The organism is Phyllobacterium sp. 22229 (assembly GCF_052056495.1).
Taxonomy (GTDB): Bacteria; Pseudomonadota; Alphaproteobacteria; order Rhizobiales; family Rhizobiaceae; genus Phyllobacterium; species Phyllobacterium myrsinacearum.
The window spans coordinates 1-181,800 of the sequence record NZ_JBQEPA010000012.1; the positions used below are offsets into that span (position 1 = coordinate 1).

222 protein-coding genes and 4 tRNA genes are annotated in these 181,800 nt (G+C 55.7%); 71 read left to right on the plus strand and 155 right to left on the minus strand.

Annotated elements, in window-relative coordinates; translation table 11 throughout:
- The first annotated feature begins 286 nt into the window (after positions 1 to 286).
- On the plus strand, positions 287 to 454 hold the full coding sequence (rpmG, locus tag ACTJJ7_RS15425) for a 50S ribosomal protein L33 (protein WP_105735448.1): 168 nt from the start codon (positions 287 to 289) through the stop codon (positions 452 to 454).
- Positions 455 to 539: 85 nt separating this feature from the next.
- Here the strand turns inward: rpmG and ACTJJ7_RS15430 are convergent, their stop codons facing one another.
- Together ACTJJ7_RS15430 and ACTJJ7_RS15435 are read right to left on the minus strand one after the other, a co-directional pair.
- Positions 540 to 1,919 carry a PleD family two-component system response regulator gene (locus ACTJJ7_RS15430; RefSeq protein ID WP_130269191.1) on the minus strand — a complete coding sequence of 460 codons (1,380 nt, stop codon included), beginning with the start codon at positions 1,917 to 1,919 and terminating at the stop codon, positions 540 to 542.
- A gap of 28 nt (positions 1,920 to 1,947) precedes the next feature.
- Positions 1,948 to 2,319, minus strand: a complete 372-nt coding sequence (locus tag ACTJJ7_RS15435) for a response regulator (protein WP_008122893.1) — start codon at positions 2,317 to 2,319, stop codon at positions 1,948 to 1,950.
- A 301-nt stretch (positions 2,320 to 2,620) separates the two neighbouring features.
- Here ACTJJ7_RS15435 and ACTJJ7_RS15440 point away from each other — a divergent pair, with 301 nt between their 5' ends.
- Both ACTJJ7_RS15440 and ACTJJ7_RS15445 read left to right on the plus strand, forming a co-directional pair.
- A complete protein-coding gene (locus ACTJJ7_RS15440; protein ID WP_105735452.1) occupies positions 2,621 to 2,911 on the plus strand; it encodes a DUF3572 domain-containing protein in 291 nt (96 codons plus the stop codon).
- Between the two features lie 71 nt (positions 2,912 to 2,982).
- Positions 2,983 to 4,299: a DNA polymerase IV gene (locus tag ACTJJ7_RS15445; protein WP_105735454.1), complete on the plus strand. Its 1,317-nt coding sequence runs from the start codon at positions 2,983 to 2,985 to the stop codon at positions 4,297 to 4,299.
- 128 nt (positions 4,300 to 4,427) lie between these two features.
- Here the strand turns inward: ACTJJ7_RS15445 and ACTJJ7_RS15450 are convergent, their stop codons facing one another.
- Complete coding sequence (locus tag ACTJJ7_RS15450) at positions 4,428 to 5,309, minus strand: AraC family transcriptional regulator (protein ID WP_440967882.1); 882 nt, start codon at positions 5,307 to 5,309, stop codon at positions 4,428 to 4,430.
- A gap of 133 nt (positions 5,310 to 5,442) precedes the next feature.
- Positions 5,443 to 8,952 carry a DNA polymerase III subunit alpha gene (gene dnaE / locus ACTJJ7_RS15455; RefSeq protein WP_440967884.1) on the minus strand — a complete coding sequence of 1,170 codons (3,510 nt, stop codon included), beginning with the start codon at positions 8,950 to 8,952 and terminating at the stop codon, positions 5,443 to 5,445.
- Between the two features lie 141 nt (positions 8,953 to 9,093).
- On the opposite strand from dnaE, the gene ACTJJ7_RS15460 reads away from it, so the two are divergent.
- Positions 9,094 to 9,675, plus strand: a complete 582-nt coding sequence (locus ACTJJ7_RS15460; protein WP_440967886.1) for a histidine phosphatase family protein — start codon at positions 9,094 to 9,096, stop codon at positions 9,673 to 9,675.
- Between the two features lie 353 nt (positions 9,676 to 10,028).
- Here the strand turns inward: ACTJJ7_RS15460 and ACTJJ7_RS15465 are convergent, their stop codons facing one another.
- The 3 genes from ACTJJ7_RS15465 to proS are packed head-to-tail and all read right to left on the minus strand — an operon-like array spanning position 10,029 to position 13,350.
- Entirely contained in the window at positions 10,029 to 10,715 is a 687-nt protein-coding gene (locus ACTJJ7_RS15465; protein ID WP_105735461.1) for an ABC transporter ATP-binding protein, read from the minus strand.
- A complete protein-coding gene (locus ACTJJ7_RS15470) occupies positions 10,715 to 12,004 on the minus strand; it encodes a lipoprotein-releasing ABC transporter permease subunit (protein ID WP_130269186.1) in 1,290 nt (429 codons plus the stop codon). Before ACTJJ7_RS15470 ends, ACTJJ7_RS15465 begins: the two co-directional genes overlap by 1 nt.
- Positions 12,001 to 13,350 carry a proline--tRNA ligase gene (gene proS / locus ACTJJ7_RS15475; protein WP_105735465.1) on the minus strand — a complete coding sequence of 450 codons (1,350 nt, stop codon included), beginning with the start codon at positions 13,348 to 13,350 and terminating at the stop codon, positions 12,001 to 12,003. Before proS ends, ACTJJ7_RS15470 begins: the two co-directional genes overlap by 4 nt.
- Before the next feature lie 845 nt (positions 13,351 to 14,195).
- On the opposite strand from proS, the gene ACTJJ7_RS15480 reads away from it, so the two are divergent.
- On the plus strand, positions 14,196 to 15,197 hold the full coding sequence (locus ACTJJ7_RS15480; protein WP_440967889.1) for a glycosyltransferase: 1,002 nt from the start codon (positions 14,196 to 14,198) through the stop codon (positions 15,195 to 15,197).
- A 57-nt stretch (positions 15,198 to 15,254) separates the two neighbouring features.
- On the opposite strand, the gene ACTJJ7_RS15485 is transcribed toward ACTJJ7_RS15480, so the two are convergent.
- From ACTJJ7_RS15485 to ACTJJ7_RS15585, 21 genes are all read right to left on the minus strand, one after another.
- A complete protein-coding gene (locus ACTJJ7_RS15485) occupies positions 15,255 to 15,524 on the minus strand; it encodes a DUF1467 family protein (protein WP_105735469.1) in 270 nt (89 codons plus the stop codon).
- A gap of 1 nt (position 15,525) precedes the next feature.
- The gene (gene mce, locus ACTJJ7_RS15490; RefSeq protein ID WP_105735471.1) at positions 15,526 to 15,930 is read right to left on the minus strand and encodes a methylmalonyl-CoA epimerase; all 405 of its coding nucleotides are present in this window, start codon (positions 15,928 to 15,930) and stop codon (positions 15,526 to 15,528) included.
- A gap of 8 nt (positions 15,931 to 15,938) precedes the next feature.
- On the minus strand, positions 15,939 to 17,612 hold the full coding sequence (locus ACTJJ7_RS15495) for a ribonuclease J (protein ID WP_440967891.1): 1,674 nt from the start codon (positions 17,610 to 17,612) through the stop codon (positions 15,939 to 15,941).
- Between the two features lie 19 nt (positions 17,613 to 17,631).
- Positions 17,632 to 18,462 (minus strand): biotin--[acetyl-CoA-carboxylase] ligase, encoded by an 831-nt coding sequence (locus ACTJJ7_RS15500; RefSeq protein ID WP_440967893.1) that lies wholly within the window; start codon positions 18,460 to 18,462, stop codon positions 17,632 to 17,634.
- A gap of 18 nt (positions 18,463 to 18,480) precedes the next feature.
- Positions 18,481 to 19,917 (minus strand): NADH-quinone oxidoreductase subunit NuoN, encoded by a 1,437-nt coding sequence (nuoN, locus tag ACTJJ7_RS15505; protein ID WP_105735476.1) that lies wholly within the window; start codon positions 19,915 to 19,917, stop codon positions 18,481 to 18,483.
- Between the two features lie 19 nt (positions 19,918 to 19,936).
- On the minus strand, positions 19,937 to 21,442 hold the full coding sequence (locus ACTJJ7_RS15510) for an NADH-quinone oxidoreductase subunit M (protein WP_440967895.1): 1,506 nt from the start codon (positions 21,440 to 21,442) through the stop codon (positions 19,937 to 19,939).
- The gene (gene nuoL / locus ACTJJ7_RS15515; protein WP_105735480.1) at positions 21,442 to 23,430 is read right to left on the minus strand and encodes an NADH-quinone oxidoreductase subunit L; all 1,989 of its coding nucleotides are present in this window, start codon (positions 23,428 to 23,430) and stop codon (positions 21,442 to 21,444) included. Before nuoL ends, ACTJJ7_RS15510 begins: the two co-directional genes overlap by 1 nt.
- 7 nt (positions 23,431 to 23,437) lie before the next feature.
- On the minus strand, positions 23,438 to 23,746 hold the full coding sequence (nuoK, locus tag ACTJJ7_RS15520) for an NADH-quinone oxidoreductase subunit NuoK (protein ID WP_091883761.1): 309 nt from the start codon (positions 23,744 to 23,746) through the stop codon (positions 23,438 to 23,440).
- Between the two features lie 12 nt (positions 23,747 to 23,758).
- Positions 23,759 to 24,379 (minus strand): NADH-quinone oxidoreductase subunit J, encoded by a 621-nt coding sequence (locus ACTJJ7_RS15525; protein WP_440967898.1) that lies wholly within the window; start codon positions 24,377 to 24,379, stop codon positions 23,759 to 23,761.
- Positions 24,380 to 24,547: 168 nt separating this feature from the next.
- Complete coding sequence (gene nuoI / locus ACTJJ7_RS15530) at positions 24,548 to 25,039, minus strand: NADH-quinone oxidoreductase subunit NuoI (protein ID WP_105735484.1); 492 nt, start codon at positions 25,037 to 25,039, stop codon at positions 24,548 to 24,550.
- Between the two features lie 11 nt (positions 25,040 to 25,050).
- Positions 25,051 to 26,097 carry an NADH-quinone oxidoreductase subunit NuoH gene (nuoH, locus tag ACTJJ7_RS15535; protein WP_130269183.1) on the minus strand — a complete coding sequence of 349 codons (1,047 nt, stop codon included), beginning with the start codon at positions 26,095 to 26,097 and terminating at the stop codon, positions 25,051 to 25,053.
- A 17-nt stretch (positions 26,098 to 26,114) separates the two neighbouring features.
- Complete coding sequence (gene nuoG, locus ACTJJ7_RS15540; RefSeq protein ID WP_440967900.1) at positions 26,115 to 28,196, minus strand: NADH-quinone oxidoreductase subunit NuoG; 2,082 nt, start codon at positions 28,194 to 28,196, stop codon at positions 26,115 to 26,117.
- 103 nt (positions 28,197 to 28,299) lie between these two features.
- Complete coding sequence (locus ACTJJ7_RS15545) at positions 28,300 to 28,881, minus strand: helix-hairpin-helix domain-containing protein (RefSeq protein ID WP_440967902.1); 582 nt, start codon at positions 28,879 to 28,881, stop codon at positions 28,300 to 28,302.
- Between the two features lie 12 nt (positions 28,882 to 28,893).
- The gene (nuoF, locus tag ACTJJ7_RS15550; RefSeq protein ID WP_105735490.1) at positions 28,894 to 30,198 is read right to left on the minus strand and encodes an NADH-quinone oxidoreductase subunit NuoF; all 1,305 of its coding nucleotides are present in this window, start codon (positions 30,196 to 30,198) and stop codon (positions 28,894 to 28,896) included.
- A gap of 66 nt (positions 30,199 to 30,264) precedes the next feature.
- The gene (gene nuoE / locus ACTJJ7_RS15555) at positions 30,265 to 31,263 is read right to left on the minus strand and encodes an NADH-quinone oxidoreductase subunit NuoE (protein WP_440967904.1); all 999 of its coding nucleotides are present in this window, start codon (positions 31,261 to 31,263) and stop codon (positions 30,265 to 30,267) included.
- Positions 31,263 to 32,453, minus strand: a complete 1,191-nt coding sequence (locus tag ACTJJ7_RS15560) for an NADH-quinone oxidoreductase subunit D (RefSeq protein ID WP_105735494.1) — start codon at positions 32,451 to 32,453, stop codon at positions 31,263 to 31,265. The genes nuoE and ACTJJ7_RS15560 overlap by 1 nt, the downstream gene beginning before the upstream one ends.
- A gap of 62 nt (positions 32,454 to 32,515) precedes the next feature.
- Positions 32,516 to 32,893 carry a four helix bundle protein gene (locus ACTJJ7_RS15565; protein ID WP_130269179.1) on the minus strand — a complete coding sequence of 126 codons (378 nt, stop codon included), beginning with the start codon at positions 32,891 to 32,893 and terminating at the stop codon, positions 32,516 to 32,518.
- 38 nt (positions 32,894 to 32,931) lie between these two features.
- On the minus strand, positions 32,932 to 33,537 hold the full coding sequence (locus ACTJJ7_RS15570) for an NADH-quinone oxidoreductase subunit C (protein WP_130269178.1): 606 nt from the start codon (positions 33,535 to 33,537) through the stop codon (positions 32,932 to 32,934).
- A gap of 9 nt (positions 33,538 to 33,546) precedes the next feature.
- Entirely contained in the window at positions 33,547 to 34,128 is a 582-nt protein-coding gene (locus ACTJJ7_RS15575; protein WP_105735498.1) for a NuoB/complex I 20 kDa subunit family protein, read from the minus strand.
- Positions 34,119 to 34,484, minus strand: a complete 366-nt coding sequence (locus tag ACTJJ7_RS15580) for an NADH-quinone oxidoreductase subunit A (RefSeq protein WP_091883778.1) — start codon at positions 34,482 to 34,484, stop codon at positions 34,119 to 34,121. The genes ACTJJ7_RS15575 and ACTJJ7_RS15580 overlap by 10 nt, the downstream gene beginning before the upstream one ends.
- Before the next feature lie 442 nt (positions 34,485 to 34,926).
- Entirely contained in the window at positions 34,927 to 36,138 is a 1,212-nt protein-coding gene (locus ACTJJ7_RS15585) for an MFS transporter (RefSeq protein WP_440967907.1), read from the minus strand.
- Between the two features lie 888 nt (positions 36,139 to 37,026).
- Between ACTJJ7_RS15585 and ACTJJ7_RS15590 the strand changes: the two genes are divergently transcribed.
- A complete protein-coding gene (locus tag ACTJJ7_RS15590) occupies positions 37,027 to 37,218 on the plus strand; it encodes a hypothetical protein (protein ID WP_130272868.1) in 192 nt (63 codons plus the stop codon).
- 39 nt (positions 37,219 to 37,257) lie between these two features.
- On the plus strand, positions 37,258 to 38,541 hold the full coding sequence (locus ACTJJ7_RS15595; protein ID WP_440967909.1) for a tyrosine-type recombinase/integrase: 1,284 nt from the start codon (positions 37,258 to 37,260) through the stop codon (positions 38,539 to 38,541).
- 25 nt (positions 38,542 to 38,566) lie between these two features.
- On the opposite strand, the gene ACTJJ7_RS15600 is transcribed toward ACTJJ7_RS15595, so the two are convergent.
- Together ACTJJ7_RS15600 and ACTJJ7_RS15605 are read right to left on the minus strand one after the other, a co-directional pair.
- On the minus strand, positions 38,567 to 40,630 hold the full coding sequence (locus ACTJJ7_RS15600; RefSeq protein WP_440967911.1) for an ATP-dependent helicase: 2,064 nt from the start codon (positions 40,628 to 40,630) through the stop codon (positions 38,567 to 38,569).
- A gap of 256 nt (positions 40,631 to 40,886) precedes the next feature.
- A complete protein-coding gene (locus tag ACTJJ7_RS15605; RefSeq protein WP_440967912.1) occupies positions 40,887 to 41,651 on the minus strand; it encodes a hypothetical protein in 765 nt (254 codons plus the stop codon).
- A 49-nt stretch (positions 41,652 to 41,700) separates the two neighbouring features.
- Between ACTJJ7_RS15605 and ACTJJ7_RS15610 the strand changes: the two genes are divergently transcribed.
- Positions 41,701 to 42,996: a glycosyltransferase gene (locus ACTJJ7_RS15610; RefSeq protein ID WP_440967914.1), complete on the plus strand. Its 1,296-nt coding sequence runs from the start codon at positions 41,701 to 41,703 to the stop codon at positions 42,994 to 42,996.
- 158 nt (positions 42,997 to 43,154) lie between these two features.
- Here ACTJJ7_RS15610 and ACTJJ7_RS15615 read toward each other — a convergent pair whose 3' ends face one another.
- Complete coding sequence (locus ACTJJ7_RS15615) at positions 43,155 to 43,367, minus strand: hypothetical protein (RefSeq protein WP_440967916.1); 213 nt, start codon at positions 43,365 to 43,367, stop codon at positions 43,155 to 43,157.
- Between the two features lie 312 nt (positions 43,368 to 43,679).
- Between ACTJJ7_RS15615 and ACTJJ7_RS15620 the strand changes: the two genes are divergently transcribed.
- The 3 genes from ACTJJ7_RS15620 to ACTJJ7_RS15630 all read left to right on the plus strand — a co-directional run bounded on the left by ACTJJ7_RS15620 (position 43,680) and on the right by ACTJJ7_RS15630 (position 49,701).
- Entirely contained in the window at positions 43,680 to 44,432 is a 753-nt protein-coding gene (locus ACTJJ7_RS15620; RefSeq protein WP_440967917.1) for a hypothetical protein, read from the plus strand.
- 72 nt (positions 44,433 to 44,504) lie between these two features.
- Complete coding sequence (locus ACTJJ7_RS15625; protein ID WP_440967919.1) at positions 44,505 to 48,395, plus strand: hypothetical protein; 3,891 nt, start codon at positions 44,505 to 44,507, stop codon at positions 48,393 to 48,395.
- Positions 48,396 to 48,513: 118 nt separating this feature from the next.
- Positions 48,514 to 49,701, plus strand: coding sequence for a TIGR02281 family clan AA aspartic protease (locus tag ACTJJ7_RS15630; protein ID WP_440967921.1), 1,188 nt, complete (start codon positions 48,514 to 48,516; stop codon positions 49,699 to 49,701).
- A gap of 65 nt (positions 49,702 to 49,766) precedes the next feature.
- Here ACTJJ7_RS15630 and ACTJJ7_RS15635 read toward each other — a convergent pair whose 3' ends face one another.
- Complete coding sequence (locus tag ACTJJ7_RS15635) at positions 49,767 to 50,201, minus strand: hypothetical protein (protein ID WP_440967923.1); 435 nt, start codon at positions 50,199 to 50,201, stop codon at positions 49,767 to 49,769.
- A gap of 252 nt (positions 50,202 to 50,453) precedes the next feature.
- On the opposite strand from ACTJJ7_RS15635, the gene ACTJJ7_RS15640 reads away from it, so the two are divergent.
- The 3 genes from ACTJJ7_RS15640 (at position 50,454) to ACTJJ7_RS15650 (ending at position 51,627) form a co-directional block, all read left to right on the plus strand.
- On the plus strand, positions 50,454 to 50,978 hold the full coding sequence (locus tag ACTJJ7_RS15640) for a hypothetical protein (protein ID WP_440967925.1): 525 nt from the start codon (positions 50,454 to 50,456) through the stop codon (positions 50,976 to 50,978).
- A gap of 19 nt (positions 50,979 to 50,997) precedes the next feature.
- Positions 50,998 to 51,237 carry a hypothetical protein gene (locus tag ACTJJ7_RS15645; RefSeq protein WP_440967927.1) on the plus strand — a complete coding sequence of 80 codons (240 nt, stop codon included), beginning with the start codon at positions 50,998 to 51,000 and terminating at the stop codon, positions 51,235 to 51,237.
- A 147-nt stretch (positions 51,238 to 51,384) separates the two neighbouring features.
- Positions 51,385 to 51,627, plus strand: a complete 243-nt coding sequence (locus tag ACTJJ7_RS15650; RefSeq protein ID WP_440967929.1) for a hypothetical protein — start codon at positions 51,385 to 51,387, stop codon at positions 51,625 to 51,627.
- Between the two features lie 893 nt (positions 51,628 to 52,520).
- Here the strand turns inward: ACTJJ7_RS15650 and ACTJJ7_RS15655 are convergent.
- The 3 genes from ACTJJ7_RS15655 to ACTJJ7_RS15665 are packed head-to-tail and all read right to left on the minus strand — an operon-like array spanning position 52,521 to position 53,530.
- Positions 52,521 to 52,826, minus strand: coding sequence for a hypothetical protein (locus ACTJJ7_RS15655; protein WP_440967930.1), 306 nt, complete (start codon positions 52,824 to 52,826; stop codon positions 52,521 to 52,523).
- Between the two features lie 60 nt (positions 52,827 to 52,886).
- Positions 52,887 to 53,192 carry a hypothetical protein gene (locus tag ACTJJ7_RS15660; protein ID WP_440967931.1) on the minus strand — a complete coding sequence of 102 codons (306 nt, stop codon included), beginning with the start codon at positions 53,190 to 53,192 and terminating at the stop codon, positions 52,887 to 52,889.
- Positions 53,189 to 53,530, minus strand: coding sequence for a hypothetical protein (locus ACTJJ7_RS15665; protein ID WP_440967933.1), 342 nt, complete (start codon positions 53,528 to 53,530; stop codon positions 53,189 to 53,191). The genes ACTJJ7_RS15660 and ACTJJ7_RS15665 overlap by 4 nt, the downstream gene beginning before the upstream one ends.
- Before the next feature lie 170 nt (positions 53,531 to 53,700).
- Between ACTJJ7_RS15665 and ACTJJ7_RS15670 the strand changes: the two genes are divergently transcribed.
- Entirely contained in the window at positions 53,701 to 54,042 is a 342-nt protein-coding gene (locus ACTJJ7_RS15670; protein ID WP_440967935.1) for a hypothetical protein, read from the plus strand.
- A 119-nt stretch (positions 54,043 to 54,161) separates the two neighbouring features.
- Here ACTJJ7_RS15670 and ACTJJ7_RS15675 read toward each other — a convergent pair whose 3' ends face one another.
- Complete coding sequence (locus ACTJJ7_RS15675; protein WP_440967936.1) at positions 54,162 to 54,815, minus strand: lysozyme; 654 nt, start codon at positions 54,813 to 54,815, stop codon at positions 54,162 to 54,164.
- 114 nt (positions 54,816 to 54,929) lie between these two features.
- On the opposite strand from ACTJJ7_RS15675, the gene ACTJJ7_RS15680 reads away from it, so the two are divergent.
- Together ACTJJ7_RS15680 and ACTJJ7_RS15685 are read left to right on the plus strand one after the other, a co-directional pair.
- Positions 54,930 to 55,226 (plus strand): hypothetical protein, encoded by a 297-nt coding sequence (locus tag ACTJJ7_RS15680; RefSeq protein WP_440967938.1) that lies wholly within the window; start codon positions 54,930 to 54,932, stop codon positions 55,224 to 55,226.
- A gap of 290 nt (positions 55,227 to 55,516) precedes the next feature.
- Positions 55,517 to 55,693, plus strand: a complete 177-nt coding sequence (locus ACTJJ7_RS15685) for a hypothetical protein (RefSeq protein ID WP_440967940.1) — start codon at positions 55,517 to 55,519, stop codon at positions 55,691 to 55,693.
- Positions 55,694 to 55,705: 12 nt separating this feature from the next.
- Here ACTJJ7_RS15685 and ACTJJ7_RS15690 read toward each other — a convergent pair whose 3' ends face one another.
- The 7 genes from ACTJJ7_RS15690 to ACTJJ7_RS15720 all read right to left on the minus strand — a co-directional run bounded on the left by ACTJJ7_RS15690 (position 55,706) and on the right by ACTJJ7_RS15720 (position 62,990).
- Positions 55,706 to 55,957: a hypothetical protein gene (locus ACTJJ7_RS15690; protein ID WP_440967942.1), complete on the minus strand. Its 252-nt coding sequence runs from the start codon at positions 55,955 to 55,957 to the stop codon at positions 55,706 to 55,708.
- Between the two features lie 413 nt (positions 55,958 to 56,370).
- Positions 56,371 to 58,011, minus strand: coding sequence for a hypothetical protein (locus tag ACTJJ7_RS15695; RefSeq protein ID WP_440967944.1), 1,641 nt, complete (start codon positions 58,009 to 58,011; stop codon positions 56,371 to 56,373).
- A complete protein-coding gene (locus ACTJJ7_RS15700; protein ID WP_440967946.1) occupies positions 58,011 to 58,334 on the minus strand; it encodes a hypothetical protein in 324 nt (107 codons plus the stop codon). Before ACTJJ7_RS15700 ends, ACTJJ7_RS15695 begins: the two co-directional genes overlap by 1 nt.
- Before the next feature lie 58 nt (positions 58,335 to 58,392).
- Positions 58,393 to 61,341: a phage tail protein gene (locus ACTJJ7_RS15705; protein ID WP_440967947.1), complete on the minus strand. Its 2,949-nt coding sequence runs from the start codon at positions 61,339 to 61,341 to the stop codon at positions 58,393 to 58,395.
- A gap of 6 nt (positions 61,342 to 61,347) precedes the next feature.
- Complete coding sequence (locus tag ACTJJ7_RS15710; RefSeq protein ID WP_440967949.1) at positions 61,348 to 61,743, minus strand: DUF6950 family protein; 396 nt, start codon at positions 61,741 to 61,743, stop codon at positions 61,348 to 61,350.
- Between the two features lie 6 nt (positions 61,744 to 61,749).
- Positions 61,750 to 62,340 (minus strand): DUF2163 domain-containing protein, encoded by a 591-nt coding sequence (locus tag ACTJJ7_RS15715; RefSeq protein ID WP_440967950.1) that lies wholly within the window; start codon positions 62,338 to 62,340, stop codon positions 61,750 to 61,752.
- Positions 62,337 to 62,990, minus strand: a complete 654-nt coding sequence (locus tag ACTJJ7_RS15720; protein WP_440967952.1) for a hypothetical protein — start codon at positions 62,988 to 62,990, stop codon at positions 62,337 to 62,339. The genes ACTJJ7_RS15715 and ACTJJ7_RS15720 overlap by 4 nt, the downstream gene beginning before the upstream one ends.
- Before the next feature lie 59 nt (positions 62,991 to 63,049).
- Between ACTJJ7_RS15720 and ACTJJ7_RS15725 the strand changes: the two genes are divergently transcribed.
- The gene (locus tag ACTJJ7_RS15725; protein ID WP_440967954.1) at positions 63,050 to 63,352 is read left to right on the plus strand and encodes a hypothetical protein; all 303 of its coding nucleotides are present in this window, start codon (positions 63,050 to 63,052) and stop codon (positions 63,350 to 63,352) included.
- On the opposite strand, the gene ACTJJ7_RS15730 is transcribed toward ACTJJ7_RS15725, so the two are convergent.
- Entirely contained in the window at positions 63,349 to 66,051 is a 2,703-nt protein-coding gene (locus ACTJJ7_RS15730) for a phage tail length tape measure family protein (protein WP_440967956.1), read from the minus strand. The genes ACTJJ7_RS15725 and ACTJJ7_RS15730 overlap by 4 nt on opposite strands.
- 57 nt (positions 66,052 to 66,108) lie before the next feature.
- Here ACTJJ7_RS15730 and ACTJJ7_RS15735 point away from each other — a divergent pair, with 57 nt between their 5' ends.
- Positions 66,109 to 66,435, plus strand: coding sequence for a hypothetical protein (locus tag ACTJJ7_RS15735; RefSeq protein WP_440967958.1), 327 nt, complete (start codon positions 66,109 to 66,111; stop codon positions 66,433 to 66,435).
- A gap of 13 nt (positions 66,436 to 66,448) precedes the next feature.
- Here ACTJJ7_RS15735 and ACTJJ7_RS15740 read toward each other — a convergent pair whose 3' ends face one another.
- Genes ACTJJ7_RS15740 through ACTJJ7_RS15765 form a run of 6 tightly spaced genes read right to left on the minus strand, consistent with a single transcriptional unit; the run spans position 66,449 to position 69,680 of the window.
- The gene (locus ACTJJ7_RS15740) at positions 66,449 to 66,751 is read right to left on the minus strand and encodes a phage tail assembly chaperone (protein ID WP_440968206.1); all 303 of its coding nucleotides are present in this window, start codon (positions 66,749 to 66,751) and stop codon (positions 66,449 to 66,451) included.
- Between the two features lie 17 nt (positions 66,752 to 66,768).
- Complete coding sequence (locus ACTJJ7_RS15745) at positions 66,769 to 67,179, minus strand: hypothetical protein (protein WP_440967960.1); 411 nt, start codon at positions 67,177 to 67,179, stop codon at positions 66,769 to 66,771.
- A 10-nt stretch (positions 67,180 to 67,189) separates the two neighbouring features.
- The gene (locus ACTJJ7_RS15750; protein ID WP_223616100.1) at positions 67,190 to 67,681 is read right to left on the minus strand and encodes a hypothetical protein; all 492 of its coding nucleotides are present in this window, start codon (positions 67,679 to 67,681) and stop codon (positions 67,190 to 67,192) included.
- 54 nt (positions 67,682 to 67,735) lie between these two features.
- Positions 67,736 to 68,155: a phage tail terminator-like protein gene (locus ACTJJ7_RS15755; protein WP_440967962.1), complete on the minus strand. Its 420-nt coding sequence runs from the start codon at positions 68,153 to 68,155 to the stop codon at positions 67,736 to 67,738.
- Positions 68,155 to 68,640: an HK97 gp10 family phage protein gene (locus tag ACTJJ7_RS15760; protein ID WP_440967963.1), complete on the minus strand. Its 486-nt coding sequence runs from the start codon at positions 68,638 to 68,640 to the stop codon at positions 68,155 to 68,157. Before ACTJJ7_RS15760 ends, ACTJJ7_RS15755 begins: the two co-directional genes overlap by 1 nt.
- Positions 68,640 to 69,680: a phage minor head protein gene (locus tag ACTJJ7_RS15765; RefSeq protein ID WP_440967965.1), complete on the minus strand. Its 1,041-nt coding sequence runs from the start codon at positions 69,678 to 69,680 to the stop codon at positions 68,640 to 68,642. Before ACTJJ7_RS15765 ends, ACTJJ7_RS15760 begins: the two co-directional genes overlap by 1 nt.
- A 65-nt stretch (positions 69,681 to 69,745) precedes the next feature.
- Between ACTJJ7_RS15765 and ACTJJ7_RS15770 the strand changes: the two genes are divergently transcribed.
- Positions 69,746 to 70,114 carry a hypothetical protein gene (locus tag ACTJJ7_RS15770; protein WP_440967966.1) on the plus strand — a complete coding sequence of 123 codons (369 nt, stop codon included), beginning with the start codon at positions 69,746 to 69,748 and terminating at the stop codon, positions 70,112 to 70,114.
- Here the strand turns inward: ACTJJ7_RS15770 and ACTJJ7_RS15775 are convergent, their stop codons facing one another.
- Positions 70,115 to 70,477: a hypothetical protein gene (locus ACTJJ7_RS15775; protein ID WP_440967968.1), complete on the minus strand. Its 363-nt coding sequence runs from the start codon at positions 70,475 to 70,477 to the stop codon at positions 70,115 to 70,117.
- A gap of 82 nt (positions 70,478 to 70,559) precedes the next feature.
- On the opposite strand from ACTJJ7_RS15775, the gene ACTJJ7_RS15780 reads away from it, so the two are divergent.
- The gene (locus ACTJJ7_RS15780) at positions 70,560 to 70,865 is read left to right on the plus strand and encodes a hypothetical protein (RefSeq protein WP_440967970.1); all 306 of its coding nucleotides are present in this window, start codon (positions 70,560 to 70,562) and stop codon (positions 70,863 to 70,865) included.
- Here the strand turns inward: ACTJJ7_RS15780 and ACTJJ7_RS15785 are convergent.
- The 8 genes from ACTJJ7_RS15785 to ACTJJ7_RS15820 all read right to left on the minus strand — a co-directional run bounded on the left by ACTJJ7_RS15785 (position 70,862) and on the right by ACTJJ7_RS15820 (position 77,717).
- Entirely contained in the window at positions 70,862 to 71,389 is a 528-nt protein-coding gene (locus tag ACTJJ7_RS15785) for a DnaT-like ssDNA-binding protein (protein ID WP_440967972.1), read from the minus strand. The genes ACTJJ7_RS15780 and ACTJJ7_RS15785 overlap by 4 nt on opposite strands.
- Positions 71,390 to 71,391: 2 nt before the next feature.
- Positions 71,392 to 71,829 (minus strand): peptidase S14, encoded by a 438-nt coding sequence (locus tag ACTJJ7_RS15790; RefSeq protein WP_440967974.1) that lies wholly within the window; start codon positions 71,827 to 71,829, stop codon positions 71,392 to 71,394.
- Between the two features lie 4 nt (positions 71,830 to 71,833).
- Complete coding sequence (locus tag ACTJJ7_RS15795; protein ID WP_440967976.1) at positions 71,834 to 72,139, minus strand: hypothetical protein; 306 nt, start codon at positions 72,137 to 72,139, stop codon at positions 71,834 to 71,836.
- A gap of 60 nt (positions 72,140 to 72,199) precedes the next feature.
- Entirely contained in the window at positions 72,200 to 73,351 is a 1,152-nt protein-coding gene (locus ACTJJ7_RS15800; protein ID WP_440967977.1) for a hypothetical protein, read from the minus strand.
- A gap of 104 nt (positions 73,352 to 73,455) precedes the next feature.
- Positions 73,456 to 74,253: a DUF6651 domain-containing protein gene (locus ACTJJ7_RS15805; RefSeq protein ID WP_440967979.1), complete on the minus strand. Its 798-nt coding sequence runs from the start codon at positions 74,251 to 74,253 to the stop codon at positions 73,456 to 73,458.
- A gap of 101 nt (positions 74,254 to 74,354) precedes the next feature.
- Positions 74,355 to 75,860: a DUF4055 domain-containing protein gene (locus ACTJJ7_RS15810; protein ID WP_440967980.1), complete on the minus strand. Its 1,506-nt coding sequence runs from the start codon at positions 75,858 to 75,860 to the stop codon at positions 74,355 to 74,357.
- Positions 75,860 to 77,266, minus strand: a complete 1,407-nt coding sequence (terL, locus tag ACTJJ7_RS15815; protein ID WP_440967981.1) for a phage terminase large subunit — start codon at positions 77,264 to 77,266, stop codon at positions 75,860 to 75,862. The genes ACTJJ7_RS15810 and terL (ACTJJ7_RS15815) overlap by 1 nt, the downstream gene beginning before the upstream one ends.
- Entirely contained in the window at positions 77,253 to 77,717 is a 465-nt protein-coding gene (locus ACTJJ7_RS15820; protein WP_440967983.1) for a DUF2280 domain-containing protein, read from the minus strand. The genes terL (ACTJJ7_RS15815) and ACTJJ7_RS15820 overlap by 14 nt, the downstream gene beginning before the upstream one ends.
- A gap of 35 nt (positions 77,718 to 77,752) precedes the next feature.
- Between ACTJJ7_RS15820 and ACTJJ7_RS15825 the strand changes: the two genes are divergently transcribed.
- On the plus strand, positions 77,753 to 77,986 hold the full coding sequence (locus tag ACTJJ7_RS15825) for a hypothetical protein (RefSeq protein ID WP_440967985.1): 234 nt from the start codon (positions 77,753 to 77,755) through the stop codon (positions 77,984 to 77,986).
- Between the two features lie 5 nt (positions 77,987 to 77,991).
- On the opposite strand, the gene ACTJJ7_RS15830 is transcribed toward ACTJJ7_RS15825, so the two are convergent.
- Positions 77,992 to 78,621 carry a putative metallopeptidase gene (locus tag ACTJJ7_RS15830; protein ID WP_440967987.1) on the minus strand — a complete coding sequence of 210 codons (630 nt, stop codon included), beginning with the start codon at positions 78,619 to 78,621 and terminating at the stop codon, positions 77,992 to 77,994.
- 55 nt (positions 78,622 to 78,676) lie between these two features.
- A complete protein-coding gene (locus tag ACTJJ7_RS15835; protein ID WP_440967988.1) occupies positions 78,677 to 79,504 on the minus strand; it encodes a hypothetical protein in 828 nt (275 codons plus the stop codon).
- 345 nt (positions 79,505 to 79,849) lie between these two features.
- Here ACTJJ7_RS15835 and ACTJJ7_RS15840 point away from each other — a divergent pair, with 345 nt between their 5' ends.
- Positions 79,850 to 80,476, plus strand: a complete 627-nt coding sequence (locus ACTJJ7_RS15840) for a Cap15 family CBASS effector (RefSeq protein WP_440967990.1) — start codon at positions 79,850 to 79,852, stop codon at positions 80,474 to 80,476.
- Entirely contained in the window at positions 80,466 to 81,572 is a 1,107-nt protein-coding gene (locus ACTJJ7_RS15845) for a hypothetical protein (RefSeq protein ID WP_440967991.1), read from the plus strand. Before ACTJJ7_RS15840 ends, ACTJJ7_RS15845 begins: the two co-directional genes overlap by 11 nt.
- Before the next feature lie 15 nt (positions 81,573 to 81,587).
- On the opposite strand, the gene nusG is transcribed toward ACTJJ7_RS15845, so the two are convergent.
- From nusG to ACTJJ7_RS15875, 6 genes are read right to left on the minus strand one after another with little or no spacing between them, the layout of a single operon-like run.
- The gene (nusG, locus tag ACTJJ7_RS15850; protein ID WP_440967993.1) at positions 81,588 to 82,175 is read right to left on the minus strand and encodes a transcription termination/antitermination protein NusG; all 588 of its coding nucleotides are present in this window, start codon (positions 82,173 to 82,175) and stop codon (positions 81,588 to 81,590) included.
- A 19-nt stretch (positions 82,176 to 82,194) separates the two neighbouring features.
- Positions 82,195 to 82,500 carry a LexA family protein gene (locus tag ACTJJ7_RS15855; protein WP_440967995.1) on the minus strand — a complete coding sequence of 102 codons (306 nt, stop codon included), beginning with the start codon at positions 82,498 to 82,500 and terminating at the stop codon, positions 82,195 to 82,197.
- A 1-nt stretch (position 82,501) separates the two neighbouring features.
- Positions 82,502 to 82,732, minus strand: a complete 231-nt coding sequence (locus tag ACTJJ7_RS15860; protein WP_440967997.1) for a hypothetical protein — start codon at positions 82,730 to 82,732, stop codon at positions 82,502 to 82,504.
- Positions 82,719 to 83,333, minus strand: coding sequence for a DUF1376 domain-containing protein (locus ACTJJ7_RS15865; RefSeq protein WP_440967999.1), 615 nt, complete (start codon positions 83,331 to 83,333; stop codon positions 82,719 to 82,721). The genes ACTJJ7_RS15860 and ACTJJ7_RS15865 overlap by 14 nt, the downstream gene beginning before the upstream one ends.
- Positions 83,330 to 83,536: a hypothetical protein gene (locus tag ACTJJ7_RS15870; RefSeq protein WP_440968000.1), complete on the minus strand. Its 207-nt coding sequence runs from the start codon at positions 83,534 to 83,536 to the stop codon at positions 83,330 to 83,332. The genes ACTJJ7_RS15865 and ACTJJ7_RS15870 overlap by 4 nt, the downstream gene beginning before the upstream one ends.
- Before the next feature lies 1 nt (position 83,537).
- Positions 83,538 to 83,783, minus strand: a complete 246-nt coding sequence (locus ACTJJ7_RS15875) for a hypothetical protein (protein ID WP_440968002.1) — start codon at positions 83,781 to 83,783, stop codon at positions 83,538 to 83,540.
- A gap of 795 nt (positions 83,784 to 84,578) precedes the next feature.
- Between ACTJJ7_RS15875 and ACTJJ7_RS15880 the strand changes: the two genes are divergently transcribed.
- Positions 84,579 to 84,809 (plus strand): HNH endonuclease, encoded by a 231-nt coding sequence (locus tag ACTJJ7_RS15880; protein ID WP_440968207.1) that lies wholly within the window; start codon positions 84,579 to 84,581, stop codon positions 84,807 to 84,809.
- Between the two features lie 20 nt (positions 84,810 to 84,829).
- Here the strand turns inward: ACTJJ7_RS15880 and ACTJJ7_RS15885 are convergent, their stop codons facing one another.
- The 8 genes from ACTJJ7_RS15885 to ACTJJ7_RS15920 all read right to left on the minus strand — a co-directional run bounded on the left by ACTJJ7_RS15885 (position 84,830) and on the right by ACTJJ7_RS15920 (position 89,009).
- The gene (locus tag ACTJJ7_RS15885) at positions 84,830 to 85,054 is read right to left on the minus strand and encodes a LexA family protein (protein ID WP_440968003.1); all 225 of its coding nucleotides are present in this window, start codon (positions 85,052 to 85,054) and stop codon (positions 84,830 to 84,832) included.
- The gene (locus ACTJJ7_RS15890; protein WP_440968005.1) at positions 85,051 to 85,848 is read right to left on the minus strand and encodes a hypothetical protein; all 798 of its coding nucleotides are present in this window, start codon (positions 85,846 to 85,848) and stop codon (positions 85,051 to 85,053) included. Before ACTJJ7_RS15890 ends, ACTJJ7_RS15885 begins: the two co-directional genes overlap by 4 nt.
- Positions 85,849 to 85,863: 15 nt before the next feature.
- Positions 85,864 to 86,283 (minus strand): hypothetical protein, encoded by a 420-nt coding sequence (locus ACTJJ7_RS15895; RefSeq protein ID WP_440968007.1) that lies wholly within the window; start codon positions 86,281 to 86,283, stop codon positions 85,864 to 85,866.
- 297 nt (positions 86,284 to 86,580) lie between these two features.
- Positions 86,581 to 87,123 (minus strand): NUMOD4 domain-containing protein, encoded by a 543-nt coding sequence (locus ACTJJ7_RS15900; protein WP_440968008.1) that lies wholly within the window; start codon positions 87,121 to 87,123, stop codon positions 86,581 to 86,583.
- A complete protein-coding gene (locus ACTJJ7_RS15905) occupies positions 87,120 to 87,350 on the minus strand; it encodes a hypothetical protein (protein ID WP_440968010.1) in 231 nt (76 codons plus the stop codon). Before ACTJJ7_RS15905 ends, ACTJJ7_RS15900 begins: the two co-directional genes overlap by 4 nt.
- Positions 87,347 to 87,718 (minus strand): AP2 domain-containing protein, encoded by a 372-nt coding sequence (locus ACTJJ7_RS15910; RefSeq protein ID WP_440968012.1) that lies wholly within the window; start codon positions 87,716 to 87,718, stop codon positions 87,347 to 87,349. The genes ACTJJ7_RS15905 and ACTJJ7_RS15910 overlap by 4 nt, the downstream gene beginning before the upstream one ends.
- A gap of 164 nt (positions 87,719 to 87,882) precedes the next feature.
- Positions 87,883 to 88,770, minus strand: coding sequence for a DUF2312 domain-containing protein (locus ACTJJ7_RS15915; RefSeq protein ID WP_440968013.1), 888 nt, complete (start codon positions 88,768 to 88,770; stop codon positions 87,883 to 87,885).
- Positions 88,767 to 89,009 carry a hypothetical protein gene (locus ACTJJ7_RS15920; RefSeq protein ID WP_440968015.1) on the minus strand — a complete coding sequence of 81 codons (243 nt, stop codon included), beginning with the start codon at positions 89,007 to 89,009 and terminating at the stop codon, positions 88,767 to 88,769. Before ACTJJ7_RS15920 ends, ACTJJ7_RS15915 begins: the two co-directional genes overlap by 4 nt.
- 86 nt (positions 89,010 to 89,095) lie before the next feature.
- On the opposite strand from ACTJJ7_RS15920, the gene ACTJJ7_RS15925 reads away from it, so the two are divergent.
- A complete protein-coding gene (locus tag ACTJJ7_RS15925) occupies positions 89,096 to 89,797 on the plus strand; it encodes a S24 family peptidase (RefSeq protein ID WP_440968016.1) in 702 nt (233 codons plus the stop codon).
- A 728-nt stretch (positions 89,798 to 90,525) separates the two neighbouring features.
- Positions 90,526 to 91,359: a hypothetical protein gene (locus tag ACTJJ7_RS15930; protein ID WP_440968018.1), complete on the plus strand. Its 834-nt coding sequence runs from the start codon at positions 90,526 to 90,528 to the stop codon at positions 91,357 to 91,359.
- A 1-nt stretch (position 91,360) separates the two neighbouring features.
- On the opposite strand, the gene ACTJJ7_RS15935 is transcribed toward ACTJJ7_RS15930, so the two are convergent.
- The gene (locus ACTJJ7_RS15935; RefSeq protein ID WP_440968020.1) at positions 91,361 to 91,864 is read right to left on the minus strand and encodes a DUF488 domain-containing protein; all 504 of its coding nucleotides are present in this window, start codon (positions 91,862 to 91,864) and stop codon (positions 91,361 to 91,363) included.
- A 239-nt stretch (positions 91,865 to 92,103) separates the two neighbouring features.
- Between ACTJJ7_RS15935 and ACTJJ7_RS15940 the strand changes: the two genes are divergently transcribed.
- From ACTJJ7_RS15940 to ACTJJ7_RS16000, 13 genes are read left to right on the plus strand one after another with little or no spacing between them, the layout of a single operon-like run.
- Positions 92,104 to 92,304 (plus strand): hypothetical protein, encoded by a 201-nt coding sequence (locus ACTJJ7_RS15940; protein WP_440968022.1) that lies wholly within the window; start codon positions 92,104 to 92,106, stop codon positions 92,302 to 92,304.
- Positions 92,301 to 92,558 carry a hypothetical protein gene (locus ACTJJ7_RS15945; RefSeq protein WP_440968024.1) on the plus strand — a complete coding sequence of 86 codons (258 nt, stop codon included), beginning with the start codon at positions 92,301 to 92,303 and terminating at the stop codon, positions 92,556 to 92,558. Before ACTJJ7_RS15940 ends, ACTJJ7_RS15945 begins: the two co-directional genes overlap by 4 nt.
- On the plus strand, positions 92,555 to 92,767 hold the full coding sequence (locus tag ACTJJ7_RS15950) for a hypothetical protein (protein ID WP_440968026.1): 213 nt from the start codon (positions 92,555 to 92,557) through the stop codon (positions 92,765 to 92,767). Before ACTJJ7_RS15945 ends, ACTJJ7_RS15950 begins: the two co-directional genes overlap by 4 nt.
- Entirely contained in the window at positions 92,764 to 93,036 is a 273-nt protein-coding gene (locus tag ACTJJ7_RS15955) for a hypothetical protein (protein WP_440968027.1), read from the plus strand. The genes ACTJJ7_RS15950 and ACTJJ7_RS15955 overlap by 4 nt, the downstream gene beginning before the upstream one ends.
- Positions 93,033 to 94,064 (plus strand): hypothetical protein, encoded by a 1,032-nt coding sequence (locus ACTJJ7_RS15960; RefSeq protein WP_440968029.1) that lies wholly within the window; start codon positions 93,033 to 93,035, stop codon positions 94,062 to 94,064. Before ACTJJ7_RS15955 ends, ACTJJ7_RS15960 begins: the two co-directional genes overlap by 4 nt.
- 2 nt (positions 94,065 to 94,066) lie before the next feature.
- Entirely contained in the window at positions 94,067 to 94,306 is a 240-nt protein-coding gene (locus ACTJJ7_RS15965; RefSeq protein WP_440968031.1) for a hypothetical protein, read from the plus strand.
- Positions 94,303 to 95,319 carry a hypothetical protein gene (locus tag ACTJJ7_RS15970; protein WP_440968032.1) on the plus strand — a complete coding sequence of 339 codons (1,017 nt, stop codon included), beginning with the start codon at positions 94,303 to 94,305 and terminating at the stop codon, positions 95,317 to 95,319. Before ACTJJ7_RS15965 ends, ACTJJ7_RS15970 begins: the two co-directional genes overlap by 4 nt.
- Positions 95,316 to 95,660 carry a hypothetical protein gene (locus ACTJJ7_RS15975; protein WP_440968034.1) on the plus strand — a complete coding sequence of 115 codons (345 nt, stop codon included), beginning with the start codon at positions 95,316 to 95,318 and terminating at the stop codon, positions 95,658 to 95,660. The genes ACTJJ7_RS15970 and ACTJJ7_RS15975 overlap by 4 nt, the downstream gene beginning before the upstream one ends.
- Positions 95,657 to 95,845: a hypothetical protein gene (locus ACTJJ7_RS15980; RefSeq protein WP_440968036.1), complete on the plus strand. Its 189-nt coding sequence runs from the start codon at positions 95,657 to 95,659 to the stop codon at positions 95,843 to 95,845. Before ACTJJ7_RS15975 ends, ACTJJ7_RS15980 begins: the two co-directional genes overlap by 4 nt.
- Positions 95,845 to 96,285: a hypothetical protein gene (locus tag ACTJJ7_RS15985; protein WP_440968038.1), complete on the plus strand. Its 441-nt coding sequence runs from the start codon at positions 95,845 to 95,847 to the stop codon at positions 96,283 to 96,285. The genes ACTJJ7_RS15980 and ACTJJ7_RS15985 overlap by 1 nt, the downstream gene beginning before the upstream one ends.
- A complete protein-coding gene (locus ACTJJ7_RS15990; RefSeq protein WP_440968040.1) occupies positions 96,285 to 96,683 on the plus strand; it encodes a hypothetical protein in 399 nt (132 codons plus the stop codon). Before ACTJJ7_RS15985 ends, ACTJJ7_RS15990 begins: the two co-directional genes overlap by 1 nt.
- Positions 96,680 to 96,952: a hypothetical protein gene (locus ACTJJ7_RS15995; RefSeq protein WP_440968042.1), complete on the plus strand. Its 273-nt coding sequence runs from the start codon at positions 96,680 to 96,682 to the stop codon at positions 96,950 to 96,952. The genes ACTJJ7_RS15990 and ACTJJ7_RS15995 overlap by 4 nt, the downstream gene beginning before the upstream one ends.
- Positions 96,945 to 98,135: a hypothetical protein gene (locus tag ACTJJ7_RS16000; protein ID WP_440968043.1), complete on the plus strand. Its 1,191-nt coding sequence runs from the start codon at positions 96,945 to 96,947 to the stop codon at positions 98,133 to 98,135. The genes ACTJJ7_RS15995 and ACTJJ7_RS16000 overlap by 8 nt, the downstream gene beginning before the upstream one ends.
- 66 nt (positions 98,136 to 98,201) lie before the next feature.
- Here ACTJJ7_RS16000 and ACTJJ7_RS16005 read toward each other — a convergent pair.
- Positions 98,202 to 98,278, minus strand: a tRNA-Asp gene (locus ACTJJ7_RS16005).
- Positions 98,279 to 98,468: 190 nt separating this feature from the next.
- Here ACTJJ7_RS16005 and ACTJJ7_RS16010 point away from each other — a divergent pair.
- Positions 98,469 to 98,544: transfer RNA gene (locus ACTJJ7_RS16010), tRNA-Val, on the plus strand.
- Positions 98,545 to 98,593: 49 nt separating this feature from the next.
- On the opposite strand, the gene ACTJJ7_RS16015 is transcribed toward ACTJJ7_RS16010, so the two are convergent.
- Positions 98,594 to 98,716: a hypothetical protein gene (locus tag ACTJJ7_RS16015; RefSeq protein WP_440968045.1), complete on the minus strand. Its 123-nt coding sequence runs from the start codon at positions 98,714 to 98,716 to the stop codon at positions 98,594 to 98,596.
- 47 nt (positions 98,717 to 98,763) lie between these two features.
- Between ACTJJ7_RS16015 and ACTJJ7_RS16020 the strand changes: the two genes are divergently transcribed.
- Positions 98,764 to 99,366 (plus strand): HupE/UreJ family protein, encoded by a 603-nt coding sequence (locus tag ACTJJ7_RS16020; protein ID WP_440968047.1) that lies wholly within the window; start codon positions 98,764 to 98,766, stop codon positions 99,364 to 99,366.
- A 72-nt stretch (positions 99,367 to 99,438) separates the two neighbouring features.
- Here the strand turns inward: ACTJJ7_RS16020 and lon are convergent, their stop codons facing one another.
- The 4 genes from lon to ACTJJ7_RS16040 all read right to left on the minus strand — a co-directional run bounded on the left by lon (position 99,439) and on the right by ACTJJ7_RS16040 (position 105,732).
- Positions 99,439 to 101,865: an endopeptidase La gene (gene lon, locus ACTJJ7_RS16025; protein ID WP_105735503.1), complete on the minus strand. Its 2,427-nt coding sequence runs from the start codon at positions 101,863 to 101,865 to the stop codon at positions 99,439 to 99,441.
- Between the two features lie 481 nt (positions 101,866 to 102,346).
- Complete coding sequence (gene clpX / locus ACTJJ7_RS16030) at positions 102,347 to 103,621, minus strand: ATP-dependent Clp protease ATP-binding subunit ClpX (protein WP_105735507.1); 1,275 nt, start codon at positions 103,619 to 103,621, stop codon at positions 102,347 to 102,349.
- Positions 103,622 to 103,852: 231 nt separating this feature from the next.
- Positions 103,853 to 104,482: an ATP-dependent Clp protease proteolytic subunit gene (locus ACTJJ7_RS16035; protein WP_105735509.1), complete on the minus strand. Its 630-nt coding sequence runs from the start codon at positions 104,480 to 104,482 to the stop codon at positions 103,853 to 103,855.
- Positions 104,483 to 104,628: 146 nt separating this feature from the next.
- Positions 104,629 to 105,732, minus strand: coding sequence for an NAD(P)/FAD-dependent oxidoreductase (locus ACTJJ7_RS16040; RefSeq protein ID WP_440968049.1), 1,104 nt, complete (start codon positions 105,730 to 105,732; stop codon positions 104,629 to 104,631).
- A gap of 40 nt (positions 105,733 to 105,772) precedes the next feature.
- Here ACTJJ7_RS16040 and ACTJJ7_RS16045 point away from each other — a divergent pair, with 40 nt between their 5' ends.
- Both ACTJJ7_RS16045 and ACTJJ7_RS16050 read left to right on the plus strand, forming a co-directional pair.
- Positions 105,773 to 106,108 (plus strand): barstar family protein, encoded by a 336-nt coding sequence (locus ACTJJ7_RS16045; protein WP_440968051.1) that lies wholly within the window; start codon positions 105,773 to 105,775, stop codon positions 106,106 to 106,108.
- 18 nt (positions 106,109 to 106,126) lie between these two features.
- Entirely contained in the window at positions 106,127 to 107,377 is a 1,251-nt protein-coding gene (locus ACTJJ7_RS16050; protein WP_440968053.1) for a cytochrome P450, read from the plus strand.
- 13 nt (positions 107,378 to 107,390) lie between these two features.
- Here the strand turns inward: ACTJJ7_RS16050 and ACTJJ7_RS16055 are convergent, their stop codons facing one another.
- The 5 genes from ACTJJ7_RS16055 to ACTJJ7_RS16075 form a co-directional block, all read right to left on the minus strand.
- Positions 107,391 to 107,741, minus strand: coding sequence for a cupin domain-containing protein (locus tag ACTJJ7_RS16055; protein ID WP_440968055.1), 351 nt, complete (start codon positions 107,739 to 107,741; stop codon positions 107,391 to 107,393).
- 4 nt (positions 107,742 to 107,745) lie between these two features.
- Positions 107,746 to 109,032, minus strand: a complete 1,287-nt coding sequence (locus ACTJJ7_RS16060) for an O-acetylhomoserine aminocarboxypropyltransferase (RefSeq protein ID WP_440968057.1) — start codon at positions 109,030 to 109,032, stop codon at positions 107,746 to 107,748.
- A gap of 63 nt (positions 109,033 to 109,095) precedes the next feature.
- Positions 109,096 to 109,620, minus strand: a complete 525-nt coding sequence (locus ACTJJ7_RS16065; protein WP_105735521.1) for a CoA-binding protein — start codon at positions 109,618 to 109,620, stop codon at positions 109,096 to 109,098.
- Between the two features lie 4 nt (positions 109,621 to 109,624).
- Positions 109,625 to 110,440, minus strand: a complete 816-nt coding sequence (locus ACTJJ7_RS16070) for an enoyl-CoA hydratase (RefSeq protein WP_440968059.1) — start codon at positions 110,438 to 110,440, stop codon at positions 109,625 to 109,627.
- A gap of 34 nt (positions 110,441 to 110,474) precedes the next feature.
- Positions 110,475 to 111,014 (minus strand): hypothetical protein, encoded by a 540-nt coding sequence (locus ACTJJ7_RS16075; protein WP_440968061.1) that lies wholly within the window; start codon positions 111,012 to 111,014, stop codon positions 110,475 to 110,477.
- 89 nt (positions 111,015 to 111,103) lie between these two features.
- Between ACTJJ7_RS16075 and ACTJJ7_RS16080 the strand changes: the two genes are divergently transcribed.
- From ACTJJ7_RS16080 to ACTJJ7_RS16105, 6 genes are all read left to right on the plus strand, one after another.
- Entirely contained in the window at positions 111,104 to 111,520 is a 417-nt protein-coding gene (locus ACTJJ7_RS16080; RefSeq protein ID WP_105735526.1) for a PaaI family thioesterase, read from the plus strand.
- 282 nt (positions 111,521 to 111,802) lie between these two features.
- Positions 111,803 to 112,267 (plus strand): 50S ribosomal protein L13, encoded by a 465-nt coding sequence (gene rplM / locus ACTJJ7_RS16085; protein ID WP_105735528.1) that lies wholly within the window; start codon positions 111,803 to 111,805, stop codon positions 112,265 to 112,267.
- Between the two features lie 2 nt (positions 112,268 to 112,269).
- Positions 112,270 to 112,746, plus strand: coding sequence for a 30S ribosomal protein S9 (gene rpsI / locus ACTJJ7_RS16090; RefSeq protein WP_105735530.1), 477 nt, complete (start codon positions 112,270 to 112,272; stop codon positions 112,744 to 112,746).
- 127 nt (positions 112,747 to 112,873) lie between these two features.
- Positions 112,874 to 113,824: an agmatinase gene (gene speB, locus ACTJJ7_RS16095; RefSeq protein WP_105735532.1), complete on the plus strand. Its 951-nt coding sequence runs from the start codon at positions 112,874 to 112,876 to the stop codon at positions 113,822 to 113,824.
- An 86-nt stretch (positions 113,825 to 113,910) separates the two neighbouring features.
- Complete coding sequence (gene argC / locus ACTJJ7_RS16100; protein WP_440968063.1) at positions 113,911 to 114,846, plus strand: N-acetyl-gamma-glutamyl-phosphate reductase; 936 nt, start codon at positions 113,911 to 113,913, stop codon at positions 114,844 to 114,846.
- Positions 114,839 to 115,693: an aminoglycoside phosphotransferase family protein gene (locus ACTJJ7_RS16105; RefSeq protein ID WP_440968065.1), complete on the plus strand. Its 855-nt coding sequence runs from the start codon at positions 114,839 to 114,841 to the stop codon at positions 115,691 to 115,693. Before argC ends, ACTJJ7_RS16105 begins: the two co-directional genes overlap by 8 nt.
- Here ACTJJ7_RS16105 and arsK read toward each other — a convergent pair.
- Positions 115,682 to 116,896 carry an arsenite efflux MFS transporter ArsK gene (gene arsK, locus ACTJJ7_RS16110; protein WP_440968067.1) on the minus strand — a complete coding sequence of 405 codons (1,215 nt, stop codon included), beginning with the start codon at positions 116,894 to 116,896 and terminating at the stop codon, positions 115,682 to 115,684. The genes ACTJJ7_RS16105 and arsK overlap by 12 nt on opposite strands.
- A gap of 93 nt (positions 116,897 to 116,989) precedes the next feature.
- Complete coding sequence (locus tag ACTJJ7_RS16115; protein ID WP_440968069.1) at positions 116,990 to 118,090, minus strand: COX15/CtaA family protein; 1,101 nt, start codon at positions 118,088 to 118,090, stop codon at positions 116,990 to 116,992.
- Positions 118,091 to 118,280: 190 nt separating this feature from the next.
- Between ACTJJ7_RS16115 and ACTJJ7_RS16120 the strand changes: the two genes are divergently transcribed.
- Complete coding sequence (locus ACTJJ7_RS16120; RefSeq protein WP_105735541.1) at positions 118,281 to 118,496, plus strand: DUF2842 domain-containing protein; 216 nt, start codon at positions 118,281 to 118,283, stop codon at positions 118,494 to 118,496.
- A gap of 1 nt (position 118,497) precedes the next feature.
- Here the strand turns inward: ACTJJ7_RS16120 and ACTJJ7_RS16125 are convergent, their stop codons facing one another.
- Positions 118,498 to 119,514, minus strand: coding sequence for a polysaccharide deacetylase family protein (locus ACTJJ7_RS16125; RefSeq protein WP_440968071.1), 1,017 nt, complete (start codon positions 119,512 to 119,514; stop codon positions 118,498 to 118,500).
- Positions 119,515 to 119,682: 168 nt separating this feature from the next.
- On the opposite strand from ACTJJ7_RS16125, the gene ACTJJ7_RS16130 reads away from it, so the two are divergent.
- On the plus strand, positions 119,683 to 120,813 hold the full coding sequence (locus ACTJJ7_RS16130; protein ID WP_440968073.1) for a GNAT family N-acetyltransferase: 1,131 nt from the start codon (positions 119,683 to 119,685) through the stop codon (positions 120,811 to 120,813).
- Positions 120,814 to 120,819: 6 nt separating this feature from the next.
- On the opposite strand, the gene ACTJJ7_RS16135 is transcribed toward ACTJJ7_RS16130, so the two are convergent.
- On the minus strand, positions 120,820 to 123,042 hold the full coding sequence (locus tag ACTJJ7_RS16135; RefSeq protein ID WP_440968075.1) for a GumC family protein: 2,223 nt from the start codon (positions 123,040 to 123,042) through the stop codon (positions 120,820 to 120,822).
- Between the two features lie 233 nt (positions 123,043 to 123,275).
- Here ACTJJ7_RS16135 and ACTJJ7_RS16140 point away from each other — a divergent pair, with 233 nt between their 5' ends.
- From ACTJJ7_RS16140 to ACTJJ7_RS16160, 5 genes are all read left to right on the plus strand, one after another.
- Positions 123,276 to 123,797 carry a polysaccharide biosynthesis/export family protein gene (locus tag ACTJJ7_RS16140; RefSeq protein ID WP_130269493.1) on the plus strand — a complete coding sequence of 174 codons (522 nt, stop codon included), beginning with the start codon at positions 123,276 to 123,278 and terminating at the stop codon, positions 123,795 to 123,797.
- A 9-nt stretch (positions 123,798 to 123,806) separates the two neighbouring features.
- Positions 123,807 to 124,943 (plus strand): glycosyltransferase family 4 protein, encoded by a 1,137-nt coding sequence (locus ACTJJ7_RS16145; RefSeq protein WP_440968077.1) that lies wholly within the window; start codon positions 123,807 to 123,809, stop codon positions 124,941 to 124,943.
- 91 nt (positions 124,944 to 125,034) lie between these two features.
- Complete coding sequence (locus ACTJJ7_RS16150) at positions 125,035 to 126,576, plus strand: undecaprenyl-phosphate glucose phosphotransferase (protein WP_440968079.1); 1,542 nt, start codon at positions 125,035 to 125,037, stop codon at positions 126,574 to 126,576.
- The gene (locus ACTJJ7_RS16155; RefSeq protein WP_105735552.1) at positions 126,573 to 127,832 is read left to right on the plus strand and encodes an O-antigen ligase family protein; all 1,260 of its coding nucleotides are present in this window, start codon (positions 126,573 to 126,575) and stop codon (positions 127,830 to 127,832) included. Before ACTJJ7_RS16150 ends, ACTJJ7_RS16155 begins: the two co-directional genes overlap by 4 nt.
- A gap of 256 nt (positions 127,833 to 128,088) precedes the next feature.
- Positions 128,089 to 128,355, plus strand: coding sequence for a hypothetical protein (locus ACTJJ7_RS16160; protein WP_105735554.1), 267 nt, complete (start codon positions 128,089 to 128,091; stop codon positions 128,353 to 128,355).
- On the opposite strand, the gene ACTJJ7_RS16165 is transcribed toward ACTJJ7_RS16160, so the two are convergent.
- The 4 genes from ACTJJ7_RS16165 to ACTJJ7_RS16180 form a co-directional block, all read right to left on the minus strand.
- Positions 128,333 to 129,127 (minus strand): ABC transporter ATP-binding protein, encoded by a 795-nt coding sequence (locus ACTJJ7_RS16165; protein ID WP_105735556.1) that lies wholly within the window; start codon positions 129,125 to 129,127, stop codon positions 128,333 to 128,335. The two genes, ACTJJ7_RS16160 and ACTJJ7_RS16165, sit on opposite strands and share 23 nt — an antisense overlap.
- A gap of 12 nt (positions 129,128 to 129,139) precedes the next feature.
- Positions 129,140 to 129,838 (minus strand): ABC transporter permease, encoded by a 699-nt coding sequence (locus tag ACTJJ7_RS16170; RefSeq protein WP_105735558.1) that lies wholly within the window; start codon positions 129,836 to 129,838, stop codon positions 129,140 to 129,142.
- A 9-nt stretch (positions 129,839 to 129,847) separates the two neighbouring features.
- Positions 129,848 to 130,570 (minus strand): ABC transporter permease, encoded by a 723-nt coding sequence (locus ACTJJ7_RS16175; RefSeq protein WP_440968082.1) that lies wholly within the window; start codon positions 130,568 to 130,570, stop codon positions 129,848 to 129,850.
- A gap of 133 nt (positions 130,571 to 130,703) precedes the next feature.
- The gene (locus ACTJJ7_RS16180; RefSeq protein ID WP_105735562.1) at positions 130,704 to 131,546 is read right to left on the minus strand and encodes a transporter substrate-binding domain-containing protein; all 843 of its coding nucleotides are present in this window, start codon (positions 131,544 to 131,546) and stop codon (positions 130,704 to 130,706) included.
- 193 nt (positions 131,547 to 131,739) lie between these two features.
- Here ACTJJ7_RS16180 and hutC point away from each other — a divergent pair, with 193 nt between their 5' ends.
- Positions 131,740 to 132,495, plus strand: a complete 756-nt coding sequence (gene hutC, locus ACTJJ7_RS16185) for a histidine utilization repressor (RefSeq protein ID WP_440968084.1) — start codon at positions 131,740 to 131,742, stop codon at positions 132,493 to 132,495.
- A gap of 88 nt (positions 132,496 to 132,583) precedes the next feature.
- Here hutC and ACTJJ7_RS16190 read toward each other — a convergent pair.
- The 11 genes from ACTJJ7_RS16190 to ACTJJ7_RS16240 all read right to left on the minus strand — a co-directional run bounded on the left by ACTJJ7_RS16190 (position 132,584) and on the right by ACTJJ7_RS16240 (position 137,355).
- Positions 132,584 to 132,660 (minus strand) — tRNA-Pro (locus tag ACTJJ7_RS16190).
- 165 nt (positions 132,661 to 132,825) lie between these two features.
- The gene (locus tag ACTJJ7_RS16195; RefSeq protein ID WP_440968086.1) at positions 132,826 to 133,071 is read right to left on the minus strand and encodes a hypothetical protein; all 246 of its coding nucleotides are present in this window, start codon (positions 133,069 to 133,071) and stop codon (positions 132,826 to 132,828) included.
- A gap of 122 nt (positions 133,072 to 133,193) precedes the next feature.
- Entirely contained in the window at positions 133,194 to 133,382 is a 189-nt protein-coding gene (locus ACTJJ7_RS16200; protein WP_440968088.1) for a hypothetical protein, read from the minus strand.
- Positions 133,375 to 133,593 (minus strand): hypothetical protein, encoded by a 219-nt coding sequence (locus ACTJJ7_RS16205; RefSeq protein ID WP_440968090.1) that lies wholly within the window; start codon positions 133,591 to 133,593, stop codon positions 133,375 to 133,377. The genes ACTJJ7_RS16200 and ACTJJ7_RS16205 overlap by 8 nt, the downstream gene beginning before the upstream one ends.
- Before the next feature lie 7 nt (positions 133,594 to 133,600).
- Complete coding sequence (locus ACTJJ7_RS16210) at positions 133,601 to 133,819, minus strand: hypothetical protein (protein WP_440968092.1); 219 nt, start codon at positions 133,817 to 133,819, stop codon at positions 133,601 to 133,603.
- Positions 133,816 to 135,057 (minus strand): oxidoreductase, encoded by a 1,242-nt coding sequence (locus ACTJJ7_RS16215; protein ID WP_440968094.1) that lies wholly within the window; start codon positions 135,055 to 135,057, stop codon positions 133,816 to 133,818. Before ACTJJ7_RS16215 ends, ACTJJ7_RS16210 begins: the two co-directional genes overlap by 4 nt.
- 27 nt (positions 135,058 to 135,084) lie before the next feature.
- Entirely contained in the window at positions 135,085 to 135,606 is a 522-nt protein-coding gene (locus ACTJJ7_RS16220; RefSeq protein WP_440968096.1) for a trypsin-like peptidase domain-containing protein, read from the minus strand.
- A 191-nt stretch (positions 135,607 to 135,797) separates the two neighbouring features.
- Complete coding sequence (locus tag ACTJJ7_RS16225; RefSeq protein ID WP_440968097.1) at positions 135,798 to 136,046, minus strand: hypothetical protein; 249 nt, start codon at positions 136,044 to 136,046, stop codon at positions 135,798 to 135,800.
- A gap of 231 nt (positions 136,047 to 136,277) precedes the next feature.
- Positions 136,278 to 136,652, minus strand: coding sequence for a hypothetical protein (locus ACTJJ7_RS16230; RefSeq protein WP_440968099.1), 375 nt, complete (start codon positions 136,650 to 136,652; stop codon positions 136,278 to 136,280).
- Entirely contained in the window at positions 136,649 to 137,113 is a 465-nt protein-coding gene (locus ACTJJ7_RS16235; protein WP_440968100.1) for a lysozyme, read from the minus strand. The genes ACTJJ7_RS16230 and ACTJJ7_RS16235 overlap by 4 nt, the downstream gene beginning before the upstream one ends.
- Entirely contained in the window at positions 137,101 to 137,355 is a 255-nt protein-coding gene (locus ACTJJ7_RS16240; protein WP_440968102.1) for a hypothetical protein, read from the minus strand. The genes ACTJJ7_RS16235 and ACTJJ7_RS16240 overlap by 13 nt, the downstream gene beginning before the upstream one ends.
- Positions 137,356 to 137,523: 168 nt before the next feature.
- Here ACTJJ7_RS16240 and ACTJJ7_RS16245 point away from each other — a divergent pair, with 168 nt between their 5' ends.
- Positions 137,524 to 138,954, plus strand: a complete 1,431-nt coding sequence (locus ACTJJ7_RS16245) for an acyltransferase family protein (protein ID WP_440968104.1) — start codon at positions 137,524 to 137,526, stop codon at positions 138,952 to 138,954.
- Here the strand turns inward: ACTJJ7_RS16245 and ACTJJ7_RS16250 are convergent.
- The 48 genes from ACTJJ7_RS16250 to ACTJJ7_RS16485 form a co-directional block, all read right to left on the minus strand.
- On the minus strand, positions 138,951 to 140,666 hold the full coding sequence (locus ACTJJ7_RS16250) for a hypothetical protein (RefSeq protein WP_440968106.1): 1,716 nt from the start codon (positions 140,664 to 140,666) through the stop codon (positions 138,951 to 138,953). The two genes, ACTJJ7_RS16245 and ACTJJ7_RS16250, sit on opposite strands and share 4 nt — an antisense overlap.
- 458 nt (positions 140,667 to 141,124) lie before the next feature.
- Positions 141,125 to 143,977 carry a hypothetical protein gene (locus ACTJJ7_RS16255; protein WP_440968107.1) on the minus strand — a complete coding sequence of 951 codons (2,853 nt, stop codon included), beginning with the start codon at positions 143,975 to 143,977 and terminating at the stop codon, positions 141,125 to 141,127.
- 4 nt (positions 143,978 to 143,981) lie between these two features.
- Positions 143,982 to 145,397 (minus strand): hypothetical protein, encoded by a 1,416-nt coding sequence (locus ACTJJ7_RS16260; RefSeq protein WP_440968109.1) that lies wholly within the window; start codon positions 145,395 to 145,397, stop codon positions 143,982 to 143,984.
- Positions 145,398 to 145,431: 34 nt separating this feature from the next.
- Positions 145,432 to 146,199, minus strand: coding sequence for a hypothetical protein (locus ACTJJ7_RS16265; RefSeq protein WP_440968111.1), 768 nt, complete (start codon positions 146,197 to 146,199; stop codon positions 145,432 to 145,434).
- On the minus strand, positions 146,196 to 146,669 hold the full coding sequence (locus tag ACTJJ7_RS16270; RefSeq protein WP_440968113.1) for a GNAT family N-acetyltransferase: 474 nt from the start codon (positions 146,667 to 146,669) through the stop codon (positions 146,196 to 146,198). Before ACTJJ7_RS16270 ends, ACTJJ7_RS16265 begins: the two co-directional genes overlap by 4 nt.
- On the minus strand, positions 146,669 to 147,226 hold the full coding sequence (locus ACTJJ7_RS16275) for an aspartyl/asparaginyl beta-hydroxylase domain-containing protein (protein WP_440968115.1): 558 nt from the start codon (positions 147,224 to 147,226) through the stop codon (positions 146,669 to 146,671). Before ACTJJ7_RS16275 ends, ACTJJ7_RS16270 begins: the two co-directional genes overlap by 1 nt.
- Entirely contained in the window at positions 147,223 to 147,570 is a 348-nt protein-coding gene (locus ACTJJ7_RS16280) for a hypothetical protein (RefSeq protein ID WP_440968116.1), read from the minus strand. Before ACTJJ7_RS16280 ends, ACTJJ7_RS16275 begins: the two co-directional genes overlap by 4 nt.
- Positions 147,571 to 147,577: 7 nt before the next feature.
- Positions 147,578 to 148,168, minus strand: coding sequence for a hypothetical protein (locus ACTJJ7_RS16285; protein ID WP_440968117.1), 591 nt, complete (start codon positions 148,166 to 148,168; stop codon positions 147,578 to 147,580).
- A gap of 29 nt (positions 148,169 to 148,197) precedes the next feature.
- Positions 148,198 to 149,625, minus strand: a complete 1,428-nt coding sequence (locus tag ACTJJ7_RS16290) for a hypothetical protein (RefSeq protein WP_440968119.1) — start codon at positions 149,623 to 149,625, stop codon at positions 148,198 to 148,200.
- 2 nt (positions 149,626 to 149,627) lie between these two features.
- Complete coding sequence (locus ACTJJ7_RS16295; RefSeq protein WP_440968121.1) at positions 149,628 to 150,344, minus strand: hypothetical protein; 717 nt, start codon at positions 150,342 to 150,344, stop codon at positions 149,628 to 149,630.
- A 30-nt stretch (positions 150,345 to 150,374) separates the two neighbouring features.
- Complete coding sequence (locus tag ACTJJ7_RS16300; protein ID WP_440968123.1) at positions 150,375 to 150,584, minus strand: hypothetical protein; 210 nt, start codon at positions 150,582 to 150,584, stop codon at positions 150,375 to 150,377.
- A gap of 43 nt (positions 150,585 to 150,627) precedes the next feature.
- The gene (locus ACTJJ7_RS16305) at positions 150,628 to 151,446 is read right to left on the minus strand and encodes a hypothetical protein (RefSeq protein ID WP_440968125.1); all 819 of its coding nucleotides are present in this window, start codon (positions 151,444 to 151,446) and stop codon (positions 150,628 to 150,630) included.
- A gap of 85 nt (positions 151,447 to 151,531) precedes the next feature.
- A complete protein-coding gene (locus ACTJJ7_RS16310) occupies positions 151,532 to 152,665 on the minus strand; it encodes a P22 phage major capsid protein family protein (protein ID WP_440968208.1) in 1,134 nt (377 codons plus the stop codon).
- A gap of 65 nt (positions 152,666 to 152,730) precedes the next feature.
- Positions 152,731 to 153,198: an HNH endonuclease signature motif containing protein gene (locus ACTJJ7_RS16315; RefSeq protein ID WP_440968126.1), complete on the minus strand. Its 468-nt coding sequence runs from the start codon at positions 153,196 to 153,198 to the stop codon at positions 152,731 to 152,733.
- A gap of 584 nt (positions 153,199 to 153,782) precedes the next feature.
- Positions 153,783 to 154,610, minus strand: a complete 828-nt coding sequence (locus ACTJJ7_RS16320) for a hypothetical protein (RefSeq protein WP_440968127.1) — start codon at positions 154,608 to 154,610, stop codon at positions 153,783 to 153,785.
- Between the two features lie 221 nt (positions 154,611 to 154,831).
- Complete coding sequence (locus ACTJJ7_RS16325) at positions 154,832 to 155,023, minus strand: hypothetical protein (protein ID WP_440968129.1); 192 nt, start codon at positions 155,021 to 155,023, stop codon at positions 154,832 to 154,834.
- A gap of 3 nt (positions 155,024 to 155,026) precedes the next feature.
- Entirely contained in the window at positions 155,027 to 155,239 is a 213-nt protein-coding gene (locus ACTJJ7_RS16330; protein WP_440968130.1) for a hypothetical protein, read from the minus strand.
- The gene (locus tag ACTJJ7_RS16335; protein ID WP_440968131.1) at positions 155,240 to 155,410 is read right to left on the minus strand and encodes a hypothetical protein; all 171 of its coding nucleotides are present in this window, start codon (positions 155,408 to 155,410) and stop codon (positions 155,240 to 155,242) included.
- Positions 155,407 to 155,631 carry a hypothetical protein gene (locus ACTJJ7_RS16340; protein ID WP_440968133.1) on the minus strand — a complete coding sequence of 75 codons (225 nt, stop codon included), beginning with the start codon at positions 155,629 to 155,631 and terminating at the stop codon, positions 155,407 to 155,409. Before ACTJJ7_RS16340 ends, ACTJJ7_RS16335 begins: the two co-directional genes overlap by 4 nt.
- The gene (locus ACTJJ7_RS16345) at positions 155,631 to 155,936 is read right to left on the minus strand and encodes a hypothetical protein (protein WP_440968135.1); all 306 of its coding nucleotides are present in this window, start codon (positions 155,934 to 155,936) and stop codon (positions 155,631 to 155,633) included. Before ACTJJ7_RS16345 ends, ACTJJ7_RS16340 begins: the two co-directional genes overlap by 1 nt.
- On the minus strand, positions 155,936 to 156,199 hold the full coding sequence (locus tag ACTJJ7_RS16350; RefSeq protein ID WP_440968136.1) for a hypothetical protein: 264 nt from the start codon (positions 156,197 to 156,199) through the stop codon (positions 155,936 to 155,938). Before ACTJJ7_RS16350 ends, ACTJJ7_RS16345 begins: the two co-directional genes overlap by 1 nt.
- Positions 156,199 to 159,429 carry a portal protein gene (locus tag ACTJJ7_RS16355; RefSeq protein ID WP_440968138.1) on the minus strand — a complete coding sequence of 1,077 codons (3,231 nt, stop codon included), beginning with the start codon at positions 159,427 to 159,429 and terminating at the stop codon, positions 156,199 to 156,201. The genes ACTJJ7_RS16350 and ACTJJ7_RS16355 overlap by 1 nt, the downstream gene beginning before the upstream one ends.
- Before the next feature lie 13 nt (positions 159,430 to 159,442).
- On the minus strand, positions 159,443 to 160,966 hold the full coding sequence (gene terL / locus ACTJJ7_RS16360; protein WP_440968140.1) for a phage terminase large subunit: 1,524 nt from the start codon (positions 160,964 to 160,966) through the stop codon (positions 159,443 to 159,445).
- Positions 160,923 to 161,402: a hypothetical protein gene (locus ACTJJ7_RS16365; protein WP_440968142.1), complete on the minus strand. Its 480-nt coding sequence runs from the start codon at positions 161,400 to 161,402 to the stop codon at positions 160,923 to 160,925. Before ACTJJ7_RS16365 ends, terL (ACTJJ7_RS16360) begins: the two co-directional genes overlap by 44 nt.
- 360 nt (positions 161,403 to 161,762) lie before the next feature.
- On the minus strand, positions 161,763 to 162,200 hold the full coding sequence (locus ACTJJ7_RS16370; protein WP_440968144.1) for a hypothetical protein: 438 nt from the start codon (positions 162,198 to 162,200) through the stop codon (positions 161,763 to 161,765).
- A gap of 1,067 nt (positions 162,201 to 163,267) precedes the next feature.
- Positions 163,268 to 163,353: transfer RNA gene (locus tag ACTJJ7_RS16375), tRNA-Tyr, on the minus strand.
- Between the two features lie 433 nt (positions 163,354 to 163,786).
- Positions 163,787 to 164,524, minus strand: a complete 738-nt coding sequence (locus tag ACTJJ7_RS16380; RefSeq protein ID WP_440968146.1) for a hypothetical protein — start codon at positions 164,522 to 164,524, stop codon at positions 163,787 to 163,789.
- 1 nt (position 164,525) lies between these two features.
- Positions 164,526 to 164,978: a hypothetical protein gene (locus ACTJJ7_RS16385; protein WP_440968148.1), complete on the minus strand. Its 453-nt coding sequence runs from the start codon at positions 164,976 to 164,978 to the stop codon at positions 164,526 to 164,528.
- Positions 164,975 to 165,283, minus strand: a complete 309-nt coding sequence (locus ACTJJ7_RS16390; protein ID WP_440968149.1) for a hypothetical protein — start codon at positions 165,281 to 165,283, stop codon at positions 164,975 to 164,977. Before ACTJJ7_RS16390 ends, ACTJJ7_RS16385 begins: the two co-directional genes overlap by 4 nt.
- On the minus strand, positions 165,280 to 165,450 hold the full coding sequence (locus ACTJJ7_RS16395; RefSeq protein WP_440968151.1) for a hypothetical protein: 171 nt from the start codon (positions 165,448 to 165,450) through the stop codon (positions 165,280 to 165,282). Before ACTJJ7_RS16395 ends, ACTJJ7_RS16390 begins: the two co-directional genes overlap by 4 nt.
- Entirely contained in the window at positions 165,447 to 165,623 is a 177-nt protein-coding gene (locus ACTJJ7_RS16400) for a hypothetical protein (RefSeq protein WP_440968152.1), read from the minus strand. Before ACTJJ7_RS16400 ends, ACTJJ7_RS16395 begins: the two co-directional genes overlap by 4 nt.
- 283 nt (positions 165,624 to 165,906) lie before the next feature.
- Complete coding sequence (locus ACTJJ7_RS16405) at positions 165,907 to 166,158, minus strand: hypothetical protein (protein WP_440968154.1); 252 nt, start codon at positions 166,156 to 166,158, stop codon at positions 165,907 to 165,909.
- A 4-nt stretch (positions 166,159 to 166,162) separates the two neighbouring features.
- The gene (locus ACTJJ7_RS16410) at positions 166,163 to 166,516 is read right to left on the minus strand and encodes a hypothetical protein (protein ID WP_440968156.1); all 354 of its coding nucleotides are present in this window, start codon (positions 166,514 to 166,516) and stop codon (positions 166,163 to 166,165) included.
- The gene (locus tag ACTJJ7_RS16415; protein ID WP_440968157.1) at positions 166,516 to 167,961 is read right to left on the minus strand and encodes a replicative DNA helicase; all 1,446 of its coding nucleotides are present in this window, start codon (positions 167,959 to 167,961) and stop codon (positions 166,516 to 166,518) included. Before ACTJJ7_RS16415 ends, ACTJJ7_RS16410 begins: the two co-directional genes overlap by 1 nt.
- Entirely contained in the window at positions 167,958 to 168,515 is a 558-nt protein-coding gene (locus ACTJJ7_RS16420) for a hypothetical protein (RefSeq protein WP_440968159.1), read from the minus strand. Before ACTJJ7_RS16420 ends, ACTJJ7_RS16415 begins: the two co-directional genes overlap by 4 nt.
- Entirely contained in the window at positions 168,512 to 168,856 is a 345-nt protein-coding gene (locus ACTJJ7_RS16425) for a LexA family protein (protein ID WP_440968161.1), read from the minus strand. Before ACTJJ7_RS16425 ends, ACTJJ7_RS16420 begins: the two co-directional genes overlap by 4 nt.
- Positions 168,853 to 169,518: an HNH endonuclease gene (locus ACTJJ7_RS16430; protein ID WP_440968163.1), complete on the minus strand. Its 666-nt coding sequence runs from the start codon at positions 169,516 to 169,518 to the stop codon at positions 168,853 to 168,855. The genes ACTJJ7_RS16425 and ACTJJ7_RS16430 overlap by 4 nt, the downstream gene beginning before the upstream one ends.
- Complete coding sequence (locus ACTJJ7_RS16435) at positions 169,515 to 170,288, minus strand: DNA-methyltransferase (protein WP_440968165.1); 774 nt, start codon at positions 170,286 to 170,288, stop codon at positions 169,515 to 169,517. Before ACTJJ7_RS16435 ends, ACTJJ7_RS16430 begins: the two co-directional genes overlap by 4 nt.
- Positions 170,289 to 170,447: a hypothetical protein gene (locus ACTJJ7_RS16440; RefSeq protein ID WP_440968166.1), complete on the minus strand. Its 159-nt coding sequence runs from the start codon at positions 170,445 to 170,447 to the stop codon at positions 170,289 to 170,291.
- Positions 170,444 to 170,962, minus strand: a complete 519-nt coding sequence (locus ACTJJ7_RS16445) for a GcrA family cell cycle regulator (RefSeq protein WP_440968168.1) — start codon at positions 170,960 to 170,962, stop codon at positions 170,444 to 170,446. Before ACTJJ7_RS16445 ends, ACTJJ7_RS16440 begins: the two co-directional genes overlap by 4 nt.
- Before the next feature lie 4 nt (positions 170,963 to 170,966).
- The gene (locus ACTJJ7_RS16450; RefSeq protein ID WP_440968170.1) at positions 170,967 to 171,572 is read right to left on the minus strand and encodes a helix-turn-helix domain-containing protein; all 606 of its coding nucleotides are present in this window, start codon (positions 171,570 to 171,572) and stop codon (positions 170,967 to 170,969) included.
- Positions 171,573 to 172,106: a ribosome modulation factor gene (locus tag ACTJJ7_RS16455; RefSeq protein ID WP_440968172.1), complete on the minus strand. Its 534-nt coding sequence runs from the start codon at positions 172,104 to 172,106 to the stop codon at positions 171,573 to 171,575.
- 42 nt (positions 172,107 to 172,148) lie between these two features.
- Positions 172,149 to 172,496: a hypothetical protein gene (locus ACTJJ7_RS16460; RefSeq protein ID WP_440968174.1), complete on the minus strand. Its 348-nt coding sequence runs from the start codon at positions 172,494 to 172,496 to the stop codon at positions 172,149 to 172,151.
- A 19-nt stretch (positions 172,497 to 172,515) separates the two neighbouring features.
- On the minus strand, positions 172,516 to 173,802 hold the full coding sequence (locus ACTJJ7_RS16465) for a DUF6745 domain-containing protein (RefSeq protein WP_440968175.1): 1,287 nt from the start codon (positions 173,800 to 173,802) through the stop codon (positions 172,516 to 172,518).
- Positions 173,803 to 173,831: 29 nt separating this feature from the next.
- Positions 173,832 to 174,191 carry a hypothetical protein gene (locus tag ACTJJ7_RS16470; protein ID WP_440968177.1) on the minus strand — a complete coding sequence of 120 codons (360 nt, stop codon included), beginning with the start codon at positions 174,189 to 174,191 and terminating at the stop codon, positions 173,832 to 173,834.
- Positions 174,192 to 174,529: 338 nt separating this feature from the next.
- Positions 174,530 to 174,841, minus strand: coding sequence for a hypothetical protein (locus ACTJJ7_RS16475; protein ID WP_440968179.1), 312 nt, complete (start codon positions 174,839 to 174,841; stop codon positions 174,530 to 174,532).
- A complete protein-coding gene (locus ACTJJ7_RS16480) occupies positions 174,838 to 175,155 on the minus strand; it encodes a hypothetical protein (RefSeq protein WP_440968181.1) in 318 nt (105 codons plus the stop codon). The genes ACTJJ7_RS16475 and ACTJJ7_RS16480 overlap by 4 nt, the downstream gene beginning before the upstream one ends.
- Positions 175,152 to 175,364 carry a helix-turn-helix domain-containing protein gene (locus tag ACTJJ7_RS16485; RefSeq protein WP_440968182.1) on the minus strand — a complete coding sequence of 71 codons (213 nt, stop codon included), beginning with the start codon at positions 175,362 to 175,364 and terminating at the stop codon, positions 175,152 to 175,154. Before ACTJJ7_RS16485 ends, ACTJJ7_RS16480 begins: the two co-directional genes overlap by 4 nt.
- A 94-nt stretch (positions 175,365 to 175,458) precedes the next feature.
- Here ACTJJ7_RS16485 and ACTJJ7_RS16490 point away from each other — a divergent pair, with 94 nt between their 5' ends.
- A complete protein-coding gene (locus ACTJJ7_RS16490; RefSeq protein ID WP_440968184.1) occupies positions 175,459 to 175,800 on the plus strand; it encodes a helix-turn-helix domain-containing protein in 342 nt (113 codons plus the stop codon).
- 663 nt (positions 175,801 to 176,463) lie between these two features.
- On the opposite strand, the gene ACTJJ7_RS16495 is transcribed toward ACTJJ7_RS16490, so the two are convergent.
- Entirely contained in the window at positions 176,464 to 176,742 is a 279-nt protein-coding gene (locus tag ACTJJ7_RS16495) for a hypothetical protein (RefSeq protein WP_440968186.1), read from the minus strand.
- Positions 176,743 to 176,851: 109 nt separating this feature from the next.
- On the opposite strand from ACTJJ7_RS16495, the gene ACTJJ7_RS16500 reads away from it, so the two are divergent.
- The 11 genes from ACTJJ7_RS16500 to ACTJJ7_RS16550 all read left to right on the plus strand — a co-directional run bounded on the left by ACTJJ7_RS16500 (position 176,852) and on the right by ACTJJ7_RS16550 (position 181,778).
- Positions 176,852 to 177,151 (plus strand): hypothetical protein, encoded by a 300-nt coding sequence (locus ACTJJ7_RS16500; RefSeq protein WP_440968188.1) that lies wholly within the window; start codon positions 176,852 to 176,854, stop codon positions 177,149 to 177,151.
- A 91-nt stretch (positions 177,152 to 177,242) separates the two neighbouring features.
- The gene (locus ACTJJ7_RS16505; protein ID WP_440968190.1) at positions 177,243 to 177,467 is read left to right on the plus strand and encodes a hypothetical protein; all 225 of its coding nucleotides are present in this window, start codon (positions 177,243 to 177,245) and stop codon (positions 177,465 to 177,467) included.
- A 183-nt stretch (positions 177,468 to 177,650) separates the two neighbouring features.
- Positions 177,651 to 177,797, plus strand: a complete 147-nt coding sequence (locus tag ACTJJ7_RS16510; protein WP_440968192.1) for a hypothetical protein — start codon at positions 177,651 to 177,653, stop codon at positions 177,795 to 177,797.
- A gap of 220 nt (positions 177,798 to 178,017) precedes the next feature.
- Positions 178,018 to 178,212 (plus strand): hypothetical protein, encoded by a 195-nt coding sequence (locus ACTJJ7_RS16515; protein ID WP_440968194.1) that lies wholly within the window; start codon positions 178,018 to 178,020, stop codon positions 178,210 to 178,212.
- The gene (locus ACTJJ7_RS16520; RefSeq protein ID WP_440968196.1) at positions 178,209 to 179,120 is read left to right on the plus strand and encodes an ERF family protein; all 912 of its coding nucleotides are present in this window, start codon (positions 178,209 to 178,211) and stop codon (positions 179,118 to 179,120) included. The genes ACTJJ7_RS16515 and ACTJJ7_RS16520 overlap by 4 nt, the downstream gene beginning before the upstream one ends.
- Positions 179,117 to 179,728, plus strand: a complete 612-nt coding sequence (locus ACTJJ7_RS16525; protein ID WP_440968198.1) for a lambda exonuclease family protein — start codon at positions 179,117 to 179,119, stop codon at positions 179,726 to 179,728. The genes ACTJJ7_RS16520 and ACTJJ7_RS16525 overlap by 4 nt, the downstream gene beginning before the upstream one ends.
- On the plus strand, positions 179,725 to 180,561 hold the full coding sequence (locus ACTJJ7_RS16530) for a recombination protein NinB (RefSeq protein ID WP_440968200.1): 837 nt from the start codon (positions 179,725 to 179,727) through the stop codon (positions 180,559 to 180,561). The genes ACTJJ7_RS16525 and ACTJJ7_RS16530 overlap by 4 nt, the downstream gene beginning before the upstream one ends.
- A gap of 204 nt (positions 180,562 to 180,765) precedes the next feature.
- Positions 180,766 to 180,891, plus strand: coding sequence for a hypothetical protein (locus ACTJJ7_RS16535; RefSeq protein ID WP_440968201.1), 126 nt, complete (start codon positions 180,766 to 180,768; stop codon positions 180,889 to 180,891).
- Positions 180,892 to 180,907: 16 nt separating this feature from the next.
- The gene (locus tag ACTJJ7_RS16540) at positions 180,908 to 181,141 is read left to right on the plus strand and encodes a hypothetical protein (RefSeq protein ID WP_440968203.1); all 234 of its coding nucleotides are present in this window, start codon (positions 180,908 to 180,910) and stop codon (positions 181,139 to 181,141) included.
- Between the two features lie 17 nt (positions 181,142 to 181,158).
- Complete coding sequence (locus ACTJJ7_RS16545; protein WP_440968204.1) at positions 181,159 to 181,359, plus strand: hypothetical protein; 201 nt, start codon at positions 181,159 to 181,161, stop codon at positions 181,357 to 181,359.
- Positions 181,359 to 181,778, plus strand: a complete 420-nt coding sequence (locus tag ACTJJ7_RS16550; protein WP_440968205.1) for an HNH endonuclease — start codon at positions 181,359 to 181,361, stop codon at positions 181,776 to 181,778. The genes ACTJJ7_RS16545 and ACTJJ7_RS16550 overlap by 1 nt, the downstream gene beginning before the upstream one ends.
- The last annotated feature ends 22 nt before the right edge of the window (positions 181,779 to 181,800 follow it).

A 181,800-nucleotide genomic window follows, 5' to 3' on the forward strand; every position in this document is an offset into this window, starting at 1 on the left:
TCGGCAAAGCCACCACCATCGGCCTCACCTATACCGGCGCGTTTTCCAGTCAGGCTAAAGACAATGCGGTCAAGGCCGATTTGACCGTCCGGTTTTAAGGCGTAAGATGTTTCCGTGGACGGAATGGTGCGAGCAACGCTGGAAGCACCATTCCAATCTTAGATTATAATGCCTCAACCCTTGACTTTTCGGCGGGTGTTGGTACATGTCCGCCTGAATTTCCGCTTATAGCCACGTTGTTGGACTGAACGGCGGTCCTCTTCTAATAAAGACAGGTAAACTGAAAATGGCTAAGGCTGCAAATATCAAGATCAAGCTTCTGTCGACCGCTGACACCGGTTTCTTCTACGTCACGAGCAAGAACAGCCGTACGAAGACAGAGAAGTTCTCTTTCCGCAAGTACGACCCGGTCGTACGCAAGCACGTTGAATTCAAGGAAACCAAGATCAAGTAATCCTGGGTTTTCCCGCATGTTCAAAATGCCGCCTTCGGGCGGCATTTTTGTTTCTGGGGATTGGCAATCCGATTCGGGGGCGGCCTCACGCCGCCTCGGAGACAACCTTGTTGCGCCCCGATGCCTTGGCGCCATACAGCGCTTCGTCGGCGCGCTTGAGCATGTTCTGCACGCTGTCATCCTTCGACTGCACGCTGGCAATGCCGATGCTGATGGTCACCGGCACGCTGGTGACGCCGTCATCGACGAAAAACGGCGTCGAGGCCACTTCACGCCGGATGCGCTCGGCGACGATGGCCGCCATCGTCAGGTCCGTATCGGGCATGACGATGAAGAACTCCTCCCCGCCATAGCGGCTGGCAAGGTCGCTGCCGCGCACGTTGCGGCGCAGGCGCCGGGCGAATTCGCGCAGCACCTCATCCCCGCCATCATGGCCATAGGTGTCGTTGATCAGCTTGAACCGGTCGATGTCCGTCATCAGGATCGACAGCGGACGGCGGCGGTCGACGGCACGCTTGAACAGGGTGGCCAGATGCGTTTCCAGATACAGCCGGTTGTGCAGGCCCGTCAGACTGTCGGTGACGGCCATCTCATAGGTCTTGACGACGCTGGCGCGCAGCCCGTCATGATAGGCCTTGCGGCGCAGCTGCGTGCGCAGGCGCGCCAGCAACTCGTTGGAATTGAGCGGCCGCACCACGTAATCATTGACGCCCAGTTCCAGCGCGCGGCGGATTTTCGGCTCCTCGCCCTGGTCCGCCACGATGATGATCGGCATCGACCGCGTGTTGTCGAGCGAGCGCAACTGCGCGCAAATGCGCAGCGGATCGTAATCGGCAAAGCTCGATGCGATGATCAGGCAGTCGTGATTGCCCTGAATGGCGTCGAAAAAGCCCGTCTGCGGATCGGTCTGCACATCGACGCTGCATTCTTCGGCCAGGATGGTTCTGATTCGCTCAACGCTGCCGGGCCGCTCATCGATGAGCAGCACCTTGGCATCCCGGGCTATGGCCTCGGTGCCGCTGGGAAAGCGCAGGATGGATTCCAGGCCGACATCGCGGGTCGTTGCCACCCGCAGCCGCAATTCGTCGGTGAGGTTCTTCAGGCGGACAAGGCTTTTCACCCGGGCAAGCAGTTGCAGGTCATTGACCGGCTTGGTGAGAAAATCATCGGCGCCGAAGTTCAATCCGGTGATCCGGTCCATGTCCTGGTCGAGCGCAGTCACCAGAATGACCGGGATATGCGCCGTGGCGGGCTGCGATTTCAGCCGGCGGCAGACCTCGAATCCGTCCATACCCGGCATCATGACGTCGAGAAGGATGACATCGACGCTGTTGTTTTCGCAGAATTCCAGCGCTTCATAGCCGTTCGATGCCGTCACGACTTCATAATATTCCGCGCTCAAGCGCGCTTCCAGAAGCTTCACGTTGGCAGGAACATCATCCACGACAAGTATGCGGGCCGTCATAGTTCACTTCTCCGGGAAAACAGGCGGCTCACGCGTCACCAAGGTAGGATTTGATGGTTTCGATGAATTTCGGCACGGAAATCGGCTTGGATATATAGGCCTCGCAGCCGCCCTGGCGGATGCGTTCCTCATCGCCCTTCATCGCGAAGGCAGTGACGGCGATGATGGGGATCACATGCAGATCATCATCCGCCTTCAGCCATTTGGTCACTTCGAGCCCGGAAACCTCCGGCAGCTGGATATCCATGAGGATCAGGTCGGGGCGATGCTCGCGCGCCAGATCGAGTGCCTCGAGACCGTTGCGCGTGCGGATGGTTTCATAGCCGCTGGCTTCGATAAGGTCGCGGAAGAGCTTCATGTTGAGCTCGTTGTCCTCGACGATCATGACTTTCTTCACCATTGGCAATGTCCCGTTGATCATGCGTGGTGCGGGTTTGCCGCCTTGACAAGGCTCCCACCGCAGCATCATTGAATGGATGCATGTGATAGCGTGTTTTGATTGATGAAAAGGTAACTCTTCAGGTCAGTCAAAAAATGCTGCAGATCATGTTTAACCAAGGCTTTATTGAACATCTTCTTTTGTAGAGATTCAATTGGTCATTGGCACTCTGGGTTGCAATGGGCTTCCTGCGCGCCGCCAAACGGAAATATTGTTTTCAAGGGTGTTCGGATGAACACACATTTCGGGACCGACAGGCAGAATGAAACAGCAGATGAACCTTGAGGGTGCGCAGGATCTGGCGATCAATGCGCTGGTCTTCCTGGCGCAGGACAGCGAATTGCTGCCGCGCTTTCTTGCGCTTACCGGCATCACGGCGGATCAAATCCGCCAGGCGGCACAGGAGCCGGGTTTTCTGGCGGGCGTCCTGCAGTTCTACCTGGCGCATGAGCCGACCCTGATGCGCTATTGCGCGGCGACCGAGACGGACCCTGCCCTGTTCCAGCAGGCGCTGCATCTGCTGCCGGGCGGCCGGCAGGAGGATGTGTATTAAGACCGCAAACGGCTTGCAAGCGGCCAGTCTCTTCAGTAAGTTCGCCATGTTCTATTTATGTTCCGAGCATCATGGCACCCCTCAACGATCCTGAATTTGGATTCTGCCGCGACTGTCTGACAGCGCAGGCCTCCGCCGGGCGCCGCTGCCAGCAATGCGGCAGCCCGCGCCTGCTGCGCCACCCGGAACTCTACAGGCTCTCCATCGCGCATGTGGACTGCGACGCATTCTACGCCTCGGTGGAAAAGCGCGACAATCCGGAGCTGCGCAACAAACCCGTCATCATCGGCGGCGGCAAGCGCGGTGTCGTCTCCACCGCCTGTTATGTCGCGCGCATTCACGGCGTGAAATCCGCCATGCCGATGTTCAAGGCGCTGGAAGCCTGCCCGCATGCGGTGGTCATCAGCCCGAACATGGAAAAATATGTGCGCGTGGGGCGCGAAATCCGCCAGATGATGCGCGATCTGACGCCGCAGGTCGAACCGCTGTCGATCGACGAGGCCTTTCTCGACCTGTCGGGCACGCAGCGCCTGCACCACGACCCGCCGGTGCGGGTCATGGCGCAGTTTTCCAACCGCGTGGAAAAGGAAATGGGCCTGTCCGTCTCGGTCGGCCTGTCCTATTGCAAGTTCCTGGCAAAAATCGCCTCGGATTTCGACAAGCCGCGCGGCTTTTCCGTCATCGGCGAAGCGGAAACGCCGCGTTTCCTCAGCGACAAGCCGGTGACGATGATCTGGGGCGTCGGCAAGGTGTTCGCCGCCACGCTGGAACGGGACGGTATCCGCACCATCGGCCAGTTGCAGACCATGGAACTCGGCGCGCTGATGGCCGCCTATGGCACGATGGGCCAGCGCCTCTACCAGCTGTCGCGCGGCATCGACACGCGCCGGGTGGAGCCGGACGGCGAATCCAAGAGCGTATCGGCCGAAACGACGTTCAATGAGGACATCGGCACGCTGGAAGAGCTGGTTCCGATCCTGCGCTCGCTCTCGGAAAAAGTCTCGCGCCGCCTGAAGGCCGCCGACATTGCCGGCCGGACTGTGGTCCTCAAGCTCAAATCCCGTGATTTCAAACTCAAAACCCGCAACCGGCAATTGGCCGACCCGACCCAGCTTGCCGACCGGATTTTCCGCACGGGGCTGGCACTTTTGGAAAAGGAGATTGATGGCACGCGGTTCCGGCTCATCGGCATCGGCGTGAGCGACCTCAGTGATGACGGCCGCGCCGATCCGCTCGATCTCGTCGACGTGCAGGCGACCAAGCGGGCCGTGGCGGAGACTGCCATCGACAAGCTGCGCGGAAAATTCGGCAACAATGCCGTCGAGACCGGCTACACCTTCGGCAAGATCAGGCAAAGGACACGGCCTGTCCCGGACGAGATTGATTGATTTGATTCAGGGATTTACGGGAAATTTCGGAGAAAATGAATCCGGATTGTTTTGGATTGCAATGACGATGGTGCAGGATGCCTTTTGCAGCAAAGCGAAGGAGATGGCCAGGCCACCGTCCGAAGGCGCTATTTCAGCGGCAGAAACAGGTCCGCGGCCGCCTCATGCTCCGGCACCTGCGGGAACAAGCTCAGACGCTGGCAGTACATCGGGAAGTCACGCGCTTCCTCGCCGCTGGCCGGAAGCCAGTCGCGATACAGATAGAGCGCGGCAGGCTCCAGATTGTCGGTGTTGCCGACGATGCGCAGCACCGCACAGCGCCCGCCAGGAATCTCCCCGGCTTTGACCTGTTCGCCTTTCACCTCGACCGGCTGGTCGATCCCCACACAAAGGTCCATGCTGTAATCGGCGGGCGACGCGGGGTGGCGCTCGGAATGCCAGACCGTGAAGGTTGGATGTGTCCTGGGGTGCAGGCCGGCAGCCTTGCGCCAAGCAATGAACCGCTTGATGGTGGCACCGATCATCGCGGGGTCACCCCGATGTTCCATGAACGCTATCCGCGTCGGGGCTACATCGCGAATCGTCACGTCATTCGTGGTAAAATTCTTCTGCATGCGCTTGCTCCTTGCGTTGTCAAAAGGCCCGAAGGCCGCAAGCCACAGCTCCCAGTCGGGAGATTTCCGGAACGACGAAGGCGATTGCCCGAACCGTTGCCGGAAGGCACGGGCGAAGGCATCGGGCGCATCGTAACCAGCATCCATCGCTATATCCGTGACGCTTTGGGCATCCGTGTAGGCCAGCCGGTACGAAGCGCGCTTCATACGGGCAAGCTGGACATAGCGATGCACCGACAACCCGAAGGTGGACATGAACTGCCGGTGGAAATGGTATTTCGAGAATGCCGCGACACCGCTCAGCACGTCCAGGCCCAGATCATCGTCAAGATGCTGTTCGATGTGATCCAGCACCCGCTGCATCCGGGCATGGTAGTTTTCAAGGGCCGCCTTCATCGCCTGTTCCTCCGTGGCGCCACCAGCTAGCCCCTTGCGGATATACAGCGCTCGACCGATCTTGCGGTTTGGGAGGGGGATCGAACAATAGAGTGCAACCCGCCTCAGCGCGGTTGTGGCTGCGCGCCTGCGGCTAGACCATCTCCACGTCGACCACGCCGGGAATCGCCTTCATCGCGCTGGCGACCTGCGGGCCGACGCGATAGCGGTGTGGCAGCTCGATCTCCACTTCACTGGCGCCGTTCTCCTTGATCAGGATGAGGGAGACAATCTGGCCATCATTCTGCGGGGCGAGATAGGGCGTGATGGCGCTCAGCGGCTCGCTGGAGCGCATATAGAGCCGCAACGCCTTCTGCATGCGCGTCGCTTCATCCTCAAGCGATTGCGCCGTCTGGATGCGCAGGCTGATGCCCTCCGGCCGGTCTTCGGCGCCGACCGTCACCACAACGGAGCGTCCCGGCTCCAAGAGATCGCGGTATTGCGCCAGCGCCTCGGAGAAAAGCACCGCCTCGAACTGGCCCGATGCATCGGAAAACTGGATGATGCCCATCTTGTTGCCGGTCTTGGTCTTGCGTTCCTGCTTGGCGGTGATGGTTCCGGCAAGCCGTCCGGCATTGGCGCCGCGTTTGACCGCGGCGGAAAATTCGGCCCAGCTCTGCACCCGCATCTTTTCCAGGATCGGCCGGTATTCGTCGAGCGGATGGGCGGAGAGGTAGAAACCGGCGGCTTCAAACTCGCGCCGCAGTTTTTCCGCCGATAGCCATGGCGCCGCATTGGGCAGCTGCAGCCCCTGCGATCCGCCCGCGGCCATGCCGCCAAAAATATCCGCCTGCCCGCTGACGCTGTCTTCCTGGGTGCGCTGCGCATGGCCGATGATGCGGTCGAGACCGGCAATGAGCGCCGGGCGTTCGCGCCCGAAGCAATCGAATGCTCCAGCGTTGATCAGGCTTTCAAACACGCGCCGGTTGACGACGCGCGGGTCGATGCGCTCGCAGAAATCCTCAAGGCTGGCATAGGGCGTGTCGCCGCGCTTCTCGACGATATGGTCGACCGCCGCCTCGCCCACGCCCTTGATGGCGGCGAGCGAATAGAAAATACGGTTATCGCCGACTTCAAACAGGCGGAACGAGGTGTTGACCGAAGGGGTGACCACCTCGATGCCCAGCCGCAGCGCCTCACGGCGGAAATCGTTGAGCTTGTCGGTATTGGCCATATCGTAGGTCATCGACGAGGCCAGGAACTCGACGGGATGATGCGCCTTCATATAGGCGGTCTGGAATGACACGATGGCATAGGCGGCGGCGTGCGATTTGTTGAAGCCGTAATCGGCGAATTTTGCCAAGAGGTCGAAAATGAAATTCGCCTGCGGCTTGGTCACACCGCGTTCCACCGCGCCATCGACAAAGCGCTCGCGCTGCTTGTCCATTTCGGCGCGGATCTTCTTGCCCATGGCGCGGCGCAGAAGATCGGCTTCACCCAGCGTATAGCCGGACATTTCCTGCGCGATCTGCATCACCTGTTCCTGGTAGATGATGACGCCCTGGGTTTCCTTGACGAGATGGTCGATCTTGGGATGGATCGACGCCATCTCCTCGTCGCCATTCTTGCGCGCATTGTAGGTCGGGATGTTTTCCATCGGCCCCGGACGGTACAGCGCCACAAGCGCGATGATGTCCTCGATCCGATCAGGCTTCATGCCGATCAACGCCTTGCGCATGCCGGTGCTTTCCACCTGGAACACGCCGACCGTCTCGCCGCGCGACAGCATTTCATAGCTGAGCTTGTCATCCAGCGGCAGATTGGACAAATCCACGGAAATGCCGCGCCGCTTGACCAGATTGACGGCGGTCTGCAGCACCGTCAGGGTTTTCAGGCCGAGAAAGTCGAATTTGACCAGCCCCGCCTCTTCCACCATCTTCATGTTGAACTGCGTGACCGGCATGTCGGAACGCGGATCGCGGTACATCGGCACGAGCTCGGACAACGGACGGTCACCAATGACGATACCGGCGGCGTGGGTCGAGGCGTGGCGGTAAAGCCCTTCCAGCTTCAGCGCAATGTCCAGCAGGCGCTCAACGACCGGCTCCTTGTCGCGCTCTTCGCGCAGGCGCGGCTCATCCTCGATGGCCTTTGCCAGCGTCACCGGATTGGCCGGGTTGGCCGGAACCATCTTGGTCAGGCGGTCTACCTGACCATAGGGCATTTCGAGCACGCGGCCGACGTCGCGCAGCACGGCGCGCGCCTGCAGCGTTCCGAAGGTGATGATCTGCGCCACCTGATCGCGGCCATATTTGGCCTGAACATAGCGGATGACCTCGTCGCGCCGTTCCTGGCAGAAATCGATGTCAAAGTCGGGCATCGAAACGCGGTCGGGATTGAGGAAGCGTTCGAACAGCAGGGAGAAGCGCAGCGGATCGACGTCGGTGATCGTCAGCGCATAGGCAACGAGCGAACCCGCACCGGAGCCACGACCGGGACCGACAGGAATATCATGGGCTTTCGCCCATTTGATGAAGTCGGACACGATGAGGAAGTAACCCGGATATTTCATCCGGGTGATGATGGAAATCTCGTATTCCAGCCGCTCGGCATATTCCTGCTGCGTGTGGCCATCGGCCAGACCCAGCGTTTCGATGCGGCTTGCCAGCCCTTCGCGTGCCTGCCGCGCCAGTTCGTCGGCTTCCGCCTGCAGCGCCGCTTCGGGATCGTCGCTCTCCCCGGTGAAGCGCGGCAGGATCGGTGCGCGATTCTTCGGATAGTAGGAGCAGCGCAGCGCGATCTCGACGGTGTTTTCCAGAGCCTCGGGCAGATCGGCGAACAGCGCCACCATCTCGTCCTCGGTCTTGAGATAATGGTCGGGTGTCAGGCGGCGGCGGTCATCAATGGACAGCAGTGAACCCGCCGCAATGGCCAGCAGCGCATCGTGCGCCTCATAATCCGCGCTCTTGGAAAAGAACACGTCATTGGTGGCGACCAGAGGCAGTTCCAGCTCATAGGCAAGCGCGATATGGGTCGCTTCGAGGGCACGGTCATAGCCGCGATGGCGCTGCAGCTCGACATAGAGCCGGTCGCCATAGAGCGAGCGCAGATGAATGAGACGCTGACGGGCGCGGTCGATGCGGTCGTCCTTGATCGCCTTGGCGATCGGCCCTTCCGGGCCGCCGGAAAGAACGATGATCCCCTCGCTCAGCCCCGGCAGCCAGGAAGCGGCGATGTGGACGGGATCGCCGGCGGGCGTTTCCAGATAGGCGCGGCTGACAAGCCGGACAAGATTGGCATAGCCCGTTTCCGTCGCCGCCAGCAGCACGAGCGGCGCAAGACCGAGCGCTTCGCGCCGGTTGGCGCTGCGGCTTTCCTCGGCCTGATCGTGAAAGGCAATATCGAGCTGACAGCCGATGATCGGCTGCAAGCCGGATTTCGATCCCTTCTGGGCAAATTCAAGCGCCCCGAACAGATTGTTGGTGTCGGTAATGGCAATGGCCGGGCTTTTGTTGGCAACGGCGAGATCGATGACCTTGGCAACCTGCAGCGCGCCTTCGAGCAGGGAATAGGCGGAATGCACCCGCAGATGGACGAAACGAAGCGCCTGCTTTTCCGCATTGCCCGCGCCTGGGTTACCCTGTCCGTCTGCCACTGTATCCATCTCCAGAAATTTTGAACGGAGAACGCGCTGATTCACCACTCGCGCATTCTCGGGCAACCACCCTGGAGTGTCCACCTATACTTTGGCCGCCGGATCGTGCGACTGTGAACAACCTGTGATGCGCTATCGAAAGGCCCGCGAATGAGCAATGCATATCCCGAAATCTATCTGGTGCGGCACGGTCAGACGGAGTGGAGCCTGTCCGGCCAGCACACCGGCCGGACCGACATACCGCTGACGGCCGCGGGCGAAGCGGCGGCCCGCACCCTCGCCGGCCGCCTGCATGGCCTTGTCTTTTCCGCCGTCTGGTCGAGCCCGTCCCAGCGCGCGTCGAAAACCTGCGCCCTCGCCGGATTTGGCGACACCCGCGTGATCAAGGACGATCTGGCGGAATGGGACTATGGCACCTATGAAGGCATCACCACCAAGGCGATCTTGGCGGAGCGCCCCGGCTGGCAGCTTTTTCGCGACGGCTGCCCCGGCGGCGAATCCGCTGGTGATGTCGGTGCGCGTGCCGACCGGATCATCCATGCCATCCGCGACGCGAATGACCGGGTGCTCATTTTTTCAAGTTCGCATTTCCTGCGGGTGCTGACGGCCCGCTGGCTTGGCTTGCCGCCCGAAGGCGGCGCGCTTTTCGTTCTGGATACCGCCAGCATCAGTGTGCTCGGCTATGAGCACGACCTGACGGAACCGGTTGTTCGCAGGTGGAACCAGACATGACGATGGGCGACGCCCGCGGGCCAGGAACCAGGCGAAACCTAGTCATCCCGGCCCCGCCGGTTCTTTCAGATAACGCTGACCCACATGGCGAATGTTGCAATAAACAGACTGACTGTAACGAATGACATGACGTCCTGGAAAAGTTCGCTCATCGGTAAAACCCTTCTTCGTTTGCTCTATGTATATGTTTTGTTCTATTTTTGTTCCAAAGTCAAGCGCACCAAAACCGCCATTGGCGCTATGGTTGTCGATTTCTTAACAGAGGGTAAAACGCACGCCGCCCCGCGGGCGCCGACAAACGCAAACGGGCACGGATTTCTCCGCGCCCGTTTGCTTTGTATGGCGTGAACGGATCAGGAGACCGTGGTGATCTTGCCGTCCTTGAGCGTGACGCGGCGATCCATGCGACGGGCAAGTTCGTGATTGTGCGTGGCGATCATCGCCGACAGGCCGGACTGACGCACCAGGGCCTCCAGTGCCTCGAACACATAGGATGACGTCACCGGATCGAGATTGCCGGTGGGCTCATCGGCAAGCAGCACGAGCGGCGCATTGGCCACGGCACGGGCGATGGCGACGCGCTGCTGTTCGCCGCCGGACAGTTCCGACGGACGGTGCGAGGCGCGCGCGCCCACCTTCATATAGTCGAGCAGCTGCTGGGCGCGTTCCGACGCGACGCGCGGTTTCATGCCGCGGATCATCTGCGGCATCATCACGTTCTCCAGTGCGGAGAATTCCGGCAGGAGATGATGGAACTGATAGACGAAACCGATGTCGTTGCGGCGGATCGCCGTGCGCTCTTCATCCGAGAGCGAGCCGCAGGCGCGCCCGTCCAGAATCACATCGCCATTGTCGGGCCGCTCCAAAAGGCCAGCCGTATGCAGAAGCGTTGACTTGCCGGCACCCGACGGCGCGACAAGCGCAACCATCTCGCCCCGGCCGAGGGAGAAATTGGCATCGTCCAGGATAACCAGCTCCCGGTCGATCTCATTGTACCGGCGGCCGACACTGGTCAGCTGAAGAATGGGCCCGGCTGACATTATTCGTACCTCAAGGCTTCAACGGGATCGAGCTTGGCCGCGCGCCATGCGGGGAAAAGCGTCGCCAGAAACGACAGGAAGAGCGCCATCAGGATGACCGAAAAGGTTTCATTGAAATCCATCTTGGCGGGCAAGGTGCTCAGGAAATAAAGCTCCGGATTGAACAGAGTTGTTCCAGACAACCAGGAGAAGAATTGCCGGATGCGTTCGACGTTCAGGCAGACGAGGACGCCGAGAGCCACACCGGCGATGGTGCCGCTGACCCCGATGGCGGCACCCGTCATCAGGAAGATGCGCAGCACCGAGTTGCGCGTCGCCCCCATGGTGCGCAGGATGGCGATATCGCGGCCCTTGTCCTTGACCAGCATGATCAGGCCGGAAATGATGTTCAGCGCCGCCACGAGCACGATCAGCGTCAGGATCATGAACATGACGTTGCGCTCCACCTGCAGGGCGGAGAAGAAGGTCACGTTGCGCTGGCGCCAGTCGGTGAGCATCAGCGGCCGCTGCGCCGCGTCCTCGATCGGCTTTTTCAGCGCGTCGACATTGTCGGGATTGTTGGCGAAAATCTCGATGGACTGGACCTTGCCTTCCTGGTTGAAATAGAGCTGGGCTTCATCCAGCGGCATCAGCGCGATCGAGGCGTCATATTCGGACATGCCGATCTGGAAGATGGCGACGACCGGATAGGATTTCACCCGCGGTGAAACCCCGAGCGGCGTCACATCGCCGTCCAGCGACATCAATGTCAGCTTGTCGCCGATGCCAAGGCCCAGATTTTCCGCCATGCGGGTGCCGATGGCCACGCCGCCCGCCTTGTCGAAATTGGCGAAGGTGCCCTGCTTGACGTTCTTGGCGACGAGCTGGAGCTTGTTGATATCCTCTTCGCGCAGGCCGCGCACGAGCGTGCCGGTGCCCTGCCCGACATTGCCCTGGCCCAGCACCTGCCCCTCCACCACGGGAATGGCGAAGGAAACACCGGGAACCGCATCGATCCGCTTGATCACATTGTCATAATCATCCAGCGGCCGGTCCATCGGCTGCATGATGACATGACCGTTGATGCCGAGAATGCGCGTCAGCAATTCGCTGCGGAAACCGTTCATGACGGCCATGACGATAATGAGCGTCGCCACGCCGAGCATGATGCCGGTGAAGGAGAAACCGGCAATCACCGAAATAAACGTTTCCTTGCGCCGGGCGCGCAGATAGCGCCATGCGATCATCCGCTCATAGGAAGAGAACGGCTTGGGACCCTGTTGTACAGCAGTGACGGCCGATTCGGTCATAGAGTTCCAGCCTGAAAGTCAGCGGGGCCTGCAAGCTTGTTGATTGCAGCTTCGATGCTCAGGGTTTCCCGTTCACCCGTCGCGCGATCCTTGATCTCGACTTCACCGGCGGCAACGCCGCGCGGCCCGATGATGACCTGCGTCGGCAGTCCGATCAGGTCCATCTTGGCGAATTTCGCACCGGGACGATCGTCCGTATCATCCAGCAGCGGTTCAAGCCCGGCATTGGTCAGGGCCTCGTAGACCTTGGCGGATGCCGCATCGCAGGCCTCGTCGCCCGGCTTCATATTGACGATACCGGCACCGAACGGCGCAACGGCCCTCGGCCAGATGATGCCGTTCTCGTCATGCGACGCCTCGATGATCGCAGCGATAACGCGGGACGGCCCGATGCCGTAGGAACCCATCGAAACCATATGTTCCTTGCCGTCGGGACCGGTGACCTTGGCGCCCATGGGTTCGGAATATTTGGTGCCGAAATGGAAGATGTGGCCAACTTCGATGCCGCGTGCGGCAAGCTGTTCGGACGCGCCGACCTTGTCCCATGCCGCCTCGTCGTGCATTTCGTCCGTCGCCGCATAGGGCGTCGTCCACTGGCTCACGATATCGGCGACCTGCGCATTGTCATCGAAATTGGTGTCTGCCCCCGGAACCGGCAGGTCGAGATAGGCGCGGTCGCAATAGACCTGACTCTCGCCGGTTTCGGCCAGAATGATGAATTCGTGGCTGAGGTCGCCGCCGATGGGGCCCGTATCGGCACGCATGGGAATGACCTTGATTCCGAGGCGCGAGAATGTGCGCAGATAAGCCACGAACATGCGGTTGTAGGCAGCCTTGGCGCCTTCGAAGTCGATGTCGAAGCTGTAGGCATCCTTCATCAGGAATTCACGCGAGCGCATGACGCCGAAACGCGGGCGGCGCTCGTCGCGGAACTTCCACTGAATATGATAAAGATTGAGCGGCAAGTCCTTGTAAGACTTCACATAAGCCCGGAAAATCTCGGTGATCATTTCCTCATTGGTCGGGCCGAACAGCATCTCGCGGTCGCCGCGGTCCTTGATGCGCAGCATCTCGTCGCCATAGGCGTCATAACGGCCGCTTTCGCGCCACAGATCGGCGGACTGGATCGTCGGCATCAGCAGCTCGATGGCACCGGACCGGTTCTGTTCCTCGCGGATGATGTTGGACACCTTGTTGAGGATGCGCAGCCCTGCCGGCAGCCAGGCATAGATGCCGGCCGATTCCTGACGGATCAGGCCGGCACGCAGCATCAACCGGTGCGAGACGATTTCCGCCTCTTTGGGATTTTCTTTCAGGATAGGCAGGAAATAACGGGAAAGCCGCATTGAGATCACCAAATTGAAACACAGCCTGAATGCTTGAAGAATCAGGCAAAACCAAGTGCAAAGTTAGCGTATTGCCCAAAAATCGTTGCCGATTTCCGGAAAGAATCATACGCCGCCAAATGTGTTGCCGCATCCCGCCCAAAATCCGGATAATCCGCGACGCAGCACTGTTTCTTAGCGGCTTAACAGCGGGTTGGAAACCCGCCAACGGCAAATGAGACGCTACAGATTTGTGACAGTTTTGTTACGCTGCCGGATTTGTAAGCAAAAAATGACTGTATCGAATATTTTTCGTGACATTTCGAAGGCAGTCCGCTATTTTTTTAATCATAATGAGAAAGTAAGAATAATTCTGCTTTCCAGCGCGGTCAAAGTCTTGGGAGGATGTGACCTTTGGCGCGGTAATACGCAGCCACCATGCAAATGGAATAGGGTCAGACGCGATCTAACAATGCAAGGCGAAAGCCTTGCATTTTTTTTGCCTTGATACGGAAATACAAAGACTTATCAAGAGAATTTAAAGTAGATTTCACCGGCGGCAATGTTCCGGCCGCATTACTTTAGTTCTATTTTGCTACTACTTGAGCAACACGAAGATGCATTCCCAAACAGGCAATCGCCCCGGATGTGACCAGTCCCCTCGCGTCCCCTTGGCCCAGCAGATCAGGATTGCATGCCGGAGCCGGCGGCGATTCGCATGAATTCATTTCATCGTCCCGAGCGCGGTCTTAGACTAAGGTCGCAATGTTCAGCTCATCTTTACCTGCTAGATTGGCGGTGCAGGATCAATGTGCCAAGCGTGGGGATTGGCACATCTGCGACGTTGCAATGTTCGGGGACGAACCATGAGAATTCACACGCGCGGCACGGCTGAACCCGGCAAGCGCAGCATTTGCATCAGCACGATTACGCGCAATCGTCCATTCATGCTGCAGAACCTGTTGCACTCCTATGCCGCCATGGATGTTCCCCATGGGGCGGATTTGCATTTTCTTATTGTCGAAAACAATGAGATGGCCACGCTGCACGATGTCATCGCGCAATTCCGGGCGCTCGTACCGCAATGGACGGTCCAGTACGAGGTGGAACCGCGCCTCGGCATTGCCCGCGCCCGCAACCATGCGCTGGCATGCGCCCTGGCCGGCAATCACGATCTCATGACATTTGCCGATGATGATGAACGGGTGGAACCCGACTGGCTGATTGAACTTCTGGCCGAACTGGATGCCTCGACCCTCGATATCATCGGCTCTCCCGTGCGCGCCGCACCGATTTCCGCCGATGCGCCGTTTTCCGCGCAGCTCGTCTGGGCCGGCCTCAACCGGCGGAACATGGAAAGCGAACGCAAGGCCCGGCTGCGCTATGAGCGCAACGAAGCGCACAAGATTCTGCTGGCAACCGGCAGCTGGATGGGCAGGCTGAGCTTCTTCGACCGGACGGGCCTGCGTTTTGACGATACACTTGATCTGGCCGGCGGCGAAGACTGGCGTCTGTACCGGGAAGCCAGGAAACTCGGCGCCAGGACCGGCTGGACGCCGCGCGCCATTGCCTATGAAACCGTGCCGATGGACCGGCTGACCCTCGGCTATCACTTTCGCCGCGACCGCGACAGCAGTTCCATTGAAACCTGTACGAGGCTTGCCCAGCAGCGCGCGCGGACCTTGCTGCGCATTCCCGGTTCGCTGGTCATCCGGGTGTTCAAACTGTGCAGCTATACCCTCGCCGCACCGTTCACGCGCGGGGAAGCGCTGGTGCGGCTGGCGGCGTGCATGGGCAGTATTTGGGGAATCTGTCAGGGCTGCCTTGGCAAGAGATCATCGCACTACCGGCGCACAAGCGGTTTTTAACGGCTGCACGCTTGTGATGCGTGGTTCGCCGTGCGGATGCGGGATCTGACCCCGGTCCTAATGCAGCTGCGGGAAGAAAACCGGAATGCTCTCGACGCCGAAACCAAGCTTTTGGTTGACGATGTAGAAGAGGATGAAAACCACGGCTGAAATCGCGGTGGTGATCAGGAACACCCGCCCCATGCGGTGCTTGTGCGGTGCGCTGGCTGTGGTGCCCAGCGTGACATCATTCTCGTCGGCCTGGGTGCGCAGGCCAAACGGCAGCACGGTGAACAGCGTCAACCACCAGAAGATGAAATAAACTGCCATTCCAGTTGCGATGGGCATATCAGACTTGCTCCAGTTCGATCAGCGTCCCGTTGAAATCCTTCGGGTGAAGGAACAGCACCGGTTTGCCGTGGGCGCCGATTTTGGGTTCGCCATCACCCAGAATACGCGCACCCTGCAGTTGTAGCTGATTTCGCGCCGCCAGAATATCGGTCACTTCGTAGCAGAGGTGGTGCATGCCGCCGGACGGGTTCTTTGCCAGAAAGGCAGCGATGGGCGACTGCGCATTCAGGGGTTCGAGAAGTTCGATCTTGGTGTTGCCGACATCGATGAAAACCACGGTCACGCCATGCTCCGGCAGGACCTGCGGCTCGGTGAGTGTCGCACCGAGCGTATCGCGATAGACTGCCGATGCCGCAGCAAGATCGGGAACGGCAATGGCGACATGGTTCAAACGGCCGAGCATTCTTGACCTTACGTGCGGGTTACGAACACGGTGACGATCGGCTTCTTGCCCCACGCCTCGTTGGCAGCGGCACGGACGGCGCGGCGCACCGCCTCGCGGACCATCGCCAAATCCTTGCGCTTTTCACGCGGGATACTCTGCACGGCGCCAACAGCCGCATCGTAGAGCAGATCTTCCAGCAGTTCGCCTTCCCGATCGTTCTCGGGCAGGCCGACCGGCACGACTTCCGGATCCTCGATGATGTTGTACTTCGCATCGAGCAGCATCGATACCGCGACATGGCCGACATAGGATAGCTTGCGCCGGTCGACGATGCCGACCTCTTCCTCGTCGCCGATGAGCTTGCCGTCCTTCATCACGCGGCCAAACGGCGCCTGATCGATGATCTCCGCCCTGCCCGGTGCCAGACGCAGAATGTCGCCATTGCGTACCTGCGGCACCTCGGGAATGCCGGCCATGGCCGCCAGCGAGCCCTGTGCTACGAGATGCGCGGCTTCGCCATGCACAGGCACGAGAATGCACGGGCGCACCCATTCATACATGCGCTTCAGCTCGTTGCGGCGTGGATGGCCCGAGACGTGCACCAGCTGATCATCGTCGGAGATGATATGGATGCCCTGCTCGATCAAAAGGTTTTTTGTCTCGATGATCGGCTTTTCATTGCCGGGAATGGTGCGCGAGGAATAGATGACCGTATCACCGGCCGACAGCGCCACATTGCGCATCTCGTCACGGGCGAGCTTGGCGAGCGCCGCGCGGGATTCGCCCTGGCTGCCGGTCAAAATGATGACGATGTTCTCGCGCGGGATGAAACCGTAATCCTCTTCGGAGAGGAATTCCGGAATGCCGTCGAGATAACCCAGCTCGCTCGCCACATCGATCATGCGCTTCATCGAGCGGCCGAGCACCAGCACCTGGCGTCCGGCATCGCGGGCGGCGATGGCAATGGAGCGGATACGCCCGACATTGGACGAAAAGGTGGTGATGGCAACGCGGCCGCGGGCATTTTCGATGATGTCGCGCAGGCTGTCGCCGACCTCACGCTCGGAGGGTGATTCCCCCTCCCGCAAGGCATTGGTGGAGTCGCACATCATCGCCAGGACGCCTTCGTCGCCGAGCGCGCGGAACCCAGCCTCGTCGATCAGCGGTCCCAGTGACGGCTCCGGGTCCATCTTCCAGTCGCCGGTGTGAACAACGATGCCCAGTGGCGTCCGGATTGCCAGCGAGACCGGTTCCGGGATGGAGTGCGTCACGGCAAGCGCTTCGAACTCGAAAGGGCCGACATTGAACCTTTCGCCGGCACGGTAAATGGTGACGGGAATATCCGGCGCACCCGGCTCCGACTGGCGCTTGGCCTCCAGCAGGCCGGCGGTGAACGGCGTCGCATAGACCGGCACGTTCAACAGCGGCCAGAGGTCGAGCAAGGCGCCGTAATGGTCCTCATGGGCATGCGTGATCACAATCCCCTTGAGATTATGCCGCTCGGCCTGCAGAAAACGAATATCGGGAAGAACGAGATCAGCGCCTGGAAGATCCGGTCCGGCGAAGGTGACGCCCATGTCGACGACGACCCATTCGCGCTTGTGTGCGGGGCCATAGCCATACATGGCCAGATTCATCCCGATTTCACCAACGCCGCCCAAAGGCAGGAACACGAGCTCTGCCTGATCGGAATTTGCCATTTATACTCCTTACAACCGGCTATCCGGCACTTGCCGATGCAACTGCTCCGAAATGAACATCGCCGGCAGCAATCTTCACCCGTTCCCCATCATTATCGCGTATGACGAAACGGCAGTCTTCGTCAATTGTTTCGAATATACCACGCAGCACCGAGCCGTCGACCCGCACGGCAACTTCACTGCCAATTCCTGCCGCCCGCTTGAGCCAGCGCTTGCGAATCTCGGCAAGCCCGCGCCCCTCGTCCCAGATGCGGCTGTTTTCCTGCCAGGCATCGGACAGCGCCAGAAACAGCGTTTCCGCATCGCAGGCCGCACCAAGCTGCTTCAGCGACGTCGCGGGATAGGGCACGTCCTCGGGGTAAGCAACCACATTCACGCCAATGCCGACGACAACGGCAAACCGCCCGTCCGGCAGATGCGTCGATTCCAGGAGAATGCCGGCAAGCTTGGCCTTGTTGGCCAGAAGATCATTCGGCCATTTGAGTTCCACCCGCAAATCCGACACGCTGGAACCGATACCATCGACACCAAGCGAAACCGCGCCTTGCGGGCAGACGGCGTCAAGCGCATCCGCCAGGGAAAGCCCGGCGACAAAGCCGAGGGTGGCCGCTGTCTTCAACTCGAAAGTACCGGTGAGCAGCAGGGACGCCGCCAGATTGCCATGGGATGTGGCCCAGGCGCGGCCGCGGCGACCGCGCCCGCTTTCCTGTTTCTTGGAGACGATCCACAGCCGTCCGGGATCGCCGGCCTGCGCGCGCTCCAGCGCGACCGCATTGGTCGAGCCGACCGTATCGAAGGCCTCCATCCGGAAGCCGTTTTGCTGCGCCAGCGGCGAGAGCGAGAATCCCATTGATCAGGGTTCCCGGCCTCAGAAGAACGTTTTCGCGGCAGCTTCCGCATAGGTGCTGACCGGTCCGCCGATCAGTACGTACAGCAGCGTCAGCAGGCCCGAAACACCGAGGACCAGGCGCAGTTCACCGGCAACCGGCACGAACCCGCCAGCCGGTTCATCGAACCACATGATCTTGATGATGCGCAGGTAGTAGAATGCACCCACGACCGACGCGACAATACCGATGATGGCCAGCGCGTAGAGATTGGCCTGCATCGCGGCAAGGAAGGTGTACCACTTGCCCCAGAACCCGGCGAGCGGCGGAATACCGGCCAGCGAGAACATGAGGATGGTGAAGATCGTCGCCATGACCGGATTGGTGCGGGACAGGCCAGCCAGATCCTCGATCAGTTCGACATTGCCGTGCTTGCGGCGCATGGCCAGGATGAAGGCAAACACGCCGAGCGTCGTGATCAGGTAGATCAGCATATAGATCGCCACGCCGCGCACGCCGACCTGCGTGCCGGCGGCAAGGCCGACAAGCGCATAGCCCATGTGGCTGATGGACGAATAGGCCATCAGGCGCTTGATGTTGCGCTGGCCGATGGCAGCGAATGCCCCCAGAACCATCGACGCAATGGCGATGAAGACGATGATCTGCTGCCAGTCATGGGTGATTGGCTGGAATGTCTCGACGGCAACGCGCGTCAACAGCGCCATGGCGGCCATCTTCGGCGCGCTGGCGAAGAAGGCGGTGACCGGCGTCGGCGCGCCTTCATAGACATCCGGCGTCCACATGTGGAACGGCACGGCAGAAATCTTGAAGGCAAGACCGGCAAAGATGAACACGAGGCCGAACACCACGCCAAGCTGGCGCTCGCCGCCTGCCAGCGCCTGGGCGATGCCCGCAAAGCCGGTGTGGCCAGTAAATCCGTAGACGAGCGAAATGCCGTAAAGCAGCATGCCCGACGACAGCGCGCCGAGAACGAAGTATTTCAGGCCAGCTTCCGTCGAGCGGGCACTGTCGCGGTTGATTGCAGCGATGACATAGAGCGCCAGAGACTGCAGTTCGAGGCCGAGATAGAGCGACAGGGTGTCATTGGCCGAAATCATCAGGAGCATGCCGAGGGTCGACAGCAGGATGAGGATCGGGAACTCGAACTTGTCGAATTTTTCCGCCTTGGCGAAGCCGACCGACATGACGAGCGCAATGATCGAACCGACCAGCGTCAGCACTTTCATGAAGCGCGCGAACGGATCCGAAACGAAGGCACGGCCGAAGGCGTGACCATCGTGCGGGAAGAGAACGAGGATTGCCAATGCTGCAAGCAGCACGGCAACCGCCAGTCCGTTGACCAGGGAATTCGCCCGTTCACCGGAGAAGGCCCCGATCATCAGTAGAGCCAATGCGCCCACTGCGATGAGCAGTTCGGGAGCCATAAGCGTCAGGTTGGCAATCATGTCGGTCTGCATCGGCCTTGGCCTCTTCCTGCTATTTCAGCGCCAGTGTGGCGGCTGCGGACAGCGCGTTATTGTATTGATTGATAAGGGCGTGCACCGAGCTTGCCGTCGCATCGAAGACAGGCATCGGATAAACACCGTAGAAGATGGTGAGGATCACCAGCGGATAGACCACCAGCTTTTCACGCGGCGACATATCCAGAAGCGACTTCAGGCTTTCCTTGTCCAGCGACCCGAACACGACGCGGCGATAGAGCCACAGCGCGTAGGCGGCCGAGAAAATCACGCCTGATGTTGCAAACAGCGCAACCCAGGTGTTGACGCGGAAGACGCCGAGCAGGGTGAGGAATTCACCGATGAAGCCCGAGGTGCCCGGCAGGCCGACATTGGCCATGGTCAGGACCAGGAAAACCACCGCATATTTCGGCATGTTGTTGACGAGGCCGCCATAGGCAGAGATGTCACGGGTGTGGGTGCGGTCATAGACAACACCGACGCAAAGGAACAGTGCGGCCGAAACCAGACCGTGCGACAGCATCTGGAACAATGCGCCCTGGATGCCCTGCTCGTTGGCGGCAAAAATACCCATGGTCACATAGCCCATGTGCGCCACCGAGGAATAGGCGATCAGCTTCTTGATGTCTTCCTGCATCAGCGCCACCAGCGAGGTGTAGACGATGGCGACAACCGAAAGCGTGTAGATCAAGGGAGCAAAATCAGCTGACGCAACCGGGAACATCGGCAGGGAGAAGCGCAGGAAGCCGTAGCCGCCGAGCTTCAACAGGATGCCGGCCAGAATGGCTGATGCGGCCGTCGGTGCTTCCACGTGCGCATCCGGCAGCCAGGTATGCACCGGCCACATCGGCATCTTCACGGCGAAGGACGCGAAGAAGGCCAGCCACAGCCATGTCTGCATGGAAGCCGGGAACGGATAGGCCAGCAGCGTCGGGATATCGGTCGTACCAGCCTGCCAGTACATGGCCATGATGGCCAGCAGCATCAGCACGGAGCCGAGCAGCGTGTAGAGGAAGAACTTGAAGCTGGCATAGACGCGGCGCTTGCCGCCCCACACGCCGATGATGATGAACATGGGCACCAGCACGGCTTCGAAGAAGACGTAGAACAGCACGATATCCAGCGCGCAGAACACACCGATCATCAGTGTTTCCAGCACGAGGAAGGCAATCATGTATTCCTTGACCCGGTTCTGGATCGCTTCCCAGCTGGCCAGGATGCACAGCGGCATCAGGAATGTCGTCAGGATGACGAACAGCATCGAAATGCCGTCCACGCCCATGTGGTAGGAAATCCCGGAGTCGAGCCAGGCCATCTTTTCCACGAACTGGAAGCCGGCATGGCCCTTCTCGAAATAATACCAGATCGGCAGGGAAAGCAGGAATGTGATGACCGTCGTCCACAGTGCCACGTTGCGGATATTGCGCCGCGCGGATTCACTGTCATCCCGGATCAGAAGGATCAGGAATGCACCGACCAATGGCAGGAAGGTAACAGTCGATAGAATTGGCCAGTCGGTCATCAGAAGTTGCTCCCGAGCATCATCCACGTGACGAGTGCGGCGACCCCAATGAGCATCGCGAACGCATAATGATAGAGGTAACCGGTCTGCAGGCGCACCACGCGGTTGGTGACATCGACGACGCGGGCCGAGATGCCATCCGGACCATGGCCGTCAATCAGCCAGCCATCGCCCTTCTTCCACAGGAACTTGCCAAGGGCTTTGGCCGGACGCACGAACAGGAAGTCGTAGAGTTCGTCAAAATACCACTTGTTGAGCAGGAACTGGTAAAGACCACGATGCTGCTCGGCCAGCCGGACGGGTGTCTGCGGCGAGCGGATGTAGAAGTACCAGGACAGGATGAACCCGGCCAGCATCGCAAGGAACGGCGAGGCAGCAACCAGAGCGGGCACGTGGTGGTGCAGCTCCAGAATCTCGTTTTCCTTGCCGGTGAACAGTGCACCCTTCCAGAACTCGGCATATTCGTGACCGAAGAAGTATTCGCGGAAGATCACACCGGCAAACAGCGCGCCGATGGCAAGGATGAACAGCGGCACCAGCATGACATAAGGCGATTCATGCACGTGATGCATGACGTCGTGCGAGGCACGCGGCTTGCCATGGAACGTCATGAAAATCAGGCGCCATGAATAGAAGCTGGTGAACAGCGCTGCAATCACCAGCAGGATGAAGGCATAGCCTGCCGCCGGGCTGGTCGACGCATAGGCCGATTCGATGATGGCATCCTTGGAGAAGAAGCCGGCGGTACCGATCGCGGTGCCGGGGATGCCGAGACCGGTCAGGGCAACCGTGCCGATGATCATCATCCAGTACGTCTGCGGGATAAGCTTGCGCAGGCCGCCCATGTGACGCATGTCCTGCTCGTCAGAAACCGCGTGAATGACGGAACCGGCGCCAAGGAACAGCAGGGCCTTGAAGAAGGCGTGCGTGAACAGGTGGAAAATGGCGGCGCCATAGGCACCCAGACCAAGCGCCACGAACATGTAGCCGAGCTGCGAGCAGGTCGAATAGGCGATAACGCGCTTGATGTCGTTCTGCACCAGGCCGACCGTGGCGGCAAAGAAGGCAGTCGTCGCGCCGACAAGCGTGACAACGATCAGCGCCGTGTGCGACAGTTCGAAGATCGGCGACAGGCGCGCAACCATGAACACGCCTGCGGTCACCATCGTTGCCGCATGGATCAGCGCGGACACTGGCGTCGGGCCTTCCATGGCGTCAGGCAGCCAGGTGTGCAGCAGGAACTGCGCGGATTTGCCCATCGCGCCCATGAACAGCAGCAGGCAGGCAACCGTGATCGCTTCCTGCTTGCCGAGGGCATAGCCGAGGAAATTCAGGACAACCTTGCCGTCCCCTGCGCCTTCCGCCGGAAGATACTGGGCGGCGGACTGGAACAGCGTATCGAACTGAACCGTATCGAACAGCACGAACAGCGCGAAAATACCGAGAAGGAAGCCGAAATCGCCAACGCGGTTGACGATGAAAGCTTTCATCGCCGCGGCATTGGCCGAAGGCTTCTTGAACCAGAAACCGATGAGCAGGTACGAGGCAAGTCCGACGCCTTCCCAGCCGAAGAACATCTGAACCAGATTGTCGCCGGTCACCAGCATCAGCATGGCGAAGGTGAAGAGCGAGAGATAGGCGAAGAAGCGCGGCCGATGCGGATCGTGATGCATATAGCCGATCGAATAGGTATGGACGAGCGCCGACACCGTGTTGACGACGATCAGCATGACAGCGGTCAGCGTATCGATGCGCAGGGCCCAGTCGAAGCTCAGCGAGCCGGACTCGACCCAGTGCATGACCGGAACCTTGAACGCCTCGCCATGGCCGAGCGCCACGGTCGTGAATGCGATCCATGAGAGAACCGCAACCACGATCATCAGACCGGTGGTGACATACTCGCTCGCCTTCGCGCCGATGGACGAGCCGAACAGACCCGCGATCAGAAAGCCGAGCAGCGGAAGGAAGACAATCGCCAGATACAGCATGCCCCCGTCAACCTTTCATCATGTTGACGTCTTCTACGGCAATCGACCCACGATTGCGGTAGAACACGACGAGAATAGCCAGACCGATGGCAGCCTCAGCGGCCGCTACGGTCAGGACAAACAATGCAAAAACCTGTCCAACCAGATCACCCAGTGCAGCGGAGAACGCCACGAAATTCAGGTTGACCGCGAGCAGGATCAATTCGACCGACATCAGGATGACGATCACGTTCTTACGATTGAGGAAGATACCGAAGATCCCCATCGTGAACAGGAGCGCCGAAACTGTCAGATAATGTGCAATACCGATGACCATCATGCGCTCCTGTCAAATACCCTTGCCCGTTTCGACCTGCTTGACCTCGATGGCCGTTTCAGGCGTGCGTCCGACCTGCTGGGAGATGTTCTGGCGCTTGATGCCTTCCTTGTGGCGAAGCGTCAGCACAATCGCGCCGATCATGGCGACCAGAAGCACGAGACCGGCAATCTGGAAGTAATAGATGTAATCCGTGTAGAGGATGTCGCCGAGCGCCGCCGTATTGGTGCGTATGGCAATATCGGGTGTCGGCTGAACAACCACGCGGCCGATACTTGGCGTGAAGACCGAACCGCCGAGAACGACAATCAGTTCCACAGCCAGGATCATGCCGACGAGCGCGCCGACGGGCGCATATTGCAGCGCGCCGCGCTTCATTTCGGCAAAATCCACATCCAGCATCATCACGACGAAGAGGAAGAGGACGGCCACCGCGCCGACATAGACCACAAGAAGGATCATCGCCAGGAATTCAGCACCCGTCAGCAGGAAGAGCCCCGCCGCGTTGAAGAAGGCGAGGATCAGAAACAGCACGGAGTGCACGGGATTACGCGCCGCAATCACCATGAACGCACTGGCGACGGTGATGAAGGCGAAGAGATAAAAAAACGCCGCCGCAATACCTGTCAGCATGGGTTCCCCCGATTTCCATTCCGGCAGACTGTTCTGCCATTTTAAAAGCGATTCACGGAGTTTCCGCGTATTCGCAGCCTCATAACGCATGTTCCCGGCGGGTAGAAGCACCCTGCCCTAAGACACATGCGCGCACTCGGACGGGACGACGCCCCATCCACTCAATTGTTACCGGTACGGCGCATCCATTGCGATGTTCCGTGCCAGCTCGCGTTCCCAGCGGTCGCCATTGGCGAGCAGCCGGTCCTTGTCATAATAAAGCTCTTCACGGGTTTCCGTGGCGAACTCGAAATTCGGGCCTTCGACGATGGCATCCACCGGGCAGGCTTCCTGGCAGAAGCCGCAATAGATGCACTTCACCATGTCAATGTCATAACGCACCGTGCGGCGCGTTCCATCATTGCGGCGCGGGCCGGCTTCGATAGTGATGGCCTGTGCCGGGCAGATCGCTTCGCAGAGCTTGCAGGCAATGCAGCGTTCTTCGCCGTTGGGATAGCGGCGCAGCGCATGTTCTCCGCGAAAGCGCGGGCTGAGCGGTCCCTTCTCAAAGGGATAGTTCAACGTCGCCTTCGGCGCGAAGAACTGGCGCATCGACAGGAAGAAGGCGCCGACGAACTCCGCCAGCAGGAGCGATTTAGCAGCTTGTGCGAGTTGTGCCATGCTGATTCTCCTTACGGTGTCAGGCCGGTGATTTTAAGAAACGCCGCGGTGGCGATGACCATGAAGAGCGAGATCGGCAGGAACACCTTCCAGCCCAGACGCATCAACTGGTCATAGCGGTAGCGCGGAACGAATGCCTTCACCATGGCGAACATGAAGAAGACGAAGAAAAGCTTGAGCATGAACCAGATGATGCCGGGTACCCAGTTGAGGAACCAGACGTCAACCGGTGGCAGCCAGCCGCCGAGGAACAGGATCGTGGTCAATGCGCACATCAGGGTGATGGCGACATATTCACCGAGGAAGAACAGCAGGAACGCGGTCGACGAATACTCGATCATGTGACCGGCAACGAGTTCCGATTCCGCTTCGACCAGATCGAAAGGCGGGCGGTTGGTCTCGGCCAGCGCCGAGATGAAGAAGATGACGAACATCGGGAACAGGCCGAGCCAATGCCAGTCAAGGAAGGTATTGGGCAGGCCGACCATGGTGCCGAGACCGGTCTTCTGCGACAGAACGATATCCGTGAGGTTTAGCGAACCGACGCAGAGCAGAACGGTGACGATGACGAAACCGATGGAGACTTCATAGGACACCATCTGCGCAGCGGAGCGAAGCGCGCCGAGGAACGGGTACTTCGAGTTCGATGCCCAGCCGGCCATGATGACGCCGTAGACTTCGAGCGAGGAAATGGCGAGCACATAGAGAATGCCGACATTGACATTGGCAATCGCCCAGCCCTCATTAACCGGAATGACCGCCCACGCCGCCATGGCCAGTACCGAGGATACCAGCGGCGCCAGGAGGAAAATGCCCTTGTTGGCGCCGGACGGAATGATCGGTTCCTTGACCACGAACTTCAAAAGGTCGGCAAAGGACTGCAGCAGGCCGAACGGTCCAACGACATTCGGACCGCGGCGCAACTGAACTGCCGCCCAGATCTTGCGATCCGCGTAAAGTAGGTAGGCGATGATCAGCAGCATCACCACAAGCATCAGCACTGATTTTCCGAGGATAATCAGCAGCGGCAGGATGTAGGTTGCGAAAATATCTTCCATATCAGTCTCTTCCCCGCCTACTCGGCCGCCTGCTTGAAGCCGCCCTTGGCCAGCGCGGAACATTCAGCCATGACAGCTGAGGCGCGGGCGATCGGGTTGGTCAAGTAGAAGTCTTGGACCGGCGATGCGAAGGCCGTCTTTTCAACGGTGCCCGACGCATTGGCCAGCTTCTTGATGTCGGCAGCATCACCGGCCTGAATGGCGTCGACGACAGCCAGGTGCGGGTATTCTGCATAAAGTTTTGCACGCAACGCGGCAAGCGAGTCGAATGGCAGCTTTTTGCCGAGCACATCGGACAGTGCGCGCAGGATCGCCCAGTCTTCCTTGGCATTACCAGGCGCAAAGGCGGCGCGGTTGGTCATCTGCACACGGCCTTCGGTGTTGACGAAGGTGCCGGACTTTTCCGTATAGGTCGCGCCTGGCAGGATGACGTCGGCATTGTGCGCGCCCTGATCGCCATGGGTGCCGATATAAACGGTGAAGGCACCGCCCTTGCCGGCCCAGTTCAGTTCGTCAGCGCCGAGCAGGAACAGAACGTCGAGTGCATCCTGCATCTGCGCAACTGTCTTGCCGCCCTCGCCCGGCACGAAACCGATATCAAGCGCGCCGACGCGGCTGGCAGCGGTGTGAATGACGCCGAAACCGTTCCAGTCATCGGCAAGCGCGCCGGTATCCGCTGCAATCTTGGCAGCAAGGCCGAGAACCGCATTGCCATCCGCACGGCTGAGAGCGCCCTGCCCGATGATGATGATCGGCTTCTTGGCCTTCTTCAGCACGCCGTAGAATTTCAGCGAACCATTGGCGAGTTCCGCCAGGGTATCGGCACCGGCACCGAGATATTCGTAGTTGAAGCGCAGGTCGGCCTGTTCGCCGATCAGCGCAATCGGAATGCCGGCAGCGCGCCAGCGCTTGCGCAGGCGGGCATTGAGCAGCGACGCTTCAAAGCGCGGATTGGAACCGATGATCAGTACCGCGTCAGCGTCTTCGATACCGTCAATGCTTGGATTGAAGATATAGGAGGCGCGGCCATTGGCCGTGTTCAGGACCGTTCCGTCTTGACGTCCGTCGATATTGGCGGAGCCGAGCGATGTGACGAGCTGCTTGAGCGCATACATTTCCTCGACGCTGGCGAGATCACCGGCAATCGCGCCGATCCTGTCGCCGGTCGTCTTGGCAACGGCAGCCTTGATCGCCTCGAACGCTTCCGGCCAGCTTGCCGGAACCAGACGGCCATCGCGGCGCACATAGGGGCGGTCGAGGCGCTGGGTGCGCAGGCCATCCCAGATGAAGCGGGTCTTGTCGGAAATCCATTCCTCGTTCACCGCCTCGTTGACGCGCGGAAGCACGCGCATCACTTCGCGGCCGCGGGTATCGACGCGGATAGACGAGCCGACCGCATCCATCACGTCGATGGATTCGGTCTTGGTCAATTCCCACGGACGGGCCTGGAAGGCATAGGGTTTCGATGTCAGCGCACCGACCGGGCAAAGATCGATCACGTTGCCCTGCAGCTCCGATGTCATCGCCTGCTCGAGATAGGTGGTGATTTCGGCATCTTCGCCGCGGCCGATCAGGCCAAGCTCGGAAATGCCAGCCACTTCGGTGGTGAAGCGGACGCAGCGCGTGCAGTGAATGCAGCGCGTCATGACCGTCTTGACGAGCGGTCCGATATATTTGTCTTCAACGGCGCGCTTGTTTTCCTTGTAGCGCGAGGAATCCACGCCAAAGACCATGGCCTGGTCCTGCAGATCACACTCGCCGCCCTGATCGCAGATCGGGCAATCCAGGGGATGGTTGATCAGCAGGAATTCCATCACGCCTTCGCGGGCCTTCTTGACCATCGGCGTGTTGGTGAAAATCTCCGGCGTCTCGCCGTTCGGGCCCGGACGCAGGTCGCGTACGCCCATGGCGCAGGACGCGGCAGGCTTGGGCGGTCCGCCCTTCACTTCAATCAAGCACATGCGGCAATTGCCGGCGATCGACAAACGCTCATGGAAACAGAACCGCGGCACCTCGGCACCCGCCGTTTCCGCAGCCTGCAGAAGCGTGTAGTGATCCGGTACTTCGATTTCCCTACCGTCGACTTTGATCTTTGCCATCGTCTGTCCAACCTCGCGGAACATTCCGCATTTTCATTTGGCATTCCCGCGAAACCGCTGAAATACCTTCAATTGCTCCATGCCGGTCCAAGCCAGCATGGCTTTATTCGGGCTTCACCCCCGCCAAGGCGGCGGATTGTTTGACCCACTCATCCCGCACGATACGCCCGCCGAATTTCAGATGATCATCGACCCAGGCAGTCTCCCGGGGTGACCATGCTGCAATCTGCGCATAGGTGTAGATGCCAAGACCGTTCAAGACCTGCTCCAGCTTCGGACCGACGCCCGAAATCCGCTTCAGGTCATCCGGCAAGCCCGGCTTTGCGATTGCCGCCGGTTTCGACGGACCCGTTGAGACCACCGCCAGCTTGGCTTTTTTGCCAGCAACCGCCTTTGGTGCCGTTTCAGTCGCCTTCTTGCGAATGATCGTCTTCAGCTCAGCAACATCCGGCGCCTGCTTTGCCGCGGGCGCCAGCGGCTTCAGCTTCGTATTGGCGTCAAGCACACCGGCAAGAGCGCCAGCCCACAGACCCCACATCTGGCTGGCGATGCCGAGAGTCAAAACAGACGCCGCCGCCATCGCGCCCATCGGCGGTGTCAGCAGATTGGCAGCCGGAACGATGTGCTTCGGCATCACTGCCGACCAGTCCGCACCCGATCGCTTGTCTGTTTTGGTATCCGGCATATCCCCTCAACCCTATTCCGCTGCAACAAGCACGGGGCTTGCCGCAGAGGCATTGCGTGTAAATTCATCGATACGGCGTTCGATTTCCGGACGGAAATGCCGGATCAGACCTTGTACCGGCCATGCCGCCGCGTCGCCGAGCGCGCAGATGGTGTGGCCTTCGATCTGCTTGGTCACGTCGAGCAGCATGTCGATCTCGCGCTTCTGCGCATTGCCGACCGCCATGCGTTCCATGACGCGCCACATCCAGCCCGTGCCTTCGCGGCATGGCGTGCACTGGCCGCAGCTCTCATGCTTGAAGAAGTAGGACAGGCGGGCAATGGCGCGAACGATATCGGTGGACTTGTCCATGACAATCGCAGCCGCCGTGCCGAAGGACGACTTGACGTTGCGCAGCCCATCGAAATCCATCGGGCAATCGATGATATCAGCAGCCGGAACGACCGGGCAGGATGCACCGCCGGGAATAACCGCCAGGAGATTGTCCCAGCCGCCGCGAACGCCGCCCGCGTGCTTGTCGACCAGTTCGCGGAAGGTGATGCCCATGGCTTCCTCGACCGTGCATGGACGGTTGACGTGGCCGGAGATCATGAACAGCTTGGTGCCGACATTGTTCGGACGGCCGATGCCGGAGAACCAGGCCGCGCCGCGGCGCAGGATGGTCGGGGCAACGGCAACCGATTCAACATTGTTGACGGTCGTCGGGCAGCCATAAAGACCCATATTGGCCGGGAATGGCGGCTTCAGGCGCGGCTGGCCCTTCTTGCCTTCAAGGCTCTCCAGCAAGGCGGTTTCTTCGCCGCAGATATAGGCGCCGGCGCCGTGATGGACATAGATATCGTAGTCCCAGCCGTTCTTGTTGTTCTTGCCGAGCAGCTTGGCGTCATAGCATTCGTCAATGGCGGCCTGCAGCGCTTCACGCTCGCGGATATACTCGCCGCGCACATAGATGTAGCAGGTGTTGGCGCCCATGGCGAAACCGGCGATCAGGCAGCCTTCGATCAGCGTATGCGGATCGTGGCGCATGATATCGCGGTCCTTGCAGGTGCCCGGCTCGGATTCGTCGGCGTTGATGACGAGATAATGCGGGCGTCCATCGCTTTCCTTGGGCATGAAGGACCACTTCAGACCCGTCGGGAAGCCGGCGCCGCCACGGCCGCGCAGGCCGGAGGCTTTCATCTCGTTGATGATCCAGTCACGGCCCTTGGCGATGATCCCTGCAGTGCCATCCCAGCAGCCGCGTGACATCGCACCCTTCAACGACTTGTCGAAAAGGCCGTAAATATTGGTGAAGATGCGGTCTTTGTCAGCGAGCATATCGCACCCGTCCTACTCTCTTCGTCCATTCTCCAGCGAAAACGCACATCGTTTCCGCCAATGATCTTATCTCGGCTTCTTGCCGAAAACCTTTATGTACTCGGCTTCGCCGCCCTTGGCCAAGGCCTTGGCTTGCTTGACCCAGTCGTCACGTTCGATACGGCCCTTGAAGTTGAGGTAACCGTCAACCCATTCGCGCTCGGCCTTTTTCCAGCTGGCGACCTGGGCAAATGTATAGATGCCGAGTTCATGCAGGATACCGGCAATCTTCGGACCGACACCGGAAATCAGTTCGAGATCATCCACGGCGGCAGGCTTTTCGATCGCGGCCGGACGGTTCTTGTCGTCGAGCGATACGGCCTTTGCCGGTGTCTCGTCCTGCTTTACCGCACTGGCGGCCGGAGCAGCAGCGCCATCGGCAGTCTTTGCCGCACGCTTCGGCTTGGCCGCGCCATTGCCTTCGATCAGCGTCGTTGCGCCGCCCTCAGGGGCAGAGAAATAACGGTCGATCTGCGGGCCGGGCGTGATCGTATCGCCCTTGCCGGCTTCGAAAGCATCAATGATTTCCTCGAGGCGTTCGGGCGTCAGATCCTCATAGGTATCCTTGAACACCATGATCATCGGCGCGTTGACGCAGGCGCCGAGGCATTCCACCTCTTCCCACGACAAAGTGCCGGATTCATTGGTGTGGAACGGCTCATGATGGATGCGGTGCTGGCAGACCTTCTTCAGGTCCTCCGCGCCGCGCAGCATGCACGGCGTGGTGCCGCAAACCTGGATGTGGGCACGGGTTCCGACCGGCTTCAGCTGGAACTGCGTGTAGAAGGTCGCCACTTCCAGAACGCGGATCAGCGGCATGTCGAGCATGGCTGCAACATGTTCGATGGCAGCCTTGGTGACCCAGCCATCCTGCTCCTGCGCCCGCATCAGCAGCGGAATGACCGCCGACTGTTCGCGGCCCTTGGGATATTTCTTGATGGTCTGCTTGGCCCAGGCAGTGTTTTCGCGATTGAACGCGAAGGCTGCTGGTTGGACGCTATCTTCTGCAAGACGACGGACGGACATTAGCGATCAACCTCACCAAATACGATATCGAGCGAGCCAAGGACAGCGGAGACGTCGGCCAGCATGTGGCCACGGCACAGGAAGTCCATGGCCTGGAGATGGGCAAAGCCCGGGGCACGCAGCTTCACGCGGTACGGCTTGTTGGAGCCATCGGACACCAGGAACACGCCGAATTCGCCCTTGGGCGCTTCAACCGCGGCGTAAACCTCACCGGCGGGCACGTGATAGCCTTCGGTATACAGCTTGAAGTGATGGATCAGCGCTTCCATCGACCGCTTCATCTCGCCGCGCTTCGGCGGAACGATCTTGGCGGACATGTTGGAGACAGGCCCGACCCGCTCCTTGCCCAGCAGCAGATCCACGCACTGGCGCATGATGCGCACCGACTGGCGCATTTCTTCCATGCGGATGAGATAACGGTCGTAGCAGTCGCCATTCTTGCCGATCGGAACATCGAATTCCATCTCGGAATAGCATTCATAGGGCTGCGACTTGCGTAAGTCCCAGGCAGCACCCGAGCCGCGCACCATGACGCCGGAAAAACCCCATGCCCAGGCATCCTCCAGCGTCACGACGCCGATATCGACGTTGCGCTGCTTGAAAATGCGGTTCGGGGTGATCAGATCGTCAAGATTCTTGACGGTCTGCAGGAACGGATCGCACCACTTGCCGATGTCCTCGATGAGCCTGTCGGGAAGATCCTGATGCACACCGCCGGGACGGAAATAGGCCGCATGCATACGGGCACCGCAAGCGCGCTCGTAGAACACCATCAGCTTTTCGCGCTCTTCGAAGCCCCAGAGCGGCGGCGTCAGGGCACCAACGTCCATGGCCTGCGTGGTCACGTTCAAAAGATGCGAAAGAATACGGCCGATTTCCGAGAACAGCACGCGGATCAGCTGGCCGCGCTTGGGCACCTCAATGCCGAGCAGGCGCTCGACGGCCAACGCATAGGCATGCTCCTGGTTCATCGGCGCCACATAGTCGAGGCGGTCGAGATAGGGCACGGCCTGCAGATAGGTCTTGGCTTCCATCAGCTTCTCGGTGCCGCGATGCAGCAACCCGATATGCGGGTCAACGCGCGCGACCACCTCGCCGTCCAGTTCAAGCACAAGGCGCAAAACGCCGTGCGCCGCAGGATGTTGCGGGCCGAAGTTAATGTTAAAGTTGCGGACGCTGTGTTCAGTCATATTTCGCTCCGCGAAACGTGAGTAGTGAATGGTGAGTAGTCATCATCAACGTCGTACCTAGTTCATTCAGCCAGTTTGCTCTGTACGGTACGGATCAGCGCCCTAAGCATCTTTCCGTTCGCTTCGCACCGCGACAGCAGCTCAATTTCTTCATCCAGACTCAAGAAGCCAACGCGGCGCGATAGCAAGACATGAGTCTCCAGTTCCTTCAACGAGCCTTGCGCTATCCGTAAGAATTGCACAAATGACCCTCTATTCTCTCGTCCATAGCCTTCCGCAATATTTGCGGCAATTGAAACAGCTGCACGACGCATTTGGGCGGTCAGACCGTAGATTTCTTCCTTCGGAAAGCCTTTCGTGGCCTCGTAACAGCATTCAGCGAGACTCATCGCCGACTGCCACACTTTCAAATCCCGATAGGATTCGATCCGTTTATCCAAATGCTCCTGTTCCTACTCACTACAAACGAATTCACTACTCACTGCTTCGCCTTTTCGTCGCCCGGCAGCACATAGTCCGTGCCTTCCCAGGGTGACTGGAAGTCGAAATTGCGGAATTCCTGCCGCAGTTCGACGGGCTCATACACCACGCGCTTGACCTCATCGTCATAGCGGACTTCAACGAAGCCTGTCAGCGGGAAGTCCTTGCGCAGCGGATGGCCGTCAAAACCGTAGTCGGTCAGGATGCGGCGCAGATCCGGATGACCGGAGAACAGCACGCCATAGAGATCGTAGGTCTCGCGCTCATACCAGTCGGCACCGGGATAAACCGGGGTAGCTGATGGCACCGGCGTATCCTCGTCCGTCGCCACCTTGACACGGATGCGCAGATTCTGGCGCGGGGACAGAAGGTGATAGACCACGTCAAAGCGATGCGAACGGTAGGGATAATCCACGCCGCTGATATCGATCAGCGAAATGAACTGGCACTGCACGTCGTCACGCAGAAAGGTCAGCGTATCGATCAGCTTGCCGGCTTCGACTTCAAGATTAAGCTCGCCATAGGCCATCGTTACCGACTGCAGGGCAAGACCGGGCTTTTCCTGCAGGTAACCGGAGAGTTCATTCAATGCTTCTTCAAACATCGCCCTCTCCTATCGCTCGATCGTGCCGGTGCGGCGGATTTTCTTCTGCAGCATCAGAACACCATAGAGCAGCGCTTCGGCCGTGGGCGGGCAGCCCGGCACATAGATATCCACCGGCACGACGCGGTCGCAACCGCGCACGACCGAATAGGAATAGTGATAATAGCCGCCGCCATTGGCGCAGGAACCCATCGAGATGACGTAGCGCGGCTCAGGCATCTGGTCATAGACCTTGCGCAGTGCCGGTGCCATCTTGTTGGTCAGCGTGCCGGCAACGATCATCACGTCGGACTGGCGCGGTGACGCGCGCGGGGCAAAGCCGAACCGCTCGCCGTCATAGCGTGGCATCGAGGTGTGCATCATTTCGACCGCGCAGCAGGCAAGGCCGAAGGTCATCCACATCAGCGAACCGGTGCGCGCCCAGGTGACCAGCGCATCGGCTGACGTGACGAGAAATCCCTTGTCGGCGAGTTCATTGTTGATCTCTCCGAAGAACGCATCATCGGAACCGATCGGCTTGCCCGTGCCCGGGTCAATGATGCCTTTGGGTTTCGGTGCCACGAGGGTGGTTTGGCTAGCGGTCAATCCCATTCCAGCGCTCCCTTTTTCCACTCATAGATAAAGCCGATTGTCAGAACGCCGAGGAAGATCATCATCGACCAGAAACCGAACCAGCCGATCTTGCTGAAGGCCACGGCCCACGGAAAGAGGAAGGCTACTTCCAGATCGAAGATGATGAACAGAATCGAGACAAGATAGAAGCGGACATCAAATTTCATGCGGGCATCATCGAATGCGTTGAAGCCGCACTCATAGGCCGACAATTTTTCCGGGTCTGGCGACTTGTATGCGACCAGAAAAGGCGCAACCAACAGTGCCAAACCGATTACCAGCGCTACCCCAATGAAGATAACGATGGGCAGGTAGGAACTTAAAAGCTCGTTCATGATCCGACTTTTTCCGCCTTGTGAACTCAGGCTGACAAGAATGCCATGTTATGCACATGACTGCCACCAATACGCGACAGACCGCACCAGCTTTGACACCGGTACGATGCGGCGAGGGTTAGCGCGTTAGCGCCATGCGCGCAAGTGCAACAATCGCCCCGATACCACCGGTTTTTTGTCACCATTTCGTGACGCATATCCATAAAAAGCCGCGAAATTCGCAGTTTTAAGCCAGTTTGGCCCGCAAAACACAGCTGAATCACTCTTTAGAATGATATTAATGTGCCTTGCCGGCCTGTTTGTCCGCGACGTGGTTTTCAGAACTGCGACATTCGGTCCTATAAACGATTTAGACCAAAATGCAGATATGCCGCGCGCGTGGAAACAGCACGCGCGCCAGGGCGCGAATGCTGTCGTGCAAAGCCGGGGAAAGAGGGTTTGCCTAAACGCCGGCAAGAGGCTCGAGACTGAGCCTTTCCCCCTCTTCGGTTGGATATCGCTTCTTCTGCGCCCTGCGGTCGAGCAGCAGCGACCAGACCGCCACGCCAAGACCGAGCAAGGCCAGCGCCGACCCCACGAAGGGCAGGTTCTGATAGGACACGCCCCAGGTGAGCGCCGCGCCGCCAACCCAGGCGCCTGCGGCATTGCCGGCATTGAATGCGCCCTGGTTGAGCGTGGCTGCCAGATTGGGCGCTTCGCTCGCCGTTTCAACCACCCGCATCTGCAGCGGCGGAACAATGACGAAGGTCAGCATGCCCCACAGGAACACCACGGCGATCGCCGCCGCTGCCGTGCCGCTGACTTCCGCCAGCAGGGCATGGGTGAACACCACGGTGACCAGCGTGCCGATTACCGTGGGCATCAGCTTCCAGTCGGCAAGCCTGCCGCCGATGACGTTGCCGACGGTCATACCGGCCCCGAACAGCAAGAGGACCCAGGTCACCGCGGCGGTCGACAGGCCGGACACATCGGTGAGGATCGGCTTGATATAGGTGAAGACGGCAAAGAGGCTGCCGGAGGCGAGCGCCGAGATCAGCATGGCAAGCCAGACCTGCAGTTTGCCGAGAACCTTGATCTCGCTGAGAATGCCCCCGCCCTTCTCTTCCTCTTTCGCAGCGGGAACCAGCAGCGCGATGGCGATGACTGCAGCAACGCCGATGGCGACAACCGCATAGAAGGTCGAGCGCCAGCCATAGAGTTCGCCAAGCGCTGTCCCTGCGGGAACACCGAGAATGTTGGCGAGGGTCAGGCCTGCGAACATCAGCGCGATGGCGCTGGCGCGCTTGTGGCGCGGCACGAGGCTGGCGGCCACCACCGACCCTATACCGAAGAAGGCGCCATGGCCGAAAGCCGTGACCACGCGGGCGATCATCAGCATCCAGTAATTGGGGGCGATGGCACAGAACAGATTGCCGACGACGAAAAGCATGGCCAGGCCGATGAGCACGGGCTTGCGCGGCAGAGATGCCGTGGCAATGGCGATGATGGGCGCACCGATGACGACGCCAAGCGCATAGCCGGTCACCAGCAGGCCCGCATGCGGAATGGTGACACGCAGGTCGGCCGCCACTTCCGGCAAGAGGCCCATGATCACGAATTCGGTTGTGCCGATGCAGAAGGAGGCAATGGCAAGGGCGAGAATCGGCAAGGGCATGGGCGGCAACCGTCGGAGCTGGAGTAAGGAATCATGCTGCCTAGTCCACAAAGGTTTCACAACTGATTTTTGTGCAACGCAGCAATGCATTTATGCGGGGCGATTCGTCTTCGTGGCGAATCGTATCCACGGGTTGAAAAACAACAAAAAGGATTCGCCGCCGCTATCCCGGCGAAAAACAGGCCGAACGCATTTTACTAAGCCGCATCAGAAACCGGCAGGAGCCAGACGCGCGAACCGGATAGCAGAAGGCAGTGGACTACGGAAACATTCGGGAGAGAAGAGATGCAAGCGTGCGGGGCACCACTTTCCACAATATCAAGCATTTACATCAATTGCTTGAGAGGGAAAGTGGCGCGAGTGACGGGGCTCGAACCCGCGACCTCCGGCGTGACAGGCCGATCGAATGATTTTTAGAATCAATCGGTGTTTCAAATCCATTTATGCTGGATCAAGCGGCAAAACCACGCAAAGTTGAAACCATTTCGCGTAGCATCACTCTTTATATATAGGGGCGTCTACGGGAGGCATTTTGGGTGGCTAAACCGCTCCCAATCCCGGTATCTCGCAGCGCACTGCCCAAAAAGTGATTCGGGCGACCGCTCCCATTCTCCGCCGACGCTTGGTTCATGGGGAATGTTTGCAAGTCAAAATCCTGCAGCGAGGTTCATCTCGGGCAATTAGAGTTTTGACTTCCTGGACCTTGATCTGGGTCACTGCCGGCTTCATGCCTACCTATGCGTGTCTGGTTCACGTACCGAGGGTGCTGTCAGTCAGCAACAGTCTGATTCGGTATCACCCTCGCCAATGAGACCGATTTTCTGCGCGAACTTATCCACCTGATACAGAACTGCGCAATAATCCCTCCGGCAACTAGTGGAGGACCGCATGATTACGTTTCAGACCGTCTTTGTCACCACTCTTTCTCTCACCGCAACGAGCGGAATAACAGCAGTATGCATCGCGCTCTTTGGCGACACACGTCGAAACGAGGGCCAGCGAATCGTTGTCGAGAAGTTTGCCCAAATCGCGTTGTTCGGCGCCGTGACAGTGGCGTCCCTGCTCGTCGTTTCCGTTTGATGAACACCCGCATTTTTCACCCGCGTCTTGGAGTGCAACATGGGACATGAAAACGCCTTTGGATTTGACCTCTCTGACGATACGGCGCGAGCAACACTACCGCCGCGCGGAGCACCTTATTGGCAGGTTACTGAGTATTGCCGGGCCATCGGGTTTCAACACTATCCATCGGGCCGGTGCTTTTGGCTGGGTCGTGTGCGTCGTAAGGATGGAAGCTATAGGCAGTATCGACTGGGTCCCGTCAAAACGGATCGCAATGAGATCGGTATGTCTTTCCCTGAAGCACTACAAATGGCTCAAGAATGGTTCTCTGAAGTACGCATCCGCCTGGCCACCAGCGACTCCTTCCCTATCGGCAGTAAAGAAGAACTCAATATCTGCCCTATTGGCCCAATATTCACGCTAGGCCACGCCCTGCATGATTACATCGAGTGGAAACGACTGGCGGCAGCTCGATCGCATTTCCTGACGCTCATTTCACTTGTGAACCACCACCTTGTTCCCACCCTGGCGAGCATCCCCGCGCACCAGTTCAACGGCGATTTGGTGAGGAACTTTGTCCGGGATGTCCTTGAGACGCCTCCCCGATATTCGAGGAGCAAATCGGCACCAAAACGCCCGATCAGCAACATGACCGACGAAGAGCTACGCAAGCGGAAAAAAACCGTAAATACCTTGCTCAGCATTCTCAGGGTCGCCGTGTTAATGGCCTGGGAAAACGGCAAGATCGAGTCTGAGCGCGCCTGGCGCTGTATCCGTCGTCTGCCACTGATCGAACGCCCTCGAATTTTGCATCTTAACCGGGATGAATGTCGCAAATTGATTGATCATTGCGACCCCTCCCTACGCCAATTGGTTCTAGGGGGGCTCTATACGGGCTGCCGAATTACCGAACTGATACGCATGAGAGTATGCGATGTTGGGCGCGATGGTCCGGGTGTGTTTGTGACCCCTGTGAAGTGCTATAGGGAACGGTTTGTATTCTTGCCCAACGAGGGACTTAGCTTCTTCCAAAACCTGACTGTCGGGAAATTATCAGACGATCTCATATTCTTGAAGGCAAATGGGCGCCCCTGGTACCGGTGTGACTACAAATACGTTTTCAAGAAGGCGGTCATTGCAGCGGGGCTGTCACACGCGTTTTGCTTCCACGGATTGCGGCACACCTATGCAAGCCAACTGGTAGCGGCGGGCACGCCGCTCCTCGTCATTTCTGAACAGCTTGGACATAGGAATGCGGCCACCGTGATACGCACATATGGACACATGGCACCGCAGGCACGTTTGTCTGAGGTGCGCAGCCGGTTCGAAGCCCTTACCTAGAAAGCTGATCCAAATCATGGATTGGTTATCCCCACATGCCGCGCATGCGGGCTGCAATGTCGACGCGCACATTGCGTGCTTCGGCCTGCCTTGCACTCTCCTGGCGCACCTTCGGCCAGGTCATGCATTCAAAATACTGCAGAAGCGTTGCCGGGATGAACCGCGTCCGCGATGCGTAGACATGCCGGTCGCCTTGAGCATTCTGACCGTGCGTAAAAGAACGCTGCGGCAGTACCAGGTGCAGATCATCCTTGGCGCGCGTCATGGCAACATAGAGCAGGCGTCGCTCCTCTTCGAGCTCCGGTCTTGATCCGGCACCAAGATCGGACGGCATGCAGCCATCAACGACGTTGAGCACGTAGACAGATTTCCATTCCTGCCCCTTGGCGGAGTGAATGGTAGAAAGGATGAGATAATCCTCGTCCAGTAACGGAACGCCGGATTGATCACTGGTGGCATCGGGCGGATCGAGTGTCAGTTCGGTCAGGAAGCGCTCGCGCGATGGATAACCTGCAGCAATCTGCTGGAGCTGCACAAGATCGGCCTGGCGTGTTGAAGCGTCTTCATGCAGGCGATCAAGGTGCGGCTCATACCAGGTACGGATCTGTTCAAGCTCTGCCGGCCAGCCGCCTTTGCGCAGATGAACGTCCTGCAGCATGTGAACAAGGCCCGCCCACTCAGAACCCGCACGGGCGGGCGCCGGAATAGCGCTCAAAGCAGCCAAGGGATCGGCATGCACCGTCATCTGGTCAAGGACGCTTTGAGCGGAAGCGGGACCAACACCGGGCAATAATTGCATCAGCCGGAAACCGGCAACGCGATCCCGTGGGTTCTGCACAAATCGCAGGGCGGCGAGCAGGTCTTTGACGTGGCTGCTGTCGAGGAATTTCAATCCACCGAATTTCACGAACGGAATGTTGCGCCGGGTCAATTCCACTTCCAGTGCGCCGCTGTGACTTGATGTGCGGAACAATACGGCCTGGTGTTTGAGCAGTGAGCCTGCCTCGCGGTTCTCGAGCACCTGTTCAACGATGTAACGCGCCTGCTCGCTTTCGTCGCGCACCGTGACGAGCCGCGGCCGGTCCACCGACTGGCGTTCTGTCCAGAGGTTTTTGGTGAAGCGTTCCGATGCCAGATCGATGACGGCATTTGCTGCGGTGAGAATGGGCTGTGTCGATCGATAATTGCGATCAAGGGTAATGACATCGGCCGCCGGCGAAAACGACGCCGGAAAGTCCAGAATGTTGCGCACCGTGGCCGAGCGAAACGAATAGATGGACTGAGCATCGTCGCCAACGACAGTCAGCCCTCGCCCCTCCGGTTTCAGAGCCAGCAGGATCGACGATTGCAGCCGGTTTGTGTCCTGGTATTCATCGACCATCACATGATCGAACCGCGATCCAATGTCTTCCGCCAGGAGTGGATCGCTGACGGTCTGACACCAATAGAGCAGCAGGTCATCGTAATCGAGAATGTTCTGGGCCTGCTTGGCTTCAACATAGCCTGCGAATAGCTGACGGAGCTGCGGTCCCCACATGGCACACCATGGGAAATGGTCCTTCAGGACTTCCTCCAGCGGGCGTTCTGAATTGATGGTTCTGGAGTAGATGGAGAGACAGGTTCCCTTGGTTGGAAAACGGTTCTCCATCTTGGAGAAACCGAGTTCATGGCGAACAAGGTTCATCAGGTCGGCGGAGTCTTCCCGGTCATGAATGGTAAAGTTTCTGTCGAGCGATATCTGATCACAATATTCCCGCAGGAGCCGCGCGCCGATGCCATGAAACGTGCCGGACCATTCAAGAGCGTCGCTGTAGGCTGCGCCCTTTGATCCCAGTACCTGATTGCAAATGCGCTCGACCCGCCGCGCCATCTCGGCCGCAGCACGTCTGGAAAATGTCATCAGCAGGATGCGGCGAGGATCGGTTCCATTGACAATCAGATGTGCAACGCGGTGGGCAAGCGTATTGGTCTTGCCCGACCCGGCCCCGGCGATGATCAGCAACGGGCCAGCGGCTGTTGTTTGGGCCCCCACACCATATTCAACAGCACTTCGCTGTGCCGCATTCAGTTTATCCAGATAGGTCGCCATACAATCTCCGTGCAGACGAACCCGGCGGGGAATCGTCTAGAACAGAGCAGGAACGCACCAGCATTCAATGTCAACAGGAAAGAGATCAACGGATGTCTTGACTCTTCCGCCCAATGAGAACATTTGTAGAACAGAACGCTGCGGCGACGTTCATTGCACAATTTAAATCTGAACAACCCCAACTGTCTCGCGTGATGGGAAGCGGACAGGCTTTGTCTCTGGAAGGGAAATCGGCCGATTAATGCCCTTTGCAAAATTAATTCTCGAGTGTGAATTCTCCATTGGCGGTATTTTCGAGCATCTTGGAAACGACAGGCAAAAAATGGCCATCATAGGTCAAGCAGGATTCATAAATACCCGCCGCAACTCTTTCACGTCCGATTTCCTCCCACTCGGGATTTTTCGGTGTGTGCCAATCCGTGACTTGAGAAATCAGCACTTCCCTGTCCATTGCTGCGGGATACTGTTTCAAAATAGAGCGCGCCTCATCAAGCAGTGGAAGATAACGCGCCACCGCCGCCAATTTTCGCATGCGGGCTTCCCCATCCAAAACCAGTTCACAGACACGATCGCCTTTTGCTCCGGCTGTCGCGGCGGAAAAGAGGAGTTCGGCCGGTTTGCCGCGCGCGGACAATCGCTTTTGCAGGATCGCGCCCATGGCCGATGCCAGGTCGTGGATTGGATTGTATCCATCACGTGCATCCGCAACTATTCTGTAAGAATGATGCTCTCCAATATCAGCCTCAATTGACGCGATCACCGCCGCGAAAAACCCGTGATCATGACGTGCCAGCGCTTCGTACCAAAGCCTGTCCGAAATATCGCCAAATATCGCGCCTGCAACGGATCCGGTCTTTTCGATGATTTCCCGGGAATAATGCGTTCGGGACTGATCCTTGCTTCCAGATCCGTCTGTCAGAAAGAAAACAAGGGGCTTGTTCAATTCCACCCAATGGTGAATGCGCAGCTCATGCCCAGGATGCGCCAAAAGAAGAATACTTAGTGTTTGTCTATTTTGCATTGGTGAAATAGACCATATCTTCGCAATAAAAGCATCGGAGAAATATAAAATGCGCGTTCTTATTACAAACTTTGTTTTTGGAACGCGATCCGGATCCGAAAATGTCGCTGAACTATTAGCTGATGCACTTCGTGTTGCTGGTCACCATGTCATGATTTTTGCCCCGACATTAATCGACGATGCACATTGGATGATTCACACGGGACACCTAGTCTATAATGACATAAATCAAATACCCTATCGGCCTGATGTTATTCATGCCCATCATGTGTCCCCATGCTTTATTGCCATGGCGCGCTTTCCCGACGTGCCAGTTGTGTATACGTGCCACAGTTCGACGTTTGAACTAGAAGCTCCTATGTTGCACCCGCAGATCAGGCACTATGTCGCCGTAGACGAAGCTTGTAGAGATAAATGCCTGTCCAGAGGCATCCCCGCCGATCGCTTGACCATCGTACCCAATGCTGTCGACGCTCGGCGCTTTATCTCTAGACCCTTACTACCAGATCGTCCCGGACGAGCACTCTTGCTTACAAAATTGAGCGGCGTCGCGGAACCGGTGCGGGGCGCTTGTGCGGAAAAGGGTATTATTCTCGACGAGCTCGGACGGGGCACGAGTAGGTTTTCCCATGAACTTGAACGGGAGTTACCCAAGTATGATCTGGTCTTTGCAACGGCCCGTATGGCGCTGGAAGCTGCTTTCGTTGGATGCGCTGTCATTGTATGCGACGCTAGGGGTTTTGCCGGACTACTCACGTTTCACAACGTTGCGTCCTGGCGCAAGAATAATTTTGGTGTGCGGTTACTGATTTATCCGACAACGGTAAGCCTCTTGCTAGAAGCCATTGAACACTATGACGCAAAGGATGCAGCAAAAGTAACCAATTATTTACATCAACATTCGCCGGCAGATAAGTACGCCTCCAAATATGAAAAACTCTATCGTTCCGCTATTATGGCGGGATCACCAGACATATCAGCGCTTAGCGCGGCCACCGGTCAATGGGCGCAAGAGCTGGTTGTAACGGCAGAGAAACGGCTGTGGTTTCGCATCGCTTCTGAAATGCGTTGGATGCCCGAAGCCAAAACAATAGTGCAAATATTAGACCAATCGAAATCAGAAATTCTTAGCGAGCTACATTCTGTGGCTGAGCGTCAAGTGTCTAATGCGGTTTCTGTCGAAGCACAGGCTGAATCGTTGAGAACAAGAATCGACAAACTCGATCATCAAATTTCGACGTCAATGAATATCCTAATGAGTTTGAGGGCCATGTACCAAGCACTTGTACCCTCCCCATTAAGGCGGCTGGGGGCGCTTTTGCGGGCAAGGTCAGCGGTGAAATAAATCCCGGTTCCCCAGGTAATGAAACACACTTACGAAGTTAGCGAGCAGCAATAAGCCAGACGGCCGCTCCAGATCCTGAAACAAAGCAGACCGGCATCAACGCCCCATAGCCCATTTGTGCCATTTATCAAGGTCGGCGACAGGCTCCTCAACGGCTTTCAACTGACTATCGATCCCGTCAATTCTCCACTGTGTTGCGTGATTTGCTCGTCCTCTTTCTCTGTCCAGAGCGGATAATTATTGACGAATCCGATTCTGCGGATCAGATCACGCATACGGATTGCTTTAAATGCTTGCGCCGAATGATACTGAAGAGACATCTCAACACTGTTGGACGGATCACGGCTGTTGGCAAAGGCGATTTGTGACAATCCCTGCTATCCACAGGGCGAGGACGCCGCCCTTGAAGGAGAATTCCGAATGCAAATCTCAGACTTCAGCATCGGCACTGGGTCCACTCTGTCGGGGAAAACCTATCCGTGCACTGATGTTGTGAATGAGTTTCCGCGCGCCTGAAGATATTTTCTAACACTATTGCCATTTGCAATCATTCGCTTGCTTGGCAAACAGCAGGCAACTATTGCTCGCTACAAATTCAATTTGGGGCTGCGCCTATATTTGGGTGGCTACCTCATCCAAAATAATTCAGGCGCGCGAGTTCCGTTGCAGTGAGGGCAGTCCCATTGTTTAGCAAAGATTTTCGCTTGTTGATGTCAGTATCTGCGCTGTTGTTGTGCATCAACGGCATAGCGGTAGCCCAGCCATTTCCCTGCAAGGCATCCCCAGACAGGTCATCGGACGCATATGCCAGCATCTTCAATATGGACCCGGCCTATCCTGTTAAATTCCGGCTGAAGGATGGGCAGTCCTTCTCCATTCCATACGCTTTTGGTCCAAGTGTTCCCTCGGAACGCGTTGATTGTTATCCACAAAGGGAGGGCTTTAGATTTTCCTTCTGGATGCCCGACCTGCGCGCACCTAAGTCTGACCCATTTGGGTTAGCCAATTATCGCCCAGTAGAATCGGGCCAGTCGGACCCTGACAAGAATCATTATCTGGTTCTTCCCCGATTGGCTGAGAGAAAGACTGATACAGACACAGATTTGCCATCGCGGCGGTTTGCAGGCAAAATCAAGGACCTGAAATATCGCTTCTTTCTACAGCCGAAATACGACGGACTACTGCAGTTAGTTGACCCCAACGGCTATCCAACGCCTGCTATTCCCTCTGAGCAGTATTATCGTTTCAACGACCCACAGGTGGAAATTCAACTGGATTGTTTACCGACCGTTGGTAATCCATCTTGCCAGTTTGATATTTATTACAGCGATCTCCAGTTGCAGGTGAACGGTATGTTCCCGTATGACGCCCTGCCGCAATGGCGTGAAATCAGCCAGGGGATGCATACGTTGATCCAACGCTGGACTGTCAAATAGAGCACATCCGCGTTCAATAAAACCATCAATTCTCCTCCTTTTCATTCTCCTCTAAAGTAAGTGATTGCGCAAATGACAGACGCGCCAGGTTTCCAGTTGAACGACGCCCAGAAAGCCCAACTCCAACAGCTTACAAACGGTGGGAACGCGGATTTTTATAAAGGCTATGACTATCTTCATGGCCTGATTACGACCTATATCAATGACCCGGCCAATGCGGGTGCAGCGGACTTCAAACAGGCAACTGACCAGGAGTTCTGGCTGCGCAAGGCAACTGAGATCAACAGCAATGATCCGGGCAGTCTGGCCAATTACTTCATCCGCGATATAACTCGTATGGGCCTAACATTCGACGGAAAGCCAGTCGATGCAGAAAAGATACAGGCCAATTCTGACATTATCGGTAAAGCCGTGATCGGAGACGCCATATCCAATGGCAGGATTCCTCCGGTAACCGACATTATTCCACGTGATGCCTTGGGAGCGATCAATCAAGGAGGGCAAACACTTGCCGGATGGGGCGGGGCATTCAATTATTGGAACACTATCCTTGATCCGAAAATATCGAATGAAACGGTTGGAGATCGTATTCTTGCCAATGCCGCGGAAATGGAAAAATTCGTTGCACTCAACGCGAAAGCATTGGCCGATACAACCGCAAAGTTCGGAGGCGATCCGATAGAAAACTATGAGGCTCTCAAGCGAGGCCTTAACGCACAAGTCCCTAGTCATATAAAAGATCAAATCATTGCGCGTGCCCTTGACGGCATTACCGGCCAGAATGGCGGGTTCGCGGGTAACCCAGAAAACATTGATGGTTATCATCCCCGCTACGACAACAATGGCAAGGTAGTTGGCTGGTACGAGTTAGATAGCAATCTCAAGCAGAAGGACGTGACAAATCCTGCAAAAATTTCCGAGCTCAACAGTCGGCACGAAGTGCGGCAAGATAAGGGTGAGTTTCATGCTTGGCAGGGGCCGGAAGTTAAAACTGGAACTCAGACGTTCAAGATTGATGACAAAACAACAGTCACCCGAACTTATCAAGATGGGGTTTTGACGGCACGGTCCACTATTATAAATGGCTCATCGCGCGTTGACGAAACATTCAATCCAATAACCGGAAAATCCTCCTCCACGTCTCAATTTGACGGTCAGGGGCGCAAGTACAAAGAGACGCAATTTAATGCAGATGGTTCCCGTGTCGAGAACTACTATGACACGAGCAATACGCAGCCGTGGAAACAGGCTGAACAGCGATTTGGTTCTGACGGCAAATTGTCCTATCAGCAAAATACCAACCGCGACGGGTCTCGTATTGAATGGACATACAGCCCCCAAAGCGGCCAAGCAACCTGGGAACGGAACATCGCTGCGGATGGCTCGCGCGTGGAACGCAACCTTGATCCTGATAACAAGCAAACCTGGTCAGAAGGCATCTATCACTATGACGCCCAAAATGGTTTGACGCATTCGATTGAAAAAAATCACGACGGTACGCGCTGGGAACGCAATTTTGATCCTCACAATCAGTACCCGTGGAAACAGGGGACGTATCAGTACAACGCAACCAACCAGTTGGTTCACTCAACGGAGGTGTCGGACGACAATTCGTATGTCGACAGGATATTCTATCCTGATACGGGCAAGCCAAGGATCGTGGACAGCTATAACTCGCAGGGACAACGCGTCCACTATAGCGAGATTAACCCAGACAGCTCACGAACCGATTATAGCGTTGAACCCGCAACAGGCAGAAATCTGACGGCCGACCAGTTTAACGCCAACAACCAGCTGACGAGCCAGTCGCAATTCAACGCGGATGGTTCCCGGATAGACACCCATCTAGACCCGACCAACGCTGCAGCTTGGGCGAGCGGCGTCTATTACTACAATCCCAACGGACAACTGACCAATCGCGATGTCACGATGGATGATGGTTCGCGAATTCATTCGGATTACAACACAACCGATGCTGGTGGCTGGAAAACGGGAACATACTATTACAACCCACAGGGCCAATTGACGAACACCGATGTCGTTACGATCGATGGCTCACGCATCCATACTGATCTTGATCCGACCAATGCAGCACCATGGGCGCGGGGCGAATACATCTTTAATCCAAATGGACAATTGACCAGTGGGAAGGTGACCATGGATGATGGATCACGCTCGGAACAGACATTCAATCCCGAAACCGGAGCAATTACCCAGCAGCAAAACTTCGATGGCAACGGCAATCTGACCTATGACCGAAATGCCGAAATTGCAGCGGCAGATGCAAGGCGTCTTGTTGAGACCGCGATTGCTCAAGAAAAGGCAAGAGCTCTGGAGCGACGGGTTGAAACTCTCAATCCCGGCGACGGATGGTATAAGACCATTGTCAACACGTTCGATGGCAACAATCGCCTTTCACATCAAGAAATTCTCTATGAAGGCAGCAACCAAATCAGATCAACAACCGATATCGATCTATCTGGCAGTCAGCCATGGCATGCTCAAATTAAGTTTTTTACTAAGGATGCCACAGCAAGTTATCTCGATTACACTATAAATGACAACCGGACATCGAGAGTAACCCTCTACCCGAATACGAAAAACGCCGAAACTGCTGACTTTGATGCGCAGGGTAAACTGACCGGTCAGTCTGCTCCGAAACTCGACACCTATCATATGTTTATGCATCCGCTACCATATAGCCTACCATTCAAGGTTGAGAACACGCGTTACAGAGTGGGCCCGGGCTTTAATCCGGGTGACGGAATGACTCAGGATGCCCCAGTTGGAGGCGTAGACCCAATTCTACCGCCGCCAGGCACCGGCATTGATGGTATTCCTTCATCCAATCCGTTCGGGACGAAGTATTCTACCGGAACATTCACGCTGCCTCCGCCTGGCGGATGGGGAAGCTTTTCCGGAGATCCGGCACTAACCTTGCCCACAATCAATTGGGTATCGTCCGTTGCTCCCGGTTCCACCAATAAGGACCTGTTCAAATATTTACCACAGGCAGTTACCCCAGCAGGTACAAGTGTTACTTATGTTGGAGTGACGCTGCAAAACACAATTCCCGTTTACCGGGATGCCAACGGTAACATCTTCATTCTAAAATCTGGGACCGGAGGTATTGGTTCACCAAAGCCTGGCGAGAAAATAGGTGACGGGACTATTGTACCTTTGCCCGGCGGGTTCGAATTTCCTAACGCGGGTCAAGGCATCAAGTATCTTGGTCCCATGACCACGAACGATCAAAAGTTCCTACTCTATGAGAATGCTCAGGGAAATATCATGGGTGTTCGGGCTCCTGGGTTGCAAATAACAATCAATCCCGTTCTGTTGGACCTCAACGGCGACAACCAGCTTGATGTTCGCCCGATCGATCTGACAAAACCCAATGATGTAAGCGGTCCTCACTTTGACTGGCAGGGCAATGGCAAGCCACAGCAGACCGCTTGGGTTGGCCCAAAAGACGGATTACTTGTCATCGACCTGGCAAAAGATGGAACGTCGGGACCGGACGGCAAAATCGATCAAGCTAAAGAAATTGCCTTCTCATTGTGGAAGTCTGAAGATGAACGCCAGCTTGAACTGAAACGACAAGGTATCGGTGATAATGGCCACATTGTCACAGATCTTGAGGGCCTCCAATATGCGTTCGATACCAACCACGACGGCGTTTTGGACAAACAAGATGCCCGTTGGAAGGAATTTCGGGTTTGGCAGGACTTGAACCAGGACGGCATTACGGATGCCGGCGAGCTGAAATCACTCGACGACTGGGGGATCAAGAGCATCAACCTTATGCCGACCGCGGATGGACAAAAGCAATTTGACGACGGTTCAGCAATAACAGGCACAAGTTTCATGGAAATGATCGACGGCACGAAACGCCTGGTCGGGGATGCGACGCTGTCATACCAGCCACCGCTCTTGACCGGTAATCACCACGTCTCATCATGATTGCGATCCATCATTGAAAAGGGTAACAGCCTCATCGCATCTATCATGGCATTACGCGACGTTGTTCGATAATGCCCGATGGCTTTTTCAATTTATGTACGAGATCAGGAAATTCTGAATGCTGGTAGCCGATCCTCAAGACCGTAATGGAGGCGTTCCATCCAAAGGCAGAAGCTGGGTTGGGATAGGGCTGACTGTGATCGCAATCGGTCTGGCTTTGGGTGGAGCGGCCGCCCTCTATTTCTATGGTAGCCCTCCCCGCACAGGCCCTGAGCGGACTGCGGCTCCGGCACCTCTTCCGCAAACTGATCCCGCTCTCACCGCCCTTTATAACCGGCTCGATATCGCCCCCTTACCCGATGACGTCGCCAAACGCAGATCCGTGGCCACACAGCTCGACATCTTGCGTCGCGAACCCTGTGACTGGAATGCGCGGTACAGTTTGGCAGGCGAGCTGCAGAAGGCAAGTTATAACAGGGAAGCTGCCAATGCTCTGATTGCCTATTCGCATACCTGCAGCCCATCCAATGTCGCGCTTTCACGTGCAGCTGACATATTGTATGGCTTGAGCGATTTTGACAAAGCATTGAATGCAGCCGATGAAGTGGTGCAGATGTCGCCTGGTATGCCGCAGTTCCATTTTCTGCGCGGGCAGATCAGAGAGGATGCCAAGAAATATGAGGCGGCCATCGATGATTATTATTCTACGATTGGCCTTGCCGATGACCCCGCTACCATCAGCAGCGTTGTTTTCCAGAAGCTTTCAAACAGCTACGCTGCCCTTGGAAAGTATTGCGAAGCAATGGCACCGCTCCAAACGTGGGTATCCATTGATCCAGCAAAGAATGACACGCCTCGCGTCCAGACGCTAATGAAGGACTTCAGCAAAAAGGGAAACTGTGCTGCAAGTTATGCAACAGGCAGTGACCGCTTCGCGACGCAAGGCAAAAACGTGATCATGGCATCTGTCAATATCAACGGTGTCAATGGAACATTTATAGTCGATACTGGGGCAAGCTTTGTTGCCGTCAGCAAGGCCTTTGCTGACAAAGCCAAACTACCGCTCGACGGCGGTTCCAAAATCGCCATGCAGACGGCCAACGGTGTATCGGAAGCTCTGCGAACAACGGTCAATAAGATCAGACTTGGACAAGTTGAAGCGAACGACGTTGCCGCCGTGGTCAATGTTGACGAAGCCAAGGGTTTTGGTGACGGCATTGACGGCCTGCTTGGTCGCTCGTTCCTGTCACGTTTCGATGTAACATTTGGTGCGAAGGAGTGGCAGATCACGACCCGAAAAGAATGAAGGAACACACTGCTGCCTGCCGGCAACTTTTTATGAAACTCATTCCAGCATGCACGTCGACTTTCTCACCCTCGGTATGCAGCGTCTTTTTTTACCATACGCTGAGTCAAATACATCGCACCAACAGCACCGGATATGGCCAGAAAACCAAGATCACTTTGATCAGCAATGGCGCAACATAGCCAGACCGACACGTATCCAAGTGCAGCTGATAAAATGACACTGCCCCAAAGACCCAACCATTTTCTCGAGATTCCGACGATGAGGCCTGTCATGAGGGCAGCCAGATAACCGTAGAAGTAAAAGAACCCGACAAAGGTCAAAACCAAAATAAAATAGAAGACCAGCGCATCCGGAGATACATCATCCGGTATTCTGAAATTGCCCAATCCTATAACTGCAAACAATATGATGGCACTCAACAGGGCGACAAGAGGTGGCCCGGCGATCATAAATGTAATGCCCCATAACATCGTACGCTGCGTGAGCTTCAACCGCATATTTTCTGGAAACCTAGGAACCAAGATCGCGACGATGAAATAAATTATCAATAGGACGAAGAGCAATGCCAAATTGATCGTAAACGAAAGAGATAACACGGAGCCCCCAGTCGAATTCCAATACGGGCAAATCGCCGCCTCTTGTGTTTAACGTGTCTTCACATATCCTTATTCCATGTGCAACCTTTACAGAATAACCATCGGCTTTGAAGCAATGTCACTCATTCTACGAACCGCGGGCGAAATCGATGTGTGGCTGAATGCACCGGCGGAAGAAGCCCTGAGGCTTCAAAAGCCCCTGCCCGACAACGATCTGCTTGTATTGCCATGAGAGCAACGCGGGTTTTGGCTGCGACGGTCTTGTCCGCGTTTGTGTCTACGACAGGTCGAGCCGACGAGCCTTCTGCTTCTGACCAGTCCTATTCGCTGGAAATCGCAATTGTCCGCAAAGCGGACAACAAAATTCTTTTTGGTAAAGCGCAGTGCTCGCGCAAGAAATTATGTTCCGCGTATCTAGGAGAAGACCTTTCTGCGCTCATCAATTTTGAAGGTGGAAAGTATGCTATTCTAATTAACCAAAACAGAGACGAGCCCCAGGTAGACTGCTGTTTTTTTGAGCCTCTGGACCGCTATGCATACTACCTATACATCAAGCCGGGAGAAACCCATACCAAAGCAAGATTGCTACACAAGGCTTATAATCCAATGCTGGCAATGGGCGGACATCTATTCGCTTCGGCTCCGTATGGTGCGATATTTGTAAAACTGATCGAGTAATTCAGATCGGAAAATCGACATGAAAATCACGGGACCCAAGACGACGGGCAACTATCCTGACCGCTTTGAGGATTGCCAGACGGCAATAGAAGAAGTGTTTGTTCAGCTGGTTGTCGAAGCGACCCGCGCCGGATGGCACCATGAAGAAGTTTTAGCGGCTATAACCGCCGTAGCTGACACCACGGCGCTTGCCTTGGACGTTAAGGGAAAGACGGATACTGAGACCCGCCTGTCAAAATTGATGAAGAAGAAAGATTGAAGCCGAGGGAAGTAAGGGCACCGTAAACGGCTGAGCGGGGTTCAAATCGCAACGAATGGATATTGACATCTGACCTCAGAATGAAGTGTGGTGAAGATGAAGGGGGGATTGAACCATAGGCAGTTTGTCTGCCTGAAAGAACATTTGATGAAGATCACCCCTCCTAAGGCCCTAGGCAACTATTCAAACCGTTTTAATGACTGTCGGCTCGCGATTGATGATGCACTTCGCAATCTCATCGGCGATACCGTTATGGCAGGCTGGAACACCAAAGAAGTTCTGACTGCAATCAATGAGCTTGTCGATGAGACCATGATAGCAATAACGAGCACAGACCGTATTGCGTTTGAAGCCGACTTGATAAGCGGCCGGAAAAAGAAAACGCCCTGAGAAACGCAAAAAAAGCTCCACTATCCCCAAGGGCGGCGAAGCTTGATTGTAACGGCGACTTTTGGCAAATAGTCCACGCTCGCATGAAAGCAAGTATGGTCCCGGTAAACGCTTACCTTCGATAGTCAGTCGCGGCCGGGTCTCATTTTCTCAGTTTGGCCACAGGTTCAGATAATTTTCCGATCAGTCTCAAATGTTACGAAGTCAGCGTTGTTTCCATCAGATAACACGAGGCTCGGCAACTTCTTCCCCAGAGACCCCTGCCGGGCCTCACCTTTGAAAAAGCCTCGCCACCCATTCAACTGAATTTGCCAGCGTAACGCCGATTTCACCAAGTGTAGTGTGAAACGTTAGGGCTCGGCTACGAGTACACATGAGGCTCGGCATCCGTCCCCGATGTCCCTTGCCGGACCTCCCTCCCCAATGTTAAAAATCCGTAATTTGACTGCGCTCAAAACTGGGCGAAATCTTCGGGAGTGATTTCTCTGACCGCGATTTGGGTTTAGTCGCCGTAAGCTTTCAAGCTCATTTGGTGCCAACTCAAAAGAATAAGTCTGAGAAGATCATCTAAACGGCGAAAAGCCAGGGGAATGAGTATCTGGAGGATATAATGCGGACTCGAATTTCGTTCTTAAAGTCAAAGAAACGCAACGAAAACATCTTCACCCAGACATTTGAACAACCGGAATATTGGCGGGCGCAATTATCCGAAGCAGCTATGCGAAAACTGCGTAGGCGCGCGAAAATGGTTAAATTCACGGTCCATAGATAACTTCTATTTTTGTGGAAATGCGATCTGCCAACCGAGCTTTGCATTCTTTGATAGTTAAGTCGCAGCAAAGCTCGGTTGAGGCTCGGGGGCCACAGCAATGAAGCTGGGCTGCCGGGCCACTTCACTGGCGTTTCCCCGGAGCTAATGCTGCCAATACCGCATCAAGGCGCCTGTTTGTCTCCCGTTGCCCTTCACGCATTTCGTCCCGCAATTCCTTGATCGCATCATCCGTTCTGCTCTGTTGCCCATCGTGATCGACGCGCCGGACATATTCGTCGCGAACGCGATTGATTCGGTCATGGAGTGCATTGTCTCCAGCCTCACGCGATGCTGTGAGAGAGCGGAAGGCGGCGATGATTGTCCCGCCCAGGAAGGTAAACAGGCCCGCAGAGATACCGATAAGCCACTGTATGTCCTTGTCCATCACCAGCATTTCCTTGTCTTACCGAATGCATTGTGAGAGGCGATCCCCTGCCCGGCGGGAATGTCATTGCCCGCCAGATAGATCGCTGTTGCCGGTTTGACGGTGATCTTCTGCCAACCCGCGCAGCTCGATGGCACAACTGCCTGGCATGCCGCCAAGCTCGACACAAAGCCCAACAGGATCAAGATTCTGAATATTGCCATTGGTGATTGCCCTTTCCCGATAGGCCTTGATGACTTCTTGAGCGGCGATTGCATTGGCTTGCTGGCGGCCTTCGTGCTTGCCGTAGAGATAGATGGGGGCAGAGGCGATCAGCGTATCCAGCACAACCCCTGCCCCGATCTGCCAGTATTTGAAGAGTGCAATCATGACTTGATTGCCTCCGCATTGGCGTCCTGCTTCCTGCGGTCCCAAATCCAGTCGTAAACCCGATATCCGACCAGCCCGAGGAAGGCGGCCGCAACAAGGACAACGAGGTTCTGCCAAGGGATTGTGCCGACGTTCGCGACTGCGGTCGTAACAAGTCCACCGGTGTCGGTTGTGGCGATGAACGCTGGAGATTGCCAGAAAGGCTTTTCCGGCTCCGCAAGCGTATCCTGCAAGTAAGGAAAAGGCGGAGCTACCCCATCCAGCATAGCCGCAATAGCAATCAGGCGAGCGGACCATGCCATCATAAGCACGGCCCTCCATTCAAGGAGCAGTTTCATCGAGAATTCCTGTTTCGGGGACAAAGGACAAGGTAAAGTAGCAGCGCGCGCACCAATAAATCAGTGAACCACCGCTACATTTGCGCTTCTTTATGTTGAGGTGGCTTGCAAGTTTCTACAACTGGTATATCGCTTGCACCAATTCATAAAATTCGGGGGAATGCTTGATCATGTCCATGTTTGAGGGCAGAAAAATAACTCCAAAACACGAGCTGTATTCAGTAATCGCGGCCATTCAGCAATTTGACGGGTCGAATTCTTCGGTTGCCTCGGCAATCGCAAAGAACGCGCTGGATGTGGACTTGGGAACCTTTGGCAATGGCGGGCTTTCAAACTACCATTTCGATGAAGTAACACGTAACAGACTGCTGGCACACGCCAGACAAGACGCAGCGCATGCCGTTGCGATGGCACATGTTACGGCCCGCGAAGTCAAATCGCTGAAATTTATCGTTCTGTTGCTTGTGTTGCTGGTCGTGGCACTTTGTATTTATCTGTTTGTGAAGCTTTAGAACTTCACTAAGCCGCAACCCTACTTGCCTTGGTCACATTGGGATTACCGTTAAGCGTACAATGCCTTGTCATGCCAGCAAAGCCCCTGCCCCAATCTGCCAGTATTTTAGGAGTGCAATCATCTCGGATTGATCCTCTTGCTCAGGAACAAGTAGGCGCCAATGACAAAGCTGATCACAAGGATGGCAGCGAGCGCCCATTGGAGCGGGCCTGCCCCCGTAAAGGCAAAGGATAGCGTCGAGAGGATGGTTGCGCCCCACGACACGTTCTCCTTGGTCAGGATGGCGGGCGCCGTGGCCGTCGCGTCAACGAAGTTAGACGAGACGAATGCACCCTTAGCCCAAAGCCCCGCCTCGGCCGACCGGCGGTTGACGAGACCATTCAGCTTCTTTCCGCCTGCATTCACCCATTTCATCAGCTCGGCCGGGACGGCGCTGTAATCGCCCTTGTTGAGCTTTTTCAGCAGCGTGGATTTGTCGAGCGCACCGGTGTTGAAATCGAAGGACACCAGGGCGGCAAACTGATTGTCGGTCAGTGCGACCTTGACCAGCCTGTCCACCCTTGCCTCGAATTTCGAAAGGTCCGTCCGCAGGATGACATCGGCTTCATCAGCCGTGATCTTCATGCCGGCAGTGACGACCGGTCCGCCCGCTGCACTGGTATGACCGTAGCCGATGGTCCAGACGCCCACCGCATCGCGATAGGCTGTTGTTCTCAGGGCTTCCCACTGTTTGACAAGCGAAAGCCCCGCCGCATTGATACGTCGAGACATGGTGATTTCCTGATTGTGGATTGGATTCGATTTAAGACGCCATCAGGCGCTCTTGCTTCTTTGGAAGGATGGTATAACGGTTCAAAAATAGAACTAAATTAGGTGGATATTTGAATGATAGACCCCGGCCCTGCCAAATACACAGCAAAAAGCAGTTTTCAATCATCTTCAGGTATGGAGATCGCAAAGGATGCTCTGGATCATGATCTAGGACATTTTGGCAATGAGAGCCTGCGAAACTATCCTTTTGATGACAATACGAAAAACCGGCTGATTGCTCATATAAGGCTGGATGCGGCACAGGCAGCGATCAATTCAAAACGCATCGCGAATGACCTCAGACTGATTAAAGTCCTCGCGTTACTTCTATTCGCCTTTGAAGCGGTGAACTTCTTCTATCCGTTGAGATAGCACGGAACAGCCACCTTACATTTGCTATACACAAAATCGAGCGGCAGCCCCGCCCCGCGAGGGATGGTTCTGTCCATGGTGATTTCCTGATTGTTAGAACGAAAGTTTATGTTGGTGCGTTGGACATTTGCGGGTCACGCACTTACCCGCAGAGACCCGACTGTGATGAAGGGCAAGTTTGCCGCAGTCGGGTCACTGTTCTTTCAAAATTCGAATCGAATGTTCTTCGGCCAAGCTATGTTTGGTGGTATGATGAAGCCCAATTGCAGATCCCAGAATGGGAGAGCGACATGTTTATTCACCATCATCATGATCATCGAGAATCGTTGAACTGGGCCATCCTGGTGCTTGTTGCCGTATGTGCTGCCATTGCCGTAGATCTGGCCATCCACGTGACCTCTGACAAATACGCGTGCAATTATAATGGCGGCGTAGAAGCATTGTTTGGAGCCTGCACGCCCAAATAATCAGATAGCCCGCTATTTGGACGCCTGTTTCTCTTCCGCAGAGGCTTGCAAGATCTGCGCGGCGCTCGGCCCCCAGATTTCTTTGTTGTCCTTGAGACCGCCCGATTCCGTCATGACCTGGGGCACGAACTGGGCCAACCTATGCGGCTGATCAACGCCGATATCGGAGCCATATTTGTCAAGTGCCCCGATCAATGAGGCGGCATTCGTCGCGCTCGGAGTCGACTTAGCGATCCGACGCAGCATTTCTGCTGTCAGTTTCATAATTTTTCCTGATTTTGGAGCGGGCTATTATCGATGTGACGCTCACATATGAAAGAATACTGTAAATTAATCGATAGGGATTGATTTACATCTCAATGCGCGCAAACATGTACTTCGCATACAGATTGCAAAGGAAACTACGTATGGTTCAGATACTCGCGGCGTGGATTGGACTACCGCTTTTTCTTTTGTTTCTCTTGCTTTTCTATTTTTTGCGGACTTCGCCGCCAAAGAAAATGAATCGTAACGGTCAGCGGTAAAAGTCGATCAAAACTTCAGGGCCTTGCGTTTAGCAGTTCTGGTGCCTCCCCCTGTTTGACAAGCGAAAGCCCCGCTTGGAATTGCATTGCACGAAGGAAAGCCACAATACGCGCACGACGGCGACGTAGAAGTACTCTTCGACGCGTGCGGTCCTAAAGTTGCGCCCCGCTAAATGTGGTCCACTGCGGAGAACCATTGATCGTGACGCCACCAGTGCTGTCACATCGCGCAAACACTTGATAAACGTCACTTCCGTTGGAACTATCCATGCAAGTTATCGATATCGATTGCGGTCCAGTGCCCCTTGTAACGCCGACCGCCTGCTGGAGCGACACACCGTTTTTGTAGATTGAGATCGCCATTAACCGACCATCCTCTACACCCGTTGTGAATGTTACGCGCGCGGTCATTATCACCGGACCACCTCGTGGTCGCCATGCCGAATTGGACGGTATCGCGCCGCCGCCAACATCGTAGACAACACCCGGGAAATCTACAAAACCGTCGCCACCGCTGGGAAAACCAGTTTGGTCAACGAAGTTCTTTGCGTAAGACACGCGCGGCGGGTAGTCAAAGTTGCCACTTGCCTCCTGAATGCCGGGGCTGTTACCAGGCAAGAACACCGGGCTATTCGTTTCAGTTCGAATTGCACCGCTATAGTGTACAAGAAACCGTCTACCGGTAGCTGCTCCAGAGAACGTTACGTTCACCAGGAACAGCTCAGACGTGGCCACGCCGGCAAACTGCCCAGTGAAGTTGGGCGTTCCTGTCAATGTGATCACAGCGGGACCAGCCGCCTTGATGCAACCCCATTCCGTGGCGTGAAAGTGGTTTAGCGCGCCGCCAGCGATGGTATAATTTGCATCGAAAGTGACCACAGACCCACTTTGCGAAACGACATGGTCAGCGGTTGTGGCACCGAAGATCACGTTGCCGTAGTTCAGTGTGGTGCCGGGATCGAGTGTATAGAATCCATATCCGGCGGTGCCGGGATTGAGCCGAAAGCCGTGAATATCGAGCTTGGCGCCGCCAAATAATTGAACGCAAGTGGCCGCCCCTGATAAAATGACGTTACCGGGGCTGCTGACATTACCGGTCAGAAATATGGGAAAACGATTTAAGCCGGAGCTTTTTGGCAGACCGCGCATGACGATGGATTCGTTATATGTTCCGTCAGCTACATTGATGTAGCAGACATAATTACGGGTATCCAATTTCTGATAAATCGTCGATACTGCCTTCATGATTGTCTTGAAGGCCGTACCTGTTGAGAGTCCATTGTTTGTGTCAGCACCCGTTGAGGCATCGACATAGTAAGTGCGGTTTGCCGTCAATTGCTCTGGCAAGCCAAGTACCGCCTGCTGCGCGACTGCACTGCCTGCTCCAATCAGCGCTTGACCCGGTGTCGACAAATCAACCAAGTCCATCATCCCCGGACCGGCGAAAATTGGAAGTTTATTCGCAGCTCCGTTTAGGCCGACCAGAGCTGGCACATTTTGCTGACTGAGCAGCTTTCGAACTGATGTCAGCTGGGCAGTAAACCGCGAGTCCGCCTGGTACCGGATGAAGTAGGCGGTTCCCACTGCCAATGTCGGACCACGCCAGCTATCGAGTAGCGTAATCGAGCCGTCGCTGTTCACGCTGTCAATTCGAGCCAACGGATAGCCGTCAACACCGAATTGATCGCCCTTCTCCAGTTCCGCAGTTGTCCAGAACGTGTCGACACCCGTCAGCGCTCTTGAACCGGCATTGATCGAGACCGTGCCGACCTGATAGTCAGGATTATCAGCCATCAGCGCACCTTTCCGACCTTACTGGCGGACTCCTCGGACTTTGAAGTGGATAGCTTCACAATTTCCTCGCGAACATCTTCGAGCCCCCTTTCTGCTTCTTCAAGTCGAGCGTTGAGATCGATGTTGGTTTTGGTCAGCTCAGCCGTGACAGCCTGTTCCTTGCGCAGCGCAGCACGTAGTCCGACGGTTCTCGATTCATAGAAAAGCTTCACAGCCATCAATTCTTCAGCGTGATCGATCGGCAGGGTCGCAGGTTCTGCGGGCGTTATCGCCTCAGCAATTGTCTCCGCTGAGGCTGCATTGATTGTTTCATCTACAGACATGGGTTCTCCTCCCCGCACTGGCGGGTGAAAGATTGAGGCTTGGATGGGTTGAGTTAGATCAGCGTTTCCACCAAAGGGCGGTCAGCGTGACGTTGTAGATATTGATGCCGGAACCGCCGGTGCCTTCGGACATTTTCGCTTCAAAGGTATTATTTCCGGCAGCGTTGTTGCCAAAGAAGAAATCAATAGATGATTGGGGCGAGTTTGTCGTATTGGGCGAAAGCACGAATGACTTCGAGTACACAATCTCACCCGTCGTCGTGTTCGTCACGATGATCGTATACCGGCCGGGAGCCTGGTAGCTGAACGATCCGCTCCAGTTGATCTGCATCAGGGACCGGCCCGCAACTGGCATATTCGCAGTCAGATAGAGATTCACATAACCAATGCTTGGGCTGGGATCACGATAGACGAGGCCGCTGACACGCGAGCTGCTCGTGACTGAATCAATCCCAAGATTGGACGTTCCCACGATGAGATTACCGATCACGGCCTCGCTGATATCCACGGCGCCAAGTGTGGCGGAAAGTCCAACCAGCTTGTTGACGCGCAGCTCATCGGCATAAAGCACGCCGCTCTGAATGACGAAGGGTCGCCGCTTTGCCCCGGACTGAACTACGTAGAAAGAATCGGCGGTTATTCCGACTTCGCTTGTGCCACCGGCTATTGCGCTAAGGAACAAGGCAGCCTGTGACGTTGGCCCGGTTCCATTTGCCGCTACGCTCAGTCCTGCCGTTGATTGCGCACCAACTTGCGTTGCCACCTGTTCAAAGCGAAGAATACCATTGGCGTAGAAATTGCCGACCCTTGACTCGTTCACATCAACACGATTGGTGACGGCAGTCAGCTTTCCGTCAATGGTGCCGACTGAGGTTGAAAGCGAATTGGTAATTTGAGACAGGGCATTCAGGCCTGTCTTTGTATCGCTTACTTGCGCCGTCAGTTGCTCAATTCTGAGCGCGGATGCTGCACCTTGTGTTGCAACCACTGTCAACTGTTCCGTGTAGCTTGCTGTAAAGGCGCCAACAGTTGCCGTTAACTCCTTTAGATCATCAAACGACTGCGCACCGGCTTCCGCGAGCAGTGCACTGATCCTCTGACGTTCTTCATCCGCAAACCGGATAGACTTGCCAATCCAGTCGAGCTTAGCATTCAGGCGTTGAAGCACTCCATCAACGACGCCAGGCAGGTATACTGTTTCGCGGCTGGTTTTAATCGTCGTCGTCAGCCACGGCGTGAATGTCTTGAAACGATCGGGCACCGTCGTGATTGTGGCACGCGCCTCATAGAACACGCCCGATTGAACATCCTTCGATGTAGTGAAGACGCCTACCTCCGGTTGTGACGACTTGTCCTGAAACTCCACGAACGTTCCGGCAATACGGTAGAAGAACCGAACTTCCGTGATTGTCGGGTCATCTGGCGGTGTCCAGCCGAAGCGAAGTGCGGGCTTCTCGAAACCATCCTCGCCATTGATGACACCGACCTCCACTGCAAAGCCTTGGATGGTAGACAGGATCGATGGATTGATCGGCGGCGATGGTGGGATGATGACCGGGCCCGGATCAATGTCGCCATCCGAATAGATGTCTGCGCCGGTCTCAGACAGAACCAGCGTGAACAAGAAGTTCTCATCGCAACGCCATTCCGTGATCAGCCATGTCTTGCCGTCGAACACAACCCATTCACCTTCCTGTACCTTCAGGCCGACGCGGCGGCTGACAGGAACCGTTGCCTGGCCGCCCTTGCGGTTCTGGCGGTAGCGGATGTTGAGAAGGTACTGGGCAATATCTGGATCGGAGACCTGCAGGAAGTCATTTGACGTCTGCCGACGGCGGCCGTCTGCGGCGATGTCTGCATTCACAACAATCGGCTTGAGACTTTCCGCGCCCCATTGGCTTTCCGGAGAGGTAAACTGCCCGGACATCATGTTGTACATTTCGAAGGCAGATTTGCGCTTGCTGACTTCCTGGGCGCGATCCATTGGAATATCGGCGGCCGTAATTTCAAGCACGGGGATTTGCGGCGCGCCGGGGATCACGCCGGACAAGCCGCGGCGGTTCAGGCCATAGCCCGCCATCGCATCGTCAAACTCTTTCAGAATTTCCGTGTGGTCATCGGATCCCTGAACGTAGATCGCACTTTGATATGTCGGCTTTCCCTTCCTCACCGTGTCACAGACGTTCATTGCAGCGAAATAGGAGGACAGGTCGAGCTGACCCATCGACTTGCCCTCGCCGATCAATGTCCGCCCGGAAATCACTCCGCATAAGCCAAGCTGATAGTTCAGGCGTTGTATGGCCGTGTTCTTCGAGAACTCCCACGTTGCCGGATTGTCGAGCCGATGTGGTCCCGATCCACCTGCAACAGTGCTATCCTTGCGTGGATCGTAGAGACGAAGGCCACGGAGAATGAAACTGAACTCAGGTGCGCCTTTCTCGAACTTGTCCGCGTTGTATTCCCTGTCGACGACGACATAGCAGAGACCGGCGCAGACGCTCGTCGCCTTCCAATTGCGACCAAGCGCATTGGTTACGCTAACGAGCTTGGTATCAACGCCCTGCCCTGGTCGACCGTCGTAGAAGCGGATCGTAATCTTGTCGTCGAAGCCGTCGACACCGAAGCAAGCCGCCTCGTTGCCGGTGATCGGCTTCGGCACGAGCATCTTCTTCTCACCGTAGAAATAGATGCCTTCCAGCTCGTCGCACCATCCATTCGACAGCACATAGATGTCGCTGTTGAACTTGTTTCCCTTACCGTACTTCGCATAGAAAATCCGGTGTCCCTTGGTCATACCGGTGCCAAACATGGCTCCAACTGGCACATCGGCGCCGTACTGGATTTCACCTTGGACGGCCGAGTATTTTCGCTCTTTTGGACGGTTCAGATAGCTGAACGCCAGCTTGGCGCCGAATGCCAGAGCACCAGCAATGAGCGTTGTCGCCAGAGCAGAGCCAGCAAAAAGCGCGGCGCTGATTGCACCGGCAATGGCAGTAAAAATTGGCATGAATGCTTATCCTGCGCGAAACGCCGCGATGCAGTCGCTGAGGGTATGGTAGGACTGGCCCTGATCGGTCTTGGTAACGAAGCGCGATCCGAGGCAGATGCCGACATGCTCATGTGAGCCAAGCTGAAGGATTACGATGTCGCCCAGACGGGCAGCGGCTGGCGCACACGGCTCAGCAATCGTTTCGAAAAACGTAACAAGGGATTTATGCCCGCGCTTGCGCAGCGCCTTCTGTGCGCCAAGGATCGTGCGATAATCCTTGGAATAGGATTTGCGGTGTTCAGACCCGGCAAGAGCATCGATCATGGCAATGCCAAGAAAGAAGCAATCGGCAATGCCATACTCATATGGCTTTGCCATCTCCGCGCTTAGCGTAGCTGCAACAATCTCAAATCTGGTCATGGGTTGTTACCTTTGGCCCCATTCGACGGGCTGGCTGCCGGTCACGGATGCGTATTCAAAACAGGTATCGGTGAGCGCATTGTCGAACTGCTGCTCTTCCTGCGACCGCTTGACCTGAGTGGAACCGCGCGCCGAACGCCCGGGCGGCTGCAGGTCGATTGACAACGTCAGGTTGCGCTCACCGCCTTGGTTGATCGCACTCTTGTTGAACTTCACCTTGTCGATCTCGTAAATGCTCGAGGCAAGCACACCCAACACCTGGTCGGTTGCCGGATCACCGCAGATATGCGCGATGATGACAGGAGCGTTGAGGTAGTTGAACTCTTCGATCTTCGCGATCGCGTCATTCACGTCTGCCGTCGGGATATTCGAAAAGGTGATTGTCCGCGTCGTTACAGCCACGCCGAGAGCGCTATTCATTGAACCGGCTGACAGAAACCGGTTCGGTAGGTATGTGAGACCGTTGTAGGTGAATGGATGCCCTCCCCGGTGATATCCGACCGTCCGGCCCGGTAGATCGAAACGGATGAGGTCCAGGCGGCGGATCTGGCCGGCGTCGACCGCAGCCTGAACTGCAGGATCAAGGACAGTGCTCATGAGAAGAACACCTCAGTTGCTGAAAAGCTTGGTTCCCTGCTCGCCCATGACTTCGGCCCCTGCCAACTGCCGGGATCAATCTGCATAGTGCAGGACGGTTTTTCGAAATGAACCGTGCAAGGCAACGTGAACGTCTGAAGGTCGAGCGCGAATTTGATCGGGAATGTACAATTGCCAGATGGATTAGCCGTAGCAGCCGCGGTGATCAAATGCAGTGACCGAACTGTTGGTGACTTGCGGATCTCCACATAGTCACCGGGCGAGAGCTGAAAGCCGGCAGGCAGGCCGCTTGCCGTTATCAGAAGCGCATTGATGATCGTTTGAAGGACCGCATCACCGTTGAATGCGCCGCCACCGGCCCTTGTGCCGGAAAGCGGCTTGCCCGTATCCATCAGGACCGGGCGAGGACGCATTGCGTCATAGGCCGCAAAGACTTCGCCGTCGTCGCCCGCTTGCATCATGAAAGCGCGCGTCAGACCCAAATCAGTATCCGACAATGCTGCAAACTTGGCACTCATGGTCCAGTATGGCGTCCCGAACGTCTGGGATTCCGTCTTACGGCCTTCCATTCGGTTTGTATCCCGTGGTCGAACAGGCTTGAAGTCGCATTCAGTCAACGGAACTGGTGGCAACACTATGAGTGATGGCATTCGCCATTCCTTCTCGCTAAGCTGATTTTCTGGTTTAGATTCTCGCGGAAAGGTACATCATGCGGCTCAGCGCTATTCGACTCGACAAAATCGTTGTCGGCGGCGATCAAGATCGTTTCATCGCTACGTTTCATATCGAGTATGAAGATGTACCCGGAGAGATGCCGTTTGGCGCGCACGTAGCCATCGGAACTCCCTTTGACGCAGATTTGAGCCACAAAGAATTGGTGGAACGCTCGCTTAACAAACTCCATGACTTTCTACGGGTTGGCGGCAACACTGATTTGGCCGCAGTTCATGATTTGTTTGAGCGTGGCCTAAAGCCGTTCTATTTCACCCAAAGTCTTGGCGAAAAAGTCTAGCGTGGGTGACCGCCTGCCCAATACAAATCATCTCGTTGTTTTTCCCGCTCGGTCACGACTTGAACAGCAGCATTCTGTCCTTCAGCTTGCGCTACATCTTTGACGTAGGCTTGCAGGTTCCCGTTGTTGTCGACAGAGACGCCAACGGTGACACGCATTTGGCCGGGCTGATTGTTGTTGGCTGCGCCGCCGCCGGCCGAGACACCAAGACGGCCGGAGCTATCCCGCTTCAACGGCATGATGGCCTCTGGTCCAGCTTCACCCATCAGGCCGGTACCGCTGGCAAATTTGAACAGCGTCGGGCTGCTGACGATGGAGTTGGTGAAGGTGCCACCATTTGCGAATTTCTGCACGCCACCGGTGAACGCCCCGCCGTTTGCCATGCGCATGCCGGCCCATGGATCAGCAGCGGCACCCGATGAACCGCCACCCAACAGACTTCCGAGGAAGCCAAACAATCCGCCGCCACTACCTGACCCAACCTTATTGACCTCGAAAAGTGCATTGAGAACGTCGTTGAGCAGCTTATCCGTGATCTTGTCGAGCACGGACATTGCTGCATCACCCCAGGCTTCCCATACCGACTTGCCGCTTTCGAGTCCCTGCGTGAACGTGCTAACGAAATCGCCTGCTAGCGATCTCGCTTCCTTCACCTGCTCATTGAACCGTATTGCTGCGGCAGCTTCCGAATTAAAATCGATAGGAAGGCCTGCTCCCTTGAGCGTTGACGCAACGGTCTGATCAATAGGAGACCGGAACATCTGCTGACGCTCGAACATGAGATCGGCCATCAAGGTCGCTTTGGCGGCCGCGGTAGCGTTCCTTTCGTAGGCTGAAACCTGATCGAGCAAGGCTTTTGTCTGAGCTTCGCTGATTTCGCGGCCCTTGCGCTGACTTTTCTGAAGCAAGTCCAACTTGAACCTCAGGACGTCTTGAGCAATGCCACTCAGTCCAGCGGAGTCCGCCTCGAGTTTGCTCTGCGCAACCCGGTCTTGAGCGGATTTCAAGAGGTCACGATAAGCATTTGCGTCTCGGTCAACTTTCGGCCTGGCCTCGCGATCAATCTCCTTGTTCTTGGCCTCTAGCTTTTCGCGTAGATCCTTGTCGGATCGCAGGAAGAAGCTCAACGCATCGTCGAACTCGTTCTGACTCCTACCTGGGCCGCGCAATCTGTCGCCCTTGCCAGTATTGGACAATCCTTCGATTTGAGCTTTTGCAAGAGCAGCAATTCCCAGCAACCGAGCAATCTCGTTAATGGGGCTCGACAAATCTGGATTGAGTGTCGCAAGATTATTGATCTCGCGCGACAGATCACTTGTCGTAGCTTCTCCGGCCTGCATCTTTTTGCGTAAGCTTTCCAACCGCGATTCGATATCTGAAAGTCTTCCCGCAGCTCCAAGTGGATTGATGCCGTCAATCGCCCGCTGTGCATCCGAAAACGCCTTTGCCACACGATCAGTCGTTCCCGAGACATTCAGCAGCTTGTCCTCTGCTTCAAGTGCCTGATTGGTCACCGTCAGCAATTCCTGGCCAATTTTGGCGGAAATTGCGCCGTTGTTGACGAGGTTGCCGATTTCTAGTTGGAACTCGCGAACACGAGGTGCACCATCTGCAACTGACCTCTTAAAATTATCAATTGCCTTGGTAGCACCTTCAAACTTCGACGGCAGCGCAGCAGCGAAAATGAAGTCATCTCCAGTCAATTGACTTCGCAAAGATCGGCTGAGAATTTCGGCACTGGCAGCTTTGGCTTCCTGAAGCCGGTTCTTGATGGCGTCGTCACGATCAGCCCCAAAGCGAACATCTGACAATTCAGGGCTTTCGTTGATATATTTGTTCTTTGCCTCAGTAGCCGCTGCATAAGCAGGTCCCAAACGATCAATGTTGTCTTTGTGCTGTTTGAGGATGTCATCCAGGCTTTTTGTACCCTGTCCTGATGTTGTGAAGTATTGGATCGCTGCCGCACCTAGGGCGACTACACCTATCGTCACCAATGAAACTGGGTTGATCACCGACAAGAATGCCGACGCCAGACCACGAACCGGACTTTCCATCGTATTGAGAACAGCGCTGAGCTGTGTGCCCTGTTGCAAAGCAATCTGCAGTGGCGCCATACCCATTGCTGACGTTACCGCGATGTCTTGGAATTGAGCCGCAATGTTCGCTGTCTGAAACGTACCAGCACCCTGCCCTGGACGTGTTTGACCCAATGCTCCCTGCCGACCCTTGAGCGCAGCGATGCTAGCTAAGGCAGCACTGCGCTCACGATTGAGCGCAGCTGTCATTTCATCGATACCAATTGCGCCAATGGCATGCGCTTGCCGAATTTCAGACTGTGTTGCTTTGTACTGTTGAATTGTTGCGAACAGCGGGTTGAATTTGGTTCTCAGGCGATCCAGTTCGGCGCCGTAGGCTGCGATATCGGTGCCACGCCCTATTCCACCGAATTCTGCTCGAATATTCAGAGCTCGATTGATACGTGCGGCCATAGATTCGGCATCATTTGCCGCCTCGCGAAGCTTCTGCGAAATGGCACCAGCTCCCGCACCAATCTTTCCCATAACACCAGAAGTCGACGTGCCCAATCTTGCTACTGCGGCTTCTGCAGTCGCCGACGAACCAGCGAGTTTATCCAGATCAACGGCAGCTCGTACGGCTGGCGCGCTATCAACGGCCAAACCAAGACTTGCAATGGTCATCTATTGATCCTTTGGAGAGCGGGAGATATCGTCAACGGCAAGATGCGGGGAATGGCGATGAACTCAAACGATGACGTGATTTACACTCATCCGGTCAACGTAATGGTTGATGGAGAGCATCAAATCGTTACCGTCGCTTTGTTTCAAAATACCTATGCGCTCGTGCTTGATGAGATCAAGCGGGACAACCTCTTATGGCTGTCTTTCAAGACACACATAGATAGTATCAGAGAGATGGATCGCCGGCAGATCGATGGGCCAGCTGCGTATCTCTCAACCGACCATTTTAATGCAATTGTCCAATGCCTCGAAAAACATATCAAATACGGGGGCGCACTTCTCTCCCCATTCTTTGATCACGCTCGTAAAGCTGGTCTGGATTAGCAGGCAAACGCTTTCAGAACAACGCGTCGAACAGCTCCACCGACATTGGCCTTGACGAAACCACGTCCTTGCTGTCGTCATCAGATGCGTTGAGCAGGATCATCTTCTCTACGTCCATCGCGCTCAATGCGCGCAATTCCCAAGCTGCGGGCGTTTCGCCGTGAAGCCGCGCCCAGGCATCAATCTCAAGATGGCTGATAGGCATGAAGGCGTATCCGTTGTGGAAGCGCTTCCGATCGAGATAAGCGAACCAAACCCAGACGTGCTGACCGGCGGCAGGAATGCGCGGCCGCCGATCAACATGGTTGTCACGAATGGCTTTTCGGAGCGCCCTTACGAGCGCTTCATAAAACCCGTGCGTTTGCCTGCCTTCTTTTCCACCTGCTCACGAATGAACGGAAAGCGGGTGAACAGGCGAATGGCATTTTCTTCCGAGCAAGGGAGATCGGAACCATCGAGGACAATCGGCGACCAGGAGATGACGCTTGCCGCAAGGATTTTGAGGGTGTTGACCTCAATGTCTTCTGCGGTGGCCGTGGCAAGGTCTTCGTTGTTGATGCGTTCGTTGGTGAGCGCCTTCATCACTTTGCGCTGGCGTTCACTGTCCGGCCCGGCAACCCGGATCGAAACACCGATGGGCTGGCCGGAAGGATCCTTGATCTCAATGTCGATACCGGCTTCCTGCGCTTCCTTGAGGCCGTCGAATGCAGAGAGATCGTTGATCTTTTGTGTCTTGGTAGTCATGTAGCTCTCCTTATGTGGCCGAAGCCGCGACTTTCACGATGTTGGTGTTGATTTCGACCGTTGAATTGAGGCTCTGCACGGTATTCGCCGCGCCGCCCGCTTCCTGAGCGGAGGTGACGAGGCCCATGAAATACCGCAGCGAGTTCTTCGGTGCGGCGCCAACTGCCGGCTTGTCATTGAGCTCGATCTTGAATGGATAGTTCTGGTCCGTCTTTTCAGCCGCGATAAGCGCGATCTGACCGGGATCACTGGCCAACACGGCGAAGACGTTCTGCATCTGGCCTGCGTTGCGCGTGCCCTTCTGCTTCACGTCCCGCTTGCGGTCAATGAGCTGCGTGGTGATGAGCGCGGCCGCATCGCCGAATGCACCCATCTGGGTCCAGTCTTTGATTTCAACCCAAGTGGTAGCCGTGAAGTCGGCAGCGACAACGTCGACATCGGGAAGGTCCACCGCGGCACCGATATAGATTCGGCATCCGGCGACCGGGTACAGATTGGCCATGGTGGCCTCCTTTGCTTTGAATATCCTTGCCGAAGGGATGGGAACGGCTTTGCCTCAGAGGTAGGCAATCCAGTCGATTGAAACTGGTATCTGAATGCGATCGGTGTCCTGCATTGGACGCTCAATACTTGGCCGCTTGTCGATGCGAACGGGACCGGCAGCGGTTTGCAGTTGCGTGCCTTCCGCGAAGTGACTGGCGATCTGGCCCGCTACATCATTTGGCTTTACCGCTCCCTGCCCTGCCGGAAACACGACTGTCACCTGAAGGATGCCTTGATATCGGTTTGGCGAGCCTGGGGTGATGCAAATGCGCTGGGTGCCGTTGGGGATGTAGTAGACCTTGAGATAGGCCGTTGCGGGAGGATTGAACTGGATATCCGGGTAGGCAATCGGAAGCGCTGGCGACAGCGCGAGCAATGACAGATGAGCAAGCAGCGCCTCGGGAATCATTCCCTCAATCGTTGAAGCGGCCATCATGAATTCCTTGCTGCAACGCGTGCCTTGGCCAATTCTTCAGCTTGTTGAACGATCTGGGGCCAGCGTTGTGCCGCTGTGCGCACGAATGCATAAGCAGGTTGGCTGTATGTGCGGCCGAGGCTGTCAGTGCCTTCAAATCCGTATTCAAGGCGAAGCGAGTAGGCCATTCCATAGGAAGCCATAATTGTGTCGCCGAGTTCGGCCCCGGCGATCGATGCGTCAACCGCGCCCATTGCGAATGGCCTGGCTGGTGTAGTTGGCGCCTTGCGGATCGCGTCTTGTGGCGGCGTGTTGATGCCTACCTGCAGAGAGGCGATGTGATGCCCAAGATCGATGCGGTTGAGGCCGCCTTGATTGGTTGTCTTCTGCATTTCCTCGATGACCATGCTCGCCGACGTGCGAAACACAGCAATGAGACGCTTGTTCGTCTCTTGCACCCATTCGGACACTTGAGACGAAAAGGAAACGTTTGAGACGGCCATCAATCCAAGTCCGCAAGGAAGTCGATCTTGATGCTCATACGGCACCTGCAGTTGACGATTTCAGAGGCTGGCGCGCTCGGGTCGCCCGGGAACTGAAGCAAGGGACCATTCGGCGATTGGAACGGCGTTCTGAAACCAACGGTCTGACCATCCATGCCCTGATGTGTGTCACGGACCCGGCTGTCACCGGCAGTGTGCCAGACACGCTGCACGACGCTTTCGGCGATGGCACCGGTGTCGATCAACTGTCGATAGGCTTCCATCTGGCTCTCATTAAATGCACCCATAGTCTCGGTGCGGGCAATCGTTTCGCCGCGGAGGAGCAAAAGCCGGTTCGCATATTGCTGGGTGGTCATGCGGTCGACGGTTTCGACTGGTATCGCCTTGCCGGTTGATATTGCCTTTCGAACGGTTGCATCAAAGCGCTTATCCCGCCGGTTGCGCGTCAGGTAGTGCTTTAACTGCACTGGATCGTTCGAAAGAAGCTCGCTATGTGCCGATGCAACATATTTCGCCTGTGTGGACGTCAGGCCGATGATCCCGCCTTCACGGACGCCTGTCGCCCGGTTGAGGCGGCCAGCGATATCAAGCGCCATTGCTCGCGGCCCGCGACCGGCTTCCAGCCCTTCGGTCAAGTAGGTACGAATACCTACACGCTGATCGGCAATGATGTCGTTGATCAGACCTGTGCTGTGATCGCGAAGCCAAGCCTCGGCGCGATAGTTGCGGGTATCGAAACGAACAACCAGTTTCGCGCCGTCGGGCTCCTTGATGGCTGGCATCGAAGAAACGGCCGCCACGCCGCCGCCTTCATAAGCCTGAGCAATGGCCTTATCCAATGGACGGAACGCTGCCGGCTCCATGTGCAGCATGTCGAAGGCGCCGGCGATGTCGTTTCGCTCCAGCCGCTCGACAATCCGCTTGATCTGGATGTTCGATTTGATGTCGGCAATGCTCTCCATGAAGGCATTGCGCAATAATGGTTCGAAGTCGGCGATCAGTTGTTCGAACTTCTCGCGGGCTGAAAGTCGTTTGAGCATTGTGTTTTAACTCTCGACAGATCGGATGCCCTTGAGTAGGGTCGCCACGCTTTAGGGGGAACACCATGAAATCAGTATATTTTGCCGCCAGCATTGTGCTTGCATTCACTGGATCTGCTTTGTCGCAGCCCTTAGAAAGTTATACCGCCAGGTTGAGCGCGAAGGATCACTTCAATTCCTCTGGCGTCAGGCTGGAAAGCGCTGCGGCAATCATCCGTCAAGATCGCGCGAATTATTACGTCTACGGCTCTCATGACAGTGAAGATGAACCTGACGGCTTCTTCAAGAGCAAGGATAATCGCGCACGGCTCGAAACCATGTTGAACCATGGGACGTTCTCCGACGGCGCAAGGAAAGCCATTTTGAATGGCACACCTCTTATTACCGTGGATATCTATCCTGATTTCATCAACGTGACAGTTGAGAGAGACTGATCAAGCCCTCACAAAAAGCTTGTGGTAAACCACCACATTCGACGGTTCGAGCGACGCCACTTTTACGATGGTGTATGACTTGTCGTTAAAAACGAACCTGTCGGTTGTGGTTGGCTCTACGACAAGTCTCTTGGCAGCGACATAGACGGTTCGGTCTGTCGATTTGACGAGCGTGCCGTCAACGTCCTTGAGTTCAATGGCCAGTATCGCTGCAACGCATCCATATGGCGTCGACACTGGCTCGCCCGGATCCCATACAGGACCAGATCCCGGTACTTCGCGGATGAGCAAGCCAGACTGGCCGAACTTTTCGAGTAGTCGCAGAGCAGTCGCTTGCGCGCGAGGATAGTTGAATTTGTTCATGCCTCTATCCTTGGTTCGGGATCATTCCAGCCATTCGCGCGTTGAATGCGTAGGGAACATTCAAACCAAAAGGAGCAGCGCTATGCATGCAGCAAATCTGCAAATTGAAGGGCTCTGTTTAGCTATCGCATCGATCAACCGCCTGCTGGTTTCGAAGGGTATCGTCTCTCAAGAAGAATTGGACGTTGCGTTCGACAAGGCAGAAGCGACTGCGCGAAGCGACAACAGATTCACCGAAAACATGTCTCCATCCAACCGGGATGCAGTGTGTTTTCCCATCAGAGTTTTGCAAATCGCCAACGACACAGGCGCCGAGACGCCGTGGTCTTTCTCCGAACTTGCAAAACTGGTCGGGGAATCGAAAGAGCCCTATAACGACCGGCGTTAGGCGCGGTACGCCTGCCCAACCAGGACATTTCCGGCACCCGTGCGCAGTAGATTGCCGATCAGATCACGGACGATCAGGAGTACCGGTCGCGCACCGTCGGCCGACGTGTTGGCATTGAGGTATTCGGTTTCGAGGTCGCCAACCTTCTCACGCTTGACCTGTTCGGAAGCGACGAAATCTGGTGACATAGAGCCTGGGACGATCAACTCACGGAGTGCAACCTCTGCCGTTGCGTATTTGATCTCGATGGGAATTTCGTTCGGACCAATCGCCCAGTTCTCGCGATCAACGGCGCCGTAGCGCGGCCATGCGAGCGCTTGCGGGCGGCCTTTGACCTTGTAGCCCTGCCATTGATAGGAAACAGAGAGGAACGCTGTAGCACGGACGATTGCAGCTTCCTTGAGTGCATTGTCCCCAACCCAAGCTGCATTACCCCGTGTGGAGTGATAAGCGTCTACGCTGGCGACATCCCAGAAGGCATTCGCATCGGTCGAGCCCGTACCTGTTTCAACGATCAGAGACATGATCAGCTCTCAAATTTCAGTTGGGTAATGGGCCCATCGGTCCATACATCGCACTCGCAGCCAATCTCGACGGCTCGAACTGCATCCGCCCCCATCATGAGAGCGCCCTGTGCGTAGTGTTCGCCCGATCCTATCGCGATGAAATCCGAAGCGATTGGACCGGAAAAGCTGTCCTCTGCATTGAAATAGAAGATGTCGCCATTGGGTTTGACCACGATGGCTTGAGCATCAATCGATTCCTTGAATGATCTCTCAACGCCGAACTCTTCGACCAAGCGGCGAAGCTTCTCAGGAAGCCCAACCTTGGAGGAACTGCACCCGAACAGAGAACCATCAGCCAGGCGATGGATTTTCTTCTTGATGCCGAGTGGCTGCTTGTTCCCGGCATACGCCCGGCTATCGGCAGCCATCACGCCATTGCGGTAAACGATCGTGGTCATCTGCTTACGACGTTGGATTGGTCGCAAGTTCCTCGAGCGCAGCGACAATCTCATCCTTCTTGGATGGTGTCTTATCACCGAGCAGCTTAGAGGCAGCAGACTTGAACGACAAGAACTGAACAGATGGATCAGTGGCCATTGCGAGCACTTCAAGCGCCGACTTGTCGACGGTATCGCTCGATACAGCAGGCTTCTTGGCTTTGCCGTCGAGCAGTTCGTGAAAATCTGGATCGAAATCCACTTCGTTTATGATGACGTATTCACCCTGATCGTCTGACCATGGCTTTACCTGAATGGTTGCGTTCGACATTGCGAACTCCAGTGTTTTGAGGAAGGGAACCGGGGCCGAGGCCCCGGCGATTGATCAGGATCAGCCGAGAAGCGCAGTGATGTGTTCCGACTTGACGGCCTTGACGCCCCAAGCAAGCGAAACTTCGTACTGCATCTGGCGATACTGCGGGTACATCGCCACTTCGAAGGTCAGGCCGGATTCGGGATCAGTGACCAGTGTACGGTCACGAGCCAGATCGCCTTGATCAGGAAGGGCCGGCGCGCGCGTTGCCAGCGCGATTGCCGAACGGGCAAAGGCGAGACTGCGGGCGGATGCGGCAGCGATGGTAATGGCCGCTGCAGCGGACGGGAGAGCCTTGCGAAGACCTGGAGCAACAAGGGTGATAGTGCCGCCGTTGGAAACATCGGTGTCACCCGATGCAACGAGGTACTTGTTCGGATCACCGGCGAATGTAATCACGTCACCCTGAATAACCGCACCGGTACCGGCCGAAGCAAGCGTGATGACGGTTGTGCCGACGGGATAACCGGTGGCGTTGGTCGTTGCAGCGGCACCCGTTCCAGCAGCCGCCGTTTTCACCTGACCGGATTCACGGATTGCAAAGCCATGAACGTCCAGCAGCACGCCGCGGCGCAGAAGCGAAGTGTCAGCCGCTTCGTTCGCCTTAGAGAGCTGAGTCAGTGTCCGCATATTCGCGCCGGCAGAGGTATCGATAACCATCTGCAGGTCGCTGAGTGGCGCGCCGTTGTCCGAAAGGATCTTGCGGCTTTGTGCAGTGTCGGCAAGGTTCGTCGCAAACGGTGTTGTGCCGGGTGTACCATAGGCACGGGAGGCAAAGACGTGGAGCGCTGCAAGGTCGCCTTCCACTTCATTGCAGAGGGTACGCATTGCCTGGGCAAACTGATCGCGCAGGATCACGTTGTAGCTGGCGCCGTTGTTGTCGAGTGCAAGCTTCTGCTCGCCATTCCAGCGGACCGGAACACGACGGGCTTTGGTGATGGTCATCTGGACGTTGCCGATGGTCTGATCACCATCATCGGGCGGCGTAACGCCAGGAGTGATGTCAGTAGCGACCGAGGCAGGAGCAACGGGAGACATGACTGTCTGGCCGACCGCGGCACGTTCGAATGTCATATCCGAGGAAACAGCCGGAATGAAACCGACGAGTTCGCGGGAAACGATATCAAGTGCATTGTAGAGTGTCGGGAAAAGCCCCGTGATGGAGTTCATGGTGATAGCCCTTTCGTGGCTTGGATTGGCGATGTTTAGGGGTTGGTTGGGCTATCCAGCCCGGCACACCGCCACCCATCCGGGCCGCGGCAAATCATTTGGCTTCACTCGGTTACAGTGAAACCCTCTTTCATTTTGGAAGAACGGCTCGAAGGATCGAGACCTTCGAATTCTGCGCGACTGATGGTCTTGGTTCCGCCACCATTGCCACTTCCAGGCTTTGCGCCGCCGCCGGAATTACCCGAGCCTTTCAGGATCGCATCACGGTGAGCATAGCCATCGATGATCGTTTCGAGCGCTTCATCAAACTCCGCAATTTCGCCGGGCTTTGAGCGCGAGTAGATCTTGTTGCCCGCGGCATCATAGGCAACAGTCCTGCCGTCCTCGACTTTGAAGCGCGAGCCGAACTGCGCCTGAAGCAGATCAGCAGGGATTGCTACCTTATCCGTGATGAACTTCGAGCGTGAGAATGCACCGCCGATCTTTTCGCCATAGAGATCATCGCGAAGCTTGTCGCGTTCGGTCTCCAGCGTTTTGATCTGTTCGCCACTGGCCTTGGCGGCCTGGGCAACCTGTTCTTCCGCGGCTTTTTTTGCGGCAGCTTTGATTTCTTCGACCTTGCCGGCAGTGACGAGTTCGCCGTCCTTCAGGTTCCTGACGGTTTCCAGCGCTTTACGAGCAGCTTCACCGTCATCAATACCGTCGAAGGCTTTCAGCCTGGCTTCTGCGGCTTCCTTGGCTTCCCGATGTGTCTTGGCTTCGCCATTGAGGCGCGAAATCGTTGCGACCGTCGTGACTGCATCGAAAGCAGCTTCCTTGCCGTCTTCATGGATAAAGACGGGCTTACCGTCCTGCGTTTCGGCGTAGGTCTTACCGTCGATCGTTATAGTCTTGAGTTTCATGGTGGTTCTTTCCGGGCATCCGCCCTGCTCTATGGGCGATCCCGCCCGTGCACCCGCTCACATCCGTGAAACGGGCCAATCTTGAATGATGAATGGTGGGTTTAGGCCGCGATGGGCGGTGTCTTCGGCGTGGTGGCTGCCGTTTGGTCGTCTGTCGTATCGTCGCCTGGCACTTCGCCGAGGATAATTTCCATATCGTCTTCGGCATCGTACTCAGGTGACAGGATGTTCCGGCGCTTGGCCTCGCTGATCGTCGCAGCACGCGAAATCAGACTGTCCTTTTTCATCTCCAGAACGATCTTCATGGCGTCGACGCTGTCGGTCTCAACGTCAAAATCGGTATGAACAATGACTTCCGCTTCGTTCGTCTCATTCAACCAGAGTGCCGTAAGGAGCATTGCGTTCTCGAGCGCGTCCTTGAGATTCAACACCCAAGCCTGAATTGCACTGTTGCCCTTCTGGGCTGCGAACATGGTCGTAACAACGGTAAGATTCCCGGTCTGGGCTGTCAGCGGTTGGCGGCCGAGCTCGCGAAGCTGCTGGGCTGTCTCCTTCACGTCCGCGGCAAGAAATTTCAGCGATTCAGCAGAAGGCTCGATGAACTTCCATTCGCCATGCTTTCCCTCGCCATTGGATGGCGCGTAAAGAACCGACTTCGGTCCGACTGGTACAGCAAGCGGCTTGCCATCAGGCCCTTCGGCCGGAGTAACGCCATTGCCTGCTAGCATCGGGAAGCATGTCAGTTCCTTGGCGTATTTCAGCCCTGATTCCTGCTGGTAGTGCTCGATCTGCAGATCGGCAGCATCCTGCAACGGTGGCACGACCTGCCACGAATGACCGAGGCGGCGGCCTGTGAGGAACGGAACCAGCGGAATGACCTTGATCGTGAGCGGGCCAGAGCCAACAGACACCCAGACATCCTTACCGGTGCTGTCCTTCTGCTTCTCCAACACTTCCCACGTTGCATCGGCGGCACTGATAACGTCGCCCTGCTCGTTCCGTTCCAGTTCACGATTGAGGACACGTACCCGCTCGACTGTCTTCTCGCCGTAGCCCTCCCGAACCGTTGCATCTTCCTTGATGCGGACATGGACGAAGGTTTCAACGCCGCCGATCATCTCGGAATAGGCAGCCAGGACATTCTGCGCCGGGACTCGCACCCAATAAGGCCGGGCACCGAGTGCATCCTCCTGCGCGATCGTTGCATTTGCCGGCACGTTCTTGGTGTAGTCGACGAGGATCCAGTCAATGGCGTAAGAAATACCGTGAAAGAAGCAGTTGGCGGCAAACACATGCAGATGATCGCCCTGCCCTGTAATGTTCTCGGACAACTTCTTGATGCGATCCGTCGCCTTGTCCGTAAGCTCGACTTCCTTGGAGAAAGGCTTTGCCGCAAGGTTCTCAACGATATCCCGAAAGATGTTGGTGAATTTGCTGTTTTCCCGGCGGAACTTGTAGTCGGTCTCGGATTCGTTCGGGAACTTTGGCAGATACTGCTTTGCCTTCCGCATTGCGGTGGCGCCGGCAAGGATCGTCGACACCATCACCCAATACGGCGCCATGGCTTCATAATCGGAACTGGTGGCGTTTGGCTGCAGGTCAGTCATCATTGATTTCCATATGTGCCGAACAGTGCCTGAGATGAACCGTTCAACAAGGCGTTGAAGGCTCGGCTTGTGCTGTCCGCGTCATCATCATGTGCAGCTTCAGGGAAGCTCTCGAGTTCGGTGAACCAGGTCTCATTCCAGTTGCCGCGAAGCACCAAGACATTTCCAGCTTCTGCCTGGGCAGAAAAGCCGCCAAATCTCGTAATCTTATCGCCGCTTTCCGCTGTTGCCCGGACACGAAAGCCGGCAAGCAGCTTGATCAGAGTTGCTGCTTGTGCCTTGCCAGCCTGCCCCGGATCCTGCGGAAGTGAGACTTCCACGTCTTTGCCGTCGGCATCCGCGGTGTTCTTGATCAGTCTCTCGACGCCGGCGGGCGAAGTTCGATCACGACAATGATGGGCCACGATGTAGCGCCCATCTGGAAGCTTTCCGATCTTCGTACCGGTTGTCCAATCAGGATCGTTCGTCTCGGTCTTGAGCGTTGCGCCCAAATCCCATCCACGCATCCAGCGCGCGCCGCTCGGTATCGCATCGACAACGGTGCACCAACCACGCTGAAAGTAGAGGCCTGCGGCGGGCCTGATCTTCCAGTTGCCACCAAGAAGGCGCTCGCGCTCGACCGTGGGTAGCGCCATGAGGCTGGCGAGATAGCTCGGGTCCGCTGCCATCAGCGCCCGGTTGTCGCTAAGCTTGGCCGGAACGAACGTCACCGACTTCGGTGGAATCGGCGCTTCAATGCCGTCTTCATTCGGTGCTGTGTGGTGTGCCAGTTCGGCCGGGCTGTCCGCCCAGATTATCGCGTCTCCGATACGAACGAACCAACGCAGGACGCCGGCACGCTCAGGAATGGGCAATCCGGTGTCTGGATTGATCCACCAGGATATGAATTCGGCAACCCAGCTATCGGCATCAGGATTGCATGTAGCCCGGATATAGGGTTTCACGCCACTCATCGAGCGGTTACGGGAAACCATGTACCAGAACTGTTTTGCGCTGAAATGCGTCAGCTCATCGAAGCAGATGAGCGGTATCTGCGAGCCCTGCCAGTTCAGGACGGTCTTGTCATGCTCCAGATGAGCGAATGAAACCGACGATCCCGACGGGAAGTTCCATTGAAGCACATGTTCCTTTGGCGCTGCACCTATCGCGGGATAGAGCTTTTCGCTTTCGTCCCAAAGACCACCTTCATTTCGAACCTGAACTGTTGACCGGCGGAAGAACACCGCGCCGAACTGTGGATTTGCCACATGGCGCAGCGGCTCCATCAGAATCGCCCATGTCTTGCCGCCGCCGGCCGATCCGCCATAAATCGCGATATCTGCCGTAGAAGCTAGGAAAGCTGTCTGTGGCCCTTCCTGCGGACGAATGATGGTTTGGGCGACCTGCCCTGCGCTAACTCCTGCCATTATCGGGTAACTGGAAGATCGTCACCGGCGACACTGGCACCGGCAAATCCTTTCCATCCTTCCCGGTCAGTTCGCGCCGGTTTGTGTAAGCGTTGCCAACTTCTTCTGCGGCCTGCTTCATCAGTGATGCGGCAAGAACCATGTTGCCTTGCGTCTCCGCCTTCTCCGCCATGCGCTGAAGAGCCCGAAGCCGAACGGCGCGATGAGATATCGCTATGGTCGCGGTGTCTTCGAGAAAGGTCTTGCGCGTCTCCTCGAACAGCGCTTTCCACTTCTCTGAAAGGTTGGCTCCAGCCTTCTTGTTTGGGTCATATCCCTCAACCGATTGGCGGGTGATTGACTCCCCAAATTCTTTCCTGACTGCTTCGACCACAACAGACGGCGTATCGAAGCATGCGAGGCTTTGAACGATGAAGGTCTGCACGTGCTGATTGAGCTTGCCTTTTGCCATCGAAATGTCAGGCTCCGGTCAGGGGAGGATTAAGCATGAAACGCACACTGTTGGACTATTACGCCAAAGGTCATTTGGGTCAGTACAAAACCTGGTGGCACTTGGTGGAATACGATGACGGGAGAAAGAGAGTTGAGCACGAATGGGAACATGTCCGCGTGGATGGCACTCTCGAATCCAAAGGCACCAATGAATACTTAATCGATAAGGCACTGTTGATTGCACCCCAAGATGCGCTCACGAAACTGAAAGAGTTAATCGGGCCCTAACCCACTTAAGCAGCACGTAGCTGACATGTGCCACACGCTTGAGCGATGCCAACGTTGGCAATCTCTGGCCCTGCATTGGCTGCGTCTACCAAAGCCCTTACATGCGTGGCATCTGCGCCATATCGGCGAACGACGCCGACAAATTCTTCGATGTCATGTCCCCTCATGCAGAAGACAGGAAGACCGGTGCTCTTGCTGAACTTTGGAGCGCCGAAAGGATCGCGCTCTTGCGCGGCGTGGTAGAGCTCATGCTCGATCAGTGCGCAGAACTCAGCGTCTGAACATTCCATGGCGTACAAAGCATCTATCGTGATGATGAAATTCGGTACGGTGCCAAACCATCCGATGATTTGCTCTTCAGCTCTGGCCTTACCCCACTTGCCCATCATACCGCTTGGCTTACCTTCTTCACATTGACCAAGAATCCTGTGGCCTTTGCGAGCATTTGCAACATTAGTCCAAAGGACCCCTATGGATGCGCTGTTGAGATGGAAATGATCTGGATTGAACAGCTTTGCATCCTCGTCGATGAAGATTGTCCTTGCCCACTCAACCAATTCAGGAGCGGGAGCAAAGGTTATCCTGGCATCGAGTGATATAATTGATTCAGGTGGCAAAGGGCGAGAAATGAACATTCAATTGACCAGTTAAGTACGCACTTCCTAACGCTTCACTGCTACGGCCGTGCCATTACCGTCGCGCGACAAGTCCAATTGTACAATCACCAACCAAACCTAAAACGTCACTTCTACGTCCTAAAAAGCTAACATCCATTGCGTTTTTACCAAATTTGGCGCGATCTTTTACGATGAATGGAAATTCCACTCCGTTTTTGCCCGCCGTCACCAGCTGCAAATCCCCACCGATATCCTTGCGTTCATCATTTCGAATAATTCGGTTGATTAAATTGATCGGCTCAAAGCGCCCTCCGCCAACCTTATCAATCTCCAATTGTTCAAAAAAGTAGCTGCTCCCGCTCCCAAATGCCGCGCAAATGTCCTGATCGATAATGGAGAGCATATTAAGTTTAACAGCAGCCACGCCGTCCTTCACTGTGCATTGCAAATGCGCGACTTGAACATTTCTGTCGTGAGGCATCTTTCCTAAAACTACCATGTCACAAACCGATTTAATGTCCCATATTGCTCCGAAGTCCTTGAAATTGCTCTCCAATATCCGGCGAGCTAATTCTCCAATGTCAGCAATACGTGGAATTTGGCCATGTTCTTTCAACGCCAGCACAGATGTATAGGCCTGAAGTGTGGCGATCGTTGCAAAAGCAACGGAGCTGCTTCCAGCATAACCTATTGCGATGTTTGTATCGAAAACTCGAGTATGTTTTTTTGCGCCGATCGCGAAACAACTTACTCTACAGGAAGTAAATTTGGGCGCATGATTTGTGAGGATTGAACCATCCGAGTTGGTCAATCTACTATCCGCAGCCGCAAAGATGAGACCCTGATCCTTTCGGTGCCAAATCGCCAAAAGCGTCATATGCGCCCCCTCAAGGTCATCCATCGTTCGTAATCGCTATCATCACTGGGAAAGCGAAGGATGGTCAATCTATATTGACTAGGCAAAGTTATCCATGGCGGGAAGCCGTGAAGCTCTTCCCATGCACTCGGCGAGTATTCCCTGTCCCTAGGTCCGCCAGTCAGCCGCAAATCACATCAGTGTCGTATACATGATTGCGAAACTCTTTGGAAGGATTATTTTCATAGTATGGGTAATTACACCTATATGGGTTTGACGTTTTGACCTCAATTGGGCAATGACAATTTCGGTGAACAACAATTCGCACGAATTGCTTTGCCCACGAGTGTCCCATAGTACTTTAAAAGTAATTCAATTTTTGGAGTATCTATGGGCGAACATGAATATTCTGTCGTAGGACACAGTCGCACCAGTATAGGTCGTTACCTTGCTATATTCTCAGCCATAGTCGCTTCGACATTCACAGGCGCTGGAGTGGGCCTCGCGAATCTAGCAGCAACATGGGGGCTTCCTAGCTGGACTCAAAGCATACTGATGGTGCCTATTTCCGCTGCGGTCGTATATTTGATAGTGCATTTCATTTTTAATAAATGGGGTTGGAAGCTTCTTTCTTTCGTTTCGAGTATTCCCAACATTGATGGTCAATGGGAATGCAAAGGGCAAACTATCGAAAATGAAGCCGTTAAATATGAGTGGTCTGGAGCTGTACACATTTCCCAGAATTGGGAAAAAATCCGTGTGTACTTGAGAACAGCACAGTCCGCCTCCTCCAGCGTCTCGGCCGCCCTTGTCCCAGAAGGAGGGAAACGTTGGATGCTAATGTACAGCTATCGAAACGAACCTCGTACTGGCGAGCCATTAAATCCACATTTGGGATACTGCGAACTGTCTTTCGATCCCGGCAGTAAGCGGGCCGAAGGGGATTACTTTAACGCCAGAGGACGGGGCACCTGCGGCAAAATGATACTAACTCGGAGCAAATCTAATGGCGCGTGATTTTGATAGCAGACTTCAAAAACTTAAAGCGCGCCGCATGGGGCCCTCTGATATCCAGAAACGGGTACAGGCTGCCGACGGTTCGTTCGTGCCGATACAAGAGTCGTATCAGAAACGAACAAACAACAAGGCTTCGATGTATGCTCTTGGCGCCATGCAAGAAGTCGATGCGACCTACACACAGAATTCATTTTCTGAGGGTGACCGGGTCAAAAATCAACTTGAAAAGGCGTTAAACGGCAACATTCCAGTTGCATTTGATTACCAAGGATCTGTGCCTTTAAATATTCATATCAAAGGCGTCAGCGATGTCGATCTGCTGCTTCTAAGAAACATCATGGTTGTCTATGATACCGATGGAGCCCGAGCAAATTCTCTCTACTACAGTCCATGGACTGGAGGAACGCCTGAGGACGAACTTTCAGTCCTACGGCGGAAGGCCGAACGAATTCTGGCAGATGCGTTTCCAGAGGCCGATCTTGATATTAGCGGATCGAAAGCAATAACAATTTCTGGCGGATCACTTAGAAGGGAGATCGACGTTATACCAGCACATTGGTACGATAGCGCCGAGTACCAACGAACACTTGAAAAGAAAGATAGAGGGATTTTCATCTTCTTGAAAAAGGAAGGGGCCCGAATGTTGAATTATCCTTTCATGCACATGCACAAGATAAACGAAAAGGACGGTGCAACACTTGGAAATGCAAAGAAAATTATCCGACTGTTGAAAACTCTCATCGCCGATTATGAAGGTATTGGGACAATTGATCTGAGCAGCTACGATATAGCGTCAATAGTCTGGCATTTTAATAGTGTGCAGCTGTTCGTCCAGAATTGGAATGAACTGGGTTTGCTTTGGGTCACTAAGGCGCATTTAGACAGCTTTGTTGCAAACAAGGCGTCGACTCTAGAACTACAAACTCCCGACGGCACCAGGAAGATTATAGATAAAGACTCGAAGTTTTCGTCGCTGGCGTTGCTATCTATCGAACTTGATCAACTGGTTGAAGAAGTGGCAACAGAGCTGCTTGGAACCCGAATTCTTACTCGTGATAGTCTCCAGAAATCATTACAAGGGTCTTTTGTCCCTTAGGGTTCCACGACAGGCTCAAGCCACTGACAAGATTAGCTCCGATGGATCAAAAGTAACGGGCGTCAATCGCCCAAACAATTCGATCAATGCGATTATCTTGCCCGCTTTGGTGACCTCATCAACGACACCTTCAAACGAAGCAAACGGATTGCCAGGCCCCATGACAAGGATATCTCGACCAACCGGAAATTTTCGGGCGGCGTTCTCCTTCGCGGACGCTGCCTCTTCCTTTCGATGAATGCGAGCTGCCCGTGTATCATCGAATGTCATATCAGTTTCGGCGAGAAAGATTGTTTCGACGCTGTTTGCAGAAACACGAATAGGACGACCGCCCACACAAAGGATACTTTCAACGCCATCACAACTACACACCCGATAGAAATTCGCGTCCATACGCTGGAATGAGACAAAGAGATAGCGAGGCATCAACGGACTTTCTCGCAGCGAGTAAGTATGCGTCTTATGGTTCTTCACCTCGACCCGGCGCCGGGGCAGATAGGTCTCGTAGCCGACCTTGCGGATATTCTCCGCGGCCTTGGCTTCAGCCTTCACGTTGGTTCTCACTACGTACCAGTGCTTGTCTTTGTCGATGAATGCTAACATGCCCTGCCCCTGTCTGACCCTACGCCGCGTCTACGAGTGTGATTGACCGGCATTGATGCGACAGCATTTGAATATGCCCGCGCTTCTCCAGCCGATGGATCATGTTGAAGGCCGCCGTCTTCGAGACGCCAAGAGCTTCGGCGGCTTCGGAATAGGTCGGCGCAACGCCATGCTCAGACTGAAAGCCCTTTAGGAAGGCCAATGCTTCTGCCTGGCGCTTGGTCAGGCCGGATGGCTCTGCATTGAACCGGCGAGCTATCTCCCGCGCCAGCGCTGGGCTCACTGCGATAATCCGGTCTGCGCGTTCCTGAATGCTCTCGGACATTTCACTGCACCAGAAGCGATCCGGGCTTAACGCCGGCGCGCGTCATGATTTCCCGCATCTGCTTGCGATAGCGCACCTCGTCGCAGAGCTGGGCAGTTGACGGGCAGAAGGCCTTGTTGACCTCCTTGACCTCACCGAGCCGGAAGCGATGTACTGCAGCGAGAATGTCCTGGCACTCATATTCCTCCACCGCATCGAAGTATGCCCGGATCTGCAAGTCAGGATCGGACATGGGCGATTGAGGGAAACTGCCGAACAGCTTCGCCAGTGATTTGGTTACCTCGATCTTCTCCGCGTTGTTCATCGTTTTGGAACTCCTGAATGAGTGATTGTGCTGCCTCTAAGGGCTTTCGGATGTGGACAAATCCATTGGGTTTTCGCGCACTTGTGCGCCCTGAAAAACTGTTAGGTTTTTCATCTATTCTGTTCTTATCTTTTCTATTAAAGGCGCTTGTCTCAGACTTGTCTTTTAACCCATTGTTTTCATTGACTTCTGCTTCATTTTCGCGCCTATCAGACTGTGATTTCGAGCGGGTTTCATAACTGTTTCGCGCTGATTTCACATCTCTTTTTGCGCGTGAATTGGAGAGATAACCGGCTTCAAATTGGATCTTGTCCTGCTCAATCAGCCCCTCAGTCAGTGCCGTTGCTTTGCGGATTGAACAGCCCAGAATGCCAGCGAGATGGCGGTCATCGCGCATGGTTTCGCCACCGCGTGCGTAAATGAGATCGAGCAATACGATGTATGCGCCGATAAGCTCTGGTCCCATACCCTGAACGCCATCAATGAAGGCTCTGGGCTCGTGTTTGTACCATTCCAATCCGTGTTTCATGCCGCACCTCGTTTGCGCTCTGATGCAGCGCTGTAATCGGATGCCGCTTGTTTCAAGACCTTCAATTCGCGCCAACGAGTTTCGATTTCGTGGTCAGGCCGCTTTCGCTTGCCCTGTGAGAAATCCTGAAGCCAACTCGCTTTGCCGATCACGAGCTTGTTCAGTTCTTCAGCCATTTCGCTGCTTGGAATCCGATCCGTCATCTCAAGCCGCCCGATAAGTTTGACTGTCCATGTCGGGAAACAGCGCGTCTTGTGCGGGGACTATCAGACCGAGCTCAAGAGCGCGGTGGACCGCCCAGGCACCTACGGATGCTCCCCCTGTTTCGATCCAGTATTCCCGCTCGTCGCCAACCTCGGAATGTCGGATGGTCAGGCAGATAGCCTTCCCAGCACGAACCTGAGACATCAGATTTTCAAGACGTACGGATACCTTTGGTTTTTTAGCCATGGTTGCACCTCACGATTGAAACGGGGTTTGCTGGTTTAGGCAGCGCGTCGGCCGGCAATGAGTAAGCGCAGAACAGGATCGCCGCGCCAATGAGGGCCAAACCGCAGAGAATGAATGTGTGAAGCCTGTCGCTCATGCAGCGACTCCCATTGAAAAACGTTGATCGAGATGAAAGGGTTCGATCAGGGCATATTTCGTTTGGGGGATTCTATGAGTTGGGGCTTTGAGCGCGGCCGTATTTATAATCGGCGTAAAGACATTCACGCGCCTTTCGGGGGCCAGCAGCAAGGCGGGATCATCTCGCCGGCCAAGCATGGATTGGTCATTATCATTACCGGCGAAGAAGGCCTTGAACACGGCTATGCTGACCGGTGGCGTCCCGATGGAGTGTTTGAATACTTCGGCGAAGGCCAGGTCGGCGACATGTCCATTCGTGCCGGCAACAAGGCTGTTGCGAACCACTCGATTGACGGTAAGAGCCTGCTTCTTTTCACCAAGACAAAGGCCGGCCTGAGATTTGAGGACGAGTTTGTCTATGACTCTCACCACATCGAACGCGCACCAGATCGTGAAAACAATCTCCGCGACGCTATTGTCTTTGAGCTGAGGCCGATCGGAAGCCTGGTTGAAGTCGTTGAAGCGGTTGCGCCTGCCATTGGAGCAGCGGCGCCTGATCTTGCGGCACTTCGCAAAAAGGCAATGGCGGCCGCCAAGGACAGCCCCGGTAAAACGAAAAAGACCACTACCGTTTTCGAACGCAGTCGAGATGTTCGTGACTATGTCGTTGCCAGAGCTATGGGCAATTGCGAAGGCTGCGAAACCCCTGCCCCATTTCTTCGAGCGAATGGAGTTCCGTACCTGGAACCCCATCACATTCGACGAATGACAGATGGCGGCCCCGACGATCCGCGGCACGTGATCGCGCTTTGTCCCAACTGCCACCGGCGCGTTCATTCGGGCGCTGATGGCGCCCATTACAACTCCACATTGGCTACTAGGATGCTCACGATAGAAGCCAAGAATTAGATCAAGTGGCGAGAGAACGTTCATGCCGGCCTCGCAATGCTGATAGACCGAGCCTTGTTTGGAATGCGGCAGATATAGCCGCGCTCTTCCAAAGCATTCAGAAGGCGGTCAATGCCAGACTTCGACTTGAGCCTGAGGTGGTTACGCATCTCGTCGAACGTCGGCGCGTAACCGTGATCCCGGTCATAGGTGGCAAGGAACGTCATCAGTTCTGATTGGCGTGGTGTAAGGCCGTAGGCTGTCATTTTACCACCCCCGCACCGAATTCTTTGATTGCATCACGGATCTGTTTTGCAGAGGCTTCGAGCTGCTTGGCGATCTGGGAGGGCCCATTCCAAGACCTATCGAGACCTGCTTTACTCATCAGTGCGATGAGCGGCGCGTATTCTTCGATCTGGAAGGAATATATGCTTGACCCGAGCGCCTTCTCGAAGCTCTCCATGAACTTCAAGGCAGTTGCGGCACGCTCGCTATGATTGCCCGCAAGACGATGGATTTCATGTTCCATGCTCCGGGCAAAAGTGGCCTTCTCTTCAATGCGCGCCTTTTGAACGGCGGAAGCCACTATCTCATTGTCGAGTTCCCCTGCACGCCGGACCAATGCCGCAACGAATCCTGGGGTCATCGCTTCAGGTTGAAGAAGCGGCGGGCTCTTTGCGTTGCGGAGCGAGCCATCCTTGAACGTGAACAATCCCCAGTTCGGAGGCAATTCGTCACTTTTCACCATGCCTTGGGGACAGACGAGCGACCAACGATGACAATGCTTGAAAATCGGCATCGATTTGCCGGGGTTTTTCATCTCATTGAGGAAGTCAGTTCTCGATACCTTAACTTCAAAACCGTGGACCTGATGTCCAGTCGACGGCCAAATCCCGACCGATACCGCGTCGGCGTAGGTCTTGATCCTGTTGCCGGTATCGTTGGAAACCTCGAAGAACGTTTGATATGCGGGCGCAGCATAACTGTTACGGATAGCAGTCTTGATCATGCTCGACGTGACCTTCGCCGCCGGTTCAATTTGTGTCAAAAGGTCTGTCATTTGTCGCCTGCCCTTCTATCGATCTTTTGGAGCTTCTTTTGTTTTCTTCGCTTCACGAACCTTCGCCAAAAGCTGCGAAGCCTCGCGCTCAAAATCCTCCATATGAGCATCCGGGTTCACCGACCTTTCGACTTCTAATTCGTGCTTGAGATTTGAAATTTGCTGTTCGCAGAAATGGAGGTATGCGGACCTGATGCGCTGAAATGTGCTGTCATCGACAGTCTTTGCGCGCCGCTTTCTAAGATGATTGAGCGTCCACTTTGAAAGCCGGTACCGGCGTCCCAAACGCTCCATTGCCGGGTACACATCGCCCCAGCCTTGGCTTTCGACATCAACCATGCGGTTGACGTAACCACTGGCAATTTCGGCCCTACTCACGACTTCCGGCTCCGATTTCAATTTGACAACGTGATGCTCGTTTTCTGACAACGTCATGCTCAAAATCCTTGGCTAGATTCACTGCATGACGCAGCGAGTAACCAAAGGAGTGGATCAGACGACGCAGAAAGAACTCGCCCAGGATGGGGCAAACGGCATCAACGGCAGCGATGGGGATCACAGCGTTGATGACAATTTTGAAAGCATTGGATTTCTTGCCGGAACTATCCTGTCCCGTGTGACGGCAAGAAAAGAGGCCACCGGAGCAAATGACCTCGCTCCGGTGGCCAGACATGCTCAAACAACCGCGGGAGGCCTTGGGGTAAGGACGGAAGCGAGCAATATGAAAGGAGATCAATGTTGGGAACAAACGAACCTCCCTTTGATACGAGGGCGAGAAGCACGCTGTTCAAACTCGGCCAGGGTCAAAGGACCTTGAAATGTGCGCCACTGCCTGCACTTGCGGACGTAAGTTCTCTGATACTCAGCCATGCGAGCGCGAACATCCTCTTTGGTTCGGCGCGGGCGCGAGTTCGACCTGGATGGCGGCTTCGGCGGTGCTCCGAAGATAAACCAATGATCCATATTCTCTTGATGGGTGCACCACTCCAAGTTCTCGAAGCAATTGTTTTGCTTGTCGAAATCCTTGTGGTTCACTTCGTCTTTGTTGCCTGGGTTCTCTACGAAAGCAGCAGCGACAAGCCGATGAATTTTGTAATTCTTCGCAATGCCATTCGAACACAGTTTGACGATGAGATACCCGGCTTCTGTTTTGAATGGTTTAAGCACGTGGCCATTGGAATTCATGACCTGACCACGATCGGAAACCCAGTAATTGAAGCCTTCGATTGGCTTCCAAAGCTCGCGGCGAGCAATGAGAAGGATGTGGGAGGTCACTTTGAAACCTCCAAATCTTCGACGGACGAACGTGCTGTCTTCTTGGCGCGGTGAAGCCGCTTTTCAGCGACGCGCAGACGGCGTAACCGGCTTTCCGAAACGCGTTCGGACTCTTCGAGCCGATCAATGAGGCTCAAGACCGAATATGGCGAAATCGGATGACCATGAGTTGCCTGCTCGCGCACATCGTCGAGTTCTGCGTCGGTAAAGTGATCGGTCGGCTTCATGCGACCTCACTGTCAGCCTGGACCAGCTTCGAGCATAGGTGTTCGTGATGATCTTGATTCAGGTATGCAAATTCGCCCCAAGCGGCAAAGGCAAGTTCGTCATAAGCGCGGGCCGCCTCTTCCGGAGTAACAAACCGGCCAATGCACTTCGAACGCCCTTCGACCCTAATCTGAGCTTTCCAAAGGTTCCGTTCCTTGTCGTAAGACACACCTTTGAAACCGGAGATGTTGCCTTTGTACGGACCGGTATTTGCAATGTTTTGTGTTCTATTTGCTTCCCGCAAATTAGAGCGGCGATTGTTGAGGCCATTTCTATCGACGTGATCGACAAGCCGCTCATCTGTGATGCCCAGGATAACGCGGTGCATATAGTACATTCGACTGTTGTGCGTTCCGCCTTCTCTTCGGGATGCATAAACTGTCCCAGACCGATAACCGGCCTGCCAGCGGTATCCCGCGACCAAGTGCGCGTCCGCAGCGTCTATGACTGCGAACTTTCCGCACGTAAGGGGGATTAATATTGACCGCATTGTCATGCTGCAGCCTCCGCCACTGCTTTGCGGCACGAATAGCAATGGTCAAGCGACGATGCTCCGCAAGCCTCTGGCCTTTGGCAGTGCGGCCTGTAATCGCGTACCGTTTTGGGTGCCAGAAACGAAGGAGGTGCGAATTGATCAGTTGCCGTCTCTCCGGCTGTCACGACGCTAAGGCTGTCGTTTCCAAGGTTGCTACTCTCACCTTCTTGAGGGGGCCATACTCCGCGGTTACCGAAGCTGCAGTCATCCCCTGTTCCGCCCATCGTGTCGGACGCCTTGTCCGGCGAATTGGTGGGGAGGTCAGCCGGAGCCGCCTCCCCGGCGCCTTTGGCGCTGGTAGCTGCGGTCACCGAAGGTTGCCCCTCTATTGCAGCCTCAGCCGATGCAGAGGCATCGACCAGTGTAGCGGTCCTCTCGGATACCGCATCGCTTGGCAAATCAGCCAAGGATTCTGTGATTTCGCCCGTCTCCGGGTCTATCTGCTCTTCGCGCTCGATCATGACGTCGATGGCAGCGACAAGAGCATTGCGACCGGTTTCGGTCTGCATGCCGGTTACGATGGTGTGTGCAAGCTTGGGATCGATGCCCTTCTGGGCGGCGTATCCGGTTTTTGCTGCATGCGTATGCGTAGCAAGCGTCGTGCCAGTTTCATAAGAGGTGAGATAAAGATCGAACATTGCTTCGCGTTCGGTGACCGCATCCCGACCAACCTTCTCGACCTTACGCAAGTGGGAGACAACCTGCCCCAAGGCGGTCTTGTCGTATCCTTTGCCCTTGGCCTCCGCATAGATTTCGCGGATTTCAATTGCCAGTTCGTCTTGCTCTTCCTTCAAGTGGAGAACACGATCAATAATGGATTTCAGTTGGGCGTCGGCGGCACTCATGCTGCGCGCTCCAAAGTTGGGCGAGCAACAGCAACTGGCCATTCTGTGTTATCTGGCCAATTGGCCGAGAACCATCGCAGGGCGTCGTTGAAACGACTGATTGTGATATCAGCACCACATCGAAGGGCAGTCAGTTTCTTCGCATCCGCAAAGACGCGATTGCTTACTGTTTTTTCTTCAATGCCATTAGCAATTCGATATGCTTCGGCCACGTCGAGCAGGTGCTGGATGTTGATCATGCCTCTATATGCGGTAATTCTACCGCTAATGTCAACGGTTTTATTACCGCTTTTCGGCATTGATTTAAGCGGTCATTCTACCGCTCATGCTTGATGAAGTATTGAAACGTGTAGAAGAGCGCCTTGAGGCGGTGGGGCTGTCAGCACAGGCAGCGTCATCGAAAGCGGGCTTGAGCAAGGATGCAATCCGCAACATGCAGCGGGCCATTCAACAGAAGGGCCGTGCGGGCGTTTCAACAAAGACGATTACCGCCCTCGCCCCAGTCCTCGAAACGACGATTGCATGGCTACTGGAAGGCGACTGTTCACTGGATGATCAGGCAGCATCCAAGGTCGTCACCGTTTCCTTGATGGGTTTCATCGGTGCCGGCGCTGTCATCGAGCCTGATTTCGAACAAACGCCACCGGAAGGCCTTGACCAGATCCATATGGAAATTCCAATGCCTGGCGACATGATCGCTTTCCAGGTCAAAGGTATCTCTATGCTGCCTCGCTATGACGAGGGTGATGTAGTTATCGTTTGGAGAGATCAGAAACGCGGAACGGACTCGTTCCTTGGGGAAGAAGCGGCAGTTCGGACACGCGATGGCCGAAGATACCTGAAAACGATCCGGCGTGGCGAACGCGGTTACACTTTGGAATCATGGAATGATCACCCGATTGAGAACCAAGAACTCGATTGGGTTGGTGAAATTTACGTGACCATAAGAGCAAACCAACTGCGCCGAATGGTCAATAAAATCAGCAAGCAAGGTGGGATTCAGGGATCGTTTAAACTGCAGTCGTAACGCATTGGGGGATTTATGCGGGGAATAGTAGGCGCTGTCGCATTTATCAGCGCATCTTGGTTGGCGGGGTGCGTTGCGCCGCCTCAATCCTATGCACCGCCAAAGCCATCCGCCCCGGCATCTGTTCAAATTATCCCTTTGCAACACAAGTGGTTTCCCAATGAACGGATTGAGATTGAGACTCTCATTGGGCGCCTGACAAAGTCGAGGCAAGGCACAACACCCTCAGGTTATGCCTATACGATCTATGATGACGGTAGCGGGCATCTTAAGGCTGGACCTGTTGAATGGTCTATCGGTTGCTCGGTCGATAAAATGTCAGATCGTCGCGAGTGCAACATCACGGGGCGGCACGCAGAGCTTTACATTAACTACGGATCCGGCTCAGTCCCAAAGTGGGTTTGCATTCTAGGTCATGACTTCCCCGGTCGCACTGGCGCCATCCGCGTGGATAGCAACAAGCCTGTGACCACTGACACGGATGGATGCGTGGGCGGTTCTTATGTTTCGCAGATGCAATCAGGAAGAGAGATCACTACCCGTCGAGTTGAGTGGCCGTACGATTATTCAAAAGACGCAACTGGCGGATTGGACGGGTTTATAGAAGCCATGCAGCTAGTGACCCATATCAAAAGCAACATTGACGTAATGAAATTCACTGCAGGATGAAACCGGCGCTGCCGGAGGGAAATGATTGGAACGAGCTTGTACCGGATATGGAGTGAGCATTGGCAACAACCCAAACGCGGAGAATACTGATTCTTGCAAAGACTTATCCGTCCCCAAGTAGCAAATACTCGGAAACGTCATGCGTTGCAGGAATTGATGAGAATGGGCGACCGATACGTCTTTATCCGGTACCCTTTCGGCTGATTTCAAATGAACAGCAGTTCCGAAAATGGCAGTGGATTACAGTTCGAATCCAGAAGGCCCCTAAAGACCATAGGCCTGAAAGCAACAAGCTTTTCGTAGACACAATTGAGCGAGACCCAGAACCAATCTCAACCAAAAACAATTGGAGCGCGCGGCGGGACCAGCTTTCGAGATTGCCAGCCTACAGCGACTTCGAGCAGTTGGAGTTGGAGCGGCAAAAGAAAAAAGCAACTCTAGGGATTTTAAGGCCAGCATCCATAAAACGACTTACGATTACACCGGTTAGTGATCCAAATTGGACTGAAGCTGAACTTCAGAAGCTGCTGAAATACCAGCAGCAAGTTGGGCTGTTTGATGATACCGACGAGAAGGCGATCAGGACACTTCGGAAGCTCCCGTTTGATTTTCATTATGAATATGAATGCAATTCTGCATCTCTTGGATTGGCAGAGTATCGTCACAAAATCGTGGACTGGGAAGTCGGCGCATTGTTCTGGCGCTGCTTCGACACTTATGGGATTAATTGGGAGAAGCAATTTCGGGATAAAATTGAAATTGAGCTACCCACCAAAGACTTGATGTTCTTAATGGGAACAATCCATCGATTTCCTGACAAATGGCTTATTGTAAGTTTGATCTACCCACCAAGAGAATTGCCCAAACCAATAACGCTCGATCTCTTTGATTGAATTATTCGGCAGCTAGCATCCCAAAAGTTGGCAAAGCTGATCGATTTCGCTCGTATTTCTTTGGATCGTCCCCGTAGAGATCAAAATGTGCAATGCCATAGTCAATCAATTTTTCAGCAACAATCGATCGATGGCAAGTCGTCGGGTCTCGCTCAAAACAGAGCATGCACGTGATATTCTTTGCAGCTACGCCGGCGAGATCTGCCACACGTTTAGTGGCTTGAGGCGTCTCAATATGATCGGTGTAAATTTTTCGGAATTCATCGAACCGCCCCGCCCTTGCAGCATCCCTGCCCGGCTTTGGATCGCCTAACTCTTGATAAGAATGGTATTCGATACCAGCACGCTCCAAATGCTCGCGCAACGAGTTCTTCGAAAATCCCTTCTTTCGAGAGAGTGGCAATGCCCTCACGTCTGCTAGGACTGCTATACCCACAACCTTTAAAGTCTGAATAAATTTGTCGATATCGGTACCTTCGTATCCGATGGTGTAAATCGTGGACATAGTTGAATTCCTTTCTCCTAAGGAGACCATGGCACGGTTAACATACCATTAGCCAAATTTTCAATCCGCTCAATTGCCGCGCCAGGGCATTCGCCCTTCAGTCGGTTTTTTGTTGCGCTGATTCTGGTAGACCATGAGTGGTCGGGCAAGACAAAAAAGCGGTAATGTTACCGTTTCCTGTTGACTAGCGGTAATTCTACCGTTAAATATATCTCCATCAACAACGGATGGAGACAGCAATGCCAGTCACCGACACAACCTTTGAAGCCCTTGTAGATGCCCGGTGTGAAAGTCTGCGTCCAAGCGGTTACCCAGCAGCTTTCCGTGAATGCATTGAGCGGGCGATCCGCAATGAGCAGAAAGCCCTCAATTGGGTTCCTGCCGATCCCGAATTGATCCGCCAGTGCTCCACTGATGCAATGTTGCAGGTGGCAGCATGACCATCGTCAACGCCAACCTCAAGGCCATCGAGAATTTCTCTCTCGATGCTGCTGATGAGAAGAGCCTCGGCCTCGAACTGTTCGTTCGCAAGCATATAACCCGGTTCGACCGGTCAGGTGCAGTATTTCAGATCAGTCTTGAAGGCACGTTCACCAGCAATACGCGGTACGTCACGGCCGATGAACTCAAAGAAATCCGCGACTGGATCAACTCGGCGCTTATCGCAGCCGAAGAAACGGCGGCAGCAGCATGACGTCCCGCCGCGCACATATCATTGGAACCATTTTCATTGTGGCTGTCGTCACGGCGTCCCTGCAGTTGAGCGGATGCGGTACTTACGCCACCTGGACGCCCCGTGAGCCGGAAGCTGCTCCTGAGTATTCCTGCGCCTCCGGCTACTACAACTGCCGCCTCAGTGAAGGCACCAGTCGCAGCCGGGAACCGAAGGGCGGTAGCAAATGACCAGCTATTCCCACCTTCTCGACTATCTCGGCGACCTTCGCGCTTCTGACCGGCTGGATACGCCTCCCGGCGGCACTGCTGGCTGCGAGCTTTCGGACATCTACCTCTGCATCATCGCGCAGAAGGCAAAGACCGAGGCCGATCCGCTGGAATACCTGCGCCGCATCGCCCTCAAACTTCACAACAAGATGGCCCATGGAAGCTGGCAGAACGCCGCCTTCATTCGCATTGCGAGCTGGACCACTGAATTTCAAAGGATCGCAGCATGACAACCGCATACGCATGGTACTTCAAAGCTTTGGAACTGGTTGGCGATTGCGGCGAACTATCGCGCGATCAGATGAAGGTACTCGGTGTTTCCGAGGCAGATCCGGAAGCAGGCTTCTATCGACGACGTGCCCATAAGGACGGGCCTTGGCAGACTGTCGCCATCTGGTTTGATGCCAAGGGCAAGCGGTATTGCCTTGTTGATGGCAAGGTCACTGAAGCTGAAAGCGCCTGGACTTTCGCTTGCCGCAACCCGATCAGCGAAGCAACCTACCATGCTGTAAGAGGCGGTCAGGAGTGGCCAGGCGAACCCGCTCCAGCCGCAGCACTGTCCAATCTCCCCGCCGATCCTTTCGAGGCATTGAAGGCTGAGTTCGAAAGCGACAAGGAAATCGCCGAGACGTTTCTGAAAACAACGATCACGACCAAAGAGCAGGCGGACAAGGCCGCGTCGTGGACAAAGCGCCTTTCGGCTATCGCAACCAAGGCAATCAGCCTGCACAAGGTCGAGAAGCAGCCCAGCCTTGACGAAGGACGCAAGGTTGATGAGAAATGGCGCGACCTCAAGGAAGAGCCGAAGGAACTGTCCACGAAGGTCAAGCGCCACATGGACGCGTACTTGCTTGAAGAGCAACGCAAAGAGCGCGAGCGGCAGGCAGTGGCCCAACGAGAAGCGGACCGCATTCGGCGCGAGGCTGAGGAAGCTGCGCGTAAGGCTCAAGACGTTTCGACCAATCCGAATGACCCAGTGGACTTGGCAGCGAAGGCGAACGCCGAACAATTGGCCAAGGAAGCCGCTGAGGCAGAACGCGAGGCGCAGGCACGCAATGCCACTGCGGGCCGGACCGGTTCCAGGGTGTCACTTCGCACATTCGTTTCCGCTCGCATCACGGACTACGACAAGGCGCTCGTCGCCCTGAAGGATCACCCCGAAATGAAAGCACTCGTCGAGCAGTTGGCCAACCGAGCGATCCGCTCAGGTCATGATCTCGCTGGCGTTGAGCGCTTTGAAGAACAGCGGGCAGCTTGATCATGGAAGAAGCAGCAAACAAGCGCCTGATCGTGGCCGTCAAATTCGGTTTCAGCGACAAGACCTATGACTACTTCTCGGACATTCCCGTTGAAGTCGGCCAGATGGTTTACGTCGAGACCAGCCGCGGCGAAGCCAAAGTTCAGATCATGGAAATCAAGGATGCGTCGGACCGGGCGGAGAAATCCGTCCTTCGCATCTTCGTCCCCGAAACAACTGATGCGCCGGGAGAAGCCGCATGAACGCTCCAGCTCATATCATCGAGGCCCGTCCACCTGCATTGATGGTCGGTGGAAACGTGAACGCCATTGTTCCTCAGTCAATCGAGGAAATCTGGCGCGTCTCCAAGATGGTCGTCATGGCCGGTCTTGCACCAAAAGCGCTTGTTGGTCGAAAGACCGGCGACGATGCGGTCAGCGCAGTCGCGATTGCGATCATGGCCGGCGCCGAACTGGGTATGCCGCCTATGGTCTCCCTGCGAAGCTTCACCGTGATTGGTGGACGGCCGGCGCTTTACGGGGACGGCATCATCAACGTTACCCGCCGATCCAAGAAGGCTGCCTACATCCGTACCGGATACGATGAAGTGCGTGGCATCGGCTGGTGCGAAGCCAAACGCGCCGATACCGGTGAAACCAAACGCGAAGAGTTTTCCATCGAAGATGCCAAACGCGCGGGCCTTTGGGACGAACGTCCTTTTGTCAAAAAGCAGGACTGGACCACCAAGGAATGGTCCGATGTCCCCAATGAAGCCCCGTGGTTCCGCTATCCGCAGCGTATGCAGAAATGGCGCGCAGCGGGATACTGCCTTCGGGAACTCTTCGCCGACGTGCTTGGCGGCATTACCGATGAGTACGAGGCTCGCGAGATTGCCGGTGAAATTTACGAGCCTGAGCAGAAAGCTCCACCAACACCACCCTCACCGCCTTCACCACTGTCTGCATTGCGTGGCGTTGATCCAATTCCAGGCAACGGTGATGACAAATATCTCGACGACGCAACCGACGTTGAGATCGAACAACGGTCAATGGAGCTTTTGCCACCGTCGCCGTCGAAGCCTGCTGTTCAAACGGCAACTGACAACCCGGCAGACGTAATCTCCGATGCTGAAACCCGCTTTGCATGTGTTCAGGACGAAGGCGACTGGGAAGAGCTTCGTTCCGAGTTTGCGCACCTGCAAGAGACTTTCTTCCCGCCGGACTGGGACAAGCTCGTCGACATCATGCGGCAAGCCTATGACCGGGTGGCAGCATGAGCCCGCGCTTCACGATCCGAGACGAAACAGTTCACATGGCATTCGACATGTTGGAAGTGCATGCGCAACCGGCAGCCGCGGCCAAGGCAATGCGGGAACGCAGGGAAGATGAAAGGCGGGCTGCAAAGGCCCGTGCCTTCCTCAAGGCCACCGGAAGCGTCGCCGAGCGCGATGCTCACTCCCTGCTATCGGAAGATTTCAAGCTGGCTTGTGAGCGCTTCTATGCCGCCGTCGAGGCTGATGAAGAATATCGGAACCAGCGCGGCAAATGCGAAGCCATCATTGAGGCCTGGCGCACTTGTCAGAGCAATTATCGGGCAATGGGGAAAATCGCATCATGACCTCCATTCCCCTGCACGCACCATATGAAGTCCGCCGGTCAAAGGTCTTGGCCGCCATCTATGATCGTACTCATCTTCAATTGAAGCTTGAGGTCGCGCAGAACGAAGCCGTATTCGCGCAGATGGAGACTGAACTTGGTCAGATCGTTGAACGTGCCGTCAAGCGCGCGCGGAGGGCGAACTGATGGTGGGGTCGGTCCTCTACAACGGCGAACAGTTTTTCTTCAGCACCTGTCCTCGGTGCAAAGTTCAGCACGCCTTCCCGCGCTACATTTATGAGGCAGCACAAGCACGCAAGGGTACCAAGAATACCTCTGGATACCTTGTGTTCTGCCCAAATGGCCATGAGTGGCACTACAGAGAATGCGAAAGCCGCGAAGACGAACTTCGCCGGGAACGTGACCTTCTCAAGCAACGGTTATCCCAGAAAGATGACCAGATCGTCTGTGAGAGGGAACTCCGGACAGCAGCCGAACGCTCAGCAGCGGCTCACAAAGGCCAAATCACGCGCCTGAAGAACCGTGCAGCAGCCGGCGTCTGCTCTTGCTGCAATCGTTCCTTTGAGAACCTGCGGCGGCACATGTCAAACCGACATCCGGCATTTGTTGCCGAAGAGGTGGCGTGATGGCTCGCCGCGAATTCTCACGTACCGTGTATGCCGAGATCGTCAAGCGCGCGATGCATCCGAAGCACGGCATTTTCTGCGAAGGATGCGGCCTGATTCTCGGCAAGAAGCTCTACGCAGTTGACCATATCAAACCGGATGGCCTTGAAGTCGACAAGACCCGAAAGCTGACGGCCGCCGACGGTCAACTCCTCGGCGTGGAGTGCTGCCACAAGCCAAAGACAAAAATCGATATGGCTGTGATTTCAGAAGCCAAGCGCCGCGAGGAAAAGCACCTCGGCATGAAGCGCCCAAAAGGCGCGATCAAGTCGCAAGGCTTTCCGAAGTACGCCAAGCCCTCCCCAACTCTCTCCAAGCCCTTGCCACCGCGCAAGCTCTATCAGGAGCGGTTGCCATGAGTGATATTCGCTTTAGCATTGATCCCCGCCTAGTACCGCCCGTCAAGGCTGCGCGGCGATTGCATCTGACGCTAGCGGAGTTTGAGGACAAACGGCGCGCGCTCGAGCAAATCGGTTTTCCGGAAGCCTTCCCGATCACCGGGTTTTACGATCTTGCAGCGATCGACGCGTGGCTGGATCGGCGATCGGGGCTTGGCAACGCGGGGCAAAAATCCGTAGCATTGGATGCGAAGGATGTTGTCGCGCAAAGGATTGCCGCACTTGGCTAACATCAAGCTCAAGCATTACGTGATCCGCAAGGGCAAACATGCGTACTGGATGCCCACGCCCAAGATGCGTGCCCTTGGCTTTCAGACTGTTCCCTGCGGCCATGATGGACCTGATGCCTGGGCAATCGCTCGTGAGTGGGAAGAACGCTATCAGCGCACGCGAAAGGGCTTAGAAGAGCCAATCCTGCAGGTGTACCCGGTAAACAGTGTTGGAGACGCCTTCTATCGTTTCCGTCGTACAAACGAATGGGCACGCAAGCCGCCCCGGACCCGTGAAGATTGGGAACGAGGGTGGAAATACATTGAACCAATCTTTGGAGATGTGGCTCCAGAAACCATATCCATGGAGAATATGGACAAATGGTATGCCAGCCTTATCAAGAAAAAGGGCGTAGGCGAGGCTGGGCGCGCGATGAAGACGTGGCGGGCGCTCTATACCGTCATGACCGCGATGAAGCTCTGTACGCCCAAACAGGACCCTTCCCGCGCGATTCAGAAACAGAGCGTACCAGGCAGAACACAAATCTGGTCAGAGGGCGAAGCCACACGCCTGGTCAAAAGTGCATGGCGAGCAGGCTATAAAGGCTTGGCCTGCATCATTGCCATTGCATGGGACACCAGCTTTTCGCCAGTCGATTGCCGTACACTCACCCCCGCGCACGCTGTATCCGCAGGGGACGATTGGGGATTTTTGACCGCCCGCGGCAAAACCACGATGACCGCCTTCGGGATCATGTCCCGAAGGACGCGCCGCCTCGTGCAAGCTTACATTGCAGGTCTCGATTATGATCTGCACGATGACGCGCCAATTTTCCGCACGCGCGGTGCAGCGCCCGGCCCGAAAGGCGGCCGGCGACACAACCCGGTCCCATTCACCAAAGGCAGCCTGATCGATGATTTTGCCGATGTACGCCTGTTGGTGTTTGGCAAAGATGAAAAGCGTCGACTCTCAGACATGCGCCGGACCGGAGCAGTCGAAGCTGTATCCGGCGGTGGCACCGTAGAATCAATCGCTGCAAAAATGGGTAACAGCATCGACCAGAACAAAACGCTGCAAAAAACGTACATCCCGGTGAATCTGGCAGCAGTGCGCGCAGCCGATGAATCGCGCAAGATCGGGCGCAAAAACATAGCCGAAGAACGAAATGAGATCAAAAAGTTGAAACTAGGGGAGAAAAGGTAGTTGAAACTGCGGGGTCCGCCACTTTTCCTCTAAGCAACTATCTATCTGATAAACTTAGGGGAAAAGTGGCGCGAGTGACGGGGCTCGAACCCGCGACCTCCGGCGTGACAGGCCGGCACTCTAACCAACTGAGCTACACCCGCGCACTTTGCAAACCAGAAATTCATCTGGTGTGAGCGGTCGTTTAAGGGGTTCGCGGGGGAGTGTCAAGCGCTAGTGGACAGGAAAAATGCGATTGTGAAAAACTCTTCAAACAAATCATAAAAGTGTCTCATACCCTCTTGCCAATATCGCACGAAACGCCTAAACGCTCCCCACACACCCTTTGTGAGGGGGCGATTAGCTCAGTTGGTAGAGCGCTTCGTTTACACCGAAGATGTCGGGAGTTCGAGTCTCTCATCGCCCACCATTCCCCCAGCGGAATAGTTTCTTCCCTTTCTTCAAGTCGAGATAACCGGTCAATTCACATCGCAGGCGCCATGCGCGCGATCGGAATATGGCATCCGGCAGCAACGGATTTTTGCCGCGGCAGTGAGCACCTGCAACATTTTATCCTTTGCGCCCGCGATTTTCTGCGGCAACACTGTTCTCCTCCTTCCAAGAGCAAACCAAATAACGGGAACATCACATGCCAAACAACCGCGCAGCACGAATCGCAACCCTCTCCTTCGCCACGCTTTACCCTGCCCTTGCCCATGCGCATGTCGGCGTGGGTGACACCAGCGGCTTTACGCATGGCTTCGCCCACCCCATGTCCGGCCTTGATCACGTCCTAGCGATGATTCTCGTCGGCATCTTTGCCTTCCAGCTGGGCGGACGCGCCCTGTGGCTCGTTCCGGCAGCGTTTGTCGGCATGATGGCCGCTGGCGGCGCACTTGGCGCTGCCGGAGCGAGCCTGCCCTTCGTCGAACTCGCCATCGCGCTCTCGGTGATTGTGCTCGGAGCAGCCGTCGCCTTCGAAATTCAGGCGCCGGTGGCCATTGCAACCGCTCTCGTCGGCCTCTTCGCCATTTTTCATGGCTACGCCCATGGCGCGGAAATGCCGGAAAGCGCCGGCGGCCTCGCCTATGCGGGCGGCTTCATGGCTGCCACCGCCCTGCTCCACGTCGCCGGTATCGGCATCGGCTTTGCCATCGGCGGAATCAGCCGCCACACCGGCCCCGGCGTGGTGCGAATCATTGGCGGCCTGGCGGCGCTCGCGGGCGTCGGCATCCTAACAGGCACGCTCTAAACAATTCGAATGCCGAATCAAAAAAGCCGGGCAATTGCTTGCCCGGCTTTTGTTTGTTTATTTCCGGTGGCTTCAGTGCGCGATCTGCGCCGAAGCATCATCTTCGACCACGGCGGCGGCAGGCACATTGACCGGCTCCGTCCATTCGATCGGCTCCGGCTGACGCACGAGCGCATGCCTGATCACTTCCCCGGCACGCGATACCGGGATGATCTCAAGGCCGTTCTTCACATTGTCCGGAATCTCCGCCAGATCCTTGGCGTTTTCTTCCGGGATCAGAACCGTCTTGATGCCGCCGCGCAGGGCAGCCAGCAGCTTCTCCTTCAGGCCGCCAATCGGCAGGACCCGTCCGCGCAGCGTGATCTCGCCGGTCATGGCGATATCCTTGCGCACCGGAATACCGGTCAGGATCGAGACAATGGCCGTTACCATCGCAATACCGGCCGACGGACCATCCTTCGGCGTCGCGCCTTCCGGCACGTGCACATGGATGTCCCTGCGGTCGAACAGCGGCGGCTCGACGCCGAAATCGATGGCTCTGGAGCGGACATAGGATGCCGCTGCGGAAATCGATTCCTTCATCACGTCGCGCAGGTTGCCCGTCACGGTCATGCGGCCCTTGCCGGGCATCATGACGCCTTCGATGGTCAGCAGTTCGCCGCCCACCTCGGTCCAGGCAAGACCCGTGACAACGCCCACCTGATCTTCACCGTCGATCTGGCCGAAGCGGAATTTCTGCACGCCGAGATAGTCGTTGATGTTGGCCTCGGTGACCTTCACCGTCTTCTTGGTCTTCGACTTCAGAATTTCCGTCACTGCCTTGCGGGCAAGCTTCATCAGTTCCCGTTCGAGACTGCGCACACCGGCTTCCCGCGTGTAATCGCGGACGATGGCACGAATCGCGCCTTCCGATACGGAAAACTCCTTCGGCTGCAACGCATGATCGCGGATGGCCTTGGGCAGGAGGTGCCGCTTGGCAATCTCGACCTTCTCGTCTTCCGTGTAACCGGCAATACGGATGATCTCCATGCGGTCCATCAGCGGACCGGGGATGTTCAGCGTATTGGCCGTCGTCACGAACATCACGTTCGAGAGGTCATATTCGACCTCGAGATAGTGATCCATGAAGGTTGAGTTCTGTTCCGGATCAAGCACCTCGAGCAGAGCCGATGACGGATCACCGCGGAAATCCTGGCCCATCTTGTCGATTTCATCGAGCAGGAAGAGCGGATTGGACTTCTTTGCCTTCTTCATCGACTGGATGACCTTGCCGGGCATCGAACCGATATAGGTGCGGCGGTGACCGCGGATTTCAGCCTCGTCACGCACGCCGCCAAGCGACATGCGGACATATTCACGGCCGGTTGCCTTGGCGATCGAGCGGGCCAGCGAGGTCTTGCCGACGCCGGGAGGACCAACGAGGCACAGGATCGGACCTTTGATCTTGGTCGACCGCGACTGCACGGCGAGATATTCCACGATCCGGTCTTTCACCTTGTCGAGGCCGTAATGTTCAGCATCCAGGATCTCGTCGGCGAGGTTCAGGTCGTTCTTCACCTTCGACTTCTTGCCCCACGGAATGGTCAGCAGCCAGTCGAGATAATTGCGCACAACCGTCGCTTCGGCGGACATCGGGCTCATCTGGCGAAGCTTCTTCAGCTCCTGATTGGCCTTTTCGCGCGCTTCCTTGGAGAATTTCGTCTTCTTGATGCGCTCTTCCAGCTCGGCTGCCTCGTCGCGGCCGTCTTCGCCGTCGCCGAGTTCCTTCTGGATCGCCTTCATCTGTTCATTGAGGTAGTACTCGCGCTGGGTCTTCTCCATCTGGCGCTTGACGCGCGAACGGATACGCTTTTCCACCTGAAGAACGGAAATTTCCGACTCCATGAACGACATGGCCTTTTCCAGCCGTGCGCGCACGGACAGGATCGACAGCATGTCCTGCTTCTCGGGAATCTTGATCGCAAGATGCGAGGCGACCGTATCGGCCAGCTTCGAGTAGTCCTCGATCTGTCCGGCAGCGCCAACGACTTCAGGCGAAATCTTCTTGTTCAGCTTCACGTAGTTTTCAAAGTCCGACACGACGGAGCGGGCCAGGGCTTCGATTTCCACCGCATCTTCGGCCGGTTCCGACAGCGTCGTGGCATTGGCTTCGTGGTAATCCTCGCGGTCGCTGAAACCGGTGATTTCAGCGCGGGCAATACCTTCGACCAAAACCTTGACCGTACCGTCCGGCAGTTTCAGCAACTGCAGGACATTGGCGATGGTGCCGATGTTGTAGATGGCATCCGCCTGCGGATCATCATCCGCAGCGTTCTTCTGTGTGGCAAGCAGGATTTGCTTGTCGACGCCCATCACTTCCTCAAGTGCGCGAATGGATTTTTCGCGACCGACAAAGAGCGGAACGATCATGTGTGGGAAGACAACGATATCGCGCAATGGCAAAACGGCATAAAGCCCGCTTTCTCCACCCGCCAGTGTCTTCTTGCTTGCAACCGTCATTTCATGTCCTTTCTCAGGCCAATCGGCCTAGATCGCCACATCCGGGTACCCTTTGGTTGCCTGATCTTTCCAAAAGTCGGGATCACTTTTGGGGATCATGCGAAGAGCGGCATACGACCGGCTGTGCAGCTTAACCTTTACTTGGAGTGGCGGGGCTCTGGTTTCAAGCGCCCCGGTTTCAAGCTCGGTCACAGAATCGTAATCTATCCTGCTCCTACCAAACTCCAAGCGCAATCTTTTGCGATGCAGCACACCTCTGAAGAGGATGATTTTCGTGGAAATCATCTGTCGACGGGGGCGATACTGCCCGGCCTACACTGTCTTACCGACGCTGCTCTGCAAAAATTGTGCGCCCCTTGTGGTTAATCAACCGTAAATATTGTTTCGTGGCGCAATTAAGACCCGCAACAAACGCCAAGGTCAAAATGCAAAAGGCTCCGCTGATGCGGAGCCCCTGCTTCCCAGGCATTGGTTCGGTGTCTTATGCCGAAACATTGCCCTTTTCTTCCTTGCGCTCGGCATAGATGTAGAGCGGGCGCGAATTGCCCTCAACCACATCGCCGGAGATCACGACCTCCTGAACGCCATCGAGCGTCGGCAGTTCATACATCGTGTCGAGCAGGATCTTTTCCATGATCGAACGCAGGCCGCGTGCGCCGGTCTTGCGGGCAATGGCCTTGAGGGCGATTGCCTTCAGCGCGTCCTCATGGAACGTCAGCTCGACGTTTTCCATGTCGAACAGGCGCTGGTACTGCTTGACCAGGGCGTTCTTCGGTTCCGACAGAATCTGCACCAGGGCAGCTTCGTCGAGATCCTCGAGCGTGGCGATGACAGGCAGACGGCCGACAAATTCGGGGATGAGACCGAATTTCAACAGATCTTCCGGTTCAAGCTCGCGGAAGATCGCGCCGACGCGGCGATCATCCGGCGCCTTCACCGCAGCGCTGAAGCCGATGGAGGTCTTTTCGCCGCGTGCCGAGATGATCTTGTCGAGACCGGCAAAGGCACCGCCGCAGATGAACAGGATGTTGGTCGTGTCCACCTGCAGGAACTCCTGCTGAGGATGCTTGCGTCCGCCCTGCGGCGGAACGGAAGCGACCGTGCCTTCCATGATCTTCAGCAGCGCCTGCTGCACGCCCTCACCCGACACGTCGCGTGTGATCGACGGATTGTCGGACTTGCGGCTGATCTTGTCGACTTCGTCGATATAGACGATGCCGCGCTGGGCCCGCTCGACATTGTAGTCGGCCGACTGCAGCAGCTTGAGAATGATGTTCTCGACATCCTCGCCGACATAACCGGCTTCCGTCAGCGTCGTCGCGTCTGCCATTGTAAACGGCACGTCGATGATGCGGGCGAGCGATTGCGCCAGATAGGTTTTGCCGCAACCGGTTGGGCCAACGAGAAGGATGTTGGACTTCGCCAGTTCGACTTCATTGTTTTTCGATGCGTGGGCCAACCGCTTATAGTGGTTGTGCACCGCGACAGAGAGAACACGCTTGGCATGGTTCTGGCCGATGACGTAATCATCGAGCACCGCCATGATTTCCTGCGGCGTCGGAACGCCTTCGCGGGATTTCACCATCGAGGATTTGTTTTCCTCGCGGATGATGTCCATGCACAGCTCAACGCATTCATCGCAGATGAAAACAGTCGGGCCCGCAATCAACTTGCGAACTTCGTGCTGGCTCTTCCCGCAAAACGAGCAATAAAGCGTATTCTTTGAATCACCGCCGCCGTTGCTGACTTTGCTCATTGCAGTTTCCTTTCAGTATCGGCGCCCTGTTTGGCCGGGAACCGTTCACCCCCTTTGGGACTCTGCCCTGCGGGGAATGATTCGAATAGTAATTCGAAGAATAGGCTTCCTCTACTCACCAATCACTTAACGTAGCGTCTGTTGGCCTGCATGCAAGCCAGATGTGTGGCAAAAAGTCCGCATCCGGGTCAAAAAAAGTTCATTCCCGACCCGGTGCGGCCATTTAGCCGGTTACTTTGTATCCCCTTCGATGATCGCACGGGATTCGAGCACCTTGTCGATAAGACCGAACTCGAGTGATTCCTGTGCCGTCATGAAGTGGTCGCGGTCGAGAGTCTTCTCGATTGTCTCGTAGTCGCGGCCCGTGTGTTTGACATAGATCTCGTTGAGGCGGCGCTTCATTTTGATGATGTCCTGGGCATGGCGCTCGATGTCCGATGCCTGGCCCTGGAAACCGCCTGACGGCTGGTGCAGCATGATGCGGGCGTTGGGCAGCACGAAGCGCATGTCCTTTTCACCGGCTGTCAGAAGCAGCGAACCCATCGAGGCGGCCTGACCGAAGCACAGGGTCGAAACGGCCGGGCGGATGAACTGCATGGTGTCGTAGATCGCCATGCCCGACGTGACCACGCCGCCGGGTGAATTGATGTAGAGGTTGATCTCTTTCTTCGGATTTTCCGATTCAAGGAACAGAAGCTGGGCGCAGATCAGCGTCGCCATGCCGTCCTCGATGGGTCCGGTAATGAAAATGATGCGTTCTTTCAGCAGGCGCGAGAAAATATCATAGGCCCGCTCGCCCCGGTTGGTCTGCTCGACGACCATGGGTACGAGGTTCATTGCTGTTTCGATTGGATCTCTCATCGGTGGGCCTCAGCGTTTTTGGAGAACAAGGGGAGCAAAAGCCCCCAGATTCGTGGATTACACATTCGATACATAGGGCGTTGCCACCCTGTTCCGCAAGATGTTCTGCCGCCATCCCGTAAGGAGCGCAAGCGCAGGACCGCTTTTTACGCGGCTTCCGCCCGCAACCAGCGCTGCAGCAGCGGCACATCGCCGGTTCCCAGCGTTTGCGCAACCCGCCGCCCGACAGCCGCGCCGAATTTGTATCCGTGTCCGGAACAGGCCGAGACGACGAGGCATTTGTCCCGTTCCACGGCGAAAAACCGCTCATCGTCCGTGAAGGTGTAGGCGCATGTCACGACGCTGCTCACCCGGTATTCGCCAATCCGCTGCAGCGGCGGGGCGAAGAGGTCGCGGATCGCCTCGCCCTCGCCCGCCTCGGCGACACGAGCAGCGTCGGCATCGGCCGATTTGCGCTTGTGCAGGCCCGAACCGAATTTCAGGCCGCCGCCGCCGCTGGCCGGAATGATATAGCCGTCGGTACGCCCGCCCACATCGAGCACAACGGGAGAATGCTCCCAGGCTGCCTGCAAATCCGCAGGCGGTTCGAGATAGACCACGGCCGTCCGGTAGGTGGTGAGGGACGAGACGAGATCGGGGAACAGTTTTGTCACCCAGGCCCCTGCCGTCACCACCACCTTGTCGGCTGTGATCACCGTGCCGTCCGCAAGGGTTACCGCACCCGCGGCGCTGTCGACGGCGGTCACCACGGTGTTTTCCAGAAGCGTGGCGCCATGTGCACGCAGCCAGCGCGCCATGTCCCCGGCGATCCTGCGGCAATGCAGCGCTCCGCCTTCCGGCGAGAAGAACGCATAGCGGAACGTGCCCGCTTCCAGATAACCATAGCGCCTTATGGCTTCGGCCGGCTCATAAAGCTCAAGGGGATAACCGCCCTGCTCGAGCCCCTTGCGGTATTCCTCGGCGTCATCGCCCGCTTCGCGCGATATGCAGATGAAGCCGCGCGGATCGAGATGGCTCGCGCCGATATCCTGCCACAGCTCATCCCACGCCGCATAGGCCTCGGAAATCGCATCGGCATACCCGCCGGCGGCACCATAGGCGCGGCGGATGATGCGGTGATGATCACCGGAGGCTGCCAGCGGGTTTGGTATCGGCCCCTGCTCGATCAGCGTCACCGCATGACCGGCCTTGGCCAGCGACCAGGCGCTGGACAGTCCGGCAATTCCTGCTCCGACGATGGTGATTTTCATGATGGGGTCCTGCTATGACTGCTGAAGGAGGGAGATTCGCATGCAATATGAAACCATTCGCATCGATTGCTCAAACATTTTCGACGCGCAGAGCTTTCACCGCGTGTTTGCCGCCGCGTTTGGCTTCCCCTCCTTCTACGGCGCCAACATGGACGCCTGGATCGATTGCATGACATCGCTTGATGCACCCGATGACGGCATGACGTCCGTCACTGTTGGCAAAGGCGGCATCGTGGTGCTGCAGCTCGATGCTGCCACACAGATGCGCACCCGCTGCCGCCGTGTCTATGACGACCTTCTCGACTGCGCTGGTTTCGTTAGCTGGCGCCGCATGCAAAGCGGTGATCCGCCCATTCTCTGTCTCTCCTTCGCTTGACCCACGGTATATCTGATCATGACACCTGCCACACCAGCCTCATTCCAGTTCACGCCTGCCACCCGCCATCTGCGGCTCGATCCGCACGATCAGGTCTTTGTGCAGAATCCCTATGGCGCCTATGCCGCGCTGCATGCGCAGACATCGGCGTTCTTCTGGGAGGAATACGGGTTCTGGTGTTTCATCGGCTATGACGGCGTCAACAAACTATTGCGCGACCGCCGCTTCGGCCGGGAAAACCGCCATGGCATCGCTGATTCCCAGGGCAATACCGGTGATCGTGCACACCTCAAAGACTTCGACCACGTCGAAAAATTCTCGATGCTGGAGCTGGAACCGCCCACCCACACCCGGCTGCGCACGCTGGTGAACCGCGCCTTCGTCTCCAGGCAGGTGGAAAGGCTGCGCCCGCGCATCGAAACGCTGGCGCACACGCTGATCGACCGCTTCGAGGCAAAGGGCAAAGCCGATCTCATCGCCGATTTCGCCACGCCCATTCCCGTCACCGTGATTGCCGAAATGCTTGGGGTGCCGACGGAAGCGGCGCCGCGGCTTCTCGACTGGTCGCACCGCATGGTTGCGATGTACATGCATGGCCGCAACCGCCGGTCGGAAGACAGCGCCAATGCCGCCGCCGCCGAATTCTCCGGCTTCCTCAGGGACTATGCCGGACGGCGGCGCAGCGAACCGGCCGACGATCTTCTCAGCCTGCTGCTGGCGGCCGAGGCGGACGGTGCGAAACTCTCCGAGGACGAGCTGATCACCACCGCAATCCTGCTGCTCAATGCCGGGCACGAAGCCACGGTGCACCAGACCGGCAATGCGGTCAAAACCATTGTGGAAAGCGGCCGCAGCGCCGCCGCACTGTTTCACGATGCCGATTCGACGGCGCGAACGGTCGAGGAATGCCTGCGCTTCGACGCGCCGCTGCATATGTTCACGCGCTACGCCTATGAGGAGATCGACCTTGGCGATGGCATTGCGGTGAAGCCCGGCGACCAGATCGGCCTGATGCTGGGCGCAGGCAACCGCGACCCCAATGCTTTCGCCGAGGCCGGTGTCTTTCTGCCGGAACGGTCAGACCAGAAAAACCTGTCCTTTGGCGCGGGTATCCATTTCTGCATTGGCGCGCCGCTGGCGCGGCTGGAACTGCAGGTCTCGCTCAAAGTGCTGTTCGACCGGCTTCCCGGGCTGCACTTCAAGCAAGCGCCGCGCTTCAAGGATACCTATCATTTCCATGGACTGGAGCGCTTGGACGCGGAGTGGTAAGCAAGAATGGGCGCTACAACCGGATCACATATTCCTTGCGGGTGGTTTCGATGACTTCCCAGGTGCCGCGAAAGCCGGGGCGCAGCACAAAACTGTCTCCCGCCTGCAAATGCTGCTCCCTGCCGCCCTCTTCCGTGACGACCGAACGGCCGGAGAGGATGTGGCAGAACTCCCACTCGTCATAGACGATGCGCCATTTGCCCGGCGTTGCTTCCCAGATCCCGGCATAGAGGCCGCCATCGGCCTCGTCGCAGTTCCAGGTGCGGAACTGCGGATCGCCCGCGATCACCCGGTCCGCCGCCGGGGCGCCGTGTTCGGGATCGATGCTGCCGAAATCGATGGTGACAAAATGCGATGATGTCATGGGCTTATCCCGCCTTCGTCAGTGCCTGGTCGAGATCGGAAATCAGATCCTCGACGGTCTCGATGCCGATGGACAGCCGCACGACATCCGGCCCCGCACCCGCGGCGATCTTCTGTGCATCGCTCAATTGCCGGTGCGTGGTCGATGCGGGATGAATGATCAGGGATTTGGTATCGCCGATATTGGCCAGATGCGAAAACAGCTGCAGGTGTTCGACCAGCTTGACCCCGGCTTCATAGCCGCCCTTCAGCCCGAAAGTGAACACCGCACCGGCGCCGCGCGGCGCATATTTCTGCTGCAGGGCATGATAGGGATCATCAGGCAGACCGGCATAGCTGACCCAGGCCACCTTTGCATGGCCGGAAAGCCATTGCGCCACTTTCAGCGCATTGTCCGCGTGGCGCTGCATGCGCAGCGGCAAGGTTTCGATGCCGGTCAGGATCTGGAACGCGTTGAACGGCGACAGCGCCGGCCCGAGATCGCGCAACCCAAGCACACGGCAGGCGATGGCAAAGGCAAAATTGCCGAAGGTTTCGTGCAGCACGATGCCATTATATTCGCTGCGCGGCTCGGACAACAGCGGATAGTGGCCGGATTTCGACCAGTCGAACGTGCCGCAATCGACAATCACGCCGCCCATGGAATTGCCGTGGCCGCCGAGGAATTTGGTCATGGAATGCACGATGATATCGGCGCCGTGCTCGATGGGGCGGATGAGATAGGGCGATGCCAGCGTGTTGTCGACGATCAGCGGCAGGCCATGCTTGTGGGCGATGGCGGCGATCGCCTCGATATCGGTGACGATACCGCCGGGATTGGCAAAGCTTTCGATGAAGATCGCGCGCGTCCGGTCATCAATCTGCGCTTCGAACGAGGCGAGATCGTCGGGCTCCGCCCAGCGCACATGCCAATCGAAGGACTTGAACGACTGGCCGAACTGATTGATGGAGCCGCCATAGAGTTTTTTGGAGGCGATGAAATTGTCGCCGGGCTGCATCAATGTGTGAAAAACCAGCAGCTGTGCCGCATGGCCCGACGCAACCGCCAGCGCGGCAGTCCCGCCTTCCAGTGCAGCCATGCGCTCTTCGAGCACCGCATTGGTCGGATTGGTGATGCGGGTATAGATATTGCCGAACGCCTTCAGACCGAACAGTGACGCGGCATGGTCGGCATCGTCGAAAACAAAGGCTGTCGTCTGGTAGATCGGCGTGGCGCGCGCGCCGGTTGCCGGATCAGGCTGGGCGCCCGCATGCACGGCAAGAGTCTCAATTCCGGGTGCGCGGTGCGCCATGGTTCATCTCCCTGTCATTCCTGATTTTTCCATACGCTATGGGATTGCGGCTTTGCCGCCAACCTATTTTGGCGATCTGAGGCCAAAACTCTGGAAGCCCTGCCGCATCTGCGGTTTTTTCGCCGACAGGATGCGCGAATTGACGCCGCTCCAGCCGATCTCGCCGCACAGCCGCGCATATTCGATCTTGGGGCAGCGATTCATCACCACCTGGATACCAGCCGCTTCCGCCTTGCGCGCCGCTTCGTCGTGGCGGACGGTCAACTGCGTCCAGATGACCTTTGGCAATGGCTTCAGCGCCAGGACTTCATCGACAATCGCCGGCACGGCCTCGGAGGCGCGGAATACGTCGACCATGTCGATGGCTTCGGGGATATCGGCGAGGCGCGCAAAAACCTTCTGGCCGAGAATGTCCTTGCCCGCCTGTCCCGGATTGACCGGTATGACCCGGTAGCCCTTGTCGATCAGGTACTTCATGACAAAGAAGCTTGGCCGCACCTCATTGGCTGATGCGCCCACCATGGCAATGGTTTTGACGGATGAAAGAATGCCGCTGATATAGTCGTCCGGATAATGATCGTGATCCATGCGCTTATTCGCCCGTCCATTCCGGCTTGCGCTTTTCGATGAAGGCGTTGATGCCTTCCTCCGCATCGCGCGCCAGCATGTTTTCTACCATCACCTGCGCCGTGTAGGCGTAGGCCTCTGAAAGTCCCATTTCGGCCTGCCGGTAAAAGCCTTCCTTGCCAGTCTTGACGGTTAAAGTCGATTTCTCCGCAATGGCTTGGGCGTATTTCCTGACAATCGGATTCAGGTACTCCTCCGGCACCACGCGGTTGACCAAGCCGAACTCCCGTGCCGTTGAGGCATCGATGGTCTCGCCGGTCAGGAGCATTTCCATGGCCTGTTTGCGCGAGACGTTGCGCGACAGGGCCACCATGGGCGTGGAGCAGAAAAGACCGATATTGACGCCCGGCGTGCAGAATGTCGCCTTGTCGGAGCAGATCGCCAGATCACAGGAGGCGACAAGCTGGCATCCCGCCGCTGTGGCAAGGCCGCCAACCGCGGCAATCACCGGCCTTGGATGATGCACGATGGCCTGCATCAGCTCGGCGCAGAGCTGCATCGTCTCTTCGAAAAATGCCCGGCCGCGGTCGGCGTCCTGCCGGTGCGCCGTCAGTTCCTTCAGGTCATGGCCCGCCGAAAACAGCTTCTGCGCCGAATCGATGATGATCACCCGTACAGCCTTGTCGTCCCGCGCCGCCTGCAAATGATCGAGCAGCAGACGCATCATGGCGAGCGAAAGCGCATTGGCAGGCGGATTCTGCAATGTCAGGCGCAGAACGCCCGAGGCAAGCTCATGTCCGACGATTGGTTCATCCTTGCGGATAATGTGAACTTCTCCCATGTCGCTCCTCGTTGCCATGCCCGTACAACCGCGGTCAGAGGCTGGTCCATTGTTTATAGAGTGGTTTGATCGAACTCATATGCTTTTTGACAATAGCCAGATTCTCTTCCGACGGGCGCGCTTTCTCGACCGTTGCCAATCCGCTTTTCAGTCCGTCAATCATTTCCGCCTTCTGCTTGTCAGACAGGTTGGGCATGGACGGGATGGAGGCGATGGCCTTTTCCACCTCCTCGCGCGGATCGGGATTGGTCACCCAATGATAGGTTACCATGATGGTTCTTGTGGTTTCGCCCCAGTCATTGAAATCCTTGAAGCCATATTCCACCGCCTTCTTGTCCAGCCGCGCCGTTGCTTCGGGTGAAAGGACGGCGTTGCCCGCAGCTTCTTCCTTCATCTGCGCGCCAACGGGCGCAAAGCTGTAGAGAAAGCGCTTGATGATGTCCTGGGTCAGCGTCACCGGCCGGATCGGCAGGCTGAAGGGTTCGATCTGCGGCGCGGTCTGCGCAAGGGACGGCGTCACGGGCGTTGCCGCCAGAACGGCAATGAAAAATAGCGCGGATCGGAGCAGCGTCATGACTGGCTTCCTTGCAAAGAAAACACGGATGATTAGGAATACCAGCGATCAACGCCAGAGAACAGATGGAGTGCCCTTTGGAAACGGCAATGGATGTAACAGCGTTAACGGCCTTTCTGGAGCGCGAATTTCCGCAGGTGAACGCGGACGGGGTGGCCTTTACCGTTACCGGTGCAGGGCCGGGTTATGCCACGATGCGGCTTGATCCGGCGGACCGGCATCTGCGCCCCGGCGGCACGGTATCAGGCCCTACCCTGTTTGCCCTTGCCGATATTGCAGCCTATGTGGCGATCCTCGCACAGATCGGCCCCATCGCCCTTGCGGTGACAACCAATCTCAACATCAACTTCCTGCGCAAGCCGCAACTCGGGCCCATCGATGCCACGGCAAAGGTGCTCAAGCTGGGCAAACGGCTCGCGGTGATGGATATCGCGCTCACCAATGGCGAAGACAACGAACTGGTGGCCCATGCCACCGCGACCTATTCGATTCCGCCGCGCAGCTAGGGCTGCAAGCGGGCTTAAAATCCCGCAAAGCGCTGCAAATCCGGGCAAGAAGCATGTGGTAATATAATACCTTTTTCGTAAGCCATTGCTTTATAAAGAATATTTGTCAAAACTGCCAAAAACATCTGCTTGACGTGATCCCGTTGGGCCGGTATTGAACCCCTCGACTGCGGTAGGTTCTTCCTGCCGCATTTAACTGTTGTGCGGATGTTCGTCATTCACACAACGCAAGCAACAAGAAAAGCCTTCCTATGTGAAGGATGATCTCAAGGACGAACACAAATGGCTACCTTCACCCAGAAGCCGGCAGATGTGACGAAAAAGTGGATCCTGATTGACGCCGAAGGTCTCGTCGTCGGCCGTCTCGCCACCATCGTTGCCAACATCCTGCGCGGCAAGCACAAAGCAACCTTCACCCCTCACGTTGACGATGGCGACAATGTCATCATCATCAATGCCGAAAAGGTTGCCTTCACCGGTAAGAAGTTTACCGACAAGGTTTACTACTGGCACACCGGCCATCCCGGCGGCATCAAGGAACGCACTGCCCGTCAGCTGCTCGAAGGCCGTTTCCCGGAACGCGTCGTCGAAAAGGCTGTTGAGCGCATGGTTCCCCGTGGTCCGCTCGGCCGTCGCCAGATGAAGAATCTGCGCGTTTACGCAGGTTCCAATCACCCCCATGAAGCGCAGGCACCCGTCGTTCTCGACGTTGGCGCGCTGAATTCCAAGAACAAAAGGAGCGCATAAGAATGGCTGAGCTCAATTCGCTCGCAGATCTCGGTACTGCCGCCGCATCGACGCAGGCAGCTGCACCGGTTCATGTCCAGAAGCTCGACGCCAATGGCCGTGCCTATGCAACAGGCAAGCGTAAGGATGCGGTCGCCCGCGTCTGGATCAAGCCAGGTTCCGGCAAGATCGTCATCAACGACAAGGAATACGGCAAGTATTTTGCCCGTCCGGTTCTGCAGATGATCCTGCAGCAGCCAATCGTTGCTGCCAACCGCGCCGGCCAGTACGACATCATCGCGACCGTTGCCGGTGGCGGTCTGTCCGGTCAGGCCGGTGCCGTTCGTCACGGCATTTCCAAGGCCCTCACCTACTTCGAACCTGCCCTGCGCGGTGTTCTGAAGAAGGGTGGTTTCCTCACACGCGACAGCCGCGTTGTTGAACGCAAGAAGTACGGCAAGGCGAAGGCCCGTCGTTCCTTCCAGTTCTCGAAGCGCTAATCCAGCGTTTCCATTGGACAGAACAGAAAGCGGGCCTTCGGGTCCGCTTTTTTGTTGCGCATAAACAGGTTTGCGGTAGCTTCGCCACCCAGCAGACGACGCAGACACTCCCGGAGTTAGAAATCCAATGCCATCGAAGACCATCGATCACGCCTTTACCGCACGGTCCCTGACCAGCGCTGCGACCGATCCCACGCATGCGGGAGCTCTGTCCTTCATGCGCCGGCGTTATACGAAGAATCTGAACGGTGCTGATGTGGTCGTCTGGGGCATTCCCTTCGACGCGGCGGTTTCCAACCGGCCGGGTGCGCGGTTCGGTCCGCAGGCCATCCGGCGGGCATCGGCGATTTTCGACAATGACCCGCAATATCCCTTCCAGCGCGATCTGTTCGAAGACCTCGCCGTCATCGATTACGGCGATTGCCTGCTCGACTACGGCAATCATCAGAAAACCCCGGCGACAATTGAGCGCGAAGCGGCCAAGATCGTCAAATCGGGTGCGTTCCTGCTCTCCATGGGCGGCGATCACTTCGTCACCTGGCCCATCCTGAAAGCACATGCCGCCAAGCACGGACCGGTGGCGCTGGTGCAGTTCGACGCACATCAGGACACCTGGTACGATGACGGCAAGCGCATCGACCACGGCTCCTTTGTCGGCCGGGCGGCGCGCGACGGCGTCATCGATCCCGCGCATTCCATTCAGGTCGGCATCCGCACCCATGCGCCGGATGATTGCGGCCTGCAGATCGTTTATGGCTACGACGTCGAGGAAATGTCGGCTGCCGAGATTGCCAAAGCCATCATCAAGCGCACGGCGGGCAAACCCGTCTATCTCACCTTCGACATCGACTGCCTCGACCCGGCCTTTGCCCCCGGAACCGGTACGCCCGTTGCCGGCGGCCCGTCCTCGGCGAAAATCCTTTCGGTGCTGCGCCATCTGACGGAACTCAATATCGTCGGCGCCGATGTGGTGGAGGTCGCCCCCGCCTATGACCATGCGGATGTGACGGCCATCGCCGGTGCCACAATAGCGATGTACTATCTTGGTATTCTCGCGGAGAAAAAAGCCAAGCGATGAAGCTGATCTTTTGATTCAGGGTTCTTACATATCGAATCCGGTTTTCTCGCTAACTCACTGAATACCAAGCTTCAAAGGCATCTGACATGAAACCGAAAATCTTTATCGACGGCGAACACGGCACCACAGGACTGCAAATCCGGACACGGCTGGCCGGCCGTCATGATCTCGACGTCCTCTCCATTCCGGAAGCCGAGCGGCACAACAAGGACATGCGCGCCGACTTCCTGAAGAGCGCTGATGTGGCAATCCTGTGCCTGCCCGACGATGCGTCGAAGGAGGCCGTTGCCATTCTCGACGGCCATAATTCCACGCGGATCATCGATACATCGACGGCGCACCGGATTCATCCAGACTGGGCCTATGGCTTTGCCGAGCTTGACCGGGCGCAGCGGCAGAAAATCGCCGATGCCCGGCTGGTGGCCAATCCCGGCTGCTATCCGACCGGCGCGATCTCGCTTGTCCGGCCGCTGCGCGATGCGGGCATTCTTCCCGGCGACTACCCGATCACCGTCAATGCGGTTTCCGGCTATACCGGCGGCGGCAAGCAGATGATCGCGCAGATGGAAGACCCGGCCAATCCCGAGCATATCAGCGCCAATAACTTTCTTTACGGCTTGCCGCTCAAGCACAAGCACGTGCCGGAACTGCAGACGCACGGTCATCTCGACCGGCGTCCGATTTTCAGCCCCAGCGTTGGCCGCTTTGCGCAGGGGATGATCGTGCAGGTTCCTGTATTCACCGCTGATCTCAACGGCAATGCCTCGCTCGAATCCATCCATGCCGCCCTGACAGCCCACTATCAAGGCCAGGACATCGTGCAGGTGGTGCCGCTGGCGCAGAGTGCATCGCTGGCAAGGATCGATGCGGAGGAACTGCATGACACCGACATCATGAAGCTGTTCGTGCTCGGCACCGAAGGCCAGGGTGAGGTCAACCTCGTGGCGCTTCTTGACAATCTCGGCAAGGGCGCATCCGGCGCGGCTGTGCAGAATCTGGATCTTATGCTGAACAATGGCTGATAGCATACACGAGACGTTTCCTGCCGAATGGCAGATATCCTCTCCGGAACTGTTCGTTGAAACCCATACCAGCCGCATCATCATGGTGCGGCTGGCTGACGGCACGCCCGCCGTGGTGAAGGCACTCAACGAAACCGGCATGCAGGAAGAGTTGCGCGGCGCGCACTATCTCGACTGGCACGATGGCCATGGCTCCATCCGCCTGCTGGCAGAAAAAGGCAATCTGCTGCTGCTCGAATATGCCGGAAGCCGCACCCTATTGGATCATCTCAACGCGCATGGCGACGACGCGGCGACGGCCATTTCCGTCGACGTCCTGCTGAAACTTCTGGGCAACAACGGCAAGGGCAAATCCTTCGCGCCGGACCTGCGGCCATTGCGCGAACAATATGCCAGCCTGTTCAAGAAAGCAGAAATCGACCGGAAACAGGGTGATGCCAGCATTTTTGTTGAAGCGGCGGGGATTGCCGACAGGCTGCTCGGCAATCCGGCGGATGTTCAGCCCCTGCACGGCGATGTTCATCACGAAAACATTCTTCTGGGCGAGCGCGGCTGGCTGGTCATCGATCCCAAGGGGCTTCTCGGCGATCCGATGTACGATGCCGCCAACATGTTCTACAACCCCGTGGAGCGGCAGGATCTGCGCGCCAGCGACCAGCGTATTGCCACCATGGCCCTCACCTTCTCCCGCGCGTTCAACCGCGATATCAGAACCATCCTCGGCTATGCCATGTCCCACGCGGCCCTGTCGGCCTCGTGGCACACGGAAGATGAGAATTTCGAGGAAGCCGAGCGAAGCCTGGACGTGGCGCGGGCAGCGCAACGGGTGATGGCCTCACTGGGTTGAGCGCCTGATCAGGCTGGCAACCGCAAGGAATGTCAGGACGCCGAGAATGCCGGCTATGGCGGCAACCGACAAGGCCAGCGCCGGTCCGAGCTTTTCCATGATGAAAGCGAAAATGAACGGCGCGGATGATGACACGATCAGTCGCGCCGAGGTGATCTTGCCCAGAATTGCGCCATAGCTCTGATGTCCGAACAGCGCCAGCGGCAGGGTCCCCTGCACAATGCTGTTGAGCCCCGATCCCATGCCGAACAGCATGGCGAACACCACGGCGCTTGCCACAAGCGGGATGGGCAGCGGCGCAATCAGCATCAGGAACGACAGGGGTATCAAGGCCGTCGACAGCACGGCGATCGACATCGCCGACAGCTTGGCGCCGAAAACCATGTTTACCAGACGCGCTGCGAACTGCGATGGCCCGAAGATGGCGCCGACGAGTACGGCGGAGGTTCCCACGCCGACGGCGGCCAGCACCGGCACGAGGTGGACGAGCATGGCCGACAACGAAAAGCTTGCCAGCGAGAACCCGGCCATGATCAGCAGCAACGCCGAACGCCTGTTCTCGGCGGGCAGTTGGCCGCTGACGCCCCTGGCGGGTTCATCGGCGCGCTCCTCATGCAGCTTTGGCGAGCGCCGCGTCATCTGTGATAACCAGAAATGGATGGGAAAGCAGATGAAGACCTGCAATCCCGCGTAGAACAGATAAATCTCCCGCCAGGTAAACACCGTCAGCAGACGTGTTGCCAGTGGCCAGAACAGGGTCGAGGAAAACCCGGCTATCAGCGTCAGATAGGTGATCCGGCGCGGCGCCGTCTGCGGATCGATCTGCACAAGCACGGCAAACGCGGTGTTATAAAGGATGAACGGCGTTGCCATCCCCGTTGTCACGAGCGCCGGAGCGAACCAGATCCAGCTTTGCGACAGGACGCAGAGGATGAGTGACAGTGCTGCGGCGAGCGAGCCGAATGTCATCACCCGCCCTGCTCCGAAGCGGTCTGCCCAGCGGCCGGACCATGGCGAGATGATGCCGCCGATCAGAAGCGTGCCGGAGAAGGCCGCAAACAGCCATTGCCGCGACTGGCCGAACTCCTGCGCCATGGCCGGTTCGAGAATGCTGAAACTGTAATAGAGCGTGCCGTAACTGACGATCTGCGTGACACCCAGACCTGTAACAGCGGCCAGTGAGCGTCTTGCGCTAAGAATCATGATGGTTGCTTTCGATACGGCGGGAATGCCGCGCTGTCCGTAGCCAGCGAAGCTCTCGAATCACTACACCGAGTCTTTGCGCAAAGACAGCCGCTACGAGCGTGCGGCGGAAATTTCCGTTGGCAAGGGATAGGCGCCCTTGGTTGCACGCCAATGAGCAACCGCAAAGCCAAGGATGACGATGGCAAATCCCTGATGCAAAAGACCCAGGCCCATCGGCACCTGCATCAGCAGCGTGGTGATGCCGATGGCTGCCTGCAGGAGGACAAGGACCACCAGGAATATCGCGCGCCGCGCATGGGTTGTACCCGGCAGGCGCCGCACCGTCGATACTGCCTGCCACAGCGCCGCAAGCAGCACGAAATAGGCAAAGCAGCGGTGAACGAACTGCACGGTTTTCGGGTTCTCGAAGAAATTGTGCCAGATCGGCTGGATCGGGAACATGTCGCCGGGAATGACGGCGCCATCCATCAGCGGCCAGGTATTGTAGGAAAGACCGGCATCGAGGCCCGCGACCAATGCGCCGAGGTAAATCTGGATGAAGACAAACAGCACGAACCAGCCAGCGAGCCGCTGGATGCCGCTTCCAGCAGGGCGTTCGGAATAGACGGCAAGGCCCCGCGCCACATACATCACGGCGGCAAAAATGATGCAGGCCAGTGTCAGGTGCGTCGCCAGCCGGTACTGGCTGACATCGACGCGGCCGCTGAGACCCGATGCAACCATCCACCAGCCCACGGCGCCCTGCAAGCCGCCAAGCGCCAGAATGCCGATCATGCGCGGCTTCAGCAGCCGTTCAAGCCGTCCGGTCAGCCAGAAGAAGGCAAGCGGGATGGCGACGAGGAAACCGACGCCCCGCGCCAGGAACCGGTGCGACCACTCCCACCAGAAAATGCGCTGGAATTCGCCAAGGCTCATGCCCTTGTTGAGCTGCTCATACTGGGGAATGAGCTTGTATTTCTCGAATTCTTCCAGCCATTGCACGTGGTTCAAGGGCGGGATGATGCCGTGGATTGGCTTCCATTCGGTGATTGAAAGGCCCGAACCCGTCATGCGCGTCGCACCGCCCACAAGAACAATCGTGGCAAGCACAAGCAGCACCAGATAGAGCCACACGCGGATCAGCCTGCGGTTGCGCGCTTGGCGATCTCCGGCGGAGGACACAGCGCCTTCTGATAGTGTGTGGGCGGCCATTCAAAACACTCCTGTAACTGGCCGGATAGGTGCAGCATATGCGCCGGGATGACAAGCCGGGTTTACGCGACAAGCCGTCGCGTTTTTGCCGCAAGGGGGGCTTTTTTGCTTTTCGCCTGCGGCTTAACCGGTTAGATGAAACCCTTGCGCACGTGTTGCAGATGAAAAAGACCAGAACTGGAATGGATTCATGCCCGTAAGGCTCAAGAAACTCATCGGAACCATCCTGCTGGTTACCCTGGTTTGCGTCTACGCCATCGTCGCCACGATCTTCGCCGTGGCACTGCTTGCCAATGCCAGCCCGTGGATCCACCTGATCTATTTTCTTGGCACCGGCCTGCTCTGGGTCATTCCGGCCATGTTCATCATCAGCTGGATGGAAAAGGCACCAAAGAAAAAAGCTTAATTCAGGCCTGGATGACGCGCCGTCCGGCATTGGCGATCGGCGTTGTCACACCGCTCATCATCGTCTTCGCATAGACAAGCTTCTGAAAACGGCCATTGATCGAAATGCGCGGCAAGGCATGCAGCGTATCGCGGTGTTCGGCATGGATGGTGCCGTGGCGCGTGGTGACCGCCGACAGAAAACCTTCCGACGCCGCAATGTCGGCTTCCCGCCGTCCGGCAGCCTTGACCGAGCCGTAGGGATAGGCAAAATGCTGCGGCCGCCGCCCGAGCTGATCCTCGATCATCCCCGCTGACAGATGCATTTCCTGCGCGACCATGCCCGCCGTCAGCTTTTTCAGATTGTAATGATGCACCGTATGGCCGCCGATGGTGCATAGCGGATCGCGGTTCATCTGGCGGATTTCGTTCCAGCTCATCACGTCGCGGTCTGGCGCGACGCTGCACACCATATCCTGCGCCGCGCACATCTCGCGCAGCACAGGCATCTGTTCCAGTTCGGTCAGCGTATATGAGAAATACCGCATAATGGCATGGAATGCCGATCTTTTCTGGGAAAGCGTCCCGCATCGCCATTCCGGTCCGTCGGGGATGCGGATGAAATCCGCCTTGGCTACAAGGCTTTCAACGACTTCCCACCACAGCACCGCCGCCCCTTCGATGAAACCCGGCGCGACATACACGACGAAGGGCACCGCATGCTTCTGGAAGACAGGATAGGCATGACGGAAATTATCGTTGTAGCCATCGTCAAGTGTCACCGCGACGAAGCGCCGGCCGGGGCGTTTGCCGCTCTTCACCCGTTCGACCACCTCGTCCATGGAGATGAAGTCGGTTCCCTCGGATTTGAGTGAAACGATGATCTGTTCAAGGAACGCCGGGGTGATGGACAGGGAGCGCGTCACGCCAAGCGGGCTGACGCAGTCCGGACGGACGCGATGCAGCATGATGATCGAGCCCAGCCCGCCAAAATGCTCGCGCGCCGTCGACGCAAAACCGGTGTGCCACGCCAGTCGCATCACGGCCTTTCGTATCAAGTCGGCCGCGTGGACCATTCCTTCACCAATTCGCGCTAATAGGCATGTTGAAACGGGATCGTGACCGTCATTTCATGCAGATTAAGTGTTTATATATCGTTGATCAACGGCATGGTATTTGACGCAATACCGCTTTCACTGGAACCCGCCATGCCTTTATCCCATCTCGATCCAAGAATCATTGCGGCGCCCGGTGAAATCGCAACAATCTGGCAGTCGCTGCCCCAGAACCATGTCTGCGGCCCGGCACAGTCCGAAGATTGGGTTTCCCTCTGGCAGTCGACTGTCAATCCGGATTGCCTGCTCGCCTGCCTCTATGCCGGAGAAATGCCGGTCTTTGTTCTGCCGCTGGAGATCAGCCGGTCCGGCCCCTTCAGGATCGCGGCCTACCCCGGCGGGCCGCATGCCAACTGCAACTTCCCGGTTGTTTCCCCCGCGCATCCCGTCAGCCCCGGCGAGCTGAACCGGCTCTTCGCGGCCCTGCACCAGATGCGGCCGGACATCGACCTCGTCATGCTGGAACGGCAGCTTCCGCTGCTCGACGGTTGCACCAACCCGCTGCTGCACCTGCCGAACCGGGAAAACGCCAATATCAGCCTGGCCATCACGTTGGACCACAGTTTTCAGACGGTTCTCGAACGCCACAACGCCAAGCGCAAGAAGAAAAAGCACCGCAACAGCATCGGCAAGTTTGCAGAGGCTGGCGGTTATCGCATTGTCACGGCAACGGTACCCAGCGAGACCGATGCCATGCTTGAGAACTACCTTGCGAACAAGGCGGAAAAATTTGCCAGATCCGGGATCAGGAACACGTTTGAGCCTGAGGAAATTCAGCGTTTCTTCCGGCAATTGTTTGCCCGGCATGCGGCGAAGGAACACCCCTTGTTCCAGCTCAAAGCCGTGGAGGTCGCCGGGCGCTATCGGGCAGTCCTCGGCAAATCCCGGGCGAGAACGCAGACCTTCATCGACTTCATCGGCATTGCCGAGGATGACATGAGCAATGCCAGTCCGGGTGAGTTCCTGTTTTTCGAAGACATTCAGGACAGCTGTAACACCGATCTTGCCTTCTACAGTTTCGGGGTCGGCGACGAACCGTACAAGCGGAACTGGTGCGATGTCGAAACGCGGCTCTATGACACGCAGCACAGCCTGACGGCCAAGGGCTACGCCTGTGCCGCCTACCGCACCGCCCGCGGCACTCTCGTGCGTACCGTCAAGAGGAATGACCGCCTGTGGGCCACGGTGAAAAAACTGCGGTCCCGGCTTTTCGGCCGCGCCTGAACGGCGTCAGTGCTGGTGGCTCATGGCTCCGGCGCGGACGATCAGCCCATCATCCAGCTCAAGCGAACCATCCTCAAACGGCGTGAGAAGCTCAGGCTTGATGAACTCACCATCAAACAGCGCCATGGATATCGCCTTGACGTCGCGGTCTTCAGGATCGACCAGGCTCAGCACAAGTTCCGAACCATCGTCGACAATGTGCTTCAGCTCGGCTGCCGTGGCCGGCCCGCTGTCGATCACCACCAGATCATAGGCCGACTGCAAGGCATTGAGGATCATTGGCAGGCGCCCGATGGACTGCATGGCCTTGACGGGGTCATGGGTGCCGAGGGGAATGAGTTCGGCCTGCGAATAATGGTCGGCATGAATGACTTCGCTGAACGACCGCTCATTGGCCAGAAGATCGGTCATTCCGGCAAGGTTCTGGCCATCCAGCATGGAACGGCCGATTTCACCCGATCCGGTCATATCGATCAGAACAATCCGCACGCCGCGGTCGGCAAGTTCCCGCACCAGCAATATGGTCAGCGCAGAGGCCTCATCCCCTTCCGGCGACACGACGACCGCGCGCGCGGCACCGCTTGCCATCAGGCGGTCGGCAACACCTGCAATACCGGAATGGTCGGTATGATGATCGGGACTTTGCGCGGACGGCACTGCCCGAACCGGCGCAGCAACCGGCAATGGCGTAAATACCGGTGCAGCAACCGGCAATGGCTCGGCATGCACGGGCTTGCTGCTTTCAACCGGCGGCACAGGCGCTGGCGCCACTTTCGGGAGAGCAACCACTTTGGGTTCCGCCGCACCAGCATCTGGAATGGCCGTGTGGGCAGGACGTAAGGCCCGGCCGCTGAACAAAGCGCTGAGCAGCGTGCCGATGCTGAGGATCAGCAGCGAGGCGACAAAGGCCGCGCCGGTCATCGGGAGAACCTTGGGGAAATAGGGTTCAACCGGCTTATCGGCGCGGGAAAAGATGCGGACATCGGCGGGCAGATAGCCGCGATCCGTGCGCGAGGACGCCTCGCGGTAGCGGGTCAGGTATGATTCGAGCAGCTGGCGCTGCGCCGCAGCCTCGCGCTCCAATGCCCGCAATTCCACTTCCTCTTCGCCGGCCTTGGATGATTGCGCCTTCAAGCCGTTGAGGGTCCGCGTCAGTTCAGACTCGCGCAGGCGGGCCGTTTCCGCTTCGTTTTCAAGGCTGCCAAGCACTTTGCGGGCTTCCAGCCGGATCTGCTGATCGAGATCGGCCAGCTGCGACCGCAAAGCCTTGATGCGCGGATGACCGCTCAGCAGGGATGCAGACAGATCGGCAATATCATTGTTGAGCTGAACCTGGCGTTCGCGCAGCCGCTGGATCAGCGGCGACGCCATCACGTCGGGCAGCGTTTCAACCGGTGCGCCCTTGGCAAGAGCCGTGCGCACGCTGGCGGCCTTGGCCTCGCTGGCAGCCTTGTTGGCACGCACGCGCGACAATTCCGACGACAGTTCAGACAGCTGCTGCGTTGCCAGCACCGCATTGTTCTGGCCAATCAGCAGGTCCGACGAGCTGCGATAGGCGGCGACCTTGGCTTCGGCATCCTTCACCCGCTTGCTCAGATCGGCAATTTCGGGCTCGAGCCAGCCGGTGGCATCGGCATTGGACTGGGATTTCGATGCCTGTTGCGTTGCCACATATTCATCGGCGATGGCATTGGGCACGGCAGCGGACAGCGCGGGGTCCTTGGAGGAAAACTGGATGACGATGACACGCGAATTCTGAACGCTGTAAACCACCAGGCGATCCCGCACGGCCTGCAGGATGTAATCGTCGCGCGCCGTGGCATCGGGATCGGCAGCCAGGCCAAGCTTTGCCAGGATGCGAATCAGCACCGAGGGATCGGCGCCGGCCGCCAGTTCGGCATTGTTGCCCAGATCGAGCTTGGTGATCACCCGCTTCAACAGGTCGGAAGAACCGATAAGCTCCACCTGGCTCTTGATTCCCTCCTGGTCAAGAATAGGCCGGTCGTCGCCCTGTTCGCCGCTGGGGCGGGTAAACACGGATTCGCGCGTCTCGATGAGAATGCGCGTTTCCGCCCGGTATTTGGGTGAAATAAGCGAAAGAACCAGGAATGCCGCCAACGTCAGAAGGATGGCACCCAGCAGCACGCGCGCCCTGTTGCGCCACAAACTGGCAAACAGTGCACCAACGTCAATATCCACGTCACTATCGACAGAGCCAGCCCGAGGCATTCCCCACTCCACTTTGAATGCCGCAATGGTAAAGACCTATGGTAACCAGCGGGTTAAAATATCCGGCACACTCAAGAAGACAGCACAACAAAAGTGCATGCGCAGTTTACCAGCCATTAACCCTAATGAACTGATAATCCCGCTCAGAGTCGAGCGAATTCGTCGCCATTGTTGCAAGGGTTTTTACGGTGTTCAGCAAGCAAATCTTTCTGGTCGCGATCAGCGTTGTGTCGATGACACTTGGCGGCTGCGCCAGTTATCGCCCTGCCCCTGCGGCATTCCATGCAGCCATCAACAAACCCTATCTGCTCGATGCGGGCGACCGGGTGCGCCTGACTGTCTTCGAACAGGAAGGCTTGACCAACACCTACAGCGTCGACCAGGCCGGTTATATCTCGGTACCGCTGATCGGCAGCGTGCCTGCCCGCGGCAAGACAATCCAGCAGATCGAGGCCGCCGTGGCAGCCAAGCTGCGCAAGGGCTATTTGCGCGATCCGGACGTCGCCGTCGAAGTCGACCGGTACCGGCCGGTCTTCGTCATGGGCGAAGTGGGTGCCGCCGGGCAGTACTCCTATGTTCCCGGCATGACCGCCCAGAAGGCGATAGCCGCGGCTGGCGGTTTCAGTGCCCGTGCCAATCAGGGGGACGTGGATATCACCCGCCAGCTCAATGGCGAGATCCTCACCGGCCGCGTGACGATTTCCGATCCCGTCCTGCCCGGTGATACCGTCTATGTACGCGAGCGCTTCTTCTGATCGCGGGAGATGAGCGACAGGCGATCCCTTCGTATTGTTCACTGCTTTCGCGCACCTGTCGGGGGAATATTCCGGCACGTGCGCGATCTCGTTGATGCCCAGGTCAAGGCCGGCCATCAGGTCGGCGTTGTCTGCGACGCCTCGACCGGCGGCGACTTCGAAGAAACCTTGCTGGCGGGTATGCGGGACAAGCTGGCCCTGGGGCTGAAACGCATTGCCATGCAGCGGCAGATCGGTCCGGGCGACCTGATTGCGGCCGTGCGCACCCGCAGCACATTCAAAGCCATGCAGCCGGACATCCTGCATGGTCACGGCGCCAAGGGCGGCATCTACGCCAGACTGTCAGGCTCGCTGCTGCGCCTTTCGGGAAAGCGCGTTGCGCGGTTTTACTCCCCGCATGGCGGCAGCCTGCACTATGCCCCCTCCGCAATGGCGGGCCGCGTGATCTTTCGCATCGAGCGGTTCATGGAGGGGATGACCGACCGGATCATCTTTGTCTCGGCGTTCGAGCGTGACACCTATATCAGCAAGGTCGGCGCGCCGCGCTGCACATCCGCACTGATCTACAATGGTCTGGCGGATGGCGAGTTCGAACCCGTGCAGCCGGACACGGATGCGGCCGATTTCCTGTTCATCGGCGAACTGCGCACCCTGAAAGGACCGGACCTTTTCATCGACGCCCTGGCGGGCGCGGGCAGAATGGGCGGACCGCCGCCGACCGCCGTCATGGTCGGTGACGGCGGTGAGCGCGACCAGCTTGTCCGGCAGGCCGAAGCGGCGGGAATCGGCGCCCAGATCAGGTTCCTGCCGCCCATGCAGGCACGCGCGGCATTTCGTCTTGCCCGGACGGTGGTCATCCCGTCCCGCGCCGAGGCCCTGCCCTATATTGTCCTGGAAGCACTGGCCGCCGGGCGGCCCGTCATCGTCAGCCGTGTCGGCGGCATTCCGGAGATCGTGGGCGATCACTCCGCGGCCCTTGTGCAGCCGGATGCGCAGGCGCTCGCCCGCAAGATGGCGGCTGTCCTCGGCGATCCCGCCGCCCATGCAGCGGCCCTTCCCAACCCCGGCCAGATCAGACAAAGATTCAGCATCGGCGGCATGGCAACACGGCTTGAAAACGAATATTTCGCCGCGCTGAATGAATAGGGTCCAGGGCCTGTCCAAAAGCATTTTTCAGGCAAGCATTTTTTAGCTCATCCGTGATATGACGGATCAATCGAACTCTTCAAGGTGCCGTATGAAAGACAGAAAAGGGGAAACCAGGTTCTCTCGGGATGCCGTGCGCAATCTTGCCGCCGACAACGCGGCAAAACCTGCCGATAAAGCTACACTCAGCCCTGTCGCCTACCAGATTGCCTCGCAATATGCGCGCAACAGCAATTCGCCCGTCATGATCAGCGGCATCATGCGGATCGTGGAATTCCTGATCATCCTCGTGACCGGCATGACGGTCTTCCTGATGTATGTCGGCCCGCATCAGGGAACCGGCTTCAGCTATTTCTTCGCCATTCTGGTGACCGCCATCGTCGGCGTTCTCGTCCTGGAACTTACCGACAGTTACCAGCTTGCGGTGATGCGCAATCCCTTCACCCGGTTCGGGCGCCTGCTGATGGCATGGTCCGGCACATTCGCCCTGATGGCGCTGGCTGCGTTTTTTCTCAAGATCTCGGAAGCCTATTCGCGCATATGGCTCGGCGCCTGGTATGTGTCCGGGCTGATCCTGTTCATTGCCTTTCGCGTGATCATGTCGCGGCTCATCCGCCGCTGGGCCCGCAATGGCAAAATGGAACGCCGCGCCGTCATTGTCGGCGGCGGAAAACCGGCCGAGGATCTGATCCGCTCGATCGAGCAGCAGCCCTACAACGATATCCGCATCTGCGGCGTCTTCGATGACCGGGACGCCAAGCGGTCGCCGCCCGTCGTCGCGGGCTATCCGAAGCTCGGCAACATTTCCGAGCTGATCGAGTTCGCGCGCATCGCCCATATCGACATGCTCATCGTCTCGCTGCCGATCACGGCGGAAGAGCGCGTTCTGGCGCTTCTCAAAAAGCTCTGGGTCCTGCCGGTGGATATCCGGCTGTCGGCCCACAACAATCACCTGCAGTTCCGCCCGCGCGCCTATTCCTACATCGGATCGATCGCCATGATCGATCTGTTCGACAAGCCCATCAACGATTGGGATTCCGTGGCGAAACGGGCTTTTGATATCGTCTTCAGCCTGTTCGGCATCCTTGTCTTCAGCCCGTTCATGCTGGCGACCGCCATCGCCATCCGGCTGGAGAGCAAGGGCTCGGTCATTTTCAAGCAGCAGCGGCACGGCTTCAACAATGAAGTCATTGAAGTCTGGAAATTCCGCTCGATGTATACGGAAATGTGCGACCCGACGGCGCGCAACGCTGTGGTGAAAAACGACCCGCGCGTCACCAAGGTCGGGCGCATCATCCGTAAGACGTCCATCGATGAATTGCCGCAGTTTTTCAATGCGCTGATGGGAACCCTTTCGCTGGTCGGCCCCCGGCCCCACGCCATATCGGCCCATACCCACAATCTGCTCTACAATGAGGTCGTGGACGGATATTTCGCCCGCCACCGGGTGAAGCCGGGCGTGACCGGCTGGGCGCAGATCAATGGCTGGCGCGGTGAAATCGACACGGAAGACAAGATCAAGATGCGGACGGAGTTCGATCTCTACTACATCGAAAACTGGTCCTTGTGGTTCGATCTGAAAATCCTGTTCCTGACACCCGTCCGCCTGCTCAACACGGATAATGCCTATTGAGCGCCACCGCCAATCCCGCTGATTCAGCCCGTATCGAGCGGGCCGTCCGGAACCGCGCGCTGATCCGCATGGTTTCGATGACAGCCGTCGGGTTCGGCGTGTTCCTCAGCGGTTTCGTGATCAATGAACCCGCGCCTTATGAATTGTACATGGCCGCGCTGATCGCGGTCTGGGCGCTCTTCGGTCTGCGCTTCTCGCGCAGCACCGTCGTTCTCCTGGCGACGCTGGTGCTGTTCAATCTTGGCGGGTGGCTGTCCGTGGCGCAGATGGCCGACCTGAAGACCGCGCCCATGTATATGGCCGTGTCGCTGTTTCTCGCGCTCACATCCGTGTTCTTTGCGGCAATCGTCGAAGGCAACCACCGCATCCTGCAGGCGATCTTCAACGGCTATCTGATCGCGGCGGTCTGTACGACCATGCTGGGGTTACTCGGCTATTTCAACGCCTTCCCGGGCGCGGAGGTTTTCACGCGTTATGGCCGCGCGATGGGCGCCTTCAAGGACCCCAACGTCTTCGGCCCCTTCCTGATCCTGCCGATTGCCTGGCTGGTGCATGGCATACTGGTGGGCAATCTGCGGACGCTGCCGCTGCGCCTTGTGCCTACGCTCATCCTCACCCTTGGCGTTTTCCTGTCCTTTTCCCGCGCGGCATGGGGCATGGCCGTGCTGGTCATCGCCGGCCTTGCGCTTGCACTGTTCATCCGCAGCCCGAGCCGCCTCTTCCGCATCAGGATCATTCTGCTTGCCGGGCTGGCTGTCGCGGTTCTTCTCGTCGCCATTGTCATCGCGCTGCAGATTCCCAGCGTCTCGGAACTGTTCTTTGCGCGGGCGCAGCTGGTGCAGGAGTATGACAATGCCCAGTTCGGCCGTTTTGCCCGCCACTGGTACGGCCTGCTGATGTCGGTCGACCACCCCCTCGGCATCGGTCCGCTGGAGTTCGGGCCCATTTATGGCGAAGACACCCACAATATCTGGCTGAAGGCAGCGCTCGACTATGGCTGGACCGGTTTCGTCAGCTACCTCACCCTGACGATGCTGACCCTGGGGCTTGGCCTGCGCATCCTGTTTCGCGACAGGCCGTGGCAGCCCTTCCTGCTGTGCGCTTACCTGACCTATCTCTCGCATGTGGCCATCGGCAATGTCATCGATACCGATCACTGGCGGCATTTCTACATCCTTGTGGGTATCATCTGGGGATGTGTCGCGCTGGAAGCCCGACACGCGCGAACGCCTGCCGTATCCAAAGCAATAATGTAAAACTGTCGCAATATGTTCTACTTGAACGCATTTTGTTCTTATGAGTTTCAATAATATGTTTAATACGGATAAATAAATCGGAACAACAAACCGATAATCACTTATAATATATTTCCAATACCACCCCAGTGCGTTACCTTGAGAAAGACGCAATTTTAACGTAACATCAGGTGGTTAAATCAAATTTCTCATATGAGTGGAATTTATAAACTACCGGTTGCATCCAACACATAAGAATAATGGGTGGAAATGGTCATTGACGTTTTTAGACACCGATAATCCGAACTATTCAAAAGCCGATGGCGAACTCATGCAGCAAGCGCTGGACGAGGCTGCAAGGGTGTTGAAAATCGAAGACGACAACGATCCGGAATGGAAAATCCTGGCGCGTTTTGTCCGTGCCGCCTTCATCATCGGCAACAGGGATGTCGAGGCGATGGCTGGATTTGCCGTGGATGCGGTGCTTGTCCGGCGCAAGGCCGCCGAGAGCACGATCCGTTCTACCCCCGGAAATTACCGATAAACTGGCGGAACGCCGCCGAGGTCGCACCGCTGAACATTTCGGCGGGCGAACCTGCGCAGTCAATCAACCCCTCGCGCATGAACACGACGCGGTTGGAAACGTCGCGGGCAAAATTCATTTCATGGGTCACGACGAGCATCGTCATCCCCTCCTCCGCCAGCGCGCGCATCACCCGCAGCACTTCGCCGACCAGTTCGGGATCGAGCGCCGAGGTGGGTTCGTCAAACAGCATGACCTTCGGCTTCATCGCCAGGGAGCGGGCAATGGCTGCGCGCTGCTGCTGACCGCCGGACAGATGCGCCGGATAGGCATGGCGCTTGTCGGCAATCCCGACCTTCACCAGAAGCGCTTCCGCCTCCTCGATGCACTCCGCCCGCGGGCGTTTGAGCACGTGGACGGGACCTTCGATCAGATTTTGCAGGATGGTCATGTGCGACCACAGATTGAACGACTGGAACACCATCCCGAGTTCGGAGCGGATATGGTCCACCTGCTTCGAACTTGCGGGCACGTTCCTGCCGTGCTTGCTGATCATGTTGATGTGTTCGCCATCCACCCAGATCTCGCCTTCATCGGCGATTTCCAGAAGATTGATGCAGCGCAGGAATGTCGACTTGCCCGACCCGCTCGACCCGAGAATCGAGATGACGTCGCCGTCATGGGCTTCGAGCGAAATGCCGCGCAGAACTTCCAGCGGGCCGAATTTCTTGCGGATATTGCGCACGGAAAGCCGGTTGACGGTCGTTGCGGCGGCGGAAGGTTCATGCACCATGACAAAAATTCCTTACGGCAGACGCGGAACGGCGCGCCGATGCTGGGAAAGCCTGTGTTCCAGCAGCGCCATGGCCTGCAGAATCAGGAAATTGAGGATGAGATAAATCGCCGCCGCGCACAAAAACACTTCCATGGTGCGGTAGGTCTGCGAGATCAGCCGCTGCGCCACGCCCGTGACCTCCCAGACCGTCACAAGGCTGGCAAGCGCGGTCGATTTGACCATCATGACGATTTCGGTGGAATAGGCCGGAAGCGCATGGCGGAAGGCAATCGGCCCGATGATCCGGCGGACGAGCAGAAAACCCGACATGCCGATGGAGCGCGCAGCCTCGATCTCCTTGACGGAGACGGCTCGCAGACCGCCGCGAAATATCTCGGCGGTATAACCGGCCGTGCACAGCGCGAGCGAAAGCACGGCGCAGACAAAGGGTTCGCGCAGGAACGGCCAGAGAAAGCTGTAGCGGATGAAGCCGAACTGGCCGAGCCCGTAAAACACCAGGAACATCTGGATCAGCAGGGGCGAGCCGCGGAACACGAAAATATACCCCTTGGCAAAATTGCTGAGGATCGGGTTTCTGGCGACACGCATCCATACCACCAAGAGTGCCAGCAGCCCGCCGAAGAAGATCGACAGGAAAAACAGGGCAAGCGTCATCGGCACAGCTGCCAGCAATGTCCGCATGGTCTGGAGAATGAAGACGAAATCCATGACCGCTCCTCAGGCCTGACCAAGGGAAGACGGCATGGAACGGTTGGCGCGCCGTTCCGCCCGGTTGAACAGCCGGTCCGACAGGCTGGTCAGAACGAGGTAGAGACAGCCGCCGGCAATGAAGAACAGGAAATATTGCCGCGTCGACCCGGCGGCGACCTGGCTTGTGCGCATCAGATCCGCCAGTCCGATCACGGAGACAAGCGCCGAGTCCTTCAGGCTGAGCTGCCAGACATTGCCGATCCCCGGAATGGCAAAACGCAGCACCTGCGGCGCGATGATGCGGCGAAAGCGCAGGCCGCGATGCATGCCGATGGCCTCCGCGGCCTCCAATTCCCCCTTGGGAATGGCAAGATATGCGCCGCGATAGACCTCGGCCTGGTAAGCGCCGGAGATGATGCCGACCGCCAGCGCACCGGCGGCAAAGGACGGCAATCCGAGAAAGCCTTCATAGCCGAGATAGCGCCCGATGGCGGTAACGGCCCCCGATCCGCCGAAATAGATGAGATAGATGATGAGAAGTTCGGGGACACCACGAAACACCGTCGTATAGGCGTTGCCGAGCGCGCGCAAAACCGCATTTCCCGACAGTTTCGCCCAGGCAACCATGGTGCCGAGAACCGCGCCGAGCAGCAGCGCGACGATGGTCACGCACAGGGTCATCAGCGCACCGGCGATAAGCAGCCCGCCCCAGCCCTGCTGTCCAAATCCGAGCACTCCGATTATCCACATGCGCCGTGTTCCCGCTCCGCCCGGTTGATCCGGTTTTTCAGAGTATAGGCGGGCATTGCCAGATGCTGCAAATGCCGCGCCTTTCCGGCAATACCCAGTTCATCCAGAGGGCGTTACCGCCGTGCGGCGATGGTCACGGGCTGACGTCGGTCTTGAACCACTTCATCGACAGGGTCTTGACCGTGCCATCCGCCAGGGCGGCGGTGATGGCCTTGTCGAACATGGCCTTCAAATCCGTGTCGGCCTTGCGGATACCAAGCCCCTCGCCGATGCCGAAGATCGTACCGCCGAATTCGGGGCCGGTGAAAACCAGCGCGCCATTGGCCTTTTCGAATGTCGTGCCAAAATACACGGCATCGTCGAAGGCAAGATCAATACGGCCGGACTCCAGGTCCAGATCGCGTTCCGCGCCGGTCTTGTATTCGCGCACGGTGGCGATACTGCCGAAATTGTCATAGATGAACTTGGCATAGACGGTCGCCGCCTGAATACCGATGGTCTTGCCCTTGAAGGCTGTCTTCATCGCCTCGATTTCGGCAACGCCGGTCTGCCCCGGCGTGAGCTTCAGAACCGAACCGGTTCCGGCCGCATTGGCCAGCGGACTGTCCTTCTGCGTGGCGAAACCCGCATGGGTATTGGCATAGGGAATGGTGAAATCAATGACCTGCTTGCGCTCGTCGGTGATCGACAGCGCATCCATGATGACATCGAACTTGCCGGCGTTGAGCGCCGGAATCATACCGTCCCAATCGGAAGCCACCAGTTTGCACTCGACCTTCATCCCGGCGCACAGATGCGCGGCCAGTTCCGGCTCGAAGCCGCCCAGCGTACCGTCGGGATTGGTGATATTCCAGGGCGCGTAGGCACCCTCCAGCGTGATCGTGACTGTTTTCCAGTCCTTCGCATGGGCCGCTGCAGACATGGACAGCGCGGAAAGCGCCATCGCCCCTGACAGCAAGAGCTTGTGTAGTTTCATCAGCCTTCTCCTCTTGAGGTTGGCACCTGTTGAACCCGTGTTCCCGCACCACGCTGCGGTGGCTTTTGCGCTTTTGTCTTTTGGCAAGTTGTATATGGTACCTTATGACATCTCCTGTGCCGCGCAAGAGGGAAAGTCGCACCGGGAGGCAAATTCCGATCCTGCACAAGGAATGAGCAATGAGGGGCCTGCGATGACCGACGCCATGCTCAAGAAGCAACCTGCCACACGCTATGGTGCGCCGCTTTATGCCCATGTGAAACGGATGATCCTTGGCCGCATTCACAGCGGCGAATGGCCGCCCGAGCATCGTGTTCCCTCGGAGAACGAGCTGGTGGCGCGATGGGGCGTCAGCAAGATGACCGCCAACCGCGCCCTGCGCGAACTTGCCAGTGAAGGTGAACTGGTGCGCATCCGCGGCGTCGGTTCGTTTGTCGCGGCGCGCAAGGGCCATTCAACCCTGTTCGAAGTGCGCAACATCGCCGACGAGATTATCGAGCGCGGCCATGTCCATAGTGCATCGGTGGTCCGTCTGGTAAGCGAAAACGCCGCCTGCGCCGTCGCCGATGCCCTTGAGCTGCCATCCGGCGCGCCCGTCTTTCACTCGGTGATCGTGCACCGGGAAAACGGCGTTGCCGTGCAGGTCGAGGATCGCTTTGTCAATCCGCGCGCGGCTCCGGACTATCTGGCGCAGGATTTTACCGCGCATACGCCCAACGCCTATCTCAGCGCGATTGCCCCGCTCAGCGGGTCGGAACATATCGTCGAGGCGGCCATGCCGTCGGCGCGCGACTGCAAGCTTCTCGGCCTTGCGCGCAGCGAGCCATGCCTTGCCATCCGCCGCCGCACCTGGTCGGGCGGCACCGTCGTCTCGCTGGTCCATCTGGTCTATCCCGGCACGCGCTACCGGCTGGAATCGCGGACGGGCGCCACGCCGGAGAAGCTTTGACGTACACCGCCAAGCAAAAAAGCCAGACCCGAGGTCTGGCTTTTTGATAACCGATCTATCCAACCAATGATTGATCTGGCGGGATAAATGGTCGGAGCGGCCGGATTCGAACCGACGACCCCTTGACCCCCAGTCAAGTGCGCTACCGGGCTGCGCTACGCTCCGCCGGTGCCGAACCCCTAGAATACTGGGCGTTTCAGCGCAAGAGGCCAAAACCCAAAAAAGAACGAAATGTGAAAGTTTGGCCTGTGCGTTATCGACCGGATACTAAAATCACGCACAAAGCGCCGCACATGTTCTTAAAACGTTCTGTCAAACCCAACGGCACCATCATCCCATCTTCGACGTGCTGAACGGAATGATTCGAATGCTGACCTGCTTCGATCCGCAAGCCGAACAGTAGAGCTTGGGCGTTAAGGTTTGGTGGAGCGCAAAGAAGTCTGGCCCGAGCTTGTCAACCAGCAATTGCAAATCAAGCTGGGTATCGCTCTTCTTGCATTCAGGATCGTGGCAAACCGCCCATATCGAACCGCCATTTTCCAAATGATAGCCGAGTGTGTTGGGATCGTCGCTCATGGCTGTATCATAAACCATCCAACCAGGAATTTAGACACAAAAAAAGACGCCCTCGATCCCGAAGGACAGAAGGCGCTTTGTGCTATCCCCAAATGGGGAGAAATGTATTCTTGCAGGGATAATTATTTCATCAGTTGGTCAAACTCGCTTTTGGTGGGCGCATGAAGTCTTTCCAGATCATCAGCGCAATTGTTGAGGATAACGGCCTCTTTCGAGACGTGAGGGTTTTCACGGGCAGATGCCAGATGAGCCCGACGTCGCAATAGGCGAATGAAAAATTCACCCTCCAGATCGACAGATTTCTCAGTCATCTTCGGGTTCCATGGCTTTGTAGACATATGCCCCGCCGATGGCGTCTTGCCATGCACGAAGGATATTCAGGGCTGCCAGTGGGTGAAGTTCTATTTCAGAGCCATCGACCATCAGGAATATCTTGCTTCCGCGACGGGATGGGTATGCGGCATGTTCCGGCACTTTGGCCGGTTCAATCTTTCGGCTGATTCTTGCTTTGAGTGCGTCCAATTGAAAGTCACTCCTCGTCACCATCCGGCGCGTCGATATCGATTGGATCATCATGTATGTTTATCGGGCGAATAAAGGTCGCTGGCGCGCATCTGACAAATCCGCCTGACGTACAGCGGGCGAAGGCTATAACGTCGTCTACGGCCATCCTTAAGGCTTTATTCGCATCTCCGTCTGCTTTGGCCAGATAGTCATTGACCACCTGACGTCTTGTGCTGCGCTTCATGTTGTGACCATTTCCGGAGAAAGGGTAATACGCCCCACCTCTCCCCACTGTTTATGATAAGTGATTACCTTCGCAGAACGCTTACTGAGCCAACCTCCGCGAGCCGCATAGGCATCTTTTGCCGCAAGTGTTTCATGCCTCTCAACCTTCATGAGATTGGTAGAGATATCCTCATCGGAATGAAGATGGCCGACATGCGCGTAGCTGTGTTTGGTAGAGCCATAGAGTTCGCGGAACTGGCCAGCAAAGACGTGATCGATGTTCTTCACGCCGCGCTTGTGTCCGTGGTGGAAAAACAATGACGTTTCACCATGGGAATACGAATAGTAGGTGCTGGCGCTCGTATCGACCGTCACACGGGGCTCGTCCTCATAGAGAACGCACAAAAACTCCCTAAGCCACGTTTCAGATGCCGGATCATGATTAGCATCGGCCATAATGATGTGGACGTGTTCATGGCTAGTCAGGAGCATCGCAATTATGCGCCGGAACACCCTGATAGCTGCGCGTACCATCTTGGGAAAACGGCTATCAGCATCTAGTACATGCCGATTGGCTGGCGTCTCACTATCGAGGCTGTCATAGTGGAGAAGATCACCCAACTGAGCCAAAACAGCTGTGTGAGCGTTGGGGGCCATGGCAATCGCCGCTGAGAACCAGTCTATCAGCAACTTTTCGGCAATCTGTAGATCGTAGTCCGCACCGGATTCTTCGCCCCAAGCAAGAGCACCCATATGCACGTCGGTAATCGTGAATTGATTGAGGAGAAGGGAATTACACAGTTCCGGCCCCTTTACGGGGGCGACGGGAGCGATCTCTTGCTTAAGGGCGTCAATGACTGCCCGCATGGCCAAATCGCGCTGTGCGGCCTCTAGGCTGGTTTTATACCACGCCTGAACCTGATGACCATTTGCATCAACAAGGGCAGACATTCCCTTGATGATATGGCCTTGTGGGAGATTGAAATGGGAGAGTTCACGTTCTGGCCGCTGCTGGACAAACTCACGGACAACAGCCCCGTCCTTGCCATAGACCGTTGTAGACTTCGCTAGTTCAAAACCCTCAAGAACGGGTGAGAACCCCATCAAGCCGCGCCTTGCGGCTACTTTTATCCAGAACTTAAATGTTGAGATCGGAACATTCATTGCCCCGGCAGCCTTGGCCTTGATACCTCCCGCTGCTTTGAGTGCTTCAACTGCCTCTCGGCAAAGTTCATCAGTCAGGGGTGGTGTACCCATGATGCTGCCTTATGTTATTTCGGGGATTTAGGAGCGAGCTAGAAGCTTGCAAATCGTGGATGCAGGAACCGCGAAACCAATGCCAGTAAGGGAGGGAGACTGGCCGAAGGGAAATGTTGCTACGCCCACGGCAATACCAACAACGCTGCCGTATTTGTCGAACAGTGGGCCGCCACTGATACCTGGTACGATTGTCATGTCCAGTGTGACGGCCTCTTTCCACATACCGGCTTTGATGAGCCCGCTGTTCACATGGCCCCAATATGAGGTGAATTCCGTATCGAGCGGGGATCCGGTTGCGATAACCTCTTCGCCAATATTCGGTGTTCGGCAGGAAAGATGCGAATTGCCGAGAATTTCAGGCTTGGACGCCATGAGGATCGAGACGTCATAATCCTTGTTGTACCAAAGGACTTCTGCCGGCTGTTCTTCGCCAAGGCTGTTTCGCAGAGATGCAACACCGTCAACCGCAACATGACCGGCAGTGACCACATAGCCGCCACCGATGGAAACACCGGAGCCATGGCCATTGGTGAGAATTACTTTCACGACAGATGATGGATGTGGTTTGGGGGGGCATGACGAGGAAAATTCGCTGCGACACCAATGGATACCGCAGCTATGGCAGCAAAAATGCACATGAATACGCGCTGAAACGCGTTCAGTCGGGGAACAAACGACATGGGAGAATGCCTTTGAATGTCCCCATGTAGCCGCTGGAGACGAGCGGAAACAGATTGTCAGCTCTTGGCTTTCCAAGCATTGATACCGGCTACGAGAACCCACATGATCCCACTGCCAAAGGCAATGATTACAGCCATGCCAATCTTTGCTGCGAGGCTATGTATGCCAAGTCGAAATGCACGGAGAAACATAAAATCCCGACGAGCAGCATCTTGGTCTTTTGGCTCGTCAACGCGCATTCCTGCGGCGCTGAACTCTTCTCGGACCGCAGTACGAACGACCTTAATCAGTTCGTCTTCTGTCATTTGGGATACCCTGCGAGAGGTCATGAGAGTGCACCGTCACGCTGCTTGATGAAGTCTGCGAGGGATTTATGGCGTTTGGCGCAGGTGATGAGCGCCCTACGGTCACTGATCCACAATCGCTCAAGTTCCTTTTGAACAAGTGGCGTTGACGGAAGCTCGACCGGAGACTTGCACAGTCTGGTAAGTGCGCTGTCTGGCGGCTGGATCATTGGCCGTTCAGCGGGCTTTACATCAGCGAACTTTGTTGATGCGCAGCTGGCTGTCAGGAGACAAACACTTATTGTTAGCAGCAGGGTCTTTGTCCGCTTCATCTGACAGTTCCTTAATGAGGTCTTCGAGCTTTTGATTTTCCGTCTGCATTTCGGCGATGCGGGCTGCTTCCGCCTTTTTGGCCGCTATGTTTGCCTGTGCCTGCCGAAACCGCTCAGCGAGTGCCTTTGCGAGAAGTTCGTTTTCGCGTTCGGTGTATTTGGCAGACCATTTCAACTCAGCGCTGGCATATCCCTTGTTGTAAATGAACACGCCCAGAAGCCCCATAGAGACGATTACAGCGCCAATCAGGATCAGCTTAATGTACGGACCGGTAAGGAGTGAAAGCGCGTTCATAGGCCATCCGCGAGGCACAGCTCACGCTCCGCTTGACGACGACGGGTTAGGCCCGGAAAGACAATCCCGGCTGCCCTATTCCATTTGAGAAGTGCATCACAACCGGCCTGAACATTGTCGGCATTGATCTGCTTGACCACAGATGATCCACAGGCTGCCCCTACACCGACGTTATAGGCAAAGCTGGTAAGCGCCACGAAGCGCCGATCTGGCAGGGGAACCTTTACACATGCCTCGATCCCCTTGGCATATTTCTCCAAGCTCTTGACCAGCATGGCCTTGCATTCGGCGATGGAATGATGATCGCCACGCTTTACGCCAGACGTTTCGCCATAGCATACAGTGAACGGAGCGCCGCCGGTTGCAGGATCGGGATAGGCATTCTGGCGCAATCCCTCGAAGCCGCCAACGAGAGCAACAAGCATCCCGGCAACGGCGCTTCCCTTTTTCAATCGAGCCATGTTTCATCGTCCTTGCGCGGTTCGGGTTCTTTCAGGTTGGACTGGGCGATAAGTCGCGCAGCGCTTGCCAAGATGTTCACCAGCACGGCCAAAGCTGCAAAAGTACCATTGGGAATAGGCAAACTGCTGGGGTCTACGAACGTGAACCAAACCTCCAGCCCCGAAAGAAGTGCTGCAAAGATGTTGAGGCGATACGACCATGCGTAGCGCGCAACCGCCTTCCAATTGGGGAGCAGTTTCATCGGGATTTCCTGTTTCGGGGATGGAAGACAAGATAAAGTAGCAGCGCGCGCACCAATAAATCAGTGAACCATCGCTGCATTTGCACTTCTCATCGAGAATTGACGTTGATTGTTTCTTTGAAAAGATGCACATCCGCGATGGGGGAATTTAACCGTCGGGCTTTGCAAATGCGTCATTTCAGTAATATTCAGGCCATGCGTGGTATCGCGGCGCTTCTGGTTGCGATCATTCATGCACTTTCAGTGCCAGACAGGATGGGCGCGGCTCCAATTGTCCAGTATTTTTGGTCTATCGCACCTGCAGGTGTTGATATCTTTTTTGTTATCTCAGGATTTATAGTGACGAGCGTTGCGGCCCATGTGGGAGCCAATTCAACCGGAAGAAACGTTCAGGTAGCAAAAGATTTCGCCATCAAACGCTTTGTTAGAATCTATCCAATTTACTGGATCGCCTTGACGGTTTTTCTGTTCGCTTATCCAACAATCATGATCTTTGGCGCAGAAAATGTACCGCACATGTCTCTTTGGCGGCTTTATCTCTTGCTGGACACGAATAACTATCTTTTGCTGGCCGCATGGAGTTTGGCTTACGAGATATATTTTTATGTGATCCTTACAGCAATTCTTCTGATTGCCCCGAAGCGGGTATTTGCCGGAGTTGCCATTTGGGGAATTCTGTCGGCCTGTGCTGTCATCTTGGGGATGATGTACAAACCGGAATTGATTTGGCTGGTGCCTACTAGCCCCCTACTTGGGGAATTTCTGCTGGGGGCCTTTGTTGCCTACATTGTCCAAAAAGGCTTTACGCGCTGGGCGATTGCTGCCCTGTCTATCGGTGTTTTGGCTTTCATAGTAGGTGCGGAACTCAATAGGAATATATGGGCCTGGCACAATGGCTTTAGGTTGCTCGCATTCGGTCCGGCATCTGCCTTGATCATTTATGGCGTAACAGCACTGGAAGTGAACACCGGATGGACATTTGCCAAGGCATGGCAAAGGATGGGCGATGCCTCATATAGCATCTATCTCTGGCACCAACCGTTGTTTGCTGGAATCTTTGTGTTCCTCACTTATTCTGGTTTGCGCAATTATCTGCCCATTTGGACCTTGTTGCCACTATCAGTCGCCTCGATCATTCTATTGGGCTTTATCTCGTATCATTGGCTTGAGCGCCCCATCCAGCGCGCATTGCTCGCAGTTCTAATCCCGGTAGGAAATAAGGTGCCGCGTGTACTGGTATGGGGGGCAACTGTGGCCGCTGCAATGCTTATCGTGCAGCCAACTGTTTATGCGCTCAAACCCATAAACACTTCAATAACATTCAATGGAGACCGAACCCTAAAGGCACACACTCCATTCGCAGTGAGTTCATCTTCCTCCACAATTCCTATCGCAATTACGTTAAAGGCTGCAGGAAATGGGGTACTGTATATTGGCTATATGAAAGGCGGGGCGATGCGCCAGATCAGAAAGCCGTATGTCGAGGGTGACAACACCGTCGCAGTCACCATCGAGGGTCCTCCCGATCACAATGAAGTTTGGTTGGCGCGGGATGTTCCCTATACAGAACTTGAGATTATCTCAATCAATCCCGGTTAAGCCGCAACCAGATTTACCTTCGTGATATTGGGGTTGCCATTGAGTGCATAAGGCGACGTCATGCCTGCAAAAACATTGGCGCCTATTACTCCTACTCCGGGCGCGGTCGCGCTAAACACAATTGCATTTAGTCCGGTAGCCATTGCTTCAAAGATGTTTCCATCAATGGTGGCCATATAGCCGCCTGTGAACTGGATCGGCCCGGTAGCAGTGAATGAATGGGCGTTGCCGGTGATGTTAATGTAGCGGCAGAAAGAGACGTTCGTGCCGGTGTTGTCACGGACAAGCACATGCTTACCCGTGGGGTTCTGGAAGTTATTCCCAGTCACATTCAGCGTATTGACGAAGCCACCACTTGCCATCCTGTCAACAAGAATGCTCGCCTGTGAGTTGTTTTCAAAGCTATTGGCACTGATGAGGGCCGAGGAATTGGCAACGGTACTATCCGGTTGAATATCAACACCGATGTCGTATGACTGGAATGTATTTCCGATGACGCGAACGACACCAAGACCCGACGTGAATGTCAGTGCGCTTGCCCCATTGGGAGACGCGACAACGGTGTTGATGGTGTTCCCCATAATAACGGCCTCACCACCAGCACCGGCATTAGAGTTCTGGAGCAGAATGCCATATGAAGCACAGGACAGGATGTAATTGGAACGGATGGTCGGGATTACGTCACTGGCGCACCACACGCCGATACTGAGACGCACCGTTGCACTTGCACCATAGAGGCGACAGTTATCAACCATGTCACGCCCTGCAAGGGGACCGGATAGATAAATAGCCGCAGTACCGCCAGACTTATCGACGGTTGTGGTAATGCCAATACCTTCGACAAAGAGAACACCATTCGTCTTGGAAAGACAGTGACCGGCAATAGCCGTCATAATAATGATACTGGTCCCATCGCCGTTGCCGTAGACCTTTTTCACCTTGCCGCCAGCGTAATTCCATGCCTGACTTGTCGCGTAACTCCGGTCGATATAGAGCGGGAAATCCGTAGCCATGGCGGCAACACCAGCAGCAGCGTCATCCGTTACGCCGTCACCTGCAGCGCCCCACATCATCGGCGTAACAAAATCCCCGACAACACGAACCCAAGCGCCCGATGTTGAGACGACGGAATTGGCCTTAACATACAGACCCTCCAGCGGGTCGCCGGTGATCTTTGCTGAAAAATCGCCAGACAGCCATGCGAAGAACCCGTAACGTCCGCCTTCCGCGAGATAGGCGAGCATTCCCACTTCGGGGATAAGTGTCTTCAATACTGTCCGGCTGATCACGTATTTGACGACGGACAGATTGAGCGCGGCCTGTGCCTTCTGCGCGTCGGTGAGCGATTGCGGGCTGTAGGATACAGTCGTCAGATAGGACTGGATCTGCGCAATGGTGTTCATCCCCAGAACTGCTAGACCGGCAGTACCACCCGATGCGGAATCAATCGATGATGCGGTGTTCTGATCCCATATCGTATTGCCGAGGGAATCCTTGACGATCTGACGATAGGAGCCCGACCCGTAAATGACTGCCCGCCCGCTGCTATCCAGAATGACGGGGTTGGTGTTCAGGATTGTACCGGCTGCATCCTGCCAAGTATCTTTCGGGGTTGTCGTACCTGGCACATAAAAATTCACAGCCCCCCCGGCAAGCGGAGCGCCATTTGCATCAACGAAAAACTGTTTCGCGTTAGGAAGAAGGGCGGCCATGTGGTCCTATCCGTGGATGTGCAAAACCACCCCGTGGGGCTATGCCCGACAGGTTGAAATCGCGAGTTCTGTTGTTGATCGAGGGGATTTAAACGAAAAATGCCCCAGTTAAGGGGCCAATTCTCGGTGTGTTTGTTGGTATCGTGTCCGGTTCAGACTATGAACGCGCCGGAAACGTGATATTTTACGTGCCTTCCCGGAGCATCACGCATCGGGACAACACAACTCGTTATTGAGGAAAGACATGATCATTGAGCATGATCGCAATGAGCGCGCTTCCCTGCCAATCTATAACCGCTTGAAAAACAGCCATGCTGTCACAAGTAAGCGGTGGCGCTTATTCCAGATCGCAGTGGTGTTGTTGGCGCAAGCGGCAAACATCCATTTTGAGTGGCATGCCGAGCCGCTTGCTTTAGGCTTTGGGACCGCTTTATTGGCTCTTTATTTCAGCGGTATTGCTATTGCTGTTTTGAGGGCCGCTGGTTGGAACCAGCCCCACCAATCAACGCAGTTGGTACCGCAGACTGCCCAGTCAGTAGATTGCCCGTCGAAGGGGTGAAAAACCTATTCGCCGGTGTGACAGCATTCTGGAACTGCTGAGCATCTCCAGAAATAGCATCGGCCATCAATCGGTTACGCACCAAGTCCCGCATTTGCGCGCCCTTCTGGATGCCCTTTCCCGCAAGAGACAACCCAACACCGGCAGCAGCGCCGGGCAATCCTCCCACCTGAAAGCCACCAAATCCAGCTATAGGTGTTGTGAGACGAATTCCGGGCGAGACCTGCGTCACTGCCGTTAGGTTGTTAACTGCTTGTCTGGGGGCAGTCTGTGACCCAGCAAACAACTTTGCATTGGTCTGTGCAATGCGCTGTTCGTCCGCAAGGGATTGTGCCAGCTTATCGGCTTCTGATTTACCGAGAAGGATTTCGAGGCGATCCCGGTTAAAGCCAACATCTGGAACTGCCGCACCCTTGGCAGCCGCCGAACGCACCGCATTGATTTGGTTGTCAATGGCGACACGCGCACCAACTTTAGCGGCATCGACTTCCGCGGGGGCGGCATCGGCCATCCAAGACCGCCAGTATTCCGGTCGGTTCTGCAGGGCCGCATCACTTGAGGTTCCATTGCTAAGCACCTGACGCCCCTTATCGAAGGCATCCTGAATGCTCATATCATCGGCATATTGCTTTTGAGCGGGACGGTATTTCCCGCCTGCGGCCTCATCAATCTGGCCGACAAGTTTATCCCTGACATCCCGAAGAGCACTTGCAACAAGCTTATCCTGACCAGAAGCGCTCTTGCTGAGTGTATCGGCCTGTACGCGCAAATCTGACTGGATCTGATGCAGCCGCTGGGGATCAGTCAGCATTTCATCGCCGTTAGACAATTGCGCCTTGACTTTCGCAAGCGCCTGCTCGACTGGTCCAACCGGGATATTGCTACCTTGGCTCAATGAAGCCTGAACACCGGGTGCAATCGTGCTGTCAATGCTTTCAATAACAGGGCTGACGTTTACGGGCTTTGCATTGTTCAGAGCATCCCCGAACCCGGCTTTCGCATTGGTCTGCGCTGTTGTTTTGAGGTTCTGCAGATAAGCCTGAACGTCAGGGGTTGTTCCCAATGCGTCGTTAAATGCTCCTTGCACCGCATCTTTCGCGCCAGCCATACGGTTTTCAACCACGGAATTCAGGGTTGCACGTGGTGCACCACCCTGATTAGCGAGGTTCATAGCCATCTGCTGGAGGTTCGGATCAAGGTCCATCGGAGTCAGCCGTGGATTGCGAGCCATTTCAGCCGAGATCTGTTCCGGTGTCATACCTGACCCAGCCAAGGCCTTTGTAAGGTTGTTGGCCGCTGCGCCCGAAGGGGTAGCCGTCATTAGGGCGTTTCCGGCATTCTTTGCGAGCGCCACACCGCCTTGCAATGCGGCGGGAGACAACAAAGCCGCACCTGCCCTAGCCCACGGCTCAAATTTGGTTCCTTGCGTTGCCTCTCCAGCTGCTTCACTCGCAACACCGGGAATAACACCAAATTTAATACCATTTGCGAGCATATTTCCCCCGCCAAGTGCAACTGCACTGGGGAGGAACTCGCCAACATTACCGGCATATTTTCCGGGTGTTGTTTTAGCGGCATAATCGGTTGCGCCACTGGAGGCTTTGCCGAGATAGCCACGCATGGCCTCGCCACTCAGTGGGCTGGATGGAATTGTAGAATCGTCAAAGAAACTGCCCGGCGCCGGAGAACTACCCGTAACCCCTTCATACCCCTTCCTGAGCAACCAGCCTGCGCCGTAGTTGAAAAGGTTGTTCAGTGTGCCCGGAAGGCCAACAAGATCAGCCGTGCCGCGCGCAAGGCCAGCACCACCAGATTTTACAACATCGGTCAGAGTTGATGGGGCTTGGTCTGGTTGAGCCGCATTGATCGACGTTCCACCACGGGCAATCGTCGGGCCTACCGTACCGTCATTGACGAACGATTTAGCCGGAGCGGCATCGGTCTTGTCCAATCCCCAAGCCTTGATAATGGCATCGTTTGGATCGGCTTGCGGAGCCGGTGCTTGCTGATCTGCCTGAGTTGGGGCAGCGGTCGGGCCATCAAGCCCCCAAGCCTTCATTACATCATTGGGCTGTACAAGCTCACTAGGAGCTTCTGGAGCGGCAGGAGCAGCTACGGGCTGTTGTGTTGCGGTTGGCTGCTGTTGCTCGCCACCGCCAAGCAGTGGGGTAAACTGACCCTGTTCTGAACTGAACGGAGGCGGAACATAACCAACCGTCTGAACCTTACGTGCTTCGGGCAATGTGCCGTTAGCCATGGCGTTCGCCGCATCGGCGGCACCATTTCCATTCAGATGTGATGCATAGGCATTCACGAACTTGTCGGAATTGGTTCCTTGCTCGATACCACCCGGCAGGCTTGTCCAGATAGGAGCAAGCGCCTTCCCCACCTTGGCAATTTGAATAGGATCATTGGAGGATAGCGCCTTAGTCAGATCACCGCCGGTAGCGTCCTTATAGGCATCCTGAGCAAGTTGCCATGCGGCCCGATCCTGCGAGTCCGGGGAAAAGTCCGGCAAGCCAAGCTTCTGCTTATACTCGTCCCACGTGCCTTTCAGGAATTGATATTTCCCAGCCGCACTTGAGGTTTTACCCTCATTGGGCCCGCTTGTGATCGGCACATCAACGCGAGGATGATCCGACAGATCGTTAACAGTCTGGCCGCCATAGATCACATTGTATGCGCCGCCGCTCTCGGGACCGGAGATCGTATTCAGCAGGGCAATAGCCTGCGGAGGCAACGAGAGCTTCATTTAATCAACCGCCGTTTTGAGGTGCAGAAGGAGGAGTGACAAGTCCAAGTTTGGTCGCCGTGGTCACAGAATTGATGAATTTGGCCTTGTCCGGCGCAGAAAGGCTCTGGAAGTATTTAGTGCGGGCTGCTGGTTCCATTAGATCAATCCCATATGCAACAGGGTCTTGCTGAGCATTGAATTCACTCGTCCACTTGCCGTAGTTGGCTGCTGGTTGGCCCGATGCAGTAAATGCTCGGTTCTGTGCGTTCTGCATTTTACGCGTGGCCAATGCTGTCTTCGCCACATCAACAGCAGCGGCATTTGAAATGTTCACGCTGGGATTACCTGCGAAAGCAGCCGCCAGTTTGTCATTCGTGCCATTGCCACCGACTGAACTCGCATATGATGTGAGGTATTTACGCGCCTCGTCGAAATTGCTGATCTTGTCGGGGTCGATACCAGCAATGGCGCCAAGTCCCATGGACTGAGCAAACGACTTCATCTCGTTCAACTGCTCTGTTCCGGGGCCTGTTCCTGTTGTTCCGAGTTTTTGAAGAGCGGTGATCGATTTCGTGAGCGGCAGCACTTCCGACTGGAAATTTGCTTCGCGCTGCTGATCGGCGGAATACTTCTCCGCGTTTGTTTTGGCCATAACCTGCTGAGCCTCAATTTGCCCCGCAGGAGGGCTCATGATGGCAGCGCCGTTTGATGCTTGCTCGGGTTGGACCCGCGTTGGAATGCCGTTCTGTGGCTGTGAGGGCATAAGCTGATTGGCTGGACTGTTTGGCGCTGTCTGCGGAACGGCTAGGAGCGGATTAACACCCGCCCTCTCCATAACCTGCCCCTGCGTTTGCGCAGTAGTTCTGCCGTATTGATCCGTCCCAAGAACAATACCTGCGCGCTGTCCCGGAGAGGTTTCAAGTGGGATATCAGCACCAATTCTTTGCACACCCATAATAGGGCTACTCTTAACTGGAATGATTCTGTTCCCTGTATTAATCGTTCCGGGCTCTCCGTAAATCTTCGCAAACTGGCTCTGACCATCCTGTACCCGAACGTTGAGGTTCTGGAGGTACTGCGGAAGCTGTGCCGGATCGGATGGCATGTTCGCGATTTCGATTTTGGCGATGTCAGGCGTAATCCAACCCTGCTGAATGGCCTGCTGCGTTGCGCCTACGAGGATGTCGTGCCCCTGCGGTGAGGCAATACGCGGGTCTTGTGCCAATGAGCCAAGGAACTGTGACAGCTTTCCATACTGCTGATGCGCAAGATTTACCTGATCATTGGTCAGCCCAACTTTGGCCCGCTGATTTTCAGTCTGCAAAAGCTCGTTCTGCTGCTGGGCGTTTCTGATCCCCTGAACCTGTCCAAGCGTCTGGATGAGAGAATTCGAGTTCGCCTGAGGATAGAACGATGTATCGATATTGGGGTCGCCCATTGCTAAAATCCCTTAATAGCGAGAGTACTAAGCACTAGATGCCGCCAAGTAGATTGTTTTGATTGGGGTAGATGCCATTATAGGTCACGAGGCCATTGACACCATTGGTAAGCGAATTGGCCGCACCCGTCATACCGGCAGCTATCGCTGTGCCGCCAGCGCGTATGTTCCCGCCGATATTGCCAGCAGTCGTAATCGCACCATTGCCAATATTGCTTGCGGTCTGTGTGCCATAAGCGCCTGTCTGTGCGGCAGCATTCTCACCAAGCGTTGAAACACCCATCAAACGATTGTAGGCATTCGTCTGGTTGGTGACTGCGTTATTGAACTGGTTCTGATAGGTTGAATCCGCGAGGCCAGTTGCATAGGACGCCGCACCCTTAAGTGCCGCACCAGACGTGCCAAGACCACGCGCTGCTGCACTATTCTGGACTGATTTCAGGCCTTGGCTCAGATTAAACTGATATCCGGGTGTCTGCTCAAGGGTAGACTGGTCCATTCTGATAGGCGCAGTCAGTTCTGGCAGACGGTTCGTGAGCATGTTTGTCGCGTTCTGACCTGCTGTATTATATGGAAGAAGATCGCCACGTGTTGTGTCGTACATGTCCTTCTGGATGTCAGCCGCATACTTTTGTGCGTCCTGCTGAGCCTTTGATGCCTTACTGGTAGCGCTTGATTGGGCCATAGAGCCCGCTACAGAGGCACCAGCGCCAACGACAGCGCTACCGATGATCGCGGTTGCAATTTGACATTCCATGGCAAGCATCGGATCTGGACCATCGTCAAAGAAATGAAACTTCATCGACCTTCCTCCAAAAACTGCCAGAAAATGACTTCCGTCTCGACAAACCCGATGGCTTCGAGCAGCGGGCGCACATACTTTGCATGCCGTGTTTTCATGCCGACCTGCGCCAAGCGGATACCGCGGCGCTTGCATTCCTTGATCCAAGTGGTGAACAGGAGTTTGCCGCCCTCAAGCCCGCGATGGTCTGGATAGACGAAGAAGATATCGCCGGTTGCGGTCAGGCAGTCCTGATAGTGCATGCCCGGTGCGACGAAGGAAACGAGATAGCCGACAAGCTTTCCCTGATCGCGCAAGGTGATGTAGAGCACCTGCCCTGCAGCTGCACGGGCAAGATAAAGTCCATACTGAGGATTGAGCGGGATACCTGCCAGCTTGTGCTCTGCCAGTTCATCGTAATGCGCCGGCAGAAGTGGCTTGGCTTCCTCAAGGGTTTCGGCTGTGAGTTCTTCGACTTGGGCGGAAATCATCACACGCACCTAAGATCACAAATTACCACAATGCGGTCGTCGGCTGAGTTGTTCACGACCGAGTGCGTTACGCTATTGTCTATGTGCCACACATCACCGGTGCGGAAGTTCACGCTTTCATCGCCAATGTGAAACATCGCGCCAGGAAGCGACTGCAAGGCCACTTGGTAACGTTCGAAATACTCGGCAGGAGCGCCCCCATCGACATGCGGGGTAATCTCTTTCCCCGGAGGAAGCCGCGTAATAATAACCCGGCCAAGGCGTGTTGCCTCGACGGTACGCATCAGATCGAAGATGATCGGGCGCAACTGGGGAAGCTTTTCCCATGCCGGATACGGAATGGCCTCGCGGTCATCCGTGATTGTTGTCGGATCACCGGTGCGCAGATATTCCTCAATGTCATTAAATCTAAGCAGGATATCGCTGACCTGCGCATGAGCCGTACCTGGATGTTTCGTCCGAATTGGATTGGCATCCCAAAGTTCTGGTTGGCGCTGCAAAGCGTTCATCAACGGGGTGACGTTGATCCCTGCGGCAAGCTGTTGGAAATACCTCATACCGACAATCCACTTCCAACAGTGGTAATCGTGGTTGCGGTCTGGGCGAGTGCCTGAATGGTATCGCCAGCCGAGAGGACGAGCGAAGCCAGTTCCGGGGCAACGTAGGCCTCGCCGGGTTGCACGTTATAGGCCGAGATGACCGTTGTACCGGCATTGGCCGCTCCGCCGGAGCGAACCACATAGACCGTGATCGTGCATGCCGTTGCGGTCACATTAGTGAACACGGCACGATTGATCACATAGCGCGCACTGGATGAACCAGTAGGGGCCGTGAACAGGGTGCTCGCGGACACGCCAAGCTGGACCGGTCCCCAGCCCATGATGGGTAGAACAGTTGACATTATATCCTCACATTGGGACGAAATTCATTGTCGGTGCGGCGCTGAAACTGACACCCACCTGATCAGCTTTTCGCAGGGGGACAATCCCGGAGGTAATGCCGACAGCGTAGATATTGAGACCGTTGTCTCGCGTGTAAAACACACCGCCGACCGTTCCGCCGGAGATGATCACCATGCCGTTTGATGGGGCGCGATAGTAGAAATTCGGACCTGCGCCGGGTGAAATCGGCAGTATCTTGTAGGAACGCGCGCTATCCCCGAATGGCAGATTATGCGGCAGCATCTGAGATAGAATGGTTGCCCGCCTCACCGCATCATTTGGATTGTTTGCATCCTGCGGCTGGACCATCGATTGAAGCCGCCCGTCACGTCGAACTGATGCGGATTGATCTACCGGCTGCGCGAGAATGCCAAGCAATGCGCGGTCAAGTGTTCTGGAACTCGCCGCTCCATCATCCCCACCTGTGGATAGAAATACGTTCTGAGTATCGCCCGGAGTTGGGGGCACCGGTATTGTTCCGCCAGTCCGGTTGTAGAGCGCGATGAAGAACTGCAGCCACGGCATTGTCAGATAGCCGTTTTCATCCACAACCTGCATTGTAGATGCGGGAAACGCTGTATTAGTGCTCATGTGGCAGAACTCGACAGATCGACCCACGCACCGTTCAGGGCTGTTTTATAGGGTGCGGACCATGAAAGCTCGTAAACCCTGTCACGAGCCAATCCGAGCCTTTGGAACTGCATCGAGGTGAGATATTCACCGGCTGAACCAAGCGACTGTTGAATCGGGTTTCCCCATGATGCGCCGCGTGTATCACTCCACCGAAGCGAGACAACCGGATCAGCGGTAGATGTCGTACCGGGTGCGCTCCCGACTTCCATATCCGCAACGAACTGACGGTGAAACATCCGCTTGCCATCATTCTGGATATGCGGGAATGACCGAGTGAAGATGATAGGCTTGCCATTATCCTGATAGATCATCGTATCGAGCGCGTGAAACGTTCCTGTTTCCCAATCACCGACGATATTCGTACCGTAGGCAAAAGCCGCACAGTTGGCCCTGTGGCGCTGTTGAACGCCATTGGCATCCGTATAGCTTTCTTCGTGCCAAAAGCCGCTGGCGACGTCGTATACCCATGTGCGCTGTGCTGTAGGGAATGTCAGTTGATAGAACGTGTGTCCTTCGAACTGATAGGTAAATCCAATCGCATCATTGAACACCGAATAGGACTGGAAGGCTTTCTCAATCGGGTGAGTAGAGATACGCGAGGCCCTCCCCGATGTGCCCTGAAGAACCATAAGATCGCCCTGTTGATCCTGCGACAGCCAATAAACTGACAAATCCTGCTTTGCGACCGAGTACTTGGCGCAGCAACCATGCTCGATATAGACGCCAGCAATGGGAGCGAAGGGAAAGTCAGCCGCACCGGTATTGTACCAGACTTCGGTGGCCAGTTGGCCAATCAGCCATACTTGACGCTGAACCACTTGAACGGCAACGATGTTGTCCGCGCTTCCTGTCTTGGAAGCGTAATCCAGAGCATCGAACGATGTGGAATTGGACCGTGAGATGTACATCGCCGGACTGTTCGGCTTGTTAAGCACGAAATATGTATCGACATACTGAACATAGTCGGCGCCATAGAAGCCCGCAGATACGATCTGGCCGAATGAATTGGTCGCCAGATTGATCGTGTAACCGTAGAGCGTTCCATCAACGAGAACGATATCAACCCCGTTATCCGCCATGGACACGGGAGTGGTGAGCACAACGGAAAGCGCACCGATAAACGTTACGTTCCAAGTCGATGAGATCGCATAAACCGCATTGGCCACCACGGCATAGAGATTACCGTTTGTCGCGCGATAGAGTATGCGCATGGCAGAATTACCGCCAGTATCTGCCAATTGGCGAAGTCCGGGACGCGGATAATAGGTGAATGGCACCGCTGCATCTTCCGGGTTTTTCTCTGGGTAGAGGTTCAGACACCGCTGCGCATCGGCGATAATGCTCTTTGCCTGATAGGCGCCACCAGCCAAGGGAATTCGCATGGTCAATTTCCTTGGTCAGAGAAGATGTTATATCCACCTCCCCGAACGAGATCGGAAGGCATGCGCAAGGTCGGTATCTGGGTATTGGAATTCTTGATGGTGTTGAGGGCTACCTTGGCCAGAGCGTTCAAGGCCGGATCGGGAGGAAGCTGATAGGAAATCCGCAGCCGGATCGCGAGATTGACCCGTAGGGCCTCTTCATACTCAGGCGGGAGGTTCAGCACCGTGTCCAGCGTCGGAAAGCTCTGAAGCTGTGCCTTGATGGACAGATGCACCTCATAGAGGCTTGACGGAACCGGCCAGATATAGACGTTCCCAAGCGGATAGCCTGAATCGTAGAACAGGCATTCCGGGAACGAGGCTAGAGCCTTCAGGGCAATGAGATTGTAGTCCTCACGCGAATTCAGGATGGTCAGTGGATAGTCCACCTGATTACCTGGTACGCCAACCACCTGTCGGAAGAATGCCGCTTCGATCTGATCGGGACGCGGTGTATTGATTGTTCCGCCGGTTCCGATTGTGTAGGAAAGCGATCCATTGGCCGGAAACACAACGTCAATCAGATGATAGACCAGCCAGCGACGACGCGACCATTGCGCCAGCATGGCATTCAGGCGGATCAGCGCGTCATTGGCATCTTCAGCAGAAGGTGTCTGGCCGACACCGACAGCGCCGCAATCCTTCAACGTAGCCGTAATCAGATCGCGCGCCGTGGTCATGATCAAACCCCTTGATGAATGCTAAAAATCTTAGAGATCGACCGAGGGCTGAGGACCTTCGAATTCGGGTTCTTCCGTGTCCTGCGATGCCTTGCGGCCACGGCCGACAGACAGCTTTGGAGCCTCGACAGTGCCCCACGCTTCAAACTGTGCATCCTCGGCCTCACGATCATTGACGACAACGCATTCGTTTGTTTCAGGATGGTAGATAGCCTTCGGGTATTCGATGAACTCATACATGAGTCATTTCCTTGATGTGATTGATCGGAAATAGAAAAGGGCGCTAATTGCGCCCCATAGTCTTCTTCGTTGGCTTTACAAGGTCATCACCTTGTTTACCTGCTTTCCATCTATACCAGAGTGTATGCTGGTTGATACCGTATCGCGCTGATACCTCTGGCAACGTCATTGTTCGGCCCCGGATATCAACTTTGATTGTTCGCTCTTTATTGCGCGACTGCATGGTGGGTGTGACCCATTCGCAATTCTCTGGCGAATAATCGCCATTCACTTCAATGCGCTCCAGCGTGAGGCCCTTCTTCCACAATGGAAGTAGGTCTTCCGAGAATAGGTCAAATGTTTCCCACCGCTCGCAAACCTTGATGCCACGACCGCCATAACGATTATAATGCTTATGGTTTGAGTTCTGACACCGCTGCTTCATGTTGATCCAGGCATCGTAAAGAGGATGCTTTGTCATGCCATGCGTTCGCTTGCCAGCAGTCCTTCTTTCTAATCCAAGACAACCGCAAGATTGCGTGTTTCCTTTGATCAATGAAGAGGACAACACGGTCGTTTCATTGCCACATGTACATCTGCACAACCAGTATGGATGCGTCAGATTAGTATGGCTAAATTTGAGTATTGTGAGCCTGCCAAACACTCGACCATTCAGATCAATTCTGGCATGTGACAAACCACAATCGGAGCAGCGTTTCTGCCCCTTAACAAGATTGGATGCAGAAACGTACAATGTATTGCCACAACTGCATCTACATAACCAAGAAGCGCCAGAAGCCACCCTGGGTCCTTCTTCAAGAACCGTCAGATTGCCATATTCCATTCCGGTTCGATTAATAAATCGGCTTCTTTTATCGCCCATAAACAACCTCTATTCGGCAGTGCATTTACCGCCGAATAGAATATCTCAAATCGTCCCTTTTATCAAATAGGAACGACTACTTATATCAAATTTTGTCCGCGACTACACATAGCCATTCTGGTCTGATGTATCGATATCCGTAGATGATATCAAGGCGTGTCGCGAGCTGATCGGTTGCGACCACATAGTCGGTGATCATGCGCAGCGAAATACCATCGTAATTGCGACGAGCGGCCTCATGAACGCCCTTCGGCAGCACAAGGTCAGCAGTGGCAAGCGTGATGGCTTCGGGAGCATAGGCAAAGTTCTTGCGGTAGATTTCGCCCGGCTTGTTGACGAGGCTAATAGCCGCGCTGTTGGCCGGGGAGACATCCACTGTCTGATACTGCACCGCCGCACCGGCATTCGAAGGAATAAGCGCCGGATAGATCGAGAGCGACGTTGCACCGTTTGCCGCAGGAGCGGTCAGAACGAACTGGCGAAGCTTGCCTGTCGTCTGCTTGGTCACGCGGTTGACGGCAAAGACACCCGCGAAGGTGATGATATCACCCTGTGCCAGCGTACCGGTGATCGCGTTAACGGCAATGGTCGTTCCCGTCTGGGAAGCACCATTAACTGTACCCGCAGTGAACGAACCGGTCGTGTGCTTGACAACGGTCTGATCCATGAAGAAGTCAAACCCAAGGGCATTCTTCATCGTACCGGTGCGGTACTGCTCAGAGATCGCCTGAGACGGGTTGAACAGTCCAGACAGCGTGTTGACCAGATTTGCCTCAGTCCACGGGTCCTGAACGACCTTGCGACCTGGAGACATCGGGGCCGAGTTATCATTGAGGGTTGCCTGTGCCTGAAGAACGGTCTGGGAAGTCGGGTTGGTGATGTTGCCGGAACCGTCTACGAGAGAGACGAAGTTACAAGCGCCACCTTCAACGCCACTCATCAGATCCGCTGCAACGCTACCCGCCAGGTTGTTCATCATCGGCAGAAGGACGCGTTCGGAGTAATCATCCAGTTTCAGGGCACGTTCTGCCGAGCTGAATGCCACGTCCACACCCTTCTGTGTCTGAAGGGCGAGAGAGGTATACTTTTCAGCCGTGTCCTGTGTGGCAAGTGCGGTGCCGTTACGAACGGTAAAGTCGTTCGGCAGGCGAATACGCAGGGTATCGCCGATCTTTGCGCCATCTACGGCGAACTGATCGTCATCACATATGTTCGTTATGGATTGCTATCCCATAACCGCCTTTCGGCTGCTGCATCTTTCAATGCAGGTCAGACTATATCTTTTCAGACGTATCGCCAGATTTTGTGTGCCCTGATCATGCTGATCGAAGAGCAACTAACACCAAAGCGCTCGGCAAGTACTCGTTGCCGTTGGCGGGAAGCGCGGATTTCGTGCACTTCCTTGACTGTCAATTTGGCATGGAAGCAGTAAGGTCCATGTGCTTGACGCAACTTGGACACCATATCATCCATGTTCTCTTGAAGAGTCCCGACGAACAGATGGTCTGGATTGACGCAAATTCTGTTGTCGCAATGGTGTAGAACTTGAAGGCCCTGCGGAATAGGACCGTTGGCGATTTCGTAGGAAACTCGGTGGACGTAACAGGCTTTGCCCCTGTTATGGATTTGTCCGTATCCGCTCTTGGCCACGAACCCATTCCACTCATGGCATTTTGTGCCATTCCACGATTGCGGAGAGTGAAACTTGTCAGTCTTGGCGAAGAGCCTTTCCGAAATATCCTGCTTTTTCATCGTCTGAACCACGCACTTCGGGCCGCTTGGCCCTACTCCTGTTAGGGATAGTCGTTGAACCTTCCCCTTGTTCAGGGGCTTGGCTGCTGATTTCCAAATCCATCGCGCTTTTTAAAGCCGTCACGCTTGCGATTTCCCGCTACGTTGTGGCGTCGATGGCTCTCATGGGTTCCCAGCAATTCACGTGGTTTATACTCAGCTAGACCTATCCAGTTTACTGAGTGTTGATATTCTTCAGCAGCATATTGGAGTTCTTGAACAGGCTCACGGCTGCGCGCGTGATCATGTCAATAGTGAGAATGGTATTAGCCATGGATATGGGCTCCTGCTAACGCGGCGCTTGGCTCACGTTGTTTGGGGGATGCAGTCCTTTCACTGCGGGGTGCTTGCGGAGCCCGAATCCGCTTCGTTTGCTGGGCATAACCCGGTTTTACGACCCGGTAGTCTGTGGCCCGGAGTATCCCTTCCGGTCGGCTTGGTTTGCACTCTTGGTTGCAGTCAGCCCTTGGTGCTTGGAGGCCTGATCCGGTTGCATCGGCGGTCATCCCCGGATCAGGTAGGGATGCCGCAGCAATATGGGGTGATTAACGGCCCTTTGGGGCGAGCATCTTCAGATACTCATTGGCAAACTTGTCCATCGAGACATCTGGGTCATCGAGACGTGATGCAACGGTGGTCTTGCCGCCAATAGGGGTAACTGGCGCGGGTACTTTCGATACCGGCTTCACAACCGGCTTTGCGAGCTTGTCGCCCATTTTTGCGATTTCCAATGCCATCTTGACGGGCGTGAGACGCAGGATGCGCTCTGCCTCTTCCGGGTTGCGGCCAAGTTCGGCAAAGACCTGATGGCCATTGTCCAACTCGGTAATGATCTGTAGAAACTCAGGCTTGCGGGCGACTTCATCACCCAGCGAGTTCATGAGCGTATCGCGGGCGTCCACGAAATCGGGAATGTCTGCCACACCTTTCTCAAAGGTTGCATTGCATGCCTGATTGAACCGATCTGTATCTATGCGAATCTGTTCTTCGCGACGGATGGCTTCTCGCTCCTGACGCCGTATTTCCTCGACAGAGGGCTGCTGAGTGGTGTTCTCAGTCGTGCGCTCCTCAGCCGGGATACCGCGAAGACGGCCATTCTCGGCCTCCAGTTCAGCGGCACGTTGCTCTGCTTCGCGCCGTTTGGCTGTGAGTTCATTGATGCGGCGTGTTTCCCAAGATAGTTTCTTCTTCTCAGGTTTCGGCTGTTCTACTTCAGGTTCGGCTGGTGCTTCTGCAGGTTCCTCGCCGGTATCCTCGTGTTCGAGGGTTTCGGCTGTATTCTCTTTCTGCTCCGGTGCAGATACGATACCCGGATTTTCCACAGTTTCACCTTCCGGTGCGGGCTGTGTGCCCTCCGTTGTCATTTCTTCCATGTGTCACCATGTTTTTGACCCGGTGAGCCTCGCCGGTACGGACCACGGATTACCCGCCGTGTCGGGATTTAAATGCTATCGCGATGTGTCTGGCTTACGGGCGAGAGCTATTGCTCTATCTCCCTCTGCCTCGACAACATGCGATCCATCGCTATAGATCGTGACAAGCCGGACGCCCCTCGAAACCAACCGGATGATTTCCGCATCGTGCCAGTAATTGGTCACTTCTTCATCTTTCCCAGTGTCGCAGCCAGTTCGGCGCGTTTCCTGGTAGTTGGATTCTTGCTCTTTTCGAGCTTGCCAATGTCGGTCTCGGACAGCTTCTCGTTGCCCTTGATCAGACCTTCACTCTTGGCTGTCTTGCGGAGTGCGCCCTTATGTTTGATGGCACCGGCAATGAACTTGATGGCCATTTGTTAATCCCTCTCAATGCCAACGTTGCGCCAGATTTGATTGGGGATGCGAACTATTACTTCGTCATTTTGCGATGGATACTGCGCGTCGATAATGCGTAGTTTTTCACTCGCCTCCCTGAACAAGACACGCGCCTTTTCTTTGAATGCCTCATCATAAACGAGGCTGGGGCGTCGTCCGAGAAACCAATAGTAGAACTTGCGAATGTTAAACATCTATTTCGCCTTTTCACTCATCCGGATGCTTTTTGCAAAAATTGCAATACATTCAGAACGCTTCAACCTCTCGGCGTCGGTAAGTGGATTTAAGTTCGGGCTTTGAGTTTTCCCTCCCAAAATGAACATGAGCGTTGCAGCTATGCCATAACCCATTGCCTCAAACATCACTTAGCCTTTCCGCATAGACCGGCGAGCTTTGTCTGCTGCTCCTTGGCGAGCTTTTTCACCTCAGACATAAGCTTCGGGTTTTTCCTGTGGCCTTCTGCCCGTAGCAAATCCCGCATAGCATCTTCTGCCCGATACCGGCGCTCTTCGGCTCGCATCGTATCGATCGATGATGTGACCTTTGACGGACCAGCCGCCTTAACAACTGACTTGGAGGATTTCATTACTGCAAACTCCTGACCGAGAGTTTCGGAGTTCCATTCTCGCTGCGTTCACGGAACTCGATAAGCGCATCATAAATGGCAGTCTTTTCATGCTCAGAACGCCCCCTCTCGCCCAATAGAGCCGACAGGAGCTCGATTGCAGTGCCGAGATGATCTTTCCAGCACTGACGCACGAAACGCCGCTGTGTGCCCGCATACTGGCGAAACTTATCGGTGCGGTTCATGTCGTAGAATGCGCCGGCTACCTCTTCTGCGGTCTTGCGAATGAGAAGAGGCACTTCACCGGCTCGAATGTTGAGAAGCATCAGTTTCGTCCCTTCATGATATCCGCGTCGATTTCCTTCATCTGGGCTTCGAAGAATATCCGAATGCCCTTGGGGACGCGCTTGCGAGCCTTGATGTGATAGGAAATGATGTCCCGAAGAACCCAGTATTTCGCGGCAAGTTCGGTGAGGCGCTCATTCTCAGCGACAAGCTGCTTATAGGTCGGCTTATACCGTCCCTCCAAACGCTTCCATTGCGCTACGAACTCTTCACGAGTTTCTTCATGGCGTCTTCCTAAAGACATCACATCATCCCTTGTTGTGGCAGCGTCTGCGGCGGCATAGGTGCCTGTTGGCCCATATCGGGCTGCTGAGAAGCATCTGGCATTGGTGGCTGCTGTGGAGCCGGATTTCCCTGCGGCGCTTGCTGCTGGCCTTCCTGACCGAAACCATCACGAAGCATCTGGCCAATGATCTGCATGACCAATGGCTGGATTTGCTCCACGCTGATTTGAGGATTGGAATTGCCGAGTGCAGTCAGGCGCTTGGTTTCAGCATCATACTGCCTGACCTGAAGATCATCTTCCTTGTCGGTCAATTGCTGATGGAGTTGTGCAACCGCATCCTGCAACTGCTTCATCTGGCCCTGCATCTGCTGGACTTCCGGCGGAGGCGCATCGCCCTTGATGTTTGGCGGGATGATCCGTGACCACCGTTCGGCCAGTTCATCGGACAGCGGGAAGTCAGCCGATTTCCACAGTAGATCCCCGCCGACCTTCATGAACTCAGGGTTTTGGGCTGCGATCTGCGTCATGGCATTGAAAGCCTCCTGACGACGGGTTGCATAACCCGGTCCGATATCGCTCTCAACCTCATACCGGCCCACGTTTGGATTGAAGATCGCCGCAACGGATTGCTGTGTCTTCTGAGCCTTCTGCTGGTTTTGGTCCGGCTGTTCAGGCGCCTGCTTGTAAGCGTCGGGTGCATCAGGCTTGATCTGGATTTGGCTTTCCGTGCCATCCTTGGCGAGAATGCGGATTACCCGCTCCGTGTCGTAAATCTTCGGAATGAGATCGACCAGGATTTTACCCGTGAAGCGTATGCCGACTGCCAGATTATCGATGAAGTGATAAGTCGCATTATCGCCCTGACGCTGGCGCTCGTTGATTGCCTTGCCGGACGTTGCGTTTTCATTCTGTCCGAACTGGCTTTGATATTGGCCGCTCGTCATCATCAACTGGTCTTGGCAAATCTGCATGCCCTGAATGTAGGCACTGGCCATCTGGGGTGGCTGGGCCTTTTCTGGTTTGGGAATTGTTACGCCATTTTCACCAATGGAATTGTATGGAAGAACGGCAGTGTTATCGACGTTCGCTTTACCCCAATAATCTTCGAGGCTTTCAATTGCTTCAACTGGTGCAACCCACGGTGATTTGGTCTGTAGTGCAACCTGAGTTGTCGCCTCCGAGGTGTTGTGCGTAGGGACCATCGCCGGACCAGCAAGGAACAGGTGCGACGGGCTGTCGATAGATACACAACGCACGGGCACCGACGGAACTTCCACTATGGATTTAATGGCGTGGCGTTTCGTGCGGCGAGCATGGCTCTTGCGCAGCGCGTTTTGGATGAGCGCCTTTCGCTCCATCCTGAAGACAGGAAGGCTCGTTGTGAATGATACACGCTCGGAAGCAGCGCAATCATAGACCTTCCCATTGGGGAATAGGCGTGGCTTGGCTGCGATTGGTCGAACGAAAGCCTTCATACCGAGAGAACGGATAAGTTCGACAACCCCAGCCATTAGAGCGGGATTTGAGTTATCGAAAGAACACTGACGCGTAGACCTATTGACATTACCGTCCGTGTCCATCAGCCCCTGCAATAGGGATAGACGCTGATCATACGACGCGCGGAGGTATGCAACCGGAATGTGCTTGTTGTCGAGGACGCCGATCTTGCGCAGTTCGCCAACCAGACCATAAGTGGGGATACGCATAGCCGTTGAGGACGGAACGGGTTCACCTACATTTATGCCGGTAGCGCGCAATGTGGCGGCCATACCCGGAGCGTCTTCCTTCGACGCAGTGAAGTCTGCTGCTGCGCTGCGACCGTCACCCAACCATGCACCAAGCACATACGGGTCTACGATAAGGTCGGCTTCGGGCAGCTCCAAAGGAGCAGCCGTAGCAATGAAATGATCGCCCGGACGCAATTCAGCCGTGGTCAGCTTCTTCTTGCTCCATTCCCATGTCGCCGTTTTACGCTTGCCGCGCTCTTCGACTACCCACGGGTGCTCCGCGTCTGCAACGATGTCAGAACCATCATCAAAGGTAATGCGGAAGCATTGCCGATTCAGGAATACATCGCTCATACCCCTGACGTTTGTCGGCTTGCCGCCGTCATCCAGAATGACATCACCAACCTGGATATCACCCATCTTCGTCCAGCCACGGGGCGTTGGGATAGGCGTATCAAGGCTTAGAGGCCAATAGTTGTACATCCGCTGCGCATCTTTCATCGAGCGGGTATGGCCCTTTCGATCAAGCTTGCCGTCGATTACCGTCTCTTCCCCGACAATCCGAACAATCGGGACGTACTTTCCCAACCATGGGCGCGTGTCGATGATCTTGTTACCAGCAAGCTTGTACCACGTGATTTCATCCGTGATGATGTCGCGCTCTTGCGGGGCTGGGATATTCGGGTTCTGGGCAGATGCCTCTTTGATACCCTCGTACACACCGCGGATATCGGCATCCATCTTGCTCTTCCGCAGGATGATCTGTTGGCCAGCTGCTGCGAATGGAGGCGGAACGATGAACGAGATAAGCTTGTCGGCCTTCTGTTCCTTGCGATAGTACTCCGCGATACGGACGTGATCCTTGTCGAGCCATCCATCCGTGTTGTTCATCGGCGGATTTGACGCCATATCCTCATATTCAGGATACTGCGACTTGAACAATTCCACCGGGATGTCTTCGAACACAAAGCCGAACCGCGCATCAGACCCATCGGCCTCGGACACATCAGGGTCGAGATAGATCGCTTCCGGGTTCTTCACACGGGAGATATAAATCTCCTGATCGAAACTCTGATCGCTCACATAGTCCGTGATAACGCGCCAGTAACCAACACCGCCCTGCACCTGAAACATGGTGGCCGTGTCATAGGCCTGCTCTCCATTCGACTGATACTCGATATGCCGGACAATGCCCTCAAACACCTGAGCGGCGTCATACGAAGCATCGTCACCCACTGGACGGATGTTGACACCCGGCTTGTTCTGCTTGGCGTCATTGGTGATCTGGAGATTGTGCTGGCGCGTCTTGTTGATGGTCAGGCACGGCTTGCTCTGTGTCCTGCGGCCATTGAGGATCGTGTTATCCCACTGCCAGTTATTATCAGGGTCCGCGTTGGCAAACTTCAGGTCCTCGACAAAGCGACGACGTGTTTCGGCCTCCCAGCTTTCACAACGCTCGAATCGTTCCTTGGCTTCCCGGATGATCTTCTCATCGTCGGATAGCTTGGTTTTCGGTGCCATGCAGCCTCGCGGGTCATCCCATCCAGCCTTGGCCCTGAGAGCCACGCGGGAGATCAATAGGTTTTCTGATTGGTAATTCGACTTTGGTCTGTGCCTTGGCGTTCAACAATTTGCCGAAAGCACCTGAACTGGCGTCAACCTGATCCTTGAATGCGCCACCGGGGAACATGCACAGCTCGTCCAGATAATCATCATTCCAAGCACCTTGAACGAGGAACACATTTCCCGCTTCACACTGGCTTGCAAATGGCTCTGCACGGACTGTCTTGTCACCGGTTTCGGATTCTGCCGTGACCTTATAGCCAGCCAGCATTTTCACCATGTCCTGACTTTGGACCTTACCGGCCTGTCCCGGGTCTTTCGGCAGGGAGATGCGAACATCCTGCCCGTCAACTTCGGCCTGTGTCTGGATCAGGGTGCGGACCGCTAGGCCCTCTTCCTGTATCTTCACAACGTGGCCAACAACGAATGTGCCATCTGGCTGCCGTCCAAGCTTTACACCAGCTGTACGGGCCGCTGTGACCTTTTTAGTGGCCGCTAAATCCCAATGGCGTACCCAGACTGTACCGGGTTGTGCTTGGTTGACGATCTTGCCGGAGAACCATTCACGCTTGAACAGCCCACCTTCACGTGGTGTCGGGCGTTGCTGATACTGGCCGGCATAGGCGTAAGCACCCATATCACGCTTGAGCTTTTCCACGACCTCACGAGGGAATCGGACTGGATCAAGCAATTCCCCGTCTTCTGAGCGAGGATCAATAAAGCCGATGGATGTCGAACAACGGCGTTCCGGCTCGAATTCCATTGGCAACATAAGATGGACATATTCCATCCCGAGCTTTTTAATGACGCCCGAAACGTCCTCATCATGCAAGCGCTGCATGACAACAACGATGGCATCTGCTTCCTGATCATTAAGGCGGTTCTGTGCGCCTTCCCGAAACTTGCGGGTGGTCGCCACACGCTCTACGGGGCTTTCGGCAGTCTCAGTTGAGTGCGGATCATCGATTACAAGCCTGTTGCCCCTCTGTGAGGTCAGGGAGCCGAATGAGATGCCTTCACGATTGCCGGTCGATGTATTAGAGAACGAGGTTTCACCCGTTCTGTTGAGCTTTACCTCAGGCCAGAGAGATTGGAACCAATCCGACATAAGTAGATCGCGGCACTTGCGCGTATCTCGCTTGACTGGGCCATCGTTAAAGGCGGTGGTCAGATAGCGCATTGTGCGCTTGCCGATAGACCATTCCCAAGCCTGCCACATGACAGACACTAGCAGCGACTTGGACGATCCTGGTGGAACGTTAATCAGCAGCCGATTGATCCGTCCCTGTGTTACCGCCTCAAGATGGTCGCAGATCGCATCGAGATGCCAGTTCCAAACTAGCTTCTGTTCTGGCTCCAGAATATGCCAAGCCTCGCGAACGAATCCTGAAAGCGTCTGACAGCGGGAACGGATACGCTCAGCATCCTTGGCGATACGTTGACGTTCGGCCTCAGCTTCCCGCCTCGCCCTCTCCGCTCTGATCGCCTTCATCATCAGCGCTGGATCCGGCAAGCGGACCGAAGATAGCTTCGAGTGCTGCAAGCTGTTCTTCCGATGCTTTGGTTAGGTCTGCTGTTTGGATTGGGCCGCCGTTTGGGCCCGAATGCTGAACCGATGCCAGCTTGGCATGCATATAAGGAGCCGCATCTTTTGCGAAGGCTGCGGCTGCGGCCCATTCTTCCGCGTCAAAGCTTTGGTGCATCGCCTTTAGCATGACCTCAAGGGGCGTGATCTTGCCTGAGGCAATAGCCTTCTCCGCAACCTTGCTTGTTCGCACTGTACGGGCTCCCTTGGGCCTTCCAGCCCCCTCTCGCCTGCCACCACGTTTCATATTTGATTTCCGGTTTGAATAACTTTCAACAATCAAGCTGCGTAGAGAGAAGACCGATCCCGACTGATCCACGATCAGTACAACTGAATGTGCACTCACGGATTGAACTTCCAACAGCCGGTGTGTCACCCAACTTCCATTGAACGAATGCCTCAATTGGAGCGTCAGCGAAGACAGAGCAGTTACGTATCAGCATCCTGGAGTTTTCGATAACCAGTGGCGACCGTATCAGGATGGTTGCGTGGTGCAGTTCGACAGTACCCGTCGGCTCGATTATCGCCCCATCTGCGATTACTGGCTTCCCGTTGAGCATCGCATTGATTGCGGGTGCATCGTCGTGAATGCCATCGAGGTAGAGGACCAGGTAATCTGGCTGCAGTTTGGCAAGAGCTGGCCCAGCCACGGCGATAACCGCTACAGTCAATGTCCCACGTAGGAATGAACGTCTGTCCATTTCCATTACGCGCTAACTGCACCAAGCTGTGCTGACAACCATGTACCTGGGGCGACAGCGTAGTATTCGCACCGAAGGGCATTCGTCAGTGTCACACTGGCTGCACCATCAATTGAATCTGAACCTGCGCCATAAACCTTGATCGGGTTGGCACCACGATTGAAGATCACGACATATCCGCCCACGCCAACAGTAGAGACTGGTGGCAGCACAACACCCGTAGAAGCGGCTGCAGTTGTTATGACGTTTACAGAACTGGTGATTGGCAGTGCATTAGCCTGTGTCGTTCCTGCGGCTGTGAGGCCAGCAGCCGTGGAAGACTGGATCGGAAACGCGGTTGTCCCATTGAATGCGTTGTTGATCGCGTCAAACCACTCATTGAGGTGAGAGCCGTTAATCAGTCGAAAACCAGCAGTGAATGCACGGGAAAGAATGTTTGCCATTTTACGGCTCCTTCTATTGGCCAGTCATGGACGCGCTTCCAGGGACAGTAGGCCGTCTTCACCGGGCGTATTAGTTGAAACTAAGAAAGTGTGATGCGGCGCAGATATTTGCGTTCGAATTCCGACAACGGGTTCAGAGGAAACGGTCTTCCCTCAACCTCGGCCATTGCGAGTTCATCGACCGAACAAGCGCCGTATGTGCTCGCCTGGACATTGAAATAGATTGTTCTGGGCGCACTGAAAACCGGTCGCTTTAGCCAAGAAGACAGCCAGCGCCTAAGCATCGAAACCCTCCACCTTCGGGAACCCGTGACCTTTCTCTTCGCCAGTTGGGATCATTGCATCAAAGGCAGAGAACATCGGGATAAACGCGTACCTATCGCGAAGGCGGGTGAAATGATACTTACGCTCTGCTCTGGTTAGATTGCGCGCCCATGGAAGGATACGGCGGATATTGCATGCCTGAGATTCAGTCATGGCGCGACGATCAGAATGAGCGCAATAAGTGCGAAAAATATTGCGAATTGACAGATGAAAGGGGCGCAAACCACACCAATAGAGCGCCGGTCATTCTTTGCTAAATGTAGCTTCACTCCATGCCCAACCATAGAGCTTATGATGACTGCTGCCCAAATCGCGCAAAAGAGAACGAAGTGCTCAGTCATAACACGATACTCGAAATGAGGACAGCAAGCCCGACATACGTCAACACTCCGCTTAACCACATAGCGGGCCCCGCCACTATTGGGGGAATATCAAACTTTAAGCAGCCATGCCCTACGGCAAACGTGACAAAGCCACTTAAGACGACTGACGCACAAAAGGCCGCGATCACGGCAATGACTGCACCCATAATTACCTCCAACAATGTTTGATTGAATGTCCTGCTTGCCCACTTGATCGGGAATACGCCAGCGGCCCTGATTGTCAGCGATCTGACACGAGTGAAAACCTTGTGATGCTATCGCAGGTTGGGTAGCCTTAAGGAGGTGCCGCTATGAACACCGTTACATTAGGGGAGTAGCGTTTCACCGCACGTCAGGGCCTGCTAGGCTCAACCCTAAAAATGGTGGGTGCGGATGGAGTCGAACCACCACAGCATACGCACACGGTTTACAGCCGCTTTGTCTCGCCAGTGACTAGGTGCACACCCTAAAAATGGAGAAGATGACCGGAATCGAACCGATCTTCACAGCTTGGAAGGCTGTCGCATCTCCTTGATGACACCCGCGAATTGAATTGCAGACTGCTGGGCCACTTTAGATGAACGGTTCGCATAAACGGCTACTAAACCCAGAACAGCACCGCTCATCATCTGCAAGTTGAGTTAGTGTGGATCAGATTATGACGTTGCCCGCCTAAGCTTCCCAGCTTACGGGGTCGTACCGATCGGTGCTGTCTTCACCACAAGGGAGGGAAACTGTAGCGGCCCATGGAGCCTATCCCGCCACACTAAGAATTAACCAAGCCATCCGAATGTTTCAGCCTTCGCGTTCCATCGGGCTTCGCTTGGTATTGAATAGCCAACGACCCCGCCTTTGTGATCAACAACATCGTTTCCGCGAGGTCATCAGTGGCTGTCTGCATTATGCCGCCCGTTGCCTGAGCTTTTCCTCACGCTGGCGGCGCTGTTCCTTGCGACCTTCATAATACGAGAAGTCCTGCAGCTTTTCATCAAAAGCGAGAGGCTTTGCATCGTCAGCCATCCAGTGTGTCGGCTGCTTTGCTTCGTTGTCATGATCCGCGATTGTATCTGAAATATGCCCGATTTCGGTGTCAGGTTGCAAGGTGGCCAACGTGGCATTATCGTTATGCTGCAATGGCTTACACCGCAAAGCGAATGAAATTTCGAGCAAAGCCCGCTTTTTGCAGTCTATCCCGTATACTCGATGCACACGTTCGATATCACGACACCACTTTGAAAATGCCCGGCCACCGGCTTTTGAAGACGCCCACGCCCAAAGACAGCGTCGATCCCGCTCCCGCTTGACCAACTTGATCAGGTCCATGCAACGCTCCCATTGCGTAACATCCTGCGGCTTAAGCTTGTCAGTCTTCCCATCCCAGAAGTCGCGGCTATCTTGGTCGAGACGTCCGTGATCCCCCATCTCCAATTGATCTCCAGCTTCGCGCTTGCGACGGATCATTGTGCTTAGCGGGTCATCCTTGCGGTGCGGTGCAGGCCAACTGTTCATATCAGCCTGATCATGCACAAAAGCCAGTGATTGCGATCTCAGTTTTGCGGGGCGCTCACCTGCCGGTGGCATCTTCCGCTCGATCTCTGCCGCAACAATGAAAAGCTCTGCGATTTCTGCATCAGTCATTTTAACCTCGCCTATCATCTAACAAGTCAGGTTGCATTGAAAGTGGTCCGAATTTCCGCTTCAGTCTTTCGTACATCATCGCGGCAAGGGCATGGCGCTTGGACACAACACCCTCAAGATCGAGACACCAGAACTGCAGAACACCAAGAGGCATTGAATCAAAGAATGAGTACCAGGACTCAACATTGTTGTTGACGATCTCCGGGAAGTTCTTCTCTGCCGCTGTCACCAAGTCATTCACAGCCCACATAACAGTCTCATCAAGGCACACGCGGTTATTTGCGGTATCTGCCAGCGTTCCGAGCACAAAACGCGCCCTTGCCTCTCCATGGCGCTTTATGATGCGCTCTATAGTATTTGGTGCGCGCGTCTGCCCTCCTTTAGGAGCAACATTCGCGGGTACAACCGTGATGTTGAATTCCTTACATAGTTCGACGGCGCGCGCTGTGTTCATTCCACCCATGAGCCGCCAAAATGTGAAACGATCAATTCTTCCATCGCCTCGGTTACTGAACTTGCAAATTCATAGGCGATGCGAAGACCTGCATCCTTTTTTAATTTTTCGAATGAGGGGCTGATCGCTCCTGAAATCCTACCTTCATCAATCAATCGCAGGCCCCGTTTAGTAATATTGGCTCGTTCGAGCCTCACACGCGCAATCAGCGCTCGCACTGTTTCCTTGGTGACAAAGACTTGCTCACTTCCTTCAAGATTCCTCTCGATGGTGGTGATCTGTGCGTCGGTGATGGGGACCGTCATTTAATCACACCCAAATCGGCTAATAGTGCCAGAACAAACGGTTTGACTGCTTCGTGCTCATAAATCTCCACCTCATAGTCGCCATCTTCGGACGGCTGAACTTCACGAATGGGCGCGTGATTGAGCGCATAGCGGATTGCATTATCAATTTCGACATCACGGATCATGGCTTCTGTTCCTCCATTCGAAGCAGTCCAATCAGCATTGGCGCATTGCTGTAGGCAAAGTCAGCCAAGAGGTTCCACGCTTCGGCATTGGCGGGATCGCTTGCATGGCGGTTCTGGTAATCTAGAACCAATCGGCAAAGCTCATCAGACAGTGGTTCTTTGGCTTCGCTCATAAGCCCCATCCCTCCACATGAAGATATCTTTCAGTCACTATGGATATCCTTCCATTGTGGGAGCTGGCTTTGCAGATTTGATTTGTGAGGTTCGGGGCATACCCACCAGCCAATTACACTGATGATCTTGAAGAGGCGCCAGCGGAGCGTGGTCATTTGATCACTCCACATGCCAGAAACCCCACCAGAAGAAACCAACCGAATATCTGTCTGTCACCACGCCATGCAAGCGCGCCAGCAAAGGCAAAGCAGGTTGCAGATGGAAGAGCGGCGAAGAATACATTCATGGCTTTGCGTCCCCATTCTCATCGAACAGTTTGGCCAAATCCTTGATGTGGCTGACTTGCTCTGTTTCGGTATGATTCCACCGAATACGAAAACCGAGGCCAAAAATGACAATGGAAACCTCAAAGCCTCCCATTGCGTCATCATCCTCAATTTCAAGATGAACTGGATGGAACGTGTACCAGTTGCAGGATTGGAAGAACTGCGACCATTCTTCAATCCAATTGAAATGCAAACCGAGATAACTCATATGCTCAATCCTCCATCTGATCTGTTTTGGTTCTAGCTATCAACTCCCTCAACCATGCGCCGTCGCCTTCATCCTGCCGGACAGTAGCCGTCGTGGGCTTGAAGTGCGCTTCGGCTGCCTTGATGTGCTGAGCCGACATTTTCTCACCAGCACGAACCAGAACAGGCTGTTCGATATCCTGCTTTTCTCGCCATGCGGCTAACTCTGCATCTCGCTTATCGTCAAAGTATCGTTCGCCCTTCGGACCCCCGTTCTGGTCAATGTTCATGACCGTCTCGTATCTTGTTTTCCAAAGCAGCCGATACTGGCCTATCCAACCACATTCCTTCTTGATCGCACGTGCATCTGAGCGGTTCATCAAAGTGTATCCTCAAACATGCTTGGGACTGGTTCGTCGCGCTTGCTAACGTATCGGGTGTATTCAGCTTCAAACCGAAGGCGGAATAACCTCGATGGATCGCCGAAGCGAACTTTCATCGCGCCAATCTCGGCCTCATCTTCCTGCCATTTCTCGCGCTGGAACCTTGCGTCAACGCGTTCGGCATCTTTCTCGTCGTCAGCCGTGGCTAACTGCATTTTCCAATATTTATGAGCGCGGTACAGGTACAGAAACCCATCGTAATCCTCGATGCCCTGTTCACCGCCAAACACATCACTAGCGATTGGTCGAGGGTTCTTTCGCCTCATGCCAAAGGTGTTGCGTTGATTGAGATTGAACCAAACCAATTGGAACTCATCGGCCAAATCCTTGCAGACGCCGTTAGCCTCAGCAGCAATACGGCCTTCGTGATCGTTCTCTCGCTTTGGCTTGATCTTCCGAACGTGATCGAGACAAACCAATGGAACGCCATAGTCGCCCCCACGATGCGTTTTCATGAATTGGCGTACATATCCGGCAATTTGTGCCGTACCGTCCTCACGCTGGCTGCATTTGCGAATGACGAGGGGATTCTTGGCAATATCATCCAGGTTCTTGTGATATTTCTCCCACTGCGCTTCTTGCATGTTTCCGGCCCGAATACGGTTCGCATCAATGCCAGTCCGTTGCGATACAATCTGGTCGATGCATTGCACTGCGGATTGATCATAGGACAGAAACAGAGTCGGGTGATTGCGCGTCGAAGCAAAATCAATGATCTGCATTACGAGGCTCGTCTTACCCTCCCCTGATGAGGACAAGAGCCCATAGAGGTTTCCCGCCTCCATATCACCGTTGAGTATCTCTGATATCTGAGGAAGTGGGAGAGGAACGGTTGGCTTTTTCACTTTCGATGTGTGGCGCGTCTTCATATAATCGACGGTCGCCCTGATGTTCCCTGATTGCTGTTCTTTTGGGCTATCCGATTTCAGCGCAGCAAGTTCTGTTTCCTTCGCGCTGGCTATTGAAATTGCCGGTACATCTGGATCGGGAGAGAACGCCTTTTCGACCATATCATCGCCGATAGAGATAAGCTTGCGCCGTTCCCACATATCTACGATGGCAAGACCATAATCACGACTGTTAATGACAGTGACGGCACCCGCTGCAAGGGCCGCCATGTACTCCATCACCGTCAACTCTCCGATCTTATCTTCGGCTGGCAAAAAGGATTTGAGGGTGACGGGATTAGCTTGTTTGCCTGATCCAATTTGCGACGAAATCAACTTCCACAGCTTGCCGTGAAACGGCTCAAAGAAGTGCTCTGGCTTGAGGAAGCCCATGACAACCTGAAACGCGTCATTGTTGACAAGAACCGCGCCCAGAAGCGCTTGTTCGGCTTCGATATTGCTTGGCATCTCACGGGGGAATTCCTGGTCGCTCATGCCGCCCTCATCGCGAGTTGCTTGAACCTCTGGCATGCTTCTCCGGCCATTGCGATACCGACGGCTTCCGCCGCATCAGCATTCTTCACCTGAATTTTGAATGTCCTGCATCGCTCGACGGCAGCGCGCTTCCATGCAGCACGGTCAAAACCAGGCGACCGGCCCATTCCTAAGAAATGCTTTCGCCATGTAGCAGATGGGATTGTCTCCCAAGGTATCTTGTAGGCCGCGATGATGCCGATAACCGCTCCGGTAATGCTGGATAGCTGCAAAGCGTTCGGATTGATGGTGTTCTCTTCAACCGGACCCGCAAGTGTCTGTTTGGTCTTTTTGAACGACACAACATTGCGCATGGGTTGCTCGATAGCGATAAAGTCGGGACGGTCGTTCCTGAGAAGCGAAACCATCTGTTGAGCGATTGACGCCGCTTTGTCTTCCGCATTCTCGCCAGAGGCCTTTATTAATCCAGTACAAATAGTTGACAGTGGCGACCCAGGTTCATACCAGGCAAATCCAGTAGTCGTCGCAATATCTAGTCCGAGAATGCGCATCATTGCGGCACCTCGGCGATCATGATGCAACGCGCTCTATTCGGGAGACGGAATATATGACCCCGCTCTTCCAGTGCGCACACAATCCTGCTGATACCAGACTTAGATTGAAGCCCTAGATAATCACGCATTTCATCAAACGAGGGAGAGATGCCGTTATCATTGATGAAATCCCGGATATAAGTCAGCAGTTCAGCCTGTTTCGATGTGAGGCCGAGTTGCGAAAACACAGGCAACGTCTTCTGTGTATCAACATGCGTGTTGGACAACTGGCGCGCTATTTCCCGTGCAAGGCCGGGACGCTGCCGGATTATAGTCATGGCTTCGGCTTGGTGGGCTCTCATTCCGCAGCCTCCTGAATGGATCGTGAAGCGCAAAACATGTCTGGCTGATTGTAGGCGTGTTCGACCTTCATGTGACAGGACTGGCAGAGCCCGATGAGATTTCGGCGCTCATTAGCCTCATCGGCGCTCGTAAATTCCCGAAACGGTCGCTTGTGGTGAACTGGAAGTGATTTGCCGACGTGCTTTCCACAGCTGTCGCAATTACCGTCCTGATCCGCTACGACTGCGGCTCGAATGGTTGGCCATCCCTTACCTCGATATGTTGTAACCCCACCGACATACCCAGTGGATTTTTCACCGTCAAAACATCCAGAAGCTTCGAAACATGGCCTTCCGCAAAACTTGGCAACACCATTCTGCCGAGCCATCCATGGCTTCTGCGAGAAGCCGGTACCGCAGTGATTGCATAATAGTTCCAAACCATCCTTCCAATTAGGATTGGCGCTTCCTCGGATTTCATTCGACACGAAGGCATTCGCGGGACGTAATCCTGCACGCAAATTGTTCCCGACCATATGCGGCTTTGGCCCAACATTCAAAGTGGTACGGGCCCTGAATCGGCCACCACATTTGAAAGAGCAAAAGAGCGTTTTCTCTCGTCGATACGGTCTAACTGAATAGCCGATTCCGCATTCTTTACAGATGTTCGTTTTAAAACTCATGATGATGCCCCACTGCTAAAAGCAGGCATTTGCTCAACCCTCACAGCTGAGAACATGTCAGGGTGATTGTGTGCTTGCTCTATCCGGCGGCACATCATTTCAAAGTACCGTTCATCGATTTCGATTCCGATGAACTTCCTTCCTAAATTTACACACGCGACACCAGTCGACCCGCTGCCTGCAAACGGATCAAGCACTACCTCATCGATCTTGGAGGAATTGAAGATGTATTCCGACATGAGGTGGACGGGCTTTTCAGTCGGATGGCCGCTTGCCTTGTCTACCCCACCGCGAACAAGCTGTTTTGAGCTTGGATTGTTGATGGTTCTCGCCTGTCCCTTCCAGAAGTACAGGGTGAACTCGACGTTCTTCATGTACCAACGATTGGCGGTCGGCGTGACCTTATCCCAGACCAGCAGATTATGCAGTTTGAACCCAGCACTGAATGCCGCGCCGCTGATGGGATAGACGTTCTTGTCATTGCTCATGACGTAGCAATCGGCATCTTCCTTCAACGCCGCGTGGAACGCCTTCATCATCTCTGGGAACGGAACCGTCGCCATAACCAATTGGCCATCATTGCGATAGTTGTGGGCCGCAAAGATGCCGGACATGGTTTTTGATGATTTTGAAACTCCGCCTGTCGTTAAGGCATAGGGCACGTCACTTACGATCAGAGCAGCTGGCTCAAGTGTCGGCATGATGTTCATCGCATCGCCCAGGTATAGCGTACAGTCACCGATTACTTCTTTGCGGGTCCAAGGAGCCATCTATCGGCACCTCGCTACCTGAACCGGATTAGCGGCGCGTGGCAGTGCATTGGCACTGCAGGTGGCCAGCATGAAGATCGCTGCAAAGCCAATCATGCAGTACATCAGCACATAGGTGCGCGTGTCGGAATTGTTGTTGTCGTTGTCTGGAGGGGTCATGCTACCCTCCTCGCAATGTGCTCAGCCTTAGCTTTCGCTCGAAGCGTTTCAGAGCGTGGCTGGAAGACAAGCTTGCGATGATGCGGGCACCAGGATTGACCTTCGTCCGTTTCCTTCCCGCAGAAGCGATATTCACCGCCCTGCGCGGGACTATCGATCTCAAACCGGCACTGCATGACACCGCATTCATGGATCAGCAGACGAAGGCAATCAGCTTCATACTCTTTGGTCGTGATTGCCGGTTTCGGTGCTTCGAACAATGGATCGAGCGCGCGAGTGGCCTTCTTGGCAGCCAGATTTGTAGAATTGAATGTGCGCTTGTTGATCTTGCCGACGAGCGATGCTGAGGTCTTGGGCGCTGTTTTCATGTTCAGCCGGAACATCTTGCCAAGAACGGCGCTTCGGGTTGTGCCAAGCTCACGAGCGATGACCGACCCAGATTGGCCGTCAATCACCATCGTCTTCATGCGGGCTACGACTTCATCAGTCCATTGGAAGGGGTTGTACATGTTCATAGCGTCAATCCTTCCTGCGGGCGTCGGCTGCGATAAGAATACGAGACAGACGCTTCTCCGGGATGCCAAGGTGCAATGCTATTTCCGCCTGTTTCCATCCTTCTCGGCGCATCTTCTGCGCCCATCGAATTGCAGCTGGACTGACTGCATACCGCTCCCAGTCTCGCGGTCGATCAATGTTGTTGAGGGCTGAAAAAACAGTGGTGCGATGCCGATTGAACAGATCGCCAAGGGTAGGAAGCGGCATCTTTGGATAAGCGCGATGAACCGCAGCCATTGCTTTGTGCCGCGTCGCTACAAGGGGCTGGTATCGGTTATCGCCAACGATTTCTTGGAATGAAAACCCATCCTTAGCCGCAATGGCGAAAATGATTTCACTGGGCGTCGGCTTCTTATTTTTCCTTAGAGCCTCTTCGATCCGTGCGAGCCGAGCCTTGCGCGCTTCTTCTTCTGGGTCCGGTTGGACCAGCACCACAAAGGATGCCTTTCGTTGAGCCTCTATGAGGCGCTGAGCGACCATCTTGGCTTCATCCCGCTCCCTCTGCGCCGCTACTGCTCGCTGATAGTCTGGTGATGCCTCTAGAACTTGTCCGTATCTGAGTTGGGCCATTTACGCGGCCTCCTCGTCGGGAAAGTCCGGATCTCCGTCGTCGTTGTCTGCAGCGGCATTCCGCTTCTCCATGACGATCTTCATGGATTCCCGAGCAATTTCCTGCTCTTTGGACCATTCCTCAGCCCATGCGCGTCCCATCGGACTATGTTCGTCGTATGGGTTGGATCCGATACCAGTTGCGCCGGCAGCCTTCCCCTGACGCCGTGCAAGGTCTTCTCCGGGCTCACGATCAAAGTTCCCAAACATGTCGGGCTGAAAATCAACGGGAAGAGCAAACCAGGATGCGATTTCGGCCTGCTGTTTCAGAGTATCAATGATAATCTGGCCATCTTCGATGTCCGCACAACGGAACATGAAATCGATATCTGCCAGTTTGATCTTCTCAGCCTTGGCCAGCTTCCGCCGCTTGTTGTATTCCTTGCGGGCTTCCTCAAGCTTTTCTTTCGCCTCACCGATGTTCCGGTAATGGTCCATCATAAGCGCTTTGCGCTGTTCTGGTGTAAGCTCTGAATTATGTCCGACTTCGGCCATGCTCATTCTCCTTTCCATTGATCGATTCAGCCGATTGGGGGGTCAGTCGGCGACGCGCCGGGCCTGTTCGGAAAATGGGTCAAACTCCCGGCTCACGCGGAACTCATAAATGCCGGGCTCAAGATTGTAGCCGCCGTGCGGGTTGGCAGCGTCCTGCACAAATTCTTCAGGGTTTTCGAGGATTGCGAAAAACACCTGCATGCCATCTGGAACATTGTCGATACGCTCCATGACATCGCCGCCTGTGACACAGTGATGATGGCCGCTTTCGCTGTGTGAGATCACAAAGCCTTTTGCGATGCGGTCTACCTTCTTTGTCTGCATGGCTTCTGGAAGAGCATCGATCTTGATAATGCGTACTTCGCCCTGCTGGCCAATTACCTGTTTCATTTCAATTTCCTTTCAAGGATTAAGTTCTACGGGTTGGGTGCATGTATTCGGATTGCGGATCGCCAATGCGCCAAGCCTGAGCAGCCAAGGCTGTTTCGATTGGGAGGCCATCAATGTCGGAAATCTTTGGAACGCCTTCGAATATCGTTCCGTTTCTGGGGCATTTTGCCTGAAGGTATCGACCCGTCTCGGGGAATCCTGGGAGTGTCACCTCTACCAGAGCCCCCATGTCGCTTGTCGGGTCGCCGTCAATAATGCGAGGCTTAAGCGCCGGGATCATACGAGCGCCAAGAATCTGCATTCCTGCTGCACGTTGTTCCACATTCTCGGCTCTCAGCACCTCGACAGGATCAAGATTCCTACGGTCTTCGATCCAATGCGATGGCACCTTGACGCCATGCCAAAAATACAATGCCCAGCCGTCGCGCCACCTGTGGGATGGTCCTGTTTCGCAATGGGGACGGTTCTGATCATCAACACGCAACACTTCGGGGAAATCTGACACAAGGCAGAATTCCTCATGCATGACGCGAAATCCGCCATGGATAGCTGCCTGTTCCCAATGGGCGTATGCCGCGTGACTGGTCAGTTCCAGACCGAGAATGTCGCGGCACGATGTGAGATAGCAATCGTAACCGGCCCACATGTTGCCGCCCTGGTAATTGTTGCCCCATCGTCTGGCGCACTCGATGCCAAAGGTTCCAGCCAGATCAAGACATGCCGCAGCGGCCCCATTTTCGGCGTTGCGCGTGGCGTTGTCCGTGGCGTTGACCGTGGCGTTGTACGTGGCGTTGGCCGTGGCGTTGCGCGTGGCGTTGCGCGTGGCGTTGGCCGTGGCGTTGTCCGTGGCGTTGTACGTGGCGTTGGCCGTGGCGTTGCGCGTGGCGTTGTCCGTGGCGCTGTCCGTGGCGTTGTACGTGGCGTTGCGCGTGGCGTTGTCCGTGGCGTTGTACGTGGCGTTGGCCGTGGCGTTGCGCGTGGCGTTGCGCGTGGCGTTGTCCGTGGCGCTGTCCGTGGCGTTGTACGTGGCGTTGTCCTTATTATTCTTCCGCGAATACCAAATGGCTGCAGAAGCACCATAAGCAAAAGCCATGACCATGGGGGATGGGACGATAATAACCCGTGGTTCTTTCAGATTGGCCGCTGCATATATGCCCTTGATGGCCGGAATGATTTTGTCCGGTTCAATCGGATCGGTACGCATGGCTATGCCAATCCATTTTTGGGCATGCTCATCCATGCGGAGCTTTTCTTCTGGCGTAATCCCGCCGTGGGCCCTGGATGGTGTGCGAATGATTTTTGACATTGCGATTTCCCCTATTGTGATTTTAAAGCTCAGTCTCGCGGAGTTCCGGGGCGATCCAGAGCGCTAAGGAACGCGCGAAACGCAGCAATGACCGGGCCAGTGATATTCTCGTCTTCGCTCTCCAAGAGAGCTGTTGCTTTTGAAATGAGTCCATTGATCTCCATGACCTCTTCCCGCCCATAACGGACGCCAGCGAGCTGTTCGACGTCGCTTAATTCGTCGCCATTGATTGATATGCGTGGGTCTGCGTACCAAGCGTCTTTGGTTCTGGTGAACGACCAGCCAAGCGCCTTTGCCGCAATCCGAATGCGATCTTTGACATTCTCACCGGATCCTTTCGGAGCGATGCGGCTCTGCAACGCGTCTTGAACAAACTCAACGGTACTCATTTTGGATTTCTCCGACGTCTTTTCGGACATTTCCGAAGCCCTTTCCGATACGTGTTGAAACGTACCGGGCGATTGCGCTCCGGAGGTTGAAAGGAACTGATGATGAAACTGCAGATGCGGACGGGTCGCCAAACACATGCGCAAAAGCAGTTAGAACTTTTTTCATGGGCGGATACTCGCCACAATGAAGGTGAACAGGCCGGACAAGGTGGCTACGGCCACCGCCAGCGGCCAGCAAATTCCGATTGCCCATTCTCTGAGCCCTATGGGGGATTCCCGCGACGTGGACGCTAAGGCGCCCACAATGCCAAGTAGGTAAAGGCTCAGCGCTAGGATCATCATTGGACGGCCTCGACTGGAAAATAGCCGTGCTCTTCCGTAAGAATGTCTGGCGCTCCGGGATGAAGCGTATCAATGCGCTCAACCTGAGCCGATTGACCTAGGGCGATATGATAGTTGCGCCGATATCCCCATTCACTTGCAATCAAGCGTTTAAGCTCAAACCAAGCGCATGTGCCTTTTAGCCTGTTGACCCGGCGTAGTATTGCATCTGGCGTACGCCCTAAATAACGCGCCATCGCATCTTCGCCTGAAGTCTCAAAGTAGCAAACTAGATGGAGATCGCTTTCATATGTCCATATCTTATTCATGCCGCCACCCGCTCATTCAGAACCGGTGATGCCGGGTAAATGGAATTGACGGCTTGCTCTTCTTTGGAACCCATCGCTTGACACCCGCTTTCGCGACCCTGACCGACCACGGACTGCCGTCCATGGTTTTTTACGCAACCGGGAGAAGAACTTGGTATACCGCGCTGGCCGTCAGCAGCACTCAAAGTCAGCGAGTCAGGGCAAAATTGGCCGGACGACGGCATTTCAACGCATGTTGCGTTCGCAAGTCGGGCATAGCCTGTCACTTCAGCGATATCGCCGTCGTCCGATTGGAAGTCTTGGGAGTTGATCATGCTGTTATCTCCCTTCCGGTTTCATCGCCGATAAAATCGGGGAATGACACAACTCCCTCCGTCTCACTGTCGATCCTGGCGATCGTCACGATTGTCGGCTTTGATTTGCCGTTTCGAATACGATTTACCTGCGACTGCGATAGGCCAATCCTTTGGCCGAACGCCTCATCGGAAATGTTTTTGGATGTGAGATACAGATCGAGTTTCATGAGCACAGTATATGCATGTCATGCATATGTATCAAGTGCATATTTATCTATCTGATGATTTTTCTTAAATCAGGGATGAATGTACAATAATTGTATGGCTCCAGTACCAAAACAAAAAAGACAAAGACAGCGCCACTTTCTTAGGGAATGGCGCGAATATCTAAATTTGAACCAGGAAGCGGCTGCAGATCGCATTGGTGTGACTCAATCAAAATTGAGCAGAATAGAGACTTACAAATCGCCATATGATCAGGATTTTCTTGAAGAGGCTGCCATCGCTTATGGCGTTAGTCCTGCAAGTCTCATTATGAGAGACCCGAATGATCAGGATTCTGTCTGGGCGTTGGAAGAGCACCTAAAGAATGCCACCCCAGAAAAACGCGAACAGTTTAAGACCGTTCTGGAATTTGTGTTTAAAACCGGCACCCGTGGATAATCAGGATCTCATTACCATCGCAATCTTTGATCTATGATTTAGTTCGATCCGCCATTCCCCACCATGTAAGTTCTTCATGGCTTGCGCCAGCTTTTGAATGTGAAATTCGCAAGCCTCCTCTTCTGCCCTGGCAATTGCTAGTGAAAAAGAAGAAGAAATTACAACAGTAGGAACCACCTTTAGAAAATCACGCCTACTAGACATAGATCACCCCACGGACATGTACAGATGCATTGCCCAAACCTTGGAGCGGATGGTAACATAGTATTTTGTTCGCTTAATACATTTTATCGATGGGTTGCGATGTTTTGCCTATGAAACTAACAGTTTTTGTAGGTCGAGGCATAAGAAGAGCATTAGGATGGTCTCTAACACACGAGACTGCATCCCTTCCCACGCCCGTGTGGGCGCCAAGCATCCGTGGAACCAACCTCTCCTGAAGCTCGGTTTGATTTCCCAGCCGCTACTGGGTCTAACATCGGAGGTAGTCTTTTTTTCGAGCTGGTCAGGCCCATTTATCCCCGATACGAGCAAAGTCCTTTTCTTCGGACTTCGGTATAAGCTGCTTCAGTTTCCCGGCACCTTGCAAAAGTGTTTTGTCCGGCGGGCCATCAACCCCGTTCGATTCCGTCCGATGAGCCTGGCATCGACACCGCTTGGAGTTCATGTGCCATGATGATTGGCGCTGCGGATCAGCTCCGTTAAAGACCGCAACTTTTGTATCTCCACAACACTATCTTGGCGGGAACCGCCGATCAGACCCAAGATATTGTGGTTTTGACACACCCAAACTGAAGCATAACTTGCGCATCGATATTCGATGTGATACATAAGTATTTGCTTATCTCTAATGTTGTGTTGTGTTTGGGCGCCGGCAGGATCATCCCTCCGGCGCTTTTCTTTTACGCCCGCTATCATGCATGTGTCAATTTTTATATGCATGACATGCATTTTTCCTATTGCGTTACTTATGCATCTGATGCATATTATCCCCATACCAGCGAGTACGAAGACGGCCCAGCCTGATCTGCTCAACACATGGGGAAAGACGATGAACACGCATTTCGCAAATCTCGCATTCCACACAATTACCGCAGCTGTGAAGTCTGAAACCCTTCGTCAGGTCTGTGCGCGCATTGAGCGCGGTGGTCACACCTTATTTGTCCTGACCGATATTCTTCACATCGATGAAGAGACGGAAATCCACTCGGCCATTCGGACGCTGGACAAGCTTTTCATCCGTGAACAGGCCAAGAGCGGACACTGGTCATTCAATCAAAACCAGATGGTCATGCTCAAGCAGCACCACGATGCGCTGTGCAAGGCTGTAGGCAAGCGGAAGGCTGCATGATGCACGATTTTCTCGACGCACTGGCTGATGGTCTATCCCTCGCCATTTTCCTCTCTGCAGTCATCCTTATCGCAATGGGAGCAATGTAATCATGGCCACTCGCGCACAAAACGAACGCTTTATCGAAACTCGCGGTTATCGCGCACCTCGTGAAGCAATTGAAATCCTGTTCGACCGCTATGGCCTTGCGATGCTCTCCGATGAGCAGTTGGCCGAGGTCGTGAATGAAATGATCAGCAACGAGCGTTTCCGCAACAGGCTTAACCGTGAAAATCGCCGGATCATCTCCAGTCATGCCGAAAGGATGTCGTCATGAGCACTCCATTCACATTCGTTGATCTGATTATTCAAATCGCATGTGCGGCAGCGTTCATCGTTGCATGCCAGTACGTGAAGGGATGGACGAAATGATCACCATCCTTCTCGCTGGAATTCTCTTCATGCTCGCCTGCATTGTTCGGGCCGCACAGCTTCTGATTATCAAGCGGAGGCGAGGGCTATGAGCAATCACATTTTCCTGAGTGAGCCGGATTGCATCCGCATCATCCAGACCAATCGAGTTCACCGCTCTATGTGGGCGCTCGCAGTGTTCGGCGTGGTGATGCTTTCGATCCTGGTCATTGGAATTATCGGGAGGGTGTCTTGATGCGTCCACATCTTCGAGATTGTCCATTTTGCAAGGCGAGTGGGGAGGAGAATATCTACTTCTCCAAAGAGGTAGTCATAGCCAGCGATTGTGAGTTTGAATCTGGCTACACGGTACGATGCATCAATTGTGGCGTGGATGTACGCGACGAGTATCAGGACGAAGCCATCCGCCTTTGGAATGGTGAGGACAAGCCATCCAATGAGGATGAGGCTGCAACATGACCTCTCCATCCCAATACACACCACCCGAAATGCAGGAACGGATTAAGCGATATGCCCAATCCAAACCATCGGGTTTCCATGAATACCACCTCCGCCAGAACTACCGCGACCTTTGCCTGATCTACGGCAAGGAAGCAGCGCGGGAACTTCTCAACGAAATCGCTGATACCACTGAGGAGCGGATGAAATGATCTCGGAAAAGATCATCGACACAGATTCCTTCCAGCACGTCAGCATTGCAGCAGATCAGGTTGTTGGCCGAGTGGCCACCCAGATCAATAAGCCCTTCAAAGGAGCATCAGACATGGGTACTTCAGCAGCAATTATTGAGAACGACACATCCATTACACCAATCCGAAACGCCGACGCTCCCATGGTTGCGATGATCGAGCGGATTGCTTTGGACCCGTCAATCCCGATTGATCGCCTCGAAAAGATGATGGCCATGAAAGAGCGCATGGAAGATCGCGCTCGGGAAGATCAGGAGTTTCAGGCACGTAAGGCTTACTTTGCAGCGATGTCTGTATGCCAAGCTGAACTACCAGTGGTCGTAAAAAAGAGCCGGAACAATCACACCAATTCGAACTATGCCGATCTTGCGGCAATTGAAGATCAGGCCATGCCAATCATTCACAAGCACGGGTTCGGAGTATCTTTCCAGCCGGACGGATACAATGAAAAAGGCGAATTGCGCATTCAGTGGGAAATCTCCCATGCAGAAGGCTATGTCAAGAATGGTGTTGGAGAAATTCCAGTCGATGCCGCTGGCGCCCAAGGCAAGGTGAACAAGACCGGAACGCAGGCTTTCGGCAGCACGGCGACATATGGCCGGCGTTATCTCCTCTGCATGCTGTTCAATATCAGCACCGGTGATGACCGTGATGGCAACAACGAGAAGCCACGCAACCGCGAGACCATTTCGCAAGATCAAGTCAAGGTCATTCTCGGCTTGCTCGCCGACACGGATTCCGATGTCGAGCAGTTCTGCCGCATGGGTAAGATAGAAGCCGTTCCAGACATGTTGGCTATTGATTTCGAAGATGCCGTTCGGCTGCTCAATGCCAAATTGACCAAGCTCTCACAGAGGGCCGCGTCATGATGGAAGTCTTCGACATTGAACAAGGCGAAGATGACTGGTTTCAAGCGCGGCTTGGCATACCGACCGCCAGCAAATTCTCCACAGTCATGGCAAAGGGGGAAGGAAAGACGCGCAGTGAGTACATGCGCACCCTTGCCGGAGAAATCTTGACTGGCGAGCCGTCTGAATCCTTCACCAATGTTCACATGGAGCGTGGCAAGGTGATGGAAGACGAAGCGCGGGAAACATATGCTTTTGTTGAGGGCGCCGAGATTAGACGTGTTGGCTTCATTCGTAATGGTAATAAAGGCGCCAGCCCTGACAGTCTTGTCGGTGACCGCGGCGGTCTGGAGATCAAGACTGCGCTCCCGAAAATCCAGATCGATCGTCTTGAACGCAACCGCCTGCCACCAGAACACATTGCACAGGTACAGGGCAACATCTGGCTATCAGAGCGTGATTGGTGGGATTTCGTATCGTACTGGCCCCGCCTGCCCATGCTGATGATCCGCGTCTATCGAGACGACGAATACATCAAGAAAATGGCAGACGAAATCGACCGATTTAATGATGAATTGGCGGCCCTTGTTGAGCGTATTCGCCAGTATAGTTCACAGGTGGCAGCATGAGCGCCCGCGCCGTTGTCACAATCCAAGATGAGACAGATCGCGCCCGTGTAGCGAAATGGGCCAAGAATGTTGAGGTCGGCACAATTGTCGAGTTCCGCAAAAAGACTCGAAGTAACGAACAAAATGCAAAGCTTCACGCAATGCTTGGCGAGGTCGCTGAGCAGGTTGTGTGGTACGGGCGTAAGCTTGACAGCGATGACTGGAAGAATCTCTTCACGGCCTCTCTACGGGTCGCTGACGTAGTGCCTGGCATCGATCGCGGGACAATTGTTCCACTCGGCATTCGAACCTCATCTATGACAATTGAGGAAATGGGTAATCTCATCACCCTTATCTATGCTTTTGGCGACACGCAGACGCCACCAGTGAAATTCAAAGAACCGCGTGAATCAAATACAGAAACATCAGCCGACGATCTCCCCACGAAAGCTGATGCAGGAAGCGACGTAGACGCCATTTCCCCAGATGAGCGTGTCGCTTCCGACCTTACCGCTGATGAAGCGGATCAGCCCGACGATGTTTTAGACCCTCCCGCTGAGGCATCGTTGGGCTCTACAATCTCAGGAATGACACGCATGCTGATGGAAGAATGCATTGACAGTATGGTCAGTGCTGCAATTGATCTGACACACTCCGACGATGCTCGAAAAAGCAATATAGAAAGCCTGATTGGTATCTTCAAAAGCGAAGAGCCTTTATCCGATAGCCACGATTTTATCTATATGTGCGCCGAAACGGCTCGACGGATCATTGGCAAGCCAGCCGAAGAAGCCCGCGCACGTTCGTTCCTGACCGGCAAGATTCCCTCCACTCCAGCCGTGGAGGTGGCATAATGCCTATATCTCCAGAACGCATGAAGCTGTATCCCGGCGGTTCTACCAATTCGAAGGAGTGGAAGACTTTCCGCGCCAGCCTGATCGAACGCGCTGGCAACGCTTGTGAAGGCACACCACAGCACCCAAACTGCCGTGCCGCCAATGGTCAGCCTCACCCGGTCACGGGCAGCAAGGTCGTTCTGACGATTGCGCATATGGATCATGACGAAAGTCACTCCGATCCAGAGCGATGTCGAGCACTTTGCCAAAGATGCCATCTTCGGTGGGATGCACCGCATCACGCTCGCAATGCCGCTAAGACACGCGCGGCAAAATCTCCCCAAATGACGATGGAGGGGTTGTGATGAACATCAACGCCGACACTATCCGCCTTCGCATCCAATCTTTGCCGCCACATGCCCGTGGCCGACGCGAATTGGAGAATATCGCTCGCGAAGCAATGCATGATGATCTGTATCGAGCAGTGCGCGCTCAGGAACTTGAGAATGTTCTTGCTCGTGAAGTCTGGGCCACGCCGGCACAAAACGGCATTTCCCCAGACACAGATCGGGATTCCCGATTGATTGGCGGTGAATGATGGATAACTGCAACCACATGGAAGAAGCCGCCGAGATTGCCGATCTGATTTCTTCAGTTTGTGCGGGGAAAGATACGATATCCGTATTCATCGGATTGTCGATGGTCATCGGAGCTTTCGAGGCTAGAGCCGAACGACCCAATCTTGCGAACCTGCTGGATCTGATCGGGCAATCTGCTCAAGCTGAATTCGACCGTCGTATTGGTGAGGTGCACTGATGGCCCGGACAGTCTCCGAATGGGTAGCTCGAAACGATGACGCCAAAATACCCAATGGCGTAAAGCAGCGCATTGTTGACCGTCAGGGAGGATGCTGTGCTCTTTCCGGAAAGGTGTTTGGTCCCGGCAATAAGCCAGAATTTGACCACAAGGTCGCTCTTTGGCTTGGAGGGGAACACCGAGAGGGGAATCTTCACGCGATCTGCAAGGAAGAGCACAAAGCCAAGACAGCTGCAGAGGCAACTGTTCGCGCTAAGGTGAACAGCAATCGACAGAAGCACCTAGGCATCACTGTCCCTAAGGGAACGATTAAATCTCCAGGCTTCCTGAAGGCGGCCAAAGCCGATCATTCGCTCACAAAGCCCCTGCCACCACGCGTCCGTGACGTGTTCGGTCGCAACATTGCGAGGCAATCATGACACAGATTAAAGACGGTGGACC

Bases quoted from the DNA above. Each gene is read 5' to 3' on its own strand.
- ACTJJ7_RS16170 (WP_105735558.1), bottom strand. From the start codon at position 129,838: ATGGATTTCGTCTTCATTCTCCAGACCATGCGGACATTGCTGGCAGCT.
- ACTJJ7_RS15980 (WP_440968036.1), top strand. From the start codon at position 95,657: ATGACCTCCATTCCCCTGCACGCACCATATGAAGTCCGCCGGTCAAAG.
- ACTJJ7_RS15440 (WP_105735452.1), top strand. From the start codon at position 2,621: ATGAAACAGCAGATGAACCTTGAGGGTGCGCAGGATCTGGCGATCAAT.
- ACTJJ7_RS15915 (WP_440968013.1), bottom strand. From the start codon at position 88,770: ATGAGTGCCGCCGACGCCCAACTGAAATCCATTATTGATCGTGTTCTC.
- ACTJJ7_RS16105 (WP_440968065.1), top strand. From the start codon at position 114,839: ATGGCTGATAGCATACACGAGACGTTTCCTGCCGAATGGCAGATATCC.
- ACTJJ7_RS15840 (WP_440967990.1), top strand. From the start codon at position 79,850: ATGGGCGAACATGAATATTCTGTCGTAGGACACAGTCGCACCAGTATA.
- ACTJJ7_RS16045 (WP_440968051.1), top strand. From the start codon at position 105,773: ATGCAATATGAAACCATTCGCATCGATTGCTCAAACATTTTCGACGCG.
- ACTJJ7_RS16250 (WP_440968106.1), bottom strand. From the start codon at position 140,666: ATGGCCGCCCTTCTTCCTAACGCGAAACAGTTTTTCGTTGATGCAAAT.
- lon (WP_105735503.1), bottom strand. From the start codon at position 101,865: ATGACGGTTGCAAGCAAGAAGACACTGGCGGGTGGAGAAAGCGGGCTT.
- ACTJJ7_RS16200 (WP_440968088.1), bottom strand. From the start codon at position 133,382: ATGACTGAGAAATCTGTCGATCTGGAGGGTGAATTTTTCATTCGCCTA.
- ACTJJ7_RS16520 (WP_440968196.1), top strand. From the start codon at position 178,209: ATGATCTCGGAAAAGATCATCGACACAGATTCCTTCCAGCACGTCAGC.
- ACTJJ7_RS16125 (WP_440968071.1), bottom strand. From the start codon at position 119,514: ATGCGACTGGCGTGGCACACCGGTTTTGCGTCGACGGCGCGCGAGCAT.
- ACTJJ7_RS16500 (WP_440968188.1), top strand. From the start codon at position 176,852: ATGAACACGCATTTCGCAAATCTCGCATTCCACACAATTACCGCAGCT.
- ACTJJ7_RS16475 (WP_440968179.1), bottom strand. From the start codon at position 174,841: ATGAATAAGATATGGACATATGAAAGCGATCTCCATCTAGTTTGCTAC.
- ACTJJ7_RS16115 (WP_440968069.1), bottom strand. From the start codon at position 118,090: ATGGCCGCCCACACACTATCAGAAGGCGCTGTGTCCTCCGCCGGAGAT.
- rpsI (WP_105735530.1), top strand. From the start codon at position 112,270: ATGGCTGAGCTCAATTCGCTCGCAGATCTCGGTACTGCCGCCGCATCG.
- ACTJJ7_RS16120 (WP_105735541.1), top strand. From the start codon at position 118,281: ATGCCCGTAAGGCTCAAGAAACTCATCGGAACCATCCTGCTGGTTACC.
- ACTJJ7_RS16505 (WP_440968190.1), top strand. From the start codon at position 177,243: ATGGCCACTCGCGCACAAAACGAACGCTTTATCGAAACTCGCGGTTAT.
- ACTJJ7_RS15725 (WP_440967954.1), top strand. From the start codon at position 63,050: ATGCGGCTCAGCGCTATTCGACTCGACAAAATCGTTGTCGGCGGCGAT.
- ACTJJ7_RS15885 (WP_440968003.1), bottom strand. From the start codon at position 85,054: ATGACAGCCTACGGCCTTACACCACGCCAATCAGAACTGATGACGTTC.
- arsK (WP_440968067.1), bottom strand. From the start codon at position 116,896: ATGATTCTTAGCGCAAGACGCTCACTGGCCGCTGTTACAGGTCTGGGT.
- ACTJJ7_RS15940 (WP_440968022.1), top strand. From the start codon at position 92,104: ATGCCAGTCACCGACACAACCTTTGAAGCCCTTGTAGATGCCCGGTGT.
- ACTJJ7_RS16370 (WP_440968144.1), bottom strand. From the start codon at position 162,200: ATGGCAAACATTCTTTCCCGTGCATTCACTGCTGGTTTTCGACTGATT.
- ACTJJ7_RS16355 (WP_440968138.1), bottom strand. From the start codon at position 159,429: ATGGCACCGAAAACCAAGCTATCCGACGATGAGAAGATCATCCGGGAA.
- ACTJJ7_RS16425 (WP_440968161.1), bottom strand. From the start codon at position 168,856: ATGAGAGCCCACCAAGCCGAAGCCATGACTATAATCCGGCAGCGTCCC.
- ACTJJ7_RS15825 (WP_440967985.1), top strand. From the start codon at position 77,753: ATGAAACGCACACTGTTGGACTATTACGCCAAAGGTCATTTGGGTCAG.
- ACTJJ7_RS16395 (WP_440968151.1), bottom strand. From the start codon at position 165,450: ATGATCCGTGATGTCGAAATTGATAATGCAATCCGCTATGCGCTCAAT.
- ACTJJ7_RS16225 (WP_440968097.1), bottom strand. From the start codon at position 136,046: ATGACAGAAGACGAACTGATTAAGGTCGTTCGTACTGCGGTCCGAGAA.
- ACTJJ7_RS16135 (WP_440968075.1), bottom strand. From the start codon at position 123,042: ATGCCTCGGGCTGGCTCTGTCGATAGTGACGTGGATATTGACGTTGGT.
- ACTJJ7_RS16400 (WP_440968152.1), bottom strand. From the start codon at position 165,623: ATGAGCGAAGCCAAAGAACCACTGTCTGATGAGCTTTGCCGATTGGTT.
- ACTJJ7_RS16280 (WP_440968116.1), bottom strand. From the start codon at position 147,570: ATGTCAACTGTTCTACCCATCATGGGCTGGGGACCGGTCCAGCTTGGC.
- ACTJJ7_RS16075 (WP_440968061.1), bottom strand. From the start codon at position 111,014: ATGACGCTGCTCCGATCCGCGCTATTTTTCATTGCCGTTCTGGCGGCA.
- ACTJJ7_RS15470 (WP_130269186.1), bottom strand. From the start codon at position 12,004: ATGACCGAATCGGCCGTCACTGCTGTACAACAGGGTCCCAAGCCGTTC.
- ACTJJ7_RS15450 (WP_440967882.1), bottom strand. From the start codon at position 5,309: ATGAAGGCGGCCCTTGAAAACTACCATGCCCGGATGCAGCGGGTGCTG.
- ACTJJ7_RS16330 (WP_440968130.1), bottom strand. From the start codon at position 155,239: ATGTTTAACATTCGCAAGTTCTACTATTGGTTTCTCGGACGACGCCCC.
- ACTJJ7_RS16285 (WP_440968117.1), bottom strand. From the start codon at position 148,168: ATGCAGGTTGTGGATGAAAACGGCTATCTGACAATGCCGTGGCTGCAG.
- ACTJJ7_RS15730 (WP_440967956.1), bottom strand. From the start codon at position 66,051: ATGACCATTGCAAGTCTTGGTTTGGCCGTTGATAGCGCGCCAGCCGTA.
- rpmG (WP_105735448.1), top strand. From the start codon at position 287: ATGGCTAAGGCTGCAAATATCAAGATCAAGCTTCTGTCGACCGCTGAC.
- ACTJJ7_RS15870 (WP_440968000.1), bottom strand. From the start codon at position 83,536: ATGACGGATCGGATTCCAAGCAGCGAAATGGCTGAAGAACTGAACAAG.
- ACTJJ7_RS16530 (WP_440968200.1), top strand. From the start codon at position 179,725: ATGAGCGCCCGCGCCGTTGTCACAATCCAAGATGAGACAGATCGCGCC.
- mce (WP_105735471.1), bottom strand. From the start codon at position 15,930: ATGCTCGGCCGTTTGAACCATGTCGCCATTGCCGTTCCCGATCTTGCT.
- ACTJJ7_RS15610 (WP_440967914.1), top strand. From the start codon at position 41,701: ATGCGCGTTCTTATTACAAACTTTGTTTTTGGAACGCGATCCGGATCC.
- ACTJJ7_RS16215 (WP_440968094.1), bottom strand. From the start codon at position 135,057: ATGGGTACACCACCCCTGACTGATGAACTTTGCCGAGAGGCAGTTGAA.
- ACTJJ7_RS16445 (WP_440968168.1), bottom strand. From the start codon at position 170,962: ATGAACATGTACAACCCCTTCCAATGGACTGATGAAGTCGTAGCCCGC.
- ACTJJ7_RS16315 (WP_440968126.1), bottom strand. From the start codon at position 153,198: ATGAAAAAGCAGGATATTTCGGAAAGGCTCTTCGCCAAGACTGACAAG.
- ACTJJ7_RS15510 (WP_440967895.1), bottom strand. From the start codon at position 21,442: ATGACCGACTGGCCAATTCTATCGACTGTTACCTTCCTGCCATTGGTC.
- ACTJJ7_RS16460 (WP_440968174.1), bottom strand. From the start codon at position 172,496: ATGAAACAGGTAATTGGCCAGCAGGGCGAAGTACGCATTATCAAGATC.
- ACTJJ7_RS16320 (WP_440968127.1), bottom strand. From the start codon at position 154,610: ATGGAAGAAATGACAACGGAGGGCACACAGCCCGCACCGGAAGGTGAA.
- nuoE (WP_440967904.1), bottom strand. From the start codon at position 31,263: ATGTCCGTCCGTCGTCTTGCAGAAGATAGCGTCCAACCAGCAGCCTTC.
- nuoK (WP_091883761.1), bottom strand. From the start codon at position 23,746: ATGGTCATCGGTATTGCACATTATCTGACAGTTTCGGCGCTCCTGTTC.
- ACTJJ7_RS15830 (WP_440967987.1), bottom strand. From the start codon at position 78,621: ATGTTCATTTCTCGCCCTTTGCCACCTGAATCAATTATATCACTCGAT.
- rplM (WP_105735528.1), top strand. From the start codon at position 111,803: ATGGCTACCTTCACCCAGAAGCCGGCAGATGTGACGAAAAAGTGGATC.
- ACTJJ7_RS15525 (WP_440967898.1), bottom strand. From the start codon at position 24,379: ATGCTGACAGGTATTGCGGCGGCGTTTTTTTATCTCTTCGCCTTCATC.
- ACTJJ7_RS16050 (WP_440968053.1), top strand. From the start codon at position 106,127: ATGACACCTGCCACACCAGCCTCATTCCAGTTCACGCCTGCCACCCGC.
- ACTJJ7_RS15895 (WP_440968007.1), bottom strand. From the start codon at position 86,283: ATGACGTTGTCAGAAAACGAGCATCACGTTGTCAAATTGAAATCGGAG.
- ACTJJ7_RS15820 (WP_440967983.1), bottom strand. From the start codon at position 77,717: ATGGCAAAAGGCAAGCTCAATCAGCACGTGCAGACCTTCATCGTTCAA.
- ACTJJ7_RS16070 (WP_440968059.1), bottom strand. From the start codon at position 110,440: ATGGGAGAAGTTCACATTATCCGCAAGGATGAACCAATCGTCGGACAT.
- ACTJJ7_RS15695 (WP_440967944.1), bottom strand. From the start codon at position 58,011: ATGGCTGATAATCCTGACTATCAGGTCGGCACGGTCTCGATCAATGCC.
- ACTJJ7_RS16245 (WP_440968104.1), top strand. From the start codon at position 137,524: ATGCGTCATTTCAGTAATATTCAGGCCATGCGTGGTATCGCGGCGCTT.
- ACTJJ7_RS16065 (WP_105735521.1), bottom strand. From the start codon at position 109,620: ATGGATCACGATCATTATCCGGACGACTATATCAGCGGCATTCTTTCA.
- ACTJJ7_RS15660 (WP_440967931.1), bottom strand. From the start codon at position 53,192: ATGATTGCACTCTTCAAATACTGGCAGATCGGGGCAGGGGTTGTGCTG.
- ACTJJ7_RS16415 (WP_440968157.1), bottom strand. From the start codon at position 167,961: ATGAGCGACCAGGAATTCCCCCGTGAGATGCCAAGCAATATCGAAGCC.
- ACTJJ7_RS15750 (WP_223616100.1), bottom strand. From the start codon at position 67,681: ATGGCCAATCTGTACCCGGTCGCCGGATGCCGAATCTATATCGGTGCC.
- ACTJJ7_RS16510 (WP_440968192.1), top strand. From the start codon at position 177,651: ATGAGCAATCACATTTTCCTGAGTGAGCCGGATTGCATCCGCATCATC.
- ACTJJ7_RS15625 (WP_440967919.1), top strand. From the start codon at position 44,505: ATGACAGACGCGCCAGGTTTCCAGTTGAACGACGCCCAGAAAGCCCAA.
- ACTJJ7_RS16270 (WP_440968113.1), bottom strand. From the start codon at position 146,669: ATGATTTCCGCCCAAGTCGAAGAACTCACAGCCGAAACCCTTGAGGAA.
- nuoL (WP_105735480.1), bottom strand. From the start codon at position 23,430: ATGCTGTATCTGGCGATTGTCTTCCTTCCGCTGCTCGGCTTTCTGATC.
- ACTJJ7_RS16350 (WP_440968136.1), bottom strand. From the start codon at position 156,199: ATGTCTTTAGGAAGACGCCATGAAGAAACTCGTGAAGAGTTCGTAGCG.
- nuoI (WP_105735484.1), bottom strand. From the start codon at position 25,039: ATGGCACAACTCGCACAAGCTGCTAAATCGCTCCTGCTGGCGGAGTTC.
- ACTJJ7_RS16300 (WP_440968123.1), bottom strand. From the start codon at position 150,584: ATGTATGAGTTCATCGAATACCCGAAGGCTATCTACCATCCTGAAACA.
- ACTJJ7_RS16260 (WP_440968109.1), bottom strand. From the start codon at position 145,397: ATGGGCGACCCCAATATCGATACATCGTTCTATCCTCAGGCGAACTCG.
- ACTJJ7_RS16340 (WP_440968133.1), bottom strand. From the start codon at position 155,631: ATGAAATCCTCCAAGTCAGTTGTTAAGGCGGCTGGTCCGTCAAAGGTC.
- ACTJJ7_RS16305 (WP_440968125.1), bottom strand. From the start codon at position 151,446: ATGGGCGATAAAAGAAGCCGATTTATTAATCGAACCGGAATGGAATAT.
- ACTJJ7_RS16275 (WP_440968115.1), bottom strand. From the start codon at position 147,226: ATGAGGTATTTCCAACAGCTTGCCGCAGGGATCAACGTCACCCCGTTG.
- ACTJJ7_RS15875 (WP_440968002.1), bottom strand. From the start codon at position 83,783: ATGGCTAAAAAACCAAAGGTATCCGTACGTCTTGAAAATCTGATGTCT.
- ACTJJ7_RS16535 (WP_440968201.1), top strand. From the start codon at position 180,766: ATGACGAAAGTCACTCCGATCCAGAGCGATGTCGAGCACTTTGCCAAA.
- ACTJJ7_RS15605 (WP_440967912.1), bottom strand. From the start codon at position 41,651: ATGCAAAATAGACAAACACTAAGTATTCTTCTTTTGGCGCATCCTGGG.
- ACTJJ7_RS15845 (WP_440967991.1), top strand. From the start codon at position 80,466: ATGGCGCGTGATTTTGATAGCAGACTTCAAAAACTTAAAGCGCGCCGC.
- ACTJJ7_RS15595 (WP_440967909.1), top strand. From the start codon at position 37,258: ATGGGACATGAAAACGCCTTTGGATTTGACCTCTCTGACGATACGGCG.
- ACTJJ7_RS16390 (WP_440968149.1), bottom strand. From the start codon at position 165,283: ATGACGGTCCCCATCACCGACGCACAGATCACCACCATCGAGAGGAAT.
- ACTJJ7_RS15950 (WP_440968026.1), top strand. From the start codon at position 92,555: ATGACGTCCCGCCGCGCACATATCATTGGAACCATTTTCATTGTGGCT.
- ACTJJ7_RS16255 (WP_440968107.1), bottom strand. From the start codon at position 143,977: ATGAAGCTCTCGTTGCCTCCGCAGGCTATTGCCCTGCTGAATACGATC.
- ACTJJ7_RS15465 (WP_105735461.1), bottom strand. From the start codon at position 10,715: ATGTCAGCCGGGCCCATTCTTCAGCTGACCAGTGTCGGCCGCCGGTAC.
- ACTJJ7_RS15485 (WP_105735469.1), bottom strand. From the start codon at position 15,524: ATGCCCATCGCAACTGGAATGGCAGTTTATTTCATCTTCTGGTGGTTG.
- terL (WP_440967981.1), bottom strand. From the start codon at position 77,266: ATGGCAGGAGTTAGCGCAGGGCAGGTCGCCCAAACCATCATTCGTCCG.
- terL (WP_440968140.1), bottom strand. From the start codon at position 160,966: ATGATGAAGGCGATCAGAGCGGAGAGGGCGAGGCGGGAAGCTGAGGCC.
- nusG (WP_440967993.1), bottom strand. From the start codon at position 82,175: ATGTTAGCATTCATCGACAAAGACAAGCACTGGTACGTAGTGAGAACC.
- ACTJJ7_RS15650 (WP_440967929.1), top strand. From the start codon at position 51,385: ATGAAGATCACCCCTCCTAAGGCCCTAGGCAACTATTCAAACCGTTTT.
- ACTJJ7_RS15810 (WP_440967980.1), bottom strand. From the start codon at position 75,860: ATGACTGACCTGCAGCCAAACGCCACCAGTTCCGATTATGAAGCCATG.
- ACTJJ7_RS16550 (WP_440968205.1), top strand. From the start codon at position 181,359: ATGGCCCGGACAGTCTCCGAATGGGTAGCTCGAAACGATGACGCCAAA.
- ACTJJ7_RS16145 (WP_440968077.1), top strand. From the start codon at position 123,807: ATGAGCGACAGGCGATCCCTTCGTATTGTTCACTGCTTTCGCGCACCT.
- ACTJJ7_RS15430 (WP_130269191.1), bottom strand. From the start codon at position 1,919: ATGACGGCCCGCATACTTGTCGTGGATGATGTTCCTGCCAACGTGAAG.
- ACTJJ7_RS15990 (WP_440968040.1), top strand. From the start codon at position 96,285: ATGGCTCGCCGCGAATTCTCACGTACCGTGTATGCCGAGATCGTCAAG.
- ACTJJ7_RS15960 (WP_440968029.1), top strand. From the start codon at position 93,033: ATGACAACCGCATACGCATGGTACTTCAAAGCTTTGGAACTGGTTGGC.
- ACTJJ7_RS16345 (WP_440968135.1), bottom strand. From the start codon at position 155,936: ATGCTTCTCAACATTCGAGCCGGTGAAGTGCCTCTTCTCATTCGCAAG.
- ACTJJ7_RS15570 (WP_130269178.1), bottom strand. From the start codon at position 33,537: ATGTTTGAAGAAGCATTGAATGAACTCTCCGGTTACCTGCAGGAAAAG.
- hutC (WP_440968084.1), top strand. From the start codon at position 131,740: ATGACCGACGCCATGCTCAAGAAGCAACCTGCCACACGCTATGGTGCG.
- ACTJJ7_RS16240 (WP_440968102.1), bottom strand. From the start codon at position 137,355: ATGAAACTGCTCCCCAATTGGAAGGCGGTTGCGCGCTACGCATGGTCG.
- ACTJJ7_RS15995 (WP_440968042.1), top strand. From the start codon at position 96,680: ATGAGTGATATTCGCTTTAGCATTGATCCCCGCCTAGTACCGCCCGTC.
- ACTJJ7_RS15735 (WP_440967958.1), top strand. From the start codon at position 66,109: ATGAACTCAAACGATGACGTGATTTACACTCATCCGGTCAACGTAATG.
- ACTJJ7_RS15745 (WP_440967960.1), bottom strand. From the start codon at position 67,179: ATGACTACCAAGACACAAAAGATCAACGATCTCTCTGCATTCGACGGC.
- ACTJJ7_RS15760 (WP_440967963.1), bottom strand. From the start codon at position 68,640: ATGGCCGTCTCAAACGTTTCCTTTTCGTCTCAAGTGTCCGAATGGGTG.
- ACTJJ7_RS16055 (WP_440968055.1), bottom strand. From the start codon at position 107,741: ATGACATCATCGCATTTTGTCACCATCGATTTCGGCAGCATCGATCCC.
- ACTJJ7_RS15970 (WP_440968032.1), top strand. From the start codon at position 94,303: ATGAACGCTCCAGCTCATATCATCGAGGCCCGTCCACCTGCATTGATG.
- clpX (WP_105735507.1), bottom strand. From the start codon at position 103,621: ATGAGCAAAGTCAGCAACGGCGGCGGTGATTCAAAGAATACGCTTTAT.
- ACTJJ7_RS15795 (WP_440967976.1), bottom strand. From the start codon at position 72,139: ATGTCGAACGCAACCATTCAGGTAAAGCCATGGTCAGACGATCAGGGT.
- ACTJJ7_RS16490 (WP_440968184.1), top strand. From the start codon at position 175,459: ATGGCTCCAGTACCAAAACAAAAAAGACAAAGACAGCGCCACTTTCTT.
- ACTJJ7_RS15985 (WP_440968038.1), top strand. From the start codon at position 95,845: ATGGTGGGGTCGGTCCTCTACAACGGCGAACAGTTTTTCTTCAGCACC.
- ACTJJ7_RS15670 (WP_440967935.1), top strand. From the start codon at position 53,701: ATGTCCATGTTTGAGGGCAGAAAAATAACTCCAAAACACGAGCTGTAT.
- ACTJJ7_RS15560 (WP_105735494.1), bottom strand. From the start codon at position 32,453: ATGACTGAACACAGCGTCCGCAACTTTAACATTAACTTCGGCCCGCAA.
- ACTJJ7_RS15710 (WP_440967949.1), bottom strand. From the start codon at position 61,743: ATGACCAGATTTGAGATTGTTGCAGCTACGCTAAGCGCGGAGATGGCA.
- ACTJJ7_RS15905 (WP_440968010.1), bottom strand. From the start codon at position 87,350: ATGAAGCCGACCGATCACTTTACCGACGCAGAACTCGACGATGTGCGC.
- argC (WP_440968063.1), top strand. From the start codon at position 113,911: ATGAAACCGAAAATCTTTATCGACGGCGAACACGGCACCACAGGACTG.
- nuoG (WP_440967900.1), bottom strand. From the start codon at position 28,196: ATGGCAAAGATCAAAGTCGACGGTAGGGAAATCGAAGTACCGGATCAC.
- proS (WP_105735465.1), bottom strand. From the start codon at position 13,350: ATGCGGCTTTCCCGTTATTTCCTGCCTATCCTGAAAGAAAATCCCAAA.
- ACTJJ7_RS15590 (WP_130272868.1), top strand. From the start codon at position 37,027: ATGATTACGTTTCAGACCGTCTTTGTCACCACTCTTTCTCTCACCGCA.
- ACTJJ7_RS16450 (WP_440968170.1), bottom strand. From the start codon at position 171,572: ATGGCCCAACTCAGATACGGACAAGTTCTAGAGGCATCACCAGACTAT.
- ACTJJ7_RS15855 (WP_440967995.1), bottom strand. From the start codon at position 82,500: ATGTCCGAGAGCATTCAGGAACGCGCAGACCGGATTATCGCAGTGAGC.
- ACTJJ7_RS15690 (WP_440967942.1), bottom strand. From the start codon at position 55,957: ATGAAACTGACAGCAGAAATGCTGCGTCGGATCGCTAAGTCGACTCCG.
- ACTJJ7_RS15680 (WP_440967938.1), top strand. From the start codon at position 54,930: ATGATAGACCCCGGCCCTGCCAAATACACAGCAAAAAGCAGTTTTCAA.
- ACTJJ7_RS15700 (WP_440967946.1), bottom strand. From the start codon at position 58,334: ATGTCTGTAGATGAAACAATCAATGCAGCCTCAGCGGAGACAATTGCT.
- ACTJJ7_RS15665 (WP_440967933.1), bottom strand. From the start codon at position 53,530: ATGAAACTGCTCCTTGAATGGAGGGCCGTGCTTATGATGGCATGGTCC.
- ACTJJ7_RS16290 (WP_440968119.1), bottom strand. From the start codon at position 149,625: ATGCGAATTCCCTTGGCTGGTGGCGCCTATCAGGCAAAGAGCATTATC.
- ACTJJ7_RS16420 (WP_440968159.1), bottom strand. From the start codon at position 168,515: ATGATGCGCATTCTCGGACTAGATATTGCGACGACTACTGGATTTGCC.
- ACTJJ7_RS16495 (WP_440968186.1), bottom strand. From the start codon at position 176,742: ATGCATATAAAAATTGACACATGCATGATAGCGGGCGTAAAAGAAAAG.
- ACTJJ7_RS16380 (WP_440968146.1), bottom strand. From the start codon at position 164,524: ATGACTGATGCAGAAATCGCAGAGCTTTTCATTGTTGCGGCAGAGATC.
- ACTJJ7_RS15720 (WP_440967952.1), bottom strand. From the start codon at position 62,990: ATGCCATCACTCATAGTGTTGCCACCAGTTCCGTTGACTGAATGCGAC.
- ACTJJ7_RS15790 (WP_440967974.1), bottom strand. From the start codon at position 71,829: ATGACCACGATCGTTTACCGCAATGGCGTGATGGCTGCCGATAGCCGG.
- ACTJJ7_RS15770 (WP_440967966.1), top strand. From the start codon at position 69,746: ATGAAATCAGTATATTTTGCCGCCAGCATTGTGCTTGCATTCACTGGA.
- ACTJJ7_RS15675 (WP_440967936.1), bottom strand. From the start codon at position 54,815: ATGTCTCGACGTATCAATGCGGCGGGGCTTTCGCTTGTCAAACAGTGG.
- ACTJJ7_RS16480 (WP_440968181.1), bottom strand. From the start codon at position 175,155: ATGATCAACTCCCAAGACTTCCAATCGGACGACGGCGATATCGCTGAA.
- ACTJJ7_RS16525 (WP_440968198.1), top strand. From the start codon at position 179,117: ATGATGGAAGTCTTCGACATTGAACAAGGCGAAGATGACTGGTTTCAA.
- ACTJJ7_RS15635 (WP_440967923.1), bottom strand. From the start codon at position 50,201: ATGCGGTTGAAGCTCACGCAGCGTACGATGTTATGGGGCATTACATTT.
- ACTJJ7_RS15780 (WP_440967970.1), top strand. From the start codon at position 70,560: ATGCATGCAGCAAATCTGCAAATTGAAGGGCTCTGTTTAGCTATCGCA.
- nuoN (WP_105735476.1), bottom strand. From the start codon at position 19,917: ATGCAGACCGACATGATTGCCAACCTGACGCTTATGGCTCCCGAACTG.
- ACTJJ7_RS16485 (WP_440968182.1), bottom strand. From the start codon at position 175,364: ATGAAACTCGATCTGTATCTCACATCCAAAAACATTTCCGATGAGGCG.
- ACTJJ7_RS15965 (WP_440968031.1), top strand. From the start codon at position 94,067: ATGGAAGAAGCAGCAAACAAGCGCCTGATCGTGGCCGTCAAATTCGGT.
- ACTJJ7_RS16385 (WP_440968148.1), bottom strand. From the start codon at position 164,978: ATGAACACAGCGCGCGCCGTCGAACTATGTAAGGAATTCAACATCACG.
- ACTJJ7_RS16540 (WP_440968203.1), top strand. From the start codon at position 180,908: ATGAACATCAACGCCGACACTATCCGCCTTCGCATCCAATCTTTGCCG.
- ACTJJ7_RS15835 (WP_440967988.1), bottom strand. From the start codon at position 79,504: ATGGATGACCTTGAGGGGGCGCATATGACGCTTTTGGCGATTTGGCAC.
- ACTJJ7_RS15575 (WP_105735498.1), bottom strand. From the start codon at position 34,128: ATGGGATTGACCGCTAGCCAAACCACCCTCGTGGCACCGAAACCCAAA.
- ACTJJ7_RS16180 (WP_105735562.1), bottom strand. From the start codon at position 131,546: ATGAAACTACACAAGCTCTTGCTGTCAGGGGCGATGGCGCTTTCCGCG.
- ACTJJ7_RS15715 (WP_440967950.1), bottom strand. From the start codon at position 62,340: ATGAGCACTGTCCTTGATCCTGCAGTTCAGGCTGCGGTCGACGCCGGC.
- ACTJJ7_RS16265 (WP_440968111.1), bottom strand. From the start codon at position 146,199: ATGAAGTTTCATTTCTTTGACGATGGTCCAGATCCGATGCTTGCCATG.
- ACTJJ7_RS16035 (WP_105735509.1), bottom strand. From the start codon at position 104,482: ATGAGAGATCCAATCGAAACAGCAATGAACCTCGTACCCATGGTCGTC.
- ACTJJ7_RS16405 (WP_440968154.1), bottom strand. From the start codon at position 166,158: ATGAGTTATCTCGGTTTGCATTTCAATTGGATTGAAGAATGGTCGCAG.
- ACTJJ7_RS15765 (WP_440967965.1), bottom strand. From the start codon at position 69,680: ATGCTCAAACGACTTTCAGCCCGCGAGAAGTTCGAACAACTGATCGCC.
- ACTJJ7_RS15435 (WP_008122893.1), bottom strand. From the start codon at position 2,319: ATGGTGAAGAAAGTCATGATCGTCGAGGACAACGAGCTCAACATGAAG.
- ACTJJ7_RS16040 (WP_440968049.1), bottom strand. From the start codon at position 105,732: ATGAAAATCACCATCGTCGGAGCAGGAATTGCCGGACTGTCCAGCGCC.
- ACTJJ7_RS15495 (WP_440967891.1), bottom strand. From the start codon at position 17,612: ATGGCAAATTCCGATCAGGCAGAGCTCGTGTTCCTGCCTTTGGGCGGC.
- ACTJJ7_RS16410 (WP_440968156.1), bottom strand. From the start codon at position 166,516: ATGAACCGCTCAGATGCACGTGCGATCAAGAAGGAATGTGGTTGGATA.
- ACTJJ7_RS15500 (WP_440967893.1), bottom strand. From the start codon at position 18,462: ATGGGATTCTCGCTCTCGCCGCTGGCGCAGCAAAACGGCTTCCGGATG.
- ACTJJ7_RS16060 (WP_440968057.1), bottom strand. From the start codon at position 109,032: ATGGCGCACCGCGCACCCGGAATTGAGACTCTTGCCGTGCATGCGGGC.
- ACTJJ7_RS15800 (WP_440967977.1), bottom strand. From the start codon at position 73,351: ATGAACTCCATCACGGGGCTTTTCCCGACACTCTACAATGCACTTGAT.
- ACTJJ7_RS16195 (WP_440968086.1), bottom strand. From the start codon at position 133,071: ATGAGCGACGATCCCAACACACTCGGCTATCATTTGGAAAATGGCGGT.
- ACTJJ7_RS15755 (WP_440967962.1), bottom strand. From the start codon at position 68,155: ATGGCCGCTTCAACGATTGAGGGAATGATTCCCGAGGCGCTGCTTGCT.
- ACTJJ7_RS16465 (WP_440968175.1), bottom strand. From the start codon at position 173,802: ATGTCAAAAATCATTCGCACACCATCCAGGGCCCACGGCGGGATTACG.
- ACTJJ7_RS15585 (WP_440967907.1), bottom strand. From the start codon at position 36,138: ATGCCCTTGCCGATTCTCGCCCTTGCCATTGCCTCCTTCTGCATCGGC.
- ACTJJ7_RS16325 (WP_440968129.1), bottom strand. From the start codon at position 155,023: ATGGCCATCAAGTTCATTGCCGGTGCCATCAAACATAAGGGCGCACTC.
- ACTJJ7_RS16165 (WP_105735556.1), bottom strand. From the start codon at position 129,127: ATGGTGCATGAACCTTCCGCCGCCGCAACGACCGTCAACCGGCTTTCC.
- ACTJJ7_RS16080 (WP_105735526.1), top strand. From the start codon at position 111,104: ATGGATGTAACAGCGTTAACGGCCTTTCTGGAGCGCGAATTTCCGCAG.
- ACTJJ7_RS15880 (WP_440968207.1), top strand. From the start codon at position 84,579: ATGGGCAATTGCGAAGGCTGCGAAACCCCTGCCCCATTTCTTCGAGCG.
- ACTJJ7_RS15975 (WP_440968034.1), top strand. From the start codon at position 95,316: ATGAGCCCGCGCTTCACGATCCGAGACGAAACAGTTCACATGGCATTC.
- ACTJJ7_RS15935 (WP_440968020.1), bottom strand. From the start codon at position 91,864: ATGTCCACGATTTACACCATCGGATACGAAGGTACCGATATCGACAAA.
- ACTJJ7_RS15630 (WP_440967921.1), top strand. From the start codon at position 48,514: ATGCTGGTAGCCGATCCTCAAGACCGTAATGGAGGCGTTCCATCCAAA.
- ACTJJ7_RS15920 (WP_440968015.1), bottom strand. From the start codon at position 89,009: ATGATCAACATCCAGCACCTGCTCGACGTGGCCGAAGCATATCGAATT.
- ACTJJ7_RS15860 (WP_440967997.1), bottom strand. From the start codon at position 82,732: ATGTCCGATCCTGACTTGCAGATCCGGGCATACTTCGATGCGGTGGAG.
- ACTJJ7_RS16230 (WP_440968099.1), bottom strand. From the start codon at position 136,652: ATGAACGCGCTTTCACTCCTTACCGGTCCGTACATTAAGCTGATCCTG.
- ACTJJ7_RS15775 (WP_440967968.1), bottom strand. From the start codon at position 70,477: ATGAACAAATTCAACTATCCTCGCGCGCAAGCGACTGCTCTGCGACTA.
- ACTJJ7_RS15600 (WP_440967911.1), bottom strand. From the start codon at position 40,630: ATGGCGACCTATCTGGATAAACTGAATGCGGCACAGCGAAGTGCTGTT.
- ACTJJ7_RS16455 (WP_440968172.1), bottom strand. From the start codon at position 172,106: ATGGCCGAAGTCGGACATAATTCAGAGCTTACACCAGAACAGCGCAAA.
- ACTJJ7_RS15460 (WP_440967886.1), top strand. From the start codon at position 9,094: ATGAGCAATGCATATCCCGAAATCTATCTGGTGCGGCACGGTCAGACG.
- ACTJJ7_RS16130 (WP_440968073.1), top strand. From the start codon at position 119,683: ATGCCTTTATCCCATCTCGATCCAAGAATCATTGCGGCGCCCGGTGAA.
- ACTJJ7_RS16150 (WP_440968079.1), top strand. From the start codon at position 125,035: ATGAAAGACAGAAAAGGGGAAACCAGGTTCTCTCGGGATGCCGTGCGC.
- ACTJJ7_RS16470 (WP_440968177.1), bottom strand. From the start codon at position 174,191: ATGAGTACCGTTGAGTTTGTTCAAGACGCGTTGCAGAGCCGCATCGCT.
- ACTJJ7_RS15945 (WP_440968024.1), top strand. From the start codon at position 92,301: ATGACCATCGTCAACGCCAACCTCAAGGCCATCGAGAATTTCTCTCTC.
- nuoH (WP_130269183.1), bottom strand. From the start codon at position 26,097: ATGGAAGATATTTTCGCAACCTACATCCTGCCGCTGCTGATTATCCTC.
- ACTJJ7_RS15645 (WP_440967927.1), top strand. From the start codon at position 50,998: ATGAAAATCACGGGACCCAAGACGACGGGCAACTATCCTGACCGCTTT.
- nuoF (WP_105735490.1), bottom strand. From the start codon at position 30,198: ATGCTCGCTGACAAAGACCGCATCTTCACCAATATTTACGGCCTTTTC.
- ACTJJ7_RS15890 (WP_440968005.1), bottom strand. From the start codon at position 85,848: ATGACAGACCTTTTGACACAAATTGAACCGGCGGCGAAGGTCACGTCG.
- ACTJJ7_RS16295 (WP_440968121.1), bottom strand. From the start codon at position 150,344: ATGACCACGGCGCGCGATCTGATTACGGCTACGTTGAAGGATTGCGGC.
- ACTJJ7_RS15480 (WP_440967889.1), top strand. From the start codon at position 14,196: ATGAGAATTCACACGCGCGGCACGGCTGAACCCGGCAAGCGCAGCATT.
- ACTJJ7_RS16140 (WP_130269493.1), top strand. From the start codon at position 123,276: ATGACACTTGGCGGCTGCGCCAGTTATCGCCCTGCCCCTGCGGCATTC.
- dnaE (WP_440967884.1), bottom strand. From the start codon at position 8,952: ATGGATACAGTGGCAGACGGACAGGGTAACCCAGGCGCGGGCAATGCG.
- ACTJJ7_RS15865 (WP_440967999.1), bottom strand. From the start codon at position 83,333: ATGAAACACGGATTGGAATGGTACAAACACGAGCCCAGAGCCTTCATT.
- ACTJJ7_RS16235 (WP_440968100.1), bottom strand. From the start codon at position 137,113: ATGGCTCGATTGAAAAAGGGAAGCGCCGTTGCCGGGATGCTTGTTGCT.
- ACTJJ7_RS15925 (WP_440968016.1), top strand. From the start codon at position 89,096: ATGCTTGATGAAGTATTGAAACGTGTAGAAGAGCGCCTTGAGGCGGTG.
- ACTJJ7_RS15580 (WP_091883778.1), bottom strand. From the start codon at position 34,484: ATGAACGAGCTTTTAAGTTCCTACCTGCCCATCGTTATCTTCATTGGG.
- ACTJJ7_RS15685 (WP_440967940.1), top strand. From the start codon at position 55,517: ATGTTTATTCACCATCATCATGATCATCGAGAATCGTTGAACTGGGCC.
- ACTJJ7_RS15910 (WP_440968012.1), bottom strand. From the start codon at position 87,718: ATGCACCGCGTTATCCTGGGCATCACAGATGAGCGGCTTGTCGATCAC.
- ACTJJ7_RS16210 (WP_440968092.1), bottom strand. From the start codon at position 133,819: ATGAAGCGCAGCACAAGACGTCAGGTGGTCAATGACTATCTGGCCAAA.
- ACTJJ7_RS16435 (WP_440968165.1), bottom strand. From the start codon at position 170,288: ATGGCTCCTTGGACCCGCAAAGAAGTAATCGGTGACTGTACGCTATAC.
- ACTJJ7_RS15785 (WP_440967972.1), bottom strand. From the start codon at position 71,389: ATGTCTCTGATCGTTGAAACAGGTACGGGCTCGACCGATGCGAATGCC.
- ACTJJ7_RS16545 (WP_440968204.1), top strand. From the start codon at position 181,159: ATGGAAGAAGCCGCCGAGATTGCCGATCTGATTTCTTCAGTTTGTGCG.
- ACTJJ7_RS16020 (WP_440968047.1), top strand. From the start codon at position 98,764: ATGCCAAACAACCGCGCAGCACGAATCGCAACCCTCTCCTTCGCCACG.
- ACTJJ7_RS15955 (WP_440968027.1), top strand. From the start codon at position 92,764: ATGACCAGCTATTCCCACCTTCTCGACTATCTCGGCGACCTTCGCGCT.
- ACTJJ7_RS15805 (WP_440967979.1), bottom strand. From the start codon at position 74,253: ATGAAACTCAAGACTATAACGATCGACGGTAAGACCTACGCCGAAACG.
- ACTJJ7_RS15545 (WP_440967902.1), bottom strand. From the start codon at position 28,881: ATGCCGGATACCAAAACAGACAAGCGATCGGGTGCGGACTGGTCGGCA.
- ACTJJ7_RS15445 (WP_105735454.1), top strand. From the start codon at position 2,983: ATGGCACCCCTCAACGATCCTGAATTTGGATTCTGCCGCGACTGTCTG.
- ACTJJ7_RS16440 (WP_440968166.1), bottom strand. From the start codon at position 170,447: ATGACCCCTCCAGACAACGACAACAACAATTCCGACACGCGCACCTAT.
- ACTJJ7_RS15705 (WP_440967947.1), bottom strand. From the start codon at position 61,341: ATGCCAATTTTTACTGCCATTGCCGGTGCAATCAGCGCCGCGCTTTTT.
- speB (WP_105735532.1), top strand. From the start codon at position 112,874: ATGCCATCGAAGACCATCGATCACGCCTTTACCGCACGGTCCCTGACC.
- ACTJJ7_RS16515 (WP_440968194.1), top strand. From the start codon at position 178,018: ATGACCTCTCCATCCCAATACACACCACCCGAAATGCAGGAACGGATT.
- ACTJJ7_RS16175 (WP_440968082.1), bottom strand. From the start codon at position 130,570: ATGTGGATAATCGGAGTGCTCGGATTTGGACAGCAGGGCTGGGGCGGG.
- ACTJJ7_RS16430 (WP_440968163.1), bottom strand. From the start codon at position 169,518: ATGAGTTTTAAAACGAACATCTGTAAAGAATGCGGAATCGGCTATTCA.